The 229,790-nt window shown below is 63.7% G+C and carries 198 protein-coding genes, 12 pseudogenes and 1 other annotated feature (2 of these 211 running past the window's edge); of the genes and pseudogenes, 72 read left to right on the top strand and 138 right to left on the bottom strand.

Features of this window, described 5'->3' with window-relative positions; translation table 11 throughout:
• Both ACFJGT_RS11980 and ACFJGT_RS11975 read right to left on the bottom strand, forming a co-directional pair.
• Window positions 1–1,610 carry the 5' portion of an ABC transporter substrate-binding protein gene (locus ACFJGT_RS11980; protein ID WP_377848723.1) on the bottom strand. It extends 19 nt beyond the left edge of the window, so only the first 1,610 of its 1,629 coding nucleotides appear in the window; the start codon lies at window positions 1,608–1,610; its stop codon lies off the left edge, out of view.
• Between the two features lie 23 nt (window positions 1,611–1,633).
• A complete protein-coding gene (locus tag ACFJGT_RS11975; RefSeq protein WP_377848722.1) occupies window positions 1,634–2,638 on the bottom strand; it encodes an MsnO8 family LLM class oxidoreductase in 1,005 nt (334 codons plus the stop codon).
• Window positions 2,639–2,752: 114 nt separating this feature from the next.
• Between ACFJGT_RS11975 and ACFJGT_RS11970 the strand changes: the two genes are divergently transcribed.
• From ACFJGT_RS11970 to ACFJGT_RS11960, 3 genes are read left to right on the top strand one after another with little or no spacing between them, the layout of a single operon-like run.
• The gene (locus tag ACFJGT_RS11970) at window positions 2,753–3,379 is read left to right on the top strand and encodes a GNAT family N-acetyltransferase (RefSeq protein WP_377848721.1); all 627 of its coding nucleotides are present in this window, start codon (window positions 2,753–2,755) and stop codon (window positions 3,377–3,379) included.
• A 23-nt stretch (window positions 3,380–3,402) separates the two neighbouring features.
• Window positions 3,403–4,398: an LLM class flavin-dependent oxidoreductase gene (locus ACFJGT_RS11965; RefSeq protein ID WP_377848720.1), complete on the top strand. Its 996-nt coding sequence runs from the start codon at window positions 3,403–3,405 to the stop codon at window positions 4,396–4,398.
• Between the two features lie 15 nt (window positions 4,399–4,413).
• Window positions 4,414–5,706 carry an LLM class flavin-dependent oxidoreductase gene (locus ACFJGT_RS11960; RefSeq protein ID WP_377848719.1) on the top strand — a complete coding sequence of 431 codons (1,293 nt, stop codon included), beginning with the start codon at window positions 4,414–4,416 and terminating at the stop codon, window positions 5,704–5,706.
• Between the two features lie 67 nt (window positions 5,707–5,773).
• Here the strand turns inward: ACFJGT_RS11960 and ACFJGT_RS11955 are convergent.
• The 3 genes and pseudogenes from ACFJGT_RS11955 to ACFJGT_RS11945 all read right to left on the bottom strand — a co-directional run.
• A pseudogene (locus ACFJGT_RS11955) lies at window positions 5,774–6,841 on the bottom strand (LLM class flavin-dependent oxidoreductase); the annotation flags it as partial.
• A 264-nt stretch (window positions 6,842–7,105) separates the two neighbouring features.
• Entirely contained in the window at window positions 7,106–8,083 is a 978-nt protein-coding gene (locus tag ACFJGT_RS11950) for a RimK family alpha-L-glutamate ligase (RefSeq protein ID WP_377848718.1), read from the bottom strand.
• Window positions 8,084–8,356: 273 nt separating this feature from the next.
• Window positions 8,357–9,140: pseudogene (locus ACFJGT_RS11945) on the bottom strand (MetQ/NlpA family ABC transporter substrate-binding protein).
• 319 nt (window positions 9,141–9,459) lie between these two features.
• Between ACFJGT_RS11945 and metC the strand changes: the two are divergent.
• Entirely contained in the window at window positions 9,460–10,650 is a 1,191-nt protein-coding gene (gene metC, locus ACFJGT_RS11940) for a cystathionine beta-lyase (RefSeq protein WP_377848717.1), read from the top strand.
• A 23-nt stretch (window positions 10,651–10,673) separates the two neighbouring features.
• On the opposite strand, the gene ACFJGT_RS11935 is transcribed toward metC, so the two are convergent.
• The 13 genes from ACFJGT_RS11935 to ACFJGT_RS11875 all read right to left on the bottom strand — a co-directional run bounded on the left by ACFJGT_RS11935 (window position 10,674) and on the right by ACFJGT_RS11875 (window position 25,219).
• On the bottom strand, window positions 10,674–12,449 hold the full coding sequence (locus tag ACFJGT_RS11935) for a CopD family protein (RefSeq protein ID WP_377848716.1): 1,776 nt from the start codon (window positions 12,447–12,449) through the stop codon (window positions 10,674–10,676).
• A 1-nt stretch (window position 12,450) separates the two neighbouring features.
• Window positions 12,451–12,804 carry a copper homeostasis periplasmic binding protein CopC gene (gene copC, locus ACFJGT_RS11930; protein ID WP_377848715.1) on the bottom strand — a complete coding sequence of 118 codons (354 nt, stop codon included), beginning with the start codon at window positions 12,802–12,804 and terminating at the stop codon, window positions 12,451–12,453.
• A 37-nt stretch (window positions 12,805–12,841) separates the two neighbouring features.
• Window positions 12,842–13,579, bottom strand: coding sequence for an ABC transporter ATP-binding protein (locus tag ACFJGT_RS11925; protein ID WP_377848971.1), 738 nt, complete (start codon window positions 13,577–13,579; stop codon window positions 12,842–12,844).
• 61 nt (window positions 13,580–13,640) lie between these two features.
• A complete protein-coding gene (locus ACFJGT_RS11920) occupies window positions 13,641–14,660 on the bottom strand; it encodes an ABC transporter permease (protein ID WP_377848714.1) in 1,020 nt (339 codons plus the stop codon).
• A complete protein-coding gene (locus ACFJGT_RS11915) occupies window positions 14,647–15,666 on the bottom strand; it encodes an ABC transporter substrate-binding protein (RefSeq protein ID WP_113584288.1) in 1,020 nt (339 codons plus the stop codon). Before ACFJGT_RS11915 ends, ACFJGT_RS11920 begins: the two co-directional genes overlap by 14 nt.
• Before the next feature lie 48 nt (window positions 15,667–15,714).
• Window positions 15,715–16,251, bottom strand: a complete 537-nt coding sequence (locus ACFJGT_RS11910) for an OsmC family protein (RefSeq protein WP_377848713.1) — start codon at window positions 16,249–16,251, stop codon at window positions 15,715–15,717.
• Window positions 16,252–16,718: 467 nt separating this feature from the next.
• On the bottom strand, window positions 16,719–17,726 hold the full coding sequence (locus ACFJGT_RS11905; RefSeq protein WP_377848712.1) for a PLP-dependent cysteine synthase family protein: 1,008 nt from the start codon (window positions 17,724–17,726) through the stop codon (window positions 16,719–16,721).
• 241 nt (window positions 17,727–17,967) lie between these two features.
• The gene (locus tag ACFJGT_RS11900; protein WP_377848711.1) at window positions 17,968–19,173 is read right to left on the bottom strand and encodes a trans-sulfuration enzyme family protein; all 1,206 of its coding nucleotides are present in this window, start codon (window positions 19,171–19,173) and stop codon (window positions 17,968–17,970) included.
• Window positions 19,174–19,275: 102 nt separating this feature from the next.
• Window positions 19,276–20,604 (bottom strand): LLM class flavin-dependent oxidoreductase, encoded by a 1,329-nt coding sequence (locus ACFJGT_RS11895; RefSeq protein WP_377848710.1) that lies wholly within the window; start codon window positions 20,602–20,604, stop codon window positions 19,276–19,278.
• 42 nt (window positions 20,605–20,646) lie between these two features.
• Window positions 20,647–21,531: an ABC transporter permease gene (locus ACFJGT_RS11890; RefSeq protein WP_377848709.1), complete on the bottom strand. Its 885-nt coding sequence runs from the start codon at window positions 21,529–21,531 to the stop codon at window positions 20,647–20,649.
• 15 nt (window positions 21,532–21,546) lie between these two features.
• Window positions 21,547–22,464, bottom strand: a complete 918-nt coding sequence (locus ACFJGT_RS11885) for an ABC transporter permease (protein ID WP_377848708.1) — start codon at window positions 22,462–22,464, stop codon at window positions 21,547–21,549.
• Entirely contained in the window at window positions 22,461–23,984 is a 1,524-nt protein-coding gene (locus tag ACFJGT_RS11880) for an ABC transporter substrate-binding protein (protein WP_377848707.1), read from the bottom strand. Before ACFJGT_RS11880 ends, ACFJGT_RS11885 begins: the two co-directional genes overlap by 4 nt.
• A 206-nt stretch (window positions 23,985–24,190) precedes the next feature.
• Window positions 24,191–25,219, bottom strand: a complete 1,029-nt coding sequence (locus tag ACFJGT_RS11875) for an ABC transporter substrate-binding protein (RefSeq protein WP_377848706.1) — start codon at window positions 25,217–25,219, stop codon at window positions 24,191–24,193.
• A 408-nt stretch (window positions 25,220–25,627) separates the two neighbouring features.
• Between ACFJGT_RS11875 and ACFJGT_RS11870 the strand changes: the two are divergent.
• A pseudogene (locus ACFJGT_RS11870) lies at window positions 25,628–26,168 on the top strand (alpha/beta fold hydrolase); the annotation flags it as partial.
• Here the strand turns inward: ACFJGT_RS11870 and ACFJGT_RS11865 are convergent.
• From ACFJGT_RS11865 to ACFJGT_RS11840, 6 genes are all read right to left on the bottom strand, one after another.
• Entirely contained in the window at window positions 26,151–26,288 is a 138-nt protein-coding gene (locus tag ACFJGT_RS11865) for a hypothetical protein (RefSeq protein WP_377849085.1), read from the bottom strand. The pseudogene ACFJGT_RS11870 and the gene ACFJGT_RS11865 sit on opposite strands and share 18 nt — an antisense overlap.
• A 61-nt stretch (window positions 26,289–26,349) precedes the next feature.
• Complete coding sequence (locus ACFJGT_RS11860) at window positions 26,350–27,258, bottom strand: CehA/McbA family metallohydrolase (RefSeq protein WP_377848705.1); 909 nt, start codon at window positions 27,256–27,258, stop codon at window positions 26,350–26,352.
• Window positions 27,248–28,918, bottom strand: coding sequence for a dipeptide ABC transporter ATP-binding protein (locus ACFJGT_RS11855; protein ID WP_377848704.1), 1,671 nt, complete (start codon window positions 28,916–28,918; stop codon window positions 27,248–27,250). The genes ACFJGT_RS11860 and ACFJGT_RS11855 overlap by 11 nt, the downstream gene beginning before the upstream one ends.
• A gap of 1 nt (window position 28,919) precedes the next feature.
• Window positions 28,920–29,585 (bottom strand): ABC transporter permease, encoded by a 666-nt coding sequence (locus ACFJGT_RS11850; protein WP_377848703.1) that lies wholly within the window; start codon window positions 29,583–29,585, stop codon window positions 28,920–28,922.
• Window positions 29,586–29,787: 202 nt separating this feature from the next.
• Window positions 29,788–30,765: an ABC transporter permease gene (locus ACFJGT_RS11845; RefSeq protein WP_377848702.1), complete on the bottom strand. Its 978-nt coding sequence runs from the start codon at window positions 30,763–30,765 to the stop codon at window positions 29,788–29,790.
• 61 nt (window positions 30,766–30,826) lie between these two features.
• The gene (locus ACFJGT_RS11840) at window positions 30,827–32,416 is read right to left on the bottom strand and encodes an ABC transporter substrate-binding protein (RefSeq protein ID WP_377848701.1); all 1,590 of its coding nucleotides are present in this window, start codon (window positions 32,414–32,416) and stop codon (window positions 30,827–30,829) included.
• An 893-nt stretch (window positions 32,417–33,309) separates the two neighbouring features.
• Window positions 33,310–33,365: a sequence feature (sul1 is cis-regulatory element that is thought to sense ions involved in sulfur or methionine metabolism; They are found in Alphaproteobacteria), on the top strand.
• A 71-nt stretch (window positions 33,366–33,436) separates the two neighbouring features.
• Here ACFJGT_RS11840 and ACFJGT_RS11835 point away from each other — a divergent pair.
• From ACFJGT_RS11835 to ACFJGT_RS11820, 4 genes are all read left to right on the top strand, one after another.
• Window positions 33,437–34,915 (top strand): SulP family inorganic anion transporter, encoded by a 1,479-nt coding sequence (locus ACFJGT_RS11835; protein WP_377848700.1) that lies wholly within the window; start codon window positions 33,437–33,439, stop codon window positions 34,913–34,915.
• A 214-nt stretch (window positions 34,916–35,129) separates the two neighbouring features.
• Window positions 35,130–36,224 (top strand): HWE histidine kinase domain-containing protein, encoded by a 1,095-nt coding sequence (locus ACFJGT_RS11830; RefSeq protein ID WP_377848699.1) that lies wholly within the window; start codon window positions 35,130–35,132, stop codon window positions 36,222–36,224.
• An 88-nt stretch (window positions 36,225–36,312) separates the two neighbouring features.
• Window positions 36,313–36,663 carry a response regulator gene (locus ACFJGT_RS11825; RefSeq protein WP_377848698.1) on the top strand — a complete coding sequence of 117 codons (351 nt, stop codon included), beginning with the start codon at window positions 36,313–36,315 and terminating at the stop codon, window positions 36,661–36,663.
• Window positions 36,664–36,668: 5 nt separating this feature from the next.
• Window positions 36,669–36,992 carry an antibiotic biosynthesis monooxygenase family protein gene (locus tag ACFJGT_RS11820; RefSeq protein ID WP_377848697.1) on the top strand — a complete coding sequence of 108 codons (324 nt, stop codon included), beginning with the start codon at window positions 36,669–36,671 and terminating at the stop codon, window positions 36,990–36,992.
• 322 nt (window positions 36,993–37,314) lie between these two features.
• Here ACFJGT_RS11820 and ACFJGT_RS11815 read toward each other — a convergent pair whose 3' ends face one another.
• The 8 genes from ACFJGT_RS11815 to ACFJGT_RS11780 all read right to left on the bottom strand — a co-directional run bounded on the left by ACFJGT_RS11815 (window position 37,315) and on the right by ACFJGT_RS11780 (window position 45,280).
• The gene (locus ACFJGT_RS11815) at window positions 37,315–39,021 is read right to left on the bottom strand and encodes a GMC family oxidoreductase (protein ID WP_377848696.1); all 1,707 of its coding nucleotides are present in this window, start codon (window positions 39,019–39,021) and stop codon (window positions 37,315–37,317) included.
• Entirely contained in the window at window positions 39,021–39,464 is a 444-nt protein-coding gene (locus tag ACFJGT_RS11810; protein ID WP_377848695.1) for a heme-binding protein, read from the bottom strand. The genes ACFJGT_RS11815 and ACFJGT_RS11810 overlap by 1 nt, the downstream gene beginning before the upstream one ends.
• A 1-nt stretch (window position 39,465) precedes the next feature.
• Window positions 39,466–40,227, bottom strand: a complete 762-nt coding sequence (locus tag ACFJGT_RS11805; protein WP_377848694.1) for an SDR family NAD(P)-dependent oxidoreductase — start codon at window positions 40,225–40,227, stop codon at window positions 39,466–39,468.
• Between the two features lie 5 nt (window positions 40,228–40,232).
• On the bottom strand, window positions 40,233–41,123 hold the full coding sequence (locus ACFJGT_RS11800) for a carbohydrate ABC transporter permease (protein WP_377848693.1): 891 nt from the start codon (window positions 41,121–41,123) through the stop codon (window positions 40,233–40,235).
• Window positions 41,123–41,980, bottom strand: coding sequence for a carbohydrate ABC transporter permease (locus tag ACFJGT_RS11795; protein ID WP_377848692.1), 858 nt, complete (start codon window positions 41,978–41,980; stop codon window positions 41,123–41,125). The genes ACFJGT_RS11800 and ACFJGT_RS11795 overlap by 1 nt, the downstream gene beginning before the upstream one ends.
• A gap of 64 nt (window positions 41,981–42,044) precedes the next feature.
• A complete protein-coding gene (locus ACFJGT_RS11790) occupies window positions 42,045–43,352 on the bottom strand; it encodes an ABC transporter substrate-binding protein (RefSeq protein WP_377848691.1) in 1,308 nt (435 codons plus the stop codon).
• Window positions 43,353–43,374: 22 nt separating this feature from the next.
• Window positions 43,375–44,109, bottom strand: a complete 735-nt coding sequence (locus tag ACFJGT_RS11785) for a GntR family transcriptional regulator (protein WP_377848690.1) — start codon at window positions 44,107–44,109, stop codon at window positions 43,375–43,377.
• Entirely contained in the window at window positions 44,096–45,280 is a 1,185-nt protein-coding gene (locus ACFJGT_RS11780) for a mandelate racemase/muconate lactonizing enzyme family protein (protein ID WP_377848689.1), read from the bottom strand. The genes ACFJGT_RS11785 and ACFJGT_RS11780 overlap by 14 nt, the downstream gene beginning before the upstream one ends.
• Window positions 45,281–45,643: 363 nt before the next feature.
• Between ACFJGT_RS11780 and ACFJGT_RS11775 the strand changes: the two genes are divergently transcribed.
• Window positions 45,644–47,629, top strand: a complete 1,986-nt coding sequence (locus tag ACFJGT_RS11775) for a PAS domain S-box protein (RefSeq protein WP_377848688.1) — start codon at window positions 45,644–45,646, stop codon at window positions 47,627–47,629.
• A 265-nt stretch (window positions 47,630–47,894) separates the two neighbouring features.
• Here ACFJGT_RS11775 and ACFJGT_RS11770 read toward each other — a convergent pair whose 3' ends face one another.
• The 6 genes from ACFJGT_RS11770 to ACFJGT_RS11745 all read right to left on the bottom strand — a co-directional run bounded on the left by ACFJGT_RS11770 (window position 47,895) and on the right by ACFJGT_RS11745 (window position 58,325).
• Window positions 47,895–51,197, bottom strand: a complete 3,303-nt coding sequence (locus ACFJGT_RS11770) for a DEAD/DEAH box helicase (RefSeq protein ID WP_377848687.1) — start codon at window positions 51,195–51,197, stop codon at window positions 47,895–47,897.
• A complete protein-coding gene (locus ACFJGT_RS11765) occupies window positions 51,190–51,984 on the bottom strand; it encodes a hypothetical protein (RefSeq protein ID WP_377848686.1) in 795 nt (264 codons plus the stop codon). The genes ACFJGT_RS11770 and ACFJGT_RS11765 overlap by 8 nt, the downstream gene beginning before the upstream one ends.
• Before the next feature lie 681 nt (window positions 51,985–52,665).
• Entirely contained in the window at window positions 52,666–54,501 is a 1,836-nt protein-coding gene (locus tag ACFJGT_RS11760; protein WP_377848685.1) for a TniQ family protein, read from the bottom strand.
• A complete protein-coding gene (locus tag ACFJGT_RS11755; RefSeq protein ID WP_377848684.1) occupies window positions 54,498–55,559 on the bottom strand; it encodes an ATP-binding protein in 1,062 nt (353 codons plus the stop codon). The genes ACFJGT_RS11760 and ACFJGT_RS11755 overlap by 4 nt, the downstream gene beginning before the upstream one ends.
• A 7-nt stretch (window positions 55,560–55,566) precedes the next feature.
• The gene (locus tag ACFJGT_RS11750) at window positions 55,567–57,717 is read right to left on the bottom strand and encodes a hypothetical protein (RefSeq protein WP_377848683.1); all 2,151 of its coding nucleotides are present in this window, start codon (window positions 57,715–57,717) and stop codon (window positions 55,567–55,569) included.
• On the bottom strand, window positions 57,717–58,325 hold the full coding sequence (locus tag ACFJGT_RS11745) for a TnsA endonuclease N-terminal domain-containing protein (RefSeq protein WP_377848682.1): 609 nt from the start codon (window positions 58,323–58,325) through the stop codon (window positions 57,717–57,719). The genes ACFJGT_RS11750 and ACFJGT_RS11745 overlap by 1 nt, the downstream gene beginning before the upstream one ends.
• Between ACFJGT_RS11745 and ACFJGT_RS11740 the strand changes: the two genes are divergently transcribed.
• Window positions 58,324–58,527: a CsbD family protein gene (locus ACFJGT_RS11740; protein ID WP_061966307.1), complete on the top strand. Its 204-nt coding sequence runs from the start codon at window positions 58,324–58,326 to the stop codon at window positions 58,525–58,527. The genes ACFJGT_RS11745 and ACFJGT_RS11740 overlap by 2 nt on opposite strands.
• A gap of 152 nt (window positions 58,528–58,679) precedes the next feature.
• Here the strand turns inward: ACFJGT_RS11740 and xth are convergent, their stop codons facing one another.
• The 5 genes from xth to ACFJGT_RS11715 form a co-directional block, all read right to left on the bottom strand.
• On the bottom strand, window positions 58,680–59,456 hold the full coding sequence (gene xth / locus ACFJGT_RS11735; RefSeq protein WP_377848681.1) for an exodeoxyribonuclease III: 777 nt from the start codon (window positions 59,454–59,456) through the stop codon (window positions 58,680–58,682).
• Between the two features lie 23 nt (window positions 59,457–59,479).
• On the bottom strand, window positions 59,480–60,121 hold the full coding sequence (locus ACFJGT_RS11730) for a dienelactone hydrolase family protein (protein ID WP_377848680.1): 642 nt from the start codon (window positions 60,119–60,121) through the stop codon (window positions 59,480–59,482).
• On the bottom strand, window positions 60,121–60,360 hold the full coding sequence (locus ACFJGT_RS11725) for a DUF2171 domain-containing protein (RefSeq protein ID WP_377848679.1): 240 nt from the start codon (window positions 60,358–60,360) through the stop codon (window positions 60,121–60,123). Before ACFJGT_RS11725 ends, ACFJGT_RS11730 begins: the two co-directional genes overlap by 1 nt.
• 178 nt (window positions 60,361–60,538) lie before the next feature.
• Window positions 60,539–61,063: a cupin gene (locus ACFJGT_RS11720; RefSeq protein WP_377848678.1), complete on the bottom strand. Its 525-nt coding sequence runs from the start codon at window positions 61,061–61,063 to the stop codon at window positions 60,539–60,541.
• A gap of 187 nt (window positions 61,064–61,250) precedes the next feature.
• The gene (locus ACFJGT_RS11715; RefSeq protein WP_377848677.1) at window positions 61,251–61,502 is read right to left on the bottom strand and encodes a hypothetical protein; all 252 of its coding nucleotides are present in this window, start codon (window positions 61,500–61,502) and stop codon (window positions 61,251–61,253) included.
• A 222-nt stretch (window positions 61,503–61,724) separates the two neighbouring features.
• On the opposite strand from ACFJGT_RS11715, the gene ACFJGT_RS11710 reads away from it, so the two are divergent.
• The 4 genes from ACFJGT_RS11710 to treZ all read left to right on the top strand — a co-directional run bounded on the left by ACFJGT_RS11710 (window position 61,725) and on the right by treZ (window position 65,373).
• The gene (locus tag ACFJGT_RS11710) at window positions 61,725–61,928 is read left to right on the top strand and encodes a DUF3606 domain-containing protein (RefSeq protein WP_377848676.1); all 204 of its coding nucleotides are present in this window, start codon (window positions 61,725–61,727) and stop codon (window positions 61,926–61,928) included.
• A 195-nt stretch (window positions 61,929–62,123) separates the two neighbouring features.
• Window positions 62,124–62,330: a hypothetical protein gene (locus tag ACFJGT_RS11705; RefSeq protein ID WP_377848675.1), complete on the top strand. Its 207-nt coding sequence runs from the start codon at window positions 62,124–62,126 to the stop codon at window positions 62,328–62,330.
• A gap of 660 nt (window positions 62,331–62,990) precedes the next feature.
• Complete coding sequence (locus ACFJGT_RS11700; RefSeq protein WP_377848674.1) at window positions 62,991–63,425, top strand: pyridoxamine 5'-phosphate oxidase family protein; 435 nt, start codon at window positions 62,991–62,993, stop codon at window positions 63,423–63,425.
• A gap of 196 nt (window positions 63,426–63,621) precedes the next feature.
• Entirely contained in the window at window positions 63,622–65,373 is a 1,752-nt protein-coding gene (gene treZ / locus ACFJGT_RS11695) for a malto-oligosyltrehalose trehalohydrolase (protein ID WP_377848673.1), read from the top strand.
• A gap of 4 nt (window positions 65,374–65,377) precedes the next feature.
• Here treZ and treY read toward each other — a convergent pair whose 3' ends face one another.
• Window positions 65,378–67,921, bottom strand: coding sequence for a malto-oligosyltrehalose synthase (gene treY / locus ACFJGT_RS11690; RefSeq protein ID WP_377848970.1), 2,544 nt, complete (start codon window positions 67,919–67,921; stop codon window positions 65,378–65,380).
• A 197-nt stretch (window positions 67,922–68,118) separates the two neighbouring features.
• On the opposite strand from treY, the gene ACFJGT_RS11685 reads away from it, so the two are divergent.
• Window positions 68,119–68,322 carry a hypothetical protein gene (locus ACFJGT_RS11685; RefSeq protein ID WP_377848672.1) on the top strand — a complete coding sequence of 68 codons (204 nt, stop codon included), beginning with the start codon at window positions 68,119–68,121 and terminating at the stop codon, window positions 68,320–68,322.
• A 4-nt stretch (window positions 68,323–68,326) separates the two neighbouring features.
• On the opposite strand, the pseudogene malQ reads toward ACFJGT_RS11685, so the two are convergent.
• Together malQ and glgB are read right to left on the bottom strand one after the other, a co-directional pair.
• Window positions 68,327–70,000 (bottom strand): annotated as a pseudogene (gene malQ, locus ACFJGT_RS11680) (4-alpha-glucanotransferase); the annotation flags it as partial.
• A 387-nt stretch (window positions 70,001–70,387) separates the two neighbouring features.
• A pseudogene (glgB, locus tag ACFJGT_RS11675) lies at window positions 70,388–72,577 on the bottom strand (1,4-alpha-glucan branching protein GlgB); the annotation flags it as partial.
• A gap of 188 nt (window positions 72,578–72,765) precedes the next feature.
• Here glgB and ACFJGT_RS11670 point away from each other — a divergent pair.
• Entirely contained in the window at window positions 72,766–73,029 is a 264-nt protein-coding gene (locus ACFJGT_RS11670) for a DUF2934 domain-containing protein (RefSeq protein WP_377848671.1), read from the top strand.
• 53 nt (window positions 73,030–73,082) lie between these two features.
• Here ACFJGT_RS11670 and glgA read toward each other — a convergent pair whose 3' ends face one another.
• Window positions 73,083–74,615: a glycogen synthase GlgA gene (gene glgA / locus ACFJGT_RS11665; protein WP_377848969.1), complete on the bottom strand. Its 1,533-nt coding sequence runs from the start codon at window positions 74,613–74,615 to the stop codon at window positions 73,083–73,085.
• 218 nt (window positions 74,616–74,833) lie between these two features.
• Here glgA and glgX (ACFJGT_RS11660) point away from each other — a divergent pair.
• Window positions 74,834–76,907 (top strand): annotated as a pseudogene (glgX, locus tag ACFJGT_RS11660) (glycogen debranching protein GlgX).
• Here the strand turns inward: glgX (ACFJGT_RS11660) and glgX (ACFJGT_RS11655) are convergent.
• From glgX (ACFJGT_RS11655) to ACFJGT_RS11635, 5 genes are all read right to left on the bottom strand, one after another.
• The gene (gene glgX / locus ACFJGT_RS11655; RefSeq protein ID WP_377848670.1) at window positions 76,908–78,827 is read right to left on the bottom strand and encodes a glycogen debranching protein GlgX; all 1,920 of its coding nucleotides are present in this window, start codon (window positions 78,825–78,827) and stop codon (window positions 76,908–76,910) included.
• Window positions 78,828–78,876: 49 nt separating this feature from the next.
• Window positions 78,877–81,282 (bottom strand): glycogen/starch/alpha-glucan phosphorylase, encoded by a 2,406-nt coding sequence (locus ACFJGT_RS11650; RefSeq protein WP_377848968.1) that lies wholly within the window; start codon window positions 81,280–81,282, stop codon window positions 78,877–78,879.
• Between the two features lie 272 nt (window positions 81,283–81,554).
• Complete coding sequence (locus ACFJGT_RS11645) at window positions 81,555–82,811, bottom strand: phosphatidylserine/phosphatidylglycerophosphate/cardiolipin synthase family protein (RefSeq protein WP_377848669.1); 1,257 nt, start codon at window positions 82,809–82,811, stop codon at window positions 81,555–81,557.
• Window positions 82,812–82,898: 87 nt separating this feature from the next.
• On the bottom strand, window positions 82,899–84,818 hold the full coding sequence (locus tag ACFJGT_RS11640) for an AI-2E family transporter (protein ID WP_377848668.1): 1,920 nt from the start codon (window positions 84,816–84,818) through the stop codon (window positions 82,899–82,901).
• Window positions 84,819–85,012: 194 nt separating this feature from the next.
• Entirely contained in the window at window positions 85,013–86,293 is a 1,281-nt protein-coding gene (locus ACFJGT_RS11635; protein ID WP_377848667.1) for a DUF763 domain-containing protein, read from the bottom strand.
• Window positions 86,294–86,504: 211 nt separating this feature from the next.
• Between ACFJGT_RS11635 and ACFJGT_RS11630 the strand changes: the two genes are divergently transcribed.
• Entirely contained in the window at window positions 86,505–88,601 is a 2,097-nt protein-coding gene (locus tag ACFJGT_RS11630; RefSeq protein ID WP_377848666.1) for a catalase, read from the top strand.
• Between the two features lie 151 nt (window positions 88,602–88,752).
• On the opposite strand, the pseudogene ACFJGT_RS11625 reads toward ACFJGT_RS11630, so the two are convergent.
• Window positions 88,753–88,961: pseudogene (locus ACFJGT_RS11625) on the bottom strand (cold-shock protein).
• Window positions 88,962–89,087: 126 nt separating this feature from the next.
• Here ACFJGT_RS11625 and ACFJGT_RS11620 point away from each other — a divergent pair.
• A complete protein-coding gene (locus tag ACFJGT_RS11620; protein ID WP_377848665.1) occupies window positions 89,088–89,333 on the top strand; it encodes a hypothetical protein in 246 nt (81 codons plus the stop codon).
• A 215-nt stretch (window positions 89,334–89,548) separates the two neighbouring features.
• Here ACFJGT_RS11620 and ACFJGT_RS11615 read toward each other — a convergent pair whose 3' ends face one another.
• Entirely contained in the window at window positions 89,549–89,875 is a 327-nt protein-coding gene (locus ACFJGT_RS11615; protein ID WP_377848664.1) for a hypothetical protein, read from the bottom strand.
• 299 nt (window positions 89,876–90,174) lie between these two features.
• Here ACFJGT_RS11615 and ACFJGT_RS11610 point away from each other — a divergent pair, with 299 nt between their 5' ends.
• Entirely contained in the window at window positions 90,175–90,405 is a 231-nt protein-coding gene (locus ACFJGT_RS11610; protein WP_377848663.1) for a hypothetical protein, read from the top strand.
• 34 nt (window positions 90,406–90,439) lie between these two features.
• Complete coding sequence (locus ACFJGT_RS11605) at window positions 90,440–91,000, top strand: DNA-3-methyladenine glycosylase (RefSeq protein ID WP_377848662.1); 561 nt, start codon at window positions 90,440–90,442, stop codon at window positions 90,998–91,000.
• A gap of 77 nt (window positions 91,001–91,077) precedes the next feature.
• On the opposite strand, the gene ACFJGT_RS11600 is transcribed toward ACFJGT_RS11605, so the two are convergent.
• The gene (locus ACFJGT_RS11600) at window positions 91,078–91,533 is read right to left on the bottom strand and encodes an MOSC domain-containing protein (protein ID WP_377848661.1); all 456 of its coding nucleotides are present in this window, start codon (window positions 91,531–91,533) and stop codon (window positions 91,078–91,080) included.
• Window positions 91,534–91,950: 417 nt separating this feature from the next.
• On the opposite strand from ACFJGT_RS11600, the gene ACFJGT_RS11595 reads away from it, so the two are divergent.
• Both ACFJGT_RS11595 and ACFJGT_RS11590 read left to right on the top strand, forming a co-directional pair.
• Window positions 91,951–92,802 carry an SDR family oxidoreductase gene (locus ACFJGT_RS11595; RefSeq protein ID WP_377848660.1) on the top strand — a complete coding sequence of 284 codons (852 nt, stop codon included), beginning with the start codon at window positions 91,951–91,953 and terminating at the stop codon, window positions 92,800–92,802.
• A 220-nt stretch (window positions 92,803–93,022) separates the two neighbouring features.
• On the top strand, window positions 93,023–93,514 hold the full coding sequence (locus tag ACFJGT_RS11590; protein ID WP_377848659.1) for a hypothetical protein: 492 nt from the start codon (window positions 93,023–93,025) through the stop codon (window positions 93,512–93,514).
• Between the two features lie 56 nt (window positions 93,515–93,570).
• Here ACFJGT_RS11590 and ACFJGT_RS11585 read toward each other — a convergent pair whose 3' ends face one another.
• Window positions 93,571–93,945 carry a VOC family protein gene (locus tag ACFJGT_RS11585; protein ID WP_377848658.1) on the bottom strand — a complete coding sequence of 125 codons (375 nt, stop codon included), beginning with the start codon at window positions 93,943–93,945 and terminating at the stop codon, window positions 93,571–93,573.
• 71 nt (window positions 93,946–94,016) lie between these two features.
• On the opposite strand from ACFJGT_RS11585, the gene ACFJGT_RS11580 reads away from it, so the two are divergent.
• A complete protein-coding gene (locus ACFJGT_RS11580; protein WP_377848657.1) occupies window positions 94,017–94,403 on the top strand; it encodes a cupin domain-containing protein in 387 nt (128 codons plus the stop codon).
• Window positions 94,404–94,547: 144 nt separating this feature from the next.
• A pseudogene (locus ACFJGT_RS11575) lies at window positions 94,548–95,722 on the top strand (pyridoxal-phosphate-dependent aminotransferase family protein).
• A 105-nt stretch (window positions 95,723–95,827) separates the two neighbouring features.
• Here ACFJGT_RS11575 and ACFJGT_RS11570 read toward each other — a convergent pair.
• A complete protein-coding gene (locus ACFJGT_RS11570; protein WP_377848656.1) occupies window positions 95,828–96,442 on the bottom strand; it encodes a hypothetical protein in 615 nt (204 codons plus the stop codon).
• 66 nt (window positions 96,443–96,508) lie between these two features.
• Window positions 96,509–96,904, bottom strand: a complete 396-nt coding sequence (locus tag ACFJGT_RS11565) for a hypothetical protein (protein WP_377848655.1) — start codon at window positions 96,902–96,904, stop codon at window positions 96,509–96,511.
• A 148-nt stretch (window positions 96,905–97,052) separates the two neighbouring features.
• Here ACFJGT_RS11565 and ACFJGT_RS11560 point away from each other — a divergent pair, with 148 nt between their 5' ends.
• The 4 genes and pseudogenes from ACFJGT_RS11560 to ACFJGT_RS11545 all read left to right on the top strand — a co-directional run bounded on the left by ACFJGT_RS11560 (window position 97,053) and on the right by ACFJGT_RS11545 (window position 103,316).
• Window positions 97,053–97,805, top strand: coding sequence for an ImuA family protein (locus tag ACFJGT_RS11560; RefSeq protein ID WP_377848654.1), 753 nt, complete (start codon window positions 97,053–97,055; stop codon window positions 97,803–97,805).
• On the top strand, window positions 97,720–99,243 hold the full coding sequence (locus tag ACFJGT_RS11555) for a Y-family DNA polymerase (RefSeq protein WP_377848653.1): 1,524 nt from the start codon (window positions 97,720–97,722) through the stop codon (window positions 99,241–99,243). Before ACFJGT_RS11560 ends, ACFJGT_RS11555 begins: the two co-directional genes overlap by 86 nt.
• Window positions 99,240–102,500: pseudogene (locus ACFJGT_RS11550) on the top strand (error-prone DNA polymerase). Before ACFJGT_RS11555 ends, ACFJGT_RS11550 begins: the two are co-directional and overlap by 4 nt.
• Window positions 102,501–102,569: 69 nt before the next feature.
• Window positions 102,570–103,316, top strand: coding sequence for an exonuclease domain-containing protein (locus ACFJGT_RS11545; protein WP_377848652.1), 747 nt, complete (start codon window positions 102,570–102,572; stop codon window positions 103,314–103,316).
• Window positions 103,317–103,535: 219 nt separating this feature from the next.
• Here ACFJGT_RS11545 and ACFJGT_RS11540 read toward each other — a convergent pair whose 3' ends face one another.
• Window positions 103,536–104,102: a hypothetical protein gene (locus ACFJGT_RS11540; protein ID WP_377848651.1), complete on the bottom strand. Its 567-nt coding sequence runs from the start codon at window positions 104,100–104,102 to the stop codon at window positions 103,536–103,538.
• A 36-nt stretch (window positions 104,103–104,138) separates the two neighbouring features.
• Window positions 104,139–104,438, bottom strand: coding sequence for a PepSY domain-containing protein (locus ACFJGT_RS11535; RefSeq protein WP_055728248.1), 300 nt, complete (start codon window positions 104,436–104,438; stop codon window positions 104,139–104,141).
• 144 nt (window positions 104,439–104,582) lie between these two features.
• Between ACFJGT_RS11535 and ACFJGT_RS11530 the strand changes: the two genes are divergently transcribed.
• Window positions 104,583–105,086: a ferritin-like domain-containing protein gene (locus ACFJGT_RS11530; protein ID WP_377848650.1), complete on the top strand. Its 504-nt coding sequence runs from the start codon at window positions 104,583–104,585 to the stop codon at window positions 105,084–105,086.
• 2 nt (window positions 105,087–105,088) lie between these two features.
• Window positions 105,089–105,550, top strand: coding sequence for a DUF3597 domain-containing protein (locus ACFJGT_RS11525; protein ID WP_142111730.1), 462 nt, complete (start codon window positions 105,089–105,091; stop codon window positions 105,548–105,550).
• A 114-nt stretch (window positions 105,551–105,664) separates the two neighbouring features.
• On the opposite strand, the gene ACFJGT_RS11520 is transcribed toward ACFJGT_RS11525, so the two are convergent.
• From ACFJGT_RS11520 to ACFJGT_RS11510, 3 genes are all read right to left on the bottom strand, one after another.
• Entirely contained in the window at window positions 105,665–106,099 is a 435-nt protein-coding gene (locus ACFJGT_RS11520) for a hypothetical protein (protein ID WP_377848649.1), read from the bottom strand.
• Window positions 106,100–106,178: 79 nt separating this feature from the next.
• Complete coding sequence (locus ACFJGT_RS11515) at window positions 106,179–108,863, bottom strand: response regulator (protein ID WP_377848648.1); 2,685 nt, start codon at window positions 108,861–108,863, stop codon at window positions 106,179–106,181.
• Between the two features lie 308 nt (window positions 108,864–109,171).
• Entirely contained in the window at window positions 109,172–109,573 is a 402-nt protein-coding gene (locus tag ACFJGT_RS11510; protein WP_377848647.1) for an ATP-binding protein, read from the bottom strand.
• 9 nt (window positions 109,574–109,582) lie between these two features.
• Here ACFJGT_RS11510 and ACFJGT_RS11505 point away from each other — a divergent pair, with 9 nt between their 5' ends.
• Window positions 109,583–109,819 (top strand): hypothetical protein, encoded by a 237-nt coding sequence (locus ACFJGT_RS11505; RefSeq protein WP_377848646.1) that lies wholly within the window; start codon window positions 109,583–109,585, stop codon window positions 109,817–109,819.
• On the opposite strand, the gene ACFJGT_RS11500 is transcribed toward ACFJGT_RS11505, so the two are convergent.
• Entirely contained in the window at window positions 109,782–112,637 is a 2,856-nt protein-coding gene (locus ACFJGT_RS11500; RefSeq protein ID WP_377848645.1) for an AAA family ATPase, read from the bottom strand. The genes ACFJGT_RS11505 and ACFJGT_RS11500 overlap by 38 nt on opposite strands.
• A pseudogene (locus ACFJGT_RS11495) lies at window positions 112,637–113,915 on the bottom strand (exonuclease SbcCD subunit D). Before ACFJGT_RS11495 ends, ACFJGT_RS11500 begins: the two are co-directional and overlap by 1 nt.
• A gap of 367 nt (window positions 113,916–114,282) precedes the next feature.
• Here ACFJGT_RS11495 and ACFJGT_RS11490 point away from each other — a divergent pair.
• Both ACFJGT_RS11490 and ACFJGT_RS11485 read left to right on the top strand, forming a co-directional pair.
• The gene (locus tag ACFJGT_RS11490) at window positions 114,283–114,693 is read left to right on the top strand and encodes a MucR family transcriptional regulator (protein ID WP_377848644.1); all 411 of its coding nucleotides are present in this window, start codon (window positions 114,283–114,285) and stop codon (window positions 114,691–114,693) included.
• An 86-nt stretch (window positions 114,694–114,779) separates the two neighbouring features.
• Window positions 114,780–115,124 carry a DUF2958 domain-containing protein gene (locus ACFJGT_RS11485; protein WP_377848643.1) on the top strand — a complete coding sequence of 115 codons (345 nt, stop codon included), beginning with the start codon at window positions 114,780–114,782 and terminating at the stop codon, window positions 115,122–115,124.
• A gap of 76 nt (window positions 115,125–115,200) precedes the next feature.
• Here the strand turns inward: ACFJGT_RS11485 and ACFJGT_RS11480 are convergent, their stop codons facing one another.
• The gene (locus tag ACFJGT_RS11480) at window positions 115,201–116,766 is read right to left on the bottom strand and encodes a sensor histidine kinase (protein WP_377848642.1); all 1,566 of its coding nucleotides are present in this window, start codon (window positions 116,764–116,766) and stop codon (window positions 115,201–115,203) included.
• A gap of 288 nt (window positions 116,767–117,054) precedes the next feature.
• Between ACFJGT_RS11480 and ACFJGT_RS11475 the strand changes: the two genes are divergently transcribed.
• Window positions 117,055–117,462 (top strand): response regulator, encoded by a 408-nt coding sequence (locus tag ACFJGT_RS11475; protein ID WP_377848641.1) that lies wholly within the window; start codon window positions 117,055–117,057, stop codon window positions 117,460–117,462.
• Window positions 117,463–117,830: 368 nt separating this feature from the next.
• Here the strand turns inward: ACFJGT_RS11475 and ACFJGT_RS11470 are convergent, their stop codons facing one another.
• Window positions 117,831–118,736 carry a hypothetical protein gene (locus tag ACFJGT_RS11470; RefSeq protein WP_377848640.1) on the bottom strand — a complete coding sequence of 302 codons (906 nt, stop codon included), beginning with the start codon at window positions 118,734–118,736 and terminating at the stop codon, window positions 117,831–117,833.
• A gap of 254 nt (window positions 118,737–118,990) precedes the next feature.
• On the opposite strand from ACFJGT_RS11470, the gene ACFJGT_RS11465 reads away from it, so the two are divergent.
• Both ACFJGT_RS11465 and ACFJGT_RS11460 read left to right on the top strand, forming a co-directional pair.
• Window positions 118,991–119,566 carry a DUF1353 domain-containing protein gene (locus tag ACFJGT_RS11465; protein WP_377848639.1) on the top strand — a complete coding sequence of 192 codons (576 nt, stop codon included), beginning with the start codon at window positions 118,991–118,993 and terminating at the stop codon, window positions 119,564–119,566.
• 184 nt (window positions 119,567–119,750) lie between these two features.
• Window positions 119,751–120,584, top strand: coding sequence for a transglutaminase family protein (locus ACFJGT_RS11460; RefSeq protein WP_377848638.1), 834 nt, complete (start codon window positions 119,751–119,753; stop codon window positions 120,582–120,584).
• A gap of 174 nt (window positions 120,585–120,758) precedes the next feature.
• Here ACFJGT_RS11460 and ACFJGT_RS11455 read toward each other — a convergent pair whose 3' ends face one another.
• From ACFJGT_RS11455 to ACFJGT_RS11445, 3 genes are all read right to left on the bottom strand, one after another.
• Entirely contained in the window at window positions 120,759–121,106 is a 348-nt protein-coding gene (locus ACFJGT_RS11455; RefSeq protein WP_377848637.1) for a L,D-transpeptidase, read from the bottom strand.
• A gap of 14 nt (window positions 121,107–121,120) precedes the next feature.
• The gene (locus ACFJGT_RS11450) at window positions 121,121–121,822 is read right to left on the bottom strand and encodes a hypothetical protein (protein WP_377848636.1); all 702 of its coding nucleotides are present in this window, start codon (window positions 121,820–121,822) and stop codon (window positions 121,121–121,123) included.
• 158 nt (window positions 121,823–121,980) lie between these two features.
• Entirely contained in the window at window positions 121,981–122,262 is a 282-nt protein-coding gene (locus ACFJGT_RS11445) for a PRC-barrel domain containing protein (protein ID WP_377848635.1), read from the bottom strand.
• Between the two features lie 407 nt (window positions 122,263–122,669).
• On the opposite strand from ACFJGT_RS11445, the gene ACFJGT_RS11440 reads away from it, so the two are divergent.
• The 10 genes from ACFJGT_RS11440 to ACFJGT_RS11395 all read left to right on the top strand — a co-directional run bounded on the left by ACFJGT_RS11440 (window position 122,670) and on the right by ACFJGT_RS11395 (window position 128,464).
• Entirely contained in the window at window positions 122,670–122,855 is a 186-nt protein-coding gene (locus ACFJGT_RS11440) for a hypothetical protein (RefSeq protein ID WP_377848634.1), read from the top strand.
• Window positions 122,852–123,166 carry a hypothetical protein gene (locus tag ACFJGT_RS11435; protein WP_377848633.1) on the top strand — a complete coding sequence of 105 codons (315 nt, stop codon included), beginning with the start codon at window positions 122,852–122,854 and terminating at the stop codon, window positions 123,164–123,166. The genes ACFJGT_RS11440 and ACFJGT_RS11435 overlap by 4 nt, the downstream gene beginning before the upstream one ends.
• Window positions 123,159–123,404: a hypothetical protein gene (locus ACFJGT_RS11430; protein ID WP_377848632.1), complete on the top strand. Its 246-nt coding sequence runs from the start codon at window positions 123,159–123,161 to the stop codon at window positions 123,402–123,404. Before ACFJGT_RS11435 ends, ACFJGT_RS11430 begins: the two co-directional genes overlap by 8 nt.
• A 9-nt stretch (window positions 123,405–123,413) precedes the next feature.
• Window positions 123,414–123,710 carry a SemiSWEET family sugar transporter gene (locus tag ACFJGT_RS11425; protein WP_377848631.1) on the top strand — a complete coding sequence of 99 codons (297 nt, stop codon included), beginning with the start codon at window positions 123,414–123,416 and terminating at the stop codon, window positions 123,708–123,710.
• Window positions 123,707–123,985, top strand: a complete 279-nt coding sequence (locus ACFJGT_RS11420) for a hypothetical protein (RefSeq protein ID WP_377848630.1) — start codon at window positions 123,707–123,709, stop codon at window positions 123,983–123,985. The genes ACFJGT_RS11425 and ACFJGT_RS11420 overlap by 4 nt, the downstream gene beginning before the upstream one ends.
• Window positions 123,986–124,040: 55 nt before the next feature.
• Window positions 124,041–124,301 (top strand): protein transcription factor, encoded by a 261-nt coding sequence (locus ACFJGT_RS11415; RefSeq protein ID WP_377848629.1) that lies wholly within the window; start codon window positions 124,041–124,043, stop codon window positions 124,299–124,301.
• A 195-nt stretch (window positions 124,302–124,496) separates the two neighbouring features.
• A complete protein-coding gene (locus ACFJGT_RS11410) occupies window positions 124,497–125,525 on the top strand; it encodes a 3'-5' exonuclease (RefSeq protein WP_377848628.1) in 1,029 nt (342 codons plus the stop codon).
• Window positions 125,526–125,844: 319 nt separating this feature from the next.
• Complete coding sequence (locus tag ACFJGT_RS11405) at window positions 125,845–127,914, top strand: ATP-dependent helicase (RefSeq protein ID WP_377848627.1); 2,070 nt, start codon at window positions 125,845–125,847, stop codon at window positions 127,912–127,914.
• Complete coding sequence (locus ACFJGT_RS11400) at window positions 127,911–128,171, top strand: hypothetical protein (RefSeq protein ID WP_377848626.1); 261 nt, start codon at window positions 127,911–127,913, stop codon at window positions 128,169–128,171. Before ACFJGT_RS11405 ends, ACFJGT_RS11400 begins: the two co-directional genes overlap by 4 nt.
• Before the next feature lie 47 nt (window positions 128,172–128,218).
• Window positions 128,219–128,464, top strand: a complete 246-nt coding sequence (locus ACFJGT_RS11395; protein ID WP_377848625.1) for a hypothetical protein — start codon at window positions 128,219–128,221, stop codon at window positions 128,462–128,464.
• Between the two features lie 260 nt (window positions 128,465–128,724).
• On the opposite strand, the gene ACFJGT_RS11390 is transcribed toward ACFJGT_RS11395, so the two are convergent.
• The 5 genes from ACFJGT_RS11390 to ACFJGT_RS11370 form a co-directional block, all read right to left on the bottom strand.
• Complete coding sequence (locus tag ACFJGT_RS11390; protein WP_133565138.1) at window positions 128,725–128,904, bottom strand: hypothetical protein; 180 nt, start codon at window positions 128,902–128,904, stop codon at window positions 128,725–128,727.
• A 187-nt stretch (window positions 128,905–129,091) separates the two neighbouring features.
• Window positions 129,092–130,018: a serine hydrolase gene (locus ACFJGT_RS11385; protein WP_377848624.1), complete on the bottom strand. Its 927-nt coding sequence runs from the start codon at window positions 130,016–130,018 to the stop codon at window positions 129,092–129,094.
• Window positions 130,019–130,054: 36 nt separating this feature from the next.
• Window positions 130,055–130,867, bottom strand: coding sequence for an ABC transporter permease (locus ACFJGT_RS11380; protein WP_377848623.1), 813 nt, complete (start codon window positions 130,865–130,867; stop codon window positions 130,055–130,057).
• Between the two features lie 4 nt (window positions 130,868–130,871).
• The gene (locus ACFJGT_RS11375) at window positions 130,872–131,807 is read right to left on the bottom strand and encodes an ABC transporter permease (protein WP_377848622.1); all 936 of its coding nucleotides are present in this window, start codon (window positions 131,805–131,807) and stop codon (window positions 130,872–130,874) included.
• Between the two features lie 43 nt (window positions 131,808–131,850).
• Window positions 131,851–133,377 (bottom strand): ABC transporter substrate-binding protein, encoded by a 1,527-nt coding sequence (locus ACFJGT_RS11370; RefSeq protein WP_377848621.1) that lies wholly within the window; start codon window positions 133,375–133,377, stop codon window positions 131,851–131,853.
• Between the two features lie 117 nt (window positions 133,378–133,494).
• On the opposite strand from ACFJGT_RS11370, the gene ACFJGT_RS11365 reads away from it, so the two are divergent.
• Both ACFJGT_RS11365 and ACFJGT_RS11360 read left to right on the top strand, forming a co-directional pair.
• Entirely contained in the window at window positions 133,495–134,370 is an 876-nt protein-coding gene (locus ACFJGT_RS11365) for a LysR family transcriptional regulator (RefSeq protein ID WP_377848620.1), read from the top strand.
• A complete protein-coding gene (locus tag ACFJGT_RS11360; protein ID WP_377848619.1) occupies window positions 134,367–135,254 on the top strand; it encodes a LysR family transcriptional regulator in 888 nt (295 codons plus the stop codon). Before ACFJGT_RS11365 ends, ACFJGT_RS11360 begins: the two co-directional genes overlap by 4 nt.
• 107 nt (window positions 135,255–135,361) lie before the next feature.
• Here ACFJGT_RS11360 and ACFJGT_RS11355 read toward each other — a convergent pair whose 3' ends face one another.
• Window positions 135,362–136,252 (bottom strand): LysR family transcriptional regulator, encoded by an 891-nt coding sequence (locus ACFJGT_RS11355; protein WP_377848618.1) that lies wholly within the window; start codon window positions 136,250–136,252, stop codon window positions 135,362–135,364.
• Between the two features lie 211 nt (window positions 136,253–136,463).
• Here ACFJGT_RS11355 and ACFJGT_RS11350 point away from each other — a divergent pair, with 211 nt between their 5' ends.
• From ACFJGT_RS11350 to ACFJGT_RS11305, 10 genes are all read left to right on the top strand, one after another.
• On the top strand, window positions 136,464–137,954 hold the full coding sequence (locus ACFJGT_RS11350; protein WP_377848617.1) for an ABC transporter substrate-binding protein: 1,491 nt from the start codon (window positions 136,464–136,466) through the stop codon (window positions 137,952–137,954).
• Between the two features lie 13 nt (window positions 137,955–137,967).
• Window positions 137,968–138,912: an ABC transporter permease gene (locus ACFJGT_RS11345; protein WP_377848616.1), complete on the top strand. Its 945-nt coding sequence runs from the start codon at window positions 137,968–137,970 to the stop codon at window positions 138,910–138,912.
• Window positions 138,909–139,793, top strand: a complete 885-nt coding sequence (locus ACFJGT_RS11340; protein WP_377848615.1) for an ABC transporter permease — start codon at window positions 138,909–138,911, stop codon at window positions 139,791–139,793. Before ACFJGT_RS11345 ends, ACFJGT_RS11340 begins: the two co-directional genes overlap by 4 nt.
• The gene (locus ACFJGT_RS11335) at window positions 139,790–140,755 is read left to right on the top strand and encodes an ABC transporter ATP-binding protein (RefSeq protein WP_377848614.1); all 966 of its coding nucleotides are present in this window, start codon (window positions 139,790–139,792) and stop codon (window positions 140,753–140,755) included. Before ACFJGT_RS11340 ends, ACFJGT_RS11335 begins: the two co-directional genes overlap by 4 nt.
• The gene (locus tag ACFJGT_RS11330) at window positions 140,752–141,630 is read left to right on the top strand and encodes an ATP-binding cassette domain-containing protein (protein WP_377848613.1); all 879 of its coding nucleotides are present in this window, start codon (window positions 140,752–140,754) and stop codon (window positions 141,628–141,630) included. Before ACFJGT_RS11335 ends, ACFJGT_RS11330 begins: the two co-directional genes overlap by 4 nt.
• Window positions 141,617–143,692 (top strand): hydantoinase/oxoprolinase family protein, encoded by a 2,076-nt coding sequence (locus ACFJGT_RS11325; protein ID WP_377848612.1) that lies wholly within the window; start codon window positions 141,617–141,619, stop codon window positions 143,690–143,692. The genes ACFJGT_RS11330 and ACFJGT_RS11325 overlap by 14 nt, the downstream gene beginning before the upstream one ends.
• Window positions 143,689–145,431: a hydantoinase B/oxoprolinase family protein gene (locus tag ACFJGT_RS11320; protein WP_377848611.1), complete on the top strand. Its 1,743-nt coding sequence runs from the start codon at window positions 143,689–143,691 to the stop codon at window positions 145,429–145,431. The genes ACFJGT_RS11325 and ACFJGT_RS11320 overlap by 4 nt, the downstream gene beginning before the upstream one ends.
• Window positions 145,428–146,180, top strand: coding sequence for an alanine racemase (locus tag ACFJGT_RS11315; protein WP_377848610.1), 753 nt, complete (start codon window positions 145,428–145,430; stop codon window positions 146,178–146,180). Before ACFJGT_RS11320 ends, ACFJGT_RS11315 begins: the two co-directional genes overlap by 4 nt.
• Before the next feature lie 18 nt (window positions 146,181–146,198).
• Window positions 146,199–146,585 carry a hypothetical protein gene (locus ACFJGT_RS11310; protein ID WP_377848609.1) on the top strand — a complete coding sequence of 129 codons (387 nt, stop codon included), beginning with the start codon at window positions 146,199–146,201 and terminating at the stop codon, window positions 146,583–146,585.
• Between the two features lie 200 nt (window positions 146,586–146,785).
• Complete coding sequence (locus ACFJGT_RS11305) at window positions 146,786–147,241, top strand: hypothetical protein (protein WP_377848608.1); 456 nt, start codon at window positions 146,786–146,788, stop codon at window positions 147,239–147,241.
• A 158-nt stretch (window positions 147,242–147,399) separates the two neighbouring features.
• Here the strand turns inward: ACFJGT_RS11305 and ACFJGT_RS11300 are convergent, their stop codons facing one another.
• The 6 genes from ACFJGT_RS11300 to ACFJGT_RS11275 all read right to left on the bottom strand — a co-directional run bounded on the left by ACFJGT_RS11300 (window position 147,400) and on the right by ACFJGT_RS11275 (window position 155,099).
• Entirely contained in the window at window positions 147,400–149,052 is a 1,653-nt protein-coding gene (locus ACFJGT_RS11300) for a M20/M25/M40 family metallo-hydrolase (protein ID WP_377848607.1), read from the bottom strand.
• A 245-nt stretch (window positions 149,053–149,297) separates the two neighbouring features.
• Window positions 149,298–151,523 carry a mechanosensitive ion channel family protein gene (locus ACFJGT_RS11295; RefSeq protein WP_377848606.1) on the bottom strand — a complete coding sequence of 742 codons (2,226 nt, stop codon included), beginning with the start codon at window positions 151,521–151,523 and terminating at the stop codon, window positions 149,298–149,300.
• A 116-nt stretch (window positions 151,524–151,639) separates the two neighbouring features.
• Complete coding sequence (locus tag ACFJGT_RS11290; protein ID WP_377848605.1) at window positions 151,640–152,872, bottom strand: HlyD family secretion protein; 1,233 nt, start codon at window positions 152,870–152,872, stop codon at window positions 151,640–151,642.
• Window positions 152,865–153,317: a hypothetical protein gene (locus ACFJGT_RS11285; protein ID WP_377848604.1), complete on the bottom strand. Its 453-nt coding sequence runs from the start codon at window positions 153,315–153,317 to the stop codon at window positions 152,865–152,867. Before ACFJGT_RS11285 ends, ACFJGT_RS11290 begins: the two co-directional genes overlap by 8 nt.
• Before the next feature lie 37 nt (window positions 153,318–153,354).
• The gene (locus tag ACFJGT_RS11280) at window positions 153,355–153,801 is read right to left on the bottom strand and encodes a hypothetical protein (protein ID WP_377848603.1); all 447 of its coding nucleotides are present in this window, start codon (window positions 153,799–153,801) and stop codon (window positions 153,355–153,357) included.
• A gap of 77 nt (window positions 153,802–153,878) precedes the next feature.
• Window positions 153,879–155,099 (bottom strand): alpha/beta hydrolase, encoded by a 1,221-nt coding sequence (locus ACFJGT_RS11275; RefSeq protein ID WP_377848602.1) that lies wholly within the window; start codon window positions 155,097–155,099, stop codon window positions 153,879–153,881.
• A gap of 819 nt (window positions 155,100–155,918) precedes the next feature.
• Here ACFJGT_RS11275 and ACFJGT_RS11270 point away from each other — a divergent pair.
• The 3 genes from ACFJGT_RS11270 to ACFJGT_RS11260 all read left to right on the top strand — a co-directional run bounded on the left by ACFJGT_RS11270 (window position 155,919) and on the right by ACFJGT_RS11260 (window position 158,363).
• Entirely contained in the window at window positions 155,919–156,599 is a 681-nt protein-coding gene (locus ACFJGT_RS11270) for a hypothetical protein (protein WP_377848601.1), read from the top strand.
• A gap of 292 nt (window positions 156,600–156,891) precedes the next feature.
• Entirely contained in the window at window positions 156,892–157,233 is a 342-nt protein-coding gene (locus ACFJGT_RS11265) for a hypothetical protein (protein WP_377848600.1), read from the top strand.
• Window positions 157,234–158,012: 779 nt separating this feature from the next.
• Window positions 158,013–158,363, top strand: a complete 351-nt coding sequence (locus ACFJGT_RS11260; RefSeq protein ID WP_377848599.1) for a hypothetical protein — start codon at window positions 158,013–158,015, stop codon at window positions 158,361–158,363.
• A 310-nt stretch (window positions 158,364–158,673) separates the two neighbouring features.
• Here the strand turns inward: ACFJGT_RS11260 and ACFJGT_RS11255 are convergent, their stop codons facing one another.
• From ACFJGT_RS11255 to ACFJGT_RS11245, 3 genes are all read right to left on the bottom strand, one after another.
• On the bottom strand, window positions 158,674–158,922 hold the full coding sequence (locus ACFJGT_RS11255) for a PilZ domain-containing protein (protein WP_377848598.1): 249 nt from the start codon (window positions 158,920–158,922) through the stop codon (window positions 158,674–158,676).
• A 447-nt stretch (window positions 158,923–159,369) separates the two neighbouring features.
• Entirely contained in the window at window positions 159,370–159,582 is a 213-nt protein-coding gene (locus tag ACFJGT_RS11250) for a hypothetical protein (RefSeq protein ID WP_377848597.1), read from the bottom strand.
• A 165-nt stretch (window positions 159,583–159,747) separates the two neighbouring features.
• Window positions 159,748–160,083: a DUF6894 family protein gene (locus ACFJGT_RS11245; protein WP_377848596.1), complete on the bottom strand. Its 336-nt coding sequence runs from the start codon at window positions 160,081–160,083 to the stop codon at window positions 159,748–159,750.
• 236 nt (window positions 160,084–160,319) lie between these two features.
• Here ACFJGT_RS11245 and ACFJGT_RS11240 point away from each other — a divergent pair, with 236 nt between their 5' ends.
• Window positions 160,320–160,622: a DUF982 domain-containing protein gene (locus ACFJGT_RS11240; protein ID WP_377848595.1), complete on the top strand. Its 303-nt coding sequence runs from the start codon at window positions 160,320–160,322 to the stop codon at window positions 160,620–160,622.
• 367 nt (window positions 160,623–160,989) lie between these two features.
• A pseudogene (locus tag ACFJGT_RS11235) lies at window positions 160,990–161,123 on the top strand (IS3 family transposase); the annotation flags it as partial.
• A 203-nt stretch (window positions 161,124–161,326) separates the two neighbouring features.
• Here ACFJGT_RS11235 and ACFJGT_RS11230 read toward each other — a convergent pair.
• From ACFJGT_RS11230 to ACFJGT_RS11175, 12 genes are all read right to left on the bottom strand, one after another.
• Window positions 161,327–163,477: a hypothetical protein gene (locus tag ACFJGT_RS11230; RefSeq protein ID WP_377848594.1), complete on the bottom strand. Its 2,151-nt coding sequence runs from the start codon at window positions 163,475–163,477 to the stop codon at window positions 161,327–161,329.
• Window positions 163,468–164,490 (bottom strand): glycosyl hydrolase family 8, encoded by a 1,023-nt coding sequence (locus ACFJGT_RS11225; RefSeq protein ID WP_377848967.1) that lies wholly within the window; start codon window positions 164,488–164,490, stop codon window positions 163,468–163,470. Before ACFJGT_RS11225 ends, ACFJGT_RS11230 begins: the two co-directional genes overlap by 10 nt.
• Window positions 164,484–166,937 (bottom strand): cellulose biosynthesis cyclic di-GMP-binding regulatory protein BcsB, encoded by a 2,454-nt coding sequence (locus ACFJGT_RS11220; RefSeq protein ID WP_377848593.1) that lies wholly within the window; start codon window positions 166,935–166,937, stop codon window positions 164,484–164,486. The genes ACFJGT_RS11225 and ACFJGT_RS11220 overlap by 7 nt, the downstream gene beginning before the upstream one ends.
• On the bottom strand, window positions 166,934–169,117 hold the full coding sequence (gene bcsA / locus ACFJGT_RS11215) for a UDP-forming cellulose synthase catalytic subunit (protein ID WP_377848592.1): 2,184 nt from the start codon (window positions 169,115–169,117) through the stop codon (window positions 166,934–166,936). Before bcsA ends, ACFJGT_RS11220 begins: the two co-directional genes overlap by 4 nt.
• Before the next feature lie 25 nt (window positions 169,118–169,142).
• Window positions 169,143–170,063: a cellulose biosynthesis protein BcsN gene (bcsN, locus tag ACFJGT_RS11210; protein WP_377848591.1), complete on the bottom strand. Its 921-nt coding sequence runs from the start codon at window positions 170,061–170,063 to the stop codon at window positions 169,143–169,145.
• Window positions 170,064–170,692: 629 nt separating this feature from the next.
• The gene (locus ACFJGT_RS11205; RefSeq protein WP_377848590.1) at window positions 170,693–172,123 is read right to left on the bottom strand and encodes a TRAP transporter large permease subunit; all 1,431 of its coding nucleotides are present in this window, start codon (window positions 172,121–172,123) and stop codon (window positions 170,693–170,695) included.
• On the bottom strand, window positions 172,120–172,692 hold the full coding sequence (locus ACFJGT_RS11200; RefSeq protein ID WP_377848966.1) for a TRAP transporter small permease subunit: 573 nt from the start codon (window positions 172,690–172,692) through the stop codon (window positions 172,120–172,122). Before ACFJGT_RS11200 ends, ACFJGT_RS11205 begins: the two co-directional genes overlap by 4 nt.
• A gap of 125 nt (window positions 172,693–172,817) precedes the next feature.
• Window positions 172,818–173,558, bottom strand: coding sequence for a response regulator (locus tag ACFJGT_RS11195; RefSeq protein ID WP_377848589.1), 741 nt, complete (start codon window positions 173,556–173,558; stop codon window positions 172,818–172,820).
• Window positions 173,548–175,098 (bottom strand): ATP-binding protein, encoded by a 1,551-nt coding sequence (locus ACFJGT_RS11190; RefSeq protein WP_377848588.1) that lies wholly within the window; start codon window positions 175,096–175,098, stop codon window positions 173,548–173,550. The genes ACFJGT_RS11195 and ACFJGT_RS11190 overlap by 11 nt, the downstream gene beginning before the upstream one ends.
• A gap of 214 nt (window positions 175,099–175,312) precedes the next feature.
• Window positions 175,313–175,699: a hypothetical protein gene (locus ACFJGT_RS11185; RefSeq protein WP_377848587.1), complete on the bottom strand. Its 387-nt coding sequence runs from the start codon at window positions 175,697–175,699 to the stop codon at window positions 175,313–175,315.
• 377 nt (window positions 175,700–176,076) lie between these two features.
• Window positions 176,077–176,205, bottom strand: a complete 129-nt coding sequence (locus ACFJGT_RS11180) for a hypothetical protein (protein ID WP_377848586.1) — start codon at window positions 176,203–176,205, stop codon at window positions 176,077–176,079.
• Window positions 176,206–176,303: 98 nt separating this feature from the next.
• Complete coding sequence (locus ACFJGT_RS11175; protein WP_377848585.1) at window positions 176,304–177,287, bottom strand: aldo/keto reductase; 984 nt, start codon at window positions 177,285–177,287, stop codon at window positions 176,304–176,306.
• Window positions 177,288–177,359: 72 nt separating this feature from the next.
• Between ACFJGT_RS11175 and ACFJGT_RS11170 the strand changes: the two genes are divergently transcribed.
• On the top strand, window positions 177,360–177,755 hold the full coding sequence (locus tag ACFJGT_RS11170; RefSeq protein WP_377848584.1) for a MerR family transcriptional regulator: 396 nt from the start codon (window positions 177,360–177,362) through the stop codon (window positions 177,753–177,755).
• Here ACFJGT_RS11170 and ACFJGT_RS11165 read toward each other — a convergent pair.
• The 11 genes and pseudogenes from ACFJGT_RS11165 to ACFJGT_RS11115 all read right to left on the bottom strand — a co-directional run bounded on the left by ACFJGT_RS11165 (window position 177,746) and on the right by ACFJGT_RS11115 (window position 190,441).
• Window positions 177,746–178,759, bottom strand: a complete 1,014-nt coding sequence (locus ACFJGT_RS11165) for an NAD-dependent epimerase/dehydratase family protein (protein ID WP_377848583.1) — start codon at window positions 178,757–178,759, stop codon at window positions 177,746–177,748. The two genes, ACFJGT_RS11170 and ACFJGT_RS11165, sit on opposite strands and share 10 nt — an antisense overlap.
• A gap of 34 nt (window positions 178,760–178,793) precedes the next feature.
• A complete protein-coding gene (locus ACFJGT_RS11160; protein WP_377848582.1) occupies window positions 178,794–179,348 on the bottom strand; it encodes a TetR/AcrR family transcriptional regulator in 555 nt (184 codons plus the stop codon).
• A gap of 305 nt (window positions 179,349–179,653) precedes the next feature.
• Complete coding sequence (locus ACFJGT_RS11155) at window positions 179,654–181,321, bottom strand: putative bifunctional diguanylate cyclase/phosphodiesterase (RefSeq protein ID WP_377848581.1); 1,668 nt, start codon at window positions 181,319–181,321, stop codon at window positions 179,654–179,656.
• Window positions 181,322–181,555: 234 nt separating this feature from the next.
• Window positions 181,556–182,515 (bottom strand): GlxA family transcriptional regulator, encoded by a 960-nt coding sequence (locus ACFJGT_RS11150; RefSeq protein ID WP_377848580.1) that lies wholly within the window; start codon window positions 182,513–182,515, stop codon window positions 181,556–181,558.
• A gap of 63 nt (window positions 182,516–182,578) precedes the next feature.
• Window positions 182,579–185,126: pseudogene (locus tag ACFJGT_RS11145) on the bottom strand (excinuclease ABC subunit A).
• 284 nt (window positions 185,127–185,410) lie between these two features.
• Window positions 185,411–186,097, bottom strand: coding sequence for a type 1 glutamine amidotransferase domain-containing protein (locus ACFJGT_RS11140; RefSeq protein ID WP_377848579.1), 687 nt, complete (start codon window positions 186,095–186,097; stop codon window positions 185,411–185,413).
• Window positions 186,098–186,121: 24 nt separating this feature from the next.
• Window positions 186,122–187,117 (bottom strand): zinc-dependent alcohol dehydrogenase family protein, encoded by a 996-nt coding sequence (locus ACFJGT_RS11135; RefSeq protein WP_377848578.1) that lies wholly within the window; start codon window positions 187,115–187,117, stop codon window positions 186,122–186,124.
• A gap of 98 nt (window positions 187,118–187,215) precedes the next feature.
• Window positions 187,216–187,785 (bottom strand): type 1 glutamine amidotransferase domain-containing protein, encoded by a 570-nt coding sequence (locus tag ACFJGT_RS11130; RefSeq protein ID WP_377848577.1) that lies wholly within the window; start codon window positions 187,783–187,785, stop codon window positions 187,216–187,218.
• A 146-nt stretch (window positions 187,786–187,931) separates the two neighbouring features.
• A complete protein-coding gene (locus tag ACFJGT_RS11125) occupies window positions 187,932–189,131 on the bottom strand; it encodes an alcohol dehydrogenase catalytic domain-containing protein (protein WP_377848576.1) in 1,200 nt (399 codons plus the stop codon).
• A gap of 80 nt (window positions 189,132–189,211) precedes the next feature.
• Complete coding sequence (locus ACFJGT_RS11120; RefSeq protein ID WP_377848575.1) at window positions 189,212–189,511, bottom strand: putative quinol monooxygenase; 300 nt, start codon at window positions 189,509–189,511, stop codon at window positions 189,212–189,214.
• A gap of 504 nt (window positions 189,512–190,015) precedes the next feature.
• Entirely contained in the window at window positions 190,016–190,441 is a 426-nt protein-coding gene (locus tag ACFJGT_RS11115) for an MEDS domain-containing protein (protein ID WP_377848574.1), read from the bottom strand.
• A gap of 472 nt (window positions 190,442–190,913) precedes the next feature.
• Between ACFJGT_RS11115 and ACFJGT_RS11110 the strand changes: the two genes are divergently transcribed.
• The 3 genes from ACFJGT_RS11110 to ACFJGT_RS11100 all read left to right on the top strand — a co-directional run bounded on the left by ACFJGT_RS11110 (window position 190,914) and on the right by ACFJGT_RS11100 (window position 193,846).
• Entirely contained in the window at window positions 190,914–192,617 is a 1,704-nt protein-coding gene (locus ACFJGT_RS11110) for an ATP-binding protein (protein WP_377848573.1), read from the top strand.
• A gap of 7 nt (window positions 192,618–192,624) precedes the next feature.
• The gene (locus tag ACFJGT_RS11105; protein ID WP_377848572.1) at window positions 192,625–193,251 is read left to right on the top strand and encodes a response regulator transcription factor; all 627 of its coding nucleotides are present in this window, start codon (window positions 192,625–192,627) and stop codon (window positions 193,249–193,251) included.
• A 100-nt stretch (window positions 193,252–193,351) separates the two neighbouring features.
• Window positions 193,352–193,846 carry a hypothetical protein gene (locus tag ACFJGT_RS11100; protein ID WP_377848571.1) on the top strand — a complete coding sequence of 165 codons (495 nt, stop codon included), beginning with the start codon at window positions 193,352–193,354 and terminating at the stop codon, window positions 193,844–193,846.
• A 66-nt stretch (window positions 193,847–193,912) separates the two neighbouring features.
• Here the strand turns inward: ACFJGT_RS11100 and ACFJGT_RS11095 are convergent, their stop codons facing one another.
• From ACFJGT_RS11095 to ACFJGT_RS11055, 9 genes are all read right to left on the bottom strand, one after another.
• On the bottom strand, window positions 193,913–194,344 hold the full coding sequence (locus tag ACFJGT_RS11095) for a PRC-barrel domain-containing protein (protein WP_377848570.1): 432 nt from the start codon (window positions 194,342–194,344) through the stop codon (window positions 193,913–193,915).
• A gap of 137 nt (window positions 194,345–194,481) precedes the next feature.
• Window positions 194,482–195,024 carry a DsbA family protein gene (locus ACFJGT_RS11090; RefSeq protein ID WP_377848569.1) on the bottom strand — a complete coding sequence of 181 codons (543 nt, stop codon included), beginning with the start codon at window positions 195,022–195,024 and terminating at the stop codon, window positions 194,482–194,484.
• On the bottom strand, window positions 194,999–195,502 hold the full coding sequence (locus tag ACFJGT_RS11085) for a redoxin domain-containing protein (RefSeq protein WP_377848568.1): 504 nt from the start codon (window positions 195,500–195,502) through the stop codon (window positions 194,999–195,001). Before ACFJGT_RS11085 ends, ACFJGT_RS11090 begins: the two co-directional genes overlap by 26 nt.
• Window positions 195,503–195,524: 22 nt before the next feature.
• Window positions 195,525–196,094, bottom strand: coding sequence for an HdeD family acid-resistance protein (locus ACFJGT_RS11080; protein WP_377848965.1), 570 nt, complete (start codon window positions 196,092–196,094; stop codon window positions 195,525–195,527).
• A gap of 240 nt (window positions 196,095–196,334) precedes the next feature.
• Window positions 196,335–198,020, bottom strand: a complete 1,686-nt coding sequence (locus ACFJGT_RS11075; RefSeq protein ID WP_377848567.1) for a cation:proton antiporter — start codon at window positions 198,018–198,020, stop codon at window positions 196,335–196,337.
• A 327-nt stretch (window positions 198,021–198,347) separates the two neighbouring features.
• The gene (locus ACFJGT_RS11070; protein ID WP_377848566.1) at window positions 198,348–199,001 is read right to left on the bottom strand and encodes a BON domain-containing protein; all 654 of its coding nucleotides are present in this window, start codon (window positions 198,999–199,001) and stop codon (window positions 198,348–198,350) included.
• 216 nt (window positions 199,002–199,217) lie between these two features.
• Entirely contained in the window at window positions 199,218–199,721 is a 504-nt protein-coding gene (locus ACFJGT_RS11065) for an Hsp20/alpha crystallin family protein (RefSeq protein WP_377848565.1), read from the bottom strand.
• A gap of 13 nt (window positions 199,722–199,734) precedes the next feature.
• Window positions 199,735–200,118, bottom strand: coding sequence for an Hsp20/alpha crystallin family protein (locus ACFJGT_RS11060; protein WP_377848564.1), 384 nt, complete (start codon window positions 200,116–200,118; stop codon window positions 199,735–199,737).
• A 13-nt stretch (window positions 200,119–200,131) separates the two neighbouring features.
• Window positions 200,132–200,644 (bottom strand): Hsp20/alpha crystallin family protein, encoded by a 513-nt coding sequence (locus tag ACFJGT_RS11055; protein WP_377848563.1) that lies wholly within the window; start codon window positions 200,642–200,644, stop codon window positions 200,132–200,134.
• A gap of 117 nt (window positions 200,645–200,761) precedes the next feature.
• Here ACFJGT_RS11055 and ACFJGT_RS11050 point away from each other — a divergent pair, with 117 nt between their 5' ends.
• The gene (locus tag ACFJGT_RS11050; RefSeq protein WP_377848562.1) at window positions 200,762–201,679 is read left to right on the top strand and encodes a DnaJ C-terminal domain-containing protein; all 918 of its coding nucleotides are present in this window, start codon (window positions 200,762–200,764) and stop codon (window positions 201,677–201,679) included.
• Window positions 201,680–202,033, top strand: coding sequence for a chaperone modulator CbpM (locus tag ACFJGT_RS11045; RefSeq protein WP_377848561.1), 354 nt, complete (start codon window positions 201,680–201,682; stop codon window positions 202,031–202,033).
• Between the two features lie 3 nt (window positions 202,034–202,036).
• Here ACFJGT_RS11045 and ACFJGT_RS11040 read toward each other — a convergent pair whose 3' ends face one another.
• From ACFJGT_RS11040 to ACFJGT_RS11000, 9 genes are all read right to left on the bottom strand, one after another.
• Entirely contained in the window at window positions 202,037–202,612 is a 576-nt protein-coding gene (locus ACFJGT_RS11040) for a nucleotide exchange factor GrpE (RefSeq protein WP_377848560.1), read from the bottom strand.
• Window positions 202,605–204,515 carry a molecular chaperone DnaK gene (dnaK, locus tag ACFJGT_RS11035; protein WP_377848559.1) on the bottom strand — a complete coding sequence of 637 codons (1,911 nt, stop codon included), beginning with the start codon at window positions 204,513–204,515 and terminating at the stop codon, window positions 202,605–202,607. Before dnaK ends, ACFJGT_RS11040 begins: the two co-directional genes overlap by 8 nt.
• A 213-nt stretch (window positions 204,516–204,728) precedes the next feature.
• Window positions 204,729–205,397: a helix-turn-helix domain-containing protein gene (locus ACFJGT_RS11030; RefSeq protein ID WP_377848558.1), complete on the bottom strand. Its 669-nt coding sequence runs from the start codon at window positions 205,395–205,397 to the stop codon at window positions 204,729–204,731.
• 1,019 nt (window positions 205,398–206,416) lie between these two features.
• The gene (locus ACFJGT_RS11025; protein ID WP_377848557.1) at window positions 206,417–208,279 is read right to left on the bottom strand and encodes a TniQ family protein; all 1,863 of its coding nucleotides are present in this window, start codon (window positions 208,277–208,279) and stop codon (window positions 206,417–206,419) included.
• Window positions 208,276–209,394 carry an ATP-binding protein gene (locus tag ACFJGT_RS11020; RefSeq protein WP_377848556.1) on the bottom strand — a complete coding sequence of 373 codons (1,119 nt, stop codon included), beginning with the start codon at window positions 209,392–209,394 and terminating at the stop codon, window positions 208,276–208,278. The genes ACFJGT_RS11025 and ACFJGT_RS11020 overlap by 4 nt, the downstream gene beginning before the upstream one ends.
• Window positions 209,395–209,396: 2 nt before the next feature.
• Window positions 209,397–211,550, bottom strand: a complete 2,154-nt coding sequence (locus ACFJGT_RS11015; protein WP_377848555.1) for a Mu transposase C-terminal domain-containing protein — start codon at window positions 211,548–211,550, stop codon at window positions 209,397–209,399.
• Window positions 211,551–211,562: 12 nt separating this feature from the next.
• The gene (locus tag ACFJGT_RS11010) at window positions 211,563–212,387 is read right to left on the bottom strand and encodes a hypothetical protein (protein WP_377848554.1); all 825 of its coding nucleotides are present in this window, start codon (window positions 212,385–212,387) and stop codon (window positions 211,563–211,565) included.
• Window positions 212,388–212,716: 329 nt separating this feature from the next.
• Window positions 212,717–214,693, bottom strand: coding sequence for an AAA family ATPase (locus ACFJGT_RS11005; RefSeq protein ID WP_377848553.1), 1,977 nt, complete (start codon window positions 214,691–214,693; stop codon window positions 212,717–212,719).
• A gap of 17 nt (window positions 214,694–214,710) precedes the next feature.
• Window positions 214,711–215,055: a DUF6634 family protein gene (locus ACFJGT_RS11000; protein WP_377848552.1), complete on the bottom strand. Its 345-nt coding sequence runs from the start codon at window positions 215,053–215,055 to the stop codon at window positions 214,711–214,713.
• A gap of 800 nt (window positions 215,056–215,855) precedes the next feature.
• On the opposite strand from ACFJGT_RS11000, the gene ACFJGT_RS10995 reads away from it, so the two are divergent.
• The gene (locus ACFJGT_RS10995; protein WP_377848551.1) at window positions 215,856–216,176 is read left to right on the top strand and encodes a helix-turn-helix domain-containing protein; all 321 of its coding nucleotides are present in this window, start codon (window positions 215,856–215,858) and stop codon (window positions 216,174–216,176) included.
• A gap of 56 nt (window positions 216,177–216,232) precedes the next feature.
• On the opposite strand, the gene ACFJGT_RS10990 is transcribed toward ACFJGT_RS10995, so the two are convergent.
• The 12 genes from ACFJGT_RS10990 to ACFJGT_RS10935 form a co-directional block, all read right to left on the bottom strand.
• Window positions 216,233–217,276: a GlxA family transcriptional regulator gene (locus ACFJGT_RS10990; protein ID WP_377848550.1), complete on the bottom strand. Its 1,044-nt coding sequence runs from the start codon at window positions 217,274–217,276 to the stop codon at window positions 216,233–216,235.
• A gap of 175 nt (window positions 217,277–217,451) precedes the next feature.
• Window positions 217,452–218,312 (bottom strand): formyltetrahydrofolate deformylase, encoded by an 861-nt coding sequence (gene purU / locus ACFJGT_RS10985; protein WP_377848549.1) that lies wholly within the window; start codon window positions 218,310–218,312, stop codon window positions 217,452–217,454.
• 208 nt (window positions 218,313–218,520) lie between these two features.
• Window positions 218,521–220,158 carry a peptide ABC transporter substrate-binding protein gene (locus ACFJGT_RS10980; protein ID WP_377848548.1) on the bottom strand — a complete coding sequence of 546 codons (1,638 nt, stop codon included), beginning with the start codon at window positions 220,156–220,158 and terminating at the stop codon, window positions 218,521–218,523.
• A gap of 33 nt (window positions 220,159–220,191) precedes the next feature.
• The gene (locus ACFJGT_RS10975) at window positions 220,192–221,079 is read right to left on the bottom strand and encodes an ABC transporter permease (RefSeq protein WP_377848547.1); all 888 of its coding nucleotides are present in this window, start codon (window positions 221,077–221,079) and stop codon (window positions 220,192–220,194) included.
• A gap of 10 nt (window positions 221,080–221,089) precedes the next feature.
• Complete coding sequence (locus tag ACFJGT_RS10970) at window positions 221,090–222,055, bottom strand: ABC transporter permease (protein WP_265059607.1); 966 nt, start codon at window positions 222,053–222,055, stop codon at window positions 221,090–221,092.
• A gap of 3 nt (window positions 222,056–222,058) precedes the next feature.
• Window positions 222,059–223,354: a trans-sulfuration enzyme family protein gene (locus tag ACFJGT_RS10965; RefSeq protein ID WP_377848546.1), complete on the bottom strand. Its 1,296-nt coding sequence runs from the start codon at window positions 223,352–223,354 to the stop codon at window positions 222,059–222,061.
• A complete protein-coding gene (locus tag ACFJGT_RS10960) occupies window positions 223,299–223,913 on the bottom strand; it encodes a sarcosine oxidase subunit gamma (protein WP_377848545.1) in 615 nt (204 codons plus the stop codon). Before ACFJGT_RS10960 ends, ACFJGT_RS10965 begins: the two co-directional genes overlap by 56 nt.
• Entirely contained in the window at window positions 223,900–226,824 is a 2,925-nt protein-coding gene (locus ACFJGT_RS10955; protein ID WP_377848544.1) for a sarcosine oxidase subunit alpha family protein, read from the bottom strand. Before ACFJGT_RS10955 ends, ACFJGT_RS10960 begins: the two co-directional genes overlap by 14 nt.
• Window positions 226,821–227,096 carry a sarcosine oxidase subunit delta gene (locus tag ACFJGT_RS10950; RefSeq protein ID WP_377848543.1) on the bottom strand — a complete coding sequence of 92 codons (276 nt, stop codon included), beginning with the start codon at window positions 227,094–227,096 and terminating at the stop codon, window positions 226,821–226,823. Before ACFJGT_RS10950 ends, ACFJGT_RS10955 begins: the two co-directional genes overlap by 4 nt.
• 12 nt (window positions 227,097–227,108) lie before the next feature.
• Window positions 227,109–228,386: a sarcosine oxidase subunit beta family protein gene (locus ACFJGT_RS10945; protein WP_377848542.1), complete on the bottom strand. Its 1,278-nt coding sequence runs from the start codon at window positions 228,384–228,386 to the stop codon at window positions 227,109–227,111.
• On the bottom strand, window positions 228,370–229,551 hold the full coding sequence (locus ACFJGT_RS10940; RefSeq protein ID WP_377848541.1) for an NAD(P)/FAD-dependent oxidoreductase: 1,182 nt from the start codon (window positions 229,549–229,551) through the stop codon (window positions 228,370–228,372). The genes ACFJGT_RS10945 and ACFJGT_RS10940 overlap by 17 nt, the downstream gene beginning before the upstream one ends.
• On the bottom strand, window positions 229,548–229,790 hold the 3' portion of the coding sequence (locus tag ACFJGT_RS10935) for an FAD-dependent oxidoreductase (protein WP_377848540.1). The gene runs 1,275 nt beyond the window's last position; 243 of the gene's 1,518 nt are visible here — the last part of the coding sequence; the start codon falls outside the window, past its right edge; it ends in the stop codon at window positions 229,548–229,550. Before ACFJGT_RS10935 ends, ACFJGT_RS10940 begins: the two co-directional genes overlap by 4 nt.

The raw sequence follows: 229,790 nt of genomic DNA, 5'->3' as shown, positions 1-229,790 counted from the left end.
TCGTAGGCGTTCTCGGGAAGGCGCTTGAACGGCCGGAAACCGGCGCCCTTGACGCGCACTGATGCGGCGATCTGATCCTCGGGCACATAGAGCGGCAGGCCATAGGCCTGCTCCAGCAAAGCGAAGTGCTGGAGCCGTCCGTAGATTTCGAAGCGCTTTTTCGTGTCGAGCGTCGAGGCCGCCTCGTCCAGCCATGCTGAGATTTCGGGCGCTTCGGTGCGGCTGTAATTGATCGAGCCGCCCTTGTTGCGGGGCAGGTAGTGGAAATAGATCGTGACGCTGTTTTCCTGCGTCGTGGTCGAGTTCGGGATGATGCCGTACTGGCCGTCGTTCTGCCGGGTCGTGTAGGTGCCGGCGTCGACATAGCGGAGCACGAGGTCGACCCCGGCGTTCTGGCGCGCCTGGGCCTGAACGGCCTGGAGCAGCACGTCGCGCTGGTCCCGCAGGGTCGCCTGCGACTGGACGATCTCGATGCTGAGGCGCTGCCCGTTCTTCGTGCGGAAGCCTTCGGCGTCGCGGCTGTTCCAGCCGGCCTCGTCGAGCAATTGATTGGCGCGCTTCGGATCGAAGCCGTAGCTGCCCTCGATGCTGCGATCGTAGAAATCCGTGTCGGCGGGGGTCAGGATACCCCAGGCCCGCTGGCGTTCGCCGCGATAGACCGAGCGGATGACCCTCTCGACATCGATGGCGGCGAGGACGGCTTGCCGGACCCGGACATCCGCTGTCGGACCCTGTGTCACGTTCAGGTAGAGCGTATAGGGCGTGCCGGTGTTGAGCGCGCTCTGATACGTGAATTCGGGATTGTCCTTGAACAGGCCGGCGTCGTTGCCGGAAATGCCCTCGATCACGTCGACCTGGCCGGAGGTCAAGGCACCAGTGCGTACGGCAGCTTCCGGGAGAAAGCGGTAGGTGATGCGGTCGAGCCAGGCCGGGCCCTGATGCCCGGCATTGGCCGGCGCCCAGTTATAGGCTTCGTTCCGGACGAAGCGGATCTCCTGACCTTTCACATAGCGCTCGATCCTGAAAGGACCGGTTCCGGCGATGTCCGGTCCGCCGGCCTTGAGCTGGGCAGACGCGAAGGATTTCGGCGACAGGATCTCGATCCCGGCCGCGCCATCGAGAAACGGTGCGTAGACGCGGCTGAGCTTCAAAACCAGCGTGCGCGCATCGACCGCGATGGCCTCCGAGACATGTGAGACATGCCCCGCGCTGATGCTGCCGGAATAGGTCGGCTCTTTCAGCTTGGTAAAGTTCAGCGCGACGGCGGCGGCATCAAATTTCTCGCCATCGTGGAACGACACATCGTCCCTGAGCGTGAAGGTGTAGACCCTGCCATCCTCGGAGATGGCATAGTCCTTTGCCAGCCACGGCACGTAGCCGCCATCGGGCGTGCGGGCCAGTAATGTCTCGTAGGCGTTGCGCAGGATGAGCTTGGCTTTCGCCTGACCGTTGAGATGGGGATTGAGGGTGCTGGGCTCCGTCTCCACACCCCAGGTCAGCGAACCGCCTTTGACCGGCGCTGCTTTCGGCTGCGCGCCGACGTGGCCCGGCGCTGCCGCCGCCAGTGCCGTCGCTCCCGCTCCACCCAGGAGCATCCTTCGCGTGATCATGATGTCGAACCCTTCTGGCTGGCTCAGGCGGCAAGGGAGGCGCGAGCCTCGGCCGCGAGAAGCTCGATCGTCTTCAGGCGCCATGCGCCTTCGTTGACGGGGCAGTCGACGATGAACTCGTCGATCCCGAATTCCCGATGCAGCCGCTGCAATTCAGCATGGATCCGAGCCGGCGTGCCGCGCAGGAGCAACGAGCTGCGCTCCTCGATGCGGTATTCGCGCGAGCCCGTCTGCCTGATGTATTCCAGCGCCTGCTCGCGGCTGGTGACATTGACGCCTTGGCCGTTCTCGATGTCGACGCGGAAGCGTCGCGCATCGGGTGCGAGACTGCTGGCCAGATCATCGGTCTCGGCAGTGACCACGCCCACGGCGAGCAGCGCAGAGGTGCCGCCGGCGGCGCGATAGGCCGACAGGGCTTCACCAATCGCGGCCTCGTCGCCATGGATATGGCCGGGATAGACGAAACCCCAGCCGAGACCGGCGGCGAGGCGAGCGCTCTCGATGCTCGCACCGAGCAGGAAGCGGGCAGGTGGCTGCGCCGGTGCCGGGAAGGCCGCAAGCCGATTGCCGGCATCGCTGCCGTCATGATGCTCGCGCAGGAAGCCGTCGAGTTCCACGAGCTGCGTGTCGAAGCTCGGCTTGCGGGCAGGATCGTAGGCGCCCTGCAGGGCATGGGTCGATAGCGGCATCCCGCCCGGCGCCTTGCCGATGCCGATATCGACGCGCCCCGGCGCCAGTGCGGCGAGCAGGTTGAAGTTCTCGGCGACTTTATAGGCGCTGTAGTGCTGGAGCATCACGCCGCCCGAGCCGATTCGGATGCGGCTGGTGTTCGCCAGCAGGAAGCTGATCAGCACCTCGGGCGATGAGCTCGCCAGCTTCGCCGCGTTGTGGTGCTCCGCCACCCAGAACCGCGCGAAACCGAGCTCCTCTGCCGTTTTTGCGAGCCAGAGCGTCCGCTGGAGCGCGTCGGCAGCGGTCTCGTTTGCCTGAAGAGGGCTCTTGTCGAGGAAGCTCAGTCGATAGGGCATTCGGCCTCGCCGGGCATTGACAGTCGATGTTGTTCGAATAGTCTATAGAATTAATAGATTGATCGATCAAGCGGCAGCAAGCAAGCCAGACCGCAGCGATTTTCGGAGAATGTTATGGCTGACGTTTTTGTCCGCTCTTCGCCTCTCGACCCGGCGGCCGAACCACTGCTGGAGGGGCTGATAGCGGAATATGATGGGCGCTATGGCGCCGCGAGCCGACCCGGCGGAGCTCGTTCTGAGATTCTCCGCTATCCGGCCGAAGCCTTCGCTCCGCCGCTCGGCACCTTCCTGCTCTTGCAGCGTGACGGCGAAACGATCGCGGGCGGTGCATTCATGAGCCACGACGATGAGACGGCGGAGTTCAAGCGCATCTGGACACGCCCGGATCTGCGTCGACAGGGGCTTGCCCGGCAAGTCGTGCTTGCGCTCGAAGAGGCGGCTGCCGAGTTGGGCTATACGCGGGCGTATCTGACTACCGGTTTCCGGCAGCCCGAAGCGTCGGCCTTGTACATCACTCTTGGCTATCGTCCGCTCTTCGACACGACCGTCAATCCCACCCTCTACCGCTCCTTGCCTTTCGAGAAACATATCGGCGCAAGGGCAGGGCAGGCCGGGACATACCCGGTCTATGAGCCTGCCGCGTCACTGGAAGACGCCACCAAGCGCGTCGCCGCGATCAAGGCCGAGCAGGAGGCGAAGGTATCTGCGCGGCTGGCATCCCATCTGGCTTCAGCGGCCTGAGCACCACCGGATCGGATCTCACGATGACACAGAAATCTACAATTTTACTGGGCTTTGGGCTGCATACGAACGCCCATGGAGACGATCCCGACTGGCGCGGCTTTTGGAATAACCTCGTCGGCCGGCTCGACGGTGCGGCTGAATTCCTGACCCTGGAAGATCGCTTCGCCGATCCCGGCCGGGACGGGCTCGACGCGATCCTGCTGGCAAACTGGCTCGCGCCGCGTAGCCGCGACATCGGCATCATCGCCGGCGCGCCCCTCAACTTCGTCGAGCCCTTCCACGTCTCGACCGCGATCGCCACCCTGGACTATGTGAGCGCGGGCAGGGCTGGTCTCCTGATCCAGCGCCTGGATCAGCAGCGGAGCCGTGACGCCGGCCGTGCCATCGGAGCGCTAAAGGGGTTTCCGGCGGTCGATCCGCCGTCTCTTGACAGCGACACGCTGGCGGCGACCGAGGTCGTGAGGCGGCTATGGGACAGCTGGGAGGACGATGCGGTCATCCGCGACGTCACCAGCCAACGCTATGTCGATGGCGAGAAGCTTCACTATATCCACTTCCAGAGCGCCGATTTCCGCGTGCTGGGGCCCTCCATCACGCCAAGACCGCCGCAGGGCCAGCCTCTGGTCGCGTTCGGCTGGACAACGGAAGCGGATCTGGCACTGGCGCGCGTTGCCGACGCGGTCTTCGTGCCGGCGGGAACTGGTTTTGCCGGAGTGGCGGCTAAGCTGCGGGGCGATGGCCAGGGCACGAGGCCGAAGGTCATCGCAGATTTGCAAGTCAGGCCCGATGCGGCTGATGTCGCAGAGCTGGTCGCCGCTGCCCAGACTTCGGTGGCTCAGGGAGCAGAAGGTATCCGCCTGATCTTGCCCGCCCCCTACCGGCAGATCGCGTCCGTCGTTGACGCACTGGTACCCGCTCTACGCGCGGACCTCCTGGTCGCTCAGCCCGTGGGCGCAGATCTGCGCACCCGTTTCGGCCTGCCTGTCGCCCGCAATCGCTACGCCGCGGCGGCCTGAGCTCGGAGAAATACCATGTCCAAGAAGCAGATCATCCTCGGGGCGCAGTTTCCGGGCGTGAACAATTTCACGGTGTGGAGCGATCCGGCCGCCGGCAGCCAGATCGAATTCGCCTCGTTCCGGCACTTCGCCGAGACCGTGGAGCGCGGCAAGTTCGACTTCATCTTCCTCGCAGAAGGCCTGAGGGTTCGGGAACAGAAGGGGCGCTTCCATGAGCTCGATGTCGTCGGTCGCCCGAACACGCTGGCCATCCTCACGGCATTGGCTTCGATCACCAATCATGTCGGGCTGATCGGAACGCTGACCACGACGTTCAACGAGCCCTATCCGCTCGCACGCCAGCTCGCGACGCTTGATATCCTGTCCGGCGGGCGCGCCGGCTGGAATGTCGTGACCTCGCCCGGTGCCTTCACCGGGGCGAATTTCCGCCGCGGCGACCATCTGCCTTTCCGCGAGCGCTACGAGCGTGCGCGGGACTTTCTCGAAACCGCGCGCGCGATCTGGCAGGGCGGCGAATTCCACGCCTGCTCCTCCCATTTCGACATCGCGGGCCGGACGAGTGCCGCTCCATTGCCGCAAGGTGCTCCGGTCATCGCGCAGGCCGGAGATTCCGACGAGGGCCGGGAACTCGCTGCCAGCCATGCTGACCTGATCTATTCGCGGCATGGCACCCTCGAGGAAGGACAGGCCTTCTATGCCGATGTGAAGCAGCGTCTCGCCAAATACGGCCGCAGCCGCGATGCCCTGAAAATCCTGCCGGGCGCCAATTTCGTCCTGGGCGAGACGCTCGAAGACGCGCTGGAAAGACAGAAGGCCATCCGCCTGCAGCAGGTCAGCCCGAAGAACGCCATCGTCTTCCTCGAACAGGTCTGGAACCGCGATCTCACGGCCTATGATCCGGACGGCCCGCTGCCGGAGGTCGATCCCGATGTCGCCGTCGAGCAGCTCGCGCAGGGACGCGCGGCGCGCTACGACAACCGGCTGGAGACAGCGCGCGCCTGGCGCGAACTGGCAGAGCGCGAGAAGCTCAGCATCCGCGAGCTCATCATCAAGGTAACCGGGCGCAAGCAGTTCGTCGGGACGCCGGCGCAGGTCGCCGAGGAAATCGATCGCTATGTCCAGACGGATGCTGCGGACGGTTTCGTCTTCGCGCCCCATCTCACGCCCGGCGGCTTCGATGAATTCGTCGAGAAGGTCGTCCCGATCCTGCAAGAGCGCAAGGTTTTCCGGCAGGACTATGTCGCGCCCACCCTGCGCGGAAACCTCGCTCTTCCCGAGGCCTGGCAGCCGGTCGCGAAGGCGGTATAGGCGGCTATTGGTTTGGTGTCGGCGCCGCCTTGTGCGGCGCCGAACTCGTCTGCGATACCGGGGGCTCGTCACGCAGCAGCGGCAACAGTTGCAGGCCCTGGCGCTCGATCTCGGCGAGATAAGGCGTATCTGACAGGATGAATTTGGTGATCCCGAGATCGCGATATTTCTTCAGCGATCTCGCGACGTCCGCGGCTGAACCGACGAGCCAGGTCGTTCCCGCGCCGCCGCCACCGACCTTGCCCGGTGCGGTGTAAAGATTGTCGTCGAGCACGTCGCCGCGCGAGGCAAGGTCGAGCAGCCGCCGCTGGCCGACGGCCACGACATTCTTGTGGTCCTGCCAGCCCGCGCCGTTGGTCTTCGCCATCGTAGCGACCTTGGCTTCGGCATCGGCCCATGCCTGTTCCGTCGTATCGCGGACCAGCGTCGTTATCCGCAGCCCAAACTGCAGCGGCGCAATCGCCCTGCCCAATCGATCGCTCAGGGATCTGAGACGCGCTATTCGCTGGGCGATTTCGGCGAGCGGCTCGCCCCAGAAGAGTTGCACATCGGCCTCGGTCGCCGCGACGCGTTCCGCCGCTTCCGACGCGCCGCCGAAATAGAGTTTTGGGTGGGCGCGGTCGCCCTGCGGACTCAGGCGAGGTTCAACAGTCGCATTCGAGACCGAGAAATATTGGCCGCTGAAGCTGACCTTCTCCTGAGTCCACAGCTTGCGGACAAGCTGCATGAATTCCCGGGTTCGTGCGTAACGCTGAGCCTGATCGCCCTCCACGTCGCCATAGGCGGCGAGGTCGTCCTGCCCCGAGACGATGTTGATGCGCGCGCGGCCGCCACTCAGATGGTCGAGCGTCGCCGCGGCCGAGGCCAGATTGGCAGGACGCCAATAGCCGGGGCGGATCGCGATCAGCGGCTCGAACGTTCTTGTGCGGGCTGCGAGTGAGGCTGCGACAGTGAACGTGTCGGGCCGCCCCCAGCCTGTTCCGATCAAGGCTCCCTTCCAGCCAAAGCGCTCAAGCGCGAGCGCCTGGCTGGTCAACGTGTCGAGACTGTTGTGGTCGCCGGTTGCGGAATCGCCGCGGTGACCCGGCTTCACGTCGTTCGGGATGTACCAGAGGAATTCGCAGGCTTCCGTCATCCATCCAGACCGCTGGTTGAGCAGGTGCCCGAGATCGCCTGGGGTTTCCAGGTTGCTCTCAGGCTATCGGTTTGCTGTGCGTGAGCCTCGGCCGGCCGGCGTCGTTGAAGTTGGCCGCCGACATATGCAGATTGGAGTACGTGAGGTTGACGCGGCCAAGTTCGCGCCGCGGCCTGACATGCTCCCAAGTCGATTGCGATCAGGCGCGCAGTATCCCCATGGCCTCGGCTGTGACCGGCTAGAGGTTCTGTCGCGCCCCAACGCTTACGCCGCCGAGGAGAGGCTGGAGTGGCCATAGTGCTGCTCAAGGAGGTCGCCGAGATGAGATGCGATTGCACCCATGCCGCGCCGACCGTCCTTCGCCTCCGCGTCGGGATTGTAGTTGGTGTTTGTGTTCACGTCATAGACGTAAGCATTTCCATCGGCGTCGGCGATGAATTCGATCCCTGCTATCCCGATGGCGTTGGCCTTCAGGAAAGCCTCGCATGCAGGCACCAGAGGGTGCTCGAATGCGCGATGAATCTGGAACTTGTCGCCTGGAGCAACGGTCGCGCAGCTTGAGTCGATCTGGCAGACATCGGCAGGGCAGAGTTCGAACCCTTCGGATGTATCGACCCGAACCGCATAAACGAAGCGGCCTCCGACAAACTCCATTCTCGTGATGAACGGCGCGGGAGCGGCGATGTATTGCTGCACGAGGGTGATGCCGTCGATCGATTCCTCGAAATCGGTGCTCTCGACGTGCTGCGCGAGCGCCTCGCGCGAGTAGAGCAGCTTGACGCCGAGCCCCTTGCCGGCCCGGTTGTGCTTGAGGATCACCGGGAACCCGATCTGCTCAGCCGCTGCCAAGAGATGCGCGCGTCCCACAACAGCGATGGTGCGCGGTGTCCGGATGCCGAAGGGCGCCAGGGCTTCATACTGCGCGACCTTCGAGACCTCCAGTTGCAACGCACGACCACCGTTCACGACCACGCGCCCATGCCGTTCGAGCCAAGCCAGCACGCCCGCCGTACGTTCCGGTGCGTAGCGGTGACCCCGGGTGTGGGATGAGGCGCTCATGCGGTTGTAAAAGACGCCCTCCGGCGGAGCGGCGGAAAGATCGAGAATGCCCTCGTCGATAAACCATTCCGCGTAGGGAACTCGCTTCGCCTCGAACTCCCGTCGCAGGGGCACGACCCACGCGTCGTTTTCGTGAATGACGAACACCTGCGGCTCATCTGTCAGGTCGTGAAGCGTGCTCATCGAAAATCTGCCAATGGTTCTCGGGTAACGATTTCAAGGAACCATAGTCATCTCGGCGCATGGTCAAAACCCGGGCGCAAAAATAAGAAAATTCAGGTCAAGCAAAGACATAGGGCAAGAATTTTATCCTTCAGAGCAGCGTGAAATTGGCATTTCGATCTTGCTTGCTCCTAAGGCACCCCGCTGGATCGAGGACAGAGTGGCGTTTGCCGAACTGACTGTTTGGCGTGGATCAAGGCGGCCGTCGCACAGGCGACAGCCGCCTGTGGGTGCTCAGAACGCAGGGAGCTGGCCGGGCAGCTTGTCTTTGACGAGCTGGCGGATGGTATCGTTCTGATAGGCCGACACGAGCTTCTTGAAGACAGGCTTGTCCTTGTCGGCCGTGCGGACAGCGATGAAGTTGTTGTAGGGGTTGTTGACGGAGGTCTCGATCGCGATCGAATCCTTGCCGGGGATCAGACCGGCCTGCACCGAGTAGTTCGTATTGATCACCGCCGCGTCCAGGTCGTCGAGGGTCCGCGAAAGCTGCGCGGCATCGATCTCATTGAACTTTCAGCTTCTTCGGATTCTCGGAGATGTCGAGGACGCTGGGGACGAGGCCTACATTGTCCTTGAGCTTGATCAGCTTCTGCGACTGCAACAGCAGCAGTGCCCGCCCGCCATTGGACGGGTCATTGGGGATGCCGATCGATGCACCTTCCTTCAGTTCGCCGATCGCCTTGACCTTCCGCGAGTAGAGGCCGATCGGAGCAACGATCGTCTCGGCGATGGGCGTGATCTTGTAGCCCTTGGTCTTAATCTGGTTTTCCAAGAATGGCCGGTGTTGGAAAGCATTTGCGTCCAGATCGCCGGCGTTGAGCGCCTCATTGGGCAGAAGATAGTCGTTGAACACCACGACCGTGATGTCGAGCCCGTCCTTCTGGGCGATGTCCTTGACCGCGGCCCAGATAATTTCGGAATCCCCGCCGGAAATGCCGACCTTGAGCTTGTCATTGGCCAGCGCAGGCACTGCCGCTGCAGACAGGACGGCGAGAGCCGCGAAAATCAAACGCTTCATGATGGAGTGTCCTAAGATCGCTGCGAATCCAAGTCGCGGCGCACATCAAGATTTTGTTGCTTAGAAGAAGTTGGGGCCATCTCACGGGCGCCGAACTCTCCATAGCCAATCTTGTACCAAAGGTCAGATTTTGTGCACTTGCGAATATTGCTCTTTTGTTTCCAGAATAATCTACCTTACCTGCACGCAAGAGAAGAATTTCCTGTGTTCATTCACGGTCGGGGCGGACGCGGCAAGCAACTCTTGACGAAGTGGCTCGGTCCCCGCGAAGAGCTGCCGTCCAGTGCGCCCTTCGCGCGGACTGTCTGAGGAGAGTTTAATGGCCAAAGCTGACGCGTCGCATGGTCCCAACACGCGGCTGGGCCATGGTGGCAATGACCCCATGGACTACTATGGGTTCGTGAATCCGCCGGTCGTTCGTGCGTCCACGGTTCTGTTCCTCGACGCGCGGACGCTGATCGCAGAGGACCAGAAGTACAACTACGGAACGCATGGCACGCCGACGACCGATGCTCTCTGCGAGGCGATTAGCGGTCTTGAGGGTGCGGCCGGGACGGTCCTCGTTCCATCCGGCCTCGCTGCGATCTCCGTCCCGTTGCTGACGTTTTTGTCGGCGGGGGACCATGTCCTGATCACCGATTCCGTGTACGGCCCGACCCGGCGCTTCGCCAACGAGGTGCTCCCGAGGATGGGTGTGACGGTCGAATATTTCGATCCGCTGCTGGGGGCGGATATCGCCCGGCATCTTCGCCCGGAAACGCGCGTCGTCTTCCTGGAAACGCCGGGTTCAAACACTTTCGACATGCAGGATATTCCGGCGATCGCCGCTATCTGCCGGCCGAGGGGCATCGTGACAATGGTCGACAATACCTGGGCCACGCCGCTGTATTACCGGCCCTTGGAACAGGGCGTCGACATCGTCATCCACGCAGCGACGAAGTACCTAGGCGGCCACTCCGACGTTCTGATGGGGACGGTGTCGACCAACGCGCAGCTCTGGCCCAGGCTGTATCGCGGGCACATGGTACTGGGCATGTGCGTCGGGTCCGACGATGCCTATCTCATCCTGCGAGGCCTTCGTGGATTGGGCCGCAGGCTGGCGGTCCATCAGGAGTCCACATTGGCCGTTGCTCGCTGGCTGGAGGGGCGCGATGAGGTCAAGCGCGTCTATCATCCCGCCCTGGAAACCGATCCCGGCCACGCCATCTGGAAGCGCGACTTCTCGGGAGCAGCCAGCCTGTTCTCGTTCAGCTTGCGGGATGGCGTCGACGCTCATCGGCTTCTCAATGCGTTGAGCGTGTTCGGGCTCGGATACTCCTATGGCGGCTATGAAAGCCTTGCAGCCAAGGTCAATCTCGCGGACCGTACGCTGAAGCGGGCCGATGCCGAGGACACCCTGATCCGCCTCCACATCGGCCTCGAGGATGTCGAGGACCTGATCGCAGATCTGGAAAGAGCGCTCATCGCAGCCAGGGTGGCGGCTCCTGACGATCTCCCTGCGGCCTCGTAACCGAAGACCGCTGGATGTGATCATCAGTGATGGAGTCCGGCGCCCTCCAGAGGGCGCCGACGAATCTCGGCAAGTTCAGATGCGACCTTATCCTGAGCAGCATCGCTTTCCGCCTTGAACGCGCGGCGCAGCCAGCCATTCGCATCGACAAGAACGAGCGCCGGCGCCAAGGCGCTGGCGGTGATCTCGGCCAGAGCCGCGGCCAAGGGGGCGGGGTCCTCGACAGGGCAACGCGGACCCGCCCCATCGATCTGAGCCTGGGCGCTTGCGCCACGCTCGTCGCGATCGAACCACAATGTCAGAGGCACGCCGTTGCCCGGCGCGACGATGGTGCCGCCGACGCAACGCGCGACGAAACCGGGCATGCGCGCGGCACCGGACCAACTCATCTCCGAGGGCGAGAAGATGCGAGCGCCGGCCCGCAGGCGGATAAAGTCGATCAGCGACCAGATCACGGCATCGCCCAGTTGCGCATTTGGCGGCATCCGGCCGCTGCCATGGCGGATCGACCAGAACAATTCGCCGCTGGGGCGCCCCGCGATTAGCGGTGCGGAGAGGTCTGGCGGCCATACGGATTGCGCGACCGCGACGGGGCCGCGCCCACGCGCGTCTACGCCATGGCAACTCGCGCAATCGCGCTGGAAAAGGTCCCGGCCCGTTGCGATGGAGCGTGCGGCATAGCCTGTCGGAGAACCCTGGAAGCTCGTCGGAACCGCAGCGACGACATAGGGGCGCCATGGCGGAATCTGCACAAAAGCCAGTGCGATGGTGCCGGCAAGAAGGGCTGGCCAACGCAGTTTGCGAAGCAACAGGGCCGCAGCGAAAAGCGCAAGCGCTATCGCCACGGGGGCCAGCAGGCGGAAAAGTCCGTCGCGCAGATAAGCATCGTCCCAGAAGGCGGGTACTGGCCTCAAGGCAAAGGGCCAAATGGGCCGCTCGTGGATTGCCGGAGGCTCGCTGGCCAGTGCGGCCGCAACCGCGACGATGGCCAGTCCAAGGCCGGCCTCTATGGCAACCGAGAGGGCAAGGGCGCTTGCGGAACCGCTTGTCTCGGCCTTTGGCGCGAAGCGGAAACGATTGGCGCAGGCCAGCAGCAAGAGCCCGCCGAACAGAGCGATTTTGGCGATTGCGAGCTTGCCGTAGGCCGTCCCGAGCAATCCCGGCAAGCTACCGATCAGCGCCTGTGTCTGGGAGACCGACGTTGCAGCGAGAACGATGACGCAGGCCAAGCCGAGCGGCGTGAAGCGCCGGGCGAGCATGGGTGCCAGTGCTGGCTGGAGCAGGCAGACAGCAAGAAGGGAGGGCAAAGCTCCCAGCCACAGGCCGGCCGCCGCGACATGGAGGCCCAGTGCTGTGGTCGTCCATGGGTCTGTTGCGGCGCCGTGACCGAGCAGGCCTTGAAGCAAGGCAGCGACCGTCAACAGGAGGAGCCCGACCGTCCGCGCGAGGCCAGTGCCGCGAAGCAATACGAGGGTCAGGATCAGCAACCCGGCGCGCAGCATCAGCGTCTCGCCGAAGCGCGTTTCGGCCAGCACGCAGATGGCCTGGATGCTATCCAGAGGTTGGCCCAGCATGGCGTTGCCTTGCAGCCAGAACCAGACCGCACCGCTCAGCAGTGCCGCGACGACGGAGAACCGGCTGCAGGATGCTAGCCGCAACGAAAGCCGCTGGCCTTCCGATGTCGCGGCGAGCGGGCGACAGGCCAGCAGGCGAAACGCCTCGGTGCCAAGGCCAGACAGCAGGGCGGCGAGATGGAGCCAGCGGACCGCTGGCAGCGCCGCCCCGATCAGCGCTTCCACATCAGGGCCTGACGGTGAACCGATACTGGCCGGTGACGCGATGGGTGTCGACCGAGGTCGCAGCCCATTCGACGCTGTAGGTGCCCGGCGAGACCGGTTTGAGCAGGATCTTGAGCGCCTTTCGGTCTCCCGGCACGGCTTCTGCCGGTGCAGCGCTGACGACCCCGCCGCGCGCATCCTTGACCGTGATGCTGCTCAGCTTGGCCTCAAGCTCCTCGGTGAAGCTGAGGGTGATCTCTGGCGGCGCGGCGACGGTGGCTCCCTCTGCGGGAGACGCGGTTTTGAGATGGGCGTGGGCGACGGCCTGCGTTGCGGCCAGGGCAAAAGCGAGCGTCAGCCCGAGATGTCGAGACATGGGTAAGGTCCTGCGATGGGGAAGGGGGATTGCGAGCTCACCAGCTCGCGTCGAGCCCGAGATGAGCGAGCGCCTGTCCGCGCAATTCCGCCAGGCGCGGATCGCCGCGGTGGCGCGGATAGGGCAGGTCGTTGATGATCTCGGCCTTGATCCGGGCCGGGCGCTCGCTCAGCACGATGACGCGTTGGGCGAGGAACAGCGCCTCCTCGACATCATGGGTGACGAGCAGGGTGGTGAAGCCGCGCTGGCGCCAGAGCTCGGCGATTTCGGTCTGCATGGCGATCCGCGTCAGCGAGTCGAGCTTGCCGAGCGGCTCGTCGAGGATGAGTACGCTGGGGTCGTTGACGAGGGCGCGGGCCAAGGCCGCGCGCTGGGCCATGCCGCCGGAGAGCTGGCGCGGGAAGGCCCGTTCGAAGCCGGCGAGACCGACAGTCTTCAGGGCGTCGTCGACGCGGCCCTTCTGGCTGGCGAGCAGGCCGCGCGCCTCCAACCCGAGCGCGACGTTCTTCCAGACCGTGCGCCAGGGGTAGAGCGTCGGGTCCTGGAAGACGACGACGCGGGAGGGATCGGGCGTCGTGATCTCCTCCCCCGTCGCCGCGATGCGGCCCTGCGAGGGCGGTTCGAGCCCGGCGACCAGCCTGAGCAAGGTCGACTTGCCGCAGCCGCTCGGCCCGAGCAGGGCAACGAACTCGCCGGCCTTGATGTCGAGATCGATATCGTCGAGCACCGGCAGAGGGCGGCCTTCGAGATCGAAGGCGTGCGAGACGCCGGCGATCGAGAGTTCGGCGCCGTTGGCCCGGGAGTGCCGGTCGCGGGCGAGACAGCGAGCTGGGAGGCTACCATTTCACCACATCCTTCTGCCAGCCGAGCAGGCGGTCGCGCACGGCGAAAAGCAGCGTAATGAGTCCCGAGAAGATCAGCGCCATCACGATCAGCGCGCCGTACATGTTGGAGTAGGCGGCCCAGCCCTGCGCCCATTGCAGGTAATAGCCGAGGCCGGATTTGACCCCCATCATCTCGGCCGCGACGAGCACCGAGAACGAGGCGCCTAGCCCCATGAACAGGCCGACGAAGACATGCGGCAAAGCGGCGGGGATCGCGACCTTGAAGATCAGGAAGGCGCGCCCTGCGCCGAGCGTCCGGGCGACGTCGTAATAGGCCTTGTCGACGCTAGCGACGCCGGACCAGGTCAGCACCGTGACCGGGAACCAGGTGGCGAGCGCGATCAGGAAGATCGCCGCCGAGAAGCTTGACGGGAAGAAGAAGAAGGCCATCGGCAGGAGCGCGGTCGATGGGATCGGCCCGAGGAAGCGCAGCACCGGATGGACCCAGTAGCCGAGCCCGCGTGACCAGCCGATCGCGACACCGGTGACGAAGCCGGAAATCGTGCCGAACAGGAAGCCCAAAGCCAGCAGGCGCAGCGAATGCAGCACGCTCTCGCCGAGCCGCGGCCAGTCCTCGGCATAGACCTCGACCAGCGCGGAAGGCGGGGCGAAGAAGGGCACGGGCAGCAGGCCGAACTTCGCCGTCAGCAGATCCCAGACGCCGACGAAGAGCGCCAGCACCACGAGCCAGGGCGCCGCTCGGCCGAGGCGCCGGCCGAGCGGCGGCCAGAGCGCGCCCAGAGCCGTCGCCAGCGCCAGCAGGACGGCCCAGCCGATGAAGCCGGCATTGGTCTCGCCGACATAGAGCGGGTCGGCAAAGCCGACCTTCTTGTTGGCGAGCAGCGTGACGGAGGCCGCCACTGCTGTCCAGGCCGCTGTGGCGAGCGCGCCCCGCGCCAGGACCGAGCCGTCGACCTGCAGGCGCGGCTGGTCGAAGGCCGATGCGGAGCCGGTCTGTTCAAACGGGGACATGGGGCACGATCTTCTGCGCGAAGGCCTTGGCGTCAGTGTTCTTGCGGATCACGTTGACGAGCTTGAGCTGTTCGGTGAACAGCGCGACGTCGTCGCGGAGCGCCGCGCCCGTGGAATGATGGTCATGTGTGTGGCTGCGCAGGATCGCGGCCACCGTCTCGGGCGTGACCTTGGCCGGGACGAACGGCGCGAAGATCTCGGCCGTCTTGTCGGGATTGGCGGCCGTCCAGGCCTGCGCCTCGACGATGGCGCGCGAGATCGCTCCAGCGACTTCGGGTTGGTCGCGGATCAGGGCGCCGCGCAGGCCGAGCACGCAGCAGGTCGATTTCGCGTACTGGCCTTCGAGATTGGTGGCGAGCTCGACGAGCTTGTCGCGCTCGCGGATCAGGTAGAGATGCGGATCGTCGCCCGCGAGCGCCTGGACCTCGCCCTTCTTCAGAGCTTCGCCGAACAGATCCTGCGGATACTGGACCCAACTCACATCCTTCTCGGGGTCGAGCCCGATCTCGGCGAGGCGGATGGCGAAGAAATTGCGCACCGGGCTCGCCGGATCGGTGACGGCGACCGACTTGCCCTTGAGGTCCTTCAGGCTGCGGATATTGGCGGCTTCAGGCACCAGCAGCCGCATGCAGCCGCCATGGGTGCCGACGGTGAGGCCGACGTCGAAGCCCTGCTCCAGCGGCTTCAGCCAGCGCAGGGCCATGCCGATGCCGCCATCGGCATGGCCGGTCGCGATCGCCTGCAGCAGGGCGTCGGTCGGGCCGCTGAAATTCACCGGCTCCACCGCGAGATTATATTTCTCGAACAGGCCCTGTTTCAGCGCGACCGAGATCGGCGACTGGCACACGGCCGTCTGGCCCCAGGCGAGCTTGATCGTCTGACGCTGCTTCAGCGGCGCCACCTGCGCGAAGGCATGCTGCCCGGCCAAGCCGGCCAGCGGCGCGGCGGCGAGCGCGGCGGCTCCGCGCAACAAGGTGCGGCGGGAGGGGAAGGTCGTCTGGGTCATGGTCGCTCCTTGCCGCTCTGCGCGGCTGCATGGTCGTTCGGGGAAAGGTCAGGCTGCCGCGCGGCTTACGGGCACGCGCTCGACGGTGCCGCGCACTTCGACACCCTGCCGGAGCAAGTTCAGGATCGGGCAGAAGCGCTCGACGACGGCGTTCAGGGCGTCGAGCTCGGTCTCGTCCGTCGTGAGCCTGACGGTGTAGGATAGGTCGTGCGGATAGATCGGCGTGGTCTCGTGGCCGGGCGTTCCGGCGCGCGGGTCAAGCTGGCCATGGACCTCGACCGAGACATCTTCCAACGCGATCTGTTGGTCGGCGGCCTGGATCAGGTAGGTGTGGGTCAGGCAGCTCGACAGCGCTCCGAGCAGGAGTTCGGGCGAACTCGGCCCAAGATCGTAGCCGGCGAAATCCGGCGGGCTGTCGCTGATCACCTGGAAGTCGCGGATGCGGATACGCCGCACGCCGCTGCGCCCCTCGGCATGGGCCCGAGCCTGCAGGCGCAGCGGGCTAGCCTCTCCCGAGCGGGCATAGGCCTTGCGGCGCAGGAGGGCGTCGCGCTTCTGGGCGAGATACTCGTTGAGATTGGACATGGATGCGTCCCGGTCTGGCTTGATGAAGGTATCTGGACAGACGTGCGCGCTCAGTCGCGCAGCCGCGATTACGGGTGGCGCGAGATGGCTTTGTCTGAGTTGTGAATGGGCTCGAAGCGAGCGAGGAGCGGCGGCCCGTCCTCAGGCTCCGAAGGTCAGAGCCGTCGGTGAAAGAGCAGGCTTGCCGTGGATTCTGTTGTGCTGAACGTCATGGACATTCGCGTCTCCAAAACAAAAGGAGCCCACGAGACATCGTGGTGCTTTTAGCGTTGTTGACGCGGCGCAAGCTGCTCCAGCAAATCCCGCGGCGAAGGCGCTAGCAACACCATCGCGTTCAAGATTATTGCTCGATCCATTATTGTTGGCAATGAAATGGAATATGCGTTTTTCGTGTCAGAACGCGATGATTTATTTGCGCGTAACGCGAAGATGAGGCGATCGACATCTTCGCCGCATCGACCGGGCCGTCAGACCGTGGCGGCCTCCTGAGCCTGCGTTCGCGTCGGCTCGCTCGAACTAGCAGAGCCGAGCTTCGGCGGGCTGAGATAGCGTTCGCCGCTATCGGCGACGATGGCAACGATCGTCTTGCCGGCATTCTCGGGCCGTCGCGCCAGAGCTGCAGCGGCGAACAGCACCGCGCCCGACGAAGTCCCGGCCAGAATACCCTCGCGCTGCGCCAGGATCCGCGCGAATTCCCGCGCCTGCGCCGTCTCGGTGACGATCACCTCGTCGACGACGGAAGCGTCGAAATTCTCCGGCAGGTAACCGGGCTCGACATCCGTCACCTTGTGGACGCCTTCGATGGCGTCGGGATAGGGGATATCGAGCGACGGGACAGACGCCGGGCCGGGTTCGACGACAACCACCCTCACATCGGGGTTCTGCTCCTTCAGGAAGCGGCCCGTACCGGAGATCGTGCCGCCGGTGCCGACGGCCGCCACGAAGATGTCGACCTTTCCTTTAGTCTCCCGCCAGATTTCCGGGCCGGTCGTCTCGAAATGGACGCGTGGATTGGCCGGGTTGGCGCGCTGATTGGTGTAGTAGGCGTCGGGATTTTCGCGGCGAACCCGGTCGATGATCGCGTGGATGGCTCCGGGCTCAAGAAAGGCGCTGTTATCGATCAGGACGATCTCGGCGCCGTATTGCGCGAGCAGCTTGAGCTTGTCATCGCTGATCGTGTTGCGCAGGTAGAATTTCGAAGGGTAGCCGCGTGCGGCGGCCAATGCTGCGAGCCCGATCCCGGTATTGCCGCTGGTGAGGTCGACGATCTGCTGGCCAGGCTTCAACCGGCCGCTTTCCTCGGCCTCGCGGATGAGGCCCCAGGCCGTCCGGTCCTTGATGCTGCCGGCAGGATTGAGGTACTCGATCTTAGCAAGAACACGAGCGCCGAGCTTCAGCTCTTCTGCGAAGCGGCCGAGTTCGAGTAGCGGCGTGTCGCCGACCAGAGCCGCGAAATGATCGTTTCCAAATGCCATGATACGCTCTCGGGAGAGATTGAGGCCGCCGCACTCGCGTTCAAGCTGCGGTGAATGCTCGCTGACGACATTCGTATCCGCCTTTTATGCGCAATCAATACTTGGAAGATAATAAGTACGATTGTCTCAATTGGGGCGGTATTCGCATCTGATATTTCCAATCAGGCGGAAATATGAGGTGAAATATGTTTGTTCCGGGGATGCCGGCGAGCCACGTTGGACTCGCCGGTGCCGTTTTGGGCTAGAGCGCGTTAAGCGCCCCCATGAGATCGTCGAGGATGTCCTCCACGCTTTCCAGCCCGATTGAAAGCCGCAGGAGCCCGTCGCCGATGCCATGCTTCAGCCGGTCCTCGCGGCTGACGATGGCGTGGGTCATGCTGGCGGGGTGCTGGATCAGAGTCTCCGCATCGCCGAGGCTGACGGCGCGGGTGATCAGCTGGAGATGGTTCATGAAGGCCATGCCCATCTCGATCCCGCCATCGAGCTCGAAAGAAACGAGGCCGCCGCCGGAACCGGACATCTGCCGCTGGGCGAGTTCGAATTGCGGGAAGGAGGGCAGGCCGGGATAGGACAGGCTGGCGATGCGCGGGTGCCGTTCCAGTTCACGCGCCACCGCCAAGGCTGAGGCGGCATGGCGCTCGACCCGAATTTCCAAAGTCTTCAGGCCGCGCAACATCAGGAAGCAGTTGAAGGGCGAGAGCGTCGCACCGGTCATCCAGCGCAGACCGGTATTGCGGATCTGCTTCAGCAGGTCGGCCGGGCCGACGACGATGCCGGCCAGGAGGTCGCCGTGGCCGCCTAGATATTTCGTGCCGGAATGAACGACGAGATCGGCCCCGAACTCCAGCGGGCGCTGCAGCACCGGCGTCCCGAACGTGTTGTCGACGACGACCAGCGCGCCAGCCTGATGCGCGATGCGCGAGACAGCGGCGATGTCGATGACGCGCAGGTTTGGATTGGCTGGCGTCTCGAAAAACACCAGCTTCGTACGGGCGCCGATCTCTGCCGTCAGCACATCGAGCCGGGTGAAGTCGGCGGGCCGCGCGACAATGCCGAGCTTCGCCAGCCCCTGCGTGAACAACGCATAGGTATTGCCATAGAGTGTGTGGTCGATCACGACCTCGTCGCCCGGTGCGAGCAGGGTCATGACGACGCTGGCGATCGCGCCCATGCCGGAGGCGGCGGTCATGCCGGCCTCGGCACCTTCCAGGCTCGCCATCCGCTCCTCGAGGATGGTCTGGGTCGGGTTCTTCGAGCGGCCATAGACATAGCCGGGACGCTCGCCCCTGAAGATTTCGGCGCCCTGCTCGGCGCTCTCGAAGGCATAGGTCGAGGTCATGAAAATCGGCGGCGTCAGCGCGCCTTCATGCTCGGCCGGATCGTAGGCGAGATGGATGGCGCGGGTCGAAAAGCCCTGCGTCCGGTTGCGTCTGCGATCATGCGACATCGGCGGTCTCTCCCTTCATCGGCGCCCGGAGGGCTGCAAGCCCTCTCGGTACCGATTAATCTTATCGTGCGGGCAAGCGCGTGGAATGGCCGCGCGTTCTGTTCAGCTTGCGAAAGCCCCAAGCCGCGGAATGTCGAGGCCGAAGCGCTCGCGCAGAGTGGTCTCGGCATAGCTTCGGCGGAACAGCCCGCGATGCTGAAGGACGGGAACCACGAGATCGACGAAATCGTCGAGCCCGTCCGGCATGGAGGCCGGGATCAGGTTGAAACCGTCCGCCGCACCCTGCTCGAACCAGGATTGCAGATCGTCGGCGATCGTTTCGGGTGAACCGATGATGATGCGATGGCCATGGGAGGCGATGGCGAGCGCCGAAAGCTCGCGCAGGGTGTAGTTCTCGGCGCGCGCCTTGTTCAGGAGCAGTCGCACCCGGCTCTCGCCATGGATGCGCTCGCCCGGCTCCGGCACCGGCCCGTCGAGCGGATGCGTCGAGAGATCGTAGCCCCAGCGGCCCGAGAGCTGGCGGATGCCGGCGGCGATATCGGTATGCTCCTGCAGGGCGGCGAACTTCTCGCGCGCCTCGGCATCCGTCCGGCCGACGATCGGCATGACGCCCGGCAGAACCTTGAGATAGCCGGAGCGGCCGCCGGCCTCGGCCGCCTCCTTGAGGGCTGCGCGATAGGCAAGCGAATCCTCGATCGTATCCTGCGCGGTGAAGGCAAGGTCGGCCTGCGTCGCGGCGAGCCCGATGCCGTCGCGCGAGGAACCGGCCTGCACGATCACGGGATGGCCCTGCGGTGGCCGGGAGACGTTGAGCGGTCCCCGAACCGAGAAATGCTCGCCCTTGTGGTCGAGCAAGCGGACGCGGTCCGTATCCAGGAATTTGCCGGAGCGTTTATCCATGACGAGCGCGTCGTCTGCCCAGCTATCCCACAAGCCACGCACGACCTGGACGAACTCGCCGGCGCGGGCATAACGCGCTGCGTGGTCCGGCAGGGCGCTCAGGTTGAAATTCTCGGCGGATCGGTCGGATTGCGTGGTGACCACGTTCCAGCCCGCCCGGCCACGGCTGATATGGTCGAGCGAGGCCAGCGCGCGCGCAACGTTGTACGGCTCGGAGAAGCTGGTCGAGATCGTGCCGACGAGACCGATCTTCGAGGTCGCTACCGCCAGTGCCGAGAGCAGCGTCACCGGCTCCAGCCCCCCGGCCTTGCCCTGTGCGCCGGGTTCAGGACCGGCGAGATTGTCGGCCACGAAGAACATGTCGAACAGCCCTTCCTCGGCCTTCCGCGCGATGCGGATGACCCAGTCGATATCCTCCGGATGTCCCTGTGCCGCCTCCTGCCGCCAGGCGGCCGGATGGCGGCCGAGCGGCTGGTGGAACAGCCCCAGATGGATGGTCCGGGACTTCTGCGTCTGTGAAACGGCCGACATCGGGTCTGTCCTGAAGGGAGTTGGGTCGCGGGCGTGAGGAGCTCACGCCAGTCGCGGATCGAGATGGTCGCGCAACCAGTCGCCGAGCAGGATGACGCCGAGCACGGTCAGCGTGATCGCGATGCCGGGGAAGGTCGCGACCCACCAGCTCGTCGCCAGATATTGCCGGCCCTCGCTGAGCATCTGGCCCCAGGAGATTTCGGGCGGCTGGATGCCGAAGCCGAGGAAGCTCAGCGAGGATTCGGCGAGGATGACGGTGCCGACATTCAGGTTGGAGACGACGACGAAGGACGACAGGATATTGGGCAGGATGTGCCGCAGGATCAGCCCGAGCGGGCTTGCGCCGCTTGCGCGGGCCGCCGCGACATAGTCCATTTCCTTGATGCCGAGCACGTCGGCCCGCACGATCCGGGCACAGCTCACCCAGTTGGTCGCCGCGATGACGACGACGAGCGGCAGCAGGCCGGAGCCTGCGACGAGGGCGACGACCAGCATGAACAGCATGGTCGGGATCGCCAACATGGCGTCGATCACGCGCATGATCAGCAGGTCGACCCGGCCCCCCGCCATGCCGGCCAGCAGGCCGAATGCCAGCCCGACCAGGCTGGACAGGGCCACCGCCGCGAGGCCGACCGAGAGCGACGTCCGGGCGCCGAAGATGATGCGGCTCAGCAGGTCTCTCCCCTGGCTGTCGGTCCCCAGCAGGTAGAGCGGGTTTCCGCCTTCCAGCCAGGCCGGAGGCAGCAGCTTCAGCGACAGGTTGCGCCGGAGCGGATCGAGCGGCGCGAGCTGGTCGGCTGCCAGCGCCGTAAAGACGATCAGGGCGACGATGACGATGCCGGCGAGGCCCGCCTTGTTGCGCAGGAGCGAAGGCAGCAATCGCCGCCGCTGCGGCGGAGGGCTGCCGATGAGCGAGATTTCGGTCATGCGATGCTGCCGCGCCTATTTGGCCATGCGCGGATCGATCAGCCGGTAGAGGGCGTCGGTCGCGAGATTGATCGTCAGGGCCATGATGGTGATGACGAAGACGGCGATCTGGATGACCGCCATGTCTTTGGTATAGATCGCCTGCACCACGAGCTGGCCCAGCCCCGGCCATGAGAACACGGTCTCGGTCACGAGCGCGCCGCCGAGCAATGCGATGGCGTGCAGCGACGTCATCGTCACCGCCGGGATCAGGGCGTTCCTCAGGCCGTGGCGCAGCACCACCAGCGTCTCGGGCAGACCCTTGGCGCGGGCGGTGCGGACATAGTCCTGCCCCATGACCTCGAGCAGGCTGGAGCGAATGAGCTTGGTGAGCTCGGCGGCGAAGCCGGTGCCCAGCGTGATCGCCGGCAGGATGAGATGGGAGAAGCCGCCGCTGCCCGAGACGGGCACGAGCCGCAGCCAGACGCCGAAGACCAGGATCAGCATGATCCCGACCCAGAAATTCGGCATCGCCTTGCCCAGCACGGTCACGGCGGAGATCGCGAAATCGGGGAGGCTGTTGCGCCTGAGGGCGGCGAAGATCCCGGTCGGGAGCGCGATCAGGATGGCGACGATGAGGCCGCCGACCGTGAGCTGGAGCGTGGCGGGGATGCGTTCGAGCACCACCGGCAGCGCATCCGTCCCGTAGCGATAGGAGACGCCGAAATCCCCGGTGAGGATGTTGCCCATATAGCGCAGGTACTGGACGTACCAGGGCTGATCGAGCCCCCATGCAGCAACGAGCGCGAGCCGGTCCTCCTCGCTCGCATCCTCCGGTATCAGCAGCGCGGACGGATCGCCCGTCAGGTAGACGAGGACGAAGACGATCACCGACACGATGTAGAGAACCGGCAGGAACTGCAGCAGCGTCCTGAGGGGCGAACGTTCGCTCATGGGCGCGAGACGTCCTCGGCAGCGATCATCTCGTCGAAGCGCCCGTTATAGACGACGCGATCGCCGACCCCGTAGATCGATTGCGGGAAGAGCAGGCCGATCCGGACGCGCTGTTCGGCGACGATCTCCTGGCCCTTCTGCGAGATCGCGATGCGCTCGGCCTCGCTCTTCGCCTGGCGGACGGCGGCGGCGAGCCCGTCGAAGGTCGCGTCCGACCAGTCGTAGTGGCGCTTGAAATTGTCGACGAACAGGGTCGAGGCGTCGGTATAGGAGCCCATGCCCCAGAGATAGAGCTCGCCGAAGCCGTCGCCGACGACCTTGTTGTTGTAGACGGTCCAGTCGAGCACCTCGACCTGTGCCCGGAAGCCGACATCCTCCAGGTAGCCGGCCACGGCCTCGACGATCTCGCGGTCCTTCACATAGCGGCCGCTCGGCGTGCTGATCTTGATCGCGGGACGTTTGCTGCCGCCGAAACCGGCTTCGCGCAGCAGGGCCCTGGCCCGCTCCGGGTCGAAGCGGATGCCGCGGCTCAGCTCCGGCGCGAAGCCGGGAATGGCGGGCGGGAAGAAGCCGCGCGTCGATGCGCCATGCCCTTCCAGCACCTGCTTCACGATCGCGTCGCGGTCGATGGCGAGGTCGATCGCCTCGCGGATGCGCGGATCTCCGGTGACGCGGTCCTTGCCGGTGCGGACATGCAGGGCGAGGTTGCGCGCGATGTCGAAGGTGATCGCGCGCGTGCCCTTGTTGTCGTTCAGGCGCGCGATGTCCTCCGGCGGGATGTTGACGGCGATATCGACGCCGCCGGTCAGGAGCTCGGCGACGCGCGTGGTCGTCTCCGGAATCGAGCGGATGACAACATCATCCCATTTCGGCGCGCCGCCCCACCAGCGCGGGTTTTTCACCAGGACGAGCCGGTCCGACTTGACCCAGCGCTTGAAGAGATACGGGCCGGTGCCGACCGGCTGCTTGAAGAATTCCTCGCGCCCGCCGGCTTTCTCGAAGGCGGCCTTGGGCAGGATGCCGGCGCCGTTGCCGACGAAGGCATGCAGCAGCAGCGTGTCCGGCCCGTCGGTCTCGATCTTGAGCGTGGTCTCGTCCGGCGCCTCGACCGCCTTGATGCGGCGGAACTTGGCCGCGCTGATCAGCTTCTTGTCCTGCTGGGACCGCTCGATGGTGAATTTGACGTCCTGCGCCGTGAACTTGTCGCCGTTATGCCAGTAGACGTCGTCGCGCAGCTTGAACGTCCAGTGGATATTGTCATCGCTGTTCCAGGAAACGGCGAGGCGCGGCGTAAAGCGGAGTTGTCCCTGGCTGAAATCCTTGTCGACCAGATAGTCGTAGAGATTCACCAGCGCCGACTCGGTGCTGTTGTTGCCGTGATTGGCCGGGTCGAGCGACAGGATGTCGTTGCCCTGCGCAATGGTTAGTGTTTGTGCTGCGAAGGACGCCTGAGATCCGGAGAAGCTCAATGCAACCGCAATAGCCAATGCGGGCCAACGCAGCAGGCCAGAAATACCCATGAAACTAACGCCCTATCTGTCGAATATCAGGATTGGCGCCAAGCTATCGCGGGCAACTTGGAAAAGGCCTTCAAATACTCCGCTTTTTGGATGTGGACGCTCTTTCCAAGAACAGCCTCGGAGTAATTTTTGCTCCGGAACATGAGAAATCGGCGTGAGCTGGATCAGCGAGATGTCGGGAGCAGACGAACGCCTTCGTCGCGGTGTCAACGTCCGAGCGGTGTGCGGATGCCGCGCTCATAGGCGGCCTGGTCGAAGAGCCCGTCGAGCGGCGGCGCCTTCTGGAAATCGCCGAGCTCAACCTGATAAGCAAGCAACGCCTCGGTCGCCTGCCGGATTTTTGCGGGATCGTTGACGAAGCTCACGGCCGGTGACACCAGAGCCTTGGCGATAGTCGCCTCGGAGACGAGATCTCCCCCGAGCGCCACGAGAACAAACGGAGCAGCCTTCTTCGGATCGCTGCGAACCAGCTCGGTCGCGCGCTGGAACAGCGCGACGAAGCGGTCCACCACGTCCGGGCGGGTCTTCTGAAGCTCGCCCGAGGCGGCCACCACGACACCCGGGATGTTCGGAAACATGTCGGGCGAGTTCACGATGCGCTTGATCCGCGGGTCGCGCTCGGGGACCAGCGTGGCTGAGGGCTCCAGCAACGTGCCCCCGTCGATGGCTCCGGTCAGCATCGCCTGCTGCACCACCTCGATGCCCATATTGACGATCTCGACATCGGCGCGGTCGACATTACCGACCTTCCAGAGCCAATGATGCAGCGCAACCGTCGGGACGCCTCCCGGCGGGAGCGTACCCAGCTTCGCCTTTCGGCCGGCCGTGGAGCGAAACGCAGCGAAGGCCTTCGCGGGAGCGTTGCCATTGTCAGCGAACGCCTTGGCCAAGGTGGGTCCTGCGAGGAACGCCGTGCCGCCGACCGCGCCAGCGGCAACGACCGAGGCTGCGAGCCCGCGAGACCGGGCAACCGCGACCGGAGCGACGCCGATCACCAGGATGTCGATGGTGCCAGACGCGAAGGCCTGGATTGCGTTGGGGCCGGAGTCGAACTTGCTGAGCTTCAGGTCGAGGCCCGCTTCCTTCGCCGATCCATCGCCGGCGAGGACGAATAGCGCGCTTGCCCCGATAACCGGCACATAGCCAATGCGCAGCGTCGCGTTCTGGGCAAGAGACGGCTTGATGCCCGCAGCCGCGGCCGTTGCGGCGGCGAGCAGCGTCCTGCGATCGATCATACTAAAACCCCGCGTGCCAGTTTCTGACCCGGCCGAGCCGGTCGGTGCGCGTTATGACATCGGCGCAGGGGAGAATGGTTCTCTATGTCGGCCGATTAAGAGACGGAAACCGCCGTTTGCTGTGACTACCGGCATGCGCCAAGTGCGGACGTTGGCAGATTGCCTGGAAGCAGAAGTTTCCAGCTTTGCATTAGTCGGCCAGCGAGCCGTGCTGACCAGCCGTGCGAAGTATCTGGAGATGGCTCGTCCCGGATGACCTGCTTCAGAATGTCATTCCGCAGGCTTTGCGGATGGCGATCTGGACCGGCGACGGCGGCAGCGAAGCATCGAAGTCGAACCGCGGCAACGGCGGGGGGCCATGAACCGTGGCTGCCGGCCTCGATGAGGCTGTGCCGCGAGGAGCAATCCATGCCATTCGTCACCACCCGCGACGCGTCCGAGATCTTCTACAAGGATTGGGCCTAGGGACGCGCAGCCCATCCATTTCCACCATGGCTGGCCGCTTAGCGCAGATGACTGGGATAACCAGATACTGTTCTTCCTTAAGGAAGGCTTCCGCATCGTTGCCCATGACCGCCGTGGCCATGGCCGTTCCAGCCAGGTCAGCAACGGGCATGACATGGATCACTATGCAGCCGATGCTTCCACGGTCGCCGAACATCTCGATCTCAGGAACGACATCCATATTGGCAATTCGATCCGCGGCGGGCAGGTCGCCCGCTATGTCGAGCAGCTTGGCCAGCCGCTGGAGCGCGTCGCCAAGGCGGTGCTGGTCAGCGCCGTGCCTCCGCTGATGGTCAAGACGGCCGGCAATCCGGACTGAACGCCGATTGAGGTTTTCGACGGCTTCCGTGCTGCTTTAGCAGCCAACAGGGCGCAATTCTTCCTCGATGTCCCTGTGGGGCCGTTCGACGGCTTCACACTCAAGGCGCTACAGCAGAAACGCGGCTTCGCCACGCTGTTCATCGGCCACGACATCGAGATAGTGCGCTGGGTCTCCGACCGGATCGCAGTGATGCATGGCGGCAAGGTCGTCGAGCAGGGCGAGGCCGGAGCGCTCGTCGCGCAACCGGTCAAGGCTATGCGCGCAAGCTGGTCGCCGCGATGCCTCGCCCTATCGCATAGTAAGTCTAAAAGTAAATCGGGTTCGACCAGGCGATTTTGCCTGCTTCGTCGATGACGACGAGGCGGCACCAGTCGCCCTCAAATTTACGCCAGGGCAGGCGCGCAGAGGTCGTGCCGAGGCCCGAGATCTTCTCATTCTTCGAGGCGCGCCCGACCAGCGAGACCTGGAAGGCCGGCGAGCATGCGATCTCGACGAAATCGCCGTCAACGACGACGTTCTCAATGAGCGGGCCTTGGCTGGAATAGTAGCGGCCCTGCTTCAGCGCATCGACCAGCGCCTGCGGCTCGTTGGCTTCGGCCTTGACCATGACCCAGCCGCCGAACGCGTCACGATTGCGGTCGGCCTCGACCACCCAATGGGCATCATCACAGGCGAGCGCACCGATGCGCCGGCCGGTATTGAGGATGTCATCGAGATAATAGGACCCGCCGCCGCGGCCGTTCAGGACCTGGCTGGTATGGTTGTAGACCTCGACCGCGTGTGCTCCGGGAATCGAGGCGGCATCGCCGGCCGTCAGCCCGTACCATTCGGGATGGGGGATCGCGACGAAGGCGCCGGCATCGAGACAGCGCTGCGCGAGCTGAGCGCCGGTCTCGCCATCGCGGTTCGGGGGGAAGTCGAGAGGTAGGCCAACGGCGAGGATATGCCATTTCTCGCCGCGCTCCGTCGCGGGCGCGTGGCATTCGGCCCCTAGGATCGTGGTGAAGCGGTCGGTGCGATAATCGGTCGTATCGACGATCGGGTAGTCGTAATGCTCCATAAAGTGATCGGACAGGCAGATGAAATCGTAGCCGCGCTCGCGATAACGCTTGCATACCTCCTCCGGTGTCAGCTTGCCGTCGGAGCGCGTCGAATGCGTATGGAGATTGCCGCGATAGAACCGGCCCGGCGCGGTGAAAGCCTCAACTTGCATGCTTCATTGTCCTGTTTGTGAGCTGCTGCGAGGCGGTGGCAAAGGCCGCCAGCAGATTATTGGTGTAATCGGAGGAAGGATTGCTCAGGACGGCGGTGGTACCGCCGTAGTCGCGGACGCGCCCTTTTTCGAGCACGAGAATCTGGTCCGACATCTCGGCGACCACCGGCAGGTCGTGCGAGATGAAGAGGTAGGTGGTTCCGTGCTCGCGCTGGAGCCGCTTCATCACGCCGAGGACGGAGGCCTGCACCGTAACATCGAGGGCAGAGGTGACTTCGTCGCAAAGTACGAGGTCCGGCTTACCCGCGAAAGCGCGGGCGATGGCGACGCGCTGCTGCTGGCCACCGGAGAGCTGGCGCGGCGAACGATCGAGGAAGGTTGCGCCGAGTCCCAGTTCTGTCAGCAATTCGACCGTGCGCTCGCGTGCCGCGGCGCGGCTCATACCGAAGAAGACCTGCAGCGGCCGGGCGATGAGCTGCTCCACGGTATGCTGCGGATTAAGCGAGGAAGCCGGGTCCTGGAAGATCATCTGCACGCGCCGGCGCAGGTCGCGGTCGCGCTGCGGGGCGAGGCCGTAAAGGATCTGCCCGTCGAAGCGGATCTCGCCGCCATTGCCGGCGACGAGGCCGGCGACGAGCGCTGCCAGCGTCGACTTGCCGCTGCCGGATTCCCCGACGACCCCGAGCGTGGTGCCGGGTGGGATGGCGAGCGAGATATCGGCCAATGTCGGGGGTAGCGCCGGCCGCGGGAAGAACCGCCGAAGCGGGTTCCATCCGGGCGGGCGGCCATAAGAGAAATCGAGTTTTTCGATCGACAGCGCTGGCTCCTGACCGTGGAACGGCGCGACATTCGAGGACTTGGCGGTCTCGAGCTTCGGAATGGCGGCGATCAGGGTCCGCGCATAATCCGTGCGAGGACGGGTGAAGACCTCGCCGGTCGGCCCGTCTTCCAGAACCTTACCGTCCTTCATGACCAGAACCCGCTCGCACATCCGGGCGATCACGTTGAGATCGTGGCTGACATAGATCAGCGTTGTGCCGGTGCGCTTTTGCAGGCGGCTGACAAGGTCGAGCACCTGGGACTCGACCGTCTTGTCCAGCGCCGTGGTCGGCTCGTCGAGGATAATAAGCTCCGGCTCCGCCACCAGCGCGGCCGCAATGACGACGCGCTGCCGCTGCCCGCCGGAAAGCTGGTGCGGATAACGGTCGTAGATCGCGGCGGGGTCGGGCAGTTCCATCGCCGCCAGCAGTTCGAGCGCCTTCTTCTTCGGTGTCAGTCCGCCTGCCGCCTTGTGCAGCCGGATGAGTTCGACGAGATGCTGGCCGATGGTCAGATGCGGCGTCAGCGCGGAGAGCGGATTCTGCGGCACCATCGCCGCGCGCCGGCCGCGGTATTGCAGGAGCTGGTCGGGCTTCAGCTTCAGCACGTCGAGCCCGGCGACGTTGACGCTGCCCCCGGCAATCCGAGCGCCCGGCCGGGTATAAGCGAGAAAGGCACGGGCGAGCGAGGACTTGCCGCAGCCGCTCTCGCCGACGATGCCCAGCGTCTCGCCCTTGGCGACCGAGAAACTCACCATGTCGACAGCGGTCGTCTCCGTCTGCGGGCCGGTCCTGTAGACGAGCTTGAGGTCCCGGACCTCGATATGCGCGGGTGCCGGCATGTCAGAGCTCCGTGGAGGCGATGCCGAAGGTACGGGCGAAGCCGTCGACCATGAAGTTCACCCCGATGATCAGGGTGGAGAGCATGACCGCCGGCAGGAGCAGGAACCACGGGTCGGTGAAGACCACGCCCATCGCCTCCTGCACCATCAGGCCCCAATCCGGCGTCGGCTGGCTGATGCCGAGACCGAGGAAGGACAACGCGCTGATGCGCAAAACGGCGGAGGAAACGCGTACCGCGAGCTCGACGCCGAGCAGCCCGGTCAGGTTCGGCAGGATCTCGCGAAGCATGATGGCGAAGCGGCTTTCCCCGCGTAATTCGGCCGCGCGGACGAAATCGAGCGTCGCGAGGCTGATCGTCTTCGCGCGGATCACCCGGACGACGCCCCAGGTATAGACCGCCGCCACGACGGGGATCAGCGCCCAGATGTCCTTGCCCAGCGCGAGTGTCAGGATGGCAATCAGGATGATCTCGGGGATCGACATCATCGCATCGACGAAGCGCATGACGATTTCGTCGAAGCGCCCGCCGACATAGCCGGCCATCACGCCTAGGATGGTGCCGACTGCCAGCGCGATCGCGACGCCGCAGAAGGAGACCAGGAGCGCAATCCGGCCGCCTTCGATGATCCGGCTGAAATAGTCGCGCCCGATCTGGTCAGTTCCCATCAGGAACTCCCAGGAGGGCCGCAACAGCGGCGCACCGACCAAAGCGCCGGAATCGTGTGGCGCGATCAGTGGGCTGAATAGCGCCAGGAACAGGTGCGCCGCGACTAGGATTACGCCAAACACGGTAGCTGGCTGGGACAAGGCGCGCTTGAGCGTCGAGGAACGCTGAGTTGCCGTCGTATCGGATGGGACGTTAACGACATCAACCATGGCGCGAGCTCGTACGGACCCGCGGGTCGAGGGCGAGGACGGCGATGTCCGCGATCAGGTTGGCGACGATAACAGCCAGCGCAGCCAGGAATGCGATCGCCTGTATGATCGGGATTTCCCGCTGGGCGAGGGCGCGCAGCAATTCACTGCCGATGCCCGGAAATTTGAAGACGGCTTCGACCACCACCGAGCCCGAGAGCAGCGATGCGACGAAAGCAGCCGTGCCGTTGAGCATGGGGATCAGCGCGGACGGAAGCGCGTGTCCGATGCAGATTCGCCAGGCGGGAACACCCGCCAATTGCGCGCGCTCGGCATAGTCGCTGTTCAGCGCTTCGATCATGCCGGTGCGCAGCAGCCGAAACTGATAGGCCGCGCCATGGACACAGAGCGCCACGACCGGCAGGATCGCGGCGGCAAGGATGGTGAGCTTGGGTGCGTCGGTCGACGCGAAGATCACCGCGGGCGACAAGCCGAGCCATACGGCGAAGACGATGACGAAGATGTTGCTGACCACGAAATCCGGCATGGAGTAGGTGAACAGCGTCGTGCCGCTGATGGCGTTATCGAGGCGCCCGCCCGGCCTGAGGCTCGCGAGCACGCCGAGCACAATCACCGCGGCCAGCATCACCGCCAGTGAGACGCCGGCGAGGATGGCGGAATTGATCATCGGATGAAGTATACGGTCGTAGACCGGCTCGCGCTTGACGATGGTCGTGCCGAAATCGAGGCTGAACAGCCGTTGCCAGACTTCGAGAAAGCGAAGATAGACCGGTCGGTCCAGCCCGTATTCATGTCGCATTTCGGCGATCTGTTGGGGCGTGTAAAAGGCGAGCTCTTCGGCCGGGATCGTGGCGGTGATCGCATCGCCCGGCAGCACCTCGGTGCCGAGAAATACGATCAGCGCCGTCAGGCTCAGGATGACGAAGGACAGGGCGAGCCGTCTTCCGATCATCGGGATCATCCGCGTCATGCTCATCGCCTCAGGGAATGGCGGGCGGTGGAGCCGGCGGGGCCTGCTCCACCATGCGGGCTCAGGCCGAAATCCACACGTCGTCGAAGCGGCTGCTCCAGTTCTGCGAGTGCGACCTGAGGTTCTGGACCTTGGGCGCATGCGCCAGCATGTTGCGGCGCCCGCCCAGCACGATGGCGGGCGTATCCGACTGGACGATGCGCTGAAGCTCCTTGTACATCTCCAGCCGCTTGGCGTCGTTAGGCTCGGAGATCGTACGCTCGTAGAGCGCGACAAAGGCGTCGTATTTCGCCCCGGTCCAGCCGGCCGCTTCGGTCGGATTGGTGATGAAGCGCCCCAGATTGATCGCCGGGTTGCGCGGCCCGACCAGTGAACGGGCAGGGCGGCCGATCGGTGGGTTCACCTGCCTGGTATAGGCATCGAAGCCGTCCGTCGGGATTTCCCGAAGTTCGAGATTGATACCGGCCTGCTTCAGCGATTGGGCGACGATCGCCATAATGCGTGGCTCCTCCGGAAATGAGGCGCAGAAGACGATGGCCGGCAGCGTCAACCCGTTAGGATGCCCGGCTTCGGCCAGGAGCTTTTTAGCCCGCTGAACGTCATAGGACTTCTCGCGCGGAAAGAACTCCGGGTTGATCCCCGACATATGGGTGTCGTTTCCCACCCAGGTTCCGGGATCGTTGTAGATGATCTTGTTGATCGCATCGCGATCGATCGAGAGGCTGATCGCCTCGCGGATGCGCGGATCGTTCCAGATGAGATTCAAATTCTTGGGCATGCTGAGCAGGAACTGGTCGCCGCCCTTCGATTTATGGATCTGCCCGCCGGCGCTCTCGTATTGCCCGGCTGTCGTCGGATCGATGTTGAACACAGCGTTGAACTGGCCTGATCGGAAGCCGTTGATCGCCGTCTGCGAATTGACGACATAACCTTCGATCTCATCGAGGAAGGGGCGCCCCTTCAGCCAGTAGTTCTCGTTGCGAACGGCCTGGAAGCCGCGGCGATTGTCGACCTGAACCAGTTTGAACGGACCGGTGCCTATGCCATCCGCCAGAATGAGCTCCGGCGCGGCCGCCGGTACGATCACGATCCGGTATTCGGCAAGAGCATAGGGCCACTCGGCATAGCTGGCGTTCAGGATGAAGCGCAGGCCGTATTTTCCGCGCGCCTCGACCTTGTCGAACCATTTGTTGATGAAGGAGCTGCCCTTCTGAACGATATGCGCGTTGATCGACGCAACAGCGTCTTCCGACGTCATCTCTTTGCCGTTATGGAACATCACGCCTTCGCGCAGCTTGAAGTCCCAGACCTTGAGCGTCTCATCGGCAGGCGCCCAGCTTTCAGCTAGTTCGCCCCTGAGGCTGAAATCGTGGTCGACCCAGATCAGGCAATTCCAGATCGAGCGGGTCAGCAGATCAATCCAGTAATAGGGATGCTTCCCGTTATTCGACGTGCCGACAGCCCAGTTCGGATAGGTCTGCCCGTAGACGAGCTTGCCGCCGCTCTTCGGATTGGCGCCTTGTGGGAGATTGGCCCAATCGGGCAGAGAATCCGCAGCGAGCGCGCTTAGACCAAGTATTGAAGGGGACCCGAGCGCCGTCACGCTCAATCCGACGAGCTGCAGAAAATCTCGTTTAGACATCACGTTCATTGACGGCTCCCCCTTGGAAACGCAGCAGTGCGCTGATTTCAATTGCCGTAGCGGACGCCTCACCAGCTGGCCGCACTTTGTATTCATCTTGTATTTGGGCGAGCGTGACGCAGGTCGACGAGCATCTCAAATACTAGTTTCCTATCTAATAGATAGGTTTTCTCTATGTGTTTGATGCTGCCGATCGCGTGTGACAAAGGCATGAAGGCCGACGGAAGCCGACTTCCCCATAGTGCGAGGCGCATGCCGTAGAGCTGGTTGGCTACGGGACTATCTGGGATATCGCCGACCTGGCTGCCGATTGGTCGCTCATTCGCGCCGCCCAGGCTTGGAAGCGGTGTTAGGTATTTTCGGCAGAGAGCATGCGAAGGGCTCGTCTCTTTATGGGAATGTACGATAATCAAGCCAGACCCAGGTTCATCCGGTTTAGGACGAAAACCTCTTGGGGGCCCCATTCGTGAAGGCCGAGAAGCGCTGGTAACCTGCAGGCCTTTGGGCCCGCAGTCATTGAGCTGGGCACCGATGAGTCCCCAAGTCAAAGCCGGTGGAATCGCGCACGAACTGGAAGCGCCAGGCTGAAGAACACCTCGACCCGGCGCCGGTCACGGCGTGCGACCTGGCTCGCAAAACAGCGTCAGCACCTACCGGGTCGTCTGTTCGCGGCGGCCGTCCGCGTCGATCAAGGTGTTGAGATTGACGGCCGCGTCTCGTCAGCCCCGCGCCACAAGCGGACGCTGGGTACTTGCCCTGGAGCGGACATTACATATCACCGGCTGAACGGCCTATTTCGCTCCAAGGCGAACTCATCGAAGTCCTGCAGTCAGGCAGATAAGCAGTTGCCGCTCGATCGGCGGTTGTGCCGCGCGATCTGGTGGTTATAACGCTCCCACTAACTCGGACCCGGTGAAATCCCGGGTGGCTCTTCCGGCCGCCGATCCGCCGGACCACGCAACAGGCCTCTCCGTCGCTCTTCGTGCCCGCCTTATCAGCCGGCCGCCGACGCTGCCTTGCGAGACCACAATGCTCATCACCACCCTTCGGCGCGAATGGCTGACCAATCCGCCGCGTGAACTTCTTGCCGGCGCGGTCGCTACCTTCGCCCTCATTCCCGAGGTCATCGCCTTTTCATTCGCTGCCGGCGTCGATCCACAGGTCGGCCTCTTCGGATCCTTCGTCATCGGCATCGTCATCGCCTTCACGGGCGGGCGCCCGGCCATGGTCTCGGCCGCCGCGGGCTCTGTCGCTCTGGTTGCAGCGCCGCTCGTCGCCTCGCACGGCCTGTCCTACCTGCTGGCGGCGGGCCTGCTGGCGGGGCTGCTCCAGATTATCTTCGGCGTGCTGCGACTGGGCGTGCTGATGCGCTTCGTCTCGCAATCGGTCCGCACCGGCTTCGTCAACGCGCTGGCGATCCTGATCTTCGCCGCGCAAATGCCGCATCTGATGGGCGAGGCCTGGCAGACCTATGCGGTCTTCGCCGCCGGGCTCGCGATCATCTACGGCGTGCCGCGCCTGACGACGGTGATCCCGTCGCCGTTGGTCGCCATCGCCTTGCTGACGGTGGCGGCGAGCCTGCTGCATCTGCCGGTCAAGACGGTGGCCGATCTCGGCCTCCTGCCCAGCTCGCTGCCGAGCTTCGCCTGGCCGACCGTGCCGCTCTCCTGGGAAACTCTGCGCATCATCGCCGGCCCTGCGGTTGCGATTGCGATGGTCGGCCTGCTGGAATCGCTGATGACGGCGACCGTTGTCGACGACCTCACCAAGACGCCGAGCCACAAGAACCGGGAATGCACCGGCCTCGGCCTCGCCAACATGGCGGCCAGCCTGTTCGGCGGCATCGCCGGCTGCGGCATGATCGGACAGACCGTCAGCAACGTGAAATATGGCGGGCGCGGCCGGCTCTCGACGCTGTTTGCCGGCGCCTTCCTGCTCGTGCTGATGGTGGCGTTGAAGCCCTGGGTCTCGCAGGTGCCGGTCGCGGTGCTGGTCGCGATCATGGTGATGGTCTCGGTCGATACCTTCAACTGGTCTTCGCTGAAGGCCGTCGTCGCCCATCCCCGCATGTCGAGCACGGTCATGCTGGCGACGGTGGCGGTGACGGTGGTGAGCCATAATCTGGCGCTGGGCGTCCTCGTCGGCGTCCTGCTCAGCGGCGTCTTCTTCACCTTCAAGGTCGCGAGGCTGATGCAGGTCAGGGCCGAACCGGATGCCGCGACGGGCAGGCTGACTTATCATGTCACCGGCCAGGTCTTCTTCGCCTCGGCCGATGCATTCATCGAGGCCTTCGATCTCGGATCGCACGACGAAACCAGCGTGTGCATCGATGTTAGCCAGGCGCATTTCTGGGACGTGACGGCGGTCGCCGCGCTCGACAAGGTGGTCGCTCGTTACCGTGCCAACGATATTCCCGTCGAGGTCGCGGGCATGAACCAAGCCACCGCAATGATCGTCGATCGCCTGACAACTCACGACAAACAACGACCGGCGCTCTCGGAACGCTAGTCGCGTTCGTATCACGCACCTAGCCCGGTTCGCGCGGATGCCGGGAGTGACGAACGACGCTGGCTGGGCGAGATGCGCCACAAGCAGCCCCTCGCTAGCTGACTAGAACCGGACATAAGTCGCAAGCTCGCGAGGTGGGCAATGTCAAAAGCGCTTTGATCGCCGCCCCGATAATGCGACTTAAAGAGTCAATCCATTTAGTTTGGAACAGTTCTTGGACATCACGACACGCGAGAGCGAGCGTCTGGCGGCGCTGGCCAGCTACGACATGCTGGACACACCGAGGGAACGCGACTTCGACGAGATCGCGGACTTGGCATCTCGAATCTGTGGCACGCCTATCGCGGTCGTGAACCTGATCGCCGAGGGTCGCCAGTTCTTCAAGGCCGAGGTCGGCCTTGGGGTGCGCGAGACGCCGCTCGACAGCTCGTTCTGCGCGAAGGCCATCCTCGAAGAGGACTTCCTACTTGTCCCTGACGCAACCAAGGATCACCGTTTCGATTGCAATCCCCTCGTCACTGGCGAGCCCGGACTGCGCTTTTATGCCGGGGCCTTGCTGAAGACCGAGCAAGGGCACGCGATCGGTACGGTTTGCGTCCTCGATTACAAGCCCCACGACCTTACCGACCTGCAGCAGGATACACTGAGGGTGCTGGCCCGCCAGGTGATGCGGCAGTTGGAGTTGAGGAAGGTTTTGAGGGATCACGACGAGGCCCAGCGCCAGCAGGCCGTGCTGAATGCCGAGATCGCGCATCGCATGAAGAACACCCTCGCGATGGTTCAGGCCATCGCGACGCAAACGTTGAAGAGCGTGACCGAGCGCGACGCCGTCGCTGCCTTCAGCCAGCGGATCGCGGCCATGGGAATGGCACACGACCAATTGCTTCAACAGGACTGGGAGGCAGCTTCCCTACTTAGCGTCGTCAGGCCGATGCTCGCACTCCATAGCGACGACGGCCGGATCGTGGCATCAGGCCCCGACATCGAGCTCGGGCCGAAGGCGACGGTTTCCATCTCGCTGATGCTCCACGAACTGGCGACAAACGCCACCAAGCACGGCTCACTATCTCTGCCGACTGGCAAGGTCGACCTGTCGTGGCTGATCGACGAAAGGGGCGACGAGCCGATGCTCAGGGTTCGTTGGGAGGAATCTGGCGGTCCGCTGGTCTCGGAGCCGACCCGGCGCAGTTTTGGATCGCGCCTGATCAAGATGGGCTTGCTGGGCAAGGGCGGCGTCCAGAAGCAGTGGCTGCCCACGGGGCTAATCGCAGAATTCGAGGCGAGCCTGGCCGACGTCCAACGGCCGTGATTCGATAAAATTCAATCCGACACTGAACCATTCCATTCCACTCGAATTGGAACACCGCGGGTTAGAGGCGTTTTGAGAGTTCGAGAGCATGACCGTCGTTTTGGTGGTCGAGGATGAGCCGCTTATCCGCATGGACCTGGCATCCATGATTGAGGATGCAGGCATGGACGTGATCGAGGCTTGCCATGCGGACGACGCGATCGCGATTCTCGAAGTCCGCAAGGACATCACCATCATCTTCACCGACATCGAGATGCCCGGATCCATGGATGGATTGAAGCTGGCATTCGCCGTGCGCGACCGTTGGCCGCCGGTATCGATCATCATCGCCAGTGGCCGCATCCGGCCGGAGCCGCATGAGATGCCTCCCGAGGTCCAGTTCCTTCGAAAGCCCCATAACGAGTTGGTCGTGATGGAAGCCATAAGAAAGGCGGCGTGAGAACGATGCCCGAAAGCTCGATCCTCCGCCGCTGGGCATCCCGCATCCGGACCGACGACCGTGCGGCTTACACCGACTACGTCCGCCGCACCGGCGTATCGGACTATGGCGCCACCATCGGTAACCTGGGATTCCAGATGCTGCTGCGGGATCTCGGCGACGGCACGACCGAGGTCGTCACGCTGTCCTGGTGGACGTCGATCGAAGCGATCAAGGCGTTCGCCGGCGAGGACCATGAGCGGGCGCGGTATTACCCCGGGGACGACAGGTACCTGTTGGAGAAGCCGGAGGGCGTTGAGCATTCCGATGTTGTGATCGACGGGATGTAGGGGCGCGGCATATGACCTCGGGTGCATTCATTTCGGTCCTGGACGATTGGTGCCTGTCCTATCCGGGCCTGTGGCTTTACGATCCAGGACGCCGGCATGTTCCTGCCGGACTACACTCGCTCATCTCCTTGATCCGCGAGATGGACGGAATGCCACCGGCAGTTGCAAAAGGAACTGGCATGCAGAATCCGCACGGTGTCTGATGCGAGCAGCGCGCCACAAGCCGACATTCGGACATTGCCAAAAGGCGGACGTAGGCTACCTGATGCAATGGTCGCGTTAACTGATCACAAGACGACAGCTCCAAGAGGCGGGCTCGCCGTTAGCAAATCAGGTGCGCGCGAATGCCATTCGCGATTTTCTCGGCCAGCATGATTGTGGGGACGTTGAGGTTCGCGCGGGGGATCGTCGGCATGATCGAGGCATCGACCACGCGCAAACCCTTAACGCCATGCACCGAGCCATCGCGAGGATCGGTCACAGCCTCGCTGTCATGGCGCGCGCCCATGCGGCAGGTGCCGCTGGGGTGCCATTGGCCGAAGGCCTTTTCGACGAGATAGCCTTCGAGCGCCTCACCGTCGCCGACGAGCGCCTCCAGCGAGCGACCGCCGCCGATCATCCTTCGGGAGAAAGGCTCTCGCAAGAAGGGCAGAGCGTCGAGCAACAGGCCGGCTCCGGCCGTCATCGCGTAGTTGCGGGCATTTCTGTGGCCGAGCCGCTTGGCCCAACCGCCATAGCTCGACGGCACCGGCGCGGTGAGTTGCCTGGCCAGCCGCTCTATCCCGGCGAGGTGCGCCATCAATCGCACCGCACCGGCGAGGCGGGCGCGGTCTGAGGCCTCGGCGAGGAAATCGAAATTCGCAACGGGCATAATCGCTTCGCCGCTTCGTTCCAGCATGACGCGCCCACGCGAAGCTGGCTTGTTGATCCAAGCAATGAAGGTCGCAATGCGCTCGCCGAGCGGGTGCCAGGCGGACTTGGCGGCGGCCATCATGAACATGTCGGAAGCCTGCTCCCCCACGCCTGACGAGTAGCGCAATCCGAGATGGATATGGCGGCGTGTCGTGTTCTTCAGCCGCGCCGCCGGGTTCAGCATGGCGGAGACGGAAATACCCGGATGCTCCTGCAGATTGCGCCCGACACCGGGCAGGTGGTGGCGCGGCTCGATGCCGAGCGCTCTCAGTTCGGCCGCATCGCCGATACCCTCGCGCAGCAGCAATGCCGGTGATTGTAGGGCGCCGGCGCTGAGGATTACCTGCCGCACGGCGATCTCCTGCACTTCCGTGCCTCGCTGCACGCGCAGCCCGGAGACCTTGTTCGCGTCCCAGAGCAAGCCCTGGACCTCGGCCTCGGTGATGAGTGTTAGATTGGAGCGGCGGCGCACCTCGGCCGTGAGATAGCCGCGGGCCGAAGACACGCGGTGCTGGCCGTCATTTGAGAGCGTCATCGGAAAGACGCCGTCGCCGAATTCGCCGTTCTGGTCGCTAAGGCGCGGATAGCCGAGGGCCAGAATCGCTTCCTCGGTCGCGGTTGAAAAGCCGGGCCACAGCGTGCGCGGAATCCGGTGGATCGGAATCGGGCCGTCTTGCCCGTGCAGCGGACCCGCATAGTCGAGATCGCGTTCGAGCTTGCGGAAATAGGGAAGGACATCGTCCCAGCCCCACCCGGCAGCACCGAGCCTGGCCCATTCATCATAATCGTCGGGCGTGCCGCGATTGGCGACCTGGCCGTTGATGCTCGACCCGCCTCCCATGATGCGGGCCTGTTCGTAGAGGCGCGGCGGGGGCTGGGGTTCCGGCGCGTTGTGGCTCAGCGGGCGCGTGCGGGCCATCAATGCCGGCCAGTGGTTGCGTGGATCGAAGGCGGCGAGACCCGGATACATGTCGAGGATCGCGGCCGGTTCCTTGCCAGGTTCCACGTCCCGGCCGGCCTCGACGAGCAGGACCTTCGTCGCCGCATCTTCGGAGAGGCGGCTTGCCAAGACGCATCCTGCACTGCCGGCACCGACGATGGCGAAATCGAAGTTCATCACGCCGCTGTCCCGACGATTTGCTCCAGAAACGCGGCCAGGCCAGCCTCGGCGACCTCCACGTCCTGCGCTGTCGAGCCTGAGCTGACGCCGATCGCGCCAACCACTTCACCACACTCCGGCAAGGCGAGCGGCAATCCGCCGGCGAGAATGGTCACCCGGCCGTGATGCTGGGTGTTGACGCCGAAACCCGGCGAACCCGGCTGCGCCGCCTCCCACATCGCGGAGGTCGGGCGACGGGCTCCCGCTGCGGTGAAGGCCTTGTTGATCGCGATCTCGATCGCCATGAACTTGGCGCCGTCCATACGCCGGAAGGCGACGAGATGGCCGGCGCCATCCACCACCGCGATATTCTGGGGAACGCCGATCGCCTCGGCTTTGGCGGCCGCCGCCTCGATCAGGATATGCGCCTCGGCGGCGCCGATATGTCGGGTCAGGTGCATCTCAGCCGATCCAGAAGCCGCCATTGACGTCGAGGGTCGCGCCCGTGAGGTAGGAGGCATCGTCCGAGACGAGGAACGCGACGGCGCGGCCGATCTCGGCGGGATCGGCCAGCCGGCCCATTGGGATCGCCTGCGTCACCTTCTCGCGCATCTCCGGCTTCATATGCGTGCGGATGAGGTCGGTATCGACGACGCCAGGCGCGATCGCGTTCACGGTGACCCCGGTCTTCGCCACCTGGCGGGCGAGCGTGCGCGCGAAGCCGAGCATGCCCGCCTTGGTGGTCGCGTAGTGGATGCCGCCATTCATCGCACCCTGATGGGCGACGATCGACGACATGCAGACGATGCGCCCATGGGCCCGCTCGATCATGCCTGGCAGCACGGCCTTCGAGAACAGGAAGGCGCTCTTCAGGTTCACCGCCATGAAGCGGTCCCACTCCTCTTCCTCGAGATCGAGGATCGGGACAGCGCGGTCTTGTCCGGCATTGTTGACGAGAATATCGATCTGCCCGAAGGCGGCGATGCCTGCTTCGACGACACGGCGGACATCGGCAGCGGAGGATGCATCGCCCGGCGCTGCAAGCGCATGTTCGCCCAGCGCCGCTGCGCGCTGCCGGGCGAGCGCCTCGTCGATGTCGTTCACGATGACAGCGGCACCGCGGGCGGCCAACGCATCTGCGATGGCGCCGCCGATGCCGCGCCCGGCGCCGGTGACGAGGGCGACGCTCCCCGCGAGCGGGCTCGCGGTCGAAGATTCCGGCATGCGGTTCAGCCTTTCACGGAGCCCTTGGTCAGGCCGGAGACGATCAGGCGGCCTAGCAGGGCGAAGACGACGAGGATGGGAATGATGGCGAGGGTGGCGGCAGCCGTGAGGGGCCCCCATTCGCGACCGAAAAAGCCGATGAAGCCGTAGATCAATGGCTGGATCGGCCTGAGCCAGGGCGCATCGACCATCACGGAACCAGCAATGAATTCGTTCCAGGATCCGACGAAGGCGAGCGTGCCCGCCGCTCCCAAAGCCGGCCGGGCCAGCGGTAGCATGACATGGCGCAGGATGCCGAAGCGGCTGGCGCCGTCGATCACGGCAGCTTCGTCGAGCTCGCGCGGGATGCCCTCGATCGTGCCTTTCACCACCCAGATCGCCATCGGCAACTGATGGGCGGCGTAAATCAGAGGCAGGGCGAAGGGTGTATTCACCAGTCCGAGCCGGACGAAATAGACATAGTTGGGGATCAGCAGGGCCGCGGCGCCGAGCGAGAGCGGGATGCTCGCGACGATCAGCAGGAACAGGCTCTGCCGGAACGGGAATTCGAAGCGGTCGAAGGCATAGGCGGCCGGCAGCGCAAGCGTGAGCGCCAGCACCACCGCCGCGCCTGAATAGGCCAGGCTGATCGTGAAACTCTGGACGAAGCCGGCGGCGAAGACGCGTTCGTAATGCGCGTTCGTCGGCGTGAAGCCGGCGAATTGCGGCGGCGTCGCGAAGATGACGGCCTCCGGCTTGATCGAGGTCAGGACGCCCCAGATCAATGGCAGCAGATTAACCAGCATCAGCGCTGCAACTGGCAGTAGCACCAGCAGCGCCCAGAGCCGGTCCATTGGCAGCCGGCCCCGTGCGGTGACCTCTCGTCTTACTGCCGCGGGAATGGCGAGAGCACTCATCACGCCTTCCACTTGGTGAAGCGGACATAGGCGATGACCAGCCCGATATTGCCGGCGAACATCAGCAGCGCGAGCGCGGTGGCACCGCCCAGGTCGAAATTGACGAAAGCGCGTTCATAGACCTCGATCGCCAGCACGCGCGTTGCGTCGCCGGGCCCGCCGCCAGTGGTGACAAGGGGCGTTTCAACCGTGTTGATATTGGAGAGCGTCAGGACGATCGCAACGAGGAGCAGCGGCGTCTTCAGCAAGGGCAACGTGATACGGCGAAAGATCTGCCAGCCGTTGGCGCCATCGATACGCGCGGCCTCGGTATAGTCGTCGGGAATACCCTTAAGGCCAGCCAGCAGGATGATGACGGCGTAGCCGATGCGCTTCCAGACCGAGATCGCGACGAGCAGCGCCATGGCGCCGGTCGGTGTGGTCAGAGGTTGGAATTCGGTGACGCCGACGGCCTTCAGAGCCCAGGCAGCAAGCCCGATATCGTTCAGGAAGACCCAGCGGAAGAGCAGCGCAGCGACGACGGTCGAGATGATCCAGGGGACGATCACGATCATCTGCGCGACGAAGGCGAAGCGCGGCGCGAGCCGGTTGATCCAGACCGAGAGCGCTAGCGCGATCACGATCGTGACGACGACCGACGCGCCGGTATGGACGAAGGTGCGGCCGAGCGTCGCCAGCAGCTCCGGCTCGTCGAAGAGCTTCGCGTAGTTGTCGAAGCCGTTGAAACCTGTCGGCGCGCCGTACTGGATGCGCTGCAGGCTGAACCAGCCGCCATAGAAGACCGGCGCGAACAACACGAGGCCGAGCAGCGCGAAGGCCGGTGCGATATAGCCATAGCTGTTGAGGGAACTGCGCATTTCGCCCCGGTCGGTTGATACGGGCCTGCGGGAGCGGCGGCCTGCGCCGCCCCCCGGCGGTGAGCTAGCGGCCGTTGCGGCGATTGAAGTCGCGCTCGGCGCGCTCCAGCGCTGCCTGCGGCGTCGCGCCGTTGGTCACGACTTCCTGCGCCGCCTTGTTCAATGCCTGGCGATAGCCGCCGACACCGAATTCGATCGGCGCCAGCCATCCCGCACTCGCGGAGCCCATTCCGGCGATGGCGAGGTATTCGTTGGCCGGATCGGCGAAGAAGCTCGCGAGCGCCTTTGGCGTCGAGGCGAGCGCCGGGGTCTGGCCGCCCTTCTCGACCCAGAGCTTGTCCGCCTGAGGTCCGTTCATGAAATCCATGAACTTGCCGGCCAGATCGAGATTCTTGCCCTTCGACCAGGCGCCGACCGCCCAGCCGGCCATGACGGCGGGCGAGTGGGGCTTGCCGTCGACGCCGGGGACGAGCATGAAACCGATCTTGTCGGCACCCATGCGGGCCTGAAGCGTCGAGAAGCGGACGCTCGCGCCGGTGATCATCGCGGCTCGACCGGCGCTGAACTGTTCATAGACGTCGTCGCTGGTCCAGGTCGTCGCCTGCTTCGACGAGGCCCCCTGCTTCGTCACCAGGTCGGTCTGGATCGTCAGCCCCTCGATGCCGGCGGGCGTCGCGAAACGGGCGCGCCCCTTCTCGTCGAAGAGCGTACCCTGCTTGGCCAGCAGGTAGGAGGTGACGATCTGTGGATCGGGCTGGCTCTCGCTCCAGCCCTGGCCGAAGCCGTAGCGTGTAACCGCGCCGCTGGAATCCTTGACGGTCAGCTTCTTGGCCGCCTCAGTGAAGGCCGGCCATGTCGTCAGGGCGGCAGCGTCGATGCCGGCTTCCTTGAACAGGTCGCGACGATAGAACAGGCCGATATAATTGCGCGAGGTGAAGAGACAGTACTGCTTGCCGCCGACATTGCAGAGGTCCCAATAGGGTCCGGCATTGTCCTTGAGCTGATCGGGCGACCATTTGTCGACGAAGACGGGCTTGAGATCGGCGAGCGCGCCGGACTTGATCGCCTCGCCGAGCAGATCGGTGATCACCCAGACGATGTCCGGCGCAGTGCCCTGCTGAGCTGCGGCCATGAATTTCGGTGTCATCTGGTCCCAGACCTGCGTCTCGACCACCACTTTGGCGCCGGGATTGGCCGCCTCGAACGCCGCGATGATCTCGGCCAGAGCCTTTTCGCGCGGTGCATTGCCGGTCGGGTTCAGGAAGGTCCACATCCTTATCGTCTGCGCCTGTGCGCCCGCGATCCCTGCGGTCAGCGAAGCCAGCGCAAGGCCCGCGAGCAGCGTCATGCGCCTCGTCCAACGGCGTCCCATGGTCGTTCTCCCCTGTTGGTTCTTATGCTTTGTCAGCTTCCGCGACCGCTTCACCCTGGGCGGCGATGTCGCGCAGCGCCCCGTCCAGCGAGCGGCCGAGATGGAGCCTGATCGCAGTCGTGAGCGCCGTGGCGTCGCGCCCGATCAGGGCATTGATGATGACGGTGTGCTCGGCGCTCTCGCTGGCGAGCCGGGCCCGCCAGCCATCGAGGCCGCGCTGCACCCAAGCGCCGAGAAGCTGCATCTGGATGCCGTGATAGATCGTGGCGAGCAGGCGATTGCCGGAGGCCTCGACGAGCGTCTGGTGGAACAGGGCGTTGAGCTCGATATGCCGGCGATGCGTCAGGTCGCCCCGCGCATCGAGGGCGCGCTGGATTTCCTCCAGGCGGCGCAGGAACGGACCGCCCTCGCCGCGCATCACCGCCGCGATCGCGAGCTCTCCGGCGTTGAGCTCCAGACCGAGCCGGACCTGCCAGAGTTCGGCGACATGCCGCGGCGAAGGCGTGCGGATGCGATAGCCCCGCCTTGGCGTCGCCTCGATGAAGCCCTCGGCCGCGAGCCGTTGCAGGGCCTCTCGCACCGGCGTCAGGCTGACCTCGAAGCGGTCCGCCAGCTCCTGCAGGATCAGCCGGCGACTGGCGGCGAGATCGCCGAACAAGATGGCCTCGATCAGGCGCCGGTAGATGCCGTCCGCGACGGTCTCGCCTGGGCCTTCCGGCGGATCGACGAGAAAGATGCTGCTGTCACTCGGCTGCATGGCGCGCTCCCCTTGGGGCCGGTCCGAGCGCATAGGCTTCGAGCTGGTCGGGTTTCGGCACGGCGCCGTGACCTGGCAGATTCTGCGCCGTGAACACGCCGTCCGCATAAAGCAGCGGCTCTTGCGTCAGCTCATCCCGTAGCGGGTTGAGCAGACGATTCGCCTCATAGCGCGTGAAGCTTCTGGCAGCGCGACAGGCGTGCAAAGCCGCCGAAACGCCGATCGCGGAACCGACACCATGTGGCGCCAATGCGAGCCCGTGCTTCGTGCATAGCGCATCGACGGCCAGCATGCCGGTGATCCCGCCCGCCCGCGTGATATTCGGCTGCACGATGTCGAGCGCGCCAGCCTCAACGAATCGGGTGAACTGGCTGATGTCGAACTCGTTTTCGCCGGCCGCGATCGGCACTGGCGAGGCCTTGCGCACCCTGGCCAGAGCATGGGGGTCGTCGGGGGCGATCGGTTCCTCCAGCCAGGCGATCCCGTGCGGCGCAACCGCCCGCGCAACCTCGATCGCCTCGTCGACACCATAGGCAGCGTTCGCATCGAGCATGATCGGCATGTCGCCGCCCAGCGCCTGCCGGAGCGCGGCCACATGCGCCGCATCGGTCCCCGCGCCACGGCCGACCTTGAGCTTGACGCCGTCGAAGCCCTGCTCGGCGAAAGCTGCCGCCCGCTCGGCGGATTCACCGGGTGTGGGCAGGAAGGGCACCGAGCCGACATAAGCGGTGACCGGGCCCGGCTCGGCTCCGAGCAAACGGCAGAGAGGCTGGCCGGCGCCGCGCGCTTTCAAATCCCAGAGCGCGATGTCGACGCCACTCAACGCTTCCATGGCGGGGCCGCGCGTCTGGCCGAGCGCGAAGAAATAGGTCTTGAGGTCGCGCAGCGCTGTCGCCGGCTCGTCGAAATCGATGCCGACAAGGGCCGGCGCGATCACCGCTTCGATCAACGAGGAGGCCATGCCGGGATGCGGCAAGCCGAAGGCCTCGCCCCAACCGCTCTCGCCGTTCTCGCCGACCGCTTCGATCAGCGTCGAGTACTGGCCGCTGCGTTCGATGCGCTGGAAATGGGCGGCCGGCCGCCGGAGACTCGGCGGTACATGCTCAAGCCCACCATAGATGGCAGCGAACGATGCATGCAGGACGTGGACGCGAAGGCCGGTCAATTTCACGGCAGATTCCCCAATTTTCATATTTTATAAAAATAAGCCCCGCAGGTGTCAATGGCCAATATTGAGTGGCTTTCTGAGCTGACTGCGTTTGGCCACGGAAACAATTTTTGTAAAGTTACGCCCCCCTTTCGCGAGGCTGGCTCAACATCACGACGGCAATTTCGCGCCACTTGCGGACGTTGGGCTGTCGCCGGAAAGCAGACGTTGGCGCGCGGCTGCGGGGGTCTCACGACAGCCGGCGCGACTTGACTGAAGAAAACACGTCCCGCTCAGAAGCGAGCATCGGAAACCTGACCCTGAACCTGCGGGCAGGAAAAGAGTTAGGTAGTCCAAACCTCGGCAACCGAACTCTGAGAGTCCCCGTTGAAGGACACATTGGCACCCAAAACGGCCTTCGGCTTTCTGCCGCTAGATAGCGAAACGGGTAGGCTTATCGCGATCATCGACTGGAGTTCGACACCGATCGGGCCCCCCGATCAATGGCCACAGAGCCTACGCACCGCAACCACGATGCTCCTGCGATCGCCGGTCCCAATCGTCATGTTGTGGGGCGACGATGGGTTCATGCTCTATAACGATGCGTATTCGGAGTTCGCCGGTCAGCGCCATCCACGCCTGCTCGGCAGCAAGGTCCGTGAAGGTTGGCCGGAAGTTGCCGACTTCAATGACAATGTCATGCGCGTGGGGCTCGCCGGCGGTACGCTCTCTTATCAGGACCAGGAGCTGACCCTCTACCGCAACGGCATGGCGGAGCAGGTTTGGATGAACCTCGATTATTCGCCCGTCCTTGACGAAAGCGGCAATCCGGCAGGAGTCATCTGCATTCTCCGCGAGACGACTGAACGCGTGACGAAGGAGCGACGGCTGAATGCGGAGCGCGATCGCCTATGGAACCTATCTCAAGATATGCTCGCTCGCGCCGATTACAGCGGCATGATGACGGCTGTCAGCCCGGCATGGACGAGTGTCCTGGGCTGGAGCGAGGAGGAGCTGCTAACACGGCCCTATGCCAGCTTCATGCATCCTGACGATATGCCCCCCACAATCGAGGCGATCCAGCGTATGGGGCAGTTCGACGAGCCCACTCGCTTCGAAAACCGGATCGCAGCTAAAAACGGCGCTTGGAAGCCGATCGAATGGACGGTGACGCCCGAACCAGGCGGCGCGCAGTTCATTGCGGTGGGACGCGACCTCAGTCTCAACAAGGCTCGCGATGCTGAGCTGCAAAAAGCGCAGGAAGAGCTTCGGCAGGCTCAAAAGATGGACATGATCGGTCAACTCACGGGCGGTGTCGCGCACGACTTCAACAACCTGCTGATGGCGGTCATCGCAAATCTTGACCTGCTCAAGCGTCATGCTGCCTCCGATCCGCGCATGGCGCGTCTCATCGACGGTGCAATCCAGGGCGCTAATCGTGGGGCTTCGTTGACTCAACGTCTGTTGGCATTTGCCCGCCGGCAAGATCTTGCGTTGGTTCCCAGGGACATTTCCGATTTGGTCAGTGGTCTCAGCGACTTGCTGACGAAGTCGGTCGGCCCGCAGATCGAACTGCGATATGATCTGCAAGCTGATCTTGCTCCCGCGCTTGTCGATGCTAACCAAGTCGAACTCGCCCTGCTCAACCTCGTTGTGAACGGGCGCGACGCCTTGCCTGAGGGCGGCACCATCACGATCCGCACGAGCCAACTCGCTGTCGTTGGCGACGAGCAGTTGCCGGATGGGAAGTATCTGGTCTTGACCGTGACCGATAACGGTATCGGCATGAGCGAAGAGACGCTCGCCAAGGCGACTGACCCCTTCTTCTCAACGAAGGAACTTGGAAAAGGCACAGGGCTCGGGCTCTCGATGATCCACGGCCTCGCGATACAGCTGAAAGGAGCGCTGAGGCTTTCGAGCCGCGTCGGAGAGGGCACAACGGCAGAGTTCCTCGTGCCGGCGACCGATATGGGCGCGCCGGCTTCTGCGCCCCTTGAAGATTCCGCACCGAGAACCGTCGGCGCGCGCCGTACCATACTCATCGTAGACGACGACGCGTTGATCGCGATGAGTACGGTCGATCTGATCGAAGACCTCGGCCATGTGGTTATCGAGGCAAATTCAGGGCGTGAGGCGCTGGAGCACATTTACAGCAGCCAGCATATCGACCTCATGATTACCGACTTCGCGATGCCGCAGATGAATGGTGGGCAGCTAGCTACGGCTGCCCGCATTGCGCGTCCCAACCTGCCGATACTTCTCGCGACCGGCTTCGCCGATCTCCCTCCCGGAGCGGAGATTGGATTGCCAAGGTTGTCCAAACCCTACACGCAGCAGCAACTGGAACGAGAGATTGCCAAGCTGCTAGGGTAGGAGAAGGCCGTTCGCCTGAGCGCATTGCGCCATAAGCAGCCGTTGGCTTAGCTCCGCTAACCGGACCTTCAAGGAACGCGCGAGGCGTCCACATACAGGCAGAATGTGAGAGTCGGCCTCCGACACCGTCGAACTCCCGTCTATGAACTCATGGTCGCCAGCGCCAACGGCGCGGCTTGGCCGAAGCCTTTCCTCGGCGGAAGTCCCCGCGGCTGCGCTGCCACTTCGTTCAGCTCGCAAAAGTGATGGTGTTGCAGGAGGATCGCTAGTCGAGAGACAAGGTGTCGGTCGGAGAACTGTCGAGGTCCGTGAACATTTTGACCGTCATCGCATTCCGGACGCGAACAAGCGTCGCTTCAAAGGCCTCGTTCATGGGAGCCACGCCCAAATAGGGCTTGGCATCCTCGAAATTTTGGCGGGCGGCAACGCGCGATACAGACCGGCCAGATTCGACCCGTGCAGCCAAAGCCTCAGGAGACTCACACCCTTCCCGTAAGATGCTTCCCAAGGTGGCCAGCGTCAGAGGGATCGACGGTTCTTCCTCAGTCGCCGTCGCCGCAAAGCGCGCCAGAAGGAGCCGGGCCGGAAGCCCCCCGAGGAAGGCGAGGTCCGGCGCCACCCGCATCGCGAAATGGCGCGCCGTCGGGCAGAAGCCCAGGCCGGTCGTTTTTCCCTCTACGACTGCTTCGATCTTGCAGAGGGGCGCGCCCGACATCCAAACCGGCAAGATCTTCTCAATAAGATCTAGGGCTTGGATGGCGCGGGCCTCATCGGAGGGAAGCTTCTTGTAGGCGTCGCCGAACAACCCTTCGAGACTCTCCGGGCGAACCAGATCCATGAGACGCAAGGGCGCTTTGCGCATCCAGACAAACAACGCCGCGACAGCATCGATCGCAGTTCCCGCCAAGCCACCACTATCGACGAGCTCCAGAAGGCTTTCCAGCATCGTCGGCGAAAGACCTGTCGAGGCGCAGACTAGCCCCAACCAATGGATATCATCGTCAGCGGCGGCAGGGCGAGCAACCACGGCTGCGGCGACCCGTGAGACGATCCAGGCAGTGTCGCCGGCCTGTGTTTTCCGATAAGCTACGAGAGAGCGTTTGAGCATGACCTCGGCGGGATCCGGGCCACCCGTGGCTGTCCTGATAGGGAGACGGCCGAGCAAGTAGGCCGCCGGCCCGGTAAGCGTGGTGCCGTTGTGTATGTCGTCGAGGGCCGCCTCTAGCGGATCCTCAATGATCAGGCACTGGTCCGACTGTTCAAAGATGGCCCGAAGGTCCATCCAGTCCTTGCTGATCAGCGATTTGGCTTGATCGAAGCCGATGACGTGGCTGGGGACCAGCAGGACAAAACCTTGGGAGCCTTCACCGGCCCTGCCGGCCCGCCCGGCCGCGTTCAGCAGCTCGTGCGCCTCCAGCTGCTTGAGCTTGTCCGCGTTGGGGTCAAAGCGGCTGTCTCCACAGATGATGACGACTTCGCTGGGCAGGTTCATACCCTGCGCTAGGGTCGAGGTGGCGAACAGCGCGTGGAGGCCGTCCCTGCGTTTGAACAGACTTTCATGAAGTTCTCGCTCCTCGCGCAGCAGAAGCGCGTGGTGGCTCGCGGCCCCAGTTCTGACGATGCCTGCGTCGTCGACAGGGAGGTAGCAGTATTCGGCTCCGCCCAGCTCTTCGACCACCAACGTCCGCCAGGCTGCTTCCTCCTGGGTGAGGACGACCTCCTGTGGTGGCAGATGGCCGGCGAACTCCCGCACGCATTTGGCGCAGGCGATCGTGTTCTGCACAAAAACCAAGGTCTTCATGCCCGCGCCGACTGAGCCGGCCGCGATTGCTGTGCTCACCTCGTTGCCATTTGGCGTGAGGTACCAGCGGCGCCCCTTGCTGGTGTTCAACAGTGTAGGGGTGTCGAGAAGCGCCCGCAGGGCGTAGTCGTCGGTGTCAATGGAGTTCCACGTCTGCCGCAGGCCGAAGAGACCGAAGGGCGCCGCCCAAAGCTCGCGTTTCACGCCGACAGGAACGGCCTCCTGGGTGGGCTCGGCCCTCCTCGCCGCCGCAAGTTTGGTTTCGAGTTCGCCAATCCGGGCCATGTCGTAAACCACGCAGCCTCGCGCTTGGCGGGTCGGCTTCCAGGCAAGATCGAGCGCGAGACAATTGCGGCCGGTCAGGGTCTTGAGCCACCCCGCAAGCTCGGCAGTGTTCTTCATCATGGCTGAGAGCAGCAGGAGGTCCGCGTCGGGTGCCGCCTGTGTCAGGTTCAGCAAACACAGCATGCTGTCTAAGCCCCGACGGCTCCGATCATCGGGTCGGGCGTGAATGAGGTGGCATTCATCGAACACGACAAGACCCATCCCTGAAAATGCCTCGGGCTGCATCGACAGCAACATGAGACAGCGTTCAGGGGTCGTTACGATAATCTCGGGAAGCTCGACCACCAGGCTAAGGGCGACCTCTTCGTCAACGTCTCCCAAGACGGAAGCGTCCCGGAAAGTCTTCTGCAGAGCCTTGGTAGTCTGGCCGACGAGGGCGTGTGTTGGCGCGAGGAACACGACCTGCTTCCCTTGCAGCAGGGCTGTGGCGATCTTCAGTTCGGCGAGCGTGGATTTACCGGCGCCAGTCGGGAAACTGATTGCGGCAGACTGCCCCGGATTGAGCAGCCCCTGGTCGATAGCGGCGCGATGATTTCGCCAAAGAAAGGGGCGCGATCGCACCATCCGCCGCAGGATGTCGCGCCATCCATTTAGATCGACACCGCTCGGCGCAGGCAGGTGAGCGAGGGCCGCGTCACCCATGTCCCGTTCCGCGGCGAGGAGGAGATTGGCGAGGTGCAGCGGACCCGAGAAGACGCTGTAGGCGGCGCGGCCATCGCCGAACGGATCGGCCAGCTCGTCGACGCAGAGCGTTTTGACCCGCAGGAACAGCTCCCGCGCGGCACCAGCGTCGTGCGCCGCGGTGTTGCGCAGCTGGCGCGCCAAAGCGCGGACGCCGCGCAACAGAAGATCCAGCAGCACCTCCAGCGCCTGATCTTCCGGCGCCGCAGTGCTCCGTGCAGGCATCGGATCGGAGATGACTTCGCCCAGATTGCCTTCCGCGAGTTTCTTGATGGCGGCCAGCAGCGCTCGTTCCGTGGGATTGCCCTCTTCGGGGTCGGACACGATCCGCTTGGCCGCCTCGGCGGCGTCGGGATAGGCCTTGGCAACGAGAAAGAGCAGAGCCGCGCTGATCTCCGAAGTGATGCTGGTGGCGCTGATCCGGCTCGCGGGCTGGGCCCCGATGCGAGCGAGCCGCCGCGCCTGGTGGGCTGAGGCCGCGACGAAAGCCGCTGCGGCTCGGTTGTCGCGATCCGGCATCAGCGCGACGTAGATTTCGTGCGTCGCGGCCAATCGGGTCAGCATCGCCAAGGTCTGGGCAACCTCGGTACCCTCCGGCTCGGGCGTTCCGGTGCGCAAGCGAATCCGGGCTGCCACCACCGTCGCAAACGCGTCGGTCAGGACCTGCGGCAAGGCGGCGAGATCAAGGCCTTCCAACGCCGGCGCGCGTTGGATGAGGGCAATCGTCTCCGGATCAAACATAATCCGGAAGTCCCTTGATCTTGGTGATCACCAGATCAGCGAAAGTCTGCATCCAAGGTCTCAGATCCTCGACCAGCAGGGTCTCGGCGAGGCGCCGGCTGGTGGCGCCGGGGGCCTTGCTGTCGAAGCCCTTGAAGAGCGCAAGGCGAGGCTCGGGGGTCGCATGGGATTTATCCACCGTGATGGCGACCCGATACCGCCGCGCTTCCTTCCAGGCGATCTCCTCGACGGCCGCCTCGACGTCGAGATCGGGGAAGGTCCTTAACTGGGTTTGGAGAAGAGCGCTGACCTCTTGACCCAGCTCATTGCTGCGCTCTCCTTGCTCTAGCTTCGTGATGCCGGGCCAGACATCGGCGCGAATGGTAGCGCGTGGGTTCTCGGTGGCCTTGTCCTCAAAGACGATGACCCCGGTGACGGCCCCTGCGTCGCTCAGCTCCAGCTTCAGGCCGTCGAAGCCCTTGTGAGCCTTGATGAGGTGCGGCGCCCGGATGGCGGTGCCTCCGTCATCGTGAGCGGCGATCCAGGAAATCGCTTGAAAGACCCACCCATCGCGGTGCCAAGGCTCTTCTTTAGCCGCCAGAGAGAGTAGGCCGATGGCGTCTTTCTTGGCCGCCTCCCTGACCTTGGCGGGCGTGACCGTCTCCCCGAGCAGGATCTTGCTGACATGGCTGAACTGTCCGACCGCAATGCGGGCGACCTGTTCCGCCAGCACGTCTTCATCGATCACCACCCAATCCGACCCCTCGCAAAGGGTCGAGGTCGTCACTTTTTGAAGCGCCAGCGTCACGCGTGAACCGTCGTCGAACTGCAGTCCTCAGCAGCCCCATGCCGCTCAGTATAGGCGCTGCTTGTACAGCAGCGCTCAGTCCAAGGATACAACCGTCGGTAGAAGATCCATCGATGGACGACACCCAAGCCTTTACGGTTGGATCGCCTCTGGATCGAGATGTAACTGCCGACGAGCGGACGTTCCCAATGGCTGCAATGGGCCAGAAGTAGAATACGCGACTGCAGATGTGCCGGGCAACCGATGTCCCAAAAATGTTCATCGAATGTCCCCGCTGCGATTGGCGGCAAGACAATCTGCTGTCTCGCCGCCAAACTGCGGTCCTTGCATTAACGCGCGGCACAATGGTCTCACCCGATCCATCGTGACAAACCGAACTGGTGATTTTTCAGTCCGGGAAATCGCCTAAACGATTCCTATCGCTGCATTATTTACGGTTTTTCCTTGCCGCTTGTGACAATCCATTTGGGGTTTCACAATAAGTGAAGAGTGAGGCATAGTGTTGCCGCAATAGCTCGCCTAAATCATTGAAATCATTCGGCTGGGATTTCTGGATTCCGACTCAAAATTCCGCAATCAGAGGGATAGTTGTTCCGCGAATTTCGGACTTCGCTAGCGCCAAAATGCAAAAAACCCGGCCGTTGCGGGCCGGGTTGATATCCTAGCGATCGTGGGATCGATCTAGACGTTCGGTGGGATCGTCGATCGCAGGTAAAATGACGTACCAACCTGATCTGACCGCAAAGCTGGCTCAACGCCTCGCGTTGCCAGCTCCTGCTTCAAGATTGGCATATGCTTTCCCCGGCTCCGGGCGATTTCGTGGAGCGAAGCATATTGAGCTTTGAACCCTTCGACGGATTGCCGAGGAACGGCAATATAGGGGCATCGATTGATTGGGCTGATAAGGCTCTCGCTCGCGAGCAGCTGGTGCTTAACGAGCGAGCTGAGAACCCGGTCGGTGGTGCCGAGGATGCCTGCGGCTTGTCGGATTGTAAGATTGTCACCGTGTTCACCGCGCGTAAGCCGTTTGATCTCGACCACATCGACCAAGATGGATTGGTAGCCTATCTTGGTGGTCAGCTGACCGACCCACCCCAACTGGTGATCCAGGATCAGTTTTACAATCTCCATGGCTGAGCAGCAGGCACGCTTCGCTGCCGCAGCAATGGCCATCCGGGGCCACTCGGGTACTTCGACCCGTACAGTGTTGGCAAACAAGCGCCTTATGAATTCGTCTAGCTCACGGCGATCGTAGCGCTGATCGCCGAGTTCGAGGCGGTCATGCCCTTCCACGGGCTGGATGAAGCCATGTTCCGCTAGGAGCTTGGTGTGCACGCGTCCGGCATTGATGTAGGTCTCGGCCTGCTTCAGCGTGATTACGTTCTGGAGCAGCTCGATGATCGGCTCGCCTGCTGACAAGGGGAAGGTCACCACGTTGTCGCTGAGGTGGTCGCTATCGGGCGGCAACACGCCTGACGCGCGGAGCACCCTCCTGAGGCGCTTGTGATGGACTCCACTTGCGCGGGTCGCAGTGAAAACCGAGTGCACCCGTCGCTCCTGAACAATTTGCCTGCCGAAGAGCCTGTCGTCCGGACTGACAGGCGCAGTGTCAGCGACAAAGTCGATGACGATGGCTTGCACCGGCCCGTAGTTCGGATCGCCCTTCATCGAATAGAGCCATTTGAACAATTGCCCGAACCAAGCCTGAGGGCCGGCGGCACCTTGCTTGGCGCAACTGCTGGTCGACCAGAGGTCATGCAAGAACGCTCGAATATGGGCAGGGCCGCCGGCGGCAATGGCGTACCCGCGGCTGCCGGTATGTCGCCAGTCCTCTTCGCTCAGATCGCGGATGGGCGCATCGCGCCCGTTATGGTCTACGGCACCGATCACTTCGCAGGTTTTCCAGGCGACGTAGAATGGCAGGCTGTCGAGCCAGCGGGGGCCGGAACCGCCCTTCATGCGCGCTTCAAGATATTGCTCCAACTCCGTTGGATCGCTCGGCTTTGCCTCTTGAGCGAGTGTCGGAATATCGACGACAAGCGGTGCTATTCTCCGGGCAAAATCATGAGTGGCCTGATCATTGCTGACATTGCCCAGCTCCACCAGCCGAACATGATGCTTCAGGCAAACACGGTAATGTTGAAATAGCCAGTCGCTGCGGCCGCTCGCCTGCCATGGGGTGACGCCACCAGCCAAATCTTCTGCCAGGCATCGAGGGCAGGCCATGGCCCGCGCCCGCCGAAGAGAAGATCTGGCGAATGTCTGCCCGCGATAGAGATAATGATCTTGCTCGCGGACGATGGCCTGCTCGAAGAGCTGCTCGACCGGAGCGCCGGAGATAGCGGCGAGCCGGGTCAACGCTGCCTGATCTCCGTCAACGATGTGCTGGTGCTGAAATCCCATATCGAGGGAGAACACGTTGAGGCTCTGGGCGCGGTGCAGGAGTGCCAGCCGCGACAGGAAGCTCGCGGGAGACTCACCGCCCCGCAGCTCCAGCGAAGGATATAGGCCGCTCATGAGCGACCTCCCTTCCTGCGACCGCGACCGCCACGGCGCGGCGGGTCAATCGGCAGGACGGGCTCTATCGGTGGCTCATCGACCAGGACCAGTGAGCAATCGAGATCGGCCCAGTTAGGCGCAACGAAGGGGTTCATCAGCGCGCCGCAGCCGGTTCGGTCTGCGAAGGCCGTAGCGAAGTGCTCGATCGAAAGTGCCTTCTCGTCCAGCAAGGCCAGCTCGATGGCCTCGTGGACCAGCTCGATCGCAATCCCAAAGCGATGCAAAGCGCCGTGAATCAGCCGAGGCGCGATGTGCTCGGCCATGTTTTCGTCAACTGCGAGGCTAGCCACCTCCGCAAGCCCGCAGACAATGCCTTCGACCATCTCATTGTCATCAGGCAGTCTCAGTAGCGGTACGGAGACAAACTGCCCGCGGCGGCGAAGCTCGTCGATTTTGCGCATCTCGGGGATCAAGCTCGGCAAGCCCGAAATAATCAGGCCGACTGGCCAAGACGAGACCATCAGCGTTTTGAAGGTCTTCCTGATATTGTCCATTTGAACGACGTTGGCGTTGTCGGTGAGATTGTGCGTCTCGTCGAAATGGATGATCAACACGCCCGCGACGGGCAAAAGCTCGTGGATACGGGCCCAGATAATGTGATCAGCCATCTCGCGCGCCAGAGGATAGCCAAGCGCTCTGAGCACCTCCCGGCCCAAGGTTTTGAGCGTGCATGGTGCCGGCACGATCACCCTGAGCAAGGGAGAGCGATGCTCTCCCCGACGTTGGAGAATAGGGTGAGTTCGAAAGAGTCGCTCGAGAGATGCGGTCTTTCCGGTTCCTGCTTCCCCGCTGACGAACAGGCACCGCGCCTCATGCCGCGCGTCCGACGCTGGCTCGCCAGGCTGTCGCACGCTCAAGACGGAGCGGACAACCGTATCGACCTTACGCCTGAGCTCGGGATCCCATTCTGTCTCGATATGCTTGTTCTTTAGCTTTTCCCGTGCCGCCAAAACGACTTTTTGCTGGTCCGAAAGCGAAACGCGAAATATCTCAATAAGATCAGAGTTATAGGTCATGCAAATATCAATCCGTAATCTTGAATGAACGGGCTTTGGCTTTGGGGGCCACCGTTGACGGCACAGCGCCATCACCGGTCCCTGTCGGAATCGACGTCTTGAGCAGATTGCCGGCGAGCGGCGCGGCGCCGTCAGCCAGCCGGGCCGGTCGGCCAAACCCGTACCCGAGCTCCTTTTGTGCGTAGTCCAATTCTTCGGTGCTGGGTCGAGTGGAGAGGATGCTCACGCGGGCTGCGGCCGTCCTGCCAAGCTCCCAGGCGCCCTTGACCGCTTTGGCGACGATGTCATCGGCAACCGCCGCCTCTGCCTTGAATCGGCGTCGGAGGTCAGCCTCCGCGTCGCACCAAACCCTAAACGGGACGTCGTCGAAACCTGGCCGCACATTTGGGACCGCGAGCCACCCACCATCATCGAGGCGGACGGAGACATGACCGAGGTCCATATGGCTCATGCGGACTTCGAGGGTGACGTCACCCCGCCGGCGCCGAAATTCCTGCAGCTCACGGCTATTGAAGAAGAGGCCGAACAAGCCGACGCCCTTCGGCGTCAAGCAGCAATCGCGCTGCACACCGAATACGGCGCGACGACGGTGACGGTCAGGCGCCGGGATGATCCCGTAGGCCTTGACCAGCCGTTTCCAGCAGTTCGCGGGTGTCTCCCCCTTTAAACCGGCATGGGCGGTGTTGTGGTAGATGTCGAGCACCCAGCGTGTGATGACGTCGCAAAGCTCCGGCAAGGTCAGGCTGATCCGTGCAACCGGGTCGTAGTCGCCCTTCGCCGCAACCGACTCGAATGTCCGCCCGGTGAACGGACAAAGCGCCTGCACGCCTGCTGTTCGGAAGAATCGCTCGATTCGGCCTCGAAGCGCAGGGATTCCGGCTGGCGGAGCTTCCGCGTCGGCTTCGAGATCAATGATTGCGCGACGAAACCGCAGTGACAGGAACGCGGCTCCTTGATCATGAACAATGCGCTCGGGCGAACCGTAGAAGTCGTCTCGGGACAGCGCACCTGAGGCCAAGGCGAACGGCGCCTTCGGCGTTACCACCATCTCGAGCGTGTCCATCGCAAGATCGGCCGTCGGTGTGAGGCCGAGCTTGAATCCAAGGCATACTCGCGAAGCGCTATCCAGGGCGGCGCAGAGCCAAGGACGCGCCGTTGCGATCTCAGACTTCAGCTTGTCTGAAAGCTTATCGAGAATGCCGAGGTCGACGCAGAGGGTCTGGAGGTTGACGCGCCATTCGTCGATCTCAACGCGCTGAAGTGGTCGCTCCACGTCGACGCCGTTCTGCACCATCGCGAAGCGCTTTTTTGCAGCATCGAGACCATGTCTGCAGGCATAAGTATCGAATTCCGGAAAGGAATTGATCTCCGCCACGAGTCGCTCATAGCTTGGGACTCGAAGCGGCTTCTCACCCGCAGCTAGACGCTTTGGATTCTCCTCGTCGACGATGTGCGCCTTCATCAGGCGATAGATGTCGCGCTTGGTCGGGCGGCTCTCCGACATGTACATCACGGAGAATCGATGCAGGATCTGCCGCTCTGGCAGACCGAGCCGCTCTGTTACCCGGTTGCCTGATCTGAAACGGCGATTTCGGAGCGCAATAGCTCGCCCGCCGCCCTCCAGATGCCATTTCCGCCACTTCCGTAGCGTACGTGGGCTTGGTTCTTTACGTCGGCCGGGAACTTGATCACCGGCCTTCGGCCTGATGACCTCGCCTTCCGCATTACGCTTTGCCGTACGCTTCAACTCCTCATCATGAAGGCGCTGCGCGATGACAGGCCCGATCCGCTTGAGAGATGCGTCCGAAAGAGACGCGTTTTTGGCGATGATTTCCTTTTCCAGCTCTTCGCAAAACCTCGTTCTCCAAAGCACCTCTTCCTGCTGTTCTTCTGGAATCCAACTGACGAGACCATCAACCGAATTCGATCCGGCATATGCTTTGCCCTCGGCAAATGCGCTCCGTTCAAAGCGAAAATCGGGTCTTGACGAAGCCAGCAAGAGATCCCGGTCGGTGAATGTCTCGACCACATCGGGATCGTCGACGCGCTCGAGGATATATCCGTGAGGCAGGCGGCGGCGGCGCTTGTAAGCGATGTTGTTGATGACCAGGCGATCCTGGTACGACAGACTGAAGCGCGGTGTGAATTCAGAGTTCATCACGCCACCTCCTCATTGGTCGAGGAGACCATCAGTTCAATCCTGGCGAGGTATCCGATGCGAGCATTGTCGATGACGCGAACAACGCCCGCGGCGATCAGGCGGATGATCGCCTGGAAGGCCTGACCTTCAAGGCCGCTTGCCTCAACGATCTGCCCGATCGTCGCATACTTATGCTCGGCCAGAAGACGTTTGATGAGTTCGTCGTGCGCCGGGTTCGAGGTGCGAAGCGACCGCTTGAACAAAACCGCGTTATGAACATGGTCTTGCGGGAGGTCGTCGTCGGTGACGAGCTTCACGCCATCGGCGAAGCTGCGCGGCAGCTGCTGCGCGATGAGGCTCAATGTCTGCAGAAAGCGAGTGCGCTTCGCGACCTCCATCGGCTTCACCGCGATCGCGATCTTCTTGCCCGAACGCAGAGTCGCCAGGAAGTCGAAGGTGTGGCGCCTGAGAGTCCCCTCGGCGTCCACCCAGGTCACCGCTGGGGGCTGTTCGCGAAGATCGATGACGTCTGGGTCGGTCGCGCCGGAGTTCAAGTACGAAGGCCGCTGGAAGCGCTGACACGCCGTTCGCCTTACCCGCAACTCGAAACTGATGGAGGTCCCCATGGACTGGAACCGCGTCGAAGGAAACTGGAAGCAGCTGAAGGGCAAGGTCAAGGAGCAGTGGGGCAAGCTGACCGATGACGATCTCGACGTCATCGCCGGCAAGCGCGATCAGCTCGAAGGCAAGATCCAGGAGCGCTACGGCATCGAGAAGGACAAGGTGAAGACTGACGTCGACACCTGGTACAATCGCCAGACATGGTGATCACCGACGGCTGAGCCCCTCGCTGCCCAGCGTGTGCTCGCCGCGTGAGGAAGCCCGGCCCTTTCCAGTGGGCCGGGCTTTCGCGCGTTAAGGGCCGGGCATTGTGTTGAGAGCCTGTGAAGCGGTGAAAACTCTGGCGCACCCAAGCCTGCCTATACCGGCAGAAGATCGACCATCACCGGCGCGTGGTCGCTAGTGTGCTCCCAGCCTCGCGGCGACCGTCGGACCTCCGCGGATTTCAACCGGGGCGCCAAGGTGGGACTAAGCAGGAGGTGGTCGAGGCGAAGGCCGGCGTCGCGTTCGAACGAGTTCCGCCAATACTTCCAAAACGTGTAGATATGCTCTCTGGGATGAAGGTGCCTGATGGCGTCCGTCCAACCTTGATTGACTAGGTCGGCATAAGCTTTTCGGACTTCCGGACGAAAGAGGGCGTCATCTCGCCACCGTTCGGGGGCGTAAACGTCCAGCTCCGTCGGCATGACATTAAAATCGCCTGCGAGCGCGATCGGCACACCGTGCGAGAGAAGCTCGTCTGCATGGCTTAGTAGCCGGTCGAACCAGCGGAGCTTGTATTCGAACTTGGCGCCGGGAGCGGGGTTCCCGTTGGGGAGATAAAGACACCCAATCAGTACGCCGTTGACCGCCGCCTCGATATAGCGGCTATGGCTGTCGTCAGGATCCCCCGGTAATCCTCGGCGCGTCAGGACGGGCGTTTTCCCCTTCGCGAGGATCGCGACGCCATTCCAGCTCTTCTGACCGTGCCAAACCGCCGCGTAGCCGGCTTCCTGCAGTTCGCGCTCGGGAAAGCGGTCATCTGAGCATTTAAGCTCTTGCAGGCACACGACATCAGGATGGTCCTGCTTCAGCCACCGGAGCAGAACGGGCAACCGGCCATTGATGCCGTTCACATTATAGGTCGCGATCTTCAACGAAGGCTCCTCCAACACGATTGTCAGAGGTGCTCGCGCAGGAATGCTTGCGTCCTCGCGATCGCATCGGGCCAGCTCGCCAGAGACAGGCCATGTCCTTCGCCGGGATAGATATGGCTCTGGACAGAGCCCCCATTGCTCTTGACCAGTCTCTCGATGGCTTCGGCGTTGGACACGGGCACCACTCGGTCCGCATCCCCATGCAGAATAAGCGTCGGCGGCAGCGAAGCTCGCTCCAGGGCTGGCGGTAGAAATCCGAAGAGGTCGACGACGGCTTTGATCCTGCGATCGCGCGCCGCAAGAGCCAAGGCCAATGCGCCGCCAAGCGAAAACCCGACAACGGCGAAACGGGCCTGGTGATCGCCCGTGATCGTCTCGATCGCTTCCAGCCAGACCGGGAACTTGCTTTTGATTTCGCCGTAGCGGGCCCGCTGATCGCCGGTGGCCTCGAAGTACCGCGGTAGCAGGACGTTGTAGCCAGCCCCCGCGATCATGTTCGCGGCGAACTGATATCGGCCACTATTCGTCAGACCGTCCGAACCATAGAGGAGGATGACGCTGCCTACAGAGGCGCTCGGACCGAAGCGGTCTACTGCGACGCTCGCCTGAGCGGGGCCAGCGACGATGGTCGCGCCGGCTCCAGCAACGAAATGGCGTCGGTCCATTACTCGGCCGCCTCCGACCATCTCTCTTTGGCTTCAGCGGCCGGGACGATCAGCTTGATCGTATCGTCCTCGAGAGCAACGACGAGCGCCAGGTCGAGGTAATGATGGGCTCCTCCCGACTCGGGATCATTCTTCTTCAGCTTGATGAGCTGGCCACTCAAAGAATCGACGGTTCCAACATGTCCTTCGTCGGAGCCTATGACACGCTGGCCTTCCTTGATTTGCTCTACGAACATCATGTGTTGCTCTCCTTCCGAACGTCACGGAACGGCAACGGACCGTCTGGCACCGAAGTTCCAATGTGCCGAGGTGGCGACGACACACAGGATTGAGAGCTGGCCTGGCGACGGCACAGCGGGTCGATTTCGCGCAGTTCGTCACATGTCAGCCGAGAGGCAAGACCGCCATTTGCGCACATCAAGTGATGCTGGTGTTCGCCCAGAGGCGGAGCATCGGACCCTCATCCCCCAGAACCGGATCTTTGGGTGGAAAGCTCAAGAGGGCGATCCTCTGTTTCATCGCAGGCGACGCCTCCTCGCGAACGATGTCTCCAGCCTGGCCGGGCGGGTATGCGCCGACCACGAGGAAATCTTCACTCTGCTTGAGGCGTCGATGCCCAGTCCCTGCGGGCAGCACGAAGACATCGCCAGCTTCTGCCCTGATCTCCCGGCCGTCGTCTCCGCCAAGAACCAGTTCGGCCGATCCGGCTGCTATATCGAGAACCTCATGACCCTGCGCGTGATAGTGCTCGAAATCGAAAATCCCATCTCGCCACTGTGGCGGCCATCCGTTGTCTTGAAAGCGCTTCTCCATGAACGTTGCGAGGTCACTGGTCGCCGTAGGATCGAACGCCTTTTCGTAGATCAGGACCGGCAAGCGTAGATTGTTCGGAACGAAGCCCCGCGGCTCGAAATGCAAGGCGGTTACCGTCGCGCGCGTCATGGGAGCATCTCCGAGATGCTTCCTGAACTCCGCCCTACCATCGGACGTTCCGTTGTTCTGAGCCGCGTATCAGGGCAGGCCGCAGACGCCACAATGGCGCCAACCAGTGTGTAGGCCGGGAAGAAGCAGCTCGCTGAGTGTCTAGCTTCGGAAAGAGCCGACAAGCTCCAGGGCTCGGCCCACGCGTCTAGGGCCGGCGGGTCCGGGTCTCTGCCAGAAAGCGCTGAACCGCCTTGTTCGCCATCTCCTGCGTGTCCTCCGTGCCCAATGCTACAGAGGCGATGACAAACTTCATGCGCTGGCTTTGTCGCTCGCGATCATCCGGCGGCACACCTTGCTCAACATAGCTCCACGCTGTTTCCCATGCCGAGGTCGCCCGTGCGATCGCATCTGCATCCTCGAGAATGGCGAAGGGGTTCGGATCAGTCGATCGGAGCATGAGCTTAAAGGTCCCAAACTTGAGAGGCGTACCAGGCCGTTACGGCCACCGCCATCATCCCAACCACCACGAAAACCGGCTCATCCATTGCCCGCTCCGCAACCCGCGGGCCTATACGCGCTAGGCTAAAAATGGTTCCGCACCTGGAGGAGGTTAGAGGGGAAAAGCGCGTCGGAACTCGACGTGCCCCTTGTCGATTGATCTGCGAGACGGGAGAGACAGATGGCAGACGACAAGACAAATCGAGGCCCTCAAGACCGCTCGCGGATCAATCTGAGCGAGGACTACGAGGTTCGCTATTGGACCGACAAGTTGGGGGTATCGAAAACTCAGCTTGAAGAGGCTGTAAGCGAGGTTGGTCCTTCTGCGGAGGCCGTTGAAACCGAGCTGCGCCGGTCGACGCTCGCCAGCGGACCGAAACAGTGAGCGCGACAATCCAGATTCACCGCGACGGCGACGAGTGGATCATCGATGACGGCTCGGCTCGCATTCGTATGACCAAGCCGGCGGTCGGCATTGTCGAACGCCTCGTCGATCAGTGGGGGGCAAGAAAAGCGCTCGCGTCCCCGATGCAGCTCGATCGGTGTCGCCCAAACGGCCGAGGCGCGCGGAGGGAGTGTCATGACAGCAAGGACGCATAACTACCAGGTTCTCGAAATCACCAAGCTCGTGGTCAGCCCCAACGGCGGCGATAGCGCTGTCATTGCCATGCATTGCGCCGGTGGGCAGCGTGTGCAGCTCGTCCTGGCTCCCCAACCGCTGGCACAGCTCGAGGGTCTGCTGGACCGCGCCAATCTGGAGCAGATGGAGCATCAGCAAATCCACTGATGACGGACGGAAGAGGGGACCAGCCGCGGCCAGTCCCCTCCGGCAGGCGCGACACTGACGGGCCCACGTACCCAAGCCGTCGAGCCGCCGACGCAAGGAGCGCAGAATGGGTCCTTTCGAGCCAATCGCCAATGGTCGCGAGCTCGTCCTTCGCATGAACGCGGCGTTCCCCGGTCGCGAGTGGCGCAATGCTGATGGCCACCCCGGTTGTCCTCGCGACTATGTCGAGTGGCGTCTCCAGGAGGACGTGGTCCCTCCCGAAGCGATCCTCACGGCCGCCGGGAAACTTCTCGCGGAAGCGGAGCTCGCTCGTGATGGAGGAGGCGCTAGCCTGTCGTGCTTTGATGTCTAAGATCCGAACCTACGATGACCTCGCTCGCGCGCTAAAACGCTTTGAGGAGCTCTTCGGTGCGCCCGACGGTACTGCAGAAGCGAGCGAGTTCCGCGAGGTTTCGAGCAGCCTCAGGTTCTTTGAGGACCAGATTGCTGCCCGGATTGCCGCGAGAAAGCTTGCAGCCGGCACGATTTTGGACAGCTTGCCTCGCAAATGTCCTCTCCCAGCAAATCTTCCCTGAAAGCATTCTTTCGGACTGGCGGAACATGCCCAGTGCCGGCCAGTTCGGTCTTCACGAAGGCCACCCCACGAACCGGGAGAACGATATGGGCGAGCGCACCCTCAGCGACATCGCGGAAAAGATGAAAGACATCGACTTCTGCATGCTCACGACCGTGACCGACGATGGGAAGCTTTCAAGCCGCCCGATGAGCAATAACCGCGACGTCGATTATGACGGGGATTCTTGGTTCTTTGCTTACGATGATGCCCGGTTCATCCAGGATGTCCGAGCCAACGACCGAGTGGGGCTGACGTTCGCCGGCGATAGGAGCCTGCTGGGCAAGCCCGGTATTTTCATCGCGGTCGAGGGCAAGGCGAGCTTGATCACAGACCGCCTCGCTTTTGAGGAGCACTGGATCGACGACATGGAGCGTTGGTTTCCCCAAGGGATCGAGACCCCCGGCATCGTATTGCTGAATGTGCGTGCGTCCCGGGTGCATTACTGGGATGCCGACGAGGAGGGGGAAATCAAGATCTGACGAGTATTAGGTTGGTGGCGGTCGAACGTCGTTCGCCGCGCCACCTCGCACCGATCGGCCGTGGGGCGGAATTTATCTCGGAGCGCAAGGCTCGGGAAACGTTTGATGTCGGATCGGAGATAATCGCGGCATCAAAGACCTGACCGATCCGAGCGAAGAGCCCCGACGAGCCGCTTCTCGCCCATAGCGAACGACGATGACCGAGCTCGCACGCACGAATTGGAAGCGCTTCCCCTTCGGCGCATCACGAAAGGGTTCGGCCTCGACGTTTCGATTATGGGCGCCCGCGCTTTCTGACGTCCAGATCGAGATCGGCGGCGAAGGTAGAAGCGTTGCTATGGTCGCGATCGGCGACGGCTGGTTTGAGCACGATGACGACCTGCCGTTCGGAACGCGATATCGCTACCGGTCGCAAAATGGGCTAACCTTTCCCGATCCCGCCTCGCGGAGCCAGGACGGCGGGGTTCATGGTTGGAGCGTCCTGACCGACCCGACTTCCTATTCCTGGCGCTCTGCGGATTGGTGCGGCCGGCCCTGGCGCGAAACCGTTCTGTACGAAATCCATCCCGGGCTCGTCGGTGGCTTTGCCGGGGTCGCAAATGAACTGCCTCGTCTCGCCGATCTCGGCATCACCGCAATCGAGCTCATGCCGATCGCCGATTTTCCAGGCGAGCGGTCATGGGGCTATGACGGCGTCCTGCCCTTCGCGCCCGCCTCTGCCTACGGCTCGCCCGATGACCTGAAGCGACTGGTGGACCGGGCGCATGAACTCGGCCTCGCCGTTCATCTCGACGTCGTGTTCAATCATTTCGGTCCGGATGGCTGCTATCTGCACGCCTACGCACCCCCATTCTTCCGGGCGGGCAGCCACACACCCTGGGGCGCGGCGATCGACTTCGAACGTCCGGAGGTGCGCGCCTATTTCATCGCCTGCGCGGTGCAGTGGCTCGATGAATATCGTTTCGATGGGCTGCGGCTCGATGCCGTCCACGCCATTCCCTCGCTCGATTTCCTGCTGGATTTCGAGCGTGAGGTCCGTCGTGCCATCCCGGCCGAGCGCATGATTGCGCTGGTGGTCGAAAACGATGCCAATGATTCCAGGTTGCTGTCGCGTTTCGACGCGCAATGGAACGACGATTTCCATCACGCGGTCCATATCCTGCTGACGGGGGAGGTTGCGACCTACTACGGCAGCTTTGCCGCCGAGCCTGCCCGCCATCTGGCGCGCGTGCTGGCGGAAGGCTTCGCGTTCCAGGGCGAAGTCGCCTCCTTCAGCGGCGAGCCGCGCGGCCGGCCAAGTGGGCATCTCGCACCGTCGCGCTTCGTCAACTGCCTTCAGAATCACGACCAGATCGGCAATCGCCTGTTCGGTGAGCGCCTGCTGGCGCTGGCCGATCCCGCCGCACTCCGCGCCGCCGTCGCGCTCCTGCTATTGACCCCGCAGGTTCCGCTGATCTTCATGGGAGAGGAATACGGCAGCCGCACGCCTTTCCTTTATTTCACCGATCATCACGAGGAGCTGGCCCAGGCCGTGCGGGAGGGGCGCAGGCGAGAATTCGCTCATGCCGACCCCGACGGAGACCGAAGGCTTTTTGATCCCAATGCCGAGGAGACCTTTGCGGCGAGTCGGCCGGCCGGCGGCGAGGACGGTGCGGAATGGAATGCGCTGTATCGCGGTCTCATCGCGCTGCGGCAGGAGCGGATCGTGCCCCATCTCGATAGCTGTCGCAGCATGGGCGCGGTCGCCATCGGAGCGCAGGCCGTCAGGGCATCATGGGGGCTGGGCGGCGGAACGCTGACGCTTCTGGTGAATTTCGATGAAGCGCCCGTCACCGACACGCGACCCAAAGGCGCGGAAATCTTCGCCCTGGGTGACGCGGAGCAGCGCGCTAATGGGTTGCGGCTCGGCGCGCGGTCGTTCCGGGCATTTCTCTCGCACGGCTCGTGACCGTTCAGCGATCGGCGAGCAGCACGCGGCAGCCGAGCCCCTGATCGGCGAGTGCGACGCGGTCGCCCGTGATGGGCGCTCCCATCAGCGCCCGCCAGTCACCGGATGCGCCCGGCAGGGCTACGGCCGTATCGGCCCACCATCCTGCTCGCAGCGCAAGCCCGTCATCGACGCCGGCAGGGGAGGAAGTCGGCACAACCACGGCAAGAATCTGCGTCTCGGTCTTCCGGCAGAAAGCGATCAGATTCTCGGCCCGCGGCCCCTGCACCGCCAAGGGCCCGTAGGTGGCTTGGCGGAACAATGCTGGATGGTCCCGCCGCGCTGCGAGGAGGCGCCGGAGGACAGCTTGCTTGATCCGGCCGTTCTTCCAATCCATGCGGAGACGGTCTTCCGCGGCGCCGTCTGCCAGCGCCTTCTGTCGGGCCGCGAAATCCACGGGGCGACGGTTGTCGGGATCGACCATGCTCAAGTCCCAGAACTCGCAGCCCTGATAGATGTCGGGGATGCCGGCAACGGTGCATTGAAGGATGACCTGTGCCAAGCCGTTCAGGGCGCTGGCCGGTCCGATATGCGCGAGAAATTGCTCCAGTGCATCGTGGAAGCGTCCGTTGCCCTGCCGATCGAGCAAGGCACGCAGGAAATCCTCCGACAGCTGCTCATAGGCCTCGTTCGGGGCGGCCCAGCCGGTTCGCAGCTTCGCCTCGCGCAAAGCCTTGCGCCACCAGCCGCCGATGCGATCGGCGTAATCGCCGGCCTCTTCCTCCAGTGGCCAGGTGCCGATCAGCATCTGGTAGAGCATGTATTCGTCCCCGCGATCGAGCCCTTCCGGTCGGATCGGGTCGTTGATCGCGAACCAGCCTTGCACCTCGTCCGTCCAGGATTGCGGGTCCCGGCTGATCGTCGCGAGGCGGGCGCGGACATCGGCTCCGCGCTTGTGATCATGCGTCGACAAGGCAAGCATGGCTCCCGGCTGGAGACGCGCCCGCTCGGCCATCGCCTGGTGGAAGTCCGATCCGGACAGCGAAAACCGCGCCGCATCGAAGCCGACATCGTTACGCGAGAGCAGGCGGCCATAGCGATAGTACGCGGTATCCTCGACGCTGCGCGCGGCAAGCGGCGAGGTGAGCTGGTTGAAGCGGCGGATCACCGCGCGCCGCGCAGTCTGCTCCAATGCGGCGTCCGTTCCGGCCATGACGGCCACCACGAAATCGATCGCCAGCAGCTCCGCCTGGGGTTGCGCGCGCGCCGCGGCCACGGCGTCGTCGAAGCCGAGCCCGGGATCCTCCGGGGCGGAGGCGCCGGTGAGGTAGGTCCGGTAGCAGTGCATGTTGCACGCGATCGCCGCGACGGCTCGTTTCATGGCGCCCCGCGGGATGTCCGACACGCGGCCGGCGGCTTGCGCCAGCGTCATCAGGCGGCCCGTGATCGCCTCCAGCTGTCCGTCGAAAGCATGTTCGAGCACCTCGCGACGTGCCGCGAGCTCCTCGTCGGCGAAGCTGGCGGGCCGGCCGCTGAACTCCGACCAGAACAGGCCGAGGCGGTTCTCGTCGTCCGCCGCGTGGAGAACCGCGCTGGCCTGGTCCATAAAGTCGTAGCCCGTCGTTCCGTTGGCTTTCCAACCGGTGGGGAGGGTTTCGCCGGAAGCCAGGATTTTCTCCACCACGATCCAGGCCGGGCCGGATGCAGCCCAGTCCGGGCGTCGGGGAGCCAGCGCCGCAAGCCTCGCTCGCAGCGCCACGCAATAGCCGGCAGGATCGGCCAACCCATCGACGTGATCGATCCGGAGGCCATCGATCCAGCCCTCCTCGTAGAGCGAGAAAGCGATGCGATGAGCTGCGTCGAAGGCGTCCGGGCGCTCCATCCGCATGCCGGCGAGCTGGGTGATATCGAAGAAGCGGCGCCAGTTCAGGCGATCGCCGGCATTGCGCCAGTAGTCGAGATGGAAATGCTGACGCTCAAGCAGGGTGCGCAAGGCCTCGGGCCCGCGCCGCGTTTCCGCGAGATCAGCGCGAAGCTCCGCATCGTCCTCCGGCCGGATCGGAAAGAGGTGCTCGCCATAGCGCAGCGCGAAACCGTCGCGCTCCGGATCGTCGACCAGCGCGAACTGTCCCGCTGCGAGCGCCTCGTCGAAAGGCTCTCCGAGGAAGGGCGCGTGGATCCGTCCGTCGAGCAGCGGGTCGGCCTCGTCAAAATCGATGTCGAACCAGCCCGCATAGCGGCTGCCGCGTCCGTATTTCAGCAGATCGAGCCACATCGCATTGTCGTCTCCGCCGACGGCGACATGGTTTGGCACGATGTCGAGAACGATGCCGATACCTTCGGCGCGGAGGGCCCGGGCCATGGCCCGGAAGCCGTCCAAGCCGCCAAGCTCCGGATTGACCGCGTCATAGCTGATGACGTCGTAGCCATGCACGGAGCCGGCACGGGCGGCAAGGATCGGAGAGGAATAGACATGGCTGATCCCGAGCTCGCGCAGGTACCCGGCCAACGCCGCTCCGGCTGCGAAAGGGAAACCTTTGTGGAACTGCAGCCGATAGGTGGCCAGCACCGGATGTGCCTGCGTCACGATACCCCCGTTTCTGCCGGCTGATCCGCGCCGCCGCCTCCATCCCAACGCGGTTTCGAGGCTTGAGGTTTCGCGTCTCCGCGATCATCAGCGAAGCCTTCGGGATGGTGCGTCGGAACACCGCATGGAGGCCTGGGAACAGCGCACTCAAAGGCGCGTTCAGCCGCCGGAGGTGAACCATGCAAGTTGCTCCGATCCGGTCCCCGATCGACATGCTGCGCGCGCAGTCCCGTTTGAAGCTGCTGGGGGTCTGCACGCCCGGCACTGCCGACGAGATCGAGAGCGCCGCGCTTCGCGATGCCATCGAGCATTATCGCTGCGTCACGCAAACGCCGGACATCTCTCGACGTTCTCCGGGGATCGTCAGACCGCCGCACGGCTGAAGGGTCAGCCGGAGCGATCGGCCCCCAGTGGCGCCAATCGATCACGGAGATGGCCGCCGTCGAGGGCCTGAGCGGCGTCGCCGGCAAGGCGGTGCCGCCAGTTGGGTTTCTCGAACGTCGTGCCCGGGACATTAGGCTGGACGCGCAGGCCGAGCGCATCCTCGATCGGCATGATCTTCAGCGTGCAAGGCGTCGCGCCGACATAGCGGATCGCCGCATCGACCACAGGGTCGGTATCCTCCGGTGCGGGACGCTCACCTTCAGCGAGGCCGGCATCCCTGAACGCGTCCCAGAGCACGCCGCGGTCCCAGGCCCTGAAATCCTCGGCCTCGCGGGTATCGCTGGGGGCGTCGAGATCGGAGCCGGCCCACCAGCCGGCGACGGGTACGAGGTCATGGGTGCTGGTCAGCGCCACCGCATTGCTGTCCCAATCCCAGGGGCGGACATAGCCGTGCTGGGTCCGCTCGAAACGGAGGACGCGCAGGCCCGCCACACCCTGCTCGCGCAGGTCGTCGCGGAAGCCGTAGGGAAGGGTGCCGAGGTCTTCGCCGATGACGATGGCACGGTGGCGCCAGGATTCCAGCGCGATCAGGCGGAACAGCGTCTCGGAGGGGAAACTGACATAGGCGCCGTCGAGCGCGCCGGCTTCGTCCGGAATCAGCCAGAGACGGTTCATGCCCATGACATGGTCGATGCGGATGCCCCCGACATGACGCAGGCTCGCCCGCAGCGTCTCGATGAAAGGGGAATAGCCGCTGGCCGCGAGGCCACGCGGCGAGAAGGTCGTCAGCGCCCAGTTCTGACCATCGGCGGCATAATAGTCCGGCGGCGCGCCGATGCTCAGCCCGTGCAGTATTTCATCCTGCCGGCTCCAGGTATGGCTGCCGGCGCCATCCATGCCGATGGCGAGATCGGCGATGAGGCCGACCGTCATGCCGGCCTCCCGGCAGGCGCGCTGCGCGGCGCCATAGGACAGGCTTGTCAGCCATTGCAGGAAGAGCTGATAGCGGACGTCGCCGGCATGGGCTTCGGCGAAAGCGGCAACCTGCGGGCTGTCCGGATCGCGATAGCCGGGCTGCCAGTTCCGCCAGGATCGCAAGGTCGGATCGCGCCCGAGCTCGGCCGCGTGCAGCACCTCGAAGATCGCGTGGGAGCGTAGCAGGGGCGAAGCTTCCCCGGCATAACGCTCGAAGGCGCTGCGGCTTTCTCCAGTCCGGTCCAACACATCGAAGAGGGCACGCAGGAAGCGCTGCCGCAGCGGCGTCGCCGCCAGCCAGTCGATCTGGTCGAGCCGCGATAGCCGTTCCATCTCCTCGGCAAGGCCTGCCTGCGCGGCGATGCTGCGGATCAGGTCGATCGAAAACGCCACGGCCGGGTCGGCGTGCAGCGGATTGTAGAAGAGCCGTGTCGAAGGCGAATAGGGGCTGAACTGGGCGGGCAGCGCTCCGTAGAGCGCATGGACCGGGCTGATCGCCAGAGCGTCCGCCCCGAGGCCGGCGGCGGCCCGGCCCAATGCGGCCACGCCCGCGAAGTTGCCGATGCCGCCATCATCGGCGCTACGCAGGGAGTAGATCTGCGCGGCAAGGCCCCAGCCGGTCCGGCCTCCTGACAGATCGGAAAAGGTGATGCAGCGCGCCGGGGCGACTGCAAGCGTGACGGCCATGCCGCCGATCCGGAGGGTATGGTAGCCGGGCTCGTCGAAGGGAGACAGGACGAGGCAGTCTCCCGTTCGCTCCGCTCTGAGAATGCGGCGCGTTCCGTTCTGCAGAACCGCTTCGATATCGCTTTCGCCGCCCCCGGCGACGGGCAACTCGACCGGCTGCCCGACCCGCGCGGTCAGAAGGGGCGACGGACCTGCGAGCGGCACCGCTTCCGCCGCGGCAAGGGAATTGCGCAAGCTTTCGTCCGTGTCGCCGGGCAGGCCGAGCGCGCGCAGGATCGCGCGCAGACTGTCGGGCGAGACCTGTCGCAGCGTGCCGGTCTGGTCGGTCCATTCGGGGGCGATCCCGGCGCGGGTGGCGAGCTGGCGCAGCAGGTCGTCGCTCATGCAGCCGCCCCCCGCATGCTCCAGCACGAGAAGTGCGAGCGGCGGCAGGGTCAGCGACAGGGACTGCGCCTGCCCGTGGGAGGCGACGGCCTCGGTCGTAGCTTGCCCGCCATTGCCGAGGCCCGAGCCCCCATAGCTTTCCGCATCGCTGTTGAGACGTTCCACCCAGCGCCCTGCGGCTGCGACGCCGACGCGGTAGTCATGGCGCGGCACGGGCGTCATGTTGGTGACCACGACGAGCGGCGGCCTTCCATCGCCGGCCGAGCGCGTAAAGGCGAAGACGGCATTGGCCTGGTCATCCGCGATCATCCAGCCGAAACCCTCGGCGCCATGGTCGAGACGATGCAAGCTGGGGTGACCGCGATACAGCGCATTGAGGTCGCGCACCAATTGCATCGTCCCGCGGCGGCGGCCGTCGTCATCCGAGGGCCAGGGGAAGGGCGCATCGACATTCCATTCCTCCTCCTGACCGAACTCGCAGCCCATGAAGAGCAGCTTCTTGCCGGGATGCGTCCACATCAAGGAGAGGCACAGCCGCAGGTTGGCGAAACGCTGCCAGTCGTCGCCGGGCATTCGGGAGACGAGCGAGCCTTTGCCGTGGACCACTTCGTCATGCGAGATCGGCAGCACGAAGTTCTCGGAGAAGGCGTAGATCAAGCCGAAGGTGACGTCGTCGCCGTGATGGCCGCGATGGATCGGGTCCCGCGCGAAATAGCGCAGGGTGTCGTGCATCCAGCCCATGTTCCATTTGAAATGGAAGCCGAGTCCCCCATGATGAACCGGCGCGGTGACGCCCGGCCAGGCCGTCGATTCCTCGGCGATGGTGATGGCGCCGCGCCCGCGGGCGCCGACCAGGGTGTTGAGCTCCTGGAAGAAGGAGATCGCCTCGAAATTCTCGCGACCGCCGAGATGGTTCGGCACCCATTCGCCGGGCTCGCGACTGTAGTCGCGATAGAGCATGGAGGCGACCGCATCGACGCGCAGACCATCGAGATGGAAGGTCTCCAGCCACCACAGCGCCGATGCGATCAGGAAACCGCGGACCTCGCGCCGGCCGACATTGTAGATCAGCGTGTTCCAGTCGCGATGAAAGCCCTGGCGAGGGTCCTCATGCTCATAGAGAGCCGTTCCGTCGAAGCGGGCGAGGCCGTGCTCGTCTGAGGGGAAATGGGCCGGCACCCAGTCCAGGATCACGCCGATGCCGGAGGCGTGGCAGCGGTCTACGAAGCGGGCGAAGGCTTCAGGCGAGCCCAGCCGTGCCGTAGGAGCGAAGAGGCCGAGCGGCTGATAGCCCCATGAGCCACCGAAGGGATGCTCCGTGATCGGCAGGAGCTCGACATGGCTGAAGCCCATATGCTCAAGGTAGGGGATCAATCTGTCGCAGGCCTCGTCCCAACTGCCCATCCGGCCCCATTCCGTCCTGAGCCATGAGCCGACATGGACCTCGTAGATGGCGAGCGGCTCCGCCATGGGGTTCGCACGCTCGCGCCTTTCCAGCCACGCGGCATCGCTCCAGCTGAAATCCGGAGCAACGGCGACGATGGAGCCGGTCCGCGGCGGCTCCTCGTGCCGGCGGCCGAGCGGATCGGCCTTCCAGGGCAGCTTTTCGCCATTCTGTGCGGTGATCGCATATTTATATACGGCGCCCGGGCCGATGCCGGGGATGAACAGCTCCCAGATGCCGGGCCCGAGCCGGCGTCGCATCGGGTGGCGGCGGGCATCCCAGCTGTTGAAATCGCCGACGACCGCGACCTGTGCGGCATTCGGTGCCCAGACGGCGAAGAGCACGCCATCGACCCCCTCGAAAGACCACGGATTGGCGCCGAGCCGTGTCGAGAGGTCGAAATGCCGCCCCTCGGCGAAGAGATAGATATCGTCCTCCGACAGCGACAGGCCGAAGGCGTAGGGATCGGCCGCTTCGACGATGCCGTCGGGCCAGGAAATGCGCAGCCGGTAGGAGCCTTCCGCGGGGGCGGATACCTGGAAGACGCCGTCACCTTGCGTGATCATCGGCACGGCGCTGCGTTCCTCGCCCTCTTCGGTGACGAGTTCGGCGTAATTGCAGCCGGGCAGGAAGGCCCGCACGAAGCTGCCGCCGGTGAAGGCGTGGCGACCCAGGATGGCAAAGGGGTCGGGATGGCGCCCTTCCTCCAGCAACACCAGATCGTGTTGAGCCAAGGCGGGCAGAGAAGGTGCAGACTGGCGCATAAACGGGCTTATCCGAAAGACGAGAGGTGTTCCCCCCGGGAGGTGGAATCGGAGATGATGCAACGCAGCAGAACAAGCCTCCGTTCCGCAACCACACCCTCGCCGAAAGGCGGGGGCGGTCGGGGGAACCAACCTCTCCTGCTGCCGTTCATCCACCGCGTTTCAGCCGCCTTTCCAGGAGACAGATGATGAGCCGGGAACAGATCGTCCGCGATACCGCCTATGCGATCTGGGAAGCCGAGGGTAAGCCCGAAGGCCGCGATGCCGAGCACTGGCGACTGGCAGAAGAGCGGGTCGCTGTGAGCACCGGTCAACCCTCCAAGCCGGCGAAGCCGGTCAAGGGCAAGGTATCCGCGACCGCGAACGACAAGCCGAAAGTGACCGCCCCGGTCAAGAAGGCTGCGACCGGCAATGCGGGCGCCACCAAATCCGCGCCGAAGGCGAAGCGTTGAGCTCAGCATCGGCGACCACGCCGGACAAGCCGCGCATCGCCTGAGCGCCATGATCAGGCGACAAGGGCGCGAGCATAGACATCCGCATAGCGGAAGCTTGGGCGGCGCCAGTCGAAGCGCTTGGCCATGGCGTGGTCCCGCATCTGCCGGAAGGCGCGCTTCGAGCGGAAGGCTTCCAGGGCGCGGGCGACCGCCCCGGTCAAGCCCGCTCCGGTGAGACTGGAGAACAGGAAGCCGGACAATCCGTCTTCGATCGTATCGACGAGCCCGCCGGTGCGGTAGGCGATCGGCAGGGCGCCGGAGCGCTGCGCATACATCTGGCTGAGGCCGCAAGGCTCGAAACGCGAGGGCATCAGCAGGAAATCGCTGGCCGCGAACAGGCGCCGCGCCTCGCCGTCGTCGAAACCGATCCGTGCGGCGACGGCGCGCGGATAGCGCTTTGCCAGCTTCTCGACGGCTTCCTCGATGCGCGGCTCGCCACGTCCGGTCACGACGAGCTGGCCGCCCTGGGCCACGATCGTTTCAGCCGCCTCCAGCGAAAGATCAATGCCCTTCTGATGGACCAGACGGGAGATGATCGAGAACAGCGGGCCGCGCGAGTCCGGCAGGTCGAAGGTCCGGCGGATTTCGGCGGCGTTGCGCCGCTTCCATTGCCGGATGATCTGGTCGCCGGTCCGGCCGCCATCGATCAGTGCGTTCCAGCTATCGTCGATGCCGTTGACGATCCCGGTCAGCCGGCCTTCGTGCATGCGCGTCTTGAGAAGGCCGTCGAGGCCGCAGCCATGTTCGGCGGTGGTGATCTCGTTGGCATAGGTCTCGCTCACGGTGGTGACATGCGAGCCGTAATAGATGCCGCTCTTCAGGAACGAGATCTTGCCGTGGAATTCGGCGCCGTTGATGTTGAAGGCGAGGTCCGGGATGCCCAGAAGGCGCATGCGCTGCGGGTGGTAAAGCCCCTGATAGGCCAGATTGTGGACGGTCAGGATCGACGGGGTCGCGAGGCCCTTCCAGCGCATATAGCCGGGTGCAAGGGCGGAGGGCCAGTCGTTCACATGGACGACATCGGGCTTCCAGTTCGGGTCGGCCTCGCCGGCGGCGATCTCCGCGGCGGCGAGCGAGAGCCGTCCGAAGCGGATGTCGTTGTCGCCGAAGTCGCCCCCGCCGAACGGGCCATAGGGCGAGCCGTCACGGTCATAGAGCTCATCGCAGAGGACGGTATAGACGATCAGGCCGTCACTTGTTGCGAAGCGGCCGAGTGACCATGGTGGCAGGCCGGCGACGCGCGGCATCTGCCGGACGACATCCATCGCCGGTCTCGCCTTGCGGACCTGCCGGAAGCCGGGCAGCAGGACGCGCACCTCGCAGAACTTCCGCAATTGCCGGGGCAGCGCCGTCGAGACCTCGCCGAGACCGCCGGCCTTGATGAAGTCGCCCATCTCGGAGGTGACGAAGAGCAATTTCGTGGTGGCTGCGATCGGAGAGGGGCGGTCGGCAATGTCGTCCTTGACAGCGGGCGCGTAATGCAACGCGTGGCCGGACGTCGCAGGCGCGCCTCCGATCTCGGCCAGCTTCAGCACATCTGTCATCGTCACGCCCTCGGCATCCGCGAAGCACAACAGGCCGCCGCGAGCCAGGTTCCGGCAGCGCCGCGAAATATTTAGGCAAGAACGGGGCCAGCAATCCGGAACCGCTTTTGCGCCACCACGTTGCTGCCATCGCGGCGAAGGCGAAACCGCGTCGACGGCGACAATCATTCCTTCTGCACGGGCGACAAGAAGGTGCTGTGACATGGCGGGAGCGCGATATGACGGGTTTTGAGATCAGGCCCGGCCGGGCTTCCGAGCTCGGCGCCGTGTTCGATGGCGACGGGACCAACTTTGCCCTGTTTTCGGCTCATGCCGAACGCGTCGAACTCTGCCTGTTCGACGAAAGCGGCGGGACCGAAGCCGCTCGTATCACGCTGCCGGAATACTCGGATGAAGTCTTCCATGGCTATCTCCCGGGCATCGGGCCGGGGCAGCGCTACGGCTATCGCGTCCATGGCCGTTTCGCCCCGGAGGAGGGGCATCGCTTCAATCCGAACAAGCTCCTAATCGATCCTTATGCGCGCGAGTTTTCCGGGGCGGTCGCCTGGAACGATGCGCATTACGGCTATCCGATCGACGGTGGCGATGATCGAGATATCAGCTTTAGCGAACTCGACAGTGCGCCTTACATGCCGAAATGCGTCGTGGTCGACTGGAACGCCGATCCGCAGCGTCCGGCCGCCCCTGCTATCGGCTGGGACCGGACCATCTTCTACGAGACCCATGTACGCGGGTTCACGCAACTGCACCCAGCTGTGCCCGAAGCCCGCCGCGGCACTTTCGATGGCCTCGCCGAGCCGGCCGTGATCGACTACATCAAGAGCCTCGGGGTCAGCACCGTCGAGCTCCTGCCCGTGCATGCCTATCTCGACGACCATCACCTCGTCGCTAAAGGCCTGTCCAACTACTGGGGCTACAACACGATCGGCTTTTTCGCGCCGATGCAGCGTTATCTCGGCAGGGCCGGCCTCTCGTCGTTCCGGGACATGGTCCGCCGCTTCCATGACGCCGGGCTCGAAGGTCGTCCTGGACGTCGTCTACAACCACACAGCCGAGGGCAACGAGCTTGGCCCGACGCTGTCGTTCAAGGGGATCGACAACTTCTCCTATTATCGGACGATGCCGGGAGAGCCGCGCTACTACATCAACGACACCGGCACCGGGAATACCGTGAACACCTCCCATCCGCGCGTGCTCCAGATGGTGATGGACTCGCTGCGCTACTGGGTCGAGGTGATGGAGGTGGACGGCTTCCGCTTCGATCTCGGTACCATCCTCGGGCGCGAGCCGCACGGCTTCGATCCGCGCGGCGGCTTCTTCGACGCGATGGGACAGGACCCCGTTCTGCGCAAGGTCAAGCTTGTCGGCGAGCCGTGGGATATCGGCCCCGGCGGCTATCAGGTCGGCGGCTTCCCGCCAGGCTGGGCCGAGTGGAACGACAAGTACCGCGACACGATCCGTGCCTATTGGAAGGGCGAGGAGGGGATCATCCGCGACCTTGCGGCGCGCATCACCGGATCAGGGGATGTCTACGACCTACGTGGCCGTCGGCCCTGGGCCAGCGTGAACTTCATCACCGCTCATGACGGTTTTACCCTGGCGGACCTCGTCTCTTACAACGACAAGCACAATGAGGCGAACGGCGAGGACAACAAGGACGGCCACGGCCATAACCTGTCCTTCAACCACGGCGCCGAGGGGCCGACCGAGGACGAAGGCATTCTTGCGGTGCGTCAGCGGCAGAAACGCAATCTGCTGGCGACGCTGCTTTTATCCCATGGCACGCCGATGCTGCTCGCCGGCGACGAGCACGGCCATTCCAACCGCGGCAACAATAACGTCTATGCCCAAGATAACGAGACCGCCTGGATGCGATGGGACGAGATCACGCGGCGTGACGAGGCGCTCGCCGGCTTCGTGCAGCGCGTCATCGCCTTGCGCAACGAGCATCCAATCTTCCGGCGCGCCTCCTTCCGCGACGGGTGCCTGCTGCGCTGGGTCAACCCTGCCGGAGGTGACCAGCAGGAGGAGCACTGGGACGATCCCGGCGTGCTGGCGATCGGCCTGCTGATGCATATGCCGGATGTCGAGGCAGGCGGCGACGAGGCGCTTGTCCTGTTCAACGCCTTCGACGGAGAAGTGGTGTTCAAGATTCCGCCGCGGGTGAAGACGGGTTCGTGGTCGGTTGTGCTGGATACCGAGACCGGGCCGAATTCGGACGAGGGCCGTAAGGGCCTAAAGGCCGATCAGGAAATCTCGCTCTCGCCCCGATCCCTGATCGTGCTGATGTGATCAGGCTTCCCGCCGCAGCGCGACGCTGCGGGCGGAAAGCACGGTCTCCGAAGCAGCATCGGAGGCGAACAGTAGATCCCATCGCCCGGCCGGAAGCGTCAAGGGCACTGCTTCGCGGCTCCGGTTGACGGCGAGGAGGAGGCTCTCGTCGCCGTCGGCTAGGAGCAGGCAGAACGCATCGAGGCCTGCCCATTCCTGATCGGCGATCGGTGTTGCATCAGGTTTCAGCCAGGCGGCGTCCGGGGGCTCGCCCCTGCCGGTCAGGAAGGTCTCGCCTGCCAGAAACGGGTGGCGGCGACGCAGCGCTGCAAGCGACGCGACGAAGGCTATGCGCTCGTTGTCGGTGCGCTCCCAGTCCAGCCAGGAGGTCGGGTTGTCCTGTGCATAGGCGTTGTTGTTGCCGAGCTGGGTCCGCCCGAATTCGTCGCCGGCCGTCAGCATCGGGATGCCGCGCGACAGGAAAAGCGTTGCCAGCAGGGCGCGGATGTCGCGATCGCGCGCAGCTTCGATGCCATGATCGCGGGTGGGGCCCTCTGCGCCGCCATTCCAGCCGTGGTTGTCGATCTCGCCGTCCCGGTTCTCCTCGCCATTCGCCTCGTTGTGCTTGCGCTCGTAGGAGACGAGATCGCGAAGCGTGAAGCCGTCATGGGCGGCGATGAAATTGATACTGGCCCGCGGACTGCGGTGGTTGCCGGCGAAGAGGTCGGAGGAGCCGGCCAACCTTGTCGCGAATGCGCCGGCCATGCCGGGATCGCCGCGCCAGAAGCGGCGGACGTCGTCGCGATAGCGGCCGTTCCATTCGGCGAATGGAGCGGGGAATTCGCCCAGACGATAGCCGCCGGGGCCGATATCCCAGGGTTCGGCGATCAGGATCGCGCGCGCGAGCTCCGGATCCTGCAGGATGGCGCTTAAGAGCGGCGCGTCGGGCGTGAAGCCGGTCTCCGTGCGCCCCATCACCGTGCCGAGATCGAAGCGGAAACCGGCAACACCGAGGTGCAGCCAGTATCGCAAGGCATCCATCGCCAGGCGCACGACCGGGGCGCGATCGAGCGCCAGCGTATGGCCGCAGCCGGTGTCGTTGACGAGGCGGCCGGGATCGTCGGTGGCATGGCGGTAATAGACGGCATTGTCGAGGCCGCGCAGGCTGACCGTGCCCCCGAACTCATCGCTTTCGGCGGTGTGGTTCAGCACGATGTCGAGGATCACGCCGATGCCGGCATCGGCATAGGCGGCGCAGAGCGCGGCGAGATCGGCCGGCCCGCCGGGCGCGAGCCGCGGGTCGAGCGCGAAGAAGTTGACGGGGTTGTAGCCCCAGGCATTGGCAAGGCCGAGCGGCGGCAGGTGGCGTTCGTCCATCCAGGCGGCAACCGGCATCAGCTCGACATGGCTGACGCCGAGCCTTTGCAGATGGGCGATGACGGCGGGCTCGCGCAGGGCGGAGAGTGTTCCCCGCAAGGATGGCGGCACGGCCGGATGGCGCATGCTGAAGGACCGGACGCCGAGCTCGTAGATGAATTCGGGGGCCGCTGCTGCGGAGGCCTGCTCCTCGCCATGAATTTGCAGAGGCTGGACGATGCTGCGCGGCGCCAGCGCCGCTGTTTCCGCGCCATGGCGCGCCAGCTCCGGATCCCAGCGAAAAGGGCGGTCGATCAGCGTCGCGTAGGGGTCGACGAGCAGCTTCGCCGGGTCGAACCTATGGCCGCGTTCCGGTTGCCAGGGACCCTCGACACGCAAGCCGTAGCGCAGTCCCGCGCCGGCACCTTCCAGCAATCCATGATGGATGTCGCCGGTGCGACATGGCAGCGGCAGCCGTGCGAGCTCGGTCTCGCCGGTTTCGTCGAAGATGGAGACGAGGACGCGCGTGCCATGACGCGAAAAGACGGCGAAGCGGACGCCACCTTCCACAAGGGATGGGCCCATTCGCGCCGGTGCCGCGTCGGGCCTGATCCGCAGGGACTGGGCCAAGGCGTCAGCCTTGTCCCGATGCCGAGACCGGCAGGCTCCAGATGCGCTGCGCATATTCGCGGATGGCGCGGTCGGCGCTGAACCAGGCGCAATGCGCCGTGTTGTTCACCGACATGCGCCACCAACGCGTCTGATCCGCCCAGAGACTGTCGATCCGGCGCTGGGTGAGGCGATAGCTCTCGAAATCGTTGAGCACCATGAACCAGTCGTTGGCGAGAAGCCCGTCGACGAGGCCGAGATAGCGGTCGCGGTCGCGCGGCGAATAGGCTCCGCCGGCCACGGCATCCAGAACGCCCTCCAGATGGGCAGAGGCATGGATGATGTCGGCGCTTTGCCGTGGATCGCGTCTCGCCGCTTCGACCTCTTCCGCCGTCATGCCGAAGATGGCGATATTCTCCGCGCCGACCCGCTCGCCGATCTCGATATTGGCGCCGTCGAGCGTTCCGATCGTGATGGCGCCGTTCAGCGCGAATTTCATGTTGCCGGTGCCGGAGGCCTCCATGCCGGCGGTCGAGATCTGCTCCGACAGGTCCGCGGCCGGAATGATGGTCTCAGCGAGGCTGACGTTGTAGTTCGGCAGAAACACCACCTTGAGCCGGTCGCGCGTGCTGATGTCGTTGTTCACCACGGCCGCGACGTCGTTGATCAGGTTGATGATCGATTTGGCAGTGGTGTAGTTCGAGGCGGCCTTGCCGGCGAAGATCTTCACCCGCGGCGCCCAGTCCCGATAGGGCTCGGATCGGATGGCGTCGTACAGCGCGATCGTCTCCAGAATGTTCAGCAACTGGCGCTTGTATTCGTGGATCCGCTTGATCTGCACATCGAAGAGCGCGGCGGGATCGACGGTGACCCCGCAATCCTGGCGGATGATTTTCGCGAGCTTGAGCTTGTTCTCGCGCCGGATCGCAGCCAGCCGCTCGTGGACCGACGCATCGTCGGCATGCGCGCCGAACTGGCGGATCAGCCCGATATCATCCGCGACCTTTTCCCCGCAGGTTTCCTTGAGCAGGCCCGTCAGGCCGGGATTGGCGTTGAGGAGCCAGCGCCGCGGCGTGATGCCGTTGGTGACATTGGTGATGCGGCTGGGAAAGACGCGGTGCAGCGGCGCGAACACCGTTTCCTTCATCAGGTTCGAATGCAGGGCCGAGACGCCGTTGACCTTGTGCGAGCCGACGAAGGCGAGATGGGCCATGCGCACTCGCCGGCCATGATGCTCGTCGATCAGGGAGAGCGCCGAGAGGTCCGAATCGGGCGAATCGCGGCGCACCCTGTCGAGGAAGCGGGCATTGATGCCGAAGATGATCTGCATATGGCGGGGCAGGAGTCGCTCCATCAGCGCGACCGGCCAGGTTTCCAGCGCTTCCGGCAGGAGCGTGTGGTTGGTGTAGGAAATAGTCGCCGTCGTGATCTCCCAGGCGCGCTCCCATTGGACCTCGTGCTCGTCGATGAGCTGACGCATCAATTCCGCGACCGCAAGCGACGGATGGGTATCGTTAAGCTGGATCGAAACCTTCTCGGCCAGGTTATCGAGCGTGCCGAACTGGCGGTGATGACGCCGTACCAAATCCTGTAGCGAGGCGGAGGTGAAGAAGAACTCCTGGCGCAGGCGCAGTTCCTGCCCGACGGGAGTGGAATCGTTGGGGTAAAGCACCTTCGAGATCGCTTCCGCGCGATTGCGCTCCGCGACGGCCCCGACCAAGTCTCCCTGGTTGAAGGCGTCCAGCGAAAGCGGATGCATCGCCCGGGCGCGCCACAGTCGCAAGGTATTGGCGTCGCGCCCCTGCCAGCCGACGACGGGGGTATCGTAGGCGACGGCGAAGATCGTTTCCTCCGGCGCCCAGAACACCTGACCAACCTTTTCGGTCGCGGTCACGCTTCCGCCGAAGCCGATCTTGTAGGCGCTCTCCCGCCGTTCGAATTCCCAAGGATTGCGGAAGGAGAGCCAGTCCTCCGGCACCTCGATCTGCCGGCCGCCATCGATGCGCTGCTTGAACAAGCCGTGATCGTAGCGGATGCCGTAGCCGAGCGCCGGCACGCCGGTGGAGGCCATCGCCTCCATGTAGCAGGCGGCGAGCCGGCCCAGGCCGCCATTGCCGAGCGCAGCGTCCGGTTCGAGGTTCTCGATATCGGCGAGATCGACGCCGAGCTCGCGCAACGCCTGGGCCATCGCCCCGGTCAGGCCGAGATTGTTCAGCGTGTCGGCGAGAGAGCGGCCGATGAGGAATTCCAGGGACAGGTAGTAGACCCGCTTCCTGCCGGTCGCATAGCTCTCGCGGGTCGATTTCTGCCAGACGTCGATGACATGGTCGCGCGCGGCGAGAATCGCCGCCGTCAGCCAGTCATGCGCCTGCGCGACGGCGGGGTCCTTTCCGAGCGAATAGGAGAGCTTGCGTGTCACCTCCGCCTTCATGCGCTCGACCTGCTCGTCGGGCTCGTAGTGCACGGATGTTTCGCGAGGCAGAAGTGACAAGGCAGAGTCCTAGACTGAATTTGTTGTGCCACGATCTCGCAACGAGAGGGCTACATCAAGCCTCACTCCACCTTAGAAGAGCAACGCAATGTGTGTCCTGGCAGCATCCAGCCCCTTGCTTGCGTTATGGTCCCCTGATGATTGCAAATTTATCGCTGCGCGACCGGCCGTAGGCCACACCATTCTGCGCCGAATAACGGGAGAGAGCGAGGTTAAATCTGCGAACTTGCGAGACTGGATATCCAGTCTGTCACCTTCTGATTCATGGAGCGGCTTTGCCAGTCCGAGAACGTGTAGGGCTTCGATGCTGCAGCATCTTTGTCGAACAAGGCCGTTTGAGCGCGAGCAAATTCCTGATCGAATAGAGTGATGTTGGCTTCATCGTTGAGACGCAAAGCGCGATCATCAATGTTGGTCGAGCCGACGGAGGTCCAAACATCGTCGACTATGATCAGCTTGCAATGAAAGAAGGTTGGCTGATACTCGCTGATCTTGATACCGGCCTGAAGTAGATCTCCCCATAAATGCCGCGACGCTTTCCTGACAATGCGGGCGTCTGTCTGCGAACCAGGGACCACGATCTGAATGTCGACGCCTCGTTTTCGAGCTTCGAGAAGTTGCTGCCGTGTCAGCTCGTCCGGCACAAAATATGGGGTCGCGATCCGGATGTTTTTCTGAGCAGCGGCAAGCGCAGTCATGAGCATCAGATGCATGACGTTGCGCTGGTGGGGCGAGCTGACGACAACCTGTGTGCCGCGATCGCCGGCCGGGCTTATCTTGGGGAAGAAGCGATCGCCCAACAGCAATTCACCGGTCGCCTCGATCCAGTGCTCCGCGAAAGCGGCCTGGAATTCCGCCGCGGCGGGCCCCTCAACCCGGTAATGATTGTCGCGCCATTCGTTGGGCGAACGAGCATCGCCATTCCACTCGTCGGCGATGCCGACCCCACCCGTGAAGCCGAGGCGGCCATCGACGACCAGCAACTTCCGATGCGTACGATTGTTTACCCGGTCGATCGTGTACCAGGTGACCGGTCGGAATCGCACGACCTCGACACCGGCATCCTGCATTCGTTTGATCAAATGCTCATCCATGGGAAGGCTTCCGACCCAGTCGAGCAGGACCTTTACGCTCAGCCCTTCCCGAGCTTTAGTCGAGAGCGCGTCGGCGAATTCCTCCGCAATGGCTCCGCGCCAATAGATGTAGGTCTCGAAGGTGATGGTCTGCCTTGCCTCGCGGATAGCGCGCAACATGGCGGGGAAGATCTGGATACCGTTGACCAGCGTATCGACCCTGTTCCCAGGCAGGTAGTTCGATCCGAAAAGCGCTCCCATCGATGTCTTGAGCTGCTCATCCGATGAAGCCAGGTGATGAGGTAGCGGCTGCCTCAGCTCCTGCGGCTCGGGCAGCAGATTGAAGACAACGAGACATCCCGCGGCTCCAAGAACTGCTGACACGAGTGCGATCAAAACAGGACGTCCTCGCAATTTCACGAGCACCTCGGCTCAACTGTTAGGGGACGCAGTCCAATCGGAGTGATGGCCGTCGCCACCCGATCACTTCGCTTCATTTCGTACCGCCAAGGCTAGGCAAGCTCGACAAATCCCTCGAAGGGAAGTTTCGACCGCGTCCATAGGACCGAGAAAATCCGATGAGGCGTTCGACGCTTGCGCCAACTGCCCGACGACAAGAATCGCATCCGGTATGCGGCGTCGCAGTCGCCTAACGGCATACTTCATCTGAGCCACCCCCCGAGGGGCGATCGAGCAAAGACAGATCAATGCAGGGTTTTGCTCGGCGAGGCGGTCCAAACCAGTGGTCAAAAGGGTAGTCGGGGGGAGCGCGTGTGCGGCTAATCCGTGCTTACCCAAAATCTGGCTCACCATGAGCGCGGCTGCCTCATCGAGTTGCGACCGCGCGCCGATGCAGACAACACCGCCGCCGTCCCGAAATGCTTCCTTCAGCTCAGCGATGGTGAGGACGGGCAAATCGGAGGCGCCCTCTTTTTCGTTGGTCTGCTCAACGGCGGCCTCGGTTTCAGGGTCTGCAGCAGCATTGTCGAGTGAGGGTCGAAGGTCGTCATGGTCCGACAGATCCTCGACCACCTCGCGGATTGTCGCGAGAATCTGATTGCGCCTGGGAGCATCGAGAACGCCGCGCGCCTCGTCCGCCGCAGCGAGCCGCAAGCCTTCGAGCGCGACCTCGTCGTAATAGGCGGATAGCGAGCGTTCCTTCAGCACCTCCTCCGCCTTGTCGGCCGCTTCCGCGGGGTCTCCCGCGAGGATCCGCTGGTAGAAGATCTCCGGCGCTGAAAGGGGAGGGCGATCCCCCAACATGACGTCCAGGAATTCCAGCCTTTCGACATGCCGACCCAAGACCACCAGACACACAGTCAGTGGTGTCGCCAAGACGAGCCCGATGGGGCCCCATAACCATGTCCAGAATGTCGCCGCGACCACGATGGCGACAGGCGATAACCCGGTGGAGCGGCCATAGGCCAACGGTTCGATCACATGCCCGACAACCGGCTCGGCGATCACGAACAAGGTCGCCGTCAGTGCAAGCATCATCCATCCGGGATCAACCGATGCAGCGATCACCATCGGGAAAACTGCCGAGAGGATGGCGCCGAGATAGGGAATGAATCGAAGAATTGCCGCCAGAATTCCCCAGAGCAGAGCGCTGGGAACGCCGACCGCCCAGAGGCCGCAACCAATCACCACGCCAAACCCTGCGTTGACGATGAGCTGCGTGAGGAACAGCCGGCTGAGGCGCTTGGCGGCGTCGTCGAACGCGGCCGTGGTCTTCTGCAGGTCGTAGGTGCCAGTCAATCGGATGAACCGGTTTCGAAGATCTTCGCGCTTCAAAAGGATGAAGACCACGAAGATCAGCACGATGCCCGTCGTCGTCAGAGGGTGGATCAAAGGAGATAGAAAGGCCTGCAGTGTTTCGAGCGCACCGGGCTCCGGTTGATGGACTTCAACTGGAATTGGGCGTCCGTCTCGCGCAGGGCTCGGCCGCTCGTCGGGAGCAGACGGATTTGCCTTAGGACGGTTGAGCTCCTTCCCCAGGTCCTGCAGGACATCCGCGGCACGGCTCAAAACCCCACTCTCGGGCCCCGAACCTTTCAGGGCGGCGATCTTAGCGCGGATCGTGCTCTGATAGGTCGGTAGATCACTGGCCAGCTGCGTCGCCTGGCCGAGCATCGCCATGGTCAAGGCCGCCAATATTGCGAAGGCGATCAATACGACGGCAAACACCGCCAGCGCTCGCGGAACACGCAGCTTCTGCAGACCTTTGACAAGCGGCGCCAAGACGAAGCTGAACAGGATTGCGAGCGCCACCGGGACGAAAACCTCACGCCCGAAATATAGCGCAGCGATCACAAACGCGCCGATGGCAACGTTTGCGAGCCCGTCGGCTGATGACCTCACCGCTGGTCTCGCGTCGGTGGATGAAGGCTCGATCGCGGGCATCGCCTGATATCCTTCAAACTCAGCGCCGGCGTGGTGTTCTCGACGGAAGTTCGTTCGTCGCACGAGTTATTGCTTTGGCGGTTGGATCTAGCTCCCCGCCCAGGCGCAACGGGGTTTAGCGGTACGTGTTCCCTAATCCCGACCTCGAAAGGGTTGAGGCAGGAGAATGGAGAACGGGCGGTGGGGTACCGTTGTTATACGCGTCGACGCGCTGCGCTGAAGCTCTCAACATGTGCAGTCTCTGACTCCTCCCACCCGAAGACGCTTCGGCCGCCGTATTCCGCGGATCGACGGCGCTCCTCGGCGACATATTCGACAAATGTCGGACCGGTCGTACTCCGCTCCAGCCGACGGCTCTCACTGTCCAGCCGCGCAATGGCGGCGAGGCGGTCGTCCTGGCCGATCTTTGCCCGATCGACGGCCGACCGCAGGACAGCGATGGTCTGGTCGTAGACCTTGGTTGGCACTGCGAAGGGCTGTCGATCCTTGCCGCCTTTGGCGAGAGAGAAGCGCGCCGGATCACTGAAACGGCAGGGCGCGCCATGCAGTACTTCCGCGACCATCGCAAGAGACCGCACGGTGCGCGCGCCGATGCCGGGCACGAGCAGCAGCTCGGAAAAGTCTTCTGGCCCCCGATCGGCTGCTGCAGCCAATGCCCCGTGCAGTCGTCGCGTTATGACGTCCTTGGGCCTTACATCATGGTGCGCCGGCATCACGAGATGCGGGAGGGTTAGCTGCGGGGCGTTTTCATTCGCAATGGGGCGCGCCGGCTGTAGCGCCTCCAACTCCCTGACGATCCTGTCCGGTCCCTGATCGCGCAGCATCGCGACCTGCGCATCGCGGGCGCGCTCGGCGCGCGCATCGGTCAGATTGACGATGCTGCCGGTATTATGCCCCTCGATCGCGGCGTGGGGTGCTTCGACGAAACTGCCAAGCCCCTCGGAATGCCAATGATAGCGCCGTGCCAGGCCGCCGTCGCCGTTCATGCCCTGTTGCACAACCGTCCAACGGCCGTCATCGGTTACAAAGAAGCCGTGCAGATAGAGGTCGAAGCGGTCCTGCACCGCCGCGCTGTCGACCTTGGCGACGAGCCTGCTTGCCTGCGCCAAGGCTGTCCCGTCAAACCCCACCTTCGCGCCAATCTGTTCCAGCTCGGCCGGTGTCCGACGGGAATGATTGCCTCGCCCCCCGCACACATGCAGCCCTAACTCACCGGCCAGCGGCTTCAGACCTCGTTTCAACGCTCCGATGACGCTGGTCGTAATGCCTGAAGAATGCCAATCCATGCCCATGATCGTGCCGAACGACTGGAACCAGAAGGGATGCGCCAGTCGCCGCAGCAGCTCGTCGCGCCCGTATTGCTGGATGACGGCTTCGCAGATCACACCACCTAGCCGGACCATGCGCTCACCGAGCCAGAGCGGCACACGCCCGTAGTGCAGGGGAAGATCGGCACTGCCCGATCGCTTTGTCATTGTTCACCAGAACGAATTAGGAACAAGCGAATATATACGTCGGTTCCCGCTCCTTAACCATCTCGAGCGGACGGCGCCGGAACTTGGAACAGTTCCACTTCGTTCAGTGAGCGTCCGAAGGCGCGCAAACCGAAGTATTCACCTCTGACCCATCGAGGTGAGCCTTCAGCGCCACGCAACTGCTCGCATCAGATAACGAGGATCATGACCCATGGCCCGCTCCCCCCGCGATGTCCCAGCAAAAGCCAAAACCACCTCAGGAGAGGGCGGCGAGCTGCACCAGTCGACGTCGGCGCCGGAGGCTCGCATCACGACCAATCATGGGATTCCGGTCAGCGACAATCAGAATTCGCTGAAGGCTGGCGGTCGCGGTCCGACGCTGCTGGAAGATTTCGTACTCCGTGAGAAGATTCAGCATTTCGACCACGAGCGCATCCCGGAGCGCATCGTCCACGCTCGCGGTTCGGCCGCTCATGGCTTCTTCGAACTGACGGAGTCGCTCGGCGATTTCACCCGCGCGAAGGTGCTGACCGAGGTCGGAGTCAAGACCGAGGTCTTCACCCGCTTCTCGACGGTCGTCGGCGGAGCAGGCTCGGTCGATACGCCCCGCGACGTGCGCGGCTTCGCGGTGAAGTTCTACACGAAGGAAGGGAACTGGGACCTCGTCGGCAACAATATCCCGGTCTTCTTCATCCAGGACGCGATCAAGTTTCCCGACCTGATCCATGCCGTGAAGATGGAGGCCGATCGCGGCTACCCGCAGGCCGCCAGCGCCCATGATACCTTCTGGGACTTCATCGGGCTGATGCCGGAATCGACCCATATGATCATGTGGGCGATGTCGGACCGGACCATCCCACGTTCGCTTCGGATGATCGAGGGTTTCGGCGTCAACACCTTCCGCCTGCTGAACGACAAGGACGAGCCGACCTTCGTTAAGTTCCATTGGCGGCCGAAGCTCGGCACGCAATCGACCTGCTGGGACGAGGCGGTGAAAATCGCCGGCGCCGACCCGGACTACCATCGCCGCGATCTGCATGAGGCCATAGCCAAGGGTGACTTCCCCGAGTGGGACTTCGGCGTGCAGCTGTTGAGCCAGGATGAAGCCGACGCGCTGCCCTTCGACATCCTCGACGCTACCAAGGTGATCCCGGAGGAACTGGTGCCGATCCGCATGATCGGCCGCATGGTGCTGAACCGCAACCCGGACAATTTCTTCGCCGAGACCGAGCAAGCTGCCTTCCTGCCAACCAATATGCCGCCTGGCATCGATGTGTCGGAGGACCCGCTCCTGCAAGGCCGGCTGTTCTCCTATCAGGACACGCAGCTCTCCCGGCTCGGGACTGTGAACTTCCATCAGATCCCCATCAACCGGGCCAAGGGCTGCCCTTTCCAGAACCTGCAGCGCGACGGACAAATGCAGACGCAAGTCTTCACCGGACGCGCGAATTACGAGCCGAACAGCCTTGCCGAGGCTGGCGAGGACGGCGGCCCGCGCGAGGATCCTGTCGGCGGCTTCCGGACGGCGACGATCCCGGTTGAGGAGCATAAGGTTCGGCTGCGCGCGGAGAGTTTCGCTGACCACTACAGCCATGCCCGGCTGTTCTTCCGCTCGCAGAGTAAGATCGAGCAGGCCCACCTCGCGAGCGCACTCGTCTTTGAGCTGTCGAAGGTCACGCTGGAGCATGTCCGCAACCGCGTGATGTCTAACCTCGTCAATGTCGATGAAGCGCTGGCGCAGCGCGTTGCTGACGGACTCGCCATGTCCCTGCCGAAGGGTTCGAAGCCTGCAGCGATCCCGATGGACATGGAGCCATCGCCGGCACTTCGCATCGTCGGTAAGTACCCCGAGACCCTGAAGGGCCGGACCGTCGGGATACTTGTCTCTGATGGGGCGGACGGAGCCCGGATCACGGCCGTCAAGGCCGCCGTCGAAGGCGATGGCGGAGCCGTCAAGATCGTCGCGCCGAAGATTGGCGGCGTGAAACTCAAGGATGGGAAGACGCTCAAGGCCGACGGCCAACTCGCCGGCACCCCGTCTGTGCTCTTTGACGCGGTCGCCATCATTCTGTCCGAAGCTGGCTGCGCCGCATTGATGAAGGAAGGCGCGGCAATCGATTTCGCCAAGGACGCCTTCGGGCATCTCAAAGCGATCGGCTACAGTGCTGAAGCCAGGCCGCTGCTCGACAAGGCCGGAGTCGAGCAGGATGAAGGGATCGTGGCGTTGGACAAAAAGGTCGACGCCTTCCTGAAACCAGCGCGTACGCGCCAGTGGGCTCGAGAAGGCAAGGTTCGCATGCTGGCGTGATTTCTTGTTGCCGGCTGTGCGCAACTAGCTTGCGGCCAAAGCGGTGTGTCGTTCGATGGTCGCGATCAGCGAGGCGCGCCGCCCTTTCGCAAATGAACAGATCCGTCGCTCGATCGCGACGGGTCTACGCACGTGGGTAACGACCCGGCCGTTATTCTGCTTTGAGATTATCCGCGGACTGCTTGCCCGACCTTTTGTCGGCAACGAGTTCGTACGACACTTTCTGGCCGTCGTTCAGGCTACGGAGACCGGCGCGCTGACCGCACTGATGTGAACGAACACGTCGTTTCCGCCGCCATCAGGCGTAATGAAGCCATAACCCTTGGTCTCGTTGAACCATTTCACAGTGCCGCTAGCCATTTCCATCTCCAAAGTGAAGCGCCAGCATGTGCCAACGTCGGTTTCTCGGCAAGTTAGGGGCTGGCGCAGGAACTTCTGGATCGCGAGGCAGTCTCCCTAGGAGCACATAAAATTTGGAGGTGCTCGATGACCAACCGCCAGGATCCGGATATTCGCGAGGCCAACGCACGAGCCGACAGGCAGACGGAAGGCCCGGGCGGCGGGGTTGTCGCTCCGATGCACCCAGACAGGCATACGACCACTGACCCTGCCGTGGAAACGCCCGTCGAAGGTCGTCAGGGATTTCTGGGCCGCCCGGTGCTGGCGGTGCTCCTGGGCGGCCTTATTTTAGCTGGGCTTGCTTGGATCGTCGTTCACTACCTGGCTCGATGATAGCCTGATATGCCCGCTGCGGGCGGGATGCGTCTGAGACCTAGCCGCGGTCAAGAAGATGTCGGTAGGAACGTGGGTTTTTGTGGCAGTCGCGCCTCAATTACCCATCTCACGTTCCGCAACGGAGACGAACTTAACGCCGCCCTGGATCGAGCGATCTATCCCGCAGGATGCGCGAGGGGTCGATGAAGAACGAGAGCTCGAAACCATCAATGTCACGGTCGAGCTTTCTGAGCGGTCATTTGCAGTTGATATCGCAGCCAGCCGGAGCACTCGGCGATCAGGGCATGATGTTCCGAGCGGCAGTGGAGTAGAATAAATCTGTATCCGTTGGACTGCCACCACCCGATAAGGATGAGAAGGTCGCTGCAGGTGCCGTCGCCATTATCGCCTTCGTCATCGTGGCGATATTCCTCGGCTTCAATCGGAATCAGGCTCTGACACAACGCGAGCTGCAATTCCGGCAGGTCGATCGAAAGACGCCCCGAAGGGTCCGACTGATTTACAAGAGCCACCGCCGCCGTTGAAGCGACACGTTCCACGCCTCGGCCGAGGTGGGAACCAGCAGATGCTCTGCTCGTTGACCGGCGAAACGCTTGAGGTGGAAAACTTTGGTTGCAATTTGGAAAAGTGACGGCCCGAATAAGCGACCGACGCAAGTACGGCGCGCTCCATACGGAGCACTGCCGCGACAAGAACGGCAAGCGCTACAGAGTTGTGGAGTGGCGCGAATGGCCCGGTCTCTCGCTCACGTCTTATACGCTCGAAGACGGTACCCCCACGGGGACGAGTGCTATTTCACACTGCCATCCGGGAAAATGCTCACGCGCTGCGAGGATGAATGAACGAAATCGAGGATGGAGAGGTTGTCGTCGTGCTGCGGCAGGATGTTAAGCGCGGCGGTGAGCTTCTGGCAACGTACCAGATGGAATATCGTGACCTGGCTACTGCGCTTTCGGCGATTCGTGCTGATCTCATCGCTGGGCGGGTCGAAGTCTTCACCGTTGCTGGACGGGAGCTCAGCGACGACGAGATCACTGCACTTTCGTTGCAAGCTACCAACCCTCGGTAGATTCAGAACATTGTGCGAAGCTCGGGTTGATGGAATGCCCTTAAATTTACTCGAGCTAAAGGCCTTGAACGCCCTAGAGCTGGCTCCGCGCCTGATCGGTATGAAGCTGCTTGTCGGGGGGGTAGGAGGTTCCATTGTCGAAACCGAGGCCTATCTCGCCGAAGATCCAGCTTCGCACAGCTTCCGCGGTCCGAGACCGCGAAATGCGGCCATGTTCGGTCCATCTTGGCACGCTTACGTTTATCGGTCCTATGGGCTTCACTGGTGTTTGAATATCGTCGCCGAAGGCGCGGGCGCGGTCTTGCTTAGGGCCATCGAGCCGACAGAGGGGCTCGCTGAAATGCGGGCGCGTCGCGGCAGCAGGGTAAGCCTATGCAATGGGCCGGGACGGTTGGCCCAGGCGCTTGGGATAACGGGTGCCCATAATGGGCTTAGTTTGGAATGCCAACCGTTCTCGATTGTCGACCGGTCACATGCGCCGGAGATTTCCAGCAGCACTCGCATTGGAATTTCGAAGGCCACCGAGCAGCCTTGGCGATTTGGCTTTGCGGGTTCGCGTTTCGTGAGTCGCGCTTTCCCAAAGCCTGGGAGGTGAGCAGCGCCGCGGCAAACTGCCGTGAGTGAGCCAGCAACAGAGCATTCCGGGGCCAACGATCTCTTTGGACGATGGCCCTAGGCAGATCCGCCTGCAACCCCGTCCGGGAGGTCGACGACAACATCATCTCCGAGATTGACCGTACCGCTCTCGATGATGCGGGCAGTAATGCCGCCGAGCCCGCGAACGGCGTTGTACCCGCCAACGCCGAGGATCTCCTCCATTCGCGAACACGGGTGGCACTCTCCGGTGGTTTGCAAAACAGCGGAGCCAATCCTGAAGTGCTTGTCTTTCAGCGCGACCAGATTGATGCCTCGAGTAACGACATTGCGGCGCAGATCGCCCGGCAGAACTTGTGAGCGGCCAAGATGGCTGGCGATCGTCCCGAGATGCTCGGCCTGGATCAAAGTGACCTGTCGAGCCCCCCGCGCCCGCGTATAGCGGTCGCCTATAACACCGCTCGTAATATCGAAATCCGCGCTCTGAACCTCAATGAGCGTTTCGCGGCGGCCAGGCCGGATGCCGAGCCACACAACTTGTCCCGCTCTGAGAGGGACGTTCAGAAGCTGCGCGAGTGAGGATGATGGGCTGAAAGGCATGGTTTCGACCCGGGCAGTCCTTAGCGCGCTGAGAGACGCTGAACGATATCTCGGGCGAAGCCGACCACTCGCTCCCGCAACTGAGGTCGGGTCGCGAGCATCCATCCCGCCGCACCGGCCAAGATCAACCTGATCATGTGAACATCTCCGAATGGCACCAGCGTTCCGCGGGCATGTTCGAAACGCGCTTCCGACGGATAGGTTCTCAACGAACGGGCCGTGCTCTGAAGCTGCCATCGACCCGCTTTGAGTTTGGGAACCAGTCATGGTTCAGGCGGTTCGATGACTAAGCGCTGGGGGCAGATTTGCTGAGGGCACATGCGTGCCGCAGCCTCACCTCAGGAATTTTCCATGTCCGCCACAGAGCCCATGATTCATGAAGACGGTCTGCCGGGCCACGAGTCCGCACTAACGCCGAAGCCAGAATGGGAGCCGCGCTATCCCGGGAGCGATCGCCTCAAGGGGAGGGTGGCGCTGATCACCGGGGCGGATAGCGGCATCGGTCGTGCTGTTGCTGCGCTTTATGCCCGCGAAGGTGCCGATATAGCCATTGTCTATCTGAGTGAGCACGACGATGCCAAAGCGACCGTTGGCATCGTCGAGCGCGAAGGGCGCCGAGCGATCGCTATCCCGGGAGATGTCGGCGACAAGGCCTTTTGCACCGACGCCGTCGCTCAGACCGTCGAAGAGTTCGGGAAGATCGATATCCTAGTAAACAATGCGGGCGAGCAGCATCCGGATAAGGACATCACGGACATTACAGAGGAGCAGCTTCGCCGAACGTTCCAGACAAACATCTTCGGTATGTTTTTCATGACGCAAGCCGCGCGGCCGCACCTCCAACGCGGCGCCATTATCGTCAACTGCACGTCCGTCACAAGCTACCAGGGTTCCAGTGAGTTGCTCGATTACAGCTCGACAAAAGGCGCGATCACCGCATTCACGCGGGCCCTTTCCGAAAATCTGATCGAGAAGGGGATACGTGTAAATGCGGTGGCGCCAGGGCCGATCTGGACGCCTCTCAACCCTATGGGCGGAGCAAGCCCGGAGAAGCTCAAACACTTTGGTGAAAGCACGCCCATGAAGCGGCCCGGGCAGCCGAATGAGGTCGCGCCCAGCTTTCTGTTCCTGGCGTGTGAGGATTCCAGCTACATGTCCGGCCAGGTGCTGCACCCGAACGGCGGCACGGTTGTGAACGGGTGAGTAGCGGTCGAATGCTGATCGGCAATTCAGTCCTACCCAAGAGGCGAAGGCTGCCATCGGCAGCGGATCGCATGGCTGCGAGCGTGGCGGATCGAGCAACTTTGCTAATGAACGCGAGCGCGAGTCGGAGGCGGGTTGCAGGGGCGCCAGTACTAATCATCATCGCAGTGAAAATAGAGGGGGCCTTCGGGCTCGCCCTTTTCGCAATAGAGAGGCCAGAATGCTTCAAGTCCGGACGATTACCCGAACCTACCAGACGTTCGAAGATGCTCGAAATGTCGCGGTCCGCTTGGCCGAGGCTGGCATCCAGCCGGAGAGGATCGGCCTCCTCGGGCAGCAGGCTGGCGGCGACGACAACACGGCTGCAGTCGCTGGCATCGGCGGAGCGGCAGGCGCCGCGACGGGGCTAGCACTTGGGTTGGGCGCGCTTACGCTTCCGGGCGTTGGGCCCATCATTGCGACAGGCTGGTTTCTCTCCGGTTCGGTGACTGGCGCGTTGGCAGGGGGCGTTCTCGGGGCACTCGTCGACGCCGGCGTACCGGCGAGCGACGCCGAACATCACGCTAGAGAACACGCCCGGGGTCGGTCGGTGGTCTCTGTCCGAGTTGAGGAATCGGATGTCGCGCTAGCGATACGGATATTGGATGCAGCAATGCCGCTCGAGGCGAGCGACAATCCTCCTGAATCCGATTTCTCGAAGGTCGTTTCCTGAAGTCTCAACAGCAAGCTCTAAGCGATCGGTGATATCGTTTAGAGCAACCGCCGCACTTATTTTGTCGGTTGGGAGCGCGCCGTCAGCTTGTTCCCATCAGGGTCGCGAAGGTATGCGACGAAGGCACCATTGGGACGCTCGCTCGGCGGGGTCTCGATCGACTTTCCGCCATGCGCAGTTCCAGCGTCGTGCCAAGCCTGGACATGTTCTTTGCTAGCCGCAGCGATACCAATCGTGCCCCCGTTTGCGAATGTTGCCGGATTTCCGTCGATTGGCGTCGTGATCATAAGCCTGCCGCCGCTGTGAGTGTAGATCAGCCTGCCTCTGGCATCGATCTCACCGCGCTGGCCTCCCAACGCGACGAATGTGGCGTCGTAAAAGCTCTTGGATCGCTCCAGGTCGTTGCTGCCAATCATGATGTGCGTGAACATACGTGTCTCCAAAAATCCTGCGCGAGGCAATTGCAGCATGGCGCGGGCGACACGCTGGAAGGAACGAACGAATGCGCGTGATTCAGCCCAATTCTGAGCTCGAAAAATGGCGAGAGGGCGTGCTTACCTCGATGCGAATTTCAGCGGTCGTCGGATCGCACCAGCTCTGCATTTTCGAGCAGCTTTGCCAACCAGGCCTTGGCGCGCCGATGCACTCGCATACCGTCGAGGAAATCCTCGAGATCATTGAGGGGCAGGCGGAGGTCCGCATCGAAGACGAGGTCATGTCGGTCCTGCCCAACCAGTCGGTCATCATCCCAGCCGGCTGCTTTCATGGATTTACGAACAGCGGAACCGGAACACTGAAAGTTCGCGCCACACTCGCTTCGCCGGTTTTCGAGGCGAGCTACGATGACAGCGGAGAGCTGAAACGGAGGTACAGCCCAGAAGCACCATAGAGAGATTTTTGGACGCCACCTGCCGGTCAAGTTGGCACACGCGTCATGCAGAGCGTGATGTCGAGGAATGCGCCCGTGAGCTTGCTCAGGACAAGCGCTTGGCGGATTTCTGCTGTGGTGATTTTAATGTCCTGAGGATTCGGCATGTCGCTCGCTAATGGCCGGCCGCTGCTCGCCATGCCAGGCCCCACTAACATTCCTGATCGCGTGCTCCAGGCAATGATGCGGCCGGCTGAGGAACTCAGTTCCGACAGCATTGTGCGCCTGACCGAGACGGTTCTCTCCGATCTCAAGCGCGTCTTCCGGACCGACGGCGAAACCTTCGTCTACGCCGCCAACGGCCATGGTGGCTGGGAGGCAGCCTTCACCAATGTCCTGTCGCGCGGCGACAAGGTTCTGGTGCTGGAAAGCGGCCGCTTTGCCATCGGCTGGGGTGAGATGGCCCGCTTTATGGGCGTCGATGTCGAGATGCTTCCCGGCAGCTGGCGCCGGGCCGTCGATCCTGCAGCAGTCGAGGCCCGGCTACGTTCTGACACGCAGCACAAGATCAAAGCCGTGATGGTCGTCCAGATCGATACCGCTGCAGGCATCGTCAACGACATCCCGGCCATTCGCAGGGCCATCGACGCCGCGGGTCACCCGGCTCTGTTTATGGTCGATGCCATTGCCTCCCTCGGGTGCATGGAATTCGAGATGGATGCCTGGCGCATCGATATCGCTGTCTCAGCCTCGCAGAAGGGCCTCATGTCCTCGCCAGGCCTCGCCTTCGTCGCGGCCAACGACAAGGCTCTGGCCGCCCATAAGCGCGCCAACCTGCGCACCGGGTATTGGGATTGGAGCGGCCGGATGAACGTGCTGGCCTACATGAAGCATTGCGGGACCGCGCCGGAGCATTTGCTTTTTGGGCAGCGCGCTGCGCTCGACATGATTTTCGAGGAAGGGTTGGAAGCGAGCTGGCGCCGCCACGCCGCCCTTGCCAAGGCGACGCATGCTGCCGTGGATCTATGGTCGAGTGGTCAAGCTCTCACCTTCGGAGTGACCGAGGGATCTGAGCGAGCGCCGTCTGTGACAGCGGTGCTAACGCCTGGCATTGATGTAAGCGTCATCACCTCCTTTGCGCGCGACGTCTGTGGTGTGACGCTCGGCCTCGGGATCGGGGATTATCACGGCAAGGCCTTCCGGATCGCCCACATGGGTCATTTCAACGCCGCGGCGCTTCTTGGAGCTCTCGGCGCCATTGAGATGGCGCTTCAGGCTAAGAAATCCCGCACGGCTCGGGTGGTGCGGCAGCTGCAATCGCCAGCTTAGCCGCCGCGTGAAAGAGACCGCGCTTCTGCCGCCTGGAGGCCTTGAACAGACAGGATGTCGCTCATGTGGACAGATTCAGGGAGTAGCTCTTCTCCCGTCCGTCCGGGCGGCGTGCCTCACCTAAGCAGACCTTCAGCCTCAAACTCTTCCCAGCCGTCGAGGCCGGTTTCCTGTTCATCGGGAACGGGCGCAGCCTTACGGGATTTGGCCGATCGCTTTCCGGCGCGCGTCAAAGCTGCCTTTCCTGCCGCTCGGCGCCGATTCTCTGCTGTCGTCGCGATATCCTCTTCCCGCCAGATTTCCGGCAGGCCGCTATCGAGGACATGCTCGATGAAACTTGGGGTGAACACGTGGAAAGTGACCGCCTTGGCCCGGCCACGCAGCTTGACCGTCTTTGTCCCCGCGCTCTGGAGCCGGCCGTCGTCGAGCCACTTGTGGCGCTCGCGAGATGAGATGGAGAGAATGTCCTCGGCCTCGCTGGGGAGGATGGGCAACTCTGTAATATCGGCCAACATATCCGCTACGAGCGCAGATAGAGCGTCAAACTCAGCAGATCCGGTGTCCGGCATGTGAAGGATCGCTCTGCCAGATTCGACCGTCAGGTGCTTCCGCGTCGACCAAGGAAGCCGCCGCCTGATTTCCCGCTCGATTCCCTTGGCGCGGACCGAGGACCCCAGGGTGGTCGTTGATGGAAGAGACCATTCGGCGAGCTGCGTTGAGGTGCGCTTCACATGATGCTCTGCTCAGAATTGCGGGCCCGGAATTAATCGCACCGATCGATCGCGTATTCCCAGCTTCTACGTTCCTGGTGGCTGCTGCATACGCTGCTCCTTAGTACGTGAGCTTGCTGAGGGTCGTCGATACTCTGTGGGCGATCTGTTCGCTCCCGACTTCAGCCACTCCTTTCGGAGCTTGTGTCGATCGAGCTGTGCTTCGGCGAGCTCCTCGCGAAGGCGCTCGTTCACGCCTTCCAGTTCGGCCCGCAAGGCGCCTCGATCAAGTTCTGCAGGCATTGCCTCGCTGTTGACCGTCTGATCGAGAATATCTGCCAGCACGGTGTGAAGGAACTGGGAGCACTCCTCCTCGTTCTCCGGCGCTGGAACCAGGATCTGCGCCAGAAGGGCTAGCGCCAGCTCTCGCCAAGCGACCACCTCGTATGACTGCTGGACGATTTCGGCTGGATCATCGGACATCGCTATTACTCCTGCTCGGAGGCGGAGGTTGTGCCTCGCCAACCTTCCACCTCGTCGCTGTGTTCCCGCCAGATATCCAGCTTGACTCTTAAGCCCTCACTGAGAACATAAGAGGAACATCAGGCATCGTTCTAGCAGGTAAAGCCAGTTGCGGCCACAGCCGTTATTTCAGTCGCTCCGCGATCAGATCGAGCGGATCGAGGGTAGAAGCGCCCGCGGTCGGACAGTCTTGCCGTTCGGAATCGCGACGGTTGATTCACGCTTGCCTGGTGGAGGCCTCGCGCTAGGAGCTCTGCATGAGGTCGCGGGTGGCGGCAACGGCGCGATTGACGGTGCCGCAGCGGCTTTGTTCAGTGCTGGGGTTGCCGCCAGGAGTCGTGGCAAAGTGCTCTGGTGCCTCACCCGAGCCGATCTGTTCGCGCCGGCAATGGCGCAGGCGGGGTTGATCCCCGACCGCGTGATCTATGTCGAGGCGGGCGATGACCAGACGGTGCTCGCCTGCATGGAAGAGGGCCTGCGCTACGGTGGGCTTGGCTCTGTCGTTGGCGAGGTCGCCCGCCTCTCGATGACCGCCTCCCGGCGCCTTCAGCTGGCGGCCGAAGGTACCGGCTCTATCGGCATCGCGTTACGACGATGGCGACGCGAAGTCGACGCCTCTGATTTTGGTCAACCCACGGCAGCGATGACCCGATGGCGGGTCTCAGTGCTTCCATCGACAGCGCTGCCGGTGCCGGGGGTAGGGCGGTCGCGTTGGCTGGTCGAACTGATCAGGGCCCGGGCGGGCGAAAGCGCGGATTTCGAATTGGAGGCATGCGATGACACGGGTCGTCTCGGTCTTCCTCCCGAACTGGTCGATCGATCGGTTCCGGCGGATGGCTGGCGACGCGGCGCCTCCGCCTGAGGTCCCGCTCGTCCTCATCGCTCGCGACGGAAGCAGGAGGCTAGTGCAGGCGGCGAATGCCGCTGCACTGGCAGCCGGGCTTCGCGTCGGCATGCCGGCCACGAAGGCACAGGCGCTCGTGCCTGGCCTGTTGCTTCAGGAAGCGGATCTCGCTGCGGACACCTTGGAGTTGGAACGGCTGGCGATCTGGCTGCACCAGCGCGTCGCCCCGATCGTCGCGCCAGATCCGCCCCATGGCATCGTCATCGACACGACCGGTGCCGACCATCTCCATGGCGGTGAGGCCGACATGCTGAATGCCATCGTCGGCCGCCTGGCAATGTCCGGCGTCGAGGCCAGGGCCGCAATTGCCGATAGCTGGGGCGCCGCCCATGCACTCGCCCGATACGTGTCTCAGTCGACTGTTGTTGCGACGGCTGGGCATCAGGCGCAGCCGCTAATACCGCTGCCGCTGGAATGCTTGCGACTGCCCGCCAAGATATCGAACGACCTGCGCGTTCTGGGCTTCGAGACAGCCGGCGACATCATCGGCCAACCGCGCTCGCCGCTCACGCTGCGCTTTCGGCCGGAGATCGGCCGCCGGTTGGCTCAGGCGCTCGGGGAGGTCGCCGAGCCCATCGTCGCTATCCGCCCGCCTGACCTCATCGAAGTTCGCCGCGCTTTTGCCGAGCCGATCGGCGCGCCGGAGACAATCGCTCGCTACATCGGCAAATTGGTCGCTCAGCTCTGCGACCGGCTTGAGGCGCGCGGTCTTGGCGCTCGGCGCCTCGATCTCGTCTGCCATCGCGTCGACCGCGGACTTCAGACAGTCCGGGTTGGGCTCGCCAAGCCTGTTTGTGATGTGAAGCGACTGACCCGGCTCCTTTGCGAGAAGATCGAGGCGATCGAGCCTGGCTTCGGCATCGAGATCATGACGCTGGCAGCGACCTTGGCTGAGCCCCTCGAACGAAAGCAGGCGGTCAGTTCCCTGGTGGAGGAAACCAGCGCGGACGTCTCCGGCCTCATCGACATCCTCGCCAACCGCGTCGGTGAGCGGGCGGTCTATCGCATGGCACCGGTTGCCAGCGATGTACCCGAGCGCTCTGTGCGCCGTGTCGCGGCGCTGACTGAGGAGACCGGAGCGGTTTGGCCAAGCCACTGGCCGCGCCCTGCCAGGCTGCTACCGAGACCGGAACCGGTCGAGACCATGGCGCTGCTGCCGGACCATCCACCGGCCTGGTTCAGCTGGCGCGGGATCCGCCGCCGGGTCCGGCGCGCAGATGGCCCGGAGCGCGTATTCGGCGAGTGGTGGAAGCGCGAGGCCGAGATGGTCGCCGTGCGCGATTACTTCCGGGTCGAGGATGATGCCGGCGAGCGCTACTGGCTCTATCGCGCAGGCGATGGCGAAGACGTCGCCACGGGCTCCCATCGCTGGTTCCTGCATGGCGTTTTCGGATGAGCGCGCGCTACGCCGAGCTCCAGGTCACCAGCCATTTCAGCTTCCTGCGCGGCGCCTCCTCGGCCGATGAGCTGTTCGCCCAAGCGGCGCTGCTCGGCATCGAGGCGCTCGCGGTCGTAGACCGCAACTCCCTCGCCGGCATCGTCCGGGCCCATGAAGCGGCGAAGACAACTGGCGTCAGGCTGATCGTCGGCTGCCGCCTCGATCTCGCTGATGGCATGTCGCTGCTGGTTTATCCCATCGACCGGCCGGCTTATTCCCGCCTGTGCCGACTGCTCTCCATCGGCAAGAAGCGCGGCGGAAAAGCGCGATGTCATCTCGAATGGTCGGACGTCGCTGCGCATGCGGAAGGGGTGGTCGCGGTGCTCGTACCAGACCTGGCCGACGAGGACTGTGCCTTTCGCCTGCGTCGGCTCCGCGAGGTCTTTGGTGACCGCGCCTATCTGGCCCTGTCGCTGCGGCGCCGTCCGAACGACCAACTTCGCCTTCACGAGCTGTCGAACCTGGCGACGCGGATGCGAGTACCCACGGTTGTGACCAACGATGTACTCTTCCACGAGCCGGCACGGCGGATCCTGCAGGACGTCGTCACCTGCATCCGCCACAACGTCACGATCGACGCCCTCGGCGAACGCCGCGAGCGCCACGCCGACCGCTATCTGAAGCCGCCGGACGAGATGCATCGGCTGTTCACGCGCTACCCTGAGGCCTTGGCCCGGACGCTGCAGATTGCCGATCGCTGCCGGTTCTCGCTTGACGAACTCGCCTATCAGTACCCGGAGGAGCGCGACGATGCCACGCTGACACCACAGCAGACCCTGGCGAAGTTGACCTGGGAGGGCGCCGCGCAACGTTATCCCGAGGGTCTGTCCGAAAGCGTCAAGGCAAGCCTAAACCACGAGCTGACACTGATCGAAAGGCTCGGCTACGCGCCGTACTTCCTGACGGTGAACGCGATCGTCCGCTTCGCCCGCTCGCGCGACATCCTCTGCCAAGGTCGCGGCTCGGCGGCGAACTCGGCAGTCTGCTTTGTCCTCGGCATCACCTCGATTGACCCGGGCCGCAACGACCTTCTGTTCGAACGCTTCGTCTCGGAGGAGCGTCGTGAGCCGCCCGACATCGATGTCGACTTCGAGCATGAGCGCCGCGAGATCGTCATGCAGTGGGTGTTCGACACCTATGGCCGGGATCACGCGGCCCTGTGCTCGACCGTCATCCGCTACCGAACCAAAGGTGCCTTGCGCGACGTCGGCAAGGCGCTGGGCCTGCCCGAGGACCTGATCGGGACGCTGTCGTCACAGGTCTGGGCCTGGTCCGAGGAGGGCGTCGAAAAGCGACATGTCGAGGAGCTCAACCTCAACCTCGCCGACCGACGGCTGCGCTTGGCGCTCGATCTCGCCCGCCAGCTTCAAGGCACCCCGCGACACCTCTCGCAGCATCCCGGCGGGTTCGTCCTGACCCATGACCGCCTCGACGACCTTGTCCCGATCGAGCCAGCGGCAATGGCCGATCGTCAGGTCATCGAATGGGACAAGGACGATATCGACGCGCTGAAGTTCATGAAGGTCGACGTCCTCGCGCTGGGCATGCTGACCTGCATGAAGCGAGGCCTGGACATGCTCGTCGACCACAAGGGCATCGCGCTCGACCTGGCCTCCATTCCGGCCGAGGATCCGCGGACTTATGCGATGATCCGGAAGGCCGACACGCTCGGCACATTTCAGATCGAGAGCCGCGCGCAGATGTCGATGCTGCCCCGGCTTAAGCCGCGGACGTACTATGACCTCGTCGTGCAGGTCGCGATCGTTCGGCCAGGTCCGATCCAGGGCGACATGGTCCATCCCTATCTGCGCCGGCGCGAGGGCCGCGAGCCGGTCCATTATCCCAAGCCCGAGCTGGAGAAGGTTCTGGGCAAGACGCTCGGCGTGCCGCTCTTCCAGGAGCAGGCGATGCGGGTCGCGATCGAATGTGCCGGCTTCACGCCCGGCGAGGCAGACATGCTGCGCAAGAGCATGGCGACCTTCAAGTTCACGGGCGGCGTGTCGAAGTTCAAGGAGAAGCTCGTCGCCGGCATGGTCGCCAACGGTTACGAGGCCGAGTTCGCCGAGCAGACATTCCGACAGCTCGAAGGCTTCGGCTCCTACGGCTTCCCTGAGAGCCACGCGGCCTCCTTCGCTCTGATCGCCTATGCCTCAGCCTGGCTGAAATGCTGGCATCCGGACGTGTTCTGCGCTGCGCTGCTGAACAGCCAGCCCATGGGCTTCTATGCTCCTGCGCAGATCGTGCGCGACGCCCGCGATCACGGCGTCGAGGTTCGACCTGTCTGCGCGAATGCTTCCCGCTGGGACTGCACGCTGGAGCAGACCGGCGACGAGAGGCGGTTTGCCGTTCGCTTGGGGCTCAGGATGGTCAAGGGGCTCGCCAACGCCCATGCTGCCGCGATCATCACGGCACGAGCCAGCATGCCGTTCGAGTCGATCGAGGACCTCTGGCGCCGGGCTCGGGTGCCCGTGTCAGCGTTGGCGGAGATTGCCGAAGCCGACGGGTTCCGCCCCAGCCTCGGCCTGGCACGGCGGGAGGCGATCTGGGCAATCCGGGTTCTGCGCGACTAGCCGCTACCCTTATTCGCGGCCGCGGCGGATCGGAAAGCCGATGAAACGCTTGAGCCTGCCATCGCGCTCCGGCCGATGGCGACCGGCGGAGATGTGGTCGAGGACTATCGCCATGTCGGGCTGTCGCTTCGCGATCATCCGGTCTCCTTCCTGCGGCAGGATCTTCGGCGCAGGGGCATCGTCAGCTGTCAGGCCGCAATGGACGCGCGCAATGGACACTGGCTCCAAGCCGCCGGCATCGTACTGGTGAGGCAGCGGCCGGGCTCGGCGAAAGGCGTGATGTTCATCACCCTCGAGGACGAGACCGGTATCGCCAACCTCGTGGTCTGGCCGAAGGTATTCGAGCGTTTCCGCCGGACGATCCTGTCGGCCGGGATGATCGCCGTGCGCGGGCGCATCCAGCGTGAGGGGGAGGTCGTGCACCTGGTAGCACAGAGGCTGACCGACCTATCTTCCCACCTCGCCGGTGTCGGCAAACGCGATCAGCCATTCCCGCTTCCTCACGGACGCGGCGACGAGTTTCACTATGGCTCGCCAACCCCAGACCCGCGCGATCTTCCGCCGAAAGGAATGCGGACGCGAGACATCTACATCCCCGATCTGCACATCGACACGATCAAGGTGAAGACGCGGGATTTTCGATGATCCGGCTGCGTGGGGGGATCGGAAGGCTCCTGCCTTGTATGGACCTGCGGCAATGCTGATCTCCCATTCATGCTTAGTAATCGCGTTCGGGTCATCGACCTTGAGACGGCTGGCGACGGCGCCCACGATGTCTGCGAGATCGGATGGCAGGACGTCTCGTTAGGATCTGATGGACGCTGGGAGGTCACGGGGGAACGCGGCGCGTTTCTCGTCAATCCCGGACGCGCCATCTCCGCCGATACGATGGCTGTGCATCATATTCGGGATGAGGACGTTGCTGGAGCGCCGTACTGGAAGGACATTGCGCCGACTATCCTGAAGCCGGAGCGCAGAGTATCGGCTTTGGCGGCGCACCGAGCGGCGTTCGAACAGCGATACTGCCGACCGCGGCTGAGCGGGGGTGCTCAATGGATCTGCACCTGGAAATGCGCCTTGCGCCTGTGGCCGGAGCTGCCCCGATTCTCAAACCAGATGCTTCGATATCAGCGGAAGCCGGCGGGGCTAGTGCACGAGATTGGCTTGCCCGCTCATCGCGCGATGCCCGATGCGTACGTAACCGCGCACCATCTCCGCGACATGTTGAATGAGGCTTCGATCGACCAATTGCTTGCGTGGAGCAGAGAGCCCGGCTTGTTGCCTCGCGTGCCAACGGGGCCTGATCGCGGCAAGGGGTGGGATCAGCTGAGCGCGCCGGCGCTGTCAGCACTCGCCGCCAGTCGTGATGTCGATCTTTGCTTCAGTGCTAAGACTGAACTTGAGCGGCGAAATGGCCGGAACGAAGTCGACCGCGAACCTGCTCAGGCACGCTTGCTCTGACACTCCCATGCTCCGTCTGCTGCGCTTCTTGGTAAGGCACGCTTTTACCGACCGCGGAAGAGGACGTCGCCTGCTGACCTGCCTCTCGATCACTCTCAGAGGTTCTGCCTGATCGATCGAGCCGCCGCGAAACATGCAAAGAAGCTCTCGCGCTTCTCTGAACGCCAAACAGAAAGCGGCCCCGGTCGCCCGAGGCCGTTGTTCAATATGCCTGTGCCGTCAGATCACGGCAGGCGGCACTCGGCCGGACGCGGTAGCATCCCGAACGTAAGGATCGGCGTTTTCATCGAAGCGCGACCAGCCGCCGGCTCGATAGTCAGCCTCGCGGGTCGCACGGTCGATCGGGGTAGCGCCGTCAAGGATAGCTTGGACGGTGGCCTCGTGCTCGGGTTCGGTGCGGACGGATACGACCGATCCGCCGCGGCGAACCGTCTCGGCGTAGTAGTTCGCCTCGTCCTCATCGTGGCCTTCCTTCACGAATGAGCCAACCAGACCACCGGCGGCGGCACCGGCGACAGCACCTGCGGCTGTGGCGGCAAGCCAGCCTGCGGCAACAACCGGGCCGACGCCGGGGATCGCCATGATGCCAAGGCCGGTCAGCAGGCCGGCGGCGCCGCCGACGCCGGCGCCGATTCCGGCACCTTCGGCGGCGTTGGTCTCGTCAGTCTTGCCGTCGCTGCCGACAATGCTGATGGCGCTGCTGGAAATGCCGGCGGCCTCGAGTTGGTCCACGACCGAGCGGGCGGTGGCGTGGCTATCGTAGGAACGGGTGAGCGTACGGGTCATGTCGTTCTCCAGTTTTTGCGGTGCGAGAGGCACGGATCAGTTGCGGGTGATATTGCCGCGGTAATCGACCGAGACGTTGACCTGCGCCCCCGAGTGGGTCGCGGTGCCCTTCCAAACGCCGTTGTCGTCCTTCTTCAAGGCTCCAACGTTTGAATAGCCGTTGGCCTCGAGGCGGCTCTTGGCCTGACCCTCGGTGAAGCTGTTGGCGCCCGGCAGCGGGGCATTCTTGTCGGCGTCAGCCTTTGGGGCGGGCATCGGCGACGTCGTCGACGTCTGTGCGATCGCGCCAAAGGATGTCGCGGAGGCGATCAAGGTGGCAATGAGCAGCTTCTTCATGATGGTCTCCCGTGGGCGTGCGGCCGATGCCGCGATGCACAATCAAACGGCAGATTGCCCCCGAAAGTTCCAGCGGAGCGGAATGGAACACGGGCTCTCAGGGTTCGTTCAGACCATCGACTACCCACATCGCTGGAGGAAGACATGGCGACCGAACCGAAGCCGCTCGACGACCTGTTCCACGACATGCTCAAGGACGTCTATTACGCGGAGAAGCAGATTCTGAAGGCGCTGCCGAAGATGGCGAAGGCGGCCAAGTCGCCCGAGCTCAAAAAGGCTTTCGAGACCCATCGCGAAGAGACCGAAGGTCACGTCGAGCGCCTCGGTGAGGTGTTCGAGCTTATCGGCAAGGCCCCGCGCGGCAAGACCTGCGACGCCATCCTCGGGATCATCGAGGAAGGCAAGGCGGTCATTGAGGACTATAGCGACAGCCCGGCGATTGACGCCGGCCTGGTGGCCTCGGCACAGGCCGTAGAGCACTATGAGATGGCCCGCTACGGTACCCTCAAGGCGTGGGCCCAGCAGCTCGGCCACAAGGATGCGGTCAAGCTGCTCGACGCGACGCTCGCCGAGGAGACCAAGACCGACAAGAAGTTGACGCAGCTCGGCGGCGCCGCCAACACCGCCGCGACGAAGAAGGCAGCCTGATCATGGGAATTTTCGACAGCATCAAGAAGGCCATCTTCGGCGAGGCCAAGGCCGATACGGTCGCCACTTCAACGTCTGCTCCCGCACCGGGTGCGGTTGTCCCACCGTCCGGCACTTCCACCGCACCGGCCTCGTCGCCGGCAGGGACACCCGTCGGTCAGACCACGGCAAACATCGGCACTGCGCCTGGATCGATGGCCTCGCAGCAGGTCGACGTCGCGCCGATCCTCGACAAGGCGGCCAAGGACAGCGGCCAGCAGCTGAACTGGAAGACGTCCATTGTCGACCTGCTCAAGGCGCTCAAGATCGACAGCAGCCTCACCGCCCGCAAGGAACTGGCGCAGGAACTCGGTTACACGGGTGATACCAACGACTCGGCGACGATGAACGTCTGGCTGCACAAGGCAGTCATCAAGAAGCTCTCCGAGAACGGCGGCAAGGTCCCCGCCGATTTACTCGACTGAGCGTACAGCTCAGGCGCTACTCGCCTGATAACGACCTACCGCCGCGCTTCTGCGAGGAGCGCGGCGTTCTCGATCGAGATCGCAGCGTGGCCGCGATCGCCTTGACGATCTCCTCTACCTCTTCATCGAATTGCCCAGGCTCGTCGTGGGCAACAAAATGCCGCCATGCACGATGCCGGCTCGCGAGATGACCGCGACCGCCAGATAACAGACAGCCGACAGATGGCTTTTTGGCATCCTGAAATGAGGCCCGTTCAGGTCGTAGGGCGGGTCCTTTCGAATGTCGTCAGAATGTAAAACGCGCAAGCCGTTAAAGATCGACGCGAAAATCTCGGTCTTGCGAGGCATTTCAAAATCGGCAAAGGCTGATCTCGGAACGCCCGCTAATTTGTAAGGGCGATACGCCTCCCCGTTCTCGTCGATCTGATTATAGAAAAACGCGCCGAACTTTCCGCCCGACCCTCCCGCGCCGACCTCCGTCGCGATTGCAACCAGCTCAGCCAGCTCGAATTGCGGCATGCCGCTATCGCAAACGATCGGCAGCGACAACCAGCCATGTCATTTGGTGGTTTTGTCCGCGCAAAGTGGTCGGGATCCACCCTGGGCAAAACTGGACTCGGTCTTGCCGCTAGGTTTGCAATCGCTCAGCTGCAAGCGCCGCAGCAAGATCAGCCGCGCCATAGGGCTTTGAAACCAAGCGGGTCCGGTTGTCCATTTGGAACCCGTCGAGCTGGCTGCGACCCGTCGCGAATACAACGATCAGATCGGCATTGCGCTCTCTCAAGCGGGTCGCGAGGTCGACGCCGCTTATGTCGGGAAGCCCGATATCAGTCATCAGGCGGTCGATCGTATGCGTTTCGGCTAGGGCGATCGCTTCGCGACCCGATCCAGCCTCTAGCACCTTGTGACCGAGCGACTCGATCATTTCGGCCGCATCCAGACGGATGATGGCATCGTCCTCGACCAGCAGCACCGTCAAAGAAGCGGCGTCATCAGATGTGGCAGAACTGTTCGGTGGGGAAGGGGCCTTTTCCGCCGCAAGCACATACCGGAGTTTCCGAGCCATTGCTTCACGCGTGTATGGTTTCGATAGAAGGTGAACACCCTCGTCCAACCTTCCTCCGTGTACGATGGAATTTTCGGTGTAGCCGGAGGTGAAAAGGACAGCGAGGCGCGGAAGAAGTGCTTTCGCGCTACGGGCAAGTTCGGCGCTTTTCAGCGGACCAGGCATGATAACGTCTGTGAAAAGGAGATCGATCTGGGTGCCGCTTTCGATGATCGACATCGCACTCTGCGCATTCGGCGCTTGTAGAACGCGATAGCCGAGCTCTGAAAGCATATTCACGACCGTGTCGCGCACAGCATCGTCGTCTTCGACGACGAGAACCTGCTCTGTCCCGCCGATGACAGGCAGTTGATCACTGTGGTCGAGGACATCCTCTGTGTCATGCGATCGCGGGAGGTAGAGCTTGATGGTCGTACCGTGGCCGACCTCGCTGTAGATTTTCACATGGCCGCCGGACTGCTTCACGAAGCCATAGACCATTGACAGACCCAGGCCCGTGCCTTTTCCAACGGGCTTCGTCGAAAAGAACGGCTCGAACACCTTGGCTAGCACCTCGGGCGGCATTCCGCTGCCCGTATCGGTTACGCTGATGACGACATATTGCCCACGCGCTGCTTCAGCGTTCCACCGAACGTAATCGTCGTCGAGGTAGCTGTTGCCCGCCTCGATCGTTAGGCGCCCAGCACCATCCATCGCGTCGCGTGCGTTGATCGCCAGATTCAGGATCGCATTTTCGACATTCGTCGGGTCGACGAACGTGTGCCAAAGCCCACCGGCGACGACAGTCTCAATCTCTATTTCTTCACCGAGTGTCCGCCGCAGAAGATCGTCCATTCCGCGGATAAACCGTCCAACGTTGATCACCCTCGGCTCAAGTGCCTGGCGCCTACCGAATGCAAGCAACTGCGCTGCCAACTGCGCCCCTCGAGACACACCGGCCACGGCGTTGGCGATGCGGGTATGGGCCTTCTCACTCAGTCCCGGTTCCTTTTTTAGCAGCTCGAGATTGCCTCCGACGACCTGCAGCAGATTATTGAAGTCATGGGCGACTCCGCCGGTGAGGTTACCGACAGCTTCCATCTTTTGAGCCTGCGCAAGCATCGCTTCGATACGCTGGCGTTCGGCGGCCTCCGCCCTCACCAGTTCGCTGGCCTGCGCTAGTTCGGCGGTTCGATCGGCGACCTTGGCCTCAAGCTCGGCGCTGCTCGCATTGAGTTTCTGAGACGCCTCGGACATCGCGTCTCGAAGCGCGATGAATTCGGTTAGCTTGGTCGGCACCTGGATCGGTCCGGAGAATTTGCCCAGCCGCGCGCTAACCAAGGTCAAACTACGCAGGGGTTTTCCGATGAGGCGCCAAAGAAGCGTTGCTGCTATCAGCATGACGAACAGGCTCGTGACCCCGCCAGCGGTCAAGGCAATGACCGCGCTTCGAAGCGGCTGCTCAACCACACTTCGGCGGATGTTCGCGGCGACTAGCCAATCTGACAATTCAGAACGCGCATATCCGACCAGAATCTCCTCGCCTAATGCGCTCTTGCCGACGAAGGTGCCTTGCTTCCCGACCGCTTGAGCCAGAAATGCCGGCACCCCGGGTTGCCCAGTGAATCTGTCGTGGTCTTCCGAGCGCGTGACATAGACGCCGTCTCTGTCGCCGATCGCCACAAACCAGCCAAGCGGGATCATAGGCTTGATGACATCTGCGAATAGCGCCGTTTCAGCGCCGACATGCAGGAGGTAACGAGGCGCTCCATCGATGAAGATCGGTACGATCACGGCAACCAGTGGCCGCTGTGCGATCGCCCCGGTGAAAACGTTAGTGACGTGAGGTCTCGCGGACGCGATGACCTGCTGGTCGACGGGGAAGGGAGTGAAGGGCAACTCTTTACCCCAGGACTGCCTGGTGTTGACGAGTTGCTGACCGCTGAGGTCCCGCAATCCGATGTCAGCTCCGATGAAAGCCTTCACCTCGAGAGCCTGGCTATAAAAACCTTCCAGATCGCCGTCCCTTAGGGCTCTTGAGGTTCCCAGCGTTTGAAGCGTGATTTGCCAACTGCGAATGTGCCGATCGACGACGGCTGCGCCCGTCGTCGCCGCCTCGATTGCCTCCTGTTGATAGCGGCCACGCTGAACTTCAGCGTACCTATTCATGAGAATGGCCGCGAAGATAATGCCCGGGATGACGATGACGGCGAATACCGCGACTATGATCAGCCTGGCTGGAATTCCGGAGCTAAAAGTCCGCGACATGAAGCTCTGTCCTCGCGCCATCCAGCGCGAATGGCATAGTTCTCCAAATATGCCAATCTGTCGCTCAAGGTGCGAGGCTCTCGAACACGGCTTTAAGATCCATTAGGCTCTTTTCGTGCTCGTCTTTTCCGGGGAAAGTCGGCGAAGTCGGATATGGCTTCCGTTGGCCCTCATTGATCTCCGAGGGAAGTTTACGCTCGACAGCGCGATAGCACGGTCCTAGCGCAAGCAATGTTTTGCCAGGTTCGGCTGGGCGATCTCGGGTTTGCCTGACCGGCGCCGATTGCTCTGAAGTTCGGCCCCCAACCCTATTGGAATACGAGTTGGTGCACCGTGACGTCTGAGCAGGCTCGGAGTGCGATATCGATAAGGTGGTGGTGGTGCGTCGCGACAATGACTTGACCGCTGGTTGCCATTCCACCGAATAGGCGGCAGGCCTCCTCGGAGCGGAAATCATCGAAGGTTTCGAGAATGTCGTCCGCGATGAACGGCAATGACGGACGCGTCTTGGCGAACTCATGATAGCCGGCTATACGGAGCGCCAAATAGAGCTGAGCCCGCGCGCCAGTCGACATCTCTGTCGCGAGCTTTGACCCGCCGCCGGCCATGACGCCAAGAAGGATCTCCTTGTCGCCATTCGGTTGTGTGGCCAGCCCAGAGTAGGCGCTCATCGTGATCGTCCGATAGGCATCGGAAGCGTGCTTCAGCATCGAGGTGCGATGGGTATCCCGATAGATCTGCAGAGCTTGGTGAGCGGCCGCGATGCCCAATTTCAGGCGCGCATATTGGACGGCCTTTTCTTCGAGCTCGACCAGGACGGTGCGCCGCTCTTCGTCGAGACGAGCTACAGCGTCGTCGCCTCCGATCGCAGCGAGTGCACGATCGGCCTGCAGATGCCGGGCATGGAGTTCGTGAGCTTCACGGTCTTGCCCCTTCGAGCCGACTTGCGAGACTAGCCGCCTCCGCCTCCAGACCAGTTTGCTCGAACTCCGCGAGGATGGCTTCGGCAGCCTCTAAGGTTTCCGTTCGGCATGCTGCTGTGATCCGGCTGCTCAGAACCTTCAGCTGGCGCTCAAGCTCGGATCGCCGGTTGGCCTCGTCGATTTTTGCGCTGACCTCCATAAGCGACGCGACGCCGAAAAACGAGGTATGCGTTTCGACATCGGCTCGGTGAAGGGTGAACTCTTCCAGCGCGTCGCGATTAACGATCACCGCTCGCTCGAGTTCGGCCGTCTTGCTGCTCCGGTCGCGCTCGTAGGACCGAGCCGTCTCCAGCCGCCGACGCAAGTCTGCAGCGAGTTTGACAGGGTCATCTTTGTCGGCCGGTATCTGGAGGGAGCTGGCAACGCTGCTTACAGCCTGGATGAACTGGTCCTGATCCCGCTTCATCGCCGCAATGCGATGGCTGAGGCTTTCGCGTTCGCTTTCCAGCGGCGGGATTTCGGCAAGGACGTTGAGGACCTGACTGACTTCGTCAGGGCCGAGAGGCGAGGGCACTTCGCTCAGCCAACAGGACTTGACCGTGACGTCCCATTCCTGTTGCCAATCATCCTGAGCCGCTTGAGCCTCAGCAACGTCCCTCTGCCTGGTGGCGAGCTCAGTAACGCTTTGTTCGAGCGATTTTGCAGCGTGGGAAAGCTCGGACCGTAGTGTCGTCCGGCGATCGATCGCTGTTTGAAGGCCGACCAGGAGGTTCGCGAACTCGTTCTCGGATGGGAGCACGCCAATCGATTTCAGAGCTGCCGCCAGTCGTCCAACATGCGCGGCGCCATCCTCTTGGGCTGTGCGGAGATCGGCTGAAGCTGCCTTGATCTGTGCGCTGATCTCCAGTGCCGAGGCGCGGCGCATCAGCAATCGTTCGAGATCAGCAACGTGCGCGTCGCTTGGCAAGCCGATCACGATGAAGGTCGCCGCCAGTTCGGCGTCCAGACCTGCCTTCAACGCCAGCGTGTCGGTATGAAGCTGCTCTGCCCGCCGCAGCTTTGCGGCTGTCATTGCCTCCGCCTGGACGGCCTGCCTCAGATCGGCCGCAAGGCTGGTTTGGCTGAGCCTGGTTTCCGTGATCCCGTCATCATTTCTCAACGCGGCTTCGAAGACAGCGGCAGTCGCTTCGCTCAGGGCCTCGCGATGTGTTCGCCAAGCGTCATCGCGATACACACGAGAGCTGCGGGCGGCCGCATCATCGACGAGCCCGGTCGCCGCCTTGATCGAGGTGATGGTGGCGGCGAGCTCGACCATGCGGTCGGTCAGGCTTTCGATATCGGAAGCGTGTTTTACACCGGCTTGGCGGATCACTTCGCCTCGGCGGCGCCAGTCTTCGATCTGGTGTGTCGTCGGGGCTTTCATAGCTGCGAGCTGATCGAGGTCACCGGTCCAGGAACCAAGCTGATTTAGCTGCTCCTTGAGTTTGTCCTGGAGGCCGATGACAACGCGGAGGGCAGCGTTCTCGCGAGCAGCATGATCGCTTGCCCGGGCTTGGTCGAGCGCCAGCCGAACCCGCGCCGCGAGCACTTCATCGTGGTCGGTGGCGTCGAGCGAGGCGAGCACCTGCTTTGCCGCAGAAAGTGCATCGCTTGCTCGGATATATTCGCGAGAGGCTGCCTGAAGCCTCTCGCGGAGGCCAGAACGCCGATCGATCAGCCCGCGCAGCTTCCCAACTAGCGTGGCGGGTAACACCAGTTTTGCGGGTAATTCTCCTGCATGATCAAGACGTTCGGCGATTTTCTTCAAATTTCCTTCGATGACGGCAAGCTCGGATTCTCGCTTTGAGATATCAAGAGCTGTGACATACCGCGCCTCGCTGTTCCGCAGGGCATCGATTGCCGGCCCGGCGTCAATGAGCACTTGCTCGATCTGGATACCGTCGCGCTCGCGGCGGATTCTATCGACAGTGGCCGACGCGATCTCACAAGCTGCCTTGATGCGGCCCTCAGCGCCGATGAGCTCCGGCAGTCTTTCGGCCCAGGCGGCTGGTGGTTGCGGTACCTCTGCTAGGGCTGACAGGTCCAAACGGAGACTCTTCAGGGCCACGAGATCCGGCAGAACGCCGAGATATCGGTTGATCTCGTCGAAGCGAAGCTTGGATTTGCTGCGTTCGGACAGCGCTGCCTCATACTTCGCGGAGGCGTCATCGCGATCCAGCACCAGCTGTGCATGGGTGGTTGCGAGGACGTTGATAGCCTCCTTTCGGGCTTTCAGCTCGTCGAGCCTCGCCTTGAAGGCTGAGAGCTCGGTCGATCTGCCACGCGGCTTATGGAAGGCGTCCACTATCTCTTGCAGCTTGCTCAGCCGCTGGCCGAAGGCTGCGAGGCCCGCGCTGGCAGAAAAAAGCAGCTGTCCGAGCTCGCCCTGGCTGGCGAGAATGCTCTCGCCACCCATTCGAAGCGTCTCCTCATCAAGGCAGAACATCATCCGGTAGGCTTCGCGGTCGATGCCTGAAAGGCCAGCCGTCAGGATGCCCTCATCGATGGCTTGCCCGCTCGCATCGCGCAGCCTCGCCCCTCGTTTGACCCGCACCACCTCCCGCTCGCCACTCGGAAGCTCAAGCGCGGCGCCGATCTGCATACCGTCATAGCCGTGTAGAAAGCCGTATGGGGAGCGCTGACCCATGCCAAAGAGCAGATCAACGATGGCGGCCGTAAGGGTCGATTTTCCGGCCTCGTTGGCACCGACGATAAGATGGAAATCGGGCTTCCCGCCTTCGGGGGCTCCAAAGTCGATCGAATGATTGGTGAAGCGGCCGTAGCGGGTGAGATCAAGGCGCCTGATCCGCATCAGATCCGCGGCTCCTGGTCTGCTTCATGCAGATGGGCAATGACGTCGAGCGCGCCGTCCTGGGATAACTCAGCGACGGCCTTCTCGAAGCTTGCCTGGTCGCTTCCAAACATTTTGTGGATCTCTCGGGGTAGCGCGCCCTGCAGCTCAGAAATCAGCTCGCTGGCTTCGAGCCGGTACGAGTCAGATTGCAGGACATCCTCGGAAATCAGTTGCGACAGCTCGGCGACTGCGCCGGCGCTGTCGATCGCGGCATCGCGCAGAGGCGAGCAGGCAGAGGAGACCTTCTCGATCCAGGTGTTCCCGATGATCGCCGCCTGCTGTTCGGCTTCGGTGTGCAAGAAATCTCCCTCCCGACGCAGCCGCCAATTGAGGGACGTGGCGCCGATGAGCGAGATTCGGGCAATGAGGTGCTCAGACGCGGTTCTGTCCCGCTCCGCGGCCAGTCTGCGGCCGATGGCCCGCATAGCTTCTGACCAGTCCTCGATCCCGGACAGATCTACCGAAACACGCTCGAACTGAGCGGTACTCGTGCGGTGCTCTGCTATGGCGATCGCACCATCGTCGCCAATCGTAACGAGAGTAACGGATTTGGCGCCGCTCTCATTGATGTCCCGGCCCTGCGGGATGCCGGGCATGACGATCGCTGGCCTATCGAGGTGAACCTGGCGCTTATGGATATGCCCGAGCGCCCAATAATCGAATCCTGCACCGGCTAGGTCCGCTACGCTACACGGGGCATAACGGTCATGACCCTCGGCGCCAGCAAGGCTCGTGTGCAGCAGCGCGATATTAGTCGCGCCTTCGACCCGCGGCTTGAACTTCGGCAGCAGGCTTTCCGGGGCGTGCGGCTTCGGGAAGCTGATCCCGTGGACAACGACGTCTCGGCGACCGTTGAGGCCGGGCAGGGGAATAGCGGCAGCGGAACCTTTGAAAAACGTGACGCTTTCGGGAAAGACGAGTTCCTTGGTGATCCGTGACTCGGCGTCGTGATTGCCGCGAAATCCCGAACGTCCGAATTCCAGCTTCATCAAGCCTGCGGAGTTGCGTGGCGATGAAGCCGGCTGTCTTCATCGAGGTCTGATCGCCGTCGTAGAGATCGCCCGCGATTAGCAGCGCATCGACCTTTTCGTCGAGGCATAGATCAATCGTCGCGACGAAAGCCGTTCGTGTCGCACTCGACACCAACTCTGCGAGTTCCGGGTTGCGCAACGCCAGCGACTTCAGCGGGGCGTCGATGTGCAAATCGGCGCAGTGGACGAACCGAAAACTGGAAATGACGCTTAGGCCCCTGTCCGCGCGAAACTACCTAACTCTCAACATATTCGGCGCCTTGGGCGATGCGGAAGGAGCGCCTTCTGGCTTGTCCGCAACAAAATGGTTCGAAGGACCGATATGTGGGCTCGGCCATCTATAACCCATACGGCGCACCGGTTTGGCAGGATAGGCGGCTCAAAGCGATTGCGCCGTGTCGAGGCCGCGATGGTCACAATTAGAGGCTTCGGCTTATCTTCCTGGAGATTCACATTTCCAATAAACAGCCATCGCCGCACCGACCTAAGTTTGACTTCATCAGTCTGGCTCAATAATGACCGCGCCCTGAAGCGAGTTAATTGCTGCGCAAAGCCGCAGCCGGGAGAATGCGATGTCCGAAGCCAATGCCGAAATCATCGATCTCGTCGCCCATATCGTTTCGGCTTATGTATCCAACAATAGCGTGCCGGCCGCGGACCTTCCCGCGCTGATCGCCACAACGCATTCGGCGATAGCGGGCTTGGGCAATGAGCCGGTCGGCCCTGCGCCTGCTGAAAAGCAAGCTCCGGCGGTGTCGATTAAGAAGTCGATCACAGCGGACTTCCTGATCTGCCTTGAGGACGGAAAGAAGTTCAAATCGCTCAAGCGCCACCTTCGGACGGCCTATGACATGACACCGGAGGAATATCGCTCGAAGTGGGGCTTGCCGAACGATTACCCGATGGTCGCCCCGGCCTATGCCGAAGCACGTTCGCAGCTCGCGAAGACGATGGGCCTCGGTCAGCAGCGCCGGAAGCGCTGAGACTCGCGTCTACTACGTTGAACAAGTGTCCCAGTCGCGGATTCAGCGATCGGAATTGTCTTCCCTTGCCCCTTGGAATTCGTTTGATGTTGTCTATTCCCGAAAATCTAAGACACGAGCTTCTCGAGAACGGCCGCTTGGCGAAGATCGATCAGCATATCGACCCGCTCCCAGTGCTGAAACTTTTCTGCCCATGGGATCGGCGCACCTGGCTCGTCTCTGAGATGAGCCCCGATGACAACGACATCCTGTTCGGGCTTGCAGACCTCGACAACGGAGAGCCGGAGGTGGGCATGATCGTTCTCAGCGAGCTCGCTGCTGAGGTAGGGATCGAGGGCCTCAGGATTGAAGTCGACCGCTTCTTTCGTCCCAATCGGACGCTCAATGAATATGCCAGCGACGCGGCAATTGCTGGAAGGTTCGTCGCCTAGATGGAGCAATTGCGAGGTGTGACGGCCGCTGCCGCTGCTAGGTGCAGCGGTCTGACACCTCAATCCTGCATCGCATTCAACCGTTCAGGCGCTCCACTCGCACAATGAGCGAAAGCGACAGACCTTCGGGATTCCATTCCCGCTCGATCGTTGCACCGAGCCCTGTGAGGGTCGCCTTCTCCAGCTTGCTGCCGAAGCCCACCTGTGCAGGAACTCCGGCGATTGCCGGGCCGCCGCGTTCCCTCCAGTGGAGCGTCACCGTCTCGTCTTCGCGAACAAGCTCGACTGTCAGCCGACCTTGCGGAGACGAGAGAGCGCCATACTTCGCAGCGTTCGTTGCAAGCTCGTGCAGCACCAGGGCAAGGGGGGTCAAAGCGGACCCTGCAACCGAAACCTCAGGTCCGGCAATCTCCAGCCCCTCCCGATGGTCTGCTTCGTAAGGCGACAAGATCGCTCGCACCAAGCTGAGAAGATCGGTGGAGGCGCGATTGCCGTCAGCCTCGCCAGAGATCGTAAGATCATGAGCGCGAGCCAACGCCGTGAGGCGTTCGCGAAGCTTCTTGGTCAGCTCTTCGACGGAGGTGGCAGATCGCGCGCTAAGCGAAATCAACCCGCCGGTCAGCGCGAAGAGATTCTTGATGCGGTGATTCATCTCCCGCATCAGGAGGGCTTGCTGCTGCTGTGCGTGCACACGCTCGCTAATATCGCGCGCAATTTTCGACGCGCCCACAATCACGCCATCCTCGTCGCGGATCGGGGAGACGGTGAGCGCCACGTGAACGAGCGAGCCATCCTTACGCCGCCGCTGGGTTTCGAAATGATCGGTACGGCGTCCCTCGCGAACGCCGCCGATGATCATGTCCTCTTCATGCAAGCGTTCTTCGGGGATGAGCATCGTAATAGGCTGTCCGATCGCTTCCGCTACGGTATAGCCGAACAGCCGCTCAGCGCTGGCGTTCCAGCTCGTGATCGTGCCGTCGAGTGACTTGCTCACGATTGCATCGTCGGAATAAGCGACGATCGCGGCGAGCTTCGCGCTAGCCTCATGCGCGACCCTCCGGGCCTCGGATTCTCGGCGGGCCTCGACGAGCAGGGCGGCATTGTCGATGGCGATTGCCGCGTGAGCAGCGATCGCCTTGACGATCTCCTCCGCCTCTTCATCGAATTGTCCGGGCTCATCGTGAGCAATAAAAATGCCGCCATGGACACTGCCCGTGCGCGAGATGACCGGAACCGCCAGGTAACTCACGACCGGCAAATGGCCGGGAGGCATGCCGAAATGCGGGCCGCTCAATCCGTATCGGGAATCCTTGCGAATATCGTCCGAGCGAACCACGCCCGTGCCATCGAAGGTGGGCGCGAAGACCGCTGTCTTGCGCGGCATCTCGAAGTTCTCGAAGGCCGATCTGGGAACCCCGGACAGGGTGTAGAGGCTGTAGATTTCGCCCTTCTCGTCGACTTGATTGTAGAAGAAGGCGCCGAACTTGCCTCCCGACCATTCGGTGGCTGCGTCGGTCACGAGGCTGACCAGCTCGGCGAGATCGAATTCACCCGCAACGGCGCGAGCGATGCGGCTGAACATCCGCATGCGCTCGATCTCATTGGAACGAGAACCGGTTGTCCGGGCATGCTCCTCGTTCAAATGTTTTCCCCCGCCGAAGCCGACCGTGGCACATAAAAATCAGCTCGCGCAATAACACATCATTTGCCCAGTCGCCCTGTCATAGAATGCATCGCTTGCCACTGAGACGACGTCTATGTGCGCTCAGGCTAGCAGCACATCACCCGCCAGCTTTCGATCAACAATGACGTTCGCGGCTCCCTTTGTCTCGTGCTGGGAACTGGAGAGACCATACTCCGTTTTGACCAGACGGGCTGGGTTCTAAGGTTTGCCGCCGTATCGGCAGCACTCCAGACTGTCGAGACTGGAATGGTCAACGAGAGTCCGCACGTCCGACCGACCATCCTGATCGTCGAAGACGAGCCGCTTCTGCTGATGGATGCGGTCGACATGGTCGAGGAGGCGGGATTTGAGGCCGTGGAGGCGTCGAATGCTGACCAGGCGGTCGAGATTCTCGCATCGCGGGGCGACATCCCGATTGTTCTCACCGATATCGATATGCCGGGTTCCATGGATGGCGTGAAACTCGCCCACTTCGTCCGGGACCGTTGGCCTCCGATCGAGATTATCGTTGTCTCTGGCCATCGCAGGGTTTCCGCCGAGGAGATGCCGGAACGCGGCCTTTTCTTTTCCAAGCCCTATAGCCGCCACGCCGTCACTGCCGCGATGAGGAGATTGGTTTCGTATGACGGCCAGCCCCGAGGCGATCTGAACTAGGCGGTCGCGGACCATCTATAAACTTTGAGCTGTGGAATGTTTCGTTCCGCAACCTGACGTGAGCTATATGCCGGTTGTGACGCCCCAGCCCCGTCGCGAGGAACGGTCCCACCTGGTTCAGGCGGCGAAGCTGCGCCTGCCAGGCACTGCGCAGGCGTGGAGCTGAATGATCCGCGATATCTCACATGGTGGTGCGTGCTTGCGGCTCCCCCGTGACTTCGAGCCGGACGGCAGGGTTCTGATTGCCGCTTTTGCAATCGGCACGGACAGGCAGCACGGGTTGTCTGGCGGAACGCGACCTCAATCGGCATAGCATTCGAGTGACTGCGACGGGGGGCAGTCCCCCGAAAGGCGTCGAACCTACGGCTTCAGCTTGGGGAAGGGCGGGGCATACGACGGGTTTCCTGAGCACGCTCCAGAGATTTCGCCGATCGCCGCGCGGTACGCAGTTCCTCAAGTGTGGGTTGCCACCATCCGCGGAGAAGGGCGTGCGGCGGGGTAGGGCGTCGTGCAGGCCAGGTCTTGAGCAGTTCCTCGTGAGTTGGACGCCGCCACAGAGCCCAGACTAGGTCGTCAGGCTGTACTGAGCACCACGGATAGTGCTGACGGGCGGCGTCCGCGGGAACGAGTTCGCCGGTCACCTCAAGGACGACTAACGGTCCTTCATGCGACATCAGTACTCGGTCGGTCGGAGGTAATTCGCTCGCGGGAACGGGATACCGCCGGCGCCGGCGCTCGGCCACAGTGGCCTTCACCTCTTCATATTCGGGCTGTGATTTCGCCGCCTCGCGCCGTTGCCGTCGCGCTTCCGGCTCGCTGCGTTCGGCGGCAGCTTCGATCGCGGGCCATCTCTTGCGAAGCTCCTCGATCGATCGGAATGGAACCTGCCAAGCCTTGTTTTCGCCGTTCCACCACGCCCAGGGGATCGCGCGCAGTTCCTCGACGACGGTTCGTGAATATGGGGTGCGCACGACGATCTCATCGGCAGCTTCCAAATAAGGGCTGACGATCGGCTCGAACGAAAACGAATCGCGGCCGCGCTCATCGTCGAGAGCGAATGCTGTCGGAAGTTCGCGATCAAGCCACCGCGCCGCACGATGCAGCGCCGTCGTGCCTGGCAGCCGCCAGGCGCCCAGCTCGTCATTCCAGCGCGCTCGCGGGAAGGCTTCCCGAAAGCGCTGCGCGACGGCCGCATCGAACGGGAACGAGACGATCGCGCCCTGACCTTCTTCGTCGCCCCGGACTTCGATGTCGTCGTGCTCGCGTCCTGCCATCGTCCCAGTGCCCCGAACTTTCCGCGAGATCCGTTGCCGTGACGACCACCAGGTTTTTGACGCGCTCTGCGAGGTATCAGACGGCAGAATGAAATCGGGCGATGCGGCTGAACAACCGCGGGGCCCCGATCTCGGTGCGAGATGCCCAGTGATGCAATCCGAAAAGGAATAGCTCATCCACTTCCACGCCACTCTAACATTGGATACGCTGCTCAGAAGTGAGGGTTCCGATCGTGAGAACTCGGAGGACCGGCATGAAGCGCGATCTCGCCGTCGGTTCGATCTTGTGTGCCTTGATCTCGGGGTGCGCTGGAGGCGGATCTCTCGTGGAGCCTCAGGGCTCGTTGAGCGGCACGTTGCTAATCCAGTGGACTGCCGAAGACCGGTTTATCTACGTGCCTGATCCGAAACGGCCTCTGACCTATGTCCGGGGAGAGCGCCGAATTGTCCCAGGGCGCATGTACACGGACGGCGGATCGATCCCTCGCGTGTTCTGGGGTGCCAAAGGTTTCTCGCCCTGGGCGTACGGCCCAGCCTACGCTGTCCATGACTGGCTATTCAACGAACATCGCTGCGGCCGCGACGCGGCAGACGCGCCGATGACATTGGCCGAGGCCAACGAGATCTTGGACGACAGCATCAGCATTCTCGTGGCCCAGAAAAAGGCGGATGCCAATGGCGAAGCCCGCCGTCTCATTCACTGGGCCGTCGACAACTTCGCTTACAAGGCGTGGAATGGCGAATGCTTAGCTGCGCCTTCTCATCTGGCCATAAAGGCGGGACGGCGGCAGGCACCCGTCACTGTCGGGAAGATTGAGATGGGGTCGTAGCGCCGCGCGCGACGCAAGAAAGAATTCTATTTCAGTGATCCTTGCGCCGCAGTCCGCGGTGGCATCGGTGGAAGCCGCGTCGCTGCGATCCTGCTTCTAGCTGCGCAAAATCTCATCAGGACGATCGGGAACAGACGTCTGAATTCGCCGGTTGCGCTCGAGCGTCACTTGCGAAAGCGCCCTCATGGAAATCCGCCTCGGCTACCGGATTGAGATCGCCACCGTTCAGCCAACCCCGCTATTACTCCTACTCGATCCCCATCCCAGCCGAACCGGAGACATTATCGAGGGGCCAAAGCCCAGCATCACCTCTCTGAGCGATGGAAGTCCGCTTGATGTGTCCCCGTACACCGATGGCTTCGGCAATCTGTGTCGCCGGGTGGTCGTGCCGGCGGGCGGAGCTGCCTTCAGCAATGACATGCTCGTCCGGGATAGCGGTCAGCCTGACCAATGGGACAAAAGCGCCCCGGAAACCTGGCCAGCCGACCTCCCGCCGGAGGTGATCGAATACACACTCTCAAGCCGCTACTGCGAGGTCGACGAACTCTCTGCGACGGCATGGAACCTGTTCGGCAATTATGCTCCAGGCTGGAATCGGGTTCAGCAAATCTGCAACTACGTCAACGCCCAGATCCGGTTCGACTACCAGCTCGCCCGCGCCACCCGTACTGCCGCGCAAGCCATGAACGAAGGCGTCGGCGTATGCCGCGACTTCACGCATCTCGCGATCGCGCTGTGCCGCGCGATGAACATCCCGGCGCGGTACTGCAACGGGTTCCTGGGCGATATCGGCGTGCCGCCGGATCCCGCGCCGATGGACTACAACGCCTGGTTCGAAGCCTATCTCGGCGGCCAATGGTACATATTCGATCCCCGGCACAACGTGCCTCGCATCGGTCGCGTTCTCGTGGCGCGCGGGCGAGATGCGGCTGACATTCCGATGATCCACAGTTTCGGGCCGCACATCCTGCAAAAGTTCGAAGTGATCACCGAAGAGGTCGCAGCCTCGGGGTCCTGAAGACTGTCATTGGCGGGGCGGAAGGATCAAATAGATCGCCCCCCGCTCGGAAGCGACATGCATTTGACGGGTGCCGAGATCACGACGTTCTGCGAGCACCCTTCGTCATTTTCGGGAAGACCAGGGATAGCTCCTGTCAGGTGGCCGATTCAAATCAGCGGCCGCAACGGTCGCCTACTGCAGGAAGCGGACGGTCGTGCCGGGCCTGACGATCTGCGCCAATTCCTCAGCGTCCCAATTGGTGAGCCGGACACAGCCATGCGACGACGCCTTGCTGATCCGCGAGGGCTCCGGCGTACCATGGATGCCGAAGGTCGGCTTCGATAGTTCAATCCAGATAGTCCCCACTGGATTGTTGGGCCCCCTGGGGAGCACCATCCTGCGCTTGTTCTTGCCCTGCTGGAAATTCTTCACTGGATCATAGTGATAGGTCGGATTCTTGACTACGCGGATCACCTGATATTCGCCGTCCGGCGACGGAGTGTCCTCGCTGCCGATGGTGGCTGGATAGAGCGCGATCACCTTTCCGGTCGCATCTAGCGCGCGAACGATACCGTTCGTCTTGTCGGCCTCGACCGTTCGGGCCTCGTCTGAAGCAAGGGTTCGTCGGACCGAGACGACGTGCAGCGTTTCCTCCGCTTCCGATAGTGCGTTCGCGGGTTGAGTACCCGGAGAAGGCCCTCGCTCATGTGAAAGCGTTCAGCGAACATCTCCTGCGCGTTCCTGTAGCCGAGCCGTTTCATTCGGGCCTGACGGGCATAATCGTGCGGAACGCGCCTGACGAACCTGGTTTTGATATCCTCCTTCGTCACCTCGTAGTTCGAGACGATATCTGCGCTGACATCCCCTTCGAGCGCCTGCCAGGTTGGGGCGTCGATGGTCTCGCCGGTTCCGAGATTTTCGCGCCGGCGGAACTGGTCGATGGCCTTCCGGTAATTGTCGCCGTCGATCCCGTCGATTTCACCGGGAGAAACACCCTGGCGCGCCAGCAAGACCTGAGCCTTGACGATCGACGCGTTGGGGCGCGTCGCCTTGCTTTTCGCGGCAGTGGGACGGCCCGCCTGGTTCACCTCGTCGGCGGTCAGGGCTTGCGCGGCAAATGGGACCAAAAACATGCATCCGCCTAGCATGGCTGCCCGGACGAACTTCAGCAGGTCGAAAGTCGGGAGCGCCAAGGCTATCACCATCGCTTCATTCATGCGGCGGCAACGCGATGTTTTGCTTTGGAGTTCCAGCAACTCGTTGACTGGTCCTGGCGAGCGAAGATTCCAGCTACATCTCCGGCCAGATGCTCGACCCAATGGTGGGACGGCGGTCAACGGATAACAGCACTATGCAGACTGTCAGCTAAGCCCCGCCACTTCACAGTGGCGGGACCTTGGCCGAGGGGCCTTTATCAGGGATCGACGTGCTCGGGCATCTCTTTGAGCCGACCCTTAGTCCAGTTCGTGACGGCGTGAACATCGCCGTCTTCATCCCGCATGAAGTCAAGTTCGCTCAGCCGCACTGCCACCGGCTTCGCGCCGATTCTGAGAAAGCCGCCGACATCAATGATCGCCTGCGCTGCCCGACCGGAGCCGTGCAGGTGAGAGACAGAGCCGACCTTCTCGTCGCCAGGACCGTAGATTGTCGCGCCTTCTAAAATGCTTGCGGTCAGATCGGTCGTTGCCAGACGCACGTGATTTGAATGATCCGTGAAAGCCTCCTGGGGTTGTAAGAGAGAACGTGGAGGCGAGCGAGACGTTCCACTGGTTCCCTGGCGACCCATCGGGCTATCTCTCTCGGTAACCGCTAATGATAAGCCCGCCGCTTGGGAAGCGACGGGCCTCTGACTTCTGTCAGGACTAGGCGGCTCCGGCCATCGCCGGGAAACTGGCTTTGCCCTCCCGTCGGTTGCAGCCGGTACATCCGCGGCGACGCATCCAACTGGAGAGCAGGCAGGCATCCGAGGATGCTGCGCTGACAACGAGATAGGTCCCCCTTCGGTTCCCGCAAGATTTTAGCCACAAGCGAGCAGCGCCGCCGGAACGAGCGCCTAGTCGCTGGCGTTCAACCTCAGCCACGGGGCGGCCGATGGAGGATTGCATGGCGAACGAACAAAACCCGGCGGTCGAAAGCCTCCGGCGGGAACAGACGACCCAACGCAAGGAAGAGCGCGAGCTCACCCCCGATCAGAAGCTGGAGCGGGCGCTCAAGGATACGTTTCCGGCGAGCGATCCGGTGGCCGAACAGGTGCCGATCACACCCGGTGCTGCCGAGGAACAGAAATGATCCGGGCGGCATTCTCAAGCCTGGCAGGCGCCTGGATCGCCCGGAATGTCGAACAGGGTGAAATCCCCGAACGGTTCGCGGTTCCGCTGACACTGCTCGCGACCCGGCTGCCGACACCGGTCATCGTTGCGGGGGCGATCGGCTACGGGCTCTATCGCTTGAACCAGGAAGCGCGGGCCATGGCGGCAAAGGACGTTTCCCCCAAACGCCGCGCCGGGCCGGTAGCCTCACGCGCAAAACCAGCCTCTCGACGCACGCGGCCGAACGCAAAGCGGCAGAACACCGCAGGCCGAAAGGCGTCAGATGCTTAAGCTCTTTTTTGAAATGTCGATTCTGGCATTCGAGTCGCAACAGGCCATCTGGCTCAGAAGCATGAAGATTGCCGCTGGCGGCTCAGCCGGCGAGCGCGAGGCCAAGTTGATGGTGAAGGAGAAGGTCGTGGCCGCTCAGACCGCTGCGATAAAGGCGGCGACGGGGACGGGACCTGTCGGCATCGCCCGCGGCTATCGGCGCAAGGTGCGGGCCAACGTCCGTCGTTTGTCGAAATAGGTTCCTGCAATGAACTGGGTCGCTGTCGCCGGCACTCTGGCCGCACTGTGCTCCACAATCAGCTTCGTGCCTCAGGCGTGGCGGATCGTCAGAACGCGCGATACGAAGGCGATCTCTCCGCTGACCTACAGTCTCACCGTGACCGGTTTTGCGCTCTGGACCGCTTACGGTCTCGGCTTGGGCGAATGGCCATTGATCGTCACCAACAGCATTTGTTTCGTCCTCTCCGCCTTCATCCTGATCATGACGCTCCTGCCGCGCCCGAAGAAGGAGGCAGTGGCCGAAACGATCGATCCTGCAGCTTGAGCATCGCTGGAATTCGCTATGTCGTGCCGTCGGCAGTGCCGTATGATCAGCCGCTCATGCCCTTTTCGTCGCTGAGTGATCCTGTCGATGTCGCCCGTGCGCAGGGCGCTCTCGATACGGTGTGGAACGAAATCCGGCCTGGCGTTCCTGACGCAGATCAGGAGCTCGAAAGGGAGCGCCTTGCCAATATCGTGGCTTATCTAGCTCATGTCGCGCTGGATGAGGCAGATCTCGTTCGTCGCACCTTGGAACGATATCGGAGAATTGCCGATTAGCCGTGCCGAATGGAGCGAGTGCTTGGTTTGCACACCGTGCTGAAGGACGTTCTCCATGGCTGATCATAGCAAGAGTCTGGAGGTCGATAAGCTGACCGGGAAACCCGTCAGTTTTCCCGGGACCTCCAACGAAGAGGCAGACAAATCCGCGAGCGAGCACAAAACTGCCCAAGAGAGCAGCCTGTCGATGCGCGATCGAATGTCTAAATCCCTCGCCATGGCGCGGGCTGCAGGGCCATTTGCGCCCGGCGATCACAAGCGCGAAACCGATGAGATGTGGGGCGATGGCGCGTGCTGTTCGCCGAAGCGACCGTAAGCGATCATTTCGATTGATCGTCGAGATCGGTCCTGTGAAGCACGACCGCGGGGATGCCACGCTGCTGGATGATCTGGCTTGGGTTGCACCCCAGCAGTAACTCGAAGCATCTGGCGCTATTCCGTCGCTCCATGCGACGGGCACGAGGGGCACGGCCGTTCGCTGGCATCGAGAGCGGCGTTAGAAGAATGGAGGTTGGTCCGTGATGACGAAAGCAGCAAGGGCTCAGCCTTGAAGAGCAGTTCCAGCCAGTTTGATCTATTCGATGATGCGCCTGGCTATCGGGAAACGCCGAGAGCTACCCCGCGCAGGCGGAAGTTGGAAAGCCCACCCACTCCGCCTGGCTGGGATGACAAGGAGGCCGCACAACGGCTGGAGCAGAGCGGGCGCTATAGAATCCTGCGCAAGCTCGTGCCGCGTCCGATCATTCCGCGAGCGGAGAGCGCATTTCCAAACCTTGCGCTTTTAGTGGACACGGAGACGACAGGGCTCAATCACGCCAAGGACGAGATCATCGAAATTGGCGCTGTCGCTTTCACCTATGACAACGAGGGAGCGATCGGCGATGTCGTCGGCAGCTACAGTGGCCTGCAACAACCATCGGAGCCGATCCAAGCGGAAATCACACGGCTGACGGGCATCACCGATGAGATGGTCGCTGGCTGCGAGATCGATGTTGCAACGTTAGATGCGCTCATCGAGCCCGCAGATCTTGTCATCGCCCATAACGCCGCATTCGACCGTCCGTTTTGCGAGAAACTCTTCCCGACTTTTGCGTCGAAGGCTTGGGCCTGTTCGGTCAGAGAGATCCCTTGGACGGATCTTGGCTTCGAGGGAAACAAGCTCGGCTATCTCGTCGGCCAGTCCGGACTGTTCCATGAGGGCCATCGCGCGACGGATGACTGCAACGCCCTGTTGGAAGTCCTGGCGAGGCCGGTGGGAGAGGGTAGGTCCCGGCCTTTTCCCGCGCTGTTGCGATCGAGCGAGTGCAGCCGCGTTTGCATCTACGCTGAGAATGCTCCTTTCGACATGAAGGATCACCTGAAGGGCAGGGGATATCGTTGGTCTGACGGCGGCGACGGTAAGCCGAGAGCTTGGTGGATCGAGATCGATGACGAAATCCAGGAGGAGGAGTTTCGCTATCTCCGCACCGAAATCTATGGCTGGGAGGACGCCGAGCCGCTGACGATCCGGCTCACGGCCTTTGATCGTTATCGCGCGTAGCCAGCGCTCGTGGTTGGCAGTGCGGGGAGAAGCTCGCTCGGGAGCTTGACTTGCCGGCCGCGATTGTTCTCATAATGTTCTCATTCTTGAGGACGCATCCCATGCCGCCAGTCGTGCCAAAACAGGCGCCTGCTCCAAATCGTATGGAGCTTCAGATCGATACCGTTTTGGCCGAGTTTCACGGTGATGCCCGGGCCGCCATCGGGGCCTTGCTTCATAACCGCGATGAGCTCCTGCGGGATGCGGATCGGGCGGCCTCGCTGGGCTTCCTGCGCGGTCGGTTCTCAGAGGGAGCGCGGCCGGTACGGGAGCCGAAGGCATGAACGCCATCGCCCCGATCAGCTATCTTGAGGCGCTCAATCCGGCTCAGCGCCGCGCTGTCACTCATGGCGTAGGCACCGTAGCCTCGTCGCCTCTGCTCGTCATCGCAGGAGCTGGCTCGGGCAAGACCAACACACTGGCCCATCGTGTTGCCCATCTCATGGTCAGCGGCGCCGATCCGCGGCGGATCCTGCTGATGACGTTCTCGCGCCGCGCGGCATCCGAGATGGCAAAGCGCGTCGAACGGATCGCGCGCAAAGTGTTGGGAGACGGTGCTGGCGTTCTCGCGGACGCTCTAACTTGGTCCGGCACCTTCCACGGCATCGGCGCGCGGTTGCTGCGCGACTATGCCGAACAGCTTGGTCTCGATCCCGCTTTCACGATCCATGATCGGGAGGACTCGGCCGACCAGATGAACCTGGTTCGGCACGAACTCGGCTTCTCCAAGACGGAGTCAAGGTTTCCGACCAAGGGCACCTGCCTAGCGATCTATTCGCGCTGCGTGAACGCCGAGCTCCCCATCGAGGAGGTATTGCGCCTGTCCTACCCTTGGTGCGCCACCTGGGCCACCGAGCTGAAAGAGCTCTTCGCGGCCTATGTCGAAGCCAAGCAGAGCCAGAACGTACTCGATTACGACGACCTGCTGCTCTACTGGGCACAGGCCGTGACTGATCCCGATATCGCGGCCGACATAGGCGATCGCTTCGATCACATCATGGTCGACGAGTACCAGGACACCAACCGCCTTCAGTCATCGATCCTCCTCGCGCTCAAGCCCGACGGGCGCGGGCTGACCGTCGTCGGCGACGATGCCCAGTCGATCTATTCGTTCCGGGCGGCGACAGTCCGCAACATCCTCGACTTCCCGGCAGCCTTCGTGCCGCCGGCCGAGATCATCACGCTCGATCAGAACTACCGCTCGACCAGCGCCATCCTGTCCGCGGCAAATGCCGTGATCGATCTGGCAGCAGAGCGCTTCACCAAGAACCTTTGGACCGACCGCGCGACTGGATCCCCGCCGCAACTAGTGCATGTTCGAGATGAGGCCGATCAAGCCCGCTTCATCGCGGAAAAGGTGCTGGAGAATCGGGAGGGAGGCTCGACGCTGAAGCAGCAGGCGGTGCTGTTTCGCGCGTCGCATCACAGCGGTCCGCTCGAAATCGAGCTCACGCGCCGGAACATTCCGTTCGTCAAATTTGGCGGGCTGAAGTTTCTCGACAGCGCCCATATCAAGGATCTGCTGGCGCTGCTGCGCTTCGTGGAGAACCCGCGCGACAAGGTATCCGGCTTCCGTGTCCTACAGCTGCTGCCGGGCGTTGGGCCGACCTCCGCACAGCGTGTCCTTGAGCATGTTGCTCAGGCTTCACTTCCCCTCGAGGCTCTGGAGAACGCTCCGGCTCCGCCGCGGTCTGGCGACGATTGGGCGTCGTTCGTCTCTGCGATCAGCGAGCTGCGCTCCGGCACAGCCCGTTGGCCGGCCGAAATCGAACGCGCTCGCCGCTGGTATGAGCCACATCTGGAGCGCCTTCACGAGGATGCCAGCACCAGGCAAGCCGATCTCGTGCAGCTCGAACAGATCGCAAGTGGTTATCCGTCGCGCGAGCGCTTCCTGACCGAACTTACGCTCGATCCGCCGGACGCGACCAGCGATCAGGCCGGCGTGCAGCTTCTCGACGAGGACTACCTGATCCTGTCGACGATCCATTCCGCCAAGGGGCAGGAGTGGAAGTCGGTCTTCGTCATGAATACGGTCGACGGCTGCATCCCGATCGATCTAGGCGCCGGCGCGAGAGACGAGATCGAGGAAGAGCGCCGGCTGCTTTATGTCGCGATGACGCGTGCTAAGGACGACCTGCACCTCGTCGTGCCGCAGCGCTTCTTCACGCACGGGCAATCCTCGACTGGGGACCGCCATGTCTACGCCAATCGGACGCGCTTCATCCCCAACGCGCTGCTCGGCCAGTTTGAGCGGGTGGCGTGGCCCATCGCGGCCGCGGAAGTCTCTCGGGCGCCATCTAGTGGACCGAAGGTCGATGTTCGGGCCAAGATGCGAGGCATGTGGCGATGACAGCGCATTGGCCGCATCAGGTCGAACTCAAGCTGGACAAGGTGTCCGCCGCAGAACGCCTTCGCCGGATCGAAGCGTGGTGCACTGATTGGCAGATCGGCTTTCGCGTTATCGGCACGAGGGCCGAAGGCGTTATCCGCGTAGCTTTCGAAGAGGCCCGCTTTGCAAGAGGCTTCCACGCTCATTTCGGCGGCGTCATCGCGCCGGCAAACGAGCTCGAAATTGTGCTGGCGGCGGATGCCGCGGAAGTCCACTAGTGTGACCGGCTTGCAGGCGAATGCCCTGACTAGGGAGGGCCAGCGCCATGGCTGATGTGGTCAGGATCGGATCAGGCGTGCCGCGCGTTCTACTGCGACGGGCCGAGGATCTGATTGATCGGATCGAGGCGCTCAAGGACGAAGCAACCGCTCGTGGCTTCGGCACACTGGCCAATTTTCTCGATACCGCGCTGATCGACGCCAAGCTTCAGGAACAACATATCATCGACGACACGGCCATCGCGCGAGCCAAACCAGACGACCTTTGGCGGCCGGTCGAGGATCGGGATTGATGGCTAAGCCGGCCGAGCCGCCAAGACTTCAGATTTAACGTCGATCCACCGCGCGCGCCTTTAAGCAGAAGACGGGGAGGGGGAAAGCGGATACCGCTATAGCGAGCGATTTTGGGCCGCGAGGGCGCGCTTGCTGTTGGATTGCGGCCAGATCGTTTCACACGTTTCGGACTGGGTTCGGCGTTAGAAACCAACGGCAGCCATCGTACCGTTGGTATAGAACGTAGCTATGAACGCCGAGATGGCGCCAGGAGCCCAGCCTAACGCAGCTTCGCGATCTTGATGCCATCGAGTTTCGCACGGTCTTTGATGGATTCCTCGCTGCGCGTCATGGCTTTTGAGATCGCTTTAAGCGCCATGCCCTTCCCAGCAAGTAGCTTGAGCTTCTGAAGTTCCTCTGACGTCCAGGGTTGGCGGTGCCGTTCGAAACGCTCGGTCACGATATGCTCCAATTTTCACGAGACATCGGCGGCATTCCGCACTCGTAGCAGAATTGGGCGGAGCTTGGTCAAACATCCGCGCCACGCAACCCGTTGTTTGCGCCAGAAGCAGTCTTTGAGCGTCCGCGGACAAACGGAAATCGGAGAATAGCGGTAGGTTCAGGGCTCCTGGCGTCGTGAGTGGTCTTCAGCGCCTGTTCGTCATCTCCGCTGCTACCAGCGCTCCGACCGCGGGGAGGAAGCCGTCATCCTCGGCAATAGCCTCACCCTGGGTGAAGACCGTGAGCAGGAACTCATGCCCCCCAGGCAGGATCGCGCGCAGCGTGTCGTGCCGGCGGAATGAGGCGCGGTCGTCGCCAAGCCAGCGCGTGCGCCCGGCCTTGGACCAGATCTGTGCCCCTGACGGCAGTGCGTCGCCGAGATAGCCGAGGAGCTGATAGGCGCCGCGGCCGCGGTCGGAATCGTTGGCGTCGCGGGCGAGATGGTCGCGGATGACGGCAAGGCGCGCCGGCGGCAGCAGGACGGAGTCGCTGAAGATCTCGTGCATCAGCCGTGCCATGGCGATCGGCGTCAGGCAATTATGTCCGGCGGCCGAGCGGTCGAGCGCGATCTTCTCGCGGCCATAGCGAAGGTCGTCCATCAGCTTCTGATTGAGGTTGATGCCGGTGAGTTCCGGCCAGTCCAGCCCGGCAAAGACCCGATTGATCTCCTCGCGGCGCTCGCACCAGGTGGTCATCTCGGCATCGTCCAGCAACGTATCACCGGTCGTGCCCGTCAGCAGGTCGATGATGTAGTTCGTCGCGGAATTCGACGACCACAGGATCATGTCGCGCATGGCGCGGTCGAGCTCGCCATGGGCGGAGAGCCGGCCGTCCTCCAGCCGCAACTGCGCCGCGACGAGATGGAACACCTTCACCAGCGAGCAAGGATAGGCGCGCCACTCCGGCCGCAGAGCGGCACCCTCGGGCTTGCCGCCGGGCTCCGGCGCCGGCCGGGTCAGGACATAGGCGAACTGGGAGAAGGGGATGTTGCGCGCGGCATAGATCGAGGCGGCATGGGACTCGATCAGGGCGCCGATCCGCCGGAGGTCGGAACTGTCGGTGAAGAAGCTCATGGTCGTCTCGCGAGGCAGGTCGGTCGGGAAGATGGCTCAGCCCTTGGGGCGCAAGGCCGTGTCGAGGCCTTCGCCGATCAGGGCGAAGGTGACGCCGGTATAGATGATGGCGAGGCCGGGCGCGGTCGCGATCCACCAGGCATCGAACATGAACTGGCGCCCGTCGGCGATCATCAGTCCCCATTCCGGCGTTGGCGGCTGGATGCCGAGGCCGAGGAAGGAGAGCGAGGTCACGGCCAGGATCGTCAGCACGACATCGGCCATGGCGTAGACGATCGCCGGTGTCACCGCATTGGGCAGGATATGCGCGGTGATGATGCGGCTGTCGGTCGAGCCGAAGCTGCGCGCCGCCTGCACATATTCGAGCTCGCGCAGCACCAGCACCTCGCCCCGGGTGATGCGGGCGAAGGAGATCCAGTTCACCAGCAGGAAGGCGAGATAGAGATTGGCCTCGCCCGGCCCGAGCACGCCGACGATGGCGATCACCAGCACATGGAAGGGGAAGGCCCAGAAGATGTCGGTGATGCGCATGATCACGGTGTCGACGCGCCCGCCGACGAAGCCCGCCAGCGCACCGATCGCGATGCCCAGCAGCGCTGGCGCCATGACGCAGATGAGCGCGACCCGCAGGTCTACAAGGCCGCCAGCCATCACTCGCGAGGCGACGTCGCGGCCGAGATCGTCGGTGCCGAGCCAGTGCTTGGCCGAGGGCGGCTGCAGCGTGTTGCCGTAATCGACCAGGAAGGGATCGTGCGGCGTCCAGACCTGGCCCAGCCCGACGAGCAGGGCGAGTAGCAGGAGCATGACAAGGCCGACGAGGAGCGTCGGGTCGAGGCGGCGCTTGCTCATCGGGTCAATCCAGCCTGATGCGCGGATCGGCCAGCGCATAGGCGATGTCGGTCGCGAGATTGATCAGGACGACCAGCACGGCGAAGACGATCGTCAAGCCCTGGATCATCGGGTAGTCGCGGGCGAAGATCGACTCGACGAAGAGCGAGCCAAGTCCCGGCAAGGCGAACACGGTCTCGATCACCACCGTCCCGCCGATCACCCAGCTGGTATGGGCGCCGAGCACCGAGATCGAGCTGATCAGCGCGTTCGGCAGCACATGGACGCGCATGGTGCGCCCGGTCGCGTTGCCCTTGGCGCGAGCGGTAGTGACATAGTCCGAGCCGAGCACGTTGAGGATGCCGCTACGCAGGCTGCGGATCGTCAGCGAAGCCGTCGCCAGAGCGATCACGAAGGCCGGCAGCGTCAGGTGATGCAGACGCGAGAACAGGCCTGTGCCGTAGCCGGAGGTCGGAAACAGCGGCAGCCAGATGGCGAGGATGACGACCAGCACGAGTCCGAGCCAGAAGGACGGGATCGCGAGCAGAACCGTGAAGACGAGCTTGACCAGGATATCCGGCGCCCGATCGCGCTTGACGGCCGACCAGAGCGCCAGCGGGATCGTCAGCAAGACTGCGATCACGGTCGAGTAGGCGACGAGCCAGAGCGTCGCCGGCAGGCGCTCCAGCACCAGCGAGATCACAGGCTGGCCGTAGACGACCGAGCGGCCGAGGCTGCCGGACAGGATGTCGTGGAGGAACAGCAGGTATTGCCGCCACAGCGGCAGGTCGAGCCCGAGCCGGTGCTTCATCGCCGCGATCTCTTCGGCCCCGCCGCGCGCGCCGAGCAGCAGCGTCGCCGGATCGCCCGGCAACGCCCTGAGCAGGAAGAAGCAGGCCAGCGTGATGCCGAACAGCACCGGGACGAGCTGGACGAACCGCTTAAGGATATAGGTCAGCATGGCAGCGGGCCTGGGAGTAGGGCGGCCACAGGCCGCCCCGTCCTCACTTCATCTTCACGTCTTCGAGGCGGAAATTGCCGGTCGGCAACACCTCGAAACCGCTGACATTGCTGCGATAAGCGTAGGGCGTGCCGGGGTAGAACAGGAAGATCGATGGCGCCCCGTCATGGGAGAGCTTGACCATCTCCCTGAACATCGCGCCGCGCTCCGGTCCGTCCTTGGTGGCGCGCTCCTTCGCATAGAGCTCATTGACGCGCTCGTTCTTCCATTCGGTGTGGTAGGCGTTGGCGCGCTCCGGATTGACGATCAGGAAGCCGGCCATCTGGTCGGGGTCGATCGTGTCGCTGGAGGCGTAGGAGACGGCCATCTCGTAATCGCCGGCCTTGGTGGTCGACCAGTGCGTGCCGCCCTCGACGAGGCGGATCTCGGCGGTGACGCCGATCTGTGCGAGCGCGCTCTGCAGGGCCTGGCCGACCTGACGGTGCAGCGGCCGGCCGGAATGCACCAGGAGAGAGGTCTTGAAGCCGTCGCCATAGCCGGCTTCCTTGAGCAGGGCCTTGGCCTTGGCGATGTCATGGGCATAGGGCTTCAGATCGGGATCGGCATAGGCCATCAGCGGCATCGGCGAGTTCGCCACCTTGCCGGCGCCGTAGAGCAGGGCCTTGACCAACCCTTCCTTGTCGATGGCGTAGTTCAGCGCCTGGCGGACGCGGACATCGTCGAAGGGCTTTTTCTTGGTGTTCAGCAGCACGAAATCGGTGCGCAACACGTTGGCGACTGCGGTCTTGACGGTGCCGGCGCGGCCGAGGCTCTGCATCTGGTTGAGCGGGATCTCAAGCGCGGCGTCGATCTCGCCGGCCTGCAGCTTCAGCACGCGGCTGTTGCCCTCGGGCAGGACCATGATCTCGGCGCCGTCGAGGCTCGGCTTGCCGGCCTGCCAGTAATGCGCGTTCTTCTTCAACGAGAGCGCCTGGCCCTTGTTCCAGGCGGCGACGGTGAAGGGGCCGGAACCGATCGGCTTCTCGAAGAACTTGTCGGGGGCGGCCTCGAAGGCCTTCTGCGGCAGAATCGCCGAGGAGAACAGGGCGAGGTTGTTCAGCAACGGCGTGAACACGGTCTTGAGCTTGAGCACGACGGTGCGCTCGTCCGGCGTCTCGATGGCATCGATCCCGGCGAAGAAACGCTTCCAGCTCGACGCATCGCTGCCGGCTCGTTTCAGCGAGAAGGCGACATCGGCGGCGGTGACGGGCGTTCCGTCCGAGAACTTCGCTGCCCTGAGCTTGAAGCTGTAGGTCAGGCCGTCATCGCTCACGGTCCAGCTTTCGGCGAGGCCGGGTTCCAGCTTGCTGGCATCCGTGCTCGGGCGCAGCAGGGTATCGTAGATCAGCAATTGCGCATGGATCGACGGGTTGTCGCTGGTCGCGATTGGATCGAGCGAGACGAGGTCCTGTGTCTGCGCCAGCTTGAGAACGCCCTGCGCAAAGGCGCTGGAAGGCGCGACGGTCAGCGCGGGGCCGAGAATGGAGAGCGCAAGCGCGGCAGCCGACACCATGGAGCGGAATGTGGTCATGGATATCCCCTGATCTTGGCCGCTCTGCCTCGGCGGCGGCTTGCAACCTTCCACGGGCGCTCCTAGTCTCGCAAATGAAACATTCGGCAAGATTATCAACTAAATGGAATATAGCAGATGAGGCTGGGGGCGCTGCAGGTGATCGACGCCTTCGTCCGGCTCGGCGGCACAGGCGAGGCGGCGCAAGGGCTCGGCGTCAGTCAGTCGGCCGTGATCAAGTCGTTGCGCCTGGCGGAAAAGGAACTCGACCTCAGCCTCGTTGCGATCGTGCAGGGCCGGCTGACCCCGACACCCGAGGCGCTGGAATTGAACCGGCTCGCCCAGCCGGCCTTCGGCGCCTTGCGCCGGGCGCATCATGAAGCCGACATGATCCGCGTCGGCATGGCCGATCGCCTGCGGATCGCGACCGTGCCGGGACTGGCGCACAGCATCCTGCCACCGGCGATCGCCGGCGCGCGTAGCGACCTGGCCGACCGGGCTGCCGTTGAAGTGATGTTCGACCATGTCCGCGACCATCTCAGCGCCAACGAGGTCGATCTCGCGATCTCCTACGGCCCGATGGCGACGGAGGGGTTGCGGGATATCGTGTTGCGCAGCAGCCCGCTCGTCTGCGTGCTCGACGAAGCGCATCCGCTCGCCGCCCGTGACAGGCTGTCGCGCGACACCCTTGAAGGCGAGCGCCTGATCAGCTACGGGCCCGACGGCATCAGCCTGGCCGACAGCTTTCAGGACGCGCTGGGCCGGACCGGCCTGTCGGACCGGATTGCGATCACCGTTCGCCACACGGACAGTGCCTGCCATCTGGCGCGCGAGGGCGTCGGCATCGCCGTTGTCGACGGCTTCGTCATCAGCAGCGGCCTGACGCAGGGGCTGGCTGTCCGCCCGCTCGACGACAGCCCCCTCGTCACCGCCTTCGCGCATCACCGTGACGGCGCGCCGCTCGACCATGCCGCGCGCGTCCTGCTGGAGCATCTCGTGGGAGCGGGCGCATGAAGGCCTTGATGCCCTCCCATGCGACGGTCATGCGCGCCGTCGACCGTTACGGCACCACCGTCGAGGCTGCGCGGCAGCTTCATCTGACGCAATCCGCCGTCAGCAAGATCATAGCCCGCAGCGAAGCGGCTCTCGGCGTCCCGGTCTTCGATCGCAGCGATGGCCGCCTCGTCCTGCGTCCCGAGGTCCGCGGCCTGATGTCGGCGCTGGGCCATGTCGAAGACGAATGGCGCAGCTTGCGTGGCGCCGTCGGCGACCTGCGCTCCGGGCGGGCGCTGCCGCTGCGGATCGCATCGACGCCCAGCATCGGCCAGGGGCTCATCGCGCAGGCGATCCGGCGGCTGGTGGCGGACTATCCCCAGGCCCGCATCGAATTGATCATGGGCGATGCGCCGACGGAGCTGTCGAAGGGCGCGGCCGATCTCGGGGTGATGTTCTCGCCCCGCGTCACCGATGACATCGCCCTGACACCCTTCGCACAGGCCTCGATCATCGCCCTCGTGCGCGCCGACGACCCGCTGGCGCGTCGGGGCCGGGTCAGCCTGCCCGAGCTTCGGGACCGGCGGCTGATCTGCTTCGATCGCGAGAAATCGCCGCTGGGCTGGCTGATCGCGCGCGCCCATGAGAAGGCCGGCATCGACTATGCGCCGTTCATGACCGTGCCCTACAGCATTTCCGCCGCTCATCTGCTGGCACGCCAGGGCGATGTCATCCTGATCGATAGCCTGCTGACCCAGGCTCAGCGCTTCGAGGGGCTGGTCAGGCTGGATGTGACGCCAGAATTACCGATCACCATCTGCCTGATGACGGTGCGAAGCCGGCCCTTGAGCCGTCTGGCGGCAGGCTTCGTCGAGATCCTGTTGGGCAGCGGGCAATCCGCTTAGATGGTCGCCACCACGGTAGGTTACCGCGAGGGGGCTTGGCGCGATTGCGGACATTTAAGCTTTTCCGGAAGCGGACGTTCACACACCCAAGGAAACCGACGATCCACTCATCGCGCCACCTTCGCGATCTCAGTGGCGAGATTAGCAAGGTAGCTGCATTCATCAGCAGATTCGTTATTCCACCACATCGCGCACAGGTTGTGCGATGGGATCGGCGGATGCGCCTCCAGCACGCGCAATGCCAGCTTCTCTCCCGAGAGATGGATCATCTCGCGCGGTATCATCGCCGCGCCGGTGCCGGCGCTGGCGAGGCGAGCGATGACGGTTAACGGATTGCAGGTGTTGAGGCGGCGCGGCTTCAAGCTGTGCGCGCCGAACCACATCTGGATGGTGGTGAACAGGCCCGATGGCGAGCCGTTGGTGAAGATGGGCAAGTCGACCAGGTTCTCCGGAGTCGCAACATTACCCGTGAAGGGCAGACCTTCGCCGACCACCCAGACAAGGTCGATGAGCCAGAGCGGAACGATCGTCACCCCATCATGGGCTCGCGGCTGCGAGAGGAAGGCGATGTCGATCGAGCGATCGAGCAGTAGCTGTTCCAGCTTGGTGCTGAAATCGACGGTGACGTCGACCTGAAGCTCAGCATGGCGGCGTGCCAGCTGGGCCAGGAGATCTGGCAGCACAGCGGCTGCGAAGGAATCCGCTGCGCCGATGCGCAGAAGGCTCTTCCCGCGCAGCCCGTCCTTGCTGTGACGTTGCACATGTTCGGCATGGGCCAGCATGCGCTCGACATCGGCATAGATTGCGCGGCCCAACGTCGTCGGCATCGGCCGGTATAGCGTGCGGTTGAAGAGTTCGCCGCCGAGGATGCGCTCCAGCTCCTTAATGCGCAGGCTAACTGTCGGCTGCGACAGGTTGAGATGCAGCGCGGCGGCGCGAAAGCCGCCGAGCCGGGCCACCCAGTAGAACGCTTCCGCCTGACCGAAGGTATAGCGCATCGGAAAGATGATAGCCGCAGGCAATCAAGCGGCAAGCACTTCTTATTTTTATTCGCCGTCTTGCCGCTCTAGCTTTTCCGGGTTCGGCGCGGCGCCGGCTTCCGGCGTCGCCAAGGCATTGCCATAAAACAGGGGAAGTCCAATGCTGACCGTGCCGACAAATCGCCGTACTTTTCTCGCAGCTGCAGCAGGCGGCGCTCTTGGCGGGCTTTTGCCCGCGAGCCTGCTCCACGCCCAGCCGAACAACGGCAAGACGCTGACCATCGTCCTGCCGAGCAATCCGATCACAATCGACCCGATAAACCAGCTCAATCACGATGCCATGGTGCTCGGCCAGACCGTGTTCGAGAACCTGGTCGAATATGATCTCGACGGCGTATTGAAGCCGCAGCTTGCCAAGGCCCTGCCGACTGTATCTGCGGATGGGAAGACGTACACCTTCGAGCTGCGGGACGACGTCGTCTTCCACAACGGCAAGAAGATGACGGCGGAGGACGTGAAATACTCCTTCGACTACCTGCTCGATCCCGCCAACAAGGCGCTGCGCCGGCCGATCTTCGCCAAGATCGCCAAGGTCAGCGTCCTCGACCCGCTCACGGTCCGGGTCGAGCTCTCCGAGCCTTACGGGCAGTGGGTCTATTTTCTTACCAAGTATATGGGCATCTTCCCGGCCGGCTCGCGAAAGGAGCATGGCGACGAGTACTTCAAGCAAAGGCCTGCCGGCGTTGGGACCGGGTTCGGCGTTTTCGAGGAGTGGAAGCCGAACGACTACATCAGCTTCAAGAAGAATCCGAATTACTGGCGCAAGGGTCTCCCGGCCTGGGACCGGCTGGTCGTCAGGATGATACCGGAGGATGCGACCCGCGTCGCCTATCTGCTGACCGGGCAGGTCGATATCATCAGCGCTCCGCCGCCGCGCGAGTTCAACCGCCTGAAGACGATGCCGAACGTGACCGGCGCCTCGCGCCCGACGCTGGGCGGCTCGCTGCTGATGTTCACCAACAACCTTAAAGCGCCGTTCGACGATGTGAACTTTCGCAAGGCGCTCGCCTGCGCCACAGACCGCAAGACCATAGCCGACAAGGTCTATTACGGCCTGCTCGACCCGACCGGCGGGCTCGCGCCCCCGCGGGGCTGGTGGTACAATCCCGAGGCTGACAAGGAAATCGCCTTCGACCTGGAGCGGGCGAAGCAGTTCCTGGCCAAGTCGAAATACCCGAACGGTGCCGAGATCGACATCTCCATCCAGGCCGAGCCCTATCTGCTCGATACCAAGGATGCGGCGATCTTCCTGCAGGCTCAGCTCGCCAAGATCGGCATCAAGCTCAACCTCAAGGTCTATGAGTTCTCGGTGCTGATCCAGCAGATCGCCCGGGGTGAGCACCAGATGGCGATGCAGGTCTACATGTCGCCCGGCGAGCCGACCTATACGATCGCCAACACGGTGATGCCGGGTCAATTCCTGTCGAAGAGCACCGGCTACGACAATCCGGAGCTCAACGCGCTGATGTCGGCCGCTTTCGCCGAGACCGACGAGGCCAAGCTCAAGGACCTCTACGGGAAGATGCAGATGATCCTGGCCCGCGACGCGCCGATCGGCGTGCTCGGTTTCGTTCACGCCTCCAATCTCTGGCGTCAGGGCGTTCAGGACTTCAAGGTCAACCAAGCCCTGACGATGAGCGTCGGCGAGGTCAAGATCTGAGAGCGAGTCTGCAATGCTCCGCCTCGTCGCAGGTCGCATCCTCTCCTCGATCGGCACGCTGCTCTTCGTCGGCCTCGCGCTCTTCGCGCTGACGCGCTCCGGTCCGGGTTCTCCGGCCCGGATCGTGCTCGGGGCCGACGCGACGACCGAGCAGATCGCGCAGTTCGAGCAGTCGCATGGCCTCGACCGGCCGTTCCTGTCGCAATATGCCGCCTGGCTCGGCGACGTCATGCGCGGGGATTTCGGCAAATCCTTCGTCACCGGCCGCGACGTCGCGGCCGACATTGTGAGCGCCCTGCCGGTGACGCTGTCGATCGTGCTCTTCGCCTTCGCCTTCGCGCTGGTCTGCGGCGTCGGCATCGGTGTTCTCGCCGCGCTTAAGCCGGGCGGCGTCTTCGACCGGGTCAGCCGCTTCGCCGCGGTGCTCGGCCTGTCGATCCCGGCCTTCTGGCTCGGCATCGTCCTGATCCGCTTCCTCGCCGTCGATCTGCGCTGGCTGCCCCCCGGCGGCTATTTTCCGCTCTCGGCAGGGCTGTCGCTGCACCTGCAGAGCATCCTGATGCCCTCGGTCTCGCTCGCGGTCTACTACATCGCCGTGCTCGCAAGGATGACGCAGGCGAGCCTGCAGGAGACCTTGCGCGGCGACTATGTCCGCACCGCCCGCGCCATGGGCCTCTCCTCCCGCCAGGTCGTGTTCTACGCGCTGGTTAACGCGCTGCCGCCGGTGATCAACCTCGCCGCGCTCTCCTTCGGCTACATGTTCGGCTGGGCGCTGATCATCGAGCAGGTCTTCAACATCCCCGGCCTGTCGCGCGCGCTGCTGAACGCGATCTCGCAGCGCGACTTCCTCTTGCTGCAGGGCATCGTCTTCCTGTTCACCGCGATCTTCGTCTTCGCCAATCTTGGCGCCGACCTGATCAATCGAGTGCTCGACCCGCGCCAGAGGGCAGCGGCATGAGCAATCTGCGCAAAGCCCTTGATGGCCTCGACTGGAGCGGCTGGCTGGGGGCCGGGATCGTCGGGCTGATCGTGCTTGCCGCGATCTTCGCGCCGCTGATCGCCCCTTATGATCCGCTCGCGCTCAACATCGAGGACAGGCTGGCCGCGCCCGATGCCGCGCACTGGCTCGGCACCGATCAGGGCGGCCGCGATGTGCTGAGCCGCATCATCTTCGGCGCGCGCGCCTCACTCTTGGTCGGCATTGGCGCGGTGCTGATCGGTGCGCTGATCGGCGTCTCCGCCGGGATCGTCGCGGCCTACAAGGGCGGGTTCGGCGAGCAGATCGTGATGCGCATCGTCGACGGCGTCGCCTCGATCCCGCTGCTGGTCTGGGCGATCGCGATCGTCGGCATCCTCGGCGTGGGGCCATTGCCGCTCGGCCCGCTGCTCCTGCCCAACGAGGTCAAGATCGTCGTCCTCGTCGGCTGCCTGTTCTCGCCGGTCTTCGCCCGAGTCACCTATGCGGTGGCCAAGCGCATCGCCGGGGCCGACTATGTCCGCGCCCGCTTCCTGCAGGGCGCCTCGCACTGGCAGATCGTCATCGGCGACGTGCTGCCGAACTGCCTGTCGCCGATCATCGTGCAGGGCACGCTGCTGGTCGCGATCGGCATCGTCATCGAGGCCTCGATCAGCTTCGTCGGCCTCGGCGTGCAGCCGCCGCAACCGAGCTGGGGCACAATGCTCTCCGAGGCCCGCAGCGCGATCTATTCCGGCGAATGGTGGCTGCCGGTCTTCCCCGGCCTCGCGATCTCGCTGACAGTGATCGGCTTCAACCTGTTGGGCGATGCGGTCCGTGAGCTGTTCGATCCGCGCAGCGAAGCCCGGACGCTGGTCGCATGAGTGCCCCGCTGCTCAGCGTCGAGGGCCTGCGCGTCGGCTTCCGCTCGGCCGGTGGCGGCATCGTCGAGGCCGTCCGGGGCGTCGATTTTTCCGTCGCGCCCGGTGAAGCTGTGGGCATCGTCGGCGAGTCCGGTTCGGGCAAGAGCCTCACGATGCTCGCGGTGATGCGTCTGCTCGGCGCACCGGCGCGCGTGACAGGTGGGCGCGTGATCTTCGACGGCGAGGATCTGCTCGCCGCCGACGAGAAGCGCATGCGGGCGCTGCGCGGGCGCGACATCGCCATGGTCTTCCAGGACCCGCAGAGCTCGCTCAACCCGGCGCTGACCATCGGCCGGCAGATCACCGACGTGGTGCGTGCGCATCGCGACGTCTCGGCAGGGGAGGCGCGCCGCATCGCGGCCGAGTCGCTCGAGCGCGTCGGCATCCGGGATGCAGGCACGCGCCTCGCCTCCTACCCGCACGAATTCTCCGGCGGCATGCGCCAGCGCGCGCTGGTCGCGATGGCCATCGCCTGCCGGCCGCGCCTCCTCATCGCCGACGAGCCGACGACCGCGCTCGACGTCACCGTGCAGGCGCAGATCGTCGACCTGATCGCGGAATTGCGCCGCGAGCTCGGCCTCGCCGTCGTGTTCATCTCGCATAATCTTCAGCTCGTGGCCGAGATCGTCGACCGCGTCGTCGTCATGTATGGCGGCAAGGTCGTCGAGGACGGCCCGGTCGAGGCGATCGAGCTTGCGCCGCGCCACCCCTACACCAGCCTGTTGAAAGCCTGCGTGCCGAGCCTCACCGGTCCGGTCGGCCCGCTCACCGCGATCGAGGGCGCGCCGCCGCGGCTTGGGCGGCTGCCGGCGGGCTGCCCGTTCTCGCCGCGCTGCCCCGATGCCGCCGAGCCGTGCGCCGTCGAGATGCCGCCGCTGGTCACCGAAGCCGGGCACCGCACCGCCTGCTGGAGGCCGCGATGACCGGCCCGATCCTCTCGTTGCGCGGCGTCTCCAAATCCTTCCAGCAAGGCGGCCTGCTCGATCGTCTGCTCGGGCGCGACAGCCGGCTCGTCGCACTCGACGCTGTCAGCCTCGATGTCATGCGGGGTGACGTCGTCGGCATCGTCGGAGAGAGCGGCTCCGGCAAGTCGACTTTGGCCGGTCTCGCGGTTGGATTGGTACAGCCGACCTCCGGCGAGGTGCTGCTCGATGGCGCGCCGATGGCGGAGCTGATGCGCAACCATGCCGGGCCCTGGCGCCGGCGCGTGCAGATGGCCTTCCAGGATTCAAGCAGCGCCCTGAACCCGCGCAAGAACGTGACGCGCTGCCTCGGCGAGACACTGGCGCTGCGCGGCGTGCCCAAGGCGCAGCGCGAAAGCGAGATCGCCGTACTGCTCAGCTTGGTCGGGCTTGGTCCCGAGATCGGTCCGCGCCTGCCGCACGAGCTTTCCGGCGGCCAGCGCCAGCGCATCGGCCTGGGGCGGGCCCTGGCGATGAAGCCGGAGGTGCTGATCGCCGACGAGCCGGTCTCGGCGCTCGATGTCTCCCTGCAGGCGCAGGTGATCAACCTCTTGTCGCGCCTGACCCGCGAGCTCGGCCTGACGCTCCTCTTCATCAGCCACGACCTCGCTTTGGTGCGCACCCTGTGCAGCCGCATCGTCGTGATGCGCAAGGGCGTGATCGTCGAGGAGGGGCCCTGCCTCGACGTGCTCGACCGGCCGCAGCACCCCTACACGCAAGCCCTCATCTCGGCCGTGCCGAAGGGCCTCGCCGGTCGGCGCACGCCGCTGCCGCGACGGGCCCCGGATGGCGCAGCGATCCCAGAAACCCGGGAAGGCATTCATGGCGCAGCATAGCTACCGGATCGGCATCGACATCGGCGGCACCTTCACAGATGTCGTGGTGGCGCGCAATGACGGGCTGATCGAGACCCGCAAAGTGCCCTCGACGCCGGACGATTACAGTCGCGGCATTGCGCAGGCGCTGAAGGCGCTGATCGAGGATTACCAGACCACGCCGGACCGGATTATCGGCATCGTCCATGCGACCACGGTCGCGACCAATGCCATCCTCGAATATAAAGGCGCCCGTACCGGGCTTTTGACCACCGAGGGCTTTCGCGACGTGCTCGAGATGCGCCGCCTGCGCATCCCGGTGCTCTACGATCTGCAATACGACAAGCCAAAGCCGCTCGCGGCCAGGCATTTGCGCTTGGAGGCGCGTGAGAGGCTCGCCGCCGACGGTTCGGTGCGGATTCCGCTCTCGAAAGAGGACGTCGTCGCGGCGGCGCGGCGCTTTCGCGAGGAGGATGTCGAGGCGGTCGCGATCAGCTTCCTGCATGCCTATGCCAATCCCCGGCATGAGATCGAGGCTGAAGACATCCTACGCGCCGAGCTCGGCGAGGGCGTCTATATCTGCCGCGGCTCGGAAATCCTGCCCGAGATCCGCGAATACGAGCGCACCTCGACCGTGGTGGTGAATGCCTATATCGGCCCGGTCGTGCGCAGCTATGCGAGCGCCCTGACGGCGCGGCTCGCTTCGATCGGTGTCACCTGCCAGGTCGAGATGATGCATTCCGGCGGCGGCATCATGCGGCTCGGCTCGGCCGTGAAGCGCGCCGCCTCGCTGGTCGAATCCGGTCCCGCCGCCGGCGTCATCGCCTGCGCACGACTGGTCTCGGGGAGCGACGAGCCCAGCATCATCTCCTTCGACATGGGTGGGACCACCGCCAAGGCGGCGCTGATCGAGCACGGCGAGCCGGCCCGCACCACCGAGTACGAGGTCGGGGCCGGCATCAATCTGTCGAGCAAGCTGGTCAAGGGCGGCGGCTATCCGATCAAGATGCCCTTCATCGATGTCTCCGAGATCGGGGCAGGCGGTGGCAGCATCGTCGCCATCGACAGGATGAACCAGGTCTCGGTCGGCCCGCAGAGCGCCGGCGCTTGGCCCGGCCCGGTCTGCTACGGGCTCGGTGGACAGCAGGCGACGCTGACCGACGCCTTCCTGACGCTCGGCTACATCAACGATATCGCGCTCGCAGGCGGCAGCTTTCCGCTCAAGGCCGATGCCGGCCGAGCCGCGCTGAACGATCAGGTCGCGCGCCCGCTCGGCCTCGACCTGACGCAGACGGCGCGCGGCGTGCTGATGCTGGCGGTCACGACGATGACGCGGGCGGTCAAGGCGGTCTCGACCTATCGTGGCCGCGATCCGCGCCAGGCGACTTTGGTCGCCTTCGGCGGCAATGGCCCGGTGGTCGCGGCCGAAGTCGCGAGCGCACTCGGCATCCGCCGCGTCATCGTCCCGCGTGCCGCCGGCGTCTTCAGTGCGCTCGGCCTGCTGCGCTCGGATGTCGAGCAGGAGTTCGTGCGGCCGTCGCGGCGGCGGGCGGGAGAGCTGGACGATGCGGGGCTGGGAGAGCTCTTCGGCGAGCTCGGCACGGATGCAAACCGCATCCTCGGGCTCGAAGGCTATCATCTCGCGCAGGCCGAATTCCGCTATGCCGCCGATCTCCGCTATGTCGGCCAGGCCTATGAGCTCACCGTACCGGCCAGGCGCTTCGACATCGCGGAACTCAACGAGCTGTTCCACCTCGAGCACGAGCGCACTTATGGCCATCGCTCGCAGAAGGACGCGGTCCATCTCGTCAACGCCCGTCTGACGGTGCGCCTGCCGCTCGTCGCTCCGCGCCACCAGTTCGCGGCGGAGGCGCCGATGCGGCGCGCTGACCGGCCGGTCTCTTTCAACGCCAGCGCGGCCACAGCCTCGATCGCCGTGATCAGCCGTGCAGATCTCGACAGTACCGCAAGGCGCGGCCCCTTCGTCGTCGAGGAGTACGACTGCACCTGCGTCGTCGGGCCTGGCCAGAGCGCAAGGCTCGACGAGGCCGGCAATATCGACATTGCCCTGGAGGCCGCATGAGCATGCGCGAGATCGACCCGATCACCCTGGAGGTGATCCGCAACGCGCTCGCCTCGACCGCGGACGAGATGGCGCTGATCGTGATGCGCTCGGCCTATTCGCCTGTGGTGCGCGACATCATGGATTACTCGACCGCGCTCTGCGATGCGAAGGGCAGGGTGATCGCGCAGGGCCTGACCCTGCCGATCCAGCTTTGTTCCTTCCCCCGCATCATGGGCTTTGTCAGGGAGCGCTATGGCGACGGGCTGAGGCAGGGCGACATCCTGATCGCCAACGATCCCTATGGTTCCGGTGGCCAGCACCTGCCGGACATATACATTCTGAAGCCGATATTCGTCGCCGGTCGGCTCTCGGGCTTTGCCGCAACCGTCGCGCATCACACCGATCTCGGTGGCATCGTGCCCGGTTCGGTCGCGATCTACGCCACCGAGATCCAGCAGGAAGGCCTGCGCATCCCGCTGCTCAAGCTCTATGAGGCCGGCGAGGCGGTCGACTCGGTCTTCCGCATCATCGAGGCCAACACACGTTCGCCAGTCGAGGTGCTCGGCGATATCCGCGCCCAGATCGCTGCCTGCAATGTTGCGGAGGAGGGGTTGAAGACGCTGATCGGCCGTTATGGCACGGAGGAACTCGACGCCTATATCGACGCGCTGCACGACCATGCCGAGGCGATGATGCGCGACGTGATCCGCGCTTTGCCCAACGGCGTCTACCGCGCCACCGACTATATCGACGGCGTCGGCGAGGACCCCGAGCCGCTGCCGATCGTCGCGACCGTCACTGTTGCCGACGACACGATCGATATCGATTTTACCGGCACGGCCGGGCAGGTCGCGGCCTCGATCAACTGCCCGATCTCGCTGCCGGAATCGGCTTCCTTCTGCGCGATCCGCTGCCTGTCGCAGCAGGACATTCCCAATTGCGAGGGCTATCTGCGGCCGATCACGGTCCGTGCGCCCGAGGGCTGCCTGGTCAATCCGTGCTATCCGGCGGCCTGCGGCGCGCGCGGCGTCGTCGGCTATCGCGTCTTCGACGCGATCATGCAGGCGCTGGCGCAGATCGTGCCCGAACGTGCGATGGGCGGCTCGGAGGGCGGGCCCTATCTGCTGGCCGCCGGCGGCACTCATGAGGGGCGGCCCTTCGTGCTCAACGAGATGGTGGTCGGCACCTGGGGCGCGCGCGCCGGCAAGGACGGCATCGAGGGCATTTCTAACCCAGCCGCAAATCTCTCCAACCAGCCGGTCGAGATGATCGAGGCAGATATGCCGGTCGAGGTGCTGCGCTATGGCCTCCTGCCCGATACGGGAGGGCCGGGCGAATTCCGAGGCGGGCTCTCCCTCATCCGCGAATTCCGCTTCCTGGCGCCGGTCCGTTTCGTGCTGCGTGGCGATCGGCGCGATCATCCGCCCTTCGGTTTCGAGGGCGGCAGCCGCGGCGCGCCCTCGGCTCACATCCTGATCCGGGCCGATGGAACCCAGCGGCAACTGCCAACCATGCCGATGGAGAGTTTCGCGGCCCAGGCCGGAGACGTTTTCCGTCTCATCGCAGCAGGCGGCGGTGGCTATGGCGATGCGCTGAAACGCGATCCGGTCCGCGTCGCCAACGATCTGCGCGAGGGCAAGGTCACGGTGGCGGGGGCCGCGCGTGACTATGGCGTGGTCTTTGATGCCGCCGGCGTGAGTGTCGATCAGGCCGCCACGACACGTCGACGCGCCGAGCTTGCGGGAGCCAGATCATGAATGCGCCCCTGTTCGGAGCGGCCGCGCTCAACCAGAAGCTCGTCGGCGAGCCCGCTAGCCGGGCGTTGCTGGAAACGCCGGCCGCTGTGCTCGATCTCGATCTATTCGAGCACAACATCGCGCTGATGGCGGAAACCTGCCGCAAGGCGGGGCTAAATCTCAGACCTCATGCAAAATCGCATAAATGCGCCGAGATCACACGCCGGCAGATCGCGGCCGGTGCCCTGGGCAACTGCTGCGCCAAGCCCGGCGAACTGCTGGCGCTGTTCGAGGGCGGTGTCCGCGACCTCTTGCTCAGCGCCCCGATCGCCAGCCCCGTGAAGATCGAAGCGCTGGCGCGCGCTGCCGCGGCCGGTGGGCGCATCGGCGTCGTGGTCGACCGGGCCGATCTTGCGACCGCCTATGCCGAGGCGGCGCGGCGGCACGGCACCGTCTTAGACGTTTTCGTCGATCTCGATGTTGGGTTGAAGCGCAGCGGCGTCGCAACGCCGGGTGAAGCGGTCGAACTGGCGAGGCTCGTTTCGGGGCTGGCCGGCCTCCGCTACCGCGGCGTCCAGGCTTATCAGGGCCGCGTCCAGCATATCGACGATTTCGCTGCGCGCCGGGCTGCCAACCAGGAGATGGGCCGGCTGCTCGCATCCATGCTCGACGCACTGCGCGAGGCCGGACTGGCGCCGGAGATCGTGTCGGGGGGTGGCACCGGCAGCCATCTCCTCGACGGTGAGGATCGCCTGCTGACCGAGATTTAGGCCGGTTCCTACGTCTTCATGGACGAGGCCTATGACAGCGTCGACATGCATGGCCGCGGCGGGCCTGAGTTCAGCCCGGCGCTGCGCATCGCCGTCACGGTGATTGGCCATAGCTCGCTCGGCTTTGCCATCACGGATGGCGGCAGCAAGAGCTTCGCGCTGGACGGCCCGCCGCCGCGCGTCTTCCTGAACAACGAGCTGGTCGGTCGCATCGAATGGTGCGGCGATGAATTCGGCCGCATCCTTCCGTTGAAAGGGCAATCCGCGTTGCCGATAGGAGCGGTGGTTGAGTGCACAGTTCCCCACTGCGATCCCACCATCAACCTGCACGACTTCCTGCACGTGGTCCGGGGCAAGCAGCTTGTGGCGCTATGGCAGGTAGAGGCTCGGGGACGCGCCGACTAAGGGGCGACTGGGGTAATTTCCGAAGCGCGGAGGGCGCCAGGAGCGGACTCTCGATCTACGCCCAAAAGGAGACGTACGAAGGCCGCCTGGGCTATGCCGGAAGCGCCCCACGACCGGTATGATAGGAATTGGTCCCTGCCACTGCGAACAGTGTATCAATTCGCGAAACTCAGCTAGTGCAGTCTTGCAAGATCGACAAAATGGATGGCCTGCAGAACTTGTCGCTTAAGCAATCTTCGAGCATCTTACCCGTGAATGTCTTTTCGCGAGCGGCGATTGCAGCGGACCTTTCGTGGGTGCCGGATATGGCTGCTCTTGAGGGACCTCCAGTCACCGCTGAATCCTTTGTGCAGGCTTATCTGGCTGATCCAAGCACATGGCATTGGTCCACGGATATGCTGAACGATCCACGCGAGATCGTATTAAGGCGGGTTCTGGCGATTATCGCGCAGGCGCGACTGCCTGATCACCAACTGGCACTTGGTCAACTCGGCGCGGGGCCGCTGGAAGATTTGATGTCCGACGCCCTGCTCGACGATTTGCGCGCTTGGATGCCCTTCACTGCCGAGATGCGCTACGCACTTGGCAATGTTCGAATGAATGTCGAGCCGCCTGCCTTGCAGCATCGGCTGAAAGCAATGTTGCTTTATCGCTGAAGGCTTCCCGCCCAAGCCAAAGATAGACGGAGTTGGCTGCGAGCCGTCAGCCGCGCGCCAAAAGTCGAACTTGGCGCCTCTGCTGGAAGCCGATGCTAGCGGCCTCGAAGAAAAGGCGTGCGGCCCGCCCAGGAACGGACCTTCGCCATAGCGATAAGTTAGCCGAGGAATCGTTTGGCGATCTCCCGGATCAGATTCGGGAGATCCTCAAAGGCATAGGGCATATGCACACGTTCGAGCCTTTGATGAAATTCCCGCCCCCAGGGTCCGATGTTCACGACTGGAAACGAGAGTGCATTCCCGGACGCTTTGTCGACGAGCTCGCTAGCAGGCGTGTTAGCCGAGATATAGGCGCCATCCGCATCAGAAGCGCGATGGCCGAAGAAGCTCATGTCCGAAATGCCAGTAAAGTATTCTCGATAGCGCAGAGGCGTGCCGCCGGCTTTCTCATGAGCAATGCGAGCGCCATCAATGGCGTCCGCGAAATCGGAGCCCCGTTCCGATCTCGACATGTGGGTTGACGGGTAGACGAGACTGCTGAAGCCATAGACGACTGCAGGACCGCTCAAGCCGGCTTCCGTAACCATCGCGTCGACGAGTATGCGCGTCTTGGCCAAGGGGTCGTCGAGGCTGCGCAATTGCAGCTCGACCACGCTCAACCTGGCGACCGCGTCGGACCCGCCGACCCTTTCCAAAAGCTCTCTGAGTTCCGCAACTGAGATGAGCGAGGCAGGCGCCACTGGCGCTGTTTGGGTTATGCCCAGCATCGTGGCATAGCTGCGAGCATGATGGTTGAACTGGTCAACGGCAGCGTTCGTGGCGGTTCGGACGACCCTCTCGAACCGGGCAAGGAGATCCCGGGCCGTCCAGTTATGGGAAAGCCAGTTGAAGGCGATCCAGACACGCTCCGGTGTGGTGACCTCATAACCACCGCGCATGTCCTTAGCTTCGAGGCAGATCGGCGGCGGCGAGATTTCCCCGGCTGCCGTGTCGCACAGCGCCGGGTTCGCCTCCACCGCCTTGGTTATCTCGGATGCCATCAGCTGCGCGCTGATGCCTTCAAAAGGATAACTCGCATGCGAGGAGTGCCCAATAGCTAGAGCAAATGGCAGTACCTTGCCGATCGTGCCGCGATAGATAGCGCGGCCCTCAGAGCCATCTCCTTGATCGCTCGTCGCATCGAGATTGATGCCCGCGTCAATCTCCACCCCGAGCTCGGCTGCTATAGCCGGCAGCGCGTTCCGGAGGCTGCGCATTCCCCGCGAGCCGCGTTCCTCGTCCGGGGTGGCAATCAGAATGAGATTGCCAGACCGCTCCGGATCAACGGCAAAGTCCTCGAGAACGGTGATACCCGCGGCGATACCGCTTTTCATGTCGAGCAAGCCGCGGCCCGGCAAGAACTCGCCACTTTTGAAATCCTCCAGCGCGCGTCGCTCGCCTTCATTGAGCTGCCTGCTTTGGAGATCGGCGATCAGCGCGACGAGCAGTTCGTTGGGCTTGAATGCCAGCGGAGCGAGTTCCCGATAGTTTTTGATTGAGACAACGTCGAAATGCCCCGCCATCGCTAGGGCGCGCTTCCCCTTGCCGCGCACGATCGCGACGACGCTATGTGTCATCGGATCGCCATGGCTTTCGATGAGACGTACGTGGTCCGGATGATCGCGAAAATAGGGAATTTCGCGAAGCAGCCCGGCCAGTCGGTCGCCGAAATCGGCCTCGCCAGCAGAACCCGTCTCGCTTCCCCATTCCACCAGGCGACAGGACAGCTCCCGTGCGCGCGGCGCTGGATCCCAATTCGGTCGGGGGCTCATTCACACGCTCCAGAGTTGCTAAACGCACACGGCATATGCAGCCACGTGGCAGGCGGAAACAATGCGCGGAGATGCATTTCCACGCATCAGGCTGCCCGGTGTCTTGCTGAAAAATGGCGCCCTTCTCGCGCACCTAGTTTAGTCCGCGCGCGGTTCCTCGAGCCCGTAAATGGTCGGACCCTCCCCGGGCGCTTCGCTGATGCGCCGCGCGGATTGAGCTAGGCGTAGGGGGCCAGCTGAAGCGATCATGATACAGGCCCCTCAGCGAGTGCTGCGTCGGCCCGGGAACGTGATTGTACGGCGCTCGCTGCGGCGGCCGCCGCTGTATCGGATCCTGACGCCAAGGTCTGCACTGCCACCATGGAATCAGCGAAATCGATTCCGACTTCAGCGAATTTCGTGACCATCTTCTTCACAGCGACGCGCTGGATGTAACTGGGTTGCACAGGACGAACCGTGAATTTGAAGCGGACGAGGAGGGCATTATCGAGGATGTCGGCGACGCCCTGCATGCGTAGGGGGGCGAAGAATTCGTCCTTAAACTCTGGGTCCTCCTGCATCTCATCGCCGATCTTCTTCACGGTCTTGCGCAGTTTTTCGAGATCAGTGTCGCGCTTGAACCGCAGGTTGAACTTCACAGTCGACCAGTCGCGACTGAAATTAGTGATCTGCCCGAGTTGCCCAAAGGGGATGGTATGAACCTGCCCGTTCTGATGGCGCAGGCGGATTGAGCGAAGCGTGAAGCCCTCAACCGATCCCTTTGCCTTTCCGCAATCGATGTATTCGCCGACCCGGAAGGCATCGTCGCTAAGATAGAAGACGCCTGAAACGATATCGCGGACGAGGGCCTGGCTGCCGAACGAGATGGCGAGACCGAAGACCGAGGCGCCCGCCAGCAGCGGGCCGATGTTCACGCCCAGTTCCGACAGCACGATAAGCAAGGCGAGCACGCTGATCGTGACCGCAAGAACAACGCGCAGCAGCGGAAGCACGGTGGCAAGTCGCGAGCTGCCGACATTGGCTTCCTCCCCCGCATGTGGTCCCGCGCTTGCCACCGCGGGAGCATGGCGCCGCGTGACGAAGTCGATGAACTGCCAGGCGACGAAGGCCAGGAACATCGTAATGCCGGTTGCCAGCGACGTACGAGCCAGTGTCCGCCATTCATCCCGATCCACGAGTGCCAGGACATCGACGATCCAGCTTTGCGCCACGATCGTAACCACGCCGATCAGAATCGCGACGCGGATGCAGCGCAGCACCACGTCAAGCATTCGCCGCGGCGGCGGCGTCGATGAAGGCAGGGAGTGCTCCGTTGCAGCAGGCGCTTCCACGTCGGGACGCGAGAGATACCGACCGAGTGTCTGCAGGGCGATCACCGCGATAAGCGCGTTCAGCGTCAGCAGGACGGCATTGGGCACGGAATAGCGGATGCTGATGGCGCCGTAGATCTGGGTCAACCCCAAGAAAACGAAGAGTGGAACCGCCACATAAAGCCAGTTCTGGCCGAGGAGGCGCCCAAAGCCCCGCTCGTTCCGGTTCTGCGATAGGGCGGCGAACCAACGCGCCATCGGCGCCCGCGATGCCGCCGCTGCTGCGATGGCCACGCTCACCCCGATCGTCGAGGCGAGGAGCTGGCCGGCGGCGACGACGTCCGGCGGAGCCTGCGTCGCCATCAGCAGACGGATCACCATGCGCAGCGAGCCGATCGCCAGGATCAGCAGTGAAATCCGGCGGCAGACCGCCGCCGCGCCCTCGTCATCCATGTCGGCGAGGCGGGCGCCGGATAGTCCGGGGCGCAGGACGACGCGGAACAGCAGCATATATAGGCGCCAAGCGAAAATGCCCGCGAGGATCGCGGCAGCCAGTTTGTCCTGGCCACTCGCGCGGGAAAACCAGAGTCCGATGGCACCGTAGCTCACGAGCCAAACCGCGCCGATTGCCAAGGCATCGATCGCCAGAAGGACGCCGAGAGGGATCATTGCGGTAAGACCGCGGTGCCCTGCCGCTTGAGCGCTCAGTCGCTGTCGGAGCGTTCCGAAGACAGCCCAAATTCCGCGTTCGGCGCCGAGCGCCGCCAGCGCCGAGCCGAGCAGTAAGGCCATGAAGGCGGACAGGCTGCGTCCAGCGCCTGCCTCCCTGATCAGCGACGGGAGCTCAATCAGTCGCCGTATCAGATCGGGAAACGCCGCGAACGCCTGCCGACTGCGCATGACGAATTCGCCTACGCGGGCCTCGATATCATCACCCGGAACAGCGGCCGGCTCGGCGAGCGGGACAGCGGCGCCCTTCTCTGCCTGGCGGGCGTCCAACTTCCGAACGACGGCGTCGCCGATCGCTTCGACCAGGGCGTCGAACTGCTCCTTGCTGATGCCGGCTGGAGGTTCAAGCGCCTGAGCGGAAGCAGGGAGCGCAGACCCTGCGACCGCGCACAGCAGGAAGCCGCAATAGAACCACATAGCCGCGGTCGACATGCCCCCTCTCGTTGACCGGCGACGGGGGTGCCCACGCGACACAAGTCGATCACTGCCCATCGGTCTCCAACCCTCGCTGCGCCTCTTTCGTCCCGAGCGGCTACTGCCGCTGGCCCTCAGTGCCCGCTGAAGACGAGGGTCTTGACCGGCAGGACGAGCGCCTGGATGCGCAGCAGCATGGCATGGACCAACCCGGTCGCATCGACGGCGTGCAAGGCGATGCGGCGCATGGTGCCGGTCTCCTTCGCCGCGATGATGTCGTGGTTGTTGCTATAGGCGTTGGCAATGCAGCTGCTGCCGGGCGTCACACCGTCGAGCCCGCCCTGGTAGAGCGGCTCGAGGAAGGTGAGGATCGTTCCCGGCCGGACCACCTGCTGCGCGTCGATCAGTTGCTCGCCGCTCCGGAGCTGGCCGGCGGCGATGAAGTCCTGCACGCCCGTCACCACCATCGGGATGACCTCCCAGGGCTTCGAGATGCAGGTCACCTCGGCGACCATGCCGACCTTGATCACCTGCGCCTCGATCTGGCCGAAGCCGGCCTGCATCCTGCCCCTTCCCGCTTCTTCCGGGATGATGATTCCGGCCGGGCGCATGAAGGGGTTGACGACATCGCCGACCCGGAGCGTGAACTGCTCGACATGCCCGGTGAAGCCGGCCCGCACCACGGTCTTGCCCCATTCCACCTCGGCCTGGGCCAAGGCCGCCTGGGCGCTCGCGCGCTCGGCCGGCAGCAGCGTCACGATCTTGGTCTGGGCGGCGGCCTGCGAAGCCGTCGCAGACGCAACCGCGGCCTCGCGCCCGGCCACGATGTTTTCGAGCCGCTCGAGTTCGCGGGTGGCGACGACATTCTCATTGCGTTGCCTGAGCTCGTGCTTGGTCTGCAATTCGTCGAGCGCCTGCTGCAGCGCGCTCCTCGCCTCCTGGATCTTGCCGTCAAAAGCGAGAATATCGGCCTTCGCGACCGCCAGCGTCGCGTCGACTTCGGCGATCTTGCGCCGCGCAGCCTCGACGGCGGCCTCCTGGCTCCTGCCGTCGAGCGTGAAGATCGGCGCGCCCTTTTCGACTTTCCCGCTGAAGCTGACGTGAACCTGCGCGACGCGGCCATTGATCTCCGGCACGATCGGGACCGTCCGGAAGAAGACCGTGGCGCTCGTGGTGGAGGGGTGGTTGTAGAAGATCACCGTGATCAGGCCGACCGTCAGCATCACGCAGGTAACGAGACCCCAGCGCAGCTCGAACCAGACCGAGTAGAGCGTGAGCTCGCGGCCGAACCGTTTGCCCTGGCGGTAGCGACGATAAAGATAGTCGGGAAGGAGGGTGAAGAGCGCGCAGACGAGAAGCTCAAGCATGATGCTTCTCCTCGACGCTGGCGCCCGCATATGGCGCAATCCCGTCCTGCCCGGGGACGGCAGTCTCCGCGTCCGATGCCGCGTCGCCGCCGCTACCTGGCGCGATGCCGGCCATCTTCTCGAGAGATCCGGCCATCCGGCCGAACATCCCCGGAATGTCGGGCAGGTCGATCAGGGCGAGCAGCAGCCCGGCGACCCAGAAGGCATGGATATGCGTGAAGAGCGCGAGCAAGCCGAGAACGGCGACGATCTCGAACTGGATCTTGTGTGTCTTGTGCGCCATGCGCTCGGGCAAGGTGTGCAGGCGCAGGAAAAGCAGCCCGATGCCCAGAACCGCTCCGATGAGGATGATCGCGGCGACCACCATCAGGTAGTCCGTTCCCCCCGGCGCGGTGACGAAGCTCGGCAGGTGATGAGTTGCGACGGGGTTCACGGCAGCATTCATGACGACATCCCTTGCTTTGGCAGTCTTTTGGGCAGGACTACTGCTTGAACCCGATCAAGACCCCGTCGGCGCCCAACGACAGTTGCAGACCCCTTCTCTGCGTCGCGAGTCGCATCACCACGCCCTTGGCATTGCGCAGCCAAAGCGTGCCGCGGCCTTGGCCACCGATCGCCCAGCCCTCGCGGATCTGGACATAGGCGCCGGCGATGTCCTGGACCTGGTTCAGGCCATAGACCGAGCCGGTCGCCGTCAGCCGCGACGCGCCGATGCCGCCGATGCCGAGGCCGCCAACGGTGATGTCGTAGCTGCGGTTGCGGAAGCGGAGCGTACCGCCGCCGATCGCCCCGGAGCCGATAAAGGCGACCTGGAGCTGCTTGATGCGAACGGTGGCGCTGGGCGGCCCAGAAGGACGCATCTGCGCCACAGCCGATCCCGTTAAGAGCACACAACCTGCCAGGAAGGCGATAACTGCTTTGATCATCACGAAATCTCTCCTGGTAAGAATCTGAGCCGAAAATTCCGTGAAGATACCAACCCCCGAGGGCCGGTCAGATGGTTCCGTTAACGGCCAGCTATGATCTTGATCGGAGCACCGAGGATCATGACAGGCAACGAAACCAGCGCGCCAACCGTCTCACCGACGGCATTCTGTGCCGGGGTTAAACGGTCCGCGCCGCCGGAGACGCCCTTTTCGAGCACGGCTGACAGTTGGGGAGCGATTTCGGCGAGTTGGGCAAATTTGCCGTGGTTTGAGGAATCAGTCGCCGCCACATCGGTGAGATCGATGACGACCGCTCCTAGCGCGGCCAATTCTTCAGTGTCACCATCGGCACCGAGCCGATTACCTCCGCCGGCGATGAAGCTGGAGGCCCGTAAGGCCTGATCATCCTTGGACAGCACGATGTAGAACGGTTTGCGTGGTTTTCCGAAACGGCGCATCTGCGACTTGAAGACATCGATGTCGATGTCGGGGGCCGCAAGGAAGATCGACCCCAATTTGCCTGCTTGCGGCAACTGACCAGCGATTTTGATCTGTCGGAGTGCCTCGACGGTCACCCAATTGCCCATTGAATGCGCGAGGATGTTTACCTGCTCGGCGTCGCTCGCGAAGAGCAGACGGATCGTACGTTCGAGGTCGTCGCGAGCCGTTGTCGCGCTGTTGTTGTCGTAGACATATTGTGTGATCTGGCCCCGTGACGCCCACGTAAAGAGTACCGGCACAGCGGGCGATTTGGAGTCATGGACGACCTGCCCAAAACGATAAAGACCCTCGGCAAACATTGTATTGTAGCCGTGGATGAACAGCAGCACTTTGCGGCTGCCGCGCGGACGCGCCGCGAGTTGCGCATTGAGCGACCTGACGAACTCCTTCTCACCATCGAGATAGGCGGCCTGCCGGACGACGAAGTCGGTCCGCGGGTTCCCAGGAGCGGTTGATGCCCATTCGATCTCGCCGGCCTTGTGCTTCTCGGGAACCGATATCTCGATCTTGGCGTAGTCGAGCGGCTTTGCCCGCTCACCATTGAACAGCGTGCCTGGTCTATCGTCGCGCTTTCGCGTCGTCGCGACCAGGAGAGTATGAGCGGTTGCGCCGGTGGCGATTTCGGCGACCGGACTAAGGAACCCTGCCTCTGGCCGCGAGGCGCATGCCGCGGAGAATAGAGCTGCAACCAGAGCGCCACAAAGGAAAAGGCGGCGGCGTAATGCCCCTCCGTCCGCGATAGTAGGAACGACGACACGCGCCACACCGACATTCATTTTGACCTGGTGAGTCCAGCTCATGTTGCCGGGTTCTCGCTCTTGGCGTCAGGCCGGAGCGTGCTCGGATCCAACGGATCGAAAATCATGCGAGGCGCTCACATCCGGCTTTGCGTTCCGCACAGTCATCCATCGGTTGCGAAATGGGAAGTGGTTTAAGGTAGCATATGTCTTCCGGCCTCGAATCGACGAGGAAGAGGAAGCTCCCTCTCAACACGGCCGCTGCAGCGCGGCGTGATCCTCATCGCGGGCAAAGAGGTCGGTTTAGAGCCTAACCTCAGTCTGAAGGTGACCCGAACTCGGCAAGCTCTTGCTGGCGATCGATCTGGCCTCAATCGCTTTCTTTGAAACATGACTTACACGGGTCTCGTTTCGAGTGCGGCATCCCCAGCTCCGCGCAAATCTGACCGTCCGCACCACCTCAGACTCGTCCAAAGGTTTCACGTCGGAAGCGATAGGGGCGGCACCTATCGGCCAAGGCACTCTGCGCGACATCTAGAAGCTATCCGAAGTGGCAAATTATGTAGACGCCCTTCAGCCCAACAAGCGTTTACGCCGCGGCCAAATTTTTCCTTACGTCAGACGAAATTAAGAGTAGCCTCTTTGGAAGATCTCGAGAGCCGAAGGAGGCACGCATGAAAACGATAGTTGTTGCGGTCGGCCTGATGGGCAGTTCAATGCTCCTTTTTCCCACTGAGGCGAATGCCGTGGTCTGCGCGCGGGGCGTCGTTCGCGCCGGCTGCGTCGCCGCTGGCGGCGCGGTTGTGGTCAGGCGCCCGGTAGCCGTCGCGCCCAGGGCTGTAGTAGTTGCGCCGCGCCCGGTGGTCGTGGCGCCGAGGGCAGTTGTGGTCGCGCCGCGCCCTGTGGTCGTCGCGCCTGGACGCGCAGTGGTTCGGCGGCCCGTTCGCTATTGAAAGCTATTTGCTGGTGCGGAGTATTGCTATGCTGAAATATCTGGGCGTTATCGTCGTACTAGCGCTGGGAATTGCATTAGCCAGCTGCGCGTCGACCCCGGTCGTTACCAATCAAACCGTCATCGTCGCGGGCGTTGGGCCAGTTGAAGTCGAACAAATGAACGTCGACATCGTCGACGTGGAGCCATCGGAGCGAATTGTGCGCGTCCGACAGGGCCGCAATACCTGGCAAGTTGCAGTGCCCGAAGTGTTTGGCAATCTACAGAACATCCATGCTGGCGATAGAGTCGAAATTCGACGCGTCGAAGGGGCGGTCCTCGGGGCTCGTCGGGCTCGAAAGGGCGCAGAGCCAAGTATCATCTATTCGGAGGCGGCGACCGACCCGTTATTTCAGAATGTCCCTGAGAAATGGGTCGTGCGGTCGCTCACTTTGACCGCTAGATTTGAGAAATTCGATCCTACAACTCGCGTCGTCAGTTATGTCGGTCCGGCCGGGCCTCGGACAGTTAGCGTTGTTGATCCCGCGATCCAAAGCGATCTTCGGCGTCTCAGACGCGGCGATATGGTGGAGCTCACCTTCGCTGAAGCGTTCTTTATACAGAAGCTTTGAGTGAGGTCCCGTGTCGTCATGAGTTTGCGGATGGTGCGCGTCACATTTTATTCGAGCTGATCACTCCAAGTTGCCCTGTGCTGGCCATCAAACGTTGCATTGCCAGAGGGCTCCGCAACTCGCCATGGACGTCTCCCCGGCGCCGATGACCTCTGTCGATTTTTGCCCCCCCGACGACAATTTTTACCGCGCGGTGAGCTTGTATTAGTAGGCCTTTGGGATGGCATCGAGCGCCACGAGGTCCGAAGCGTCAAATGGAAGTCGGCCAGCGTCTGAAGATTGGGGACATTGATTGAAACGGGCATTTGCATCGATATTCTCAATCTGCGCTTTTATCGATCCTTCTGTGCCCTCCGCCAAGGTTTCGTCGAAGGCGCAGTCGCCGCGGTCTTTCTATCGTATGGGGGCCGCCAGCGAGGCTGTTTTACGATGCCGCGACCTGCAGATCGTTGACAAGGGATTGCAGGCCGACGCTTATCGCGATGCTAAAGCCAAGAGCATCTCGACGCGGGCGATGGTTATGGGCATCGAGGACGTCGAAAAGGAGTTTTCCGCTGCCCGGATCAAAGGCCACGAGCAGCGTGTCTGTGACAAATATCTGAACCGTTATCCAGAATTGCTGATGCGCCGCTGAGCGCGAGCGCCGCGGGCCCAACGCGCGCAGTCGTCGAGATCGAGTTGGAGCGGCAGGGATGCAACCGTTATCGGGATGACAAGCTTGCCAAAAAATCCCGGGCAAATTTCATCTGAGCGACTTGCGAGCTGGACGTGAGACGATCGCCGCAAAATCTCGGCGGCACGCATGTCTGCTGCCAATTCCACCTCGGATGGCGTTGACGCGAGACGGCTTGGCCAGGATCGCGCAAGCTGCCTTCACTGGCAGCTAGTTTTAGCTTCGCTTCGATGGCTCCTCTATGGCCTTCCCCAGCCGGTCTAGTTCCAGCGAATAATAGAATAATGCAAATAGCACCCAGGAAAGTAGGAAGCCTTTCAGGAGGGGCTGGTCGAGAGCTGGCCGACGTAGAGCTGCAAGCAACGCCGCGGCGCAGGCGGCCCACATGGCGACGCCCCCAGGCCGAAGAATGTGTCGGCGTGTCGAAGAGGAGGGCGTCAACGACGTCGGGCGGGCTGGTCAACCACAGCCCGGCGACGTGAATGATGATCGCCGCAACGAGTGCCGCACCGAACCAGCGATATACCTGACGCCCGCGCGGGATCGAGAGCCCCTACACTACGTGTCCGAGCAGGAGATGGCGCGCCGCATCGGTGCTCCGATCGTGTTTTCTGCGGAAGCGGAGAGGCACTATAGGGCGGCTATCGCCGGCCATCCGGTTGACACCGAGCCGCAACCGGCACCTAAATCCTCGCGTCGTTTTCATGCGCTTTTTGGGCGCACTTGGGGACGCAGAGGATATGAAACCGACAGTTGAAGCCTACACAGTCGCGTTGCCTTGGTACGAACGGGATGATTTCCGGCGACTTTGGGAGCTGGCCCACGACCGGGACGAGATGCCCGGTGATTATGAGACCTGGCACGCCGCCGCACTCAGCGTCATGAATGCATGGCTCGCGCGCGGCCGAGCCCTTCAGATCGTCACAATCAGGCCTGACGAATTTCTAGCTTGGTTAGAGACCGAGAGGCTTCCAAACACAGCCGCAACGCGGCTCAAGTACGTCGAGCAAAAAGCATCGGGAGCAGGAAGCGAGACGAGCGGCATAGGGGTCGCAGCCAATTCCGGCAGACTTTCAAACTCCAATAACTAACAGTCGGGAGGAACACCGCGACCCGGGCGCCGTTGACTTGCCAGTGTGCTGTGTGAGGTGTTCCCATGGTTGCGCTTCAAACTCCAGCCGAACCGCCCCGACGCCAGTCAACATCCCGCCGCGAGCTATATCGCGAGCTGTGCCAGGACGATGATGGCAATCGCTTCACGGTCATCGTTTGGCAAAACAAGCCTGGGCTATCGACGGTCTCATATTCGCTCGAAGACGGCACGCCGCTCCACTACGAGGACGAGTGCTACTTCGCGACGCCTTCAGGGAAGATGTTGACGCGGTGCGACGATTCCGCCGCTTAGTCCTCGAACGCGATTCCAATCGAGGTCTCATCCCGCCATTTGACCGAGGCAGTTCGTTCTCGTCCTAAAATGTCGGCAATGACGCGGACGCGTCCTTCAATATGGGCCTCCGCTGGCACTCGGAGCATCGCGCCACCTGACGACAAGTCTCTGATGATGCAGCTGTAAAGAGAACCTTGATCTGTGATGAGCCGCGCCATCTCGACCATCCGACGGCGTACTGAGTTTCGGGAATATCCAGCCATTCGACCTGCATACGGCAGCGCTGAGCCGGAACACATGAACCGCCTCGGATCAATTTTACTCGATTGTCGGGTTTCCAAGACGAGCTGCAGACCACAGGAATGCGAAGCCAGAAGTCTGGCCCTAACGATTAGAACTTTCCGCGTCTCGACGCGAACCAAGCGAACACCGCAACCATGATCATGCTGGCAGCAATTAGGAGCGCGTTTTCTAGCGAGTCCACGACGGCGGCCTACCGCCGCGCAGTGACCGTGTCTGCCTCACCCGCGATGGAGCCGATGTCCGTGCCGCCCCGCAGGATCAACCCGCCGATGCCGGATTTCATGTCGTTCTCGGTTTTGATTGTCCGGCCGAAACGCTATCGCCGGGGGATGGCGCGCAGAGGCAGCGCCCACAACATAGGGCGCTTCAAACAGTTCGATAGCAAGAAGGCTTCCGGGCGGTCGCAGTCAGCGTTGCCAGTACCGCTCCCATACCCGCTCGATGAGATCATCCTCATCTTGAGTAACTAGGGCAAAAGAGGCGACGAGGAAAGCTAGCCGGTCGTATTCGCGCTGCTGATCAGCCTCTTCGATAATGACCTTAATCCGCTGCCACAGCTGGTCGAGCGCTCCCTGCGCGCGCGCAAAATCGGCGGGGTCGTGGAACGAAGAGAAAGGCATATCAAGACACAGTTGTTAGCCGAGGCGCAACCCAACCGTGTAATAACCGGTCGTGCAAGGCAACAAGTCTCGAAGGGGGCGCCGTCGCGTCAGAAACGAAAAGGGCTCCGCGCTGCTGAGCAGGCCGGGCATTTCGTACAAGCCGCAATCCGCCGAGGGCTCGCTCTATTTGTGCTTGTTATCGAGGGCGTGCGCCACGGCATCTGCTGCATCGTCTGCGCCCGCATCGATTGCCGCGGCCTTTGTGCGGGCTTGATGGGCTGTTTCACCGCGAAACTTGAGAGACGCGCGGTAGACGTCGTCCCCGGTAGCATTCTCAACTGCGGCGCTCAGATCGAGGGAGGAGCCATTCGGCAAGGCATCATGGGCCATGTCAGCCAGAGCCTGCTGAGCGGCGTCCGCCGCTGCGCCGTCATCCGCAAACTCTATCGTATCGTCGCCGCGATCGATTTTCTTCCCATCATCCGTCGTGAAGCGATATTTGGGCACGTCGCGCTCCATGGCTATCGAGCAAATTGGCCCGGTTCTTGGCGAACGGATGGGCGGAGTCTTGGTTCCAAACTGGTATTACAGACTCTTCGATAATAACCGATGCCCCGCCGACATTAGGCGCGAAGCTCAGTCGCGGAACTGCGACGGGTCTTGAATGATCGGAAATGGGACACCTAAATCAGCGTCATGCGCCCGTCATTGACGGTCCGCACCCAAACCCATGTTGCTTTTCGGAGGATGTGGCAATGGCACTGACGCTTTCAGACGAATTCCAACGTCCAGTCGTCATTCTAACCGGCCTGGGCATTCCAACTGCTATCTCATCAGCGATGGAAGCCTACATGTTTCTGACAGATTGGCCGAAGAGCCAGAGAGATTCAGTCCACTCCTTCGCTTTGAAGGCCTGCTTGGCGGCGGTCCGCGGCGAGATCGAGGCCGAGACAGCAAAAGGCATCTTCGCCTCCTGGGCTGAGAAGAATGACATTCTGGCGCCGAACGCGGCTGCCTTCACGGGCAGCCGGCGGGCTGGCTCACACGGTACAGCCTGAAACGAAAATGGCCCCGCCAGCTGGAGCTGACGGGGCCGAGTATTATTCCGAGGTGTCTCGTTGAACGAACGCGGCAAGCGTGTCCTGAGTTCCAAGCCAATGACCGAATACCCCTTACCCCGGAATGCCGGGTAAGGCTAATTAAGGCGAGTACCATTGCCGATATCGGTCAAGCGCACGCTCCTTAAGTTCCTGCTCATCACCGGCGACAGCGGCCAACGCGGCGATGATGTACACCAGTACAGCAACCAGACTTCAGACGTTAGCGAAGCGATCTGTTCCGACCTCTGCAGAAGACCGTAGGTGATCCACCCCCGTTGAATTGGTCCACCTTGAAATATGTCTTTTGGCAGACAGGAGGACCGCAATGCCGAAGAATCACCACAATCCTGAAGAGTCGTCGCGAAGCTGCGCCAGGTCGATGTGCTGGTCTCGCAGGGGCAGCCCGTTGCCGATGCGATCCGCTCGATCGGTGTTCCACGGTCGCGGGCCGCTTCGTGGGGGTGGGTCGGAAAAAGTTCAAATGGCGAAACAAGTAGTTTTGAGCAGCGGCCGCGAGTTTAAGCCGCTGACTTTGGCAAAGGCGCATTTCAGCGGGCTCCGTGAGCGCACTCCGGTCAAAACCTTGGTTAGCGAGCCTGATCGGTCGGATGTGATTGGCGACCTCCTTCTCGCAGGAGGCGAAGCTTCGCAGGATGTCCTGGTCATTGGGCGTTGCGCTTGGTGACGTCACGGATCGCGGTTAAGCCGGACAGGGCCTCGGGCGACTTGTTGACCTTGTACAGCGTTTCGAAGATGTGCGAAGCGTCCTCGTAGCGGCCGAGATTGTAATAGGACCACCCGCGCATCAACATCAGGTCGGTCGTCTCGGGCGCCAGACGGCGGCGCTGCGAGAGGGTGATGAGCGCGCCGTTGAAATCCTTGGAGTCATACTGCGCATAGAATTGTTCGGCGAGGAGCAGCGTGGATAGCTCCTTGCGGCGCGCCGGCGGGAGGTTGGCGGCGCTTGCCGCGACGGTGGCTTCGGTCGTCAGCCCCTGCTGCATCTTGGCATAAGCCAGACCTGCGGCGGCATCGGAGCCGATCTGCGCATTGCCGCCGCGCCGTGCCGCTTCGAAAGCCTGCGCTGCTGCGACCGGCCGCTTGAGATTGAGGAGGCACCAGCCGCGCTGCAGGGCGGCGGCGCCTGTGCTGCCGCCTCCGCAATTGCCACCGATCGCGCGGGGAGGATCCGAACGCGTCACGGGGTCCGCAACCGGAGCCGCGTCGCGTGCGATCGGGTTGTCGCGACCGGCCCTGACGATCGGTTTTGGTCGGCGATCAGCCGGTTCCGTCGCTCGCGTCTGACGTGTTTCGCGCTGCTCCTCGGCTGTCGGGGCCGCCCGCGCGCGCCGGGGATTGAGGACCTCTGCGATCCTTTGCGAACGGCTGCCCCATTCGGCAACGAGGGTGCGCAAGCCCGCCTGGTCGCGTAGGCGTTCGCGGGCCAAAGCCAGCCCGTAAGCCGCCGGCTCATTGCCACGATCCCAGGAGAGCGCGGTCTCGAACCAGCTCGCCGCCGGGCTGATCTGTCCGGCATTGTAGGCATACCAGCCGAGCGCTCCGGCGCCGGCGGCGTATTTATCCTGCCCCACGGTTTTCACGATGCGTTCGATCACGGCGCGGTCCAGGCGCGGCGGTGGCTCCTGGGTCAACAGCGCGGTGACGACGTCGAGATAGGCCTTGCGATTGGCCGCGCCGGCTTCGAGCCACTGGGCGCCGAGCGTTTCGGCCTCCGAGTACTTCTTGGTCTCGCCCAATGCGAGCACCGCTCCCTCGGCCGCCTTGGCGCCGCCATTGCGCGCAAGCGCCGTCTGGAACCAGGTCGCGGCCTTGGCCGGCTCGTCATGGTGGAGCGTGTAGAAGCCGAGCAGGATGGCGTCGTCCGACGTCGAGGCCGCATTGGCCAGGGCCTCGATGCGCTGGATTTCGGCAGGCGTCGCCTTCTGCGCTGGGTTGTCGGCGGCGTTGCCGATATGGCGCCGCGCGATCTCGTCGCGGATGCTCGCGAACTCGTTCTGCTGTTCCTGCGACAGCAAGGCTTCGACGAGGTTCTCCGGGAGGGTGGCAAGCGCCTTTTGCATCGTGCCGGCGCGCTCGGCGGGGTTGGTGCAATTGGTCAGGACATAGGCATAGGCGTCGCGCGCGCGCTCGGGCTTGCCGGTCTGGATGAAGGCCTCGGCGACGCGCCAGAGCGCATCGACGCTGGCGCAGGTCAGCATCGCCGGGGTCTCGGTGCCCAGGCGGATGACCTGTTCCCATTGCCGAGCGTTCGAGGCGTTGCCGAGGCGCTGCCGCGCTTCGGCGGTGTCGAGCTGGGCTGTCAGGTCGGCCGGAGCGCGCCAGTTCGGATCGGCGCTGCCGCGCTGGGCGATCGCGGCACGGGCTTCGCCGTATTTACCCTCGGCGAAGAGCCGCCACATCCGCTCCAGCTCGGGGTCGCCGGCCTGCCCCTGCGAGGTGAGGTCGGTCGGTGGCTTCCATTCCGGATAGAGCGCGCGCAGCCTTGCGAGCTCGGCCTCGTAGCGGCGGGTATCGCCCTGCGACGCGAAATAGCGCAAGGCGGTTTCATCGACTTTCGGCGGCGTTGGCTGCGTCGTTGCCGGGCGGTTCGGTGCGCCGCTCTGCGCCAACTCGACCGGCGCCGGGGCGGCCTCGGCCGGAGCTTGAGGCGGCTGTTGCGGCGCCTGCGCCAAGGCAGGCTGGATCACCGCCGGCGCGGGTTCGGGCGAGGCCGTGTCATGGCCGAATCGTCCAAGGGCATAGAAGGCGACGCCCGAGACGGCGGCGGCGATGAGGATAGGCTTCACATGCATTGCGGATACCTCTCGCCAAGCATCGAGAGGGTCAGAAGATGCAGCGTCGACGGGTAATAGGCGGTGGGCTGGAAGGCCTTGAGCTCGGCCGGGATCGGCGCGCCGTCGAGCGCGCAGGCCATCGCCGCGGAGAGGATGCGGTAGCCCGCGTCCGGCAAGGGCTCGACCGGCTTGCCGCTGGCGACGTCGACGACCGCGGTGCCGCCGGCCCAGGCCTGACGGAACGGCGCCAGCCGTGCCTTGTCGCCCAGACCGGCGCGCAGCAGATAGAGCGGGATGCGGATTGCGTTGTAGCCGAACTGTGCTGGAAAACCTTCGGCAGGCTTCGGCTCGGCCTTGATCGAGAGCCACTCCGGCGCCGGCATCTTCCGCTTCGCGAGATCGTCGAGCAGCTTCAGGCCGCTGGCCTGGACCTGCATCCAGCGCTGGTCCCCAGTCAGCTTCGCCAATGTCGGGAAGGCTTCGAAGACCCAATAGGACGGATTGATCACCGGCCCGTCGGCGCGGTCCTTCTCCGAGAAGCCGACAGCGCCCGGCATGAGCCAGCTCTGCCCCGCATGCTGCCGCAGGGCGACCTTTGCGAGCGAGGTCGCGATCTGGCGCGCGGCAGCGCTATGGGCCGGCATGGCCCAGCGCGTGCCGGCGCACGCGAGGGCATCGGCGATCAGCAGGTCGCCGTCGCTGGCATTGTTGATGTCGGTGACATGCGGGCTCGCCTTCGGGTCCCAGCGCCATGCTGAGAGCCCGTCGTCGCGGATCAGGAGCTCGGTCCGGGTGAAGGCGAATATGCTGGCGAAGGTGCCGCGATCATCCGCGAGGCAGGCCAGCAGCAGGCCGTAGCCTTGACTTTCGCTATGGCTGATGCCGCCGTTGAGATCGTCGACGACCCGCCCTTCCGCGGTGACGAATTTCTGCCGATAGAGCGCCCAGGCGTCAGCCGGCACGGCTGCGCGCACGCCCGGCGCCAGGCCGAGGAAGGTCGCGACCATCGCTGCCAGCGCCCATCTCATGATCGCCGACCCAACCGCCCGAGCATCAGGGAGGTTCCAATGCCGAGCCCGATGCAGGTGATCAGCAGCGCCAGCGCGTAGATGCCGATGTTGCTGGACATCCAGTTGGCAAAAACGAGCCGCATATTTGCGAGGCTGAAAGGCCGGGTCATGACGAAGGAGGTGCTGTCGGCGGAGATGACATGCGCGTCCTGGGCGCCGCGGAACGCGGTGATCTTGCCGGCCATGCCGGCCCAGTTGCCCGGCGTGACGATGCGGCTGACGGCGCTTTGCAAGGTCTCGTCGCGGCGGGCGATGAAGGCGGTCCAGACCTGCCGTGTGTCGGGATCGGCCGCCTGGGCGGCGATCAGGTCCGTGCCCTCCGCCGGTTCGTAGAGCGCGGCCGCGCGCGACGGGGCCCGCAATTGAGCGAAGGAGAGGTCGAAGGTGCGCTGGAGCCATTGGTCGAAGCCGATGAAATAGCGTGCCAGCGGGCCGCCGAGCGAACCACGCCAGCGATCGCGGATCGCTTCGGTCGTCGGCGCGTCGCCGCCGGACGCCTCGGGCGTGGCCTCCCGGCCCTGCAGGCGGTTGATGACGGCGTCGAAGACGGCCGCGCCCTCGGCATCCGGCGTGACCACCACGGCATCGGCGCGCTGCGGCCAGGTTGCGCGGACATTGTCGGCGATGCCGATCCGCGGCAGCAGGCCGGCCGGCATCTGGCCGGCGGCACCGACGATCAGTGCTGGCCTGTCGCCCACGGCCGCTGTCCCGGCGAGAAGATCGAGGGTAAGCGGGCGGCTGGCATTGCGGGCGATGCGCGCAAGCAGGGTCGCGGCCGCGCTAAGATTGGTAGTGTCCTGGCGGCCCATGACCAGCGCGACGCGGGAGGCGACCGAATAGGGGAAGCCGGTGCCGGCGATGGCCCCGAGATTAGGACTGACGCCGATCTTGGCGAAGTTCGGGATCGAGAGGGTGGTGGTGTCGAACAGAGCGAAGCGGCTCTTGCCGGCCAGGGTCGCGCCGGGGCCGCAGGCGAGATCGGACTTGGCCAGCGTCACCGCCTCGAACCAGATTTCGTTGATCCCCGGCCGGAAATGCCGCAGCGGGATCGTAATCGGGAATTGCTGGAAGAGCCCACCCGTCGCCGCATTGAGCGGCACGGTTGCCGCGACGTTGCCGTTGATGAAGACCTCGATATGGCTATCGCCCGGCAAAACCTCCTGCGAATAGGCGCCGTCGAGATAGAGCGTCGCCTCGCCGTAGGCATTGGCGTAGAAATCGCCGGGCATAGCGACGACGGTGCGCACGCGCATGCGTCGGCCGGTCGATTCCTGGGTGGGAATGCCAAGTTCGGAGAAGCGGATCGCCTGCTTTTCCGAGATGAAAGGCGCGTCCGGCACGTGCCAGCTCGCGGTCTCCATGGTCTTGCGGTCGATATTGGCCGGCCGGGCGACGGGCGCGGTCAGGAACTTGGCGATGAGGGCTTCGAGATCGGGCCAGCCTTCGCCGGTGACGAGCAGGAGATCGGCGCTTTTCTGTGGATTCGGGATGAAGCCGACGTAGCTGCGGCCGCCCGCATCGGCCGGCAGTGCCCCGAGCAGTGCACGCATCTCATGGCTCGTGCCGAGCGCGACGGTCAGCGTGCCCGGCCGGATGCGGGCGGGCAGTTGTTCGGTCACGCTGACCGCGACCTGCCCGTAGCGCCCGCGCAATGCCAGCGCCTGGGCGACGGCGAGGATGCTGTTCGCGGCGCTCGCGCGCGCTGCGCCGGGCGCGACGATGGCGATCGTCGTCAGCCCGCCCTCATCGGCGCCGACGGCCGGCAGATCGTCGAGGCTACGCAGGGCGAAGGGCCGGGCGCTCGCATTCCTGAAAGCCAGGCGCGTGCCGGCACCATCGATGCGCGTCCAGAGCTCATAGGTCGAGCTGACCGTGCAATCGATGCGATGGCGCTGCATGGCCTCGAAGCTGATCGTGTTCTGCCCGGTCCGAAGCAGGCCTTTGCGCAAGGCGATGGAGCTGCGCTTCAGGCGATCGGAGGAGGCGATCGGCATCTCGCTGACGCGCTCGCCATTTATACGCACCGTCAATCGCGAGGCTTCCGGCATCACCACGAGGGCGTTCTGGAAGGCAATGTCGAGGTTGAGGTCGGCTGTCGCCTCGTCCTGCGTCAGGTAGAATGCCCAATTGCGGACATCGCTCTCGCCCTCCAGCGTGACGCGCGCCGCCGGCAGCAGCGGCTTGAACAGCAGAGGCGAGGCTGGCGTCGGGCTTGTCTCATGCACGGGAACCAGAGCGGGCGCAGCGGGAGGCGCAGGGCTTGCCGGAGCCGACACGGGCGGAGCGATCATGAAGGGCGCCGGTCCAGACTGGACGGGCGGAGGCTCCTGCGCCGGGAGCGGCGAGCCGACAAGGATGGCGCAGGGTACGAGCAAGGCGAGATGGGGCGGGAACCTGAGGCGCTTCATTCCGCCGCTCCCGGCCGGTTGGTCGAGCGGGACAGGCGGTAGAGACCGAAGAGATAGGATAGTCCCCGGCTCGTCTGGAAAATGGCGAGCCGCAGGAAGCGCAGCGACCCGTAGATCACGCCGGGATTGTGGCGCCGCGCCTTCTGAAACCGGCTCCAGTTCTCGGCATCGGAAAAGGCGAGGTCGGCGATGATGCGGCTATGCACCGGCTCTGTCGGCTCATAGCTGCAGCCTAGCAGCAAGCCCTTGTCGTCGGGCGCGAGCCGGCGGACGCGCACGGGTAGGGCGCTTTGGGGCATGTCGATCGTGGTCTCGACGGTGATCTCCCCGATCGAGCCGATCGGCAGCTTGTCGAATTCCTTCGACATCACACGGACGGCGATGCCGTCGACGGAGACATTTTCGGTGACGATCCGGGCCTTGCGCCCCTCGATGGAGATCTCGCCCCGACGCTTTACGGCGAAGCGCCGCGCGCCGCGCCCTTCCGGCCGCTCCGAGACCACGCCGAGCGCGCAGCCGGCCATCAGCAGGTTGAGGATGTTCCACAGCCCGACGACAAAGGTGATGTCGGCGTTATAGGGCTCCGTGATGATGCGCCAATAGGTGGCGACAAGGCCGAGCGTGAGCACGGCGAAGATGATGAAGAACGGCCGACCAAGCTCCGACACCCGCCGGGTCTCCAGCAACTCGTTCTTGGCTGTGACCTTGAAGGTCGGCTTGGTCGGATTGATGAGCACCGACACCACGGCCGGCAGCAGGTAGACTGACTGGATGAACTCGTAGAGCTCCGAAATCCACGGCCAACGATAGCGGCCATAGAGATAGTTCTGCATCATCAGGTTCACGACCATGTAGCTCAGCACATAGGCGATGAACTCCGCGCCGGAGGCGGTGAAGATTTCCAGGCCGAAGAACAGGTAGAACAGGGGTGCTACCAGGAAGGTCAGGCGCGCGAAGGGGAAGAGCCAGAACAGCGCCGAAGAGGAGTAGCAAAGCCTCTGCGGCAGCGAGAGGCCACGCTTGAACATCGGGCGGTGGAACATAAGGATCTGCATCATGCCCTGCGCCCAGCGCGAGCGCTGGCCAATAAAGCTCGTGAAGGTCGCCGGCTGAAGCCCCGCGATCAGTGGCTTGTCGACATAGACGCTGTGCCAGCCGGTGGCGTGCAGCGTGATCGCCGTCTCCGCATCCTCGGTGATGCTGCGTCCGGAGAAGCCGTTGGTGGTCTGAAGTGCCGTGCGCCTGAGCACGGCGGCCGAGCCGCAGAAGAACGAGGCGTCCCATTTGTCGAGGCCGCGCTGGATGATGCCGTAGAACATCTCGTTCTCGGAGGGCATAGAGCGGAAGGTCTGGAGATTGCGCTCCAGCGGGTCCGGATTGATGAAGAAATGCGGGGTCTGGACCAGGAAGAGTTTTGGATCCTGCCCGAAATAGCCGATCGTCTCCGTCAGGAAGCTGCGGGCCGGGGCATGGTCGGCGTCGAAGACGACGATCAGCTCACCTTGCGAGTTGGCGATGCCGTTGTTGAGATTGCCTGCCTTGGCGCTGAGATTGCGCTCGCGCGTGAGATAGGTGACGCCGAGCCCTTCGCAGAGCTTCGTCAGCGTCGCGCGGCGCTCGCGGGCGGCATTGGCCGCTGCGAAGTCGTCGGCATTGCATTTCTCGTCGGTGCCGCCATCGTCGAGAAGGAAGATGTTCAGGCGCCCCGCCGGGTAGTCCATCGCCAATGCCGCCGCGAGCGTTGTCGCGAGCATCTCGGGCTCTTCGTTGTAGGTCGGCACGAAGACGTCGACCGTCGGCGCGTTGGCGAGATCGATCGGCGGCGTCTTGCGCTTCGGCAGCGGCATCGCCACGACGAAGAGGCTGAGACCCAGCATGCCGATATTGTAGAGCTCGGCGAGGTAGACAATCAGGCCCGGGATGAAATCCTCGAGTTGGTTGGCGGGCGGCAAGGTGCTGGTTGTGCGCCAGTAGACATAGCGCAGCACCATCGCAGTGCCCAAGCCGAGCGCGATCAGGCGCCAGACGCCGTAGGGCCGCAGGAACTTCAAGACCATCATCGCGCCGACCACGATGGCTCCGGCGATCAGATGCGCCTGCAAGCTGATCGGCAAGGTAACCAGCGCGATAACGACCATCGCAGTGACGGCCCAGAAGATGACGTAGCTCGCTGTTCGCATCGGGCTTTCGGCAATCCGGGTTGGTTCAGGGCGCGGGCGGCGGCGGGACGGTGGGGTATCCTTCAAGCGGCTTGGTCGAGATCGGATCGGGTGCCTGCGGCTCCGCGGGCACCGCGCTGCGCCGGCGCTCCGGCCGCGGACGGACGGCTTGCGGGCGCTGTGGGGCCTCGCCAAAGGAGGACTGGTGCGCCTGTGGATAGATCGGGGCGCCGGACTGGCCGAGTTCAGGGGCCGGCGCGGGCGCATCGCCGATCGGATTCCAGCCGGGGCGCTTCAGCTTGGCGTTGAACGCGTAGTCATAGGCCAGGCGCAGAAGCGAGGCCTCGGTCGCGGCGGGGTCGCAGACGCGCAGGCGCACCGAGATCATGCCCGATTTCGGGCGAAAGAGACTGTCCTTGCCCGCCAGTCGCTGCCAGGCGTAGAGGCAGGCCTCGCCGCCGGTGCCGCGACCGACGGCATAGCCGAATGGACCGTACCCGTTCTGGACAAAAACGGCGGAGGGCGCCATCGCAACGCCGGGAAGACGCTCCTCCATCTCTTTGCCGATGGCGAAGTCGTCGATGCCGGGCTCCTTCAGCAGGTTGCCCTCGACGCCAGCGGCCTCGGGAACATCTGCGGCCGTGAAGAAGGCGACATGGATCGCGTTCTCCCCCGGCGTCCGGCCACGGGTCGCCAGGGAGACGGTCTGCGAGACGGCATTCTCGTAGGCTTTCTGGGTCACACTGGTCACCGGAAAGGTGCCGGCCGGTGGCAATGCCATCGCACGGCCCACATCGACAGTCACCGAGCGCGAGGTCGTGACGAGTTCGTCGGCCGTGAGGCGCTGTTCGCCGCAGCCAGTGGCGAGGAGCGCCAGCCAGGACACGGCGAGCACCCGCGCCACAGGCCCGTACAGGGCGGGACATTCGCCGCCAAGCTTGGGATCGATAAAATTCCAAGCGTTCATAGGCACGCGTGCCGATGTCGGTCCAGCATCGTCATGTCTTGACCATTGGTTAACGCAGGTTAACGATAGGTTAATCCTGCCGGAGGGCGCGCGCTGCATCCAACGCACGTGCGGCGCACCCCCAATACAAGTGATTCGCGAGTTTATTCCAACCTACGATTGAATAAATGTTCTCGTCACCGGTAAGCGGCTATCTTCACCGGGGCCAAAGGCGAACAAGGTCTTGCCGCATGGGCGACCCGAAACAGCCCCTTCGTAGGTCAGGAACAAGCCAAGGTTGGGCTGCTCGATTGCCGACCTGCACAGACTACCCTGGAGCGGACGTTCCAGACGTCGGCTAAGGGCCAAAATCGCCCGTCCCTTGACGGGGTGAAATGCGCCACAAGCGGACTCTGGCTCTCTGCCGGAAAGCGGACTTTGGGAGCGCGGCAGCGGGACGACCGAAGCCGCCCCATACCAGCCCCGTCCGGCGTCCGCTTCTTTGCTGGTCAGTTGAACTGCCCCGGCAACTAATGGTGGGCGCTTTCTACGCTGTCAGTTCTGGCGGCCAGGAAACATTCACCTCCGCATCGCCCGGGAATCAAGGGACCTTGCCCTTGCTTGCTTGACGCCGGTTCTCCCGCCTGAACTTAAGGCTTTGGCGGCGTCAGCCCTTGCAACTCGATCGTTCCGAAGGATGGCATGGTGCCGAGCTGCTTCTCCAGTGCGGTTGGGTCGAGCGTTACCGGCTTGTCCAACCAATAGGTCACCATCTGCGGGAAGGCGATCATCAGCGCGACCAGTATGAGCTGCAGGACGATCCAGGGGATCGAGCCGAGATAGATATCGCGGCTCTTCACCGTCGGCGGCGCGATGCCGCGCAGGTAGAACAGAGCGAAGCCGAAGGGCGGGTGCATGAACGAGGTCTGGATGTTCGCACAGATCAGGAGCGCGAACCAGATCAGGTTGATGTCTAGCTTGGCCGCCGCGGGCGCCAGCATCGGGATGATGATGAAGGCGATCTCGAAGAAATCAAGGAAGAAGGCGATGAAGAAGATAAAGATCATCGTGAAGGTCAGGAAGCCGACCTGACCGCCGGGCAGGCCCGTCAGCATGTGTTCGATCCACAGGCCGCCGCCGACGCCCTGGAAGACTAGGCTGAACACGCGCGAGCCGATCAGGATCATCGTGACCATGGCGGTGATCCTCATGGTCGAGGACATCGCCTGATAGGTCAGTTTCCAGCTCAGCGTGCGATACATCGCGGCCAGCCCGATCGCGCCGACCGCGCCCATGGCGCCGGCCTCCGTCGGGGTCGCCAGACCCATGAAGATCGTGCCGAGCACGAGGAAGATCAGCGCCGCCGAGGGCACTATGCCGCGGATGCACTTCCTGACGAGCGCCCAGCCCCTCAACGTGCGGGCCTCGGGCGGCAGCGCCGGAACGTCTCCCGGCTTGATGATCGAGAGGATCATCACCCAGATGCAGAACAGCACGACCTGCACGATGCTGGGGCCGATGGCGCCGGCATACATGTCGCCGACCGACTTGCCCATCACGTCGGCGAGCACGACCAGCACCAGCGAGGGAGGGATGAGCTGCGTGATTGTGCCGGAGGCCGCGATGACGCCGGTGGCATGACGCATGTTGTAGCCGTAGCGCATCATCACCGGCAGCGAGATCACGCCCATGGCGATGACAGAGGCGGCGACGGTGCCGGTGATGGCGCCGAGGATCGCGCCGACGAAGATCACGGCATAGGACAGGCCGCCGCGGACGCTGCCAAAGAGCTGGCCGATCGAATCGAGCAGATCCTCCGCCAGCCCGCAGCGCTCCAGGATCGCGCCCATGAAGGTGAAGAACGGGATCGACAGCAGGAGATCGTTCGAGATGATGCCGTAAAGCTGGAAGGTCAGGTTGCCCATGTAGTTGGGCGTGATCACCCCCATCTCGATGGCGATGAAGCTGAAGAACAGCCCGACCGCCGCGAGCGAGAACGCAGCGGGATAGCCGATGAGCAGGAAGAGGATCAGCCCGCCGAACATCATCGGGCCGAGATTGGAGCGGATCGCGTCGATCATTGCAGCGGCTTCTCGTAGGCGTATTCGTGCTGGTGGAAGCCCCGCAGCGCCGCGGCACGCTTGATCATCTCGGAGATGCCCTGGAGCAGGATCAGGGTGAAACCGACCGGCAGGAGCAGGATGACGGGCCAGCGGATCAGGCCGCCGGCATTGTTCGAGGCCTCGTTCAGTGTCCAGGACTGGACGAACCACGGCCAGGTGAACCAGATCATCACGATGCACATCGGCAGCAGGAAGACGGCGCCGCCGAGCAGGTCGATCCAATGCCGGGTGCGGTCGGAGACCATGCCGTAGAACAGGTCGACCCGGACATGCTCGTTGACCTTCAGCGTATAGGCCGAGCCGAGCAGCACCATGCCGGCGAACATGTACCATTGCAGTTCGAGCCAGGCGTTCGAGCTGGACGAGAACAGGTAGCGGATCGTGGCGTTGCCGGCACTGACGACGCAGGCGAGCAGGACGAGCCAGCTCGCCACCACCCCCAGCACGCCGCCGACCCGATCGATCACGCGGGAGAGCGGCATCAGCTCGCGGCAGAACGCCCACGCGACCACAACGGTCGCAGCCATGCAGCCGACCGTGGCCAGCGCCAACCAAAGCTTGAACATGCGCTCCCCGTCCCGCGGTTATCCGCTGACCCCAGGGAGTCGCAGCTATCAGCTAGCCGCTTAGCTGTTCCATTGCGGAAGAAGGTCTATTGCATAGCCTTGGCATAACCGACGGCATCGAGCTGTTCCTGCGTGCGCAGGCGGTACCCGACGGCAAGCTCGGTGACGATGTAGATTGGCTGCGCTGGATCGGGCTCGATCCGATTGCGCAGCTTCTTCATCAGGATACGCAGATACTGCACATCCTCCACAGGTTCCTGCGGCCAGAGCTCGCGCATCAACTGACGATGCGTCAGAACATGGCCGTGATGGACCGCGAGGGTCCGCAGCAGCGCGAACTGCTTCGGCGAAAGTATGACGGCATTGCCGCCCCTGCTGACCAGCCGGCGGGCGATGTCGATCTGGAGCGTGCCGACGCGCACGATCGGCTCTGACGTCTCCTGTCGCACGGTACGGCGCAGCACGACGCGTGCCCTGGCAAGGAGTTCGGCCATGCCAAACGGCTTGACGATGTAGTCGTCGGCACCGCTCTCCAGCAGCCTGACCTTCTCAGGCTCCGACTTGCGGACCGAGAGCACGATCACCGGCGTCTGCGACCAGCTACGCAACGCTTCGAGCACGATCGCGCCATCGGAATCGGGCAGGCCGAGATCGAGCACCACGAGATCGGGCTGGCGCATGACGGCGAGCTCGGTCGCTTGCCGCGCTGTCTCGGCCTCGATCACCCGGAAGCCGTGCATCTCCAGCCCCGTGCGCAGGAAGCGGCGGATGGCGAGATCGTCGTCGACGACGAGGACGAGCGGCCCCGAAGACGTCTCAGTGGTCATGGTCGTCTCCGCCGGCCGTGGCTTTCGCGATGGGCAGGTGGATGCGCATGGCGGTTCCCCGGTTCGGCCCTTCGCTCGACGCGACGATGCGTCCGCCATTGGCTTCGACGAAAATCCGCGCGATCGTCAAGCCCAGCCCGCTGCCGCCGGCGATATCGGCATGGCGCTCGCCGCGATGGAAGCGCTCGAAGATATCCTCCGCTTCCCGGGCGTCGAGCCCCGGTCCGTCATCCGAGATGGCGATGACGCAGCCATCGCGGTCGCTTTCCACCGCGATGCCGATCGACGCGCCATTTTGTGTGTACTTCGCCGCGTTTTCGAGGACGTTCACGAGCGCCTGGGCGAGCAGCACCGGATCGACACGGATGAGCGGCAACGGTTCGCGAAACTGCCGGCTGACGATGCGCCCGCGCAGGCGCTCGGCAGTCGTGTCGAGTGCGTCGTTGACGATATCGGCCGGGTCGACTGTGTCGAGGCGTGGTTGCAATGCGCCCGCCCGGATGCGGCCGAGGTCGAGCACATCCTGGATCAGCCGGTCGAGCCGGCGCGCTTCCTGCTCGATGCCGGTGGCGAGGTTGCCCAATGGCGGGCGCGCGGCGAGATCCGGTACCGCGGCGAGCACGCTGGCCGAACCCATGATACCGGCTAGCGGCGTGCGCAATTCGTGCGAAACCGATTCAACGAGAATGTCGCGCAATTCATCGGTCCGCTGACGCAGCTTGCGTTCGGCCAGCGCTTGCGAGAGGCCCAGCCGTTCGAGCGAGCGGGCACTTTCGGCCAGCAGCGCCGGTATCCGAGCGATCGCCTCGTCGCGATCCTGCCTGTCCGTCGCACCGAGGCGCAGAGCCAGGGCGGCAGGCCGCTCCTGCCCGCTGGCGATGCGGCAGAGAAGCCAGTGGTTGCCGAGGACCGTTATTGGGAGCGTATCGGGGCCCGGCACGTTCTCAAGAAACGCGGGTACGGCCAGTTCCAGCGCCACGGTGTCGCCTTCGGGCAAGGGGCTTCGAGCGGCACGCAGGCCACCACGCTCCCGAGGGACGAAAAGCGCCACAGGTTGCCCGAGCGCTTCGGAAACATGGTCCGCGACGGCATTGTAGACCGCTTCCACATCGTTCGCGGTGAGGATGACGCTGCTGAGCTCATAGACTTGACGGATCGTACGCTCGTTCTGCTTTGCTCGCAGCATCTCGGTCCGCATCCGGCCGGCCAGTGTCCCGACCGTCAGAGCAACGACCAGGGAAGTGGCTAGATCGATCATCTGGGCGGACTCGAAGACAAGCGGGCTGAACAGTGGCGGATAGAACAGCGAGGTCATGAAAGCGCCGAGGAGCGCCGCGGCGATCGCAGGGCCGGTACCCCATCGGATGGCCGAAATCAGGATCGGCAGCATGTAGATCGCAGAGACGCTATCGAGCGGCGCGAACCAGACCACGAAGCCCGCAACTGCCGTGGCCAAGGCCATGAGCGCGACGGTCTTGAGATAGGGAAGCAGCAAACGAAGTCCGGGCATTTGCGACCGATACAGGCACAGATGGTCCAAACCTAGATGCGGCCTGAAGCTCGTAAAACCTACACCAGGTTTACAGCTGTCTGTGGCCTTTCGTCCGGACCGCCAAGGACGACATGATGGGCCTACGCGTAACTCATTTCGTCAGCGATAAACCCGGCCCCATCCTGTAACGGATCGCATTCCCCTCCGTGTCGCGGCGGGTATTGTCCGCTTTCCACCTATACCTTAATGCCAACAACCGACCCTAAACGGCCCTCGCATTGTCGGCAAAAGCGGCGCGGATGATTGGCATAATCGGGTGATCCGGCGCAAACCAATCGCGGGCGATGAACCGCACGAACATCTCGGGATCGGTCGGTGCGTTGACCTGTTCGAGCGTAGAGGTCTCGGCGCGCAAAACCGCCTCAAGAGCCACTGCATCGAAAACGTAAAGCGCCCCGCTTTTGATGCAGCAATGGTGTGGCCCAATGGCGATAGCTCTGAGCCCGCTAGCTGTGGTCTGCGTGATGACGTCCCCGACGTTGAGCCCCAGCACCTGCGTGACGGTCCGAAGGGGCAGATAGCCGACTGCCTTTGTGGGGCCGACTAGCGTCAGGCTTTCAAGAACGTAGGAGGGAACGTCGGGCGCCATCGCCCATAGCGTAGGCGGGCCGTGTTAATGACCGCTATCGACCCAAGCCGGCCGCCCCCGCCATGCCAAAGCTTGTGGCCGCGGAGCGCCAGAAGCGGTCCTTGGCCATTTGCCGGAAAGCAGACGTTGCGAGAGTTCGACGGAAGCAACCCCGAATCTAACCAAGAACGATGCAATGCGCTCCCCACCTTCGAGACCGGTCAGGCCTGCGATGGTTTCGTTCCTAGGCCGTCGTGTCTGAATGCGACGCGCCATTTCCAACAATGAGGCCGTCGCCCAGTATTGGAACCTACTGGCAACGATGCGCTTCGACCGCTAGCACGCAACGCTACGCGGCATCGATTTCGGCCACGCCCCATCCGCGCTTCGACCAGTTCCTACTGCCCCGCGCTTCTGGCCGGTGGCGAGGTGAAGCCCACGGCCTTGCCCAGCGAGGTCGTATGGCAACCGGCGAGCGTGGAGGACAGCATGAACAGCATGGCGAGGTGGCGAAGGTGAATCAGCATAGCGACGATGTGTCCTGGTGATGCAACTGAGCGCGGCACGTGCGACCACGCCAGCCGTCAGATGAGTAGCGGGCTGCAAGCTGCCAGCGGTGCTGCGTTCAGATGGCGGCGCCTTGGACGGCTGCCGCAATGGGCTCCAGAGCGTCCAACTCGCGCTTGGATAGCGTCAGCGCAGTGGCTGAGAGATTCTCCTCGAGCCGCTCGATCTTGCGGGTGCCCGGGATGGGGACGACGGTCACGCCGTGCACGCGTGCGCGATCATGGAGCCAAGCCAACGCCAACTGCGGGGCAGTGACCCCGCGGGACTCGGCGAGGGACTGGATTTTGGCTATCAGGGCCTGATTGGCAGTGGCGTTATCCCGAGCGAAGCGGGGGAAGTTCGTGCGCGCATCGCCTTGCGGCAGGGCCTCGGGGTGTAGCTTTCCAGTGAGCAGGCCACGGCCAAGCGGAGCATAGGGAACGATCGCAATCCCGAGTTCGGCGGCGATGGGCACCACGGCTTCTTCGATCTGCCGGGTGAACAGCGACCATTCGGATTGCAGCGCGGTGATCGGGTGGATGGCGTGAGCGGCCTGCAATTCCTTGGCGCTGACCTCCGACAGGCCGAGATGCCGCACCTTGCCGGCTGTGACGAGGTCAGCCATGGCCCCGATCGAGTCTTCCAGCGGAACTTCGCCGCTGCGGCGGTGCATGTAGTAGAGGTCGATGGTCTCGATACCGAGACGCTTGAGCGAACGCTCTGCCGCCGCGCGGATATAGTCTGGGTGATTGTCCAGACTCCAATCGTTCGGATTGGATACGTCGCGTCTATAGCCGAACTTGGTCGCAATCAGGACGCGGTCGCGATGAGCGCGGAAGAAGGGACCGAGGAATGACTCGTTGGCGCCGAGACCATACATGTCGGCGGTGTCGAACATCGTCACGCGGAGTTCCAGCGCCCGATCGAGCGTTGCTCGGGCTTCGCCCTCGTGGGTTTCGCCGTAGAACTCGCTCATACCCATGCAGCCCAGCCCCTGGGCTCCGATGGTCGGGCCGTCGCGGCCCAGTTTCACCTGCGGCAGAATGCTTGCTTCGCTTGTCATAGGAGCTCTCCACATCTCGACAAGCAGCTCCTATAAGTTTGGACCATGGTCCATGGTCAAGGCTCAATACGCATGCTCATTTCAGAATTTGCCAGGGCGACCGGACTGCCGGTCGATACGATCCGCTTCTATGTCGCCAAGGGCCTTCTGAGGCCCGAGCGTAGCGCCAAAGGCGGCTCAAATCCCTACCAGGTGTTCCAACACGATGATGTCACGGCCGCTCGGATGATCAGGCTCCAGCAGACCCTTGGCTATTCGCTTGGCGAGATCCTGGCCCTCAACGAGGAGTATCGCTCCGGGGAGCATTCTCCGGAGCGCACGATCGAGGTCTTGCAGAAACAGATCGAGAGGCTGGAGAAGCGCAGGGCCGCTCTGGATGCCGCACTGTCCTTCCTGCGCGGGAAGGTGGACTGGATCAGGCGCGGAAAGCCTGACGCCGTGCCGCGCCTCGAAGACTATCAGTGCTGAGCCGAGCGAAGTTCTTCCAGTCCCTGCTCCCGCGAGATGACGGGGACATAGGCCAGTTCGCGCTGCGCCTTTCCGATATTCAGCGACACCTCAACGGCTGATGTCGCGTAGGATTGTCTTGTCAGGGGAGAAGAGATCCTGCCCCCGGTGACGGCACCAACCAGATCCCCAATTGTCGCGATGGCTCGGACGACCGGGCGTGGGATCGATTTGGCTGGCGGAACGAGCCCCTGCGTCTCCAGCAAGGCTGACACGAAAGCCCTGAAGCTGACCGGTGGCCCATCGGAAATGAAGTAGACCTCACCGCCTCGTCCATTCGCAAGGGCCAGTTCGACTGCCGCGCAAAGGTTGGCGATATGCGTGGTCGAGGTCAGGTACGTGCCGCCGCCGATCCAAGCGAGCTTCCCCGAGCGAGCAGCCTCGGTCAGTGCAGGAAGCGCGGTCGTGTCGTCGCGTCCCCATACGAAGCGCGGGCGCAAGACGATGACGGCAAGTTCCGGCGCGTTGCTGGCGAGCGCAATCTGCTCGGCCGCCGCCTTGCTGCGCGAATAGGCACCGGGGAACCGACGAGGGAGAGGATGTCGCTCGGTCGCTGCAATGAGGGGTCGGCCATCGAGCAGAACCGACTCCGTGCTGATGTGTATCGCGCGCTTGATGCCCGCCGCTCGTGCAGCGGCAAAGACATGAGCCGTCCCATCGACGTTGACGCGTTGCTGTTCCGCCGTGCCGCGAATGTGACTGATATCGGCGGCGGCATGGATGAGCGCTCGGCAACCGGCCATCGCATCGGCAAGGCCCGGGTCGAACAGATCGGCATGACAGGGTCTTGCGCCCGCTGCCCGGACAATGTCCGCCGCCCGAGCGCTGCGGGCGAGCGCCGTCACCTCGACGCCCTGCGCCACCAAATGCCGAATGAGGTTCCGTCCGACATATCCGCTGCCGCCGGTCAGGAAGAGATGGGAAGCAAGGCGAGCGAAGTCGCCCCGCGAAGCAGGCTGGTCCATGATACACCTCGTTGTGATAAATAGATTTGGAGCGTCAGCCCGGTCGCTGATCCACAAGCCAGCCGATCTCTTGGAGGATGCGGCTCCGCTCCTCATCCGGCCATTGATGATAATCTAGGGTTTCCAGAAGCTTCAGGCCCTCCAGCGCGAGATAGGCCAAGAGAGCGCCCCTGGGCTGCGACGATGTCTGTGCGATGTCGGCGATGACCGCTGACTGGTTCGCTTGTATCGCCTTCCGCAATTGCGCGTCCTCAGCCAACGCCACGCAGATGTTGTGCGCGACCGGCCGGAAGGCTTCGGGGAAGGGTTGGGCCGCGGCTGCTATGCGGCCGCGAATGACCGGGCTGCCGCTGTCCTTGAATGGCTCGGCGGCCGCGCGGTTGAAAGCGTTATCGGCTTCGACCGCGCGATTGACCATGGCCTGAATCAGTCCCTGCTTCGAGCCGTAGTCGTACACGACGGCGCCTTTGCTGATGCCCGCTTCGGCAGCTACGGCATCCAGCGTCAGGCGCGCCGCGCCATCGCGAGCAACCACGGCCTGCGCTGCGTCAAGCACCTGCTGTTGATCGATGACCCGCTTTCTTCCCATGCTTCAGCTCATTTATTTCTGACTGGTCAGATATAAATGAGCTGAAGCTCGTCCGTCAATCGTCGCGATCGTCGCTGGCGTCTATTCCCACTCCGCAGCGAGGCGACGCCTTCCGGGCGTTTAGGCCGCGCCGCCGGATAATGCGCGCCCTGCCGCCGATGCGCTGAGCGCCAATTGCCGACGTTGGTCTATTGCCCAAGAGTAGACGTCGGCACTTAACGCCTGCTGCCAGCGCGGTGAGCTTGTGCTGCTAGGTGAGACTATGGAAAATGATCATAGCGCTCTGACCTCTGCTGTATGAGGGCTCAGCTGTTTCCCTCGTTTGGCAGGGTCTTATCACGAGCAAATGCGACGAAATCCTCCTCGCTCAGAGGGGCGCTGAACAGGTATCCCTGGCCCAGCCTGCAGTCCATCGCGCGCAGAATATCCAGCTCGCCATCCTCCTCGATGCCCTCGGCGACGATATCGATGCCCAACTCAGCGCCGAGTTGGATCACTGCCCCGACGATAATCCGCTTGGCAGGGTGTTGCTGAAGATCCGAGACGAAGCTCTTGTCGATCTTCACCTCGGTCACCGGAAACCGCTCAAGATAGCGCAGGCTAGAGTATTCGGTCCCGAAATCGTCGATCGACAGACCGACACCGATCTCGCGGACGCGGTGGAAGATGGCGAGCATCTCGGGCGAGTCGGCCGCGATCAGCCGCTCGGTGAGTTCAAGGGTCAGCCAGGACGGGTCGGCGCCTGTCTGGTTAAGAATGTCGGTGATGAAGGCGACCATGTCGCGGTGTGTGAACTCGATCGCCGACACGTTGATGGCGAAGCGCAACGGCCGGCGGCGGCTGCGGTTCACGCGCACGGCGAAATCCGCGACCCGACGGAAGCCGCGCGCGCCGATGTCGAGAATGAGCCCCGTATCCTCCGCCAGACGCACGAAGCTGCCGGGAGATTGCAGCCCGAAAAGGCCGTGTTGCCAGCGCAGGAGCGCTTCGGCGCCGAGGATCTCGCCGGTCTGGAGATCGATCTTGGGCTGGTAGTGATAGAGGAATTCGTCCGCCGCGAGCCCCTGCTGCAGCTCGGCGGTCAGCCTGATACGATTGAACGCATCGCGTTCAGCCTCGAGGGCGAACGCGCATGGCTTGCGCAGTTGCGAGGCTTTCGATTGGGCCAACGCCGCCCCTGCCTGCCGCACCAGCATGATCGGATCATCGTTCGGGCTGCCGATCGTGTAGCCCGTCGCGAACCGGACGGTCAGTGCCGCGCCCGGCAAGTTGTAATGCATCCCCAGGCTATGTGCGATACGCGTAAGGATTTCTGTAACCTGCGCATCGTCCGACAGGATGATCGCGACCGCGAATTGATCGTTGCCGACGCGCGCCACGACACCGCCGTCCAGCGTTCCGAGACGCCGCGCTGTCTCCCGCAGCATCGCATCGCCCAGATCATAGCCATAGCCGCTGTTGATATCGTGAAAATGGGCGATGTCGATCTTGGCCATCAGAATCCGGCGTTCGGCGCAGAGCGGCCTGAGCACGGCGATCAAGCCGTCGCGGTTCAGACATCCGGTAAGCGCATCGCGGTTGGTCACGGTCGCTATTCGCGCCTTCGCCTCCACTAGATCGGTGATGTCGTGAAGAAAACCCGCATAATGGGTCGGCGCACCATTGGGGCCCAAGGGCGCCAGCCTCAGGCTGTTCCAGAACAACGTCCCGTCCTTGCGATAATTGCGCAGGCGGACCTCGCAGCCGGTCCCGGTCGCGATCGCCTGGCGAATCTCGTCAATTTCCGGCTGTAGGCGATCCGCGCCCTGGAGGTAGCGACAATTTTTGCCGAGCACTTCATCGCGCCGATAACCGGTCAGCCGCTCGAAGGCGTCATTGGCATAGACGATCGCCTGGCCGGGCCGGCCTAGGTCTGCGATCAGCACCGCGTCGCTGGCCTGGTCGGCGAGCTTGACGAACAGCTCGGGCGCCATGTTGGTCATCCCGGAAGCGCCGAAAATCGCAGACCGGTATTTGCGGAAAAGCCGGCGGAGCACAGGACGCGTCTCTTGAATGAGGTCGCACGACTTCCCTCGCGTATTCGCGAAGGGAAGATGCGCAGTGCGGTATCCCCCGCCGCGTGGTCGGCGACAATCCGGGCCGGGCGACGGTCCCGGCCAAAACGCGGTCGGATCAGGACAATTTGCCGTGGGCGGCCGGTCGAAGCTTTAAAACCGTGCGCGATACTGGCGCATCGTGATACCCAGACGTCGCAGGAAAGCCCGCCGCGCCGATGTCGCTGTGCCGAGGCCCGACGCACGCGCGACCGTCGCCAGCGGCAGGCTGGTCTCCTCGAGCAGTCGCCGCGCCGTGTCTATGCGGAGCCGCTCGACGAATTCGGCAGGCGTCATACCCGTGTCCTGACGGAAGATCCGCGTAAAGTTGCGCGGGCTCATCGCGGCGCGTGCCGCGAGCCTGGTCGTGCTCAGATCGGCGTCGGGATGTTGGGCCGCCCAGCGCTGAACCGTCTCGATCGGCGTGCGCTGGCTAAATTGCGCGGCGAGGTGTGCGCTGAACTGCGACTGGCCCCCGGGACGCTTCAGGTAGATGACCATGTGACGCGCGACCGCCAGCGCCAGGTCGCGTCCATGGTCCTCCTCGATCAGGGCGAGGGCCAGATCGATCGCAGCGGTCACTCCGGCGGAGGTGAACAGGGCGCCGTCGCGGACGAAGATCGCGTCGGCTTCAATGCGCGAGTGGGGGAACCGCGCCGTGAGTTCCTGCAAATAGTTCCAGTGCGTCGTGACACGCCGCCCATCGATCAATCCGGCGTCTCCGATCAGGAAAGTGCCGGTGCAGACCGCGCCGTGGCGGCGCGCGGAACGGGCCTGCTCGCGAATCCAAGCCAGCACCACCTCACTGGGCCTCAACGGCACACCATATGACCCCGTAACGACGAAGGTGTCCGAGACGGCCAGCGCATCGTGGATCGTGCGATCCGGCACGATTCGAAGTCCCGAGGCGCAGCGAATGGGTTGGTCCGTTTCAGCGACCACACAGACTTCGTAGAGCGCATTTCCCTGGCGCCGGTTCGCTTCTAAAAACGTATCCATCACGGCCGAGATCTCCAGCGAATGGACATCGGCGGGAGCGAACATGGTCACGCTGCGGGCGCTAGATATGGCCATGCCGTCTCTTCTGCCGCCCTAGTACGCCGCTGAGATGCCGTTGCCGCACATAGATTTTGTCGATTAGGAGTCCGCGACTATTCGGCCTCCGCCGAGCGCGCGGTCAAGGTAGGGTGCGGTGCGGCTCGTCGTGCAGGCGGCGACCGTCGCCGGCAGGCCGCTCGCGACGATCCGGCCACCCTCGTCGCCTGCGCCGGGGCCGATGTCGATCACCCAGTCGCTCGCCGCTGCCACCTTCATATCGTGATCAACGAGGACGACGCTGTTGCCGGCGCCGACCAAGGCGCGAAGCTGGCCAAGCAGCCGCTCGACATCGGTTGGGTGGAGGCCGGTGGTCGGCTCGTCGAGCACGTAGAGAGCGCCGCCGCGCTGGGAGCGCTGCAACTCGGTGGCGAGCTTCACCCTTTGCGCCTCGCCGCCCGAGAACTCGGTCGCTGGCTGTCCGAGGCGAAGATAGTTGAGCCCAACCTCGCGAAGCACGTCGAGCGAGCGCCGGATAGTCGGCACATCGTCGAAGAACGCCCAGGCGTCTTCGACAGTGAGCGCGAGCACCTCGGCGATGGTCTTGCCGCGATAGCGGATCTCGAAGCGTCTTGGGGCTGTAGCGCGTGCCGTGACAGGCCGGACAGGGGGCGTAGACGCTCGGCAGGAAGAGCAGCTCGACCATCACGAACCCTTCCCCCTCGCAACGCGGGCAGCGGCCCTTGGCCACGTTGAACGAGAAGCGGCCCGCGTCATAGCGCCGTTTCCTGCCTTCGGGGGTGGCCGCGAACAAGGCACGGACGTGGTCGAACAGGCCGGTATAGGTAGCGAGGTTGGAACGCGGGGTGCGGCCGATCGGCTTCTGGTCGACCTCGATTAGCCGCCTGACACCTTCGAGCCCGCCGAGGATGCGCCCCTCGGTTGCGACGGCTGGGCGGTCCTTGAGCTCGGCTTCGCCATCAGTCTCCTCTTCGTCCGCGACCGGAGCGCCGAGGCCAGCGGCGACCAGCTCGACCAGTGCCTGGCTGACAAGGCTCGATTTTCCCGAGCCGGAAATCCCGGTGACGGTGGTCATTACGCCGAGCGGGATGGCGCAGTCGACCTGCTTCAGATTGTTGCGCGAGATCCCCTCCAGCCGCAGCCAGCCGACGGGCTCGCGGCCTTGGCTCGACATCCCGCGGCCCTCGTCGAACAGATGGCGTCTCGTCTCCGACGCCGCGACCTCGCGCAGCCCCTCGATCGGGCCGCTGTAGAGGATCTCGCCGCCATGCTCGCCGGCGGCGGGGCCGACATCGACGATCCAGTCGGCGCGGCGGACGACGTCCATCTCATGCTCGACGACGAAAAGCGAGTTGCCGACCGTCTTCAGGCCATCGAGCGCCCGCAGCAGTGCTTCGGTATCGGCAGGATGGAGCCCCGCGGAAGGCTCGTCCATGACATAGACGACGCCGAACAGGTTGGAGACGACCTGGGTGGCAAGCCGCAGCCGCTGCAACTCGCCAGGCGACAGGGTTGGCGTGCCGCGTTCCAGCGTCAGATAGCCGAGGCCGAGGTCGAGGAGTACCGACAGCCGGCGGCATAGATCGCCAGCGATATGCGTGACCACAAGGGCCTTTTCCGGATGGGTCTTGCGCAGCGCTGTTAGCTTGGCGGCTTTCGCTTCGGCATAGGGCGCAAAGATCGTCGAGAACCGGGCCATTGGCAGACGACTCATCTCGGCGAGGTCGAGGCCCTCGAAGCGGACCGACAAGGCTTCCCGGCGCAGCCTCTTGCCGTCGCAGAGCGGGCACAGCCGGGCGATCATGAACCGCGCGGCGCGCTTCTTCATCATCGCGCTCTGGGTGGTCGCATAGCTGTGGGTGACATGGCGCTTGGCGCTCGAGAAGGTACCCATATAGGCGGGCTCGATCTTCTGCTGGATCGCGCGCTGGATCCGGTCATGGTCCCAGCCGGGATAGACCGGGATCTGGGGCTGCTCCTCTGTGAACAGGATCCAGTTGCGCACCGTCTTCGGCAGGTCCCGCCACGGCGTGTCGACGTCGATGCCGTGGCTGATTAGGATGTCGCGCAGATTCTGGCCGCCCCAGGCCGTCGGCCAGGCGGCGACGGCGCGCTCGCGGATCGTCTTGGAAGGATCCGGCACCATCGAGGCCTCGGTGACCTCGTGGATGCGGCCGAGGCCGTGGCAGCGCGGACAGGCGCCCTCGGGCGTGTTGGGAGAGAAGGATTCGGCGTCGAGATGGGCCTGGCCCGGCGGATAGTCGCCGGCGCGCGAGTAGAGCATGCGCAACAGGTTCGAGAGCGTGGTTACGCTGCCGACCGACGAGCGGGTGGTTGGCGATCCGCGCTGCTGCTGCAATGCCACCGCCGGAGGCAGGCCCTCGATCGCGTCAACCTCGGGCACCTCCATCTGGTGAAACAGGCGACGCGCATAGGGCGAGACCGATTCCAGATAGCGGCGCTGCGCCTCGGCGTAGAGGGTCGAGAATGCAAGCGACGACTTGCCAGAGCCCGACACGCCGGTGAAGACGACCAGAGCGTCGCGAGGGATGTCGACATCGACGTTCTTGAGATTGTGCTCACGCGCTCCGCGAACGCGGACGAAGCCCGAGGTCTTGACGTCTCCCATGCGGTTCTCCTCGACGCCGGACACGAGCGAACGGCCGCTCGTCGCCGTCGCGCCTGTGCCGGCTCTGACAAGAACGCGTCAAAGCCCTATGGCATTGACCGGCGGCGCGGCTCGCAGCCAAGGCAGACACCGCATCCATCCGGACGAGTGCAGGGCCCGTCAGTTGCAGCGAGCAAAAGCCGGAATTGTCGCCGGCGTGCTCTATGGATTCCTTCGGCATCACGCGCAATGACGGACTTCCGCCGATACGAACATCACGCAATGCGCCTGACGCGTTCGCATCCTCAGGCGCCAGCCGCGAGCTGTTTGATCAACGCCTCGGCTGCGGGTGCAGAGGACGCCGGATTCTGCCCGGTGATCAGGAGCCCGTCAGGAACCACATAGGGCTGCCAGTCAGCGCCCCGCGAGAACAGGCCGCCGTTCCGCTTGAGCTCGTCCTCGACTAGGAACGGAACGATCGCGGTCAACCCCACGGCCTCCTCCTCCGTGTTGGTGAAGCCGGTGACGCTGCGGCCCTGGACCAGCGGCCCGCCGTCTGCGGCCAGCACATGACGGAGCACGCCGGGCGCGTGGCACACCAGAGCGACGGGCTTGCCTGCCGCGATGGTCTCTTCGATAAGCGCGATCGACTTCCTGTCCTCCGCCAGATCCCAGAGGGGGCCATGGCCGCCGGGATAGAAGACGGCGTCGAAAGGCTCGTGCGAGACCGTATCGAGCCGCTTTGTCGCCACTAGCGCGGCCTTGGCCGCAGCGTCGGCCTCGAAGCGCCTCGTGGCGTCGGTCTGGGCGTCCGGTTCGGCGCTCTTGGGATCGAGCGGCGGCTGGCCGCCCTTGGGCGAAGCCAGAGTGATCTCTGCGCCCGCGTCCTTGAAGGCATAGTAGGGTGCGGCCAGTTCCTCGAGCCAGAAGCCGGTCTTGCGCTCGGTGTCGCCAAGGCGATCGTGCGAGGTGAGCACCATCAGGATCTTCACGTCGATTTCCTCTTCGCCTCTTGCTCAGTGGGGGACGGTGACGACGATCTTCCCAAGCTGCTCGTTCGATTCCATGTAGACATGCGCCTTGACGATCTCGTCGAGCGTGAACGTCTTCGCAACGACCGGCTTCAAGCGGCCGCCGGCAAGCCCGGCCTCGATGAAGGCGGATGCGCGCGCCAGCCGCTCCTTGTCCCGGACGAACTCGAACACTGTGTAGCCACGCAGCGTGAGCGCCTTCTGCATGGCCGCGATGGCCGGGAACGGAGTCGACGTGGAGGCGAGAGCGCCGTAAATGAAGAGGATGCCATTGCTGCTCATCGCTTGGGCGAGCTGCTCGACCTGAGGTCCGCCAACCGGGTCGAACACGAGGCGCGCGCCCCTGCCGCCCGTCGCGTGGTTGACCGCGGCCACCAGGTCCTGCTCGGACGTGACGACGACATGCGCAGCGCCCGCGACCGCCAGAGCCGCCGCCTTGGCGCGGGTCCGGGTCGTCGCGATCGAGATCGCGCCGACGCTGTTCGCGATCTGGATCGCGGCGAGCCCGACGCTCGAGGAAGCCGCCGGAATGACGACCGCGTCGCCTTCGCTGAGTTGACCGATGTCGATGAGCGCGCCCCACGCCGTGAGGTAGGCCATCCACACCGCAGCCGCCTCGATTGCCGAAGCGCCTGGCGGGCGTCGCATCACGCCGTAGGCCGGCACGATGGCTTTGGCGGCATAGACTCCGTAATCATTCATGGAGAAGGCGGGAAAGACGCTGACGGGATCGCCCGACGCGAAGCCTTTGACGCCATCTCCCAGGGCCTCGATCGTTGCGGACGCTTCGTAACCGAGGCGCGCGGGCAAACGCGGCGCTTCGAGGTAGGCGCCCGAGCGGAACATCGCTTCGGCGCGATTGAGGCCGATCGCCTCGACGCGAACGCGAATCTCGCCTGGTCGCGGATCGCCGACGGGGAGATCATCGAACTGCATCACGTCCGGTCCGCCGGTGCGATGGAACCTGACCACGCGTGTCATGGCGACGCGTCCTCCCGTTGCAACGAAGCAAAAATAAGCTGCCCCCGTTTCCTGCAAGGGACCGCCCGCCGCTTGGCCCGAGACCGGTGACCGCCGTGTCAGGCCGCCCGTGCCGCGCGTCCTCGCGCTTGCGCGAACAGTTTGATAGTTTCCCGGTTAAAGGCGGCCATGTCGTCGGGGCTGCGGCCGGTGACCAGGCCCTGGTCGACGACGACCTCTTCGTCGACCCAGATCGCGCCGGCGTTCTTAAGATCGGTCTTGAGCGATGCCCAGGATGTCATGCGGCGGCCGTTCGCCGCGCCGGTCTCGATGATCGTCCAAGGCCCATGGCAGATCGAGGCGACGGGCTTCTTGGCGTCGAAGAACGCTTTGGCGAACGCAACCGCCTTGGCGTCTGCGCGCAGCGTGTCAGGGTTGATGACGCCGCCGGGCAGGAGGAGCGCGTCGTAGTCCCGGGGATCGGCGGAGGCGAGCGGGACGTCGACTGGATAGCTGCCGCTCCAGTCGGTGAAGTCCCACGCGAGGACCTTGTTAGGCTTGGGCGAGATCAGGCTGGTCTTCGCGCCGGCTTCGTCGAGCGCCTTGCGGGGCTCGGTCATCTCGACCTCCTCAAAACCGTCGGTGACGAGGATCGCGACCTTCAATCCTTCGAGCGTATTGCTTGGCATCGGACGTCTCCTTCTAGGCTGTGTTCGGACAGGCGCGGCCGCTAAGGTGGCGCGGACGCACGCGCCAAGGGGGCTTCGGGCGTGCGTCCGCGGTTCGGCTGGACGAAGCGCCTGCGGCACAGGCGCCGGTCTCATCCGCCGAAGGCTCAGGTGGCCAGTTTCGTCATGTTGTGCGGGTCGATGACGAACTTCTTGGGCGAACCCTGATCGAAGATCCGGTAGGCGTCGGGTGCCTTCTCGAGCGGGATGACCTCGACATTGGCGAGCTTGCCGAGATAGGGCATCCGGTCCCAGAGGATCGCCATCATCAGATCGCGGTTGTAGTGCATGATCGGAGCTTGGCCGGCCGAGATGTGGGGCGACTTGACCCAGGCCTTGCCGAAGTCGATGCGATACCGCCCGGCCTTGGCGTCCTCGTCGATCGCCTCCGGATCGCCCGCCGTGTAGATGCCCGGCGCGCCGATGGCGCCGTTGGCGCGGACGACCTCGATCAGCGAGTTCAACACGGCGGCCGGATCCTCGCCAGCGCCGGGTCCGTTGCCATGTGCCTCGAAGCCAACCGCATCGACGCCGCAATCGACTTGCCGCTGGCCGAGAATGGCCTCGATCTGGTCGGCGAGCGGCGTTGCGGACGACACATCGACGGTCTCGTACCCGGCGTTCCTGACCAGCGCGAGACGCTCCTTGTTGGTGTCGCCGACGATGATGCAGGAGGCGCCAAGCAGATGGGCGGAGGCGGCGGCGCAGCGGCCGACCGGACCTGCTCCAGCGATGTAAACCGTCGAGCCGGGTCTGACGCCGGCCTGGACGCAACCGTGAAAGCCCGTCGGCAGAATGTCGGAGAGCAGGGTCAGGTCCCTGATCTTGGCCATGGCCTGGTCCTTGTCGGGGAAGCGAAGCAGGTTCCAATCGGCGAAGGGAACCATCAGATAGTCGGACTGTCCGCCCTGCCAGCCGCCGAGATTGAAGCCATAGGCGCCGCAGTCGGCCTCGTCGTTCACGTTCATGCAGGTGTCGGTATGGCCTTCCTTGCAGTTGCGGCAGCGCCCGCACGAGACGTTGAACGGGACCGAGCAGAGGTCGCCCTTTTCGATGAAGTGAACGTCGGGCCCGGTCTCGATGACCTCGCCTGTCATCTCGTGGCCCAGCACCATGCCCGAGGGAGCGGGAAAACGGCCGCGGTAAATGTGCTGGTCACTGCCGCAGATATTCGTCGTGACGATCTTCAAGATCGCCCCGTGGGGCGTCTTCTTGCCCCTCGGATCGACGAGCTTGGGATAGTCGTAGGTTTCGACGTTGACCTTCTTCGGTCCCAAATAGGTGACGGCGCGGTTACCTGAAGCCATGATGTTTGCTCCGGTGTCGGTTTCTGGATCGGCCTGTCGGGCTCATGATCCTTGGATCAGATCGCCTCTGGCGACGCGTTTCAGGGCAGCTTCGCCGCGAGCACGTCGAGCTTGTCGATGCGGGGGGACGAGGCGAAAAGAGCGGGCGCCTTTTCCATCAGTGCCGCCGCGACGAGGCCGGAGAGATGCGCGTCGCGTCCCGCCTCATCGGGAAACACGTCGAAAATCCCGAACGTCGAAGGGCCCATGCGGACGCCAAACCAGGCGACGGTTCCAGGTTCTTTCTCAACGAGCGGCTGGCCACTTCGCAGAAACGCTTCGACCTCCGCTTCCTGTCCGGGCCTGGCTTCCATGGTGACGAGAAGGGCAAACTTGACCATGCGCTCAGTCCTTCCGGCGAGTTTCGGCGAAGTGGATGGGAGCCGCGTCCCGGACTGCGTCGGAGTGTCCGGCGCAGTCTTCGGATCAAGGCCAGGAGGTCGCTTAACGCGCATAAGGCCGCACGCGGGCCTATGCCGCGCTGACGATCGTCAGCTTTGCGAATTTCTTTTGGCGCCAGCTGATTCGGAAGGCGGCGAAGCGTGGCTCGAAGCTCGGCGATCGGAGGCGGAACGCCGTCACCTTTAGGCGAGGCATGGCAGTCATCGCTTGGCCGGACAGGCAGCCACGAGTTCGGTCGCTCGTGCGGGCGAAGTGCGCCAGTGAGCAGTGCCGCGGTCGCCGCAACGACCTCGCATGGCGGCGGCGTCATGGATCATGCTAGAGGGACGAGTGCCCTGTCTGAGGGGCGATGGGTTCGCCCTTCTTGACGGTCTCCATATCGCCGGGTGCTGGCCCGGGGGCTGCGGCTGCGCCATCGAGGCGCTGCCAGCGCCGTTATCAAACTATCCTCGGTAGGAGCGACTTGGCCCTGTGCGCGACTGGACCTCCCGGATGAAGTCCTGCGGGCTCGTGAAGAAACTGTTCTCGACCAGCACCCCACCGATCACGACCATCGGGTGCGTTCGCAGAAAATCGACGGCCAGCGACGTGGTCAGCAGGTTGATGTCGTAGGCGCAGATCACGGAATCGTCGAAATTCGGCAGCACCTCGTTGAGGCGCATCTCGTATTCAACCCATGTGTTGCCGCTCTCCCAATCGTCTACCGCCGTTTCGGCGTGCGCGATCATTCGCGTCAATTGAAAGCCGAGCTCGGTACCGGCCTTCAAGGCGTCCTGGATGAGGATGAGCATGGCGTCCAGGTTGAAGAGCCCTGTCTTGAGATAGGTGCTCTCCAACGGCGCGACTTCGAGCTGTCGGGTTAAGGCCAAAAATGTGATCGAGGATGGCGACTGCGACCATTAAGCAATTTGCATAATGGCAGTCTCAGCCACCCACATAGGACATTCCGACGACTGAACAGCCTTGGGCACGCCGAGCGCGTCTCGGCCAGCGTGTTTGAGGTAGCGCCCCGATAGCTCGCCATGAGAGGGGCGCGAGTGACGACAGCCCCCTTGCAAGCCGCCGGCCAGTGCCTCTGCGATCAATTCCTTAGGCAATCGACGCGGGAGGTGTATGGTCCACCGAGGATGTGTTTTCCAGGGGACCGGCATTTAAGCCGTCTGCATGTCGTCGACAAACCCAGACAACGGCGCCCCGGTCCCTGCGTAACCATTTTGTTCGCAATTGCGGATTGGCGCGTGGCCACCCGCCAAATCCGGATGTGAATCTCTGCCGCGCGACTTCGGGGTTCTGGACAGACGCTGAAGATCGGATGTGCGTCCTGTATTGGGATCAGGCGGAATGCTTCGGGTCGATGAGCTTTCCGAGCCGCTAGAGCTCAGGCACTGCATTCGCGATCTCGTCGCGCTCTCGACGCTGCCTGCGATCTGGGAGGACTACAGCGCGCGGCAAATCGCCGACAGCGTCGCCGCCGCGTTGATGTCGATGCTCGATGCGGACGTTGTCCATGTTTCCGTGCCAGCGCTGGGCGACGAAGCTGCGGTCAATGTCATGCGAACGCGCCTGGAGATCTCGATAGGAGCGTCGGATACCGTCGAACGCAGTCTGCGCGACGCTTGGCTTGGCTCGCGCAAGCAGACTTTGACGATCGACAACCCGTTCGGCGAAGGAACGCTTCACATCGCGGCGGTGCCGATGGGCTTTGGCGGCGACGCCAGAATTTTCGCGGGTTCCCTCCATTCGAGATTTCCGACCGAGACGCATCGCCTGCTTCTCCGCATTGCGGCAAGCCATGCGACACTTGCGATCCAACGCTGGCAGGCGGAGGGTCAGCAGCGGCGCATGGAGAGCTTGATCGAGCGATCGTCCGAATTCGTTGGCTTCGCCGGTCTGGAGGGCACGGTTCAATATCTGAACACGGCCGGTTGCGAGCTCCTCGGGCTCTCCGGCATTGAAGAGGCACAGCAGCTTTCCATCTTTGATTTCCTATCTCCGGATGACCGGATTCGCACACAACACGAGTTGATGCCGCTGGTGGCGGCAACCGGTCGCTGGCTCGGCGAGCTCAATTTCCGGCACTTCAAGACGGGAGAGGACATCCCCTTCCTCGTCGACTGGTTCCACATCAACGACTCTCGCTCAGGCCGTGCCATGAGCATGGCGACCGTCAGCCGCGATCTGAGAGGTCAGAAACTGTTCGAGGAGAACCTCCAACGCCTCAATGAATCGCTAGAGCTGCGTGTGTCGGAACGGACATCGGAGTTGGCGGAAGCGCTCGAACGGCTGACGCTGGAGGCCAAGGAGCGCCAGCGCGCGGATGTCCGCGCGCTGGAGCTGCAGATGGAGTTGCTTCATGCCTCCCGGTTGAGCGCAGCCGGACAGATGGCCGGCGCCTTGGCGCATGAGTTGAACCAGCCGCTGACCGCGTTCACGAATTCCGTCAATGCCGGGCGCCCGATGATGGCAAGCAGCGCGCACAGGGTCGAGATCGTCCGCGAGGTGCTCGACGAAGCCGCCGGCCAGGCGCTTCGCGCGGGCGAGATCATCCAGCGTCTGCGAGAGTTCGTCACGCGCGGCGAGACGGACATGCAGATCGAAAAGCTGCCCGACCTGATCCGCGAAGCCAGCGATTTCGCTTCGGCGGGAACTGGAGCGTATGGCGCTCAGGTCCGACTCTGTTTCGATCCGCGCGCCGAGTCGGTGCTGGGCAACCGGATCCAACTGCAGCAGGTCATGCTCAACCTGATACGCAACGCGCATGATGCAATGGCCGACAGCGAGCGGCGCGAGTTGGACGTCGCCACGTCGCGGCTCGATGAAGGGTCGATCGAGATCGCGGTCGCGGATCGAGGTTCCGGGCTTCCGGAAGACATCGTCGAACATCTGTTCGAGCCGTTCCACACCACGAAGAGCAATGGCATGGGCCTTGGCCTTTCAATCTGCCGCACGATCGTCGAGGCCCATGGTGGCAAGCTGCGATACGAGCCCAACTGCGGCGGCGGCGCGATCTTTCGCGTGATGCTGCCTTTCCCAACGGAGCAATGAGCGCAAGATGGCCGACGCCAGGTTCGTGTATGTTGTCGATGACGATCCGGCCATCCGCCGGTCGCTTGAGCGGCTGCTGGACGCCGCCGGCTTCCGGGCGACGAGCTTCGCCACGCCCGCGGCCTTTCTCGGCGTTGCCGACAACCTAGCCATGGGCTGCGTGATGCTGGATCTGCGCATGCCGAAGATGGACGGCTTCGAGGTCCTCGCTCGGCTTCTGCAGCTGAACCCCGACCTGCCGGTCATCGTGATGACGGCACAAGGCGACGTTCAGACCGCTGTCCGAACGATGAAGGCGGGAGCGGTCGACTTCATCGAGAAGCCCTATGGCGACGACGCATTGATCGCGGCGATCGAGTCCGCGCTGAACACGGGCGCGACAAAGGGGCGGGCCGGCGACATCGCGGCGGCGACCCTGCTGATCGGTTCGCTCAGTCCGCGCGAGCGGGAGGTGCTCGAGGCGCTGGTGGCGGGGCAGCCGAACAAGATCATCGCCTTCGATCTCGGCATCAGCGTGCGCACGGTCGAGGTTCACCGCTCGCGCATGATGGACCGCCTGGGGGTGCGCCAGCTCGGCCAGGCGGTCCGGCTCTCCGTGCTCGCGAGCCTTGCGAGCCTTGCGAAGGCCGGGTGAGCGTGTCTGCAGGCCCGTAAAGACGTGTTTTCGAGGTTGATCCGGGCAAGCCGCCGCCTACCTTCGTCGCTGTAGTGAATGGCAAAAGGACATGCGGCCGATGAGCTTTCTTCCCCGCGTGAGCGAACTGACACGGGAATTCGTTTCGCGGCAGTTCGACGATCTGGGTCCCGAGGCCTGTATGGGAGAGATCACGGACTGCCTGAGACGCGAAAACCCCGAATTCCTGGAGATGGCGCGCAAATGTGCTGCCGATTCCGGGGATGCATCGAGGACCATGGTCGGCTTCGGCATGTTCTACCAGCTGCTGATCAGGGCGTCGGCCGATGCCGCCGGCCGGCCGGTCCTGCACGCCCTGCCGAGCGTGACCGCGGGAACGCGCGACGCTCTCGTGCGAGAGATCGACGAGACAGGGCCGGACGTCTTCACGGCCAAGGCTATCGGAAAGCTCGAACGCGGCAACCCCGAGCTGATGCAGATGGCGCATGGTTTTGCCTCGCGTCAGCGCGACTATGGGCGGGTGATGCAGGGATTTGCCCTGCTCTACAGATCGCTCGACGCCCAGGCGGCGGCAGACAGGAAACATCTGCACTGACGGGTCGATCGGTCCGGCGCCGATGCGCCGGAGCCGAGCGTTCAAGGCGAGCGACGGCGTCACGCCCTACTGCTGCTGGTACTTGAATTCCGGCATTTTCTGTAATCGTTCCTTGCTTCCCTGCGCGAGGACGATCTTCGAGCCGTCTGCGTTGATCTCCAGAGCATTGTAGGGGATCGCGACGAGATGCGTGCCGAGGCCGAGAAATCCGCCGACCTGGAGGGTGGCGAACAGGACCTTGTCCCGGTCGACGATCAGGTCGCTGATCGAGCCGATGCGCTCTCCAGCTGCATTCTCGACATTGGAGCCGGAGAGCTTCGAGGCGCGGTAACCCTTGGCCACCTCCTTCACGTCGACGTCCAGCACCACCACGTTCTGAGGGAAGGCCGGTCCCGTGCCGAATGGGATCAAGACGACCGCCGTCAGCATCGTGATCGAAGCGACGGCGAGCGCGCGGTCGAGAATGCGGCGGCGTAAGGCGGCGCAGTTGGGCTGCATGACAAGACCTCCGGTTCAGAAACAATGCCTGCGCTCGGGCTTGCTGTTCCGCTGCGCGGCGTCCAGCGTCCCGACACGATGAAATGAGACTGTCGCGACCGCCGTGACGGCTGTCAGTTTTTCGCGCCAGGATGGACTCAGCGTACCGGCGCGAGGGCGCCCATCTCGCTCTGGATCGACGCGGCGAGTTCAGGCGCCGAGAACCCGCCCTGATGCCGCACGCCGTTGACGAAGAAAGTCGGCGTTCCGTTGACGCCGCTGCGAATGCCGCCGATGAAATCCTCCCGGATCTTGTCCGCGTGAAGCGAGCGGGCGATCGAGTCCCGAAGCCCCATCTGCGACAACTGCAACGTGCCGGCCAGGGCGAACAGCAGCTGCGTGCTCAGCCGGTTGTTGTTGGAGTAGATCGCATCATGCATCTCCCAGAACCGGCCGTGATCGCCGGCAAATTCCGCGGCCTCCGCCGCCGGCGCCGCGAGCGGATGGACCTCGACCAGCGGGAAATGCCGGAAAACGACCGACAGGGCCGGCCCGAAATGGCTCTCCAGGAAGCGGACGACCGGATGGGCGGCCGCGCAGTAGGGACACTGGTAGTCGCCGTATTCCACGAGCGTCACGGTGGGGTTTTGCCCACCGCGGCGGTGGTCACGCGGACTAACGGGAACTTTGAGCGTCGACATTGTTTTGCTCCAGGTCTGGCATCTGGTCGAGGGCGTCGAGAATGCCATCCGCGCCGGGATTGACCGCGACCGGAGACGGGTGGCTCCATGCGATCATCCCGTGCTGATCGATGATGAAGAGCGCACGCGCGCTCTCGCCGACATCGTCGCGATAGGCTCCGTAGGCGCGCGAAACCTCTCCCTTCGGATGGAAATCCGCCAGCAGGGGAAAATGCAAATTCCGGTCGCGGGCGAAGGCCTGGTGGCACCACGGACCGTCGACGGATATCCCCACGAGGTCCGCGCCCTTCTTGCGAAACTCGGAGAGGACGTGATTGTAGAGCGTCATTTGGTCGCCGCAGACCGGGCTCCAGTCCGCCGGGTAGAAGGCGAGGATTAGGCGCCGCCCGGCGAACTCCGACAGGGACAGGGTCTGGTCGGGCGTCACGCGCAGCGTGAAGGCTGGCGCTTTCGTCCCCGAAGCGAGAATTGCGGACATGTCCTGATCCTTTCCCGATCGCTCAGGCCGCGCCGGAGGCGGCAAGATTGCCCGGCAGTCCGGTGCGGTGGGACCGCAGCCTGTAGGCCAACACCAGAAGCGTGCCGCCCAGCACGAGCGCATGCGCGCCGGTCCAGAAGGTCAGCACCAACGCGCCGATGAACGGCGAGACGACGAGGAGAATCCCGAACGCGACGCTGGCGATGCCGCCGATCGCCAGCCAGACACGGCCATGGTCGATCTTGAGCCGGAACGCCGAGATCAGCATCAGCGTGCCCGACACAAACGCCCATGCCGCGACGAGAATGACGAATGCGAGGACCGTCAGGCCGGGCCACAGGGCCGCGACCACGCCGGCGGCGATGCCGAAAATGCCGCTCAGGAAGAGCCAGATCCAGCGCTCGCCCTTGCGCGCTCCCCGCACGGACATGACGATCCCGAAGGTGCCGTCGACGATGCTGAATGCGGCGAAGACGAACACCAGCGACAGCATCGTGGCGACCGGCATCGCGAAGGCGGCGACGCCGAACAGGATCGCCGCCGCGCCGCGCAGCGCGACCGCCCACCAGTTGTCGGCGAGCACATCGTTCATCGCCTGGGTTTTGGGGCCGTCGGTCGATGGCAGGTCCGTCATCGTGCTCTCCGTTCAAGTCCGTGCCTGAAAACTAGTTCGGCCCGCCCTGGGCGCCTTGATGACCGTCAGTTTTCCGCGAGCCGATCGACTTTCTGGATCCGAGACGGCAGCGGTAACCGCTGTCCCGCGCGCGCCTCCGGCACCTTTGCACCCGCCCTCGCGAGGCGGGCGTCGCGGCCGGCGCCCCAGCCGCTCCGCCTATCCCTGGACGAGCTCCGCCCGGACCTTGTTCACGATGCGGGCCGCGTCTTCCTGCGTCTTCCCGCACAGCAGCAGCGCCCGATCCGCCAGCGCGAGGCCGGCGGCGAGGTTTTCCGGAAAGACCGCCGTTGCCTCGAGGCTCGCGAAATGGGCGATGTCAAGATCGTCGGCCGTCGACACCAGGGACGCCGGCCTGGGGTTGATCGCCCTGATCCGATGCAGAATGCATTCCACAGTGTTCAGGTGATCGAAGGTGATGGCGACCAGGAGCGCCCGGTCCAGCCCGGCCGCCTCGAGAATGCTATGATGTCTGGCGTCGCCGAAGACGACCGCGTGACCTTGCCGTCGCGCCGTCCGAAACCGGGCTAGGTCCGTCTCGATCGCGATGTACGCGATCCCTGCCGCTTCCAGGACGGTCGCCACGAGGCGGCCGACCCGACCACAGCCACACAGGATGACGTGATCGTCCATGCTGCCGCTTTGCATCCGGATGGATGCTTCCGTGGCCGCGATGCGACGCTCGCGACGGTCGAAGAGCCATTCGGCCCAATGGTTGCGCTGGATCAGCAGGGGGGCGAAACCCATCGTCAGGGCAAGCGCGATCAGCGCCGGCTGGCCCTGCGCCGGCGACAGCAGCCCGGACTGGAGGGCGAGCGATATCAGGAGCAGCCCGAACTCGCCGCCATGCGAAACGATGACGGCGGTCCGCGCGGACGCCTCGCGCGGCGCCCCGGCGATCAGGCCGGTCACGAAGGCGACGATCGGCTTTGCCAGAACGAGCACGAGCAGCCAGATGGCGATCATCCCGGGGAAGCTCGCAGCCGCCGCCGTGTCGATGCCCATGCCCACCGTGATGAAGAACAGGCCCACCAGCACGTCACGGAAGGGCCGAATGTCTTCCTCGACCCGGTGGCGGAACTCGCTCTCGCCGATGACCATGCCCGCGATGAAGGCTCCGATCGGCGCAGGCAGCCCCGCGAGATGAACGACGTACGCGGCGCCGAGCGCGGTCATCAGCGCCCACAGCAGGAACAGGTCCGCGGAGCGCGACTTGAGCACCCAAGAGAAGCCGAGACGGATCAGCGGCCTCGCGATGACGGCGGCGGCGACGAGAGCTCCGGTCGCAACCGCGATCTGCTTGAGGATCTCGATCGGGGCCAGCGATCCGTTCTGGGCCCAGGCGCCGACCAGAATGATCAGAGGCAGCGTCGCCAGATCCTGGAACAGCAGTATCCCAAGCGCGAGCCGTCCGTGCCGGCTGCTGATTTCGCCCTGCTCGGCGAGTTGCTTCAGCGTGACGGCGGTCGACGACATGGCGATCGCGCCGCCCATGATGACCGCCGGCTGCATGGCCACGCCCGTCAGGACAAGTCCCGTCGTCACCAGCGTGATCGTGAGGCCGACATGCACGCTGCCCGCGACGAGTACGTCGCGCCCCGCGCGCGCAATCGTCGGCAAGGAGAATTCGAGCCCGACCATGAACATGAGAAAGATCAGGCCGAGTTCAGCGAGAAATTTCGTGTGCTCGGCATTGTCGATCAGGTTGAGCGCGTGCGGACCGAGCACCGCGCCCACGACGAGGTAGCCCATCACGGCGGGCATTCGCAGCATGGTCAGAAGGCCGACCGCGAGGCCAGACGCGGCGAGCAGGATCAGTGTGCGGGCGAAGAGATCGTGCATCATGCCCTCGGCAATCCGCGATGGGCCGGTCTCATGGTTGCGGGATCGGCTCCCGACCCTTCGTCGGTCGGGTCATGGGCCTCTGCGGCGACACGCGTCCTGGAGCTTTCCGGCGGCGCCGGTGTCGAAGGAGCGCCTATATGCAAGGGAGCCCATGAGGGCGGGTCGCTCGCTGGAAACGAGTCCAAACCGGCTTGCTCAACCGGGTCCGGCTCAACCGCCTCGGGTCGATCAAGCTTGCGCGCCCATTTTTGGTTCAAGTCGGAAGCTCCCATGCGAAGGGTGACCAGCCGGACCGGGTAAAAGTCCGGCTGATCCGTTCTTGCTGCGTCACGGAGAAATGGTTATGCGGTTCTCGACCTTGGTGACGCCCGGCGCCCGCCAGGCTGCGCGCTCGGCCTCCTGGCGTTCCGCCCAGGACCGGACCGTCCCCGAGAGGGTCACGACTCCGCCATCGGTGGCGACCGTCACGCGCTTGGCGTCGACCTCCGCCATCCGCGTCAACGCATCCTCGATCTTCGACTTGATCTCCGAAGGCGCGACACGCGGTTTCAGCGTCACCAGGTTCGAGATGCCCTTGACGCTCCTGACCTTTCGCGCCGCCGCTTCGGCGCGGTTGCGCTGATACTCCCACTCGGCGTTGCCTTCGAGGGACACCCAGCCGTTCTTCACCACGACCTTGATGTTCTCATGGGAATAGGGAAGTTCGTTCTTGATCGCTTCGACGACGGCGCGGGCGATCTCGGGATCGGGCTTGTCGTGGATCACCGGGAGACGGACCTCGATGTCGTTGGCGATGCCGAGCACGCCCTTGACCCGCTTGGCAGCCTTCTCGGCTTCATACTTCTGGCTGTAGCTGCGGACGAAGCCGCTGAGCGTGACGACCCCATCCTTCGCCGCGACGCCGATGTCGGAAGCGTCGATGTCAGGATCCCATTTGAGTTCGCTTTCCACGTCGCGCTTGATGTCGCTATCGGCTCTCATGATACAATCCTCCGTGCCTGGTGAATGGGCTGCGCTTGGCAAAGACATCTCCGCCCAGCCACGCAAGGCTAGCCTCTGCGTGCCGCCGTTGGCCTTGACGGCCATCAGTTTTGGTCCGGCGGACGCCGTCCGCGGTCGACGATGGCGAACGCAAAAAGTCCGCAACCGCCAAGCGGTTGCGGACAGTGAGGTGGGTTCGGGGACGAGGGAGGACGGTCAACCCGCCTGAACTGGAATGCGTCTTGTTTCGGCCTGCGCTTCCTCAGACTTCGCGATCACGATCGTCAGCACGCCGTTGTCGAAGCTAGCCTTGGCGGCGCCGGCGTCGATGCCCACCGGCAGAGGAACCGCCCGCTCGATCGTGCCGTAGACCCGCTCCTTGACGAGAACACCGTTCTCGTCGGCTTCGCGCTCGGACTTCTTCTCGCCGCGGATCGTCAACTGACCATTGCCGACCGACAGCTCGATATCCGCGTCGCTCAAGCCGGGCAGCTCGGCGGTGACAGTGATCTCCTTGCCGTTGTCGGCGACATCCACGCGGACGGGCTGGATCTGCGCCAAGCCGCCGACAGGGGCGAACGGGCTCAGCACCATGCGCCAGAACCGATCGAAGGCGCGGTCGACCTCGAGCTGCAGCGTATGCACGGGGTCCGTCGCGTCGGTTCCGGCAGCGACGTGGCGGCCAGCGCCGCGCCACGGGACGAGGTCCGTGATCTTCATCGGGTTTGCTCCTTCAGGCGGCCTTGACGTTGATTTTAGCGGCAGGCGACGGCGCGGCCTTCGGCAGGGTCAGCCGAAGCACGCCGTCCCGGAGCACCGCCTCGATCCTCCCGACGTCGATCGGCTCGGAGACGGTGAAGCTGCGCTCGTAACTGCCGTCCCGATACTCGGCGTGAACCAGGGCATAGCCGTCCGGCGCGCTCGGCTGGGGTCGCGCCGAAATCCGCAGGACGCGATTGTCCAGGGTGACGTCGAGGGTGGCGGGATCCGCGCCCGGCATGTCGAGGACCATCCGGACGCCGGCCGTGGTCTCGACGATGTCGGTCGGGGGCGTAAAGGCAGGCTCGATGCGCGTGGCTTCGGCCGGTTGGGTTCCATTGGGCTGCTGGTCGCTCATGGCGGCATTGTCCTCACACTCGGCTGACGGTGATCTTATGCGGCTTGTCCGCTTCGGGCCTGGGCAGATCGAGCCGCAGCACACCGTTGCGGAATGTTGCCGTGACGCGGTCGCCGTCGACGCGGAAGGGCAGAACGAGATTGCGGGCGAAGGCACCGGTGATGCGTTCCTGCCGGTGGACGACCGCGTCGTCCGCCGGCGGCTCGGTCGAGCGGTTGCCGCGCAGTGTCACCGTGTTCTGATGGACAGCGATATCGAGGTCCTCGGGCACGACCCCGGGAATCTCGGCCGTGACCACGGCGCCGTCGCTTCCGGCCCAAATGTTCATCGGCGGAAAATCGGGAGGCGCGGCGACCCGGAGATTGTCGAAAAGCCGGCTCATGTCCCGCTGGGCAAAGCGCATCTGGCGCACCGGGTCAAAACCGCGCCCCGTATTATTGAGATTGTTCAGCATGCCGTTTGTCCTTCTTCGCTCGTGAAGCGCCGACGTCCCCGGCACAGTGCCTCGGCGGTGCGCGGGCGGCATTGATGACCGTCAGTTTGGGTGCACTGAATTCCGGATATTCTTTGCAGCATCCGGGCGCACGCCGCCCACGGCGGTCATCACGCCGAGCCCACGCCCGCGAAGGACAGGTCCGCGATCATGCCGACGAGCAGCGGCGATCCTTATGAGACGATCGGCGTCAAACGCGACGCCTCCCAAAGCGAGATCCAGGCGGCCTATCGCCGTAGGGCCAAGAAGCTGCACCCCGATCTCAATCCCGGAAACAAGCAGGCCGAGCAGGACTTCAAGGCTCTGTCGGCGGCCTATGAGATTCTGCGCGACGAAGACAAGCGTGGTCGCTTCGATCGCGGCGAAATCGGCGCGAACGGCGCCGAGAGGGCGGAACGTCGCTACTATCGCGACTTTGCCGACGCCGACGCCAACGCGGGCGCATACGGCAACGGCGAAGGCTTCGCGGATCTCGGCGGCGACGACATCTTCGCCGAGTTCTTCTCACGCCAGAGGCGTGGCCCGTTCCGCAGACGCGGCGCTGACGTCCGCTATGCCTTGGAGATTGATTTCCTCGAGGCGGTCAATGGCGGCACGCATCAGGTGACGCTGCCCGAAGGCCAGACGCTGGATATCAGGATCCCGCCCGGCGCGCGCGACGGGCAGACCCTCCGGTTGCGCGGGAAGGGCAGCGCCGGCGAAGGCGGAGAGGAAGCCGGTGACGCGCTGATCGAGCTCCATGTCCGCGCTCATCCCTTCTACCGGCGCGACGGCGACGACATCCGCTTGGACCTGCCGATTTCGCTTCGCGAGGCCGTGCTCGGCGGTAAGGTCAAGGTGCCGACGCCTGCGGGCCCGGTGGTGATGTCCGTGCCTGCGAATTCATCGAGCGGGCGCACGTTGCGGCTGAAGGGCAAGGGGGTTGCTCGGCGGGATGGCACCCGGGGCGACGTCTACGCGACACTGAAGATCGTTCTTCCGGACCAGCAGGATGCCACGCTGAAGGCATTCATAGCAGGCTGGTCGGCAGGCAAGGACTTTAATCCGCGGCAGGCAATGGGGGTATAGATGATCGATCAGCTGGAACCCACGAGGCGTCTTCATGTCGACGATGATAGGCTGCAGACCTTCATCGACCGGGGCTGGATCTCGCCGTCCGTTCGCGAAGGCCAATGCGTGATCTGCGACGTCGATGTCGCGCGTGCGGCACTGATCGTGGATCTGGTCGACGATATGGGGCTGAACGAGGAAGGCGTCGATCTGGTGCTGGATCTGCTCGACCAGCTCTATGGCCTGCGTTCCGCCTTCGGCCATCTGATCGATACGCTGGCGGTGCAGCCTGGGGGCGTTCGGGTTCATCTCTTGAACGACGCGAGGCGGCTTAACACGCTAAGCCCCCGCCGATCGTCAACTTTCCGCTGAATCCTAGCCGGCGGCCGGCCCGCTCTCGCGCTTGCCGCGGACGGCCACGCCAACCATCGCCGGGCGAAGCACCCGGTCGTGGAGCGTGTAGCCCGGCTGCAAAACCTCCACGACCGTGCCGTCCGCCGCGGTCTCGTCGGGGCGTTGGATAATGGCGTGATGGACGTGGGGATCGAACGCCGCGCCGAGCGGATGGATGCGTTGCATGCCATGCCGCGCCAGCGTCGCCAGCAAATTGCTTTCCGTGTTCTGGACGCCTTTCAGGAGCGGTCCGATCGACGCGTGATCGGCTGCGTCCGGCGGCACGCTCTCGATAGCGCGGCGCAGGTTATCGAGCGTGTCCACAAGGTCGCCGGCCAGCTGCGAGGCGGCGAACTTCACGGCCTCCTCGCGCTGGCGCTGCATCTGCTGGCGGATGTTCTGCTGCTCGGCGAGGGAGCGCAGCAGCTTGTCCCGCGTATCGGCGAGCTCGGACTGGAGCGGCCCCGGCGAAGCCTGAGCCGCCGACTCTGCGCAGGCCGCCTTTGGTGGGGCGGTCATCGATTCTGCAGCGTCATGTCCGTGCGGCACGTCAACCATGGCGCTGACCGGTCTTGTCGTTGACCTCCTCGAAATCAGCATCGACGACGTTGTCGCCCGAGGCTGATGCGTCGGTTGAACCGGAGCCGGAAGCGCCTGCAGCCTCCTGCACCCTGGCGCCGAACTCCGCCGAGGCGACCTGCAGGGCCTTGGCCTTGGTCTCGATCTCGTTGGCCGAGGTCCCGGAAATGGCCGACTTCACCTCCTGCATGGCTTTGTCGACGGCGCTCCGGTCCACCGAAGGCGCCTTGTCCTTCGCCTCGTCCAGCGCCTTCTGGCTGGTTCCGATCTGCGCGTCGGCCTGGTTGCGGGCTTCGACCAGAGCGCGCCTCGTCTTGTCAGCCTCCGCATTGGCCTCAGCCTCCCTCACCATGCGGTCGATGTCAGACTGCGAGAGGCCCCCGGAGGCTTCGATCTTGATCTGCTGCTCTTTGCCCGTGGCCTTGTCCTTGGCCGTGACGTTGACGATGCCGTTGGCATCGATGTCGAAGGTCACCTCGACCTGAGGCACGCCGCGCGGCGCCGGCGCGATGCCGACGAGATCGAACTGGCCGAGCAGCTTGTTGTCGGCCGCCATCTCGCGCTCGCCCTGGAACACGCGGATCGTGACCGCGTTCTGGTTGTCCTCGGCCGTCGAGAACGTCTGGCTCTTCGTCGCCGGGATGGTCGTGTTGCGGTCGATCAGCCGCGTGAACACGCCGCCGAGCGTCTCGATGCCGAGGGAAAGCGGGGTGACGTCGAGCAGCAGCACGTCCTTGACGTCGCCCTGCAGCACGCCGGCCTGGATCGCCGCACCGATCGCCACCACCTCGTCCGGGTTGACGCTCCTGTTCGGCTCCTTGCCGAAGATGTCGGAGACCACCTCCTGGACCTTGGGCATGCGCGTCATCCCGCCCACGAGAACCGCCTCGCCGATGTCCGACGTCTTAACCTTGGCGTCTTTCATCGCCGCCCGGCAGGGACTCTCGGTGCGCTGGATGAGGTCGTCGACCAGATCCTCCAGCTTCGCCCGCCTGAGCTTGATCTCGAGATGCTTGGGGCCGTTTTGGTCGGCCGTGATGAAAGGCAGGCTGACGGTTGTCTCGACGGTGGAAGAGAGCTCGATCTTGGCCTTCTCGGCGGCTTCGCGCAGTCGCTGGATCGCCAGCCGGTCTTGTCGCAAGTCTATGCCCTGATCCTTCTGGAACTCGGTCGCCAGCCAGTCGACGACGCGCTTGTCGAAGTCTTCGCCGCCGAGGAAAGTGTCGCCATTGGTGGCCTTCACCTCGAACACGCCGTCCCCGATATCGAGCAACGAGATATCGAACGTGCCGCCTCCCAGATCGTAGACCGCGATCTTGCCGGCCTTCTCCTTGTCGAGCCCGTAGGCGAGCGCGGCGGCCGTCGGTTCGTTGATGATCCGCAGAACGTCGAGCCCGGCGATCCTGCCGGCATCCTTCGTCGCCTGCCTCTGGCTGTCGTTGAAATAGGCCGGGACGGTGATGACGGCCTGCGTCACCTTCTCGCCGAGATAGGCCTCAGCCGTCTCCTTCATCTTCACCAGGATGTGGGAGCTGATCTGGCTTGGACTGTGTTTCTTGCCGGCGACTTCGATCCACGCATCGCCATTGTCGCCCTTGACGATCTTGTAGGGGACCAGGGTCTTGTCCTTTTCCACGATCGGATCGTCGTAGCGGCGGCCGATCAGGCGCTTCACGGCGAAGATCGTGTTCTCCGGGTTGGTCACGGCCTGGCGCTTCGCCGGCTGGCCGACGAGGATCTCGCCGTCCTTCGTGAACGCGACGACGGATGGTGTGGTGCGGCCGCCTTCCGCATTCTCGATGATCTTGGCCTGCGCCCCCTCCATCACCGCGACGCAGGAATTGGTCGTGCCCAGATCAATGCCGATCACCTTCGTTGCCATCTTCCATCTCCGTCGAAATCGAGGGCCTGATGCGGCCGGTGCGACTGCGCCCGCATCCGCAACCTTGGAGGTGACTGGGGGCGCCGGCCTTGACGGTCGTCAGTTTCAAACCGCTCGGCGATTTTGCGATGCGATGGCGGCTCGTCATCGAGCGGCTTTCTGCGAGGAGGAGGCAGAGGCGACTTTACGAAGGCAAGCAATTCGGCTGCGCCTTCAGCCACTCTGGCCGCCTTGCCGCCGGCCAATCCGGATGCGGCGCGGACCCTCCAGCGAGATGACGCCGCGCGCCTGCAGATCGGTGATCGCGCGGCAGACCGTTTCGGGTGAGATACCCAGCATGTCGGCAATGTCGTAGCGCGAGATCGGCAGCGCCATGCCGTCGTCCTTGTCCGCCGAAAGCCGTCGGTGAAAGTAGAACAGGAATTCGCGGACCTTTTCCTGGGCCGTCATCGTGCCGATGATCAGGAGTTGCTCCTGCAGCCGTTCCAGCGCCACCACCATCTGCATCCTGATTTCGAGGGCAGTCTCGGAGTCGTCCTTGGCCAGCGCCTCGACACGGTGGCGCGGATAGCAGGCGACCACGGTCCCCTCGCTGACGGCCTGGACGGCGAAGCGGTGTTGCAGGCACGCCGTGAACCCGAACAGGTCGCCAGGCAGGTAGATGTCGACGAGTTGCCGGCGGCCGGCGGCGCGGACGAGGTATTTGCAGGCCGAGCCGGAAACGACACGGTACCAGGTGTCGCTGCGCTCCTCCTGGCCGTAGATGTCCTGCTCGCGGTGAAAATGGCGAAGCTGGGCCAGGGCCCGTAACCGCGCAGGCTCGGCAGCGGGCGCGTCAGGCAGGCGTCGCAAGGTGACGGACGTTGCGGATGCGTCGAGCATGATAGCCTCCCCATCCTCCGCCAGTGCGCGAAGGCTTGGCATGCACCATTGGTCAGCCTCCTTCGAAGGGGAATTCGGGGTCTGTCCGTATCGTAAAATCCCGCATCCCGCCGATCGGGGCGTCTCCCCTCGATACGGCCGGCTGTTGTTGTGGGAGCACGCGCCGGATCCTTCGCGGCTATCACGACGACGCAAGCCTGCGTCTACCCGGCCCCCAGGCCGGAAAGGGAACTTGCCAAAGCCACCGTCCGCCGCCTCGTGCCATTTTGACCAATGGCCTTGACGACGGCGCGCCCGAACGCCGCGATTGACCGACTGTCAGCACGTTCTATGGAAACGAAAGCCAAGCGTCGCTCTCGCGAACGTTCTGCGGCCTGCCAGAGCGACGCAGGCCAGAGAAGGCACCGGACTGGACGCTCCCACGGTCCGCAATAGGCCCGTCCGGCAGCCAGATCGCCATGCCCCTCGGGTTGCCCGGGAGCAGACGTTCCAGAGGTCGGCTTAGGGCCAATTTGGAAAGTTGGGTCCTACTCAATACGGGCCTTCCCGCTATGCGCAGGTCTGCTCGCGTGCAGCGTCACGCTGAACCTAAATCGGGGAGGGGGCTAGGCAACTGGACCGCCGAGGGGCCATTGCCGGCGAAGCAGGCTGGCGACGGGAAGCGACAACCTCGGCAGCAAGCTATGATCGGAATGCCCTAGAATCATATTGGACGCCCGGCTCAGGCCGGGCGTCCAGAGGCAGATTGCGGAACTCGACCGACAATCGCGGCAACACTATGCCTCTCTCTTCTGTAGCGGTACCCAAAGGATGCCGCGGCGACCTTCTTAAGTCATTGAAATTACTAGCTATTATTATCAGATGTGCCGCAGAATACTCCTATTGCGAGCTGAAGTTTGCCTCAGCCTTGTCCCCAAAAGAGCGCCGCGCTCTGAGGCAAACTTCCGGGGGCAACGAAAACCCCCCGACTGAAGTCGAGGGTTCAAGGGTCTGGAAACATTGAGTGTTTAGGCGGTCGACTATCCGCTGACCCGCGCCACGCTGTCGGCCACAACATCCCTTTCATAGAATGTCGCATGTACCGAGGCCGGGTCGAAAGCGGGCTTGATCTCATCCGAGCTGAATTGGTCCGCCAGCTTCCGGAAGTAGATGCGCTGTTCCTTGGCGAGCGTATGGAGCGTCACGAACCGGCTCATGAACCGCCTCAGGTCCTCGTCGAAAACGACCCGCTGTTTGAGACGGGTCACAGGATTGACCACGGTGGTCGCCGGGAGGTGACCATGTTCGATCAGCGCGGAGACGACACGGGTCGAGGATCCCATCCGCTTTTCGACCTCGCGGAGAGACACGCTGTCCGCCCTCACTTCGTAGAGCAGGTCCTTCACCTCTTCGGGATCGACCATCACCGAGAGATACCCTGGGACGTCGGGATGAAGCCGAACCCGCGTGAGTTTGCGGTCGAGGATGAGCTCAACGACTTTCACGGCGGAACAGGTCGCCCTTTGTGCTGCCGCGGGGATCGGCTGGAAATCGCTCTCCCCGGGTTCCAACGGGATCGCGTCAGCCCGAAGGCGATCAAGGAAGGCGTCGAGGTCGCGTTTGGCGAAGGCGTGATCCTTCAGGATCTCAGTACCGCCCATCACGAAAGGCCGGAGGTATCCCGCCTTGAGAAGATGCTGTTCCTGCGGGCGAGGGACGTTCAGATATTCGCGCGCGTCATTGAGCGACATCGCCTCGGCAACGCGATCCAGGAACTCGCGGGTTTCATTGGCGTCGAAGACGATGGCGTCGTCGGTGAGGGACAATGCTTCCGAACGAATGTAGCCCGCAGCGTGGAGCAGCTTGCGCAGGCGTTTCGGATGCGCACCCGTCTCGAACGAAGCGGACCGAACCGAATGAATGCGCCGCACCGTCACTGGTCGACCGAAGACTTCATCCCCCGGGCCAACGGGCAGCGTTTCGATGAAGTGGCGCTGGATGATGTCCCGAAGCGGATCATAAGCGTCATCGTCGGACTCATGGGCGAGCCATTCATACAAGCGACCGTAGAGAGCCCGGGGGCCCCAATCGCCCAAACGCGACGGCGCAGCTCCCTGGAGGCGCATCAGCATGGTTCGGATAGCAGGTTCTCCTGCCTGAGCGATCTCATATCCAGCGACTCCAGCTTCATGCCAGTCAGCTTCGGACAGCTTGCTGGCGGCGAAGTGGATGCCGCGAACCGCGATGGCCCCGAGCATCTCGCAGGTCTTGGCGGCCGCATGAAAGGGCAGGGCGTTCAGCCAGGGCGCTTCATGATCTGCGGAATTTGCCAGTCGACCGGCCAGGTATCCCTCCAGCGGAGAATACTGGCGCTGCGGCGCTTCGCGAGCCAAGTGACCGAGGGTCGGTAAGCAGGGCTGCACCAGCATCGCAAAGTCGTGCACGCGGTGCGGATGCTCATCATCCGAAACCGACACCAATCCGACGCCGTGCTCGTGGCAGGTGCGGATCGAGTCGACCAGCCAGTGCAGCCGACCGAAGGGGCGGGTCTTCTCCGGTCCGCGGCCGACCTCGATATCTCGCATCATGCAATGCGGGCAAACCCGCAGGGTCTTCCGGCTCAGGCTCTCCCTCGTCAGAAGTTGATCGCCGATTGCATACCGGCGTTCGCCGACTTTCGTGGTCGCAGTCGCTGCCAGCCTGCCGAAATCGGCGCGGCAACGATCTGCCAGAGCTTCAAGGGCCGGGGACTTGCCGTCGACCAGATCCTGAAAGGTGAAGTCCGCATCTTGGCAGAAATCGCGGGCGGAGCGGCCGACCAGCAGTGCGTTACGGGAGCAAAGGCTCGTGGGCGTTTCGTCGTGGCCGTGCGCGACGGTCATCTGGATCGGAAGCTGCGTCATTTGTTCCTCACATCGCGCGGGGCCTTGGTCTTCTTCGTTTCCTTCGTCTTCTCGTCCGGCACGACGATATCGGCCGGATCCTTTCGCTGGAGGCCCTCCCGGGGATCGATCAGGTGCCAGTCCTGGGCAACGAGAAAGATGTTACGGTCGGGGGGGCAGCCAGTTCGCGAGGCATAGGCGGCCGCGAAATGCTCCACGGCGAGCGTGGTCGCTTCCAGCAGCAGGGCGTGGCGGACCGCATCCTGGATGAGTTCGATGGCGATGCCGAACCTGAGGATAGAAGCATGGAGCAGGCGAGCGATGAACTCGTCGGTCGCGAGATTGCCGATATCGAGACCGCCCTTTTCCATGCCGTAGACGGTGATGAGTCGACGCACGAGCCCCGCATCGCGTTCAAGCGTAAGGTCCTCGAAGACAACGTTACGGTTGCGGCGCCAAACCTGCTCGTCACTGGACAGCATCGCCGCAATATTGGGGCGGCCCGAAAGGATCAACCAGACCGGCCACTGCCGATGCTGCATCAGTCCCTTGAGAGTGTCTTGCACCTTTGTGATTTCGAGCTGGTTCCGGGACTGGAGGACGTGCTGGAGCTCGTCGATGTGCAGGAAGCGAACACCCCGAAGCTCGAGCTGATGGTGCACGAGGTCCCAGACGACGTTTTCCTTCAGCTCTCGCGCGGTCTCGTAGCCGAGCGCCGCCAGCACGCTCATGCCCAGGAGACGAAGAGTGCAAGGTGAGGGGGCGGTCACCGAGATCAGCATGCCGTCGCCGTTCGGCTCGCCGTAGCCGGCGAATTCGGCCCGCTTCAGGAAGAGGCGATCCAACGACCTCGACTTTCCGGTGCCGGACTCTCCGATAACCGTCAGCGCCCGACCTTCCCGAAGGCGCCCGACGCGGCGATTTGCATCGCCCTCGAGGGCATCCTGGGAGAGCAGAAATGCGTCGATCAGATTGTCGAGTTCGGCCTCGAGCAACCGATCGCGCGGCGTGGTGAAATAGGCGGAGAGGACATTCATCATGACGTCCCCGCCCTTGGCGCGCCGCTCCGACTGGAGGCGGCGCATGCGGGCGACGGCGTCCTCGTGAACCGCAGAATTGATAGCCGTTGCTTCCATGCTCAGTCCTCCACGCCGTATTCGTCTTCGTCGGAGGAAACCTCTGTCACGGTATTCTCAGGCTCGCCCGGGATCTCGATGTCGACCGTTTCGGTCTCGTCTGTGCCCTCGGCGACGTCGTCGAGAATTGCCGGGCCATTCTCCATTCCGCGCGCGAAGTCGAAACCTTCGAAGCGGCGTTCGAGCATGCTGAACTGTTCCGAGGTCAGGATCGGCGATGCGATTCCTGCGCGCTTGGTGGCGGCATCTGACATCTCCTGGATGTCGCTCAGCGCCTTATGGACAATAGGCTCGGACGCCTTCGCCATGTCGGCGTTGGTACGACGCAGGACGCGTTCCGCCTCAAGCCAACGCGTCATGGAGACGCCGTCAAAGCCGGAGCGCTGGCACGGGACGGTAAGCCAGCCTTCCTTGCTGCGAACAGAAACGTAACCGAGGTCCGCCGGGTTTAACCGGACCAGGACCGGCTTCAGACCGAACTGACGGCGAACGCGCTGAAGTTCCAAGCTCTGATAGCGGAGGCCGAGCACGCGCACGCCCTCGTTGCCGATACGCCGTTCGATCGTCGTTCCGAAGATATGGCGGTTAACGTCGGCATCCGGCGGCGGCAGGAGGGAATAAATCTCGGAGAGGCGCAGCCACTCATTCCGCGGCGTGCGACCGCCGAGACCGCTGTGGGGGGTGTTGTGATAGACGTCGACGATCCACCGGACGATCATCCGGCCGATCTCCGCGATGTCGAGTACCGCTCGGGCCTCAGAGTTGTAATCACCCTTCGCCACCACGTTCTCGAACGTCTGACCGTCGATGCGCGAGAACAGGCCCTTGTTAAGGGTGCGGAAAAAGCGCTCGTTGCGACCGCGCATCTGAGGCATGCCTGCGGGGGGGAAGAACAGTTCTGCTCCGAGGTCCGTGACCGCCGCGTTGTATTCGTGGCTGAGGAACTCCGAGCCGGAATCCTGGCTCGCCGTCTCAAGGTTTGCGTGCATGTCCCAGGGCGTCAGGCATCCGGCCGCCGCTGCATAGGCGGATTTGTCGTTCACTGCCATCTCGAAAGTCGCGACGGCTGAGGCCGACGAAAGGGACTCCACCAGCAGGGCCGCGACGCAGCAACGCGTAGCTGCATCGATAGCCACCGAGAGCCAATACCGACCCCGGCCGACCTTAACCTTCTGTTCCGGGCTGAGGTTTTCCCACACGCCCGCATCTTCCAGGATTGCCTGGAGCGGAATCCGGCTACCGTCCAATTCGAGACGCTCGAAGGGGCGCGTGACCTCCAGACCGCCGCGGACGATATAGAACTTCTTTCGGGCAGCCTCGGGGGACGTGCGACCGGCTTCGACGAACCAGGGATCAAGCTGGTTGATGACGTGCTCGAAGGCCTTGCGGCTGGGCTTCGCCAGCGGGCGCATCCCGCGCTTCAAACGACGCACGTTCAGCTTGCCCAGGAAGACATACAGATCCTGAAGCAGGCCCGCCTTGGTAGGCTTGCGGTTGCTGGCATAGCGCTTCGCGAATTTCTGCATCGCGCGGCGCTCGACGCTGCTGAAGCGGGCCGAGATGCTGTCGCCGCAACGATGATAGCCGTCGACGAGAGCCATTGCGTTGAACCCGCCCGCCTCGTAGCGGCGCAGCCAACGGCGCAGGGTCCTGGGGCTGGGCGGGCGCTTGACGGTGACGTCCGCGCTGCCGCAACGACCCGCGGCCAGGTGCGCTCCGAGAAGATCGGCAACGATCTTCGTGATCGCGGCCTTCATCGACTCGTCGGAACGGGACGACTTGCCCTCGTTCTCCATGCGAAGGAACTTGTCGCAGATCGACTTCTGCCAGAGGAGCTTGACCTGGCCTTCGGTGCTGAGATCGGTGATGCGGGTCCCGGTTTCAGGCAACCGAATCTTGGCCTGCGTCGCGAGGTAGAAGCCGCGGCTGATGCTCAGACGGCCTTCCTTGCGCATGGCCTCGAATTCCTCATGGGTAAAGGATTCGCAGAGGGTCGGATTGTCGACGCGACGCAGGACGTGACCGGACTCGTCGTCCGAGACCGGCGTGTAATCGACCTCACGGTCGATCGTGATCTTGTCATGCGCTGCCAGCCGCCAGTGCCGAGCGGCGCCGGGGTGCTGGTCAAGATTGGGGGAACTGAGGGCGTTCTTCATGATGATCCTCCTTCAACGGTTGGTTGCTGCTCGGCGACGAACGCGCACGAGGCTGCTGATTGAAATCGGGCCCTTGCTGACGTGTTCGAGAACGCCATCGGCAATCAGGCAGAGAACGGCCATGAAGCCGCGTCCGAAGTTGCGAGAGTTGGCGAGGATGGCAGTGATGGCCGCCGCTCCGCGCATGGAGTTCGTCACCGCCAGGATTTCGGCGATGTCAGCCTCATTCCGACCGCGCAGTGCCCGATGGAGAAGACGGGCGTTGGCTGCACGATCGCGGGTGATGTGATCGCCGGTGCGCACCACGAACCGATCCGCGAAACCGGACTGCTGATCGCTGATCAGCTCCAGCGTCTTCTCGAGTCCGCTGGGACCGACGCGGTGCGCGGGCTTTACGGCGATCGCCGTGCTGGTTCCGTCCTCGTGATCCGCGACGAAATCGAAGGTGTGGTTGTGAACCACGCCATCCTCATCGACGTACTCCACCGGCCCCACCTGATCACGGACCCCGACGACGGTCGAAAGGTTGGGAAGGATGTAGGCCAGGTCGCGCTCGAGGGTGCTCTCGAACACGATCTCGCGGTTGGTCCGAGGATTGACGATCGATCCGCGGAACGAGCCCGTGGAGCGCTTTGCCGGGCGACGGCTAGCGACGGACGCCGACGGCGCGGACCAAACGAGCTCCGTGCGAGACGGCGACGTCGGCTTGCTCCCGGGGGAGCGCCGACCCGGACCGGATACGCCACCATCGGCGTCGTTGGCGCGCGCCGGAGCCGGGGGAGCCGGTTTAGGCGTCGGCGGGATCGGGTGGTGGATCTTGGACTTCTTGGGGTTCATGACGCGCGACTCCTCGTTTCGGCGCGCTGTTCGCGCCGGAGATTTTCCCCGTTGGAGGCGAGAGCCTTCCCCGGGACGGGCTGGCGATGCGGACGTGGTCCGCGGGCGTCAGGCCGATATGAGGAGCGCCGTTACGTGGCGGAGCCGGCCGAGAGCGGAGGCGTAAGCGAATGCGTCGAACATTATGAGCCTCCTCTGGCTGGGGCCGTCCCGGAGGGACTGACCGGTTGATTGAATCCTTGGGTTACCCCGTGGATCGAGTCCTTCGCGAGCCGAACCGGTCGCGAGGGATCGGGGGCCTACAAGACCCATCTGCGCCGCGCAAGATCTCATCTCCGAAACTCCCGGCCAGTCGCAGGCGGTTCAGCCAACGAAGATAACGGCAGGTTTATCTTGATCGCACAATTCGCCGGATTGGCCTTTGCGGATTGGGATTCGACGGTAGCCGCTATCTCCTCCAGGCCGATGCGGCCCAGGTCGCGGAGCGTTCTGGCGATCACCTCCAGGGCCGGACGATGATCGGTGAGGATTTGCCAGGCGCGGTGAAGGCAGGTCTCCAATAGAGCGTCGACGCGACGGCGGAGTCGGCGGTCGGCGCGGATCAACGCCATGATCTCCGGCGACCTATTGGACGATCTATATGTGAGGCTGGCGCCCAGCCCGAGAGACGCTTCCATGCTTCCCGCCAAAACGGTCGCGGCGTGCAGATCGCTCTGGTCCGCCCCGCCACCGCCGCCGCCGTGCTGGCCGAGCAAAACCAGCTCGCCCGCAAGCCCGGCGAGCAGCGTCGTAATATGCGCGAGGTAATATGCCTCGGTTCGTTCGGTACCGAGCTCGTGTTCGAAATCGGTATGACCTCCCGAACCGTCAGGCAGGACCTCGCGAAAAAGACGAACCCCCGTGGGCACACCGCCCGAATCCTCCCGGAGCAGGTACCCGACGAGCGCATGGCCAGCCTCGTGCACCGATGCGCGCAGGTAGGTTGCATCGGATAGGCGGACGCGTGGTGGCAAGCTAGCCAACACGTCCTCGACGATAAGCTCTCGACGTGCCGTTCGTGCTACGCGCCGGGCATTGCGGGCCAATTGTTCGATGGATGCGCCGGTCGCGCCCTCGAGCCGTTCCGAAACATCGGACAGAGCGGCTTCAGAAAGCGCGCCACCGAGATAATGCCGCAGAATTCCGACGCGGGCCGGGGCGTCCGGCAGTGGAATGACGACCTGCTTGTCGAGGCGGCCCGGCCGTTGGATGGCGGCATCCACCTTGTGGATCAGGTTGGTCGCCGCCACCACGACCACGCCTTCGCGAGATTGAGATCCATCGAGGCATTCCAGAAGTGCGTTCACCACTTCGCGGCAATAGGCTTCGTTGTGGCCCGAAAGCTGTTCGCGATCCCCGAAAGAATCGAGCTCGTCTAAGAAAAGGATGCTGGGAGCGTTTTCCTTGGCCTCGGCGAAGGCGGCCCTCATGCTCTTGATGAGGTCGTTGAGGTAGCCCTTGCTTTGCCATTGGGACAACGAGTGCGCGTAGACCGGGACATCGCAGGTCCGCCCCAACGCGAAGGCGAAGACGGTCTTGCCGACACCCGGGGGGCCAACGAGGACGATGCCGCGGTCCACGTCGGCCCACGAGATTCTTCCGGCGCGGTAGTCGGCAATATCAATAGCGAGCGCATCTCCCCACTCCCGTGCCGCGCCATAGCCGTGGAGGTCGTGCAGCGAAGGCCCGGTTGGCGGCTTCCCTGAGGAGGGCTTCGTAGCGGCGGCAACTTCCAGGAACCCGCGAAGTCGTCGAACGGTCGATCTCTCGTTTCGCCCACGCTTGATGGCCGTGCCGAGCAGGTTCAGCGGCGCCCCCATCACCGGCGCAAGCTCGGTGTCGGACGGAATGCGCCCCACCACCGCCGCGAAGGCTCCTCGCAAAGCTCCGATGTCGACAGGCTCGATCCGGACGATGGCGTCGGCGATCTGCCGAAACGCGTCCGGAATATCGCTCTCCTTGGAAGCGATGCCGAAGATCCTATCGCTCTTCAGCATCGCTTCCTTGAACACGTCTTCCTGCGTGCGGAAGCCGCCCTTGGGAGGCGCGCCGCCGAAACGCATCGCTTCGAAATCAGGGCCGAAGCCGCGCTGCTTGAGCATCGAGGTCGCGGTGCCGAGATAAATGTCGACGTCGACCTCTGGAACAATCAGACCGACAATTCCGGGTTGGCCGAGCAGGAAGTGGTGGAAGCCCGCGCCACGTAGCGAGCGGATGATCAGGGACCGAGCGAGGATCGAGCTAGCGTCCCGGGAGCCGCGGTCCATTGTGCGACGACGCGTTCTCATCGGTAGTTCCACCGATCCGAAAGATGGTGCCTGGCTCCCAAGCGGTAGAACCGATTGAGAGTGCGTGCGTAGGACAATTCCGGCGCAATCATCCAGAGGTCTGAGGTGCAGACCTGGCGGCCGTTCGGGATCGTAGGATGCCCGTCCACCGTGCCGACCAAAGCGATCGTGCGGTGTTCGGCTGGGCTCCAATGCTCGAGCATCGGCGCGCCGACCAGCTCTGCTTCATCGGGATGGTGCCCGCTTCGAATACGCTCCAGGTCCGCAACCAGGCGGGTCAACCGCTCGATTTCGGGGGCCAGTTCGGGAACGGGACGGCGGTCATGGTGGGGATAGATCACGGGCGTGCTCCATCGCGCGGTCAGGCAAAGCGAAACCGTTGCGATCATTTTCAGATGTGTAAATATGAAATCCGCTTGACGGGTCAGAGGCGCCTCGCGGACTGCGCGTCACCGCGCGGGCGTGACTGTGACCTTGGTGGAGGGTCCCAGGGGGCGGGAGATGTCGATCGATATGGCCTTCGAGGCAGCAACTGCCAGTACCGCTCGAACCGGGTCTTCAGCTTGCGGCATGAGGGCTGCGCAATCGATCAGGGGAGCGCTGCCGCCATGATCTGTCAGGTGCGCTGCGAGATGAAGGCGGGCGAGCGGCGAAACGGGGTATCGGGCGCTCGCGGCGATGAGTTCGGAGACATCCAGATGAGGACGCCGACGGAGCCAGAGTGCGCTGACGATGAGGAGGTTCGCGGCCGACCAATGGAGGCGTAATTTTCTACCGAGAGCAGGCTGCTGGTTGAAGCCATCCGAGATTGCAACGATCTGGAGAATCCGATCCTGTATCCGTGCGGTCCTGGTGACCGAACCCGGTGGAGCATCGGAGGACTGAAGGATTGAATCCTGTCTGCTGCTTCTATGGAAATCGACTACTCTTGGATCAGCGATTAGCCGAGCATCGAGGATGTCATCCAGGGAATGTTGCCATCGAAAACTATCAAGAGGCGTTGGGAAATCGGTTATTCTCGATAACGTAACGTTCATGGCAATGCTCCGCCGTCATCCGAAATGGCTCTCGGACGATGGTTTCAAGAACCCGCGAAATCCATCGCGGTGGGTTGGAATTATTGCGACGGAGGAGGGGCGTGATGCCGGATGATCAGGCGCCCTCGAGGCCGCGAGAGCTCAATGCCGGTTTCGAACAAAATGTGCGAATCCTAACTCGTGACATGGTTACCGGCCGGTTGGTTATTGCGGCGCGCGGTCTTCTCGATTGGGGGCAGGCTGAGCTTGCCGAGAGGGCGGGCATCCGTCGACAGACGCTTGCGGAACTTGAGGGCGATATCCGGCGGCCGCAGGTCCGGGTTCGCGATGCCGTTTTATCGACGCTCGAGAACGAAGGAGTGCGCTTCGTCGACATCGGCGGGGCATGGGGACCGGTGCTGAACTTCAGCTCAAGACAATCCTGATCGGGCAGTGTTCCGATTGATCGCAGTCAGGTCGGGGTGATCGCTTCTACCGCAGACTATCTCGGGGGAGCTCTTTCGTTCTGGCGCGTTTCTCGCGGAGAGACCCCGATCTGCCGCTTATAGATTCGCGAGAAATGGCTGAAATTGGAGAACCCCGACGCAATCGCGATTTCGCCGAGCGGAAGGGACGTCTGCCGAATGAGTATCTTCGCTCGATCGATCCTGAGCTTCACGACGTACTGGTGAATCGTCATGTGAAGATGCGAGGCGAAGAGCCTCTCTAACTGCCTCAGTGACAGCCCCACGGAATCCGCGAGTGCTTCGCGTTCGATGGGCTCGTCCAATGTGGCCTCGATCCGGTCCAGAGCCTTGATGAGCAAGGGATGAAATAGGCCGAACCGCTCCCGGACACCCATCCTCTGATGGTCTTCGGCCTGGCGGATCTGGGTCTGGATCAGCCATTCGCTGGCATTGCGAGCGACAGCCGGGCCGTGGTCGGTCGCGATCAGCGCGTTCATCATGTCCAACGCCGCGTTGCCGCCGGCGCAGGTGAAGCACTGACCGTCGAATTCGAAGAGCGTCTGCTTCAACTTGAGCTTGGGAAACTGCTCGCGCAGGGCCGGAACATGATCCCAGTGAGCGGTGCAACGCTTTCCTTCCAGGAGACCGGCTCGGGCCAGGACGAAGGTGCCGCCTGACAGACCGCCGATCCGCACGCCCTTTCGGGAGAGCCGCCGGAGGAACGCGAACACCCGCTCATCATGAAAATGGATAGCGCTGTCGCCCGCGCATACGACCATGATGTCGACCGACACAGCATCGAAGCTGTCGTGGTCCGGTCGTACGAGCATCCGGCAGGACGACAGCGTGTCCCGGCCGCTCGTCGTCAGGAAGCACCATCGGTACAGCTCCTTTCCCGTTACGGCGTTCGCGGCCCGAAGCGACTCGACCGACGATGCCAAGGAAAGCAGCGGGAAGCCGTCGTTTACGAGAAAACCGAAAGTCGTGGCCACAGGGTACCCGGGAACCGCATTGGGCGAATGTTCGGCGGGCAGGGGCCCGCCCGCCCCAATTGGGCCGGGCACGGCATCGAAGGTCAACGGCGAAGTCCAAATGTCCTGTTCATCGCCGGTTCGACCCGGATCGGCAGAGAGTGACCGGGCCGGGCCATCCTTCTCGTCGACCGAGCCCGTATTCTTTGACGACCGTCGGACCACCCGATCAATCCCTGGGGCCGACGGCGGCTGCGGACGTCTGCATAAGACCGGCCGCCACTCAATCGCGGAAGACGATGGTCTTGCTGCCGTTGGCAAGAACCCGCCCGTCCAGGTGCCAGGCCACGGCGCGGGAGAGCACGCGACGCTCGATATCGCGCCCCTTGCGGACCAGATCCTCGGGGGTGTCGTTATGCGAAATGCGTTCGACGTCCTGTTCGACGATCGGCCCTTCATCGAGGTCGGCGGTGACATAGTGCGCGGTGGCTCCGATCAGCTTCACGCCGCGCGTGTGGGCCTGGTGGTACGGCTTCGCCCCCTTGAACCCGGGCAGGAACGAATGATGGATGTTGATGCACCGATGGCTCAAGCGCGCGCTGAGCTCGTCCGATAGGACCTGCATGTAGCGAGCGAGGATGACGAGATCGACGCGTTCCTGCTCGACCAGCGCCCAGATGCGCGCCTCCTGCTCCGGCTTCGTCTCCTTGGTAATGGGGAAGTGGTGGAACGGGATCTCGCCGAAATCCAGATCGGGATAGGTTTCCTGGGGATAGTTCGAGACGACCCCGGCGATGTCCATCGGGAGTTCACCGATACGCCAACGATAGAGCAGGTCGACGAGGCAGTGATCGAAGCGTGACACGAGCAGAAGCACGCGCTGGCGGTCATCCTTGCGTCGCGCGCTCCATGTCATTCCGAAGCTGTCGGCGACCTCCGAAAACTCCCGCGAGAACTCGCCCAGCGATCCTTCGCCGGGGAAATTGAAGACGACCCGCATGAAGAATTTGTCGGTTTCGACGTCATCGAACTGATTGGCGCCGAGAATGTTGCCGCCGTGGTCGAACAGGCAACGGGACACCGCCGCCACGATTCCCGGGCGATTCCGGCACGACAAGGTCAGGACATGTTGGTCGTTTGGCATAGGGCCGTCTCGTGGTGAGTAGGGCAGTCGCTGGGCGACCAGACCCCGGAATTCGGGCATGGGGAGGCAATCCGGCCTTTCGGGCCGGGCGGCGCGTCGCCTCCGGGTGATCGTCAGGCGATTTGCCTGCGCGCCCCGTCGGCGCGCAGGCAAGCTCCGAGGGTTACATCGAGCCCCTAATGGGAAGCCCGGGAACCGACGGGGTCGGTCAGCCCCAGGACCATTCGTGGACGTTCCAGGCGGCGTCGACCACGTACTGGTTGGGCTTGATGCCTTGCAGGGCCTTGTGCGTCATCTGTCCCTGATAGACGCCGCCCTGCGGTCCGAACGGGACTTCCTCCAGCAGGATCTCCTGGATGCGGGCATAGGTCTTCTTGCGTTCGTCCACGCTGGTCTGGCGGACACCCTCCTCGAGCAGCCGGTCGACCTCGGCGTTCTCGTACTGGGTGTAGTTCGAGCCGCTGCCGGTCTTCGCCGGGATCATCTTGGAGTGCGCGCGGGCGGTGTAGTCGGGATCCATGCCGACGGTCGGCTCCCACGACACGAGGAGCGTGTCGAACTGCGACTTGGTCGTGTACTCGCCCCAGACGACCGAGGCGGGCATGTTCTTGATCTCCATCTCGACGCCGATCGCTTTCCAGTTCTGCTGGAAGATGGCCTGGGTCGCCTGGCGCGCCGGGAACCCGGCCGTCGTCGACATCGAGAACTTCATCTTGACGCCGTCCTTCTCGCGGACGCCGTCGGCGCCGACCTTCCAGCCGGCTTCGTCGAGCATCTTGGCCGCGAGCTGCGGATTGGGGCCCGAGTCCTTGAGATCGTGGTTGTAGGCCCAGTGGGTCGTGTGCAGGTAGGATAGGGTGCGCTTGTAGGCGCCGAAGAACACATCATCGATCGCCTTCTGCATCTCGAGGGCGAGGTACAGGGCCTTGCGGACCTTGGGATCCTTGAACTGGGGCTTGCCGCAGTTGAAGTAGACGAACTGGACCCAGGGCTGCGCGAGCGGGAAGAAGTGCCGGTCGGGGAGCTTGGCGGCCTCGGTCCACCGATCGAACGGCACCCCGGACACGCCGATGTAGTCGATCTCGCCCGTCCTGGCCTGGCCATAGGCCACAAGCTGATCGGGCACGAATTTGTGGATGAATTGCCGGATCTTGGGCGCGCCGCGGTGATAGTTCGGGTTGGCCTCGTAGACCATGTGGCTACCTGCCGTGCGGGTCTTGAGTAGGTAGGGGCCGGTTCCGATCGGCTGCGAGTTGAAGCCGGAGGTGTTGATGTTCTCCTCCTTCGACAGCAGGTGGTGGGGCACGATGTGCATGTTCTGCCAGGCCCACATGAAGGGCACGAACGGTCGTTCGAGCTCGATCTCGACGGTGTAGGGATCGGCGACTTTGAAGTTCTTGATCAGATCGAAACCGCTGCGGGAGCGCACCGCAACCTTGGGATTGATGATGGTCTGATAGGTGAATTCGACGTCCTTGGCCGTAAAGGGTTGGCCGTCGCTCCATTTGACGTCGCGCTTGAGGTTGATGCGCCAAACCTTTCCGTCGGCCGAGATATCCCCGTTCTCGACCGAGGGGATGCGCGCGGCGAGATTGGGAATGAACTCGCCCTTCTCGTTGACGTCCCAGAGCGCGTCGAACAGGCAAGCTTCCGGGATATTCTCGGCACCGGCATTCACATAGAGCAGCGGATTGAACTGCACCGGCTCCTGGGTGGTGCCGAGAATGATGCGGTCACGCTTCTGCGCGATGGCGGGGCTATAGATGCCCGTCACCGGGATGATCAGACCGGATGCCGCGGCGCCCTTGAGCACGGTGCGGCGGGTGGGTGAGAACTTCGTAGGCATCGCGCATTCCCCTCTTTCTGGTTGGAATTTGGTTCAGGGATCGATCTTCAGCCGGGCGTCGATGGCGTCGCGGAGGCCATCGCCCAGGAAGTTGAAGCTCATGACGGTGAAGGTGATCAGGACGCCCGGAAGGATCGCCAGGAAGGGCACGGTGTCGAAGTAGCCCTGGGCGTTGGTCAGCATGTTGCCCCAGCTCGCCATCGGCGGCTGCACGCCATAGCCGAGGAAGCTGATGTAGGATTCCATCAGCACCGCGGTCGCGACCTTCAGGGTCGCTGCGACAAGGACCGGCGCCATGATGTTGGGCAGCAGCTCGACCAGCATGATCCGCCAGTTCGAGGCACCGAAGCCCCGAGAGGCCTGGATGAAGTCCATCTCCTTGAGTGAGGAGACCTGAGCCCTGACGATGCGCGACACCTCCATCCAGGAGGTCAGCCCGATGATCAGCGAGATCGACAGGATGGTCGGGGGCACGAACGCCGCGATGACGAGCAGCAGAAACACCTGCGGGAAGCAGAGCAGTGTGTCGACCAGGCGCATCAGCAGGTTGTCGATGATCCCGCCGTAATAGCCCGCCGCGAGCCCGACCAGCGTTCCCGTGACCATGGTCGTCAACATCGCGACGATGCCGACCGCAAGCGAAACCTGGCCGCCATAGAGCAGGCGGCTCAGCGTGTCGCGGCCAAGGTCGTCCGTGCCCAGCACATGGCTCCACGAGACGAAAGGCGGCAGAAAGCGCTGGGAGGTGTCGATCCGCATCGGATCCTGCGGCGAGACGAGCTGCGCGAACAGCGCCGAGGCGCAGAGCAACACGACCATGATGGCGCCCGCGACGGCGAGACGATGGGACAGGAAGCGCCGCGCGATCATCTGTGCGTAGGAACGGGTCGGGACGGCATCGGAAACGGAGATGTCAGCCATGTCCGCGTCCTCAGGCCAATTTCACGCGCGGATCGATCGCCGCGATGGCGACGTCCGCGATCAGATTGCCGACGATGACGAAGAGCGCCGTGAACATGATCATCCCCATCAGGATGGGGTATTCCTTCATGTTGAGCGCATCGACGAAGAGGCGCCCCATCCCGGGCCAACTGAAGATCGTCTCCGCGACGAGGGCTCCGGAGAACAGGGTCGGCAACTGCACGCCGAGCAGAGCGACCAGCGGGATCACCGCGTTGCGCAGGGCGTGGCGGAAGAGAATCTGGCGCTCACCTAGTCCCTTCGACCGTGCGGTGCGGATGTAGTCCTGTTGGATCACATCGAGGAAGCTTGAGCGCGAATAGCGGCTCCATGTGGCCAGCAGAACCAGGGTCAGCACCATCACGGGCAATACGAGGTGGCGGGCCAAGTCCCAAGGGTTACCCTCCTCGCCAAGCTCGTACATGCCGCCGGACGGCAGCCAGCCGAGTTGGATCGCGAAGACATAAATCGCCATCAGCCCGAACCAGAAGGTCGGAAAGGACAAGGCGAGCATGGCGCCCGTCGTCGCCAGATAATCGAAGATCGAGCTGCGTTTGACCGCGCCGAGGATGCCGATCAGCGTGCCGATGACGATGGCCAGCGCCAAAGACGTGCCCATCAGGATCATCGTCGCCGGCACTCGCTCGAGGATGACTTCGAGAACCGGACGACCGCCAAAGAAGGTGACTCCCCAGGAGCCCGTCAGCATCGCTTTCGCCCAGCTCAGATATTGCAGGTGGATGGGCTGATCGAGGCCGAGCGCGACGCGGAGGCGTTCGATGTCCGTGACCGTGATGGTCGGGTTCAAGGTGTAGACCGCCAGCGGCCCACCGGGCGCCAGATGCATGATGCCGAAGCCGATGATGGAGACGCCGATGACGAGCGGGATCGAGTGCAGGATCCGGCGCAGGATGTAACCGATGACGTCTCCGTTCATGGCTCAGTCTCCGCTCAGCGCTTGTTCGAGGTCGGCGATCAGGTCGTCGGCATCTTCCAGGCCGATCGACAGTCGCATCAGGTCCATGGTGACGCCGGTGCCGAGTTGGGCTTCGGGGTAGACCTTGCGCCGCGCTTGCAACAAACCGCCCGGGTGCATGATGAGCGACTCGACGTCGCCCAGGCTGACGGCGCGGGCGATGAGCTTCAGCCGGTCCATCATCCGCACTGCACCGTCGTAGCCGGCGTGCAGCTCGAACGACATCATGCCACTGCCGCCGCCCATCTGCTTGCGGGCGATCGCATACCCAGGGCTGCTCTCCAGGAAGGGATACCGAACGGCGCGGACGGCCGGGTGGGCGTCCAACATCTGGGCTACGGCAAGCGCATTCTCGCTGTGCTGGCGCATCCGCACCTTGAGCGTCTTGAGACCGCGCAGGACGAGGAAGCAGGCCATCGGCGAGAGCGTCGCGCCGGTGAGATAGCGAAGACCCAGCCCGCGCACCTTATGCATGGTCTCGGCATCGCCGAGCACGATGCCGCCGAGCAGGTCGCCATGGCCATTGATGTACTTGGTCAGAGAATGGACGACGATGTCGGCGCCGAGCTCCAGCGGCCGCTGCAAGGCGGGTGAAGCAAAGGTCGAGTCCACCACGACCCGCAATCCGGCCTGGTGCGCCAGAGCCGAGATCGCGGCGATATCAAGAACTTCTCCGGTCGGGTTAATCGGAGTCTCGAAGTAGACGAGCCGGGTCTTCTCCGTCACGGCCGCTGTCAGGTTGGCGGGAACCGACAGGTCGACCTTGACGACATTGATCCCAAGGCGCGGCAGACCCTCGCCCGTCAGCGCCGTCGTGTTGTTGTAGAGTGTTCGGTGAACGATGATCTCGTCGCCCGGCGAGAGCAGCGAGAGGAAGAGCGAGCTGATTGCCGCCATGCCGGATGCGGCCGTGACCCCGGCTTCCGCGCCTTCCAGCGAGGCGACGCGCTGTTCCAGCAATTGCTGCGTGGGATTGTGCTCGCGCCCATAGAGGAATCCCTCGGCCTCATCGGCGACCACCGCGTCGGCTGCTGCAACATTGGGAAAGGCGAAGGTCGACGTCATGTAGATCGGCGGCGAGACCGCGCCTCGTTCCAACAGCGGGTCGTAGCCCTCGTGGATCGATCGCGTCTGGAAACCGAGCTGTCGGTTGGAACGATGGGCTGTCATGGCGCGCTGTTCCGGTTCTGGTCGGTGGGAGAGATCATGCGGCAGCGTTCTGCGCGGGCTGGAAGCTCCAGCCCTGGCTGGCGGCGGCACCTTGCAGTTCGTCGAGAAGCCATTCGGCGAAGGTCGAGCCGACGATCACGCTGAACGAGGGGGCCGGCGTTTCATTGCGATAGAGCTGGCAGGAAACATGGCCGACGATGGTCGAGGCACTGCTCCCGGGCGGGAACGCCCGATCGTGCAAATCCAGGCGGCACAGGCGGGCGAGGACCGCTTGTGCGTGCTTGCCGCTGAGCTCGAACACGCTTCGACCGTGGCTTTGATCGACCACGGCGGCGGTACCATCGAGGTCTTGGCGGAGACGCGCTGCCAGCTCCTCCCGGTGATCGCCCGATGCCCGGATAAGCCAGCTTCCGGGCTGGACCCAGATCGCCGTTCCGGCCGAACCGCTGGCGACGCGACCGGAAGCGGGCAGCTCAATCGAAAAGGTACGGCCGAGGGTGGCGGAGACGTCGTTCTGACGCCCCTTGCGCGCGGTGACCTGCACCAGCGCATCATGCTGCTCCGTGATGGTGAGGGCATCTCCTCCGTTCTGCCCACCGGAGAGCGAGCGGGAGGCCGGGACGCGCGAAAGGCGATCAGGCGCGGACACGAGCGTTCTCCGGATCGACATGATGGGGACTGGTGATCGTCACCTCGACGCTCTCGTCATGGAGCGGCGAGACGGCGAAGAGACGCTGGCTTTTCAGGGCCTCACCGTTCTCGACGAGGGCGAGGCCGATCCAGCAATTATGTTCGATCGACTGGGTCACGCTGCTGACCCAACCCATGCTGGTTCCCGATCCGGGCTCCCGCACGATATGGGCGCCGCCGCGCAGGCGTTTGCTTGCATCGATGGGGCGGAGGCCGACCAGGCGCGGGCGGCCGGGGTCGGCGAGACCCCGGCGACCGGCAAGCACGCGGCCGATCACGTCGCCGCTTTTCTTCATCATTCGGCCCATGCCGAGATCGGCGGCGGTCGTCTGTCCGTTCAGCTCGGGACCGGCGGCATGCCCCTTCTCAACCCGCATCAGGCTCATAGCCTCGAGCCCGTACGGCACGATGCCGAACGGCTTGCCCGCAGCCAGGATTGCTTCCCAGACGGTCTCGGCCTGACCGGACGGTACCGCGATCTCGTAGGCGAGTTCGCCGGAGAAGCTGATCCGGAACAGGCGGGCGGAGACCCCGGCGATCTTGCCTTCGCCCACGCCCATGAACGGGAAGGCTTCATTGGCGATGTCGAGACCCTCGACGACGGCGGCGAGCGTCTCGCGGGATTTCGGTCCGGCGACGGCGATCTGCGCCCACTGGTCGGTCACCGAGCAGAACTGGACGTCGAGTTCGGGCCAGACGGTCTGCGCGTGGAACTCCATGTGTTCCAACACCGGGGCGGCATTGCCGGTGGTGGTGGTGACCAGGAAGTGGTCCTCGGCGAGCCGGGATGTGGTGCCGTCGTCGAAGACGATGCCGTCCTCGCGCAGCATCACGCCGTAGCGGCATTTGCCGACCGCTAGCGTCGAGAAGGTGTTGATGTAGAGGCGATCCAGGAAGGTCGCGGCATCGGGGCCCTGGACGTCGATCTTGCCTAGGGTGGAGACGTCGCAGATTCCGACGGACGACCGGACGGCGCGCGCCTCGCGGAAGATCGGATCCCAACCGGTCTCGCCGGGCTTCGGATAGAAGAAGGGTCGCAGCCAGGCACCGGTCGGCTGCATGGCCGCACCGTTTCGCAGGTGCCAATCATGCAATGCAGTGCGGCGGACGGGTTGGAAGTGCGCGCCCGAGGCGTGCCCCGCCAGCGCTCCGAAGGCGACCGGCATGGTGTAGGGCCGGTGCGTCGGCACGCCGACGGCGTCGACCGTTTCCCCGCGCGCCTCGGCCAGGATCGCGGATCCCACCAAGCTTCCGAGCTTGCCCTGGTCGGTCGCCATGCCATGCGTCGTGTAGCGCTTGGCATGCTCGACATGGCTGAAGCCCTCGCGATGAGCGAGCCTGATGTCGTCGGCGGTGACGTCATGTTGCAGGTCGACGAAGCTCTTGCCGGGGCCCTTGACCTCCCAGAACGGAGCGATCGGCTGCTCGGTCCGACCGGGTCGGGGCAGAGCAAACTCCGATGGCTTTTCGAACCCGGCCGCTGCCGCCGCTTCCAGACCGGCCTTCACGCCTTCCTGCGCGGCCGCTCCGATGCCGAAGGTGCCGTTGGCAGCCCCCGCCGACCGTTCGGCCTGCACCGGGTCTCCAGGGACATGGCTCGCCAGAGACGCGTCCCATCGGGGCTTCGCGCCGGACTGGCTGGCAAGCTGAACGTTCGGGTTCCAACCTCCAGAGAGACTGAGGAGGTCGGCGACGATCTTCTCGCCCCCGGCACCCCCACGACGGCGGATCACGGCCGTCTTGCCGTCGAAGGAAGAGACCTCGCAGCCGAGCCTGACGTTGATGCCGCGCGCCGCCAGTGCGTCGGCGAGCGAGCTCTGCGCCCGGACGTCGACGAGCGTAACCTTTCCGGTCTTCGCCTCGGCAAGGGCTAGGGCTGTTTCGTAGGCGCTGTCGTTGTTCGTGAAGACGACGGCATTCCTGCCGGGGGCTACGCCGAACCGGCGGAGATAGGTCAGCGCCGCCCCGGCCATCATCGCGCCGGGGCGGTCGTTCCCGGGAAGCGCGATCAGTCTCTCGCTCGCGCCGGTGGCCAGCACGACCTGCTTGGCCCGGAACGTCCGATAGCGCTGGCGCACCTCATGGGCGTCGGGCTGAAGCTTGTGATCCGCAACGCGCTCCACGGCTCCAAGCAGGTCGTGGTCGTAATAGCCGAACACGTTAGTCCGGGTCAGGATCTCGACGTTCGGTAGCTTTTCCAGGGACGACAGCATCTCCCTCCGCCAGGCTTCGTCTGCGGGGGAGAGGAGGAGGCCGCCGCCGAGAAGGAAGTCACGCTCGCAGAGGATGACGCGGGCTCCAGCTTCGCCGGCCGCGCGCGCCGCGGCGAGACCGGCCGCGCCCGAACCAACGACGAGCACGTCGCAATGCGCGTGCATCGCTTCGTAGTGATCGGGATCGGGCTGGGATGCGGCACGCCCGAGGCCTGCGGCGCGCCGGATCAGCGGCTCGTACAGCTTTTCCCAGAAGCTCTTCGGCCACATGAAGGTCTTGTAGTAGAACCCGGCCGAGAAGGTGGAACCGGCAAGCCCGTTGACCGCCATCAGGTCGAAGGCGAGCGAGGGCCAGCGGTTCTGGCTGGCGCTGACCAGACCGTCATGCAGCTCGATTTCGGTGGCCTTGCTGTTCGGCTCGCGCCGCGCGCCTTCCCGCAACTCGACGAGCGCGTTCGGCTCCTCAGGCCCTGCGGTCATGATGCCGCGAGGCCGATGATACTTGAAGGACCGTCCGACGAGCCTGACCCCGTTCGCGAGCAAAGCCGAGGCGAGGGTGTCGCCCGGGTGGCCGGTGAAACTGCGGCCATCGAAACTGAAGCGGATCGTCTTGGCACGATCGACGGATCCGCCGGAGGGCAGGCGCTTCGAAGTCATGGCGTCGCCTCCGGCAGCGCTTCGGCAGGTCCGGCCGAGGCCGCGACGACATGGGTCAGCGTGTTCCGCCGAACCTTTATCCACTGTCGGCAGCCCGCATAGTGGTGCCACCATTCATCGTGCCAGCCGCGCGGATTGGCCCGCGTGTAGACGTAGTCGTAGAAGGCCTGTTCGCCGGAATCCGGTGCCGGTCGCTTCACCGTCGCGTCCCCGCGATAGTGAAACTCGTCCTGGGGACGTTCGCCGCAATAGGGGCAGGGGATCAGATGCATTGCCGCCGCCCCTCACTGCGCCCAGGGGTTGGGGCCGGCACCCCGTTCGTCGATCATGCGGCCGTCGCGGAAGCGGTCGATCGTCAGGTCGGCGTTGAAGGCGTGGGGCTCGTCCCGAGCGATCGTATGGGCGAAGCACCAGCCGGACCCGGGAGTGGCCTTGAAACCGCCGTAGCACCAGCCGCCGTTGAAATAGAGGCCGTCGATCGGCGTCTTGCAGATGAAGGGAGAGGAATCCATCGTCATGTCCATGATGCCGGCCCATTGCCGCAGCACCCGCAGGCGGGACAGGGCAGGGATCATCGAGACAGCCGCGCCCAGCAGGTGTTCGACCACCGGCAGGTTTCCGCGCTGGGAGTAGGAGTTGTAACCGTCGAGGTCGCCGCCGAAGACGAGGCCGCCCTTGTCCGACTGGCTGATGTAGAAGTGTCCGGCGCCGAAGGTGACGACCCCGTCGATCATCGGCTTGATCGCCTCGGAGACGAAGGCCTGGAGCAGGTGGGATTCCACCGGCAGGCTCAGGCCAGCCATCGTCGCCAGGCGCGACGTATTTCCGGCAACGGCGACACCGACCTTCTTGGCGCCGATGAAGCCCCGAGTGGTCTCGACGCCGGTGACGCGCCCGCCTTCGCGGCGGATGCCCGTAACCTCGCACTGCTCGATGATATCGACGCCGCGTCGGTCGGCTGCCCGGGCGAACCCCCAGATCACCGCGTCGTGCCGTGCGGTGCCTCCGCGCCGCTGCATCAGGCCGCCAAAGATCGGGAACATCGGATTATCCATCTCGATGAACGGTGCGTATGCGCGCACCCCGTCTCGATCCAGCAGCTCCGCGTCGACGCCCTGAAGCCGCATCGAGTTTCCGCGCCTTGATGCGACGTCGCGCTGCGAGTCCGAATGGAACAGGTTGAGCACGCCGCGCTGGCTCATCATGACGTTGTAGTTGAGGTCCTGCTCGAGGCCCTCCCAGAGCTTCAGCGAGTGCTCGTAGAAGCGCGTATTACTCGGCAGTCCGTAATTCGAGCGCACGATCGTGGTGTTGCGTCCGCCATTGCCGAGGCCGATCGGCCCCTTCTCGACCACCGCGACATTGGTGATGCCGTGAACGCTGGCGAGGTAATGCGCCGTCGCCAGCCCGTGACCACCGCCGCCGACGATGATCACGTCATAGGAAGCCTTGGGCTCTGGCTTGCGCCAGGCGGGCCTCCAGCCTTGATTGCCGGAGAAGCTCTCCTTCAGCAGGCGCCAGGCCGAATAGCGGTCGGCGATCGGTTCAGGCCGCGCGGGCATCGTCATCTTCCGTTTGAGGGGGAAGCCAGCCGCGCTCTTCGCGCCAGTCCGGGCTCAGGTTGCCGAAGCGCGACAAGCGGAAGCTCGACAGGTCGGCGAAGTCGCACCGGCCGTCGATCACGAGCTGCGAGATCGCGCGGCCCGTTGCCGGTGACAGGCCGAAGCCCACGCTCGACATGGTCGCGACGATCACGTTCGCGGCGGTCGGGAGCCTATCGATCACGGGACGACCGTCCGGCGTGTTCTCGATAACTCCTGCCCAACTCCGGATCACACGGATATGGGCGGCCTTCGGGAAGAGTTCGGCGAGGCGCTTGGCGACATTGCGGGCGAGCGGGCTCGAGGGGCGTGCCGCGAACGCATCATCCTCCGGTCTCAGCCACTCATGCGGTCCGCCGCCATAGGCGAGATTCCCGCGTAAGGTCTGGCGACCATAGAGGTGGTTGCCGTCGACGCCGCCGATCGGCATCAGCGGCAGCGGTTCCGTGACGATCATTTCGGCCCGTGCCGCGGTGACCGGGACTTCGCTGTCTAGCAGGGCAGACAGCCGACCGGTCTGCGGCCCGGCGGCCAGGACCAGCGTGTCGCAGGAGAAGACGCCGGCGCTGGTTTCGACTGCGACGACCTTGCCGCCCCGGCGTTGAAAGCCGGTCACTGCGGTATGTTGCAGAATGCGTCCGCCCAGATCCTGCAAAGCCCAGGCATAGGCCTGCACGGTCCGTTGCGGGTTCGCATGGCCGCCGCGCTCGTAATAGACGCCGCCGACGACATTGTTTCCGGCGAGGGGAACGAGATCGCGGACCTGCTTCGGGTCGAGCCATTCGGCGGGGAAGCCCTGACCGCGCGTATTGTCGACGCCGATCTTGAACTCCTCGACCTGCTGGTCGCTCAAAGCGATGCGAATGCGCTTCGGCTGGAATTCGGTCGGATAGCCGAGCAGTTCATCCATCTGCGGCCAGAGCCGCTGCTCCTCGACGAAGAGGGGGCTTTGATGATGCGTTGCGCCGCCGCCGTTTCGTCCGGAAGCGCCCCAGCCGACGATGCCCTTCTCGATGACCATGACGTCGACGCCCGCCCGGGCAAGCCACCAGGCGCTACTCAAGCCGGTGACGCCGCCACCTACGACGATGACGCTGGCGCCCTTGGTCCCGACGGTCGCGTTCATGAGCGCTCCTCCGCGCTGGCGCCATCGGCAAGCGTCCAGAACGGGTCCCATTGGCCGGATATGCCGAACCAACCCTCCCAGTTGTCGCTGACAACGCCGGGTTCGAGATCCTCCGCGAAGGCGGAGAGCGGGAGCGGCCGGACCGGCGCGCGATAGCTCGGTAGCGGAAGCTTCGCGAGCGGCGTCCCCGTTGCCCGCGCCAGCACCGCGCTGACCTGTTCACGGCAACGTCGTCCCTG

It is taken from the genome of Allobosea sp. UC22_33, from assembly GCF_042700715.1.
In the GTDB taxonomy this organism is placed as follows: Bacteria; Pseudomonadota; Alphaproteobacteria; order Rhizobiales; family Beijerinckiaceae; genus Allobosea.
This window is presented reverse-complemented; position numbering and strand designations above follow the sequence as displayed.

Coding starts and splice junctions, on each gene's coding strand:
- ACFJGT_RS11640 (WP_377848668.1), bottom strand. CDS start 84,818: ATGCCCGCGATCGAGCCTTCATCCACCGACGCGAGACCAGCGGTGAGG.
- ACFJGT_RS11125 (WP_377848576.1), bottom strand. CDS start 189,131: ATGGCTTCAGGTAACCGCGCCGTCACCTATTTGGGACCGAAGAAGGTC.
- ACFJGT_RS11260 (WP_377848599.1), top strand. CDS start 158,013: ATGAAACCGACAGTTGAAGCCTACACAGTCGCGTTGCCTTGGTACGAA.
- ACFJGT_RS11200 (WP_377848966.1), bottom strand. CDS start 172,692: ATGGCTGCGACCGTTGTGGTCGCGTGGGCGTTCTGCCGCGAGCTGATG.
- ACFJGT_RS11335 (WP_377848614.1), top strand. CDS start 139,790: ATGAGTGCCCCGCTGCTCAGCGTCGAGGGCCTGCGCGTCGGCTTCCGC.
- glgX (WP_377848670.1), bottom strand. CDS start 78,827: ATGGGCCCATCCCTTGTGGAAGGTGGCGTCCGCTTCGCCGTCTTTTCG.
- ACFJGT_RS11400 (WP_377848626.1), top strand. CDS start 127,911: ATGACAGCGCATTGGCCGCATCAGGTCGAACTCAAGCTGGACAAGGTG.
- ACFJGT_RS11355 (WP_377848618.1), bottom strand. CDS start 136,252: ATGCGCTATACCTTCGGTCAGGCGGAAGCGTTCTACTGGGTGGCCCGG.
- ACFJGT_RS11160 (WP_377848582.1), bottom strand. CDS start 179,348: ATGGGAAGAAAGCGGGTCATCGATCAACAGCAGGTGCTTGACGCAGCG.
- ACFJGT_RS11610 (WP_377848663.1), top strand. CDS start 90,175: ATGAACGAAATCGAGGATGGAGAGGTTGTCGTCGTGCTGCGGCAGGAT.
- ACFJGT_RS11590 (WP_377848659.1), top strand. CDS start 93,023: ATGCTTCAAGTCCGGACGATTACCCGAACCTACCAGACGTTCGAAGAT.
- ACFJGT_RS11910 (WP_377848713.1), bottom strand. CDS start 16,251: ATGTCCAATCTCAACGAGTATCTCGCCCAGAAGCGCGACGCCCTCCTG.
- ACFJGT_RS11080 (WP_377848965.1), bottom strand. CDS start 196,094: ATGAACGATGTGCTCGCCGACAACTGGTGGGCGGTCGCGCTGCGCGGC.
- ACFJGT_RS11605 (WP_377848662.1), top strand. CDS start 90,440: ATGCCCTTAAATTTACTCGAGCTAAAGGCCTTGAACGCCCTAGAGCTG.
- ACFJGT_RS11170 (WP_377848584.1), top strand. CDS start 177,360: ATGCTCATTTCAGAATTTGCCAGGGCGACCGGACTGCCGGTCGATACG.
- ACFJGT_RS11020 (WP_377848556.1), bottom strand. CDS start 209,394: ATGGAAGCAACGGCTATCAATTCTGCGGTTCACGAGGACGCCGTCGCC.
- ACFJGT_RS11150 (WP_377848580.1), bottom strand. CDS start 182,515: ATGGCCATATCTAGCGCCCGCAGCGTGACCATGTTCGCTCCCGCCGAT.
- ACFJGT_RS11900 (WP_377848711.1), bottom strand. CDS start 19,173: ATGTCGCATGATCGCAGACGCAACCGGACGCAGGGCTTTTCGACCCGC.
- ACFJGT_RS11375 (WP_377848622.1), bottom strand. CDS start 131,807: ATGCTGACCTATATCCTTAAGCGGTTCGTCCAGCTCGTCCCGGTGCTG.
- ACFJGT_RS11730 (WP_377848680.1), bottom strand. CDS start 60,121: ATGGACCGACGCCATTTCGTTGCTGGAGCCGGCGCGACCATCGTCGCT.
- ACFJGT_RS11045 (WP_377848561.1), top strand. CDS start 201,680: ATGATCGATCAGCTGGAACCCACGAGGCGTCTTCATGTCGACGATGAT.
- ACFJGT_RS11110 (WP_377848573.1), top strand. CDS start 190,914: ATGCTTCGGGTCGATGAGCTTTCCGAGCCGCTAGAGCTCAGGCACTGC.
- ACFJGT_RS11060 (WP_377848564.1), bottom strand. CDS start 200,118: ATGAGCGACCAGCAGCCCAATGGAACCCAACCGGCCGAAGCCACGCGC.
- ACFJGT_RS11595 (WP_377848660.1), top strand. CDS start 91,951: ATGTCCGCCACAGAGCCCATGATTCATGAAGACGGTCTGCCGGGCCAC.
- ACFJGT_RS11510 (WP_377848647.1), bottom strand. CDS start 109,573: ATGCTGAAGCACGCTTCCGATGCCTATCGGACGATCACGATGAGCGCC.
- ACFJGT_RS11165 (WP_377848583.1), bottom strand. CDS start 178,759: ATGGACCAGCCTGCTTCGCGGGGCGACTTCGCTCGCCTTGCTTCCCAT.
- ACFJGT_RS11180 (WP_377848586.1), bottom strand. CDS start 176,205: ATGCTGATTCACCTTCGCCACCTCGCCATGCTGTTCATGCTGTCCTCC.
- ACFJGT_RS11530 (WP_377848650.1), top strand. CDS start 104,583: ATGGCGACCGAACCGAAGCCGCTCGACGACCTGTTCCACGACATGCTC.
- ACFJGT_RS11105 (WP_377848572.1), top strand. CDS start 192,625: ATGGCCGACGCCAGGTTCGTGTATGTTGTCGATGACGATCCGGCCATC.
- ACFJGT_RS11895 (WP_377848710.1), bottom strand. CDS start 20,604: ATGTCGGCCGTTTCACAGACGCAGAAGTCCCGGACCATCCATCTGGGG.
- ACFJGT_RS11175 (WP_377848585.1), bottom strand. CDS start 177,287: ATGACAAGCGAAGCAAGCATTCTGCCGCAGGTGAAACTGGGCCGCGAC.
- ACFJGT_RS11795 (WP_377848692.1), bottom strand. CDS start 41,980: ATGCGCAGTTCCCTCAACAGCTATGGCTATATCGCACCGGCCTTCGCG.
- ACFJGT_RS11915 (WP_113584288.1), bottom strand. CDS start 15,666: ATGACCCAGACGACCTTCCCCTCCCGCCGCACCTTGTTGCGCGGAGCC.
- ACFJGT_RS10995 (WP_377848551.1), top strand. CDS start 215,856: ATGCCGGATGATCAGGCGCCCTCGAGGCCGCGAGAGCTCAATGCCGGT.
- ACFJGT_RS11360 (WP_377848619.1), top strand. CDS start 134,367: ATGAAGGCCTTGATGCCCTCCCATGCGACGGTCATGCGCGCCGTCGAC.
- ACFJGT_RS11585 (WP_377848658.1), bottom strand. CDS start 93,945: ATGTTCACGCACATCATGATTGGCAGCAACGACCTGGAGCGATCCAAG.
- ACFJGT_RS11975 (WP_377848722.1), bottom strand. CDS start 2,638: ATGCCCTATCGACTGAGCTTCCTCGACAAGAGCCCTCTTCAGGCAAAC.
- ACFJGT_RS11055 (WP_377848563.1), bottom strand. CDS start 200,644: ATGCCGCCCGCGCACCGCCGAGGCACTGTGCCGGGGACGTCGGCGCTT.
- ACFJGT_RS11195 (WP_377848589.1), bottom strand. CDS start 173,558: ATGACCACTGAGACGTCTTCGGGGCCGCTCGTCCTCGTCGTCGACGAC.
- ACFJGT_RS11820 (WP_377848697.1), top strand. CDS start 36,669: ATGCCCGAAAGCTCGATCCTCCGCCGCTGGGCATCCCGCATCCGGACC.
- ACFJGT_RS11365 (WP_377848620.1), top strand. CDS start 133,495: ATGAGGCTGGGGGCGCTGCAGGTGATCGACGCCTTCGTCCGGCTCGGC.
- ACFJGT_RS11415 (WP_377848629.1), top strand. CDS start 124,041: ATGGCTGATCATAGCAAGAGTCTGGAGGTCGATAAGCTGACCGGGAAA.
- ACFJGT_RS11700 (WP_377848674.1), top strand. CDS start 62,991: ATGGGCGAGCGCACCCTCAGCGACATCGCGGAAAAGATGAAAGACATC.
- ACFJGT_RS11490 (WP_377848644.1), top strand. CDS start 114,283: ATGTCCGAAGCCAATGCCGAAATCATCGATCTCGTCGCCCATATCGTT.
- ACFJGT_RS11965 (WP_377848720.1), top strand. CDS start 3,403: ATGACACAGAAATCTACAATTTTACTGGGCTTTGGGCTGCATACGAAC.
- ACFJGT_RS11340 (WP_377848615.1), top strand. CDS start 138,909: ATGAGCAATCTGCGCAAAGCCCTTGATGGCCTCGACTGGAGCGGCTGG.
- ACFJGT_RS11475 (WP_377848641.1), top strand. CDS start 117,055: ATGGTCAACGAGAGTCCGCACGTCCGACCGACCATCCTGATCGTCGAA.
- ACFJGT_RS11240 (WP_377848595.1), top strand. CDS start 160,320: ATGGCACTGACGCTTTCAGACGAATTCCAACGTCCAGTCGTCATTCTA.
- ACFJGT_RS11580 (WP_377848657.1), top strand. CDS start 94,017: ATGCGCGTGATTCAGCCCAATTCTGAGCTCGAAAAATGGCGAGAGGGC.
- ACFJGT_RS11740 (WP_061966307.1), top strand. CDS start 58,324: ATGGACTGGAACCGCGTCGAAGGAAACTGGAAGCAGCTGAAGGGCAAG.
- ACFJGT_RS11440 (WP_377848634.1), top strand. CDS start 122,670: ATGGCGAACGAACAAAACCCGGCGGTCGAAAGCCTCCGGCGGGAACAG.
- ACFJGT_RS11555 (WP_377848653.1), top strand. CDS start 97,720: ATGACACGGGTCGTCTCGGTCTTCCTCCCGAACTGGTCGATCGATCGG.
- ACFJGT_RS11370 (WP_377848621.1), bottom strand. CDS start 133,377: ATGACCACATTCCGCTCCATGGTGTCGGCTGCCGCGCTTGCGCTCTCC.
- ACFJGT_RS11835 (WP_377848700.1), top strand. CDS start 33,437: ATGCTCATCACCACCCTTCGGCGCGAATGGCTGACCAATCCGCCGCGT.
- ACFJGT_RS11460 (WP_377848638.1), top strand. CDS start 119,751: ATGGAAATCCGCCTCGGCTACCGGATTGAGATCGCCACCGTTCAGCCA.
- ACFJGT_RS11405 (WP_377848627.1), top strand. CDS start 125,845: ATGAACGCCATCGCCCCGATCAGCTATCTTGAGGCGCTCAATCCGGCT.
- ACFJGT_RS11885 (WP_377848708.1), bottom strand. CDS start 22,464: ATGAGCGAACGTTCGCCCCTCAGGACGCTGCTGCAGTTCCTGCCGGTT.
- ACFJGT_RS10980 (WP_377848548.1), bottom strand. CDS start 220,158: ATGCCTACGAAGTTCTCACCCACCCGCCGCACCGTGCTCAAGGGCGCC.
- ACFJGT_RS11325 (WP_377848612.1), top strand. CDS start 141,617: ATGGCGCAGCATAGCTACCGGATCGGCATCGACATCGGCGGCACCTTC.
- bcsA (WP_377848592.1), bottom strand. CDS start 169,117: ATGCGAACAGCGAGCTACGTCATCTTCTGGGCCGTCACTGCGATGGTC.
- ACFJGT_RS11120 (WP_377848575.1), bottom strand. CDS start 189,511: ATGGTCAAGTTTGCCCTTCTCGTCACCATGGAAGCCAGGCCCGGACAG.
- ACFJGT_RS10950 (WP_377848543.1), bottom strand. CDS start 227,096: ATGCATCTGATCCCCTGCCCCTATTGCGGCGAACGTCCCCAGGACGAG.
- ACFJGT_RS11710 (WP_377848676.1), top strand. CDS start 61,725: ATGGCAGACGACAAGACAAATCGAGGCCCTCAAGACCGCTCGCGGATC.
- ACFJGT_RS11715 (WP_377848677.1), bottom strand. CDS start 61,502: ATGCTCCGATCGACTGATCCGAACCCCTTCGCCATTCTCGAGGATGCA.
- ACFJGT_RS11310 (WP_377848609.1), top strand. CDS start 146,199: ATGGACGAGGCCTATGACAGCGTCGACATGCATGGCCGCGGCGGGCCT.
- ACFJGT_RS11005 (WP_377848553.1), bottom strand. CDS start 214,693: ATGGACCGCGGCTCCCGGGACGCTAGCTCGATCCTCGCTCGGTCCCTG.
- ACFJGT_RS11425 (WP_377848631.1), top strand. CDS start 123,414: ATGAACTGGGTCGCTGTCGCCGGCACTCTGGCCGCACTGTGCTCCACA.
- ACFJGT_RS11385 (WP_377848624.1), bottom strand. CDS start 130,018: ATGAGCTTCTTCACCGACAGTTCCGACCTCCGGCGGATCGGCGCCCTG.
- ACFJGT_RS11095 (WP_377848570.1), bottom strand. CDS start 194,344: ATGCAGCCCAACTGCGCCGCCTTACGCCGCCGCATTCTCGACCGCGCG.
- ACFJGT_RS11545 (WP_377848652.1), top strand. CDS start 102,570: ATGCTTAGTAATCGCGTTCGGGTCATCGACCTTGAGACGGCTGGCGAC.
- ACFJGT_RS11785 (WP_377848690.1), bottom strand. CDS start 44,109: ATGCAGCCGAGTGACAGCAGCATCTTTCTCGTCGATCCGCCGGAAGGC.
- ACFJGT_RS11050 (WP_377848562.1), top strand. CDS start 200,762: ATGCCGACGAGCAGCGGCGATCCTTATGAGACGATCGGCGTCAAACGC.
- ACFJGT_RS11470 (WP_377848640.1), bottom strand. CDS start 118,736: ATGGCAGGACGCGAGCACGACGACATCGAAGTCCGGGGCGACGAAGAA.
- ACFJGT_RS11275 (WP_377848602.1), bottom strand. CDS start 155,099: ATGAGCTGGACTCACCAGGTCAAAATGAATGTCGGTGTGGCGCGTGTC.
- ACFJGT_RS11850 (WP_377848703.1), bottom strand. CDS start 29,585: ATGGGAACTGACCAGATCGGGCGCGACTATTTCAGCCGGATCATCGAA.
- ACFJGT_RS11815 (WP_377848696.1), bottom strand. CDS start 39,021: ATGAACTTCGATTTCGCCATCGTCGGTGCCGGCAGTGCAGGATGCGTC.
- ACFJGT_RS11380 (WP_377848623.1), bottom strand. CDS start 130,867: ATGAGCAAGCGCCGCCTCGACCCGACGCTCCTCGTCGGCCTTGTCATG.
- ACFJGT_RS11300 (WP_377848607.1), bottom strand. CDS start 149,052: ATGAGCCCCCGACCGAATTGGGATCCAGCGCCGCGCGCACGGGAGCTG.
- ACFJGT_RS10975 (WP_377848547.1), bottom strand. CDS start 221,079: ATGGCTGACATCTCCGTTTCCGATGCCGTCCCGACCCGTTCCTACGCA.
- ACFJGT_RS11845 (WP_377848702.1), bottom strand. CDS start 30,765: ATGACGCGGATGATCCCGATGATCGGAAGACGGCTCGCCCTGTCCTTC.
- ACFJGT_RS11720 (WP_377848678.1), bottom strand. CDS start 61,063: ATGACGCGCGCGACGGTAACCGCCTTGCATTTCGAGCCGCGGGGCTTC.
- ACFJGT_RS11230 (WP_377848594.1), bottom strand. CDS start 163,477: ATGCATGTGAAGCCTATCCTCATCGCCGCCGCCGTCTCGGGCGTCGCC.
- treZ (WP_377848673.1), top strand. CDS start 63,622: ATGACCGAGCTCGCACGCACGAATTGGAAGCGCTTCCCCTTCGGCGCA.
- ACFJGT_RS11650 (WP_377848968.1), bottom strand. CDS start 81,282: ATGAAGGCGGAGGTGACACGCAAGCTCTCCTATTCGCTCGGAAAGGAC.
- metC (WP_377848717.1), top strand. CDS start 9,460: ATGGCCAAAGCTGACGCGTCGCATGGTCCCAACACGCGGCTGGGCCAT.
- ACFJGT_RS11760 (WP_377848685.1), bottom strand. CDS start 54,501: ATGAGCGGCCTATATCCTTCGCTGGAGCTGCGGGGCGGTGAGTCTCCC.
- ACFJGT_RS11100 (WP_377848571.1), top strand. CDS start 193,352: ATGAGCTTTCTTCCCCGCGTGAGCGAACTGACACGGGAATTCGTTTCG.
- ACFJGT_RS11465 (WP_377848639.1), top strand. CDS start 118,991: ATGAAGCGCGATCTCGCCGTCGGTTCGATCTTGTGTGCCTTGATCTCG.
- ACFJGT_RS11630 (WP_377848666.1), top strand. CDS start 86,505: ATGGCCCGCTCCCCCCGCGATGTCCCAGCAAAAGCCAAAACCACCTCA.
- ACFJGT_RS11205 (WP_377848590.1), bottom strand. CDS start 172,123: ATGATCGACGCGATCCGCTCCAATCTCGGCCCGATGATGTTCGGCGGG.
- ACFJGT_RS10970 (WP_265059607.1), bottom strand. CDS start 222,055: ATGAACGGAGACGTCATCGGTTACATCCTGCGCCGGATCCTGCACTCG.
- ACFJGT_RS11755 (WP_377848684.1), bottom strand. CDS start 55,559: ATGACCTATAACTCTGATCTTATTGAGATATTTCGCGTTTCGCTTTCG.
- ACFJGT_RS11015 (WP_377848555.1), bottom strand. CDS start 211,550: ATGAAGAACGCCCTCAGTTCCCCCAATCTTGACCAGCACCCCGGCGCC.
- purU (WP_377848549.1), bottom strand. CDS start 218,312: ATGCCAAACGACCAACATGTCCTGACCTTGTCGTGCCGGAATCGCCCG.
- glgA (WP_377848969.1), bottom strand. CDS start 74,615: ATGACAGATGTGCTGAAGCTGGCCGAGATCGGAGGCGCGCCTGCGACG.
- ACFJGT_RS11805 (WP_377848694.1), bottom strand. CDS start 40,227: ATGCCGGAATCTTCGACCGCGAGCCCGCTCGCGGGGAGCGTCGCCCTC.
- ACFJGT_RS11670 (WP_377848671.1), top strand. CDS start 72,766: ATGAGCCGGGAACAGATCGTCCGCGATACCGCCTATGCGATCTGGGAA.
- ACFJGT_RS11825 (WP_377848698.1), top strand. CDS start 36,313: ATGACCGTCGTTTTGGTGGTCGAGGATGAGCCGCTTATCCGCATGGAC.
- ACFJGT_RS11635 (WP_377848667.1), bottom strand. CDS start 86,293: ATGACAAAGCGATCGGGCAGTGCCGATCTTCCCCTGCACTACGGGCGT.
- ACFJGT_RS11685 (WP_377848672.1), top strand. CDS start 68,119: ATGCAAGTTGCTCCGATCCGGTCCCCGATCGACATGCTGCGCGCGCAG.
- ACFJGT_RS11435 (WP_377848633.1), top strand. CDS start 122,852: ATGATCCGGGCGGCATTCTCAAGCCTGGCAGGCGCCTGGATCGCCCGG.
- ACFJGT_RS11960 (WP_377848719.1), top strand. CDS start 4,414: ATGTCCAAGAAGCAGATCATCCTCGGGGCGCAGTTTCCGGGCGTGAAC.
- ACFJGT_RS11810 (WP_377848695.1), bottom strand. CDS start 39,464: ATGCACCTGACCCGACATATCGGCGCCGCCGAGGCGCATATCCTGATC.
- ACFJGT_RS11085 (WP_377848568.1), bottom strand. CDS start 195,502: ATGTCCGCAATTCTCGCTTCGGGGACGAAAGCGCCAGCCTTCACGCTG.
- ACFJGT_RS11855 (WP_377848704.1), bottom strand. CDS start 28,918: ATGCCGGCACCCGCGCATATCGAGGTCCGGGACCTCAAGCTCGTCTAC.
- ACFJGT_RS11535 (WP_055728248.1), bottom strand. CDS start 104,438: ATGAAGAAGCTGCTCATTGCCACCTTGATCGCCTCCGCGACATCCTTT.
- ACFJGT_RS11135 (WP_377848578.1), bottom strand. CDS start 187,117: ATGACACGCGTGGTCAGGTTCCATCGCACCGGCGGACCGGACGTGATG.
- ACFJGT_RS11185 (WP_377848587.1), bottom strand. CDS start 175,699: ATGGCGCCCGACGTTCCCTCCTACGTTCTTGAAAGCCTGACGCTAGTC.
- ACFJGT_RS11090 (WP_377848569.1), bottom strand. CDS start 195,024: ATGTCGACGCTCAAAGTTCCCGTTAGTCCGCGTGACCACCGCCGCGGT.
- ACFJGT_RS11725 (WP_377848679.1), bottom strand. CDS start 60,360: ATGATGTTCGTAGAGCAAATCAAGGAAGGCCAGCGTGTCATAGGCTCC.
- ACFJGT_RS10955 (WP_377848544.1), bottom strand. CDS start 226,824: ATGACTTCGAAGCGCCTGCCCTCCGGCGGATCCGTCGATCGTGCCAAG.
- ACFJGT_RS11025 (WP_377848557.1), bottom strand. CDS start 208,279: ATGACGCAGCTTCCGATCCAGATGACCGTCGCGCACGGCCACGACGAA.
- dnaK (WP_377848559.1), bottom strand. CDS start 204,515: ATGGCAACGAAGGTGATCGGCATTGATCTGGGCACGACCAATTCCTGC.
- ACFJGT_RS11030 (WP_377848558.1), bottom strand. CDS start 205,397: ATGCTCGACGCATCCGCAACGTCCGTCACCTTGCGACGCCTGCCTGAC.
- ACFJGT_RS11860 (WP_377848705.1), bottom strand. CDS start 27,258: ATGCAAGTTGAGGCTTTCACCGCGCCGGGCCGGTTCTATCGCGGCAAT.
- ACFJGT_RS11395 (WP_377848625.1), top strand. CDS start 128,219: ATGGCTGATGTGGTCAGGATCGGATCAGGCGTGCCGCGCGTTCTACTG.
- ACFJGT_RS11285 (WP_377848604.1), bottom strand. CDS start 153,317: ATGAATGCTGCCGTGAACCCCGTCGCAACTCATCACCTGCCGAGCTTC.
- ACFJGT_RS11075 (WP_377848567.1), bottom strand. CDS start 198,020: ATGATGCACGATCTCTTCGCCCGCACACTGATCCTGCTCGCCGCGTCT.
- ACFJGT_RS11010 (WP_377848554.1), bottom strand. CDS start 212,387: ATGAACCCCAAGAAGTCCAAGATCCACCACCCGATCCCGCCGACGCCT.
- ACFJGT_RS11505 (WP_377848646.1), top strand. CDS start 109,583: ATGGGTATCCCGATAGATCTGCAGAGCTTGGTGAGCGGCCGCGATGCC.
- ACFJGT_RS11515 (WP_377848648.1), bottom strand. CDS start 108,863: ATGTCGCGGACTTTTAGCTCCGGAATTCCAGCCAGGCTGATCATAGTC.
- ACFJGT_RS11880 (WP_377848707.1), bottom strand. CDS start 23,984: ATGGGTATTTCTGGCCTGCTGCGTTGGCCCGCATTGGCTATTGCGGTT.
- ACFJGT_RS11070 (WP_377848566.1), bottom strand. CDS start 199,001: ATGAGAGCCGATAGCGACATCAAGCGCGACGTGGAAAGCGAACTCAAA.
- ACFJGT_RS10940 (WP_377848541.1), bottom strand. CDS start 229,551: ATGAACGCGACCGTCGGGACCAAGGGCGCCAGCGTCATCGTCGTAGGT.
- ACFJGT_RS11485 (WP_377848643.1), top strand. CDS start 114,780: ATGTTGTCTATTCCCGAAAATCTAAGACACGAGCTTCTCGAGAACGGC.
- ACFJGT_RS11130 (WP_377848577.1), bottom strand. CDS start 187,785: ATGCCAAGCAATACGCTCGAAGGATTGAAGGTCGCGATCCTCGTCACC.
- ACFJGT_RS11875 (WP_377848706.1), bottom strand. CDS start 25,219: ATGATCGATCGCAGGACGCTGCTCGCCGCCGCAACGGCCGCGGCTGCG.
- ACFJGT_RS11320 (WP_377848611.1), top strand. CDS start 143,689: ATGAGCATGCGCGAGATCGACCCGATCACCCTGGAGGTGATCCGCAAC.
- ACFJGT_RS11970 (WP_377848721.1), top strand. CDS start 2,753: ATGGCTGACGTTTTTGTCCGCTCTTCGCCTCTCGACCCGGCGGCCGAA.
- ACFJGT_RS11950 (WP_377848718.1), bottom strand. CDS start 8,083: ATGAGCACGCTTCACGACCTGACAGATGAGCCGCAGGTGTTCGTCATT.
- ACFJGT_RS11330 (WP_377848613.1), top strand. CDS start 140,752: ATGACCGGCCCGATCCTCTCGTTGCGCGGCGTCTCCAAATCCTTCCAG.
- ACFJGT_RS11565 (WP_377848655.1), bottom strand. CDS start 96,904: ATGTCCGATGATCCAGCCGAAATCGTCCAGCAGTCATACGAGGTGGTC.
- ACFJGT_RS11345 (WP_377848616.1), top strand. CDS start 137,968: ATGCTCCGCCTCGTCGCAGGTCGCATCCTCTCCTCGATCGGCACGCTG.
- ACFJGT_RS11155 (WP_377848581.1), bottom strand. CDS start 181,321: ATGGCGCCCGAGCTGTTCGTCAAGCTCGCCGACCAGGCCAGCGACGCG.
- ACFJGT_RS11705 (WP_377848675.1), top strand. CDS start 62,124: ATGACAGCAAGGACGCATAACTACCAGGTTCTCGAAATCACCAAGCTC.
- ACFJGT_RS11255 (WP_377848598.1), bottom strand. CDS start 158,922: ATGGCTGGATATTCCCGAAACTCAGTACGCCGTCGGATGGTCGAGATG.
- ACFJGT_RS11890 (WP_377848709.1), bottom strand. CDS start 21,531: ATGACCGAAATCTCGCTCATCGGCAGCCCTCCGCCGCAGCGGCGGCGA.
- ACFJGT_RS11840 (WP_377848701.1), bottom strand. CDS start 32,416: ATGAACGTGATGTCTAAACGAGATTTTCTGCAGCTCGTCGGATTGAGC.
- ACFJGT_RS11430 (WP_377848632.1), top strand. CDS start 123,159: ATGCTTAAGCTCTTTTTTGAAATGTCGATTCTGGCATTCGAGTCGCAA.
- ACFJGT_RS11220 (WP_377848593.1), bottom strand. CDS start 166,937: ATGAAGCGCCTCAGGTTCCCGCCCCATCTCGCCTTGCTCGTACCCTGC.
- copC (WP_377848715.1), bottom strand. CDS start 12,804: ATGTCTCGACATCTCGGGCTGACGCTCGCTTTTGCCCTGGCCGCAACG.
- ACFJGT_RS11305 (WP_377848608.1), top strand. CDS start 146,786: ATGGATGGCCTGCAGAACTTGTCGCTTAAGCAATCTTCGAGCATCTTA.
- ACFJGT_RS11500 (WP_377848645.1), bottom strand. CDS start 112,637: ATGCGGATCAGGCGCCTTGATCTCACCCGCTACGGCCGCTTCACCAAT.
- ACFJGT_RS11905 (WP_377848712.1), bottom strand. CDS start 17,726: ATGGCATTTGGAAACGATCATTTCGCGGCTCTGGTCGGCGACACGCCG.
- ACFJGT_RS11295 (WP_377848606.1), bottom strand. CDS start 151,523: ATGTCGACCGCGGCTATGTGGTTCTATTGCGGCTTCCTGCTGTGCGCG.
- ACFJGT_RS11040 (WP_377848560.1), bottom strand. CDS start 202,612: ATGGTTGACGTGCCGCACGGACATGACGCTGCAGAATCGATGACCGCC.
- ACFJGT_RS11770 (WP_377848687.1), bottom strand. CDS start 51,197: ATGTTTGATCCGGAGACGATTGCCCTCATCCAACGCGCGCCGGCGTTG.
- ACFJGT_RS11920 (WP_377848714.1), bottom strand. CDS start 14,660: ATGTCCCCGTTTGAACAGACCGGCTCCGCATCGGCCTTCGACCAGCCG.
- ACFJGT_RS11065 (WP_377848565.1), bottom strand. CDS start 199,721: ATGAAGATCACGGACCTCGTCCCGTGGCGCGGCGCTGGCCGCCACGTC.
- ACFJGT_RS11800 (WP_377848693.1), bottom strand. CDS start 41,123: ATGAGTGCTCTCGCCATTCCCGCGGCAGTAAGACGAGAGGTCACCGCA.
- ACFJGT_RS11620 (WP_377848665.1), top strand. CDS start 89,088: ATGACCAACCGCCAGGATCCGGATATTCGCGAGGCCAACGCACGAGCC.
- ACFJGT_RS11290 (WP_377848605.1), bottom strand. CDS start 152,872: ATGCTTGAGCTTCTCGTCTGCGCGCTCTTCACCCTCCTTCCCGACTAT.
- ACFJGT_RS11750 (WP_377848683.1), bottom strand. CDS start 57,717: ATGAACTCTGAATTCACACCGCGCTTCAGTCTGTCGTACCAGGATCGC.
- ACFJGT_RS10945 (WP_377848542.1), bottom strand. CDS start 228,386: ATGCCCGCGCGGCCTGAACCGATCGCCGACCGCTATTCGGCCTGGCGC.
- ACFJGT_RS11315 (WP_377848610.1), top strand. CDS start 145,428: ATGAATGCGCCCCTGTTCGGAGCGGCCGCGCTCAACCAGAAGCTCGTC.
- ACFJGT_RS11525 (WP_142111730.1), top strand. CDS start 105,089: ATGGGAATTTTCGACAGCATCAAGAAGGCCATCTTCGGCGAGGCCAAG.
- ACFJGT_RS11540 (WP_377848651.1), bottom strand. CDS start 104,102: ATGACCCGTACGCTCACCCGTTCCTACGATAGCCACGCCACCGCCCGC.
- ACFJGT_RS11790 (WP_377848691.1), bottom strand. CDS start 43,352: ATGGGACGCCGTTGGACGAGGCGCATGACGCTGCTCGCGGGCCTTGCG.
- ACFJGT_RS11745 (WP_377848682.1), bottom strand. CDS start 58,325: ATGGGGACCTCCATCAGTTTCGAGTTGCGGGTAAGGCGAACGGCGTGT.
- bcsN (WP_377848591.1), bottom strand. CDS start 170,063: ATGAACGCTTGGAATTTTATCGATCCCAAGCTTGGCGGCGAATGTCCC.
- ACFJGT_RS11245 (WP_377848596.1), bottom strand. CDS start 160,083: ATGGAGCGCGACGTGCCCAAATATCGCTTCACGACGGATGATGGGAAG.
- ACFJGT_RS11250 (WP_377848597.1), bottom strand. CDS start 159,582: ATGCCTTTCTCTTCGTTCCACGACCCCGCCGATTTTGCGCGCGCGCAG.